This window comes from Paracoccus seriniphilus (genome assembly GCF_028553745.1).
Taxonomy (GTDB): domain Bacteria; phylum Pseudomonadota; class Alphaproteobacteria; order Rhodobacterales; family Rhodobacteraceae; genus Paracoccus; species Paracoccus seriniphilus.
The window spans coordinates 173,015-403,700 of record NZ_CP067131.1 but is presented as its reverse complement, the minus strand read 5'-3'; the positions used below and the strand labels follow the sequence as shown (position 1 = coordinate 403,700).

Genomic DNA, 230,686 nt, shown 5'->3' with positions numbered 1-230,686 from the left:
GAAATTCGGCGAAGCCTTCAAGAACACCATGCTGCTGGCGGCGCTGGTCGTGCCAATCCAGCTTGCCATGTCGCTGACCATGGCGACCGTGGTGCAAAAGCTGCAAAAGGGCCGCAGCGCGATCCTGTATATCTTCGCGATTCCGCTGGGGATTTCGGATCTGGCGGCGGGGCTGATCTGGCTGTCGATTTTTGAACAATCGGGCTTTCTCAACAGCATTCTGGTCAATATGGGGCTGATCGAAAAGCCGATCCTGTATCTCAGCTATCAGTCGCCATGGGTCATCCTGTTCGCGATCATGCTGGCCGAGATATGGCGCGCAACCGCGATCATGATGGTGATCCTCGTTGCGGGTCTGGGGCTGATCCCGCGCGAATATGGCGAGGCCGCCGAAGTCTTTGGTGCAACCCGCTGGCAGCGCTTCTACAAGGTCACGCTGCCGATGCTGCGCCCCTCGCTACAGACGGCGCTGATCCTTCGCGTCATTCTGGCATTCGAGGTTTTTGCCGTGGTGATCGCCTTGGGTGGCACCCAGATGCCGGTGCTGATGAGCGAAACCTTCAACTGGCAATTCAACCTGCAGGACCGTGGCGTCGCCGCCGCTTATGCGATGGTGATTCTGGCGGTTTCAGTCGTGTTCACACTGATCATTCTGCGTGCGCTGCACGTTCCCAAGGAGGCACGGTCATGAGCGATACCGTCACGGCTCCCCCTTCGGTCCGCAAGGCCGGACGCTGGGTCTTTATCAGCGGCGTGGTGCTGCTTTGCGTCTGGACGCTGCTGCCAATCTATCTGCTGATGGTCAACGCGCTCTCCACCCCGGAAGAGGTGAACGGATTTCCCAAATCCTTCATTCCGTCATTCGATCTGACTTCGCTGCGCTTCTTCCTGGAATTCGAAGGCGTGCTGAACGCCCTGTGGAATTCAATCCGGGTGGCGGTGGTCACCATGATCCTGTCAATCGGCCTTGGGGCACCTGCGGGCTATGCACTGTCGCGTTTTGACTTTCCGGGCAAGGAAGTATTCCGCTTTCTGGTGGTGATGACGCGGGCCTTCCCCCTGCCTTTGCTGGCGCTGCCGCTTGCGGTGATGTTCCTGCGCGTGGGTCTGGACGATTCGATTCTGGGTCTGGCGCTGGTGCATACGACGCTGGCGTTGCCCTTTGCGGTCCTGATCACCTTTTCGCTGTTTTCCGGGATTCCCTTTGAACTGGAAGAGGCCGCCTTCACTCTGGGCTGCACGCGAATTCAGGCCTTTCGCAAGGTGGTGCTTCCGCTGGCCGCGCCCGGAATTGCTGCCAGCGCGGTCTTTGCCTTCGTCATCTCTTGGAACGAGGTCTTCGCGGCAGCCGTGCTGACCATCAAGAACCGCACGTTGACCGCATTTCTGATGCAATCCCTCGACTGGTCGCCACTGCACCTGAAATTCGCCGGGGCTGCCGCACTTGTCCTTCCCGCCCTCATCTTCATCTTCGCGGTCAGAAAATATCTGTTCGCGATGTGGGGCATTGCAAACCGATAGGAGCCGAACATGGCCGAGATCCAGATCAAGGGCGTCGCCAAGTCATTCGGGGCCTTTACCGCCCTGCACTCTGTCGACATGACCATTTCCGACCGCGAATTCATGGTGCTTCTGGGCGCCTCGGGTTGCGGCAAGACCACGTTGTTGCGCATCATTGCCGGGCTGGAGACACCGACACAGGGCGAAGTGTGGATCGGCGGGCGCCGCGTCGATCACCTGCCGCCCAAGGAACGCGGCATCGCGATGGTGTTCCAGAACTATGCCGTCTTTCCGCATCTGACCGTGTTCGAAAACATCGCCTTCGGGCTACGGATGCAAAAGATGGCACAGCCCGAGGTTCAGCGCCGCGTGAACCGCTGCGCCGAACTGATGCATATCGAACAATTGCTCAAACGCTATTCGGGCCAGCTTTCAGGCGGCCAACGCCAGCGTGTTGCCGTGGCCCGCGCCTTGGCGATGGAGCCTGAAGTGATCCTTATGGACGAACCCTTGTCCAATCTGGATGCCTTGTTGCGTCTGGAAATGCGGTCCGAACTGAAAGGTGTGCTGGCAGAATCCAAGACCACGGCCATCTATGTGACCCATGATCAGGTCGAAGCCATGAGTCTGGCGGATCGGATCTCGGTCATGAACGGCGGTCATATCGTCCAATCCGCCGATCCGGTCGAGGTTTATCGCAACCCCGCGGCGCGTTTCGTCGCCGGTTTCATCGGCAACCCGCCGATGAATTTCCTGCCGGCCAGACAGACGGGAGCTGGGCGATATCACGTTGCGGGAACCGATGTCATTGGACCCGATACCGATGCCCGGATCGAATATGCCGTGCGCCCCGAAGACCTGACTCTGACCGAGCCAGGGCAGGGACTGAGTGCCACCATCCGTGTGGTCGAGCCTCTTGGTGCCCATATTCTGGTGACCTGCGATGTAGAGGGCGCCTCATTTCGCGCGATTATCGACAGTGACGCACGCGTCAAGCCGGGGGACCGCCTGAACCTGGCGCCAATGCCTGACCGCGTGCGATGGTTTGACAAAGAGACCGGGCTTTCGGTCCAGTAGAGATGACAGATATGCCAGAACAAGCCGATGACCTGATGGCGCGTGCCGTCGAGATCATGACCGAGAATGACAGAGGCAGCTATACCGTTCCGACCAAAGGGCTTTATCCATATCAATGGAACTGGGACAGTTGCCTGACTGCTCTGGGACAGGCGCATTTCGACGAAGCGCGCGCCTGGACCGAGATTGAAACCCTGATGGCGCATCAATGGCCCTGCGGGATGGTGCCACACATCATTTTTCACGAGAAGAGCGACAGCTACTTTCCCGGGCCGGATACCTGGCAGACCGGCAGGCCCGTCCCGACGACAGGGATCACCCAGCCGGCAGTGGCGGGATTTGCCATGGCGCGTCTGCTTTCGCGGGCCAAGGATCGTTCGGCGGCGCTGAGGCGCGCCCGCGCGTTGCTGTTCAAGGTCAGCGCATGGCATGACTGGTTCTATCGGACCCGCGATCCCCAAGGGACCGGACTGGTCGCGATCATCCATCCATGGGAATCCGGGCGCGACAATTCGATTGACTGGGACGCAGCCCTGGCCCGCGTTCCAACCGAGGGGCTTGAGCCCTTCACCCGTCAGGACATCCTGCATGCCAATCCCGATCACCGGCCCACGCAGGCGCAATATGATCGCTATATCTGGCTGGTCCAGCATTTCCGCGGGCTTGGTTGGGATACGTCACGGCTGCATGATGCGTCACCTTTCAGGGTGGTGGATCCTGGTTTCAACGCAATCCTGATCCGCGCCTGTGACGAGCTGGCCGATCTGGCGATGGAACTGGGCGAAACCGAATTGGCCGCGCGCAACCGTGCCTATGCCGAACGCGGCCGGGCAGCGCTAGAAAGCCTGTGGGATGACAAACTGGAGCAGTATCTGTGCTTTGACCGGGCAATCGGTGCCGCCGTTGACAGCCCGTCAATCGGCGGCATTCTGGCGGTCTTTGCAGGTCTGCCTGATCATCGCGTGGATGCTCTGGCTCGGCGGGTCGGATTGCTGGCCCGTCGCTGTGGCTTTCTTGTGCCCAGCCATGATCCTGCTGCCAAAGGGTTTGAATCGCTGCGTTATTGGCGCGGGCCGGTCTGGCTGGTGGTGAACTACATGATTGCCGATGGATTCGCAAAAGCCGGGCACCGGCAGGTGGCGAAGCATATCGACGACGACAGCCTGCGCCTGATTGCCGAGTCGGGATTTGCAGAATATTACGATCCCATTACCGCAGAGCCTTGCGGCGGCGGGCGCTTTACCTGGACCGCCGCGATGGTCCTGGAAATTCTGAATGGACAAAAGGCAGCCGCATGAAACGTTCCCGCATCAACAGCATCATGGCCGAAGCAGATCAGATGATCCGCGAGTACGGCTTTGTCCTGCCCCCCTTCGCCCGCTGGACGCCCGAGGAATTCCGCGCCCGTGCCTCGCAGGCGCGTCACGTCATCGACGCGCGCTGTGGCTGGGACATCACCGATTACGGTGCCGGAAACTTCGATGAAATGGGGCTGTTCCTGTTCACCCTGCGCAACGGGCTGTTGTCCGATCTGCAAAAGGGCACCGGCATGTGCTATGCCGAGAAGCTACTGATTTCGCGTCAGGATCAGCTGTCCCCGATGCATACCCATGTCATCAAGGCCGAGGACATCATCAATCGGGGCGGTGCGACCCTGGTGATCGAACTGTATGGCAGCGACGATCACGGCAATTTTGCCGAGGATCGCGGCGGGCGTGTCTGGTGCGATGGTATCGCGCATGATTACGCGGCGGGAGAGAAGCTGAAACTGGCTCCGGGCGAAAGCGTGACCCTGCGACCTGGCGACTGGCATGCCTTCTGGGGCGAGGGTGGCGATGTGCTGATCGGCGAGGTTTCCACCGTGAACGATGACGAGACGGACAATATCTTCCGCGAACCCATCGGCCGGTTTTCCTCGATCGAAGAGGACGAGGAGCCGACGCATCTTCTGGTCAGCGATTACGCACGGATGCTGGGGTGATCGCGTGACGCAGCAGGTTGCACCGGGTCCGGATGGGTTTCTGCGCGGATTGTTCGACATGGCGGTCGCGGTGGCGGACCCGATGCGGGTGGTTCCTGCGCATCTGCCGCCACGTCCCAAGGGGCGATTGATCGTGATCGGCGCGGGCAAGGCCAGCGCCCGCATGGCCGAGGCCGTCGAGGCCCATTATGGCCCCTGTGAAGGGCTGGTGATTACCCGCTATGGCTATGCGCGCCCCTGTCAGGGGATACGCATCGTCGAGGCTGCACATCCGGTGCCGGATCAGGCCGGCCTGAACGCCTCGGCTGAAATGCTGGATTTGTTGCAGGGGCTGGGACCGGAGGATCTGGTCCTGGCGCTGATATCGGGCGGTGGTTCGGCCCTGCTGTGCGCGCCGGCCTTTGGCCTTGATCTGAAACAGAAAAGTGCGGTGAATGATGCACTTCTGGCGTCTGGCGCACCGATTTCGCAGATGAACCTGCTGCGCAAGCATCTCAGCCGGGTCAAGGGAGGCCAGCTTGCAGCTGCGGCATATCCTGCCCCCATGCTGTCGCTGCTGATGTCGGATGTGCCCGGCGATGATCCGGCGATGATTGCATCGGGGCCCACGGTCGGGGATGACAGCGATGCGGCCTCGGCGCTCGCGATTGCCGAGCGTTGGAGCATTCCTTTGCCTGAAGCGGCGCGAAATGCGCTGGCGCAAGGGAAAAGCGGTGTCGTGAAGACGGATGATCCACGGCTGGCCCAGGCCCGCAGCGTGATCGTTGCCGCGCCCGCACAATCCATCGCGGCAGCGGCAAAGGCGGCAGAGCAGGCCGGGATTGATTTGCGCTTTCTGGGTGATCAGATCGAAGGTGAGGCCCGCGACGTCGCGGCGGCGCAGGTAGAGCAGGCCATCCAGATTGCTGCGACGATGACAGCTGAAAATCCGCCGGTTCTCATGTTGTCGGGTGGTGAACTGACCGTCACCCGCAGCGGGTCAGGCAGTGGCGGCCCCAATGCCGAATTCGTGCTGGCCGCGGCATTGGCCCTGCAGGGGCATCCGCATATTCATGTTCTGGCCTGCGATACCGACGGAGTCGATGGCGCAGCCGAGGTTGCCGGGGCGATTGCCGGACCCGGAACGTTGGCGCAGGCTGCAAGTCAAGGCATTGATGCACGTTCAGCGCTTGACGACAATGATGCGCATGGCTTCTTTGCCAGCGTCGGCGGCCAGATCGTGACCGGCCCGACGCTGACAAATGTCAATGATTTCCGGGCCATCCTGATCCTGCCGCCGCAGCCTCAGGACCAGGAAATTGTTCAGGCACCATAGGGCACCCAGATCGTCTTGATCTGGGTTGCGCGCGCCATCCAGTGACGGCCCCTTGCCTCGGCATCATCGAACCAGTCGGTTGCGAACCCACCATTGGTCCAGACCTGTTTCAGGTTTCCGGCGGAAGCTGCTTCGACTGCGGCCGCGCCCTTGGCCGAACCGTGATACCACAACAGGTCCACGGCATCATGTTCCGCCAATGTCTGCGCCAGCACATCGCGGTCACCGCTGACCAGATTGACCACTCCAGCAGGCAGATCCGACGTATCGAATATCTGGTAGAGGCTCTGCGCAATCAGCGCGTGAGCGGGCGAGGGCACCGCAACCACCCTGTTGCCCGCTGCGATCAGCGGCAGGATCAGCGACATCAATCCCAGAAGCGGCGAATTGTCGGGGGCCAGAACGCCTGCGACGCCGACCGGTTCCTTGAGTGACAGGGTCAGATGTCGTGGCTTGGTGGCATGAATGGCGCCGTCATCCTTGTCTGCCAGTCCAGCGTAATAGAAGCAGCGTTCAAGAAGCTTCTGCACCTCGCCCCCGGCTTCCGATTTCCCGGTGCCGGTCATGTTCTGCAGCAAGCTGATCAGTTCTGCACTGCGCGCGGCGATATTCTCGGCCAGAAAGAACAGCACCTGCGCGCGGCCATGGGCATTGCTGGACCATGACCCGGCCTTGCGCGCGGCCTCGACGGCATTTCGGATGTCCTTGCGCCCCGAAAGCGGGGCCAGACCCAGCGGACGGCCCTTGTGATCACGGATGACATAGCTGGAACCGCCATCGGGGCGGGCCTGCTTGCCGCCGATATAGTTTTTCATCGTCCGGTCGATCTGGCCTTCGGGGGTGCCTTCGCCCAGTCGCGTCGGGGACAGATCTGCCTCGACCGGCTTCACCGGTTTGCTGCGCGATGCGGGAACCGGTTCCAGATAAGAGGCCATGCCCTCGCGCGCGCCTTCACGCCCATAGCCGCTTTCCTTGACGCCGCCAAAGGGCGCATTGGCATCAAAGATGTTCGTGGCGTTGATCCAGACCACACCTGCTTTGATCCGCGCGGCCAGTTCGGTGGCAGCATTGATGTTTTCCGACCAGATCGAGGCCGAAAGCCCATAGCCGGTGTTGTTGGCCAGCTCCACAGCCTCATCAATGGTGCGAAAGCTGGTCGTCACGGCAATCGGACCGAAGATTTCGACCTGGGAAATCTCGGCCGCGGGCTGTGCATCGGCAAAGAAACCTGGCGTGACGAAATGGCCCTGTTCCGGCAGAGGGCAGGAGGATTGCTCCAACCGGATGCCTTCACCGGCGGCGTTGTCCAGCAATCCTTGAATTCGGGACTTCTGACGTGCCGAAACGATTGCACCCATATCGGTGGATTTGTCCAGCGGACTGCCAACGCGGATCTTCTGCATCCGCGCGCGCAGCTTGTTCAGGAAACGCTCGGCAATGCCTTCCTGGATCAGCAGGCGCGAACCGGCGCAGCAGACCTCGCCCTGATTGAACCAGACACCTTCGACAACGCCTTCGACCGCTGCATCCAGATCGGCATCCGCGCAGATCACAAAGGGAGATTTGCCGCCAAGTTCCAGCGTCAGACGTTTCCCCGAGCCCGCCGTGGCGCGTCGGATGTCGCGTCCGACCGCCGTCGATCCGGTGAAGGCGATCTTGGCGATGTCGGGATGGCGTACGATCATGGCCCCGGTGTCCCCGCCGCCCTGCACGATGTTCACCACACCTTTGGGCAGGCCGATTTCGACCAGCAATTCGGCAAAGGCCACAGCCGTCAGCGGCGTCAGATCCGCCGGTTTCAGCACCACGGTATTCCCGGCGGCCAATGCGGGCGCGATTTTCCATGCCAGCATCAACAGCGGAAAGTTCCACGGGATGATCTGGCCGCAGACGCCCAGGGGCTGCTGCCCGGCGAATTCGCTTTCGGCCATCGCCGCCCATCCGGCGTGATGATAGAAATGCCGGATGGCCAGCGGAATATCGGCATTGCGGCTTTCGCGGATGGCCTTGCCATTGTCCAGCGTTTCCAGAACCGAAAACAGCCGCTCGCGTTTCTGCAGCCCGCGCGCAATGGCATAGAGATACTGGCTGCGCTCATAGCCGGATTTTCGCGACCATTGGCCAAAGGCATTCTTGGCGGCCTTGACCGCGGCGTCGACCTCGTCATGACCAGCCTGCGGGATATGGGCCAGTGTTTCGCCCGTGGCCGGGTTCTCGACCGCGATATCGGCCTGTGCGGCACCCTGGAACTGGCCGTCAATGAAATGGCCCAGGCGGCGGTCATGTGCCTCCAGCCAGGCCTGTGCACTGCCTTGATCCTCGGGCGCGGGTCCGTATTCCATGGAATCCATGATGTCCTTGATGTTCATCGGGTCTGCCTCAGCTCAGAGCGTGGTGGTCGGCGCTGGCGTAGCGGCCGGTAACGTGATGTTCGAGTTGGCGCTCGATATCGGCAAGCAGCGATGACGCGCCGATGCGGAACAGGTCGGGACGCAGCCATGGCGCACCCAGTTCCTCTTTCATCAGGGCCAGCCACGCCATCGCATCCTTGGCCGTGCGCAGTCCGCCTGCAGGCTTGAAGCCGACACGGTGGCCGGTCTGTTCTCCGTAGTCGCGGATGGCGCGCAACATGGTCAGCGACACGGGCAGTGTGGCATTCTCGGCTTCCTTGCCGGTCGATGTCTTGATGAAATCCGATCCCGCCTGCATGGCCACCATAGAAGCACGATAGACATTTGTCAGGGTGCCCAACTCGCCGGTGGCTAGAATGGCCTTCATATGCGCCTCGCCGCAGGCCTCGCGCATGGCGCGCAGTTCATCGTAAAGTGCCTGCCAGTTTCCCAGCAATACATGTTCGCGGGTGATGACAATGTCGATTTCCGCCGCGCCTTCCTCGACCGCATAGGTGATTTCGGCCAGCCGTTGCGGGAAGGGTGTCAGCCCGGCCGGAAAACCCGTCGCGACCGAGGCCACGGGAATCCCCGAACCGTCCAACGCCTGAACCGCATGGCGCACCATGGTCGGATAGACACAGATCGCGCCGGTGGTCAGGCCGATATCCTGCACCTCCATCGCCTCCAGAAGATCGGCGCGCACAGGCTGGCGTGCCTTGGCGCAGAGCCGCCGGACCCGGCCGGGCGTGTCATCCCCGGCAAGGGTGGTCAGGTCGATGCATTGGATTGCCCGCAGCAACCAGGCGGCCTGATATTGTTTCTTGACCGTGCGCCCCGAGGAAATGACCGCTGCGCGGCGTTCGGCGGCAGTGCGGTTGACGCAGACATCCTCAAAGCTCTCGCGCAGCAGTGCGGTGCCCGGATTGCGTGCCGTATGATCTGACATGGCGTTCCTCTCAATCCGCTGATGCGGTCTGTGTCGCGCAGAAGCTGTCAAACTCTTCCGCGGTTGCATAGGATTTCTGTGTGCCCCGGCGGGTGACCGAAAGGGCGGCATATCGCGCGGCCTTGTTCAGGGCGGTTTCGGTTTCGCCCGTGGCGGCCAGGAAATGCGCAAAGGCACCGATAAAGGCATCTCCCGCACCGGTCGTATCGACCGGAGAGACCGTCAGCGCCGGGACCGGCACAAGGCGCTCTGCGGTGATCCAGCGCGCGCCGCGACCGCCCAGGGTGACGATGACATTGCCGATGCCCTTGGCAATCAGGCTGCGGGCCGCGCTTGTAATCTGGTCCTCGCTGTCGGTGGGCATGCCCGACAGCAGGGCAAGCTCGCTTTCGTTGGGCACCAGAAAGCTGAGATCGCGCAGATCCTCGACCCGCAGATCGGGCGAGGCGGGGGCCGGGTTCAGGATGGTCCTGACACCCCATTGCGCGGCGCGTCGGACGGTGTGGCGCACGGTTTCCAGCGGTATTTCCAGTTGCATCAGGATCAGGTCGGCCTGTGACAGCATATCCTCTGCGGCATCGACATCCGCGGGCGACAATGTGGCATTGGCCCCCTTGACGATCAGGATCGAATTCTCACCGGAAGGTTCCACGAAGATCGGGGCCACGCCCGAGGTCATTCCCGCCACCTTCACGACATGGGTGGTATCGACGCCGTGATCCCTGAAATTGCGAATGGTGTTGTCGGCGAACATATCGTCGCCGACCTTGGTCACCATGCCGACTGTCGAACCAAGCAGCGCGGCAGCCACCGCCTGATTGGCGCCTTTGCCGCCGCAGCCCATTTCGAAACTGGGCGCTTCGAGCGTTTCACCCGGCGCGGGCATCCGGTTTGTATAGGTCACCAGATCAACCATATTCGAGCCGACCACCGCGATCCGTCCGGTCTTGCCTTGGGTCATCAGCTTTCTCCCTTATCCAGCCTGGCGATTTCATCAAGGACAGCCGGGGCCTCATGCGCGCCAAGATAGCCCAGGGTCACCGGGAAACGCGCGACCTCGCCCGGAGCCAGCATCCTGACATGGCCCTTGGCCTTTTCCGCCGTATAGCCCTCGGGTTCACAGGTCGAGGGCAGGGCAAAGGCGGCCACCTGCGCATCTCCGTCGTTCAGGATCCAGCGCACGCAATGAGGCAGATCCTGCGGGGCATATTCGACGCTGAAGGCACCGCCTTCTGGAAGTTCCATCGCCAGACGGGTCCGATCCTGACCGTCCACGCCCAGACCCTTGATGTAAAAGACCTGCTCGGGTGCATACAGATCGGGCTCGGACAGTTGGGCCATGCGGGCGGGGTTTTCGGCCAGGTCATCCAACAGGGCCAGAAATTCAGCCGAAGGCGTGACATGGCCGGGAATGGCCTTGCGCACCTGCGTGTGCGTCGGGCTGAAGGGGGCAGGTTGATGGATGCGGGCATCTGCCACGAAATCGAAATTTGCGTGCAGCATATACATCAGTTCCATCGGATGCGCGGACAGGTTTTCGACCTGCATCTCGACATCTATCAACCCGCTGTCTGCGCGCAGTCTGATCCGGGGCCGCGCCATGTAATGGGCACCAAAACCCATGACATATTCAACCTGGCCGCTGATCTCGACAAAGTTGCCAGCATCATCCTGCCCCAGCAACAGACAGGCGCTGTCCATTGCCGCCACCGGCATTTCGCCATGCAGTGCATGGCTATCCTCGGGACCGGGGGTGCCATTGCGCAAGAGGCCGGCGTGATAGGCAAAGGCGCCATAGGTTTCCAGGATCGAGGCCCCATGGCGCGGCGCGGCAAAGGCATTGCCCATGGCGAGCGACCGGCCATCGAATTCCGCGTCCCAGATCATCTGTCCCAGATATGGCAGAACGGTGATCATGCCGCGACGATTGGTGACTTTCAGCCCCTCGACGCCGGTCGGGAAACGGAAGGCCTCGATCCTGAAAGCGGCGTTTTCGGCTAGAACCCTTGTCCAGCCCGTCGGGAACAGGTCCGGTGACAGCGGCAAAGTCGTGTCGGGAAAGATATCGGTCATTTCGAGGACCTCAGATAGTTGATTGCAATGACCAGAACCAGAAACCCGCCCCAGACGGCATCAATCATGAAATTCGACACGCGCATCATCTGCAGCCCCGAGGACAGGAAGGTCAAAGCCAGCAGCGCCAGCAGCACGCCCAGCACCCGACCCTTGCCCCCCGCAGGATTGGTGCCGCCCAGCACCGCGATCAGCACTGCCTGAAGCAGATAGGATGATCCGAAATCCGCCTTGGCCGAATTGGTGCGCCCCGACAGCAGTATTCCCGCAATGGCGGCCAGCACACCCGACAGTGCATAGCTGTAAAGGATCATCCGGCCACTGCGGATGCCGGCAAACAGTGCGGCGCGGGCATTGGTTCCGATCAGCATCAGGTTGACGCCCAGATTGGTCCGGCGCAGCAGGATTGCGACAATGCTTCCCACGACGATCATGATCCAGAAAGGTGTCGCCAGACCCAGTATCTTGCCGGTTCCGATCCAGTTCCAGGTCTGCGGATAGCCGACAATCGCAGGCCCGCCGGTCAGCACCAGTGCCAGCCCGCCAAAGACCTGTCCGGTTCCCAGCGTCGCCAGGATCGGAATGATGCGCAGGCGCGAAATCAGCACGCCGTTCAGAACGCCGGCCGCCAGACCGACCATCAGCGCGATGAGGACACCGGCAACGGTATGGAGGACCGGCATCGCCCCGCCCGATCCGATGGCCTCGGCGACGACGGGATTGCGGAAATACAGCCCTGCGGTGATTGCGGCCAGATTGGCGATGGCAACGATCGACAGATCGATCCCGCCGGTCAGCATCGCAATCATCATCGCGACACATAGGATGCCCAGTTCGGGCATCAGGTAGCTCATGGATTCAAAATTGTAATAGCTGAGAAACTTGCCGGAATTCAGCACCGTCATGGCCAGGAAGATCAGCGCCGTGATGACCACCAACTGGGCGATGGCGGCGTCCTGACCCAGAATGCGGCGCAGGAAGGGGGGTGTTTCGGTTTTCGTGCTCATGGCTATATTCCCCTCAGACCAGTTTCTTGCGGTCGCGCCATGCGGTGATGGCGGTTGCGGCAATGATGATCAGACCGACAACAACCCGTTGCCAGGTGGTGTCGACTTTCATCAGGATCAGCGAGTTCTTCACCATGACCAGTGTGAAAACCCCGATCATTGTCCCCAGAACCGAACCACGGCCACCGAAGATCGAAGCCCCGCCCAGGACGACCGCGGCGATCACGTCCAGTTCCAGCCCGATGAAATCGCGCGGGTTGGCCTGCCAGATCATGGCGCTGTGCATCAATCCGGCAAAGCCTGCCAACAGCCCTGCCGTGCAATAGACAACGAATATCGTGCGCCGGGTGTTGATCCCCGCGCGTCGGGCGGATTCCGGATCGCCGCCATAGGCATAGATCGACCGCCCCATCATCGTGTATTTCAACATCAGATGGACGGCGATGGCGATCCCCAGATAGACTAGGATCATTGCCGTCAGACCTGCGGTCGCACCATTCGGGGCGGTGACGCTGACAAGGTCCTGCTTGCCGAATTCGATCAGTTCCCTGGGCATCTTGTTGATATTGACGATCGAGGTGCCCAACAGCCCCAGCACCAGACCGCGAATGATCGAGGCCGTCCCAAGCGTCACGATCAATGGTATCATCTTGAACCGGTCGATGATCAGCGCATTCACGGCCCCCAGCGCCAGCCCGATCACGGCAGCCGCGATGAAGGGCAGCAGCACCCCGTCGTATTCCAGCGCCACCATCGTGCGCACGGTGATATACAGTGCCGCCACCGCGATGGCGGGGAAGGATACGTCAATGCCGCCCGAGATCATGATCAGCAGGACGCCAAGCGCCATGATGCCGATCACGACATTGGATTTCGCCAGGCTGAACAGATTGCTGACCCCCCAGAAGGCGGGATTGACCAGTCCGATAATGATCATGACCAGCACCAGCACCATGGCGATCACGGCTTCGGTCGATTGAAAGATTTTCATCTGTGCCGCCTTAATTCAGGGATTTGAGGCTGTCATTGACGCCGGCTTCGGTCATCTGCGTTCCCGAGAGCTCGGCAACAAAGCGGCCCTCATGCATGACATGGATACGGCTGCAGTTTCCGACCAGCTCGGGCACATCATCGGAAATCATGATCACGGCCAGCCCCTCGTTCCGCGCCAGATCACGGATGATGCGGTGGATCGTGGCCTTCGATCCCACATCCACCCCGACGGTGGGACCGTTCAGGATCAGGATTCTTGCGCCGGTCAGCAACCAGCGCCCCAGCATCACGCGCTGCGCATTGCCGCCCGAAAGATTGCCGACGGCCGTATCCGCCGAAGGCGCGGCGATCTGCATGGCGTCAAACATTTCCTCGGTTTTCGCGCGCATGGCCTGACGGTCAAGGAATATGCCCCGCCGCAACCGTTCAAGGATGCTGACGACCATATTGCGTTCGATGGACTGGGTCAGGAACAGCCCTTCGCTCAGCCTGTCTTCGGGCACATATGCGATGCCGGACGCGATGGCCTCTTGCACCGAACGAGGAAATGCGGGCTTGCCATTGATGCTGATCTGACCTGTGGCGCCCTTTTCCATTCCGAACAGGGCGCGCGCAAGCTCGGTGCGCCCCGATCCGATCAGCCCTGAAATGCCGACAATTTCGCCGGGGCGAATGGTCAGATCGACGTTCCTGACGCTGCCGGGTACCGACAGTCCGGATATCTGAAGGACGGGTTTGGCGTTGGCCGGAGTGGTGGCGACATAGGGTTCGTCATTCAGTTCCAGCCCGGTCATGGCGTGGGTGATGGCGGCTTCGTCAAAGTCGCGCATATCGCCTTCGGCGACCTTCCTGCCATTTCGAAACACCGTCAGGCGCTCGGATATTTCCAGCATTTCCCGCATCTTGTGGCTGACGAACAGCACGGCGATTCCATGCGCCTGAAGATCACGCACGATGTCGAACAGCGCGTCGACTTCGTGACGGGTCAGGGCGGTGGTCGGTTCATCCATGACGATCAGTCGCGCCTTGGCCAGAATGGCGCGGGCGATGGCCACGATCTGCTTGCCCGAGGTCGGCAATGTCTCGACATCGGCATCGACATCGATACTGACCCCCAACCGCGCCAGAACCTCTTGCGCCATCTTGCGGGCGCGGGCCCAATCCATGCGCGACTTGCCCTCCAGCACATAGGTGTTCAGTGCCAGATTTTCGGCCACGGTCAGGTTCCCGAACAGCGAAAAGTCCTGATAGATGACCTGCACGCCCTTTTGCACCGCCTGTATGGGGTCCAGATGGGCAACCGGTTGGCCATCGATAAGGATTTCTCCGGCCTCGGGCGTGTAGATGCCGGACATCACCTTGATGATCGTCGATTTGCCCGAGCCGTTCTCGCCCGCAAGACAATGGATCTCGCCCGGTCTGATCGACAGCGAAACATCGTCCAGGGCACGGACGCCGCCAAAGCGTTTGCTGATATTCTTCAGCTCTATCAGGGGTTCTGTCATGGAATTTCCGCATTGCTGAAACGGGGTTCGCGCCCGCCGGATGGAGGACGCGAAGGCAGGCCCGCAACAGGGACCTGCCGAACGCCGAAGGATCAGAAGTCGTATTGATCCATGTTTTCGGCGGTCACTCCGACCCAGCCCGCACCATAAAGCAGGTTGGGTTTTTCCGCATCGGGAGCCAGCAGAGATTCATAGCCGACAAGTCCAAGGTCCAGACCGGCGGTGATCTGGTCCTGTTTACCCTCCAGTGCCGCAACAGCCAGCATGTTCATGGCATAGCCTGCAACCGCCGGATCCCAGAACTGGATATACTGGATATCGCCATTGGCCAGATATTCACCCGCAACCGACGGCAGCCCGGTGCCGGCAAAGAAGACCTTGTCCTTCAGCCCGCTTTCGGCGATCAGCCGGCCCGCGCCTGCCGAGGTCGGCATTGGCGCACCCAGAATCCCGGTGATGTCGGGATAGGTGGTCATCGCCTCTTTCAGCTTGGTATAATCGGTGGCCGCATCGTCATAGGTTTCCAGCCGGTCGCCAACCATTTCCATCTCGGGGAAATGCTCTTTCTGATAGGCAACGGCACCATCGATCCATTCCATCTGGCTTTTCGAGGTCAGCGATCCGACCGTGGCCACATATTTGCCCTTGCCGCCCATGGATGCGCCAAGCTCTTTCATCAGATTGGCGCCATAAGCGAGGTTGTCAAAGGCCTCCAGATCGTAATCCGTGTTCTGAAGGTTCGAGGCTTCATGCGAGATTACCACGATGCCGCGGTCGCGGGCCTTTTTCAGAACCGGCTCCAGAGCCTCCACCGAGAAGGGAACAACTGCAATCGCGTCGACACCCTGCGCGATGAGGTTTTCGACCAGTTGGACCTGCGCGGCCGCATCGGCCTGACTGGGGCCGACCATCCAGACATCATGGCCAGTTTCTTCCTTGAACTGTTCGACTCCGTCGCGCATCCGGTCGAACCACGCGATGCCATCCACCTTCACCACTGTGGCGATGGTGTATTTCTTGTCGTCCTGGGTGGCGATCAGATCCTTGTTCACATTGCTTGTGTCAACGATCTGGTCGGCGATGGCGGGCGCGCTCAGGCATGCAAGCGCCAGCGAAGCCGATGTCAGCAGCGTTTTCATTTGTCTCTCCTCCTCTGTCGCAATCCGGTCCAGGGCAGGCCGGTCACCGGATGCGTTGAACATATTGATCGGATCGATTCAATATGTTTGTATTCATTCAAAACGACCCCAGTGAGTCAACCCAAACTTCCGTTGTTGACGCATTTCATGTCTTTTGACGGGCATATGGGGTCGGATCGGTTCGGAGGCATAGGGTGGGCAGACCATCAGGGCGCAGCTTGCGCATCGAGGAAATGAAGAAGATGTGCGCCTCCGGGGCGATCGTCCATATCGGCGATGCTGCCCGGCAGCTACGCACATCAGAGATCACCATCAGGCGTGATCTTGGCAGGCACGACAGCGGGCTGATCTGTCTGGGCGGCTATATCATGTTTGCCGAAGGGGCTGCCGAGGGATATTCGCTTTCGCGCGCGCAGGATACCAATGCGGCCGAGAAAAAACGTCTGGCGGGTCTGGCTGCAAAACTGATCGAGCCGGGAGATACGATCTTCATCGATTGCGGATCGACCCTGCCACATCTTGCTGCGGCGGTGCCCGAGGATGCGCATGTCACGGTGGTAACGCAGGCGCTGAACATCGCCGATCAGTTGGCGGCACGGCGCGGGGTGAATCTGATCCTGCTGGCCGGACATTATCATCCTGAAAGTGGCAGTTTCAGTTCACCTGCGGCGCTGGAAATGCTGTCCGAGGTGAATATAACCAAGGGCTTCTTTTCGGCAGCGGGGGTGCATGAACGCGCGGGCGTGACCTGCTTTCACTTTCATGAAGTCCCGATCAAGAGACGCGCAATTGCGCAATCGCATCGCCGTTTTCTGGTTTGTGATCCCTCGAAATGGGGCCGCTCGCGCCCGGCGACATTTGCCGAGTTGAGCGATTTCGAAGAATGGATCGGTCAGCCCGACAAGGGCTGACCGCAGATTCGTCAGGCGTCAGTAGCGTCCGGCCATCTCGGCCAGCGACAGGGGGCGGATGCGCCCGGCCTGTCCGGCCGTGCCAAAGGCCTCGAAACGCTGCTTGCAGACCTCGGACATCAATTCCATGGCCGGCTTCAGATATTTGCGCGGGTCGAATTCGGCGGGATTTGTCGTCAGGGTCCGGCGAATGGCCGCCGTCATCGCCAGACGGTTGTCAGTGTCGATATTGACCTTGCGCACGCCCGACTTGATGCCGCGCTGGATTTCCTCCACCGGCACGCCCCATGTCGGTTTGATATCGCCACCATAGCTGTTGATGATCTGTTGCAGGTCTTCGGGGACCGAGCTGGAGCCATGCATCACCAGATGGGTGTTGGGCAGCCGCCGGTGGATATCTTCGATGACCTGCATCGCCAGAATGTCGCCGTCGGGTTTGCGCGTGAACTTGTAGGCGCCATGACTGGTGCCCATGGCGACGGCCAGCGCATCGACGCCGGTTTCGGCGACGAAACGTTCGGCCTCGGCGGGATCGGTCAGCAATTGGTCATGCGACAGCTTTTCGGTCGCGCCGTGCCCGTCTTCCTGATCGCCCATGCCGGTTTCCAGGCTGCCCAGCACGCCCAGTTCTCCCTCGACGGAAACGCCGCAGGCATGGGCCATTTCGACGACGCGGGCGGTGATGTCGCGATTATAGGCGTAATCGGCGGGTGTGGTGCCATCGGCCATCAGCGAGCCATCCATCATCACGCTGGTGAACCCGTTTTGAATGGCGGTGGCGCAGGTGGGCAGCCCATTGCCGTGGTCCAGATGCATGCAGACCGGGATATCGGGAAATGCGCGCGCAAAACCGGCAATCAGCCCGGCGAGAACCGCATCATTGGCATAGGCGCGCGCGCCCCGGCTGGCCTGAAGAATGACCGGGCTTTCGGTCGCCTGTGCCGCCTGCATGACGGCCAGGCCCTGTTCCATGTTGTTGATGTTGAAGGCGGGCACGGCATAGCCTTGCTCGGCGGCGTGATCCAGAAGTTGGCGCAGGGTGATCATGGCCATGGGCGGTCATCCTTTGTTGGCGACAAGATGGCCGAGAAGGTTCTCGACCTCATCTGTCGCACCGAAAATGAGAGGGGTGAAGTCATGCAGACCGCCGGGACTGCGGTCCAGAATGGGTTGTGTTCCGTCGCTGGCCGCGCCGCCGGCCTGTTCGATCAGAAAGGCGATGGGCGCGCTTTCGTAGATCAGCCTGAGCCGACCGTTTTCATAGCCCGGACGGGAGTCCGCCGGATAGAGGAACATGCCGCCCTTCAACAGGATGCGGTGCAGTTCTCCGACCGCGGCGGCCAGCCAGCGCATGTTGAAATCCCGCTTGCGAGGGCCATCCTTGCCCAGACGCAACTCCTGCACCCAGGTCTGCAGGCCCGCGCTCCAGTGACGTTCGTTCGAGGCGTTATAGGCGATGGTCGAGGCTGTTGGCTTCAGCGTCACGTTCTCACGTGCAAGGCGAAAGCTCTGGGCGGCCTCATCGAATGTGGCGATGTGAACGCCGTCCCCGACCGACCAGCCGAAATCCAGCGAGTGACCGAATGACGCATAGCCCGCGGCCACGATCTCGCGCCCCTTGCGCAGGAAGCCCCGGTCCGAAGCCGGCAATATCGAAAACAACATGCCCAGAGGCGCGCCGATCCCGATGCTGCCCGATCCGTCAATCGGATCAATGGCCACGTCAAAGCACCCGCTTTCGCTCAGATGGATGACATCTTCGGCCTCTTCCGACAGGACCTGACGCACACCGGCGTCGCGCAGAACCGCGATCATGTGGTCATGTGCGGCGACATCCAGCGCCTTTTGCTTGTCGCCGCTGTCATTCACGCCGACAATCGCCTCGGGGTCGCCATGCAACCTGCCGGCGGCCAGCCGCGCGGCCAGCGGCGGCAGGGCCTCGGCAATGGCCCGAACTATCTGCTCCGGGCCATCTGAGGTCAGTGCATCGGCAATCAGGCGGCCCGAGGCCGGGCCGTCGGCGGGCAGGATCAGCATGTTCCGGATCAGCCCTTGTTGTATTTCGCATCGACCGCGTCGATGGCGTTGACATTGCCAGCCGAACGACCATTGGCGTCAAAATTCATTGTTTCGGCCAGCCAGGCATCTGCGATGGTCTTGGCGACTTCGGCACCGATGACGCGGGCCCCCATGGTGATGACCTGCGCATTGTTGGACAGCGCGGCCCGTTCGGCAGAATAGGTGTCATGGGTCAGTGCGGCGCGGATGCCGGGAACCTTGTTGGCCGCGATGCAGACGCCGATTCCGGTGCCACAGACAAGAATGGCGCGATCATAGGTGCCTTCCAGAACCTGCGAGCAGACGCGGTCGGACAGATTGGCATAATAGGCATCAGGACCGGCATCTGTCCGGCTGATTTCAAAGACCTCATGCTTGTCCTTGAGGTGATCGGCCAGAATTTTCGCCAGACCTTCGCCTGCGCTGTCACCTGCAATAGCCAGTTTCATGTCGTCTCTCCTTCAGATCGTTGCGGCGCAGCGCGCCAGAATGTCCAGATATCCTTCGACCTGCCAGGCCGAACGCCCGATGAACAGGCCATCGATATGGGGGCAGGCTATCAGTTCCTGACAATTGCCCGGATTGACCGAGCCGCCATATAGGCAGGGAATCCTGCGTCCCAGAATCTCTTGCGCGACTTCGATGATCTCGGCCTGTCGTGCATCGGCATAACCCGAGGTCGCCGGAATGCCGTTCTCACCGATCGCCCAGACCGGCTCATAGGCCAGCAGGATTGGCGCGGCCTTCTGATCAACAGACAGTTTTGCCAAAGCAGCACGCACCTGACGGCCCAGAACCTCTTGCGCGCGACCCGCTTCGCGTTCGGACAATGTCTCGCCAATGCAGATCAGCGGGATCAGCCCGTGACGCACGGCGGCCTCGGTCTTCAGACCGACGGTTTCGTCAGTCTCGCCGAAATGCTCGCGCCGTTCACTGTGGCCCAGTTCGACGATATCAAGATTGCAGTCCTTCAGCATCAGGGGCGAGATTTCGCCCGTCCATGCCCCATTGTCGGCCCAATGCATGTTCTGCGCGCCGACCTTGACCGATGTGCCGGCCAGCATGTCCTTGACTTCGCGCACGGCGGTGAAGGGCGGAATGACAAAGCGCTGGATGCGGCTGTCGCGCGCGGCATCCGCCTCGGCCAGCCCCTGGGCAAAGAGGCGTGCTTCCTGCAGCGTCTTGTTCATCTTCCAGCTTGTGCCGATCCAGAACGTCATGGGCTATTCCTTGGGTGATGGGGCAGGGGTGCCGGTCGCGATGGTCAGTGCCAGACCTGCGCGATCCATGGCAGTCGTGTCTTGCGGGGGCGCATCGGTGATGATCGCGTCGAATTCGGACAGATTCGCCATCCGATGCAGCGCCGAACGCGCGAAACGGCGGTGATTGACCAGCAGCACCTTGCGGTCGGCGGCCTGGATCATGGCGCGTTTCACCCGCACCACGGATTCATCCATGTGATAGGAACTGAGGCCGGACACCGCGGGCGAGGACAGAAAGGCAATATCCGCGCGAAGTTGGGCCAGCGCCGTTTCCGTGATAACCCCGAAAAACGCATTGAACTTGGCATTGAACATCCCGCCAAGCGCGATCACGCGGATGCGGTGGGCGTCCTTCAGCCGTTCGATGACGGCGGCATTGTTGGTGATGACCGTCAGCGGTGCCTTTTCGGTCAGGCGCGCGCCCAGCAATGCCGCCATAGAGCCGTCATTGATCATGACCGTCATGCCGGGTTCGACAAGCTCCAGCGCCGCCGCAGCCATGCGTGTCTTGGCATCGCTGTCCTGCAGCTCGCGGATGCGAAAATCGCTTTCGAACTGCGTGCCGGATTCGATGGTCGCCCCGCCGCGCACCTTGCGCAACAGGCCAGCCTGTTCCAGATCATCCAGATCGCGGTGAATGGTCATTCTGGAGACGGCAAAACGATCCGCCAGATCATCGAGTTCGACGGCACGTGCCGCGATCAGCAGATCCATGATGGCTTGTCGTCTTTCCTCGCGTTTCAATGCCATCTCCCGGCGTCGGATCAGCAGGTGCTTTCAAGCGCTTTTAACAGGATTTCACCTGCATACAACATTATTTGTGTGATTATGTGACCTAAAATGTGATGTTTCACGATGCATCGCAGATCACGTCAAGGGAAAGCCCATCGCCTCGACCAGTCTCAGCCAGGTGTGACGCCAACCGCCTTTCTCATCAGCCGTGTCCAGCGCATGAAGCGTGATCTTGGCACCCAGCCAGCGCAGTGGTTCGGGCGGTATCCGGCTGGGCATCGAGGTGGCAAAGCTCATCTTCAACTCGGGCAGATCCTCTTGATCCAGCTTGGCAAGCCCGACCCTTGCGCCGAAACGCGATGTCGAGACCCCGAAACCGGAGTAGCCGCCGGCCCATATCATGTCGCCGTCCTGATAGGACTGAAAATGCACAGCCATCCGCGTCGTCAGGGCGATCGGGCCCGACCAGGCGTGGGTGAACTGCACATCGTCCAGTTGTGGAAAGGTCCGATGGAAAGCCTCGGCCAGCCGCAGATAGGGCTGCACCACCCGTTCCCCCGCCGGATCGGTATTGTTGGTGCCGTCATAGTAATAGGTCAACCGTCCGCCAAAGGTCATGCGATTGTCCCTGGTCAGGCGCATGTAGTTCAGCTGGGTTCGGGTGTCATAGATGCCTTGCCGGTTGCGCCACCCGATGCGGTCCAGTTGTTCGTCGGTCAGAGGTTGGGTGGCGATGATGCGGTCGCGGATTCCGACAACGCGCGATTTGATGCGCCGGTCACCTGCCGCAAAGGCATTGGTGGCCAGCAGGATCTTGCGCGCCTTGATCGAGCCGTCATGCGTCATGACCTTCAGGATGCCCTTGTCGCGCTCAACGGACTGCATGGGTGTCATCTCGTGCAGCCTGACGCCCAATGCGCGTGCCGCATGTTTCAACCCCCAGGCCAGCCGCGCGGGATGCACCGTGCCCGACAGGTCCCTGTTCCAGCAGCCTGCGGAGAAGATCGGAGAGATGATCTGGCTTTTCAGTGCCTCGGCATCCAGAAACTCGGCCTTGTGGCCGTATTTGTTGTGCAGGTCACATTCCGCGAGCAGATCATCGACATGCCTGTCCCCCACTGCGACGGTCAGTTCCCCACCCCAGCATTCCTCTGCGTCGATCTTGTGGCGTGACAGCGTGTCGCGGAAGCCCCGCAGGTTTTCCTGACCCAGGCGTTCCAGCTCGGCGATATCTTCTGGGAAAAGCCGTTCGGCATTGCGCAGCCCGTGCATGATCGAGGTCGAGACCACGCCGCCAGGTCTGCCGGATGCGCCATAGGCGACCTTGCCGGCTTCGATCAGCATGACATCGCGCTCGGGCTGTGCTTCCTTGGCAAGGATTGCCGCCCACAGACCGGTGAAGCCTCCCCCGACAATCAGAAGATCCGCCGAGGCATGGCCGATCAGCTGAGGTTCGACATTCGGGGCGTCCGGATGATCAAGCCACAGGGGAAAGAAGGTTACATCCCGCAGGGCCTTGCTGGCAAAATTCATGCTGTCTTTCCCTTCATGCGGACCGTGATCAGGACGGATCAGCCAGTTATGTGTCCGTCTGCAATGGCATCATGCCGGGGAGCGGGTTCCGGCGGGCTTGCGGGTTGATTTCCCACCTCGCCCTGCAGCCAGGCCTGAAAGGACAGGCAAAGTTCGGATTGTGCCCGTCCCAGCGGCACCGCGACATGATAGCTCATGGCTGTCTGCATCGGTGCACGCGCCAGCAGGCACAGGCTGCCTTCGGCAAGCTCGGGTTCGATCAGATAGGTCGGAACAAGTGCAATCCCCAGACCTGCCAGCACGGCCGAGATGATAAAGGAGAACTGGTCATAGCGCTGGCCCTGCAACGCATTGACGCCGGTGTCTCCCTGGCGCGCGAACCACTGCGACCACATTGTCGGGCGCCCGGTCAGATGCAGCAGGGGCGGTCGGTCGGCGCTCATCAGCAATTCCTGTCGCTGTTCAAGCGTTTTCAGTCCCAGGGACGTGGCAAGTGTCGAGGACATGACGGGGATGACCTGTTCGCTGCACAGATAGCTGCATTGTGCGCGTGGCCAGACCGGTGCACCGTAGTGGATTGCGAGGTCGAAAGGCTCGTTTTCGAAATCGAAGGGCTGATCGCGCGAGGCAACATTGATCTGCAACCCCGGATGGAGGCGGGTGAATCTGGATAGTCGCGGAATCAGCCAGCGTGTGCCGAATGTCGGCAATGAGGCGATCGACAGAACCTGCTTGGTGCCCTCCAGCGCCATGACATCATAGGCGGCATGTTCAAGGCGCGAGATCACCTCGCGCGCTTCGGGCAGAAAGCGCCGCCCTGCTTCCGTCAGGACGATGCGGCGCTTGACCCGCTCGAACAAAGCCACGCGCAGCTGGGTTTCCAACTCGCGGACCTGCTTGCTGATCGCCCCCTGCGTCAGATCCAGTTCGATGGCGGCCTGCGTGAAGCTCTCGAAACGGGCGGCTTCGACGAAGGCACGCAGGTTCTTGATTTCTGGAGTGTTGGATCGTGACAGCAATGTTGCTTCCTAACCGGCTTGCGCGAACCCGCATATCATGGCCTTGCCAGCCGTCGCTGCCAAGATGGTCGCTATTCCCCATCTTTCCTTTCCGCCAAGACACATCGACCTGCAAGATGCGAAGCCGCCTTGAGTGGATGCAAAAAACAATTACAATACAATTCAATTGTTTTTGGAGGTGGAGATATGAATGGCGGATCAGAGCCGGAACGCGCGCTGCGTCGATTGATTGACAGCCTGTCACCTGGTGACCGCCTGCCGACAGTGCGGGCGCTGATGCGCGAACATGGCGCCAGTCAGGGGGTGGTGCAGGCCGCTCTGCGGGCGCTCGAGCGCGACGGGCTGATCGAGAGCTATGTGGGGCGCGGCACATTCGTCTCGGGGGGCGGGGCGCCACTATTTGCCAATGCCGCCAAACGCAAGCGCAGTGTATTGCTGCTGACACGCAATGTCGGTGTGAACCGGCGTGCAATTTTGACCCCGTAGAGGGGTGATCGGCGTCCAAAAATGACCCCCTTACACTGATGTGGATGATGCCCCCGAGGTCATCGGGGAGCACAGTGTGGGATGTTGGTCGTGGAGACGATAGCGAAGATCCGGCGGGCGTATTTTCAGGACAAGAAGTCGATCAAGCAGATCTGCCGTGAACTGCGGGTGTCGCGGAACACGGTGCGCAAGGTGATCCGATCAGGTGCAACGGAGCTCACCTACGAGCGAACCATTCAGCCGTTGCCGAAGATCGGACCTTGGAAAGACTTGCTCGACGAGATGCTGTCGGTGAACGCGCGGAAGCCCAAGCGCGAGCGACTGACCCGCATCCGCATCTTCGAGGAACTCCGGGCCCGAGGATATGATGGCGGCTATGATGCGGTCCGGCGATACGCGGCAACCTGGTCCAAGGAGGAGGTGGTGGCATCCGCCGCGGCCTATGTGCCGCTGAGCTTCGATCCGGGGGAAGCCTACCAGTTCGACTGGAGCCATGAGATCGTAGTGATCGATGGCGCGACGACCACAGTGAAGGTGGCACATGTCCGCCTGTGTCACAGCCGGATGCTGTTCGTGCGTGCCTATCCCCGCGAGACGCAGGAGATGGTCTTCGACGCCCATGACAAGGCGTTCGCCTTCTTCGGGGGCACCTGCACACGGGGCATCTACGACAACATGAAGACCGCGGTCGACACGATCTTCGTCGGCCGCGACCGCGCCTACAACCGCCGGTTCCAGCAGATGTGCAGCCATTACCTCGTCGATCCCGTCGCTTGCACCCCGGCATCCGGCTGGGAGAAGGGACAGGTCGAGAACCAGGTCGGCGTTGTCCGGCGGCGGTTCTTCGTGCCTCGGCCGAAGTTCAAGAGCTACGCCGAACTCAACGCCTGGCTCGAGGATCGCTGTGTTGCCTGGGCCAAAGCCAACCCGCACCAGGAGCTTCGGGATCGAACGATCTGGGAGGTATTCCAGGACGAGCGCACGAGTCTTGTCCCCTACGTCGGTCCGTTCGACGGCTTCCATGCCGTGCCAGCCTCGGTCTCGAAGACCTGTCTCGTCCGGTTCGACAAGAACCGCTACTCCGTGAACGGCCGGGCCGTTGGCCGACCTGTCGAGATCCGTGCCTATGCCGAGCGGGTCGAGTTCTGGCAGGACGGCAAGATCGTGGGGCAGCACGCCCGAGCCTTCGGGCGCGACAAGGCCATCTACGACCCGTTGCACTACATTCCGGTTCTGGCTCGCAAGCCCGGCGCCCTCCGGAATGGGGCCCCCTTCAAGGGCTGGGACCTGCCGCCGGCGATCAGGCGCGTGCAGCGCAAGCTTGGCAAGGTGCCGAACGGCGACCGGCAGATGGTCCAGATCCTGAGCATGATCCCGATCGATGGGCTGGATGCGGTGGATGCTGCCTGTGCCGAGGCCCTGAGCGAAGGGGTCCCTGCGGCCTCGGTCGTCATCAACATCCTTGCACGGCATCGGGAGCCGCCACCGCCACTGACCATCGATACGCCGGCCGCGTTGCGACTGACCTGCGAGCCCGTCGCCGATTGCAAACGCTACGACAGTCTCAGGAGACCCAACCATGGAAAGATCACAAGTGCTGGACGCGATGAGCCAGCTGAAGCTTTACGGCATGAAGGCCGCCTACGATGAGATCATCACCACGGCGGTGAAGCGCCAGCACGAGCCGCAACAGATCGTCGGCGACCTGCTGAATGCCGAGATCAGCGAGAAGCAGGCGCGCTCGATCAAATATCAGATGACGATCGCCAAGTTGCCGCTGGCGAAAGAGGTCGACGAGTTCAGCTTCGAGGAAACGCCGGTCAACGAGACGCTGGTACGCGATCTGGCCGCCGGAGAGTTCCTCGAACAGCAGCGCAATGTCGTCCTCATCGGCGGCACCGGGACTGGTAAATCGCACCTGGCCGTCAGCATCGCCCGGGCCTGCATCCGGCGCGGCAAGCGGGGGCGCTTCTTCAATGTCGTAGACCTGGTAAACAAGCTCGATGCCGAAGCCCGTGCCGATCGACAGGGGCGCACGGCAGACCTGCTCTGCCGCCTCGACTTCCTGATCCTCGATGAGCTCGGCTATCTCCCCTTCGCGCAGACCGGCGGCCAGCTACTGTTCCATCTCATCAGCCGCCTCTACGAACGCACCTCGATCATCGTGACGACCAATCTCGACTTCGGGGAATGGCCTTCGGTCTTTGGCGACGCGAAGATGACCACGGCGCTGCTCGACCGGCTGACCCATCACTGCGACATCGTCGAAACCGGCAACGAGAGCTGGCGCTTCAAGACCCGAGAATGACCGACGGCCACGCTGGCCCGATACGGCTGCGCTGTATGGGGGCTACACCGCATCGGGCCAGCTACCCGTGCGCTCCATGGGGGTCATTTTTGAACGCCGATAGGGGGTCAAGATTGCCTGCCGATTGACAATGTCGGGTCAGCCCGAACGCGTCGCGTGTTGTCGCGCCTGCAGGATGCGCTGTCGGAACATGATGTCGATACGATCCAGATCACCTATTCGGAAACCGAACACGGGCTGTACATGCTGCGCAGCATGCCCTCCGTCGATGTCGCGATCGTTCAATGTCACTTCGAGCCGGTGGCTATCGAGCTGCTGTCATTGTTGCGGCGCAAGGCGAAGTCGGTGCTGTTTGACGGTGCAACGGTATCGGGGCTTGATGTGGATGCGGTGGCGTCGAACTGGCGGGTATCACTGGATATGTGCATGCGCCACCTTATTGAACGCGGTCACAGGAACATAGGAATGATCGGATCGACCGGGCGCAGTCGCCCGATCGAGGCCATCCGGTTGCATTATGAATCGCTGCGCGCATGGTCGCCCGGCGGGGCGGTGCTGCATGATCCGGTCTGGCTGGACAGCCTGCCCAATGAGGACAACCTTGGCGAAATAGGCGAGGCGCTGGACGTCGCGCGCCGGCCCGATGGCAGTTTCCCCTGGTCGGCCCTGGTCATCTGGGGCGCGCTGGATGGCAAGTTGCTGCAAGGGGTGTTTTCCGAGCGTGACATAGCCGTTCCGGGGGATCTGAGCGTGGTTTTGCTGGGCCATCCGGGTGTCGCCACAGAATCCAACAACTTCTTCACGGTGATCGGCAGCAGCGCGGCCGAGACCATTTCCGCCCTGTGCGAGCTGACGTTGAGACGGATGGCCGATGAAAGGGCCGAGTTCGTGACAAGATATCTTGAACCGGTGATTGCCGAAGGGCAAAGCGAGGTCGATACAATATAATATTTGACAATACATTTTGACGTTTTCAGGATCTACCCAGATTGGGAGGATTGCATGAAACAGAAGAGATATTCCTATACTGTCATCGGGGCTGTCCTGCTGGGCGCATTTGGCGTGATGCCGGCACAGGCACAGGATCAGGTGCCTTTCACAATGGTGATCGCTCAGACACCCTGGTATCCGGCCTTTGAATCGGTCGTGGATCACTACGAGCAGGAAACCGGCAACAAGGTCGTTCTTGACGTGAACCCTTCGCCCGCGCTGATGGACAAGGTGCGCAATTCGGCCAGGGCTTCGGAAGGCGAATTCGATCTTCTGGCGATGAACGCGCTGACCCTGCCGGAGTATTACTTCGGCGGATATGTCACCGCGCTGACCGATATCGATCCGGAATTCTCCATCGAAGACGGGATCATAAACTATGGCGGTTCGGCAAACTGGAATCCCGACACCCGGACAATTGGCGAGGGTGCTGTTTACGGCGTGCCCATCAATGGCAATATCCAGCTTCTGTATTATCGCGCCGATCTCTACGAGGAAAACGGTCTTCAGGTTCCAGCGACCTGGGATGAACTGAAATCCAATGCCGCGGCGCTGAATGGTGACGGTCATTACGGGATGGTCGTGCGGGGCAACCGATCCTTCGCCGACAGCAGCTACAACTTCTTTCCCTATATGGCCTCCTATGGCGGTGGCTTCATGAAGCCCGACGGTCAGGGCGGCTATGTCGTGACGGCAAACAGCCCCGAGACCCTGGCGGCACTGGACATGTGGACAGGTATTGCTGCCGATGTTTCTGCGCCTGACGCCGCCACGGTCAGCCAGTCGAAGATGATCGAACTGCTTGCCACCGGCAAGGCGGCACAGGCTGTCATGGTCGCCGCTGCCTGGCCGCAGTTGGAAGACCCGAATAAATCTGCCGTGGTGGGCAAGATGGCCGTTGCGCCCTTGCCCGCGGGTCCGGCAGGCCCCCGCACGACCCTGGGGCATTGGATGGCAGGCATTGCAGGCAATGTGCCCAAGGACCGGCAGCAGGCTGCATTGGCCTTTCTGAAGTGGTTCCAGACCAGAGAGGCCCAGCAGGTCTATCTGGATGCCGGAGGCATTCCGGTGCGCAGCGATACCTATGCCGAGAACAGCCAGCCTGATGGCCCGAACCGCTGGATGGGCGCGATGGCCGAATCCGATGACATGGGCGTGCCGATGTTCGTCATTCCCGAAGGTGTCACCATGGTGTCCCAGATCGAGTTGCGGCTGCAACAGGCTTTGCTGGGCGAGGTCTCGAACGCGCGGGCGCTCGATGATCTGGCTGATGATATCGCAGCCATACTTGAGGAAGCCGGCTATCCGGTGACCCGCCTCGCGCCGCTGTCATAGGCGCAGGGCGTATCGTCCCGAATGAAGTGATGCGGTCATGCGTGGCCGCGTCCGGTTTCCAGCGAGACAATAGATGATAGAGAATCTTTCAGACCGCCGGTGGCGTCGCCTCGGCATCACCCCCTTGCTCTTGCTTTACGGGTTGATCGCCATTCTCCCGGTGCTCAACCTGTTCTGGTCCAGCTTTTTCAGCATCGACTGGGTCGCGGGTGCCGAGCAGCGCGAATTTGTCGGTCTTGGAAACTATGCCAGGATCCCGTCGGATTCATTTTACGGCGTCGGCGCTGCAAATACCGTGTTTTTTGCCGTCACCACGGTGGTGATCCAGATGGTGCTTGGCTTTGCGCTGGCGCTGGTGGTGTCGCGCAGCAAGATCCGCTCGAACGCCTATCGCACCATCTTCATCCTGCCGATCCTGATACCGGGCATTGTCGTCGGGGCAATCTGGCGACTGATGTTCGATGTGGATTTCGGAGTTATCAATCAGGTCATCGGGCTTGTCGGCATCGAACCGCTGGCCTGGACCGCGCGCGCCGGCCTGGCCATGCTGTCCATCATCGTGGTCGATATCTGGCACTGGACGCCATTTGTCTTTCTGCTGCTGTTTGCGGGGCTGCAGGGCTTGCCAGAGGATGTGTTCGAGGCTGCGCGCGTCGACGGCACGCCCTTCTGGCGCGAATTGTGGTGCATCACGTTGCCCCTGATGTTGCCGACCCTGGTCGTGACCCTGCTGTTTCGCATCATCCTGGCCTTCAAGGTCTTTGACGAGATCTATCTTCTGACATCGGGCGGGCCCGGGACGGCGACCGAAGTCATATCGTTTTCGATCTTTCGCACCTTCTTCATCGCGGATGACGTCGGTTACGGATCGGCCATCTCTTTCACCACCATGTTCGTCATTGCCTTGCTGATCGTGATTGCGCTTGGCGTGCAGGCCAGAGCGAGGGCAAGCCAATGAAACGCGGCGCAATCCTGTCCCATCTGATGCTGGGTCTGTCGGCCTTTGTCATCCTGTTGCCCTTTGGCTGGATCGTTCTGTCGGCATTCAAGCGCCAGATCGACATCGTGACCTCCAAGGTCATCTTTACGCCAGTGATGCTGAATTTCGACGAATTGCTGTTTTCGCGCTCGTCGACCTTTCTGGACAATTTCACCAACAGCCTGATCGTGGCGGGGGCCTCGACGGCCATTGCCTTGTTCACGGCGACCACCGCTGCCTTTTCGCTGCGCCAGAAGGCCTGGGCAGGCTGGGTGCCGACCGTGCTGCTGACCTTTTCGATGATCTATTACATGACTCCGCAAATGACCCTGGTCGGATCATGGTATCAGCTCTTCCGGGCGATCGGGCTGAATAACACCCTCTTTGCCATCATCATCACCCATGCGACGGTCAATTTGCCGATGGCACTGTGGCTGATGAATTCCTTTGTTGCCGATGCCCCGCGCGAACTGGAAGAGGCCGCCGTGATTGATGGCTGCTCGCGGCTCAAGACCTTTACCCATGTCATCCTGCCGGTGATCGTGCCTGGCCTGATGGCGACGGGCGTCCTGATGTTCGTCTTTTCCTGGAATGAATTTCCCGTGGCATTGGCCCTGACCACCAAGGAAACCGCGACGGTGCCGGTCAGCATAGCCAAATTCGCGCAGGATTTCGAGGTCAAGCACGGTGCCATGGCGGCTGCCGCAACGCTGTCGACCATTCCTGCCATCCTGATGATCATTTTCGCCACGAAGTATATCGTGCGCGGCCTGACGAGCGGAGCACTGAAATAATGGCCCAGATCACTCTCGACAATATTTCCAAGAACTACGGCGGCCATACCGCGATTCCGGGGCTGTCCCTGGACATCAGAGACAAGGAGTTCGTGGTTCTGGTCGGCCCTTCCGGATGCGGAAAATCCACCACATTGCGAATGATCGCCGGGCTGGAGGATATCACTGGCGGCACGATGTATTTTGACGACAGGCCGGTCAATGACGTCTCGCCGGTGCAGCGGAACGTGGCGATGGTGTTTCAGAATTACGCGCTTTACCCGCATATGAGCGTGCGGCGCAATCTGTCCTTCGGCCTGGAGAACATGAAACTGTCCAAGGCCGAGATCGCCACGCGCGTCGATGACGCTGCGCAGACGCTGGGGCTGACCGAATTGCTGGACCGCAAGCCAAAGGCCCTGTCAGGCGGGCAGCGCCAGCGCGTGGCCATGGGGCGGGCCATCGTGCGCCAGCCCTCGGTCTTTCTGTTTGACGAACCGTTGTCCAATCTGGATGCCAAGCTGCGCGCCGAGATGCGGACCGCCATCAAGTTGCTGCACCGTCAGGTCGATACGACGGTTGTCTATGTGACCCATGATCAGGTCGAGGCAATGACACTGGCAGAGCGGATCGTCGTCATGCGCGAAGGCGTCATCGAACAACAGGGTGCCCCGCAAGAGCTGTTCGACAATCCGGCCAGTGCCTTCGTGGCCGGCTTTCTGGGCAGTCCGCAAAGCAATCTGATCGACGGCATGATCGGCGAGGGCGGAATCTTCCGCGCGCACGAAGGATTTTCCTTGCAACTGCCGCCCGCGCTGGCTGCATGTGCCCGCATCGGACAGGAGGTCATCCTGGGATTGCGCCCCGATGATGTGAACCCGCTGGGTGGGGATCAGCAGGGGCGCTTGCTGCATTCTGGTGGCACCGTGGAGGTGGTCGAACCGCTAGGGGCGGAAAGCTATCTTCTGGTGCAATGTGATGGCACCCGGTTGCTGGTCAAATCGCAGGGGCGCACCCTGCATCGGGCCGGCGAAGAGGTCGGGCTGTCGATCCTGCCGCAAATGTTGATGCTGTTTGACCGCAAGACGGGCAAATCCCTGAAGTCCCGCGGGGTATCGGCATGAAGACGGTCTTTCTTCTGTTTGACTCGCTGAACCGGGCGGCGCTGAACTGCTATGGCGGAACGCGGATCGAGACACCGAATTTCACCCGGCTTGCCAACAGATCGGTGCGTTTTGACAATCACTATGTGGGGTCCATGCCCTGTATGCCTGCCCGCCGCGACATGCATACAGGCAGGCTGAACTTCCAGCATCGCAGCTGGGGTCCGCTGGAGCCCTTTGATACCTCATTCGTCAAGATGCTGGATCAGTCCGGAACCCACGCACATCTGATCTCGGACCATTTTCATTATTTCACCGAAGGCGGCAGCACCTATCACACCCAATATACCACTTGGGATTTCGTGCGCGGGCAGGAAGCCGATGCCTGGAAAGCGGTGGTGCAACCGCCTTTGGAACGTTATCGCCAGATCTATCATCCAAGCCAATATGTCCTGGAAGATGACCGCTACCTTGCCTCGATGGTCAACCGTGATTTCCTCGAAACCGAGGCGGACTATCCGTTGGCGCAATGCATCGGGCGGGGACTGGACTTTCTTTCGCGCAATCGGGACAAGGACGATTGGTTCCTGCAACTGGAATGTTTCGATCCGCATGAGCCCTTTGTCGTGCCGGAACGTTTTCGCAAGGCCTTTCCAACTGATTACAACGGGCCAATCCTCGACTGGCCGCGATATGACCGGGTCAGCGAAAGCGAAGAAGAAACAGCCGAATTGCGCGCGAATTATGCGGCACTGGTGGCAATGTGCGACGAATATCTGGGCCGGATTCTGGACCATTTCGATGAACATGACATGTGGAAGGACACCGTGCTGATCCTTTCCACCGATCACGGGTATTTGCTGGGCGAGCATGACTGGTGGGCCAAGAACCGCATGCCGTTCTACAATGAGATCGCCAATATTCCCTTGTTTATCGCCCATCCCGATTTCGCCGCTCAGGCGGGCAGCCGGCGCAATGCCTTGACCCAGACGATTGATCTGATGCCCACGATTCTGGAACTGTTCGGCCTGGATATCCCGGACTCGGTCGAGGGGAAATCCCTTCTGCCGCTGCTGGGACAGGACGGGCCGCATCATGAGGCCGTCATGTATGGCATTTTCGGTGGGGCGACCAATGTCACCGACGGGCGCTACAGCTATTTCCGCTATCCCGAAAATGTCTTTGACCAGGAGATATTTGAATACACATTGATGCCCACGCATCAACGCAGCCATTTTACGCGCGAGGCATTGATGCAGAGCAAACTCTGCGATGGTTTCGCCTTTGCAGGCGGCATGCCGATGCTGCGGATCCCGGCGCGCAAGGCTGCGGATGGACGGGTTGCAGGACAGGGATTGATCGAGGATACGACAACCGTTCTCTATGATCTGGCCTGTGATCCCGGTCAGAATTCGCCGCTGGATGACCCTGACATCATTGCGAAGATGGAACAGCACCTGTCACGGTTGTTGCTGCGCAACGAGGCGCCGCCTGAAGCCTGGCGTCGGCTGGGCCTCGCGTCCTGAACGTGCCGCCCGCTGGCGATGGCGGTGAAAGCATCATCTGGATTGGGCCTGAGCGCTTCCGGTTGGGGCTGGATCGCGGTCAGGCGCTGGATTTGCGACATGTGCTGGTCTCGGGCGTCGATCTTGCACCGGGTCTGCAGGCACCCTGCCAACCCGATGACCTGATCGGCCGCGCCCTGCAGGGTTTCATGTTCACCTGCGGGCCAGACCATATCCGTCAGGCTGCGAAGGGCATGGGCCCGGGTGGCCGCAACTGGGTGTGGCCGCAACATGGATCGCTGCTGCGCGCGCCGCCTTGCGAGGTAATTCGGCATGAGGACGGTCTTGCCACGCAGATCACGATCTGCTTGCCCTGCGGGGGGCGGGCTCGCCTCTGCAGACGTTGGCGTATGAATCCGTCTCGGCAAGGCGTAACCCTGACGGATTGCCTGGAAAATTGTGGCACGAGCGATTGGGCTCCGATGATCATGTATCATCTGAATTTCGGGGGCGGGCAGCTGACGCGGGCAACGACCCTGATGGCGGGGCGCCGGAAAACGCCCGTTCCCATGGCGATGGAAGAGCGTCATCTCTGCCTGCCGGCACCATCCGATCGCCGGGTTCGCATTGCGCCGCTGGCCTCGGTTCCCGCCGGGGTCGAGATCGGCTTCTCAGGGCTGGATTGGCTGCAGACCTGGCGTCATCGAGGACGTCATGGCGATGTGTTCTCTGTCGAGCCTGCCTCGCATGATCGCCGCCCCCGAGAGCAGCTCGGGCCCGCGCTGACCACCTTGCGCCCCGGAGAGGGCCGCGAATATCGGCTTTGTCTGCGGGTGCCTGCCGTGCTGCCCTAGCGAACTGCCCCGCGCACCCCCACGGGAAGCGCGTAAAGCGAGGTCGTGGCGGTGATGAACAGGGTCGAATTATGGACACCGCCAAAGGTCAGATTCGAGACGGTTTCGGGGATCGCGATATGATCGAGATGCTCTCCCGTGGCAGAGATCACCTCGACCCCCCGCGCGGAAGAACACCACAGATTGCCCAGTTCATCAACGCGCAGGCCATCGGGTACGCCGTGTTCGATCTGGAAATGATGTCTGGCTGGGCCAAGGCTGCGGCCATCGATCACATCAAAGGCAAAGATGTCGTGATGCCCGTCTGCGAAATGGGACCGGCTGGAATCGGCGACATAAAGAATCTGCTCATCGGGAGAAAAGGCCAGTCCATTGGGCATCAGCAGCGAGTCGCAGACGATCTCTGGACTGCCCATCGCATCCGGGGCCAGGCGATAGATATTGCAGCCGCCAATCTCGGAATCGCGCCGCATTCCTTCATAGTCGCTGAGAATGCCATAGGAGGGATCGGTGAACCAGATCGCACCGTCGCTGGCAATGACCAGATCATTGGGCGAATTCAGCGCCGCACCCTTGTAATGCGAGGCCAGCACCGTTTCCGTTCCGTCATGTTCGATACGGACAACAGAGTGGCTGAGATGGCGACAACTGACCAGCCGCCCTTGCGCGTCGCGAGTGCCACCATTGGTGAAATCGCTTCTCTCTTTCAGCACGCGACAGCCCAACCCCGGAATCCACTGCAACAGCCGGTTGTTGGGGATATCGGAAAATACCACGCTGTCGCTTGCCGGGAAATAGACCGGTCCTTCGCACCACATGCCATCACCGAACAGGCGTTTGGGGGCCATGCCGGGCAGGCCAAGCAAGGGATTGCGGCCTGCGATCAGGCGGCGGGTTGCTGGAACTTTTGTCGCCATGGTGGGTCTCGCTGTCCTGAAGATCTTTGGAATCATCCCACGGCTTGCGGGGTTTGACCATGTTTTGGTCGGTCCGATGACATGCCCGGACCAAGAGGTATCAATCGAGGTGAAAGACCTCTTCCATGCCGGCCCACCATTCACCGGCATCGCGGCTGGGCAGGGGGGCCTGCATGGGGCCGCAGATTTTCCACCAATCCTGCGTCACCGGATCGGCGGCAATGGCGGCATTGTCGGCCTCGAAATCCGAGCCGGTATACTCCCAATAACTGAACATCAGGTTCTCGGGCTGGCGCAGGAAGATCGAGTAGTTGGTGATGTTCGACTGGCGCAGGCGTTCCAGAACCTGCGGCCAGACATCGGCGTGAAGGCGTTTGTACTCGGCGACATGTTCGGGCCGAAGGCCGATCACCATTCCCATGCGTTTCATCGTGCTTTCCTATCCTGTGGTCACGGGGTCGAGGCCGTAAAACTGCGCCGCCGTGCCGCCGAAAATCGCAGCACGATCATCTTCGTTCAGCCCGGCGGTCAGTTGCTCTGCACAATCATGCCAACTGGCATAGTTCCCTTGCAGGTTCAGCACCGGCCAGTCGCTGCCCCACATCAGCCGCTGCGCCCCGAAACAGTCCAGAACATGGCGATAGGCAGGCCGCAATGTGTCGGCATTCCATCCCGGTCCATGTTCGGTGATCAGCCCCGAGAGTTTGCACATGATCGAGTCATGGCCTGCCAGCGACGAGATGCCTGCCAGCCAATCGGCCTGCATCTTGCGGGTCTTGGGAAAAGCCGGCTTGGCGCAATGGTCGATCACAATGGGAAGTTGCGGCAACTGCCGTGCGAGTTCATCGATCACCGGCAGATGGCGGGGGGTGATCAGCGCATCCATCCGCAGGCCCAGATCGGCCAGATGCGCAAGATTGTCCAGAACCTGCTTCTGCAGGACCCATTCCGTCCACTCGATATCCTGCAACATCGGGCGGACGCCCTTGAAGAGCGGATTCTGGGACAGTGCGACCAGATGCCGCCCGGCATCCGCCGCCGCCAGATCCACCCAGCCAACGACGCCCAGAATGGATGACGTCACGGCCGCCAGATCCAGCAGATAGCGCGTCTCGGCAATACTGTCGGCGGCCTGAATCACGACACTGCCTGCGATCCCGGCGGCCCGTCGCAACGGATCCAGATCGGCGGGGCCATGGTCGCGCCGGATCGGAGCGACGCTGTCATCCATCCAGGCATAATCACCGCGGCTGATTTGCCAGTAATGCTGATGTGCGTCGATTTTCATCGCCCCTCCCTTGCCGTCCCCGTTGACTTTTAGTTTTTAATCATAAAAAACCGATAAACAGAGGAGTTCGCGATGTCAACAACGCCTATCGTTCAGTTCGGCACCAGCCGGTTCCTGCAGGCCCATGTCGATCTGTTCCTGTCGCAGGCGACGGATGCGCTGGGGCCTGTCACCGTGGTGCAAAGCAGCGGTGATTCCGCCCGCGCGCGGCGTCTGGCCGCCCTGGCTGCGCCCGAGGGCTATCCCGTGCGCATTCGCGGCATTCGGAACGGTCAGGTCATCGACTGCGAACAGCGGGTGCATTCGGTCTTGCGGACATTGTCGACGGCGACCGACTGGTCGGCGATCACGTGCATCGTGACAGAGGAGGCGCAGATCATCCTGTCCAATACCTCGGATGCGGGTTTTCGTCCCGCGCCAGCGGATATGGGTGAGGTCTTTGACCAAAGCATGTCATTTCCCGCCAAGCTGACGCATCTGCTGTGGGCGCGGTTCAGGGAAAACGCGCGCCCCATCCAGGTGATGCCGACCGAATTGATTGCCCGAAATGGCGACGTGTTGCGCAGGCTGGTCCTTGATCTGGCCAGGCCCCTGTCGCCGGATTTCGCGGATTGGGTATCCGCGGATGTGACTTTCGTAAATTCGCTGGTGGACCGGATCGTCTCGGAAGCGATCGAGCCTGCCGGTGCGGTGGCCGAACCCTATGCGCTCTGGGCGATCGAGGATTGCCCGGGCCTTCTGCTGCCCTGCACGGATCCGGCCATTCAGGTGGTGCCCGCATTGGCGCCGGTCGAGACCCGCAAGCTCTATCTGCTGAACCTTGGTCACAGCTATCTGGTGGATGGATGGCTGGCGCGGGGCAAGACGGGGGCCGAAACCGTGCGTGACCTGATGGAAACGCCGGCGATCCTCGATGATCTCAAATCGCTTTACGACAAAGAGGTTTTGCCGGCTTTTGTCGCGGCAGGCATGGCCGAAGAAGCCATAGCCTATATCGACACCGTTCTGGATCGCTTTGCCAATCCGTTTCTGGCCCATCGGCTGGCAGATATTGCGCAGAACCATGAAGAAAAACTGGAACGCCGGATCGCGGCTTTCGTCGATTGGGCCACGCAACAGGGCAGTGACGCGGCCATGCCGCGCCTGCGCCGAATATCGCAAAGGGAGCGGATCGAATGAGGAACAGCAACCAGATCGGCACGACCCGGGTCAGGGTCAGCGATATCGCATTCGGCTGTTCGGGGATTGGCAATCTCTATCGCCGGATATCCGATCAGGAGGCATTTGCAGTGCTGCAAACCGCTTGGGACAATGGCATTCGCTATTTCGACACTGCCCCACATTACGGGCGCGGGCTGGCCGAGGCACGACTGGGTGATTTCCTGTCGGGCAAGCCGCGCGACCAGTTCGCCCTGTCCACCAAGGTCGGGCGGCTGCTTTCCCCTGGCGCGCCCAGGGAGGAAGCCGATGGCTTCATTGCGCCGCTGCCCAATGACGTGCGCTACGATTATTCGGGCGACGGTATCGAGGCCGCCTTCGAACAAAGCTGCGTGCGATTGCAAACCCGTTACATCGACATTCTCTATGTCCATGACATCGGCACATATACGCATGGTGCGGCGAATGATGCCCATATGGCCGATTTTCTGAACAGCGGACTGGATCGTTTGCAAGCGCTCAAGGACAGAGGTGCGATTGGGGCCTTCGGGCTGGGCGTCAACGAGAACCAGATCTGTCTGGATGTCATGGCCCATCGCGCGCTGGATGCGATCCTGCTGGCCGGAAGGCTGACACTGCTGGATCGCTCGGCGGAAGAAGAACTTGTGCCGAAATGCCGCAAGATGCGCACCAGCCTGATCCTGGGCGGGGTGTTCAATTCCGGCGTTCTGGCGACGGGCCCGGTTGAAGGTGCCAGCTTTGATTATGGCCCCGCGCCGGAAGAGGTGCTGAAAAGGGTCCGTAACCTGCAGCGCCGCGCCGAAGGGCTGGGCCTGCCTTTGGCAGCGGCGGCGCTGCATTTTGCATGCCACCACCCCGCGGTCGCATCGGTGCTGATCGGGACAGCGAAACCGTCATCGCTGACGCGCAATTTGCGCGCTTTGGAACTGCCATGGAGTGACGAGGCCCGCGCAGCCTTTGCCTAGGACAGGTTGTGGGTGCGCATTGATGCGCGCAACGTGTTCTTGGCCGTATCAAGATGGGCACGGGCTGCCGCAAGGGCGGCGGTCTCTTCGCGTGACTGCAGCGCATCAATCAGCGCCAGATGCTCCGCGATGGCGGCAGCATTGCGCTTTTTCTCGGTCTGCTTTTCCCATTGGTAATGATAGTGGAAAATGAGCGAGATGACCCGTTGGAACTCCTTGATGAACCTGTTGTTGACCGAACTTCCGATGGTTTCGTGAAAACGCTCGTCCAGGCGCGAGAAATCATGGTATCTGGTTTCGAGGTTTTCGGCCAGTTCCAGGTGGTCCTGCCGCAATTGCTCCAGCCGCGCCCAGATCGGATGATCATCAGGGCAGGCGATCAGATGTGAAATCGCGTTCATCTCGAGCACGGTCCGGAAATCCGACAGTTCGACGGCAAAATCCTCGGTGAATCCCAGAAGCTCCCAGCCGCCGCGATCGCGCCGTCGCACCAGACCAAAGCGGCTGAGCGAGGCCAGGAATTCCTGCAGCGAATGAGGCGGAACTTCGAAATCGCGGGCAAGCTGCGCCACATTCAGCGGCGTTCCCGCAGGCACGTCAAAGCGCAGAACCCAGTCGAAGAACCGTTCCTCCAGCACTTCGGGACTGGGCGGGGTAGAGGCGACCTCCATCCGATCCGTCGGCTTGGGCAGGCGCATCACGGTCTTGTTGCGGCCCTGCCATGAAATCACCCCGTCCTCATCCAGACGCGCCAATGCCGCACGAATGACTGTCCGGCTGACGTCCAGTTCCTCGGCCAGAGCAAGTTCGGAACTCAGCTTGGCACCAACGCCCAGACTGTGGCATCGTTTCAGCAGGCCGTTATAGGCATGCTTGAACCGCTCATCCGTGCGTGCCATTGCCTGTCCTCTCGTTGTTTTGTCGAAAATTATAAAAAACCGTTGACTGTGCGCAACCCTTGTCATTAAAAGTTTTTAATAATTGAGAACTTTTATGCGGGAGGTTACATGGCTGAACTGGTTCAACGTCTCAGACGGGCAGGGACATCGGCGCGCCTGTCGAAAGAGGCGTTCCACAAGTTGTCAGCCGTGTTGACGATGCTGATTCTGATCATGGTCTTCTCGATCGGAAACGGCGCATTCCTGTCGGTGAACAATGGCCTGACGATCCTGTTGCAGACCGCAGTCATCGGCATTCTGGGCATCGGGATGACCATGGTCATCATCACCGGCGGCATCGACCTGTCGGTGGGCTCGGTTCTGGCCTTGTCGGGCACGGTGACCGGGATGCTGGTCAAGGCGGGCGTTCCGGTGGTTCCTGCCATGTTCGGCGGGGTGCTGATGGGCGCAACCTGTGGCGTGATCAATGGCCTGATCGTGACCAAGATGCGCATCACGCCCTTTGTCGCAACCCTGGGCATGATGCTGATTGCGCGTGGCACGGCATTGCAGTTGACCGGCGCGGCACCGATTTCACAGCTGGGCGAAGCCTTTGGTGTGCTGGGCAATGGATCGCTGTTCCGGATCGTCGAAATGCAGGCCAATGGTTTTCCCCGTGTCGTCTTTCCGGGAATTCCCTATCCGGTGATCCTGTTGGCCGTTGTGGCGCTGGTGGTGTCCTATCTGCTGCGCCGTCGGCCCTTGGGGCGTCACATATATGCCACCGGCTCCAGCGAGGAAGCCGCGCGGCTTTCGGGCGTGAATACCGACCGCACCAAGATTCTGGCCTATGCCATGTCGGGCGCGCTGGCCGGGCTGGCCGGCGTGGTGCTGATGTCGCGCCTGATCACCGCCCAGCCCAACGAGGGTGTCATGTATGAACTTGACGCCATTGCGGCCGCCGTCATTGGCGGGGCGTCGCTGATGGGAGGGGTCGGCAATATCTCGGGCACCATGATCGGGGCCTTCATCATCGGAATTCTGCGCAACGGGCTGAACATGTCGGGCGTGTCCTCATTCGTGCAGCAAATCATCATCGGCGTCGTGGTGATCCTGGCAGTCTATATCGACCAGCTTCGCAGCCGCCGCTGATATCAGATCGAACAGATCCATTGGGAGGAGAAAGAAAAAATGTCCAACAAGACCAGATTGATGGCCGCAGCGGCCCTGACGGCGATCCTGCCGGTTACCGCGCTGGCTGGTGAAATTGCCGTGATCGTCAAGACAACGAATTCGAACTTCTGGCAAAACGTCAACAAGGGTGCATCCGCAGCCATCGAGGGGCAGTCCGAACACACGATGACCTTCAACGGTCCGGCTTCGGAAAGCGCGGTCGCCGATCAGGTCAATCTGGTCGAGAATGCCATCAACCGCGGGGTGTCAGGCATCGTTCTGGCACCCTCGGACCCCGAAGCCCTGGCGCCTGTCGTCAAGCGCGCCTATGAAAGCGGCATCCCGGTCGCGATCATCGATTCCGGTCTGGGAGAAGCCGCGAAGGGCACTTATCAAGCCTTCCTCTCGACTGACAACTGCGCCGCGGGTGAAACCGTCGCCAAGGCCATGGTCGATGCCGTCGGAACCGAGGGCAAGGTTGCCGTCATGTCCTATGTGGCCGGCGTCGGCTCGGAAATCGGCCGGGTCGGCTGTTTCATGGATTACCTCAAGGGCAACAGCCAGATTGAAATTGTCGGGCCACTGTATTCGCAATCTCAGATGGCCACCGCGCTGAACCAGACGACAGACATTCTGGCCGCGAATCCCGATCTGGTCGGAATCTTTGGAGCCAATGAGCCGACCGCTGTCGGCATGGGGCGGGCGATCGTCCAGGCTGGCAAGGCGGGCAAGCTGGCGGCCTTTGGTTTCGACGGCAATGGCGATCTGCAGGATTTTGTCAAGGATGGCACTTTGAACGCGATTGCGGTGCAGGGGTCTTTCCAGATGGGCGAATTGGGCGTGAAGGCGGTGATGGATGTGATCGCTGGCGAAAGCGTCGATGAATTCATCGATACCGGCGTCGTTCTGGTGACCAGGGACAATATCGACAGCCCCGAGGCACAGCACGTCCTGTATTGATCCTGCCAAAGGATCGGCGCAGCCCCAGGTTGCGCCGGTCACCCCTGTTTCGAATGAAAGCCACCTGCTCATGACCCTGCCACCGACTGCCCGGACACCGCTGGTCGAACTGATCGGCATCGAGAAACGCTTTGGCGGCCTGCATGCCGTCAATGATGTCTCGGCACATCTGATGCCGGGCGAAGTCGTCGGTGTTCTGGGCCATAACGGCGCGGGCAAATCCTGCCTGATGCGAATGTTGTCCGGCGCGATGATGCCCAATGCCGGCACCATCAAGGTCAACGGGCATCCGGTGCAGATCACCTCGCCCCAGGACGCGCGGGCGCAGGGGATCGAGACCATCTACCAGACCCTTGCGCTGGCCGATCATCTGGACGCGCCCGCCAATCTGTTTCTGGGCCGCGAACTGACGGACCGTTTCGGCAATCTGGACGACAAGAGGATGATGGCCGAGGCCCGGAAGGTCCTGCGGCGGCTGAACCCCAATTTCACCAATCTGAGTGATCCGGTCGCCAGCCTTTCGGGCGGACAGCGACAGGTCATTGCCATCGCGCGGGCGATCCATTTCGATGTCCGCATACTGATCATGGATGAGCCGACGGCGGCTTTGGGTCCGTCGGAAACGGCCATGGTGGCGGATCTGATCAAACAGTTGCGTGCCGAAGGGATCGGCATCTTCCTGGTCAGCCACGACATGCATGACGTCTTTGATCTCTGCGACCGGGTCATGGTCATGAACAAGGGGCGCAATGTCGGGACACATGCGATTCACGAAGTCACCAAGGATGATGTGCTGAGCATGATCATCAAGGGGTCGCTGCCCGATGACTGGACACCCCGCCAGCTGGAGACCCAATGATGAAGGATGCCGCCGTGGACAATTCAATGATGAGTTGTGGAATCTGTGTCGAACCCGGCCAATTCGCGCTGATCGACCGGCCGCGCCCGACAACCGCTCCGCCGGGGCAGGTTCTGGTGGATATTCAGGCCGTGGGGCTGTGCGGAACGGATTACCATATCCTGCAGGGCAAGCATCCCTATCTGGAATATCCACGGGTCATCGGCCATGAACTGAGCGGTCGCGTGGTGGCCGATCGCGGGCGGTTCAGGGCAGGCGAACTGGTGGTCATCAACCCCTATCTGTCTTGTGGCGATTGTCATGCCTGCCGTCGGGGCAAACCCAATTGCTGCGAAAATATTTCGGTCCTGGGGGTGCATGGCGACGGCGGCATGTGCGCGCGCATCGCGGTGCCCGAGGGAAACCTCTATTCAGCCGAGGGACTTGGCCCGCTACAGGCCGCGATGGTCGAATTTCTGGCCATTGGTGCCCATGCGGTGGCGCGCAGCGGTATCGGCAAAGGGGATCGGGTTCTGGTGACCGGCGCGGGACCCATCGGCATCGGCGTGGCCTTGTTCGCCCGGATCGCGGGGGCCGAGGTGCATCTGCTGGATGTCAGCCGGACTCGACTGGGGATGGTGAAGGAACGCTTTGGATTCAGCCATGTCCATCAGGTCGGAGAGCCAATGCTATACGGCGATCTGTCCAGCGGTTTCGATGCCGTCTTCGACGCCACCGGCAACAGGATTGCCATCGAGGCGGGGTTTCAATATCTGGCGCATGGCAGCACCTATGTGCTGGTCAGCGTGGTCAAGGATGACATCCGCTTTTCCGATCCCGAATTTCACAAGCGGGAAACACGGATCATCGGCAGCCGAAATGCGCTGGACGCGGACTTTCGCCATGTGATGCAGGCCATGCGCGAGGGTCGGATCGACTGCGATGCGCTATGTTCCGAGGTGATCGACCTTGCCGATCTGCCGGGGCGCTTTGCCGAACTGGCGGAAAACCGTGACAGCCTGATCAAGGCCATCGTGACAGGTCTTGCATGAGCGGGGCAGGGAAAACACTTCGGCTTCACCCCGATGACAACGTGGTGATCGCCATTGCGCCGCTCACGGACAGTCTTGGTCAAAAGGTCGGCTTTGGTCACAAGATAGCAACGCAGCCGATCTCGCGCGGAGAGATTCTGCGCAAATATGGCCAGATTATCGGCGTCGCGACCAGGGAGATCCCCGCTGGCGCACATGTGCATAGCCATAACCTGGGCATGAACGACCATCATCAGCCGCCCGCGCATTCCTCGCAGGTGCGCCCTCTGCCCGCGCCCACAAGAGCGGACAGCTTCTTGGGCTATCGGCGCGCTTCGGGCCGGGTCGGCACCCGCAACTACGTCGGCATCCTGACGTCGGTGAATTGCTCGGGGTCGGTGGCGCGCTTCATTGCCGAGGCGGCGATGCACCAGAACCTGCTGGCCGAATTTCCCAATGTCGATGGTATCGTGCCCATCGCGCATGGCAGCGGCTGTGGCATGGCCGCGTCAGGGGAAGGCTATGATACGCTGTTCCGAACCCTGTCCGGCTATGCTCGCAACCCGAATTTCGGCGCGGTTCTGATGCTGGGTCTGGGCTGCGAGGTGATGCAACTCCCCGATCTGGTCGGGCGGGCGAAGCTGAACGATCCCACGAGTTTTCGCTATATGACGATCCAGCAAAGTGGCGGAACCCGTGCCACCGTCGATGCCGGGCTTGCTGCCCTGCGTGAATTGCTGGCGCAGGCCAATCGCGCGACGCGCAGTCCCGAACCGGTGTCGCAACTGGTGCTGGGGATGCAATGCGGTGGTTCGGACGGGCTGTCGGGGATTACGGCGAATCCCGCACTGGGCCATGCCTCGGACCTTCTGGTGGCGCAGGGTGGCACCAGCATCCTGTCCGAAACATCCGAAATATATGGTGCCGAACATCTGTTGACCGCGCGCGCCGTCATCCCCGAAGTCGCACGGGCGCTGGAAGCCCGGCTTGACTGGTGGGAAGACTACTGCGCCCGCAATCTTGCCGAGATGGACAACAATCCCAGCCCCGGAAACAAGCGCGGCGGCCTGACGACGATCCTCGAAAAATCGCTGGGGGCGGTGGCCAAGGCCGGGTCAGCCCCCTTGAGCGGAGTCTATCTCTACGGCCAGCCGATAGATCGCCCCGGCCTCGTCTTCATGGACAGCCCGGGCTATGACCCCTGTTCCGTGACCGGGCAGATCGCATCTGGCGCAAATCTGATCGCCTTCACGACCGGGCGGGGCTCGGTCTCGGGCTATCAGCCGGTGCCCTGCCTGAAACTGGCCTCGAACAGCGGCATGTATCAGCGCATGTCCGAGGACATGGATATCGATTGCGGCCAGATCGTTGAAGGCGCCTCTATCGAGGAAAAGGGGCGCGAGATCTACCGGGCATTGCTGGACCTTGCATCGGGTCGCCCCAGCAAGAGCGAGGCACAGGGCTTTGGCGGGGTCGAATTCGTGCCATGGCAGATCGGGGCGGTGATGTAGGGCGCCGTTCAGCCGTCGTCCTGCAGAGATTCCTCGGCGACCTTTGTGACGATCACCGAACTGCTTTCCAGCGTCTTGTGAACCGGACACAGGTTGGCAATGCGCAGCAGGTCGTTCTTCATCTCCTCGGAAACGCCGCCCTCGACGCGGATATGGCGTTCGAAGCGGTCGATCTTGGCATCCTTCGGCCCGTCATGTCCGACGCAGTCTCCACAATCGGTGGCGTGCACCTTGCTGTGATTGACCTCGACCGAGATTTTCCCCGGGTTCAACCCCTTGCGATCTGCCCACATCCGCAACGTCATCGAGGTGCAGGCCCCCAGGCCGATGGCGACATAATCATAGGGTGAGGGGCCGGTCTCATCACCTCCGAAGCTCAGCGGTTCATCGGCCAAAAGACTGTGTCCGCTGGCATGAACGCGCTGTTGAAACTTGCCCGCGCCGGTTTCCGTTACCAGAACCGCACCCTGTTCGGCGACCGGATGCGTGCCGGGGCGGGGCTGGATATAGCGCGCGACCCAACCGGCAATGACACCTGCTGCGAATTCGGCATCTTCGGCCTTGCTCAACAGATGGTCCGCACCATCCAGCGAGATATAGCTCTTGGGATGTTTGGCGGCATTGAAGATCTGGGCGGCATTGTCGATACCGACGGTTGCATCGCGCGGAGCATGCAGGATCAGCAGGGGCTTGCGCAGCTTGGCGATCCGGTCGGTCAGACGCGTGCCGCGCGCATCTTCGATGAACTGGCGCTCGATGGTGAATGTTCGGCCCTGAAGCGAAACCTCGGCCCGGCCTTCGCTTTCGATCCGTGCAAGATCGGCGTCGAAGTTGTGCAGCACATGACTGACATCGGCCGGGGCACCAATCGTCACCACGGCATCGATGGTCGGCAGGTCACCGGCGGCCGCCAGAACGGCAGCCCCGCCCAGTGAATGGCCGATCAACAGGCGCGGGGCCTCGAACTGTTCGGTCAGATGCGAAGCCGCGCGTTTCAGATCCTCGATATTCGACGAAAAATTGGTCGAGGCAAATTCGCCATCCGAGGCGCCAAGACCGGTGAAATCAAACCGCATCAGGGCAATGCCATGGCGTGCCAGTCCCGTCGCGATGCGGCGCACCGCCATCAGATCCTTTGAACAGGTGAAGCAATGCGCGAACAGGGCATAGCCGGCAATCATTCCTTCGGGCAGATCCAGGCGCGCGGCCAGTTGCCCACCGTCATGACCCGTGAACTCCAGTTTCAGTGATTTCATCCCGCTCTCCCGGCATCTGGATATTTGCATCGCCTGGACAAGGCGTCCTCAGTCAGGCGGTGCGGTTGCAATACTGCAATTGGTGCCCGTCAGCTTTGAAATCAATGTCAGGCCCTTGCCTTCGCCAGATCCAGAACCGTTGCAGGCAGATCGTCCATGTCACGGATCATGCGATCTGGTTGATGTCCCGCCAACATGTTTTCCAGATCTGCGGGCACGGCATGGCTGCCACCGGCAAAGGCGATCGTGCGCATCCCCGCCGCCTTGGCGGCGATCAGCCCGGCGGGGCTGTCCTCGATGACGATCGCGTTTTCCGGCAGCGCATCCATTTGTCGGGCGGCATGAAGAAACACATCGGGATGGGGCTTCCCGCGCGCGACCATATCTGTGCTGAAGATATGGTTGCCGAAGAAGCCTTCCAGGCCGGTCAGCTGCAGGGATCGCCGGATCCGCGCGAGATTGCTGGAGGACGCAACGGTCTTGCCAAAGGTGATCCGCGCAAGCGCGTCTGCGACCCCGTTGACGGGTGCGAGATCGCGTTCGAAGCGCGCCAGAACATCGTGCTGAAAGCGGTCGGTATCAAGTGCAGGCAGCGAGACATCGAAATTCGCCTTGATATGCATGGTCGCATCGCCGACCGGCTTGCCCAGAAATGTGCGATAGGCATCCTCGGCCGAAATCTCGAAACCGCTGGCGGCACAATATTCGATCAGCAGAGAGATCGAGATCGGTTCACTGTCGACAAGAACCCCGTCACAATCGAAAATCAGCAGGGGCTCGGTCATGAAATGTCCTCATGTCGTATCAATCGGGCGGCGGTTTGCAAGGCCTCGAAGGCCTTGAAGCGATGCAGGTGATGGGCGGCACATCTGCCCTGGGTTGGAGCAAAGATTCGGCCCAGTCGAGACATATCATGCATGGCCTGCGAGACCGAGTCACAGGCACCGGCGGCAACGGCCCCCAGCATGGCCGACCCCAGCAGTACGGGCTCCTCGCAGGCGGTTTCGGCAAGCGGCAACCCACAGGAATCCGCCAGCAACTGCTTGACAAGGGGATGAGCCCCCGCGCCGCCGCTGATCACCACCAGTTCCGGTGCGACGCCATGTTCACGCTGAACATCAAGAATCTGGCGTAACCCATAGCCAAGACCGGAAATTCCGGCGACATACAGCGCGATCAAACCGTTCAGGCTGTCGTCCAGATCCATGCCGGCAATGACCGCGCGTGCGTCGGGCTCGGCAAAGGGGGCGCGGTTTCCAAGGAATTCGGGCACCACGACCAATTGCCGCGCCAGCGCGATCAACGCGGTGCTGTCCAGATCAAGCGCGGCAATCTCATCCAGCAGATAGGCCAGCACATGCTGTCCCCGTTCTTCCGCCCTTGCGCGGGCATCGGGATAGGCGGGATGGCATTTGACAAGATGGGCGATTGCCTCGCCTGCGGCTGACTGGCCACCCTCGTTCAGCCACAGGCCGGGGATCATCGCGGCGAAATAGGGGCCCCAGACACCGGGAACGAATTTCCCTTCCGTGGTCGATGACATGGTGCAGGCCGAGGTTCCAAAGACATAGCCCAGACGCGCCGTGGCATCACCATGTCCGCCCCGCGCGCCCACCGTTCCTATCCCGGCGGCATGGGCGTCGATGACGCTGACCGCAACGGGTGTCCCGGCCTGCAAGCCCAGTTCGGCGGCGGCTTCATCGGACAGACCCGATCCCAATGCGGTCCCGACATCCAGTATCCGGTTGCCGATCCGCTGGAAGCCTTCGTCGGCCAGTTCGCTCAGGCCGATCTGGCGAAAGTAGTCGCCATCCCAACGGTCTTCATGGCCCAGATAGGTCCATTTGCAGGTCACCGTGCAACGAGAGCGGGCAAGGTCGCCGGTGGCGCGCCATGTCAGGTAATCGGGCAAATCCAGAAAAGCCCCGGCGCCGTGATAGGTCTCGGGCAGGTTTTCCTTCAACCACAACAGTTTCGGGGTCTGCATCTCGGGCGAGATGATGCCACCCACATAGCTCAGAACGTCGTGACCGGTGGCATTGATCCTCTGCGCCTGATCCGTCGCGCGGTGATCCATCCAGACAATGATATTGCGCGTGTTGTCGCCGGACCTGCTGACCGTCAGCGGCGCATGATCCCGGTCCAATACGACCAGGGAACAGGTCGCGTCGAATCCGATCCCGGCGATGGCCTGTGGCGAGACGCCGCCTTGCGTCAGCGCCTGTCTGACGCAGTGGCATACCGCCTGCCAGATATCCTCGCTGGATTGTTCGGCGATATATCCCTCATCGCGAAACATCGCGATGTCGCGCTTGGCGTGGGCCAGCAATGTCCCGTCCCTGCCAAAGATTCCGGCACGTGCGCTGCCGGTGCCGACATCCACGCCCAGAAAGAACTGGTCCTGCTGAAGTTCTGCCATGGTCCCCCGCCTTCCTTTGCTTGCACCCGTTCCCGTCACTTACAGATCGACGCTGTTGGGCAACAGAACCAGATCGCGAATGGTGACATTGCGCGGGCGAGTCAGCATGAACAGGACACATTCCGCGACTTCGGTCGGCTGCATCAGGCTGCCATTGGCCAGGGCCTCGTCCATCTTGGCCTTGGGCCAGTCATCCAGCAGGGCGGTGACGACCGGACCGGGCAAGATCGCCCCGACGCGCACGCCATGCGGGGCCATCTGGCGGCGCACGGTATGGGTGAAGGCCTGTACGGCATGTTTGGATGCGGTATAGATCGGTTCCCAGACAACGGGGATCACCCCGGCGACCGAACTGGTCATGATGATATCGCCACGCTTCTGGGCCACCATATGCGGCAGTACCGCACGGACCGAGCGGAAAGCCGCATTGATGTTCAGGTTCAGCATGTGATCCCAGTCGTCGGGATCTCCCTCAAGCACATTGCCCCCGACATAGGCACCGGCATTGGCGTGAAAGATGTCCAGCCCGCCGGTCTGGCGCAGGATGTCATCCAGCATGGTTTTCACGCTGGACGGGTCCAGCAGGTTGGTGACGACCGGAAAGGCGTTCGGTCCCAGTTCGTCACAGATTTCCTGCAGCCGGTCTGCCGCATAATCGACCAATGCGACCTTTGCACCGGCCTGTAGAAAGGTCTTCGCGCATTCCAGTCCAATTCCTGACGCAGCACCGGTTACGGCGGCGACGCGGCCTTCTAGGCTGTTGCTCATCATGTCCTCCTGTCGGGAATGTCAGTGTCGCGCCACCCGATCGGGCGCGCCGTGATATTCGTTCCCCGGTCAGTCATGGCAGTTTCGGATGCCCACACGTGACGGCACGGCTGCCATGGTTCCCCCTCCCGGCTGATCGCCCTTCCGACGTGCAGCATGAAAGCCTTTGCCGGAACGCGAGCTTGATACAATGGATGTGCAATCAATACAAATGTAAAGTCAGCCGCCATCGGGTCAGGAATCACCCGTCAATCTTGCGGGCGCGGATGACGGTGTGATGGCTGACAATCTCATAGCCCATGCGCCGGACCAACTCCTCGCGCAGGCGGTTGATTTCATCGCTGGCCAATTCGATCACATCACCGCTGTCGACATCGATCAGATGGTCATGATCTGCCGTCGGGGTGATTTCATAGCGCGCCGATTCATTCTCGAAGCTGAGGCGGCGGATCAGCCCGGCCTCTTCCAATGCGGACAGCGTGCGATACACGGTCGCCAGCGATACGGAATCATCAATCGCCCGCGTGCGCACGAACAGTTCATCCGCGTTCGGATGATCGGCGGATTTCATCAGCACCGACAGCAAGGTCATTCGCTGTTGCGTCGCGCGAAGCCCTGCATCCCGCAGCGCCTGTGTCAGGTCGTTGATTTCAGCGGCCATCGCATTTCCTTCCGTCGTCTTTCCTTCAGATAGCGCGAAGCGGCGACAACGACAACAAAATGCGAATGTGTCTCATTACGCTTGACTATTGCGAATGAGTTGCATTTACATGCAACGACAGAATGCAAACAGGCAGGACACGGACAGGGCGATCATCATGACCACGACAAGAATTCAGCTGGCCGTTGCTGCGGCGGTTCTGGCAATCAGCGCCAGCACGGCATGGGCCGACGACCGCATGAAGGTTGTGACCACCTTCACGGTGCTTGCCGATATGGCGCAAAACGTGGCGGGGGATGCGGCCGATGTCGTGTCGATCACGAAGCCGGGCGCCGAAATTCACGGCTATGAGCCCACGCCGCGTGACATCGTCCGTGCACAGGGTGCCGATCTGATCCTGTGGAACGGCCTGAACCTTGAACGCTGGTTCGAGCAATTCCTGCGCAATATGCGCGATGTTCCCTCGGTGACGCTGAGCGAGGGGATCGAGCCCATTTCGATCACTTCGGGCAGCTATGAGGGAAAGGCAAATCCTCATGCCTGGATGGGTCTTGATAACGCCCTGGTTTACATCGAAAATATCGCCGCGGCATTTCGCGAGCACGACCCTGACAACGCCGAGGTATATGAACGCAATGCCGCTGCCTACAAGGAAGAGCTGCGCGCCACGCTGGAACCGCTGCGCGAACAGATTGCCCAGGTGCCCGAGGATCAGCGCTGGCTGGTCACCTGCGAAGGTGCCTTCAGCTATCTGGCCCGCGATTTCGACATGAAGGAACTTTATCTCTGGCCGATCAATGCCGATCAGATGGGCACGCCCCAACAGGTCCGCGCGGTAATCGACGGCGTTCGCAAGAACAGGATTCCCGTGGTCTTTTGTGAAAGCACGGTCAACAGCAGCCCCGCCCGACAGATCGCCCGCGAGACAGGCGCACATTTCGGAGGCGATCTCTATGTCGACAGCCTGTCTGAACCCGACGGGCCCGTGCCGACCTATCTTGACCTGCTGAGGGTCACCTCTTCGACCATCGCCGATGGTCTGGTCGAGGGCTTGGCCGAACAAGCCGACAACTGAGCGATCCATCCCCAATAGAAACGCCAATGCAGCAAGAGAGCACCCTGATGCAAGATGATCCGACCCCGACTTCCCGAGATCCATCCCCAGGCATCAGTGCAAGAGACGTGACGGTGACCTATCGCAATGGCCACACCGCGCTGCGCCACGCCAGTTTCGAGATCCCGCGCGGCACCGTGACGGCCCTTGTCGGAGTCAATGGCGCGGGGAAATCGACGTTATTCAAGGCGATGATGGGTTTCGTCCGGGTTGCGGGCGGCGAGATCAGCCTGCTAGGGATGAGCATTCCCCAGGCCCTGCGGAAAAATCTGGTGGCCTATGTGCCCCAGGCGGAGGAAGTCGACTGGTCTTTTCCGGTGCTGGTCGAAGATGTGGTGATGATGGGCCGATACGGCCACATGGGAATGCTGCGCCGCCCCTCGCGGGTTGACCATCAGGCCGTCGATGAGGCGCTGACCCGCGTCAACATGCAGGATTTCCGACATCGCCAGATCGGCGAACTGTCCGGCGGACAGAAAAAGCGGGTCTTTCTGGCCCGCGCGCTGGCGCAGGAAGGGAAGGTGATCCTGCTCGACGAACCCTTTACCGGCGTTGACGTGAAAACCGAGGAACAGATCATTGCCCTGCTTGGCGAGTTGCGTGCCGAGGGGCGGGTGATGCTGGTCTCGACCCACAATCTTGGCTCGGTCCCCGAATTCTGCGACCGGGTGGTTCTGGTCAAGGGCACGGTGCTGGCCTATGGCCCCACCGAAACCACCTTTACACGCCACAATCTCGAGGCCGCTTTCGGCGGTGTCCTGCGCCACTTCACGTTGGGCGGCGATACGCTGCACGACGATGCCGATCCGCGTCACGTGACCATCATCTCGGATGATGAACGTCCGCTGGTCCAATATGGCGACCGGACACATACGCGCGAGGATCGTGAATCATGAACATCCTGCTGGAGCCATTTTCCTATGGATATATGACCAATGCGATGTGGGTCTCGGCCCTTGTCGGGGCAGTCTGCGCCTTTCTGTCATCTTATCTGATGCTGAAGGGCTGGTCCCTGATCGGTGATGCCCTGTCCCATTCGGTCGTTCCCGGCGTGGCGGGCGCCTATATGCTGGGCCTTCCCTTTGCCTTGGGCGCATTCCTGTCGGGCGGGCTGGCCGCAGCGGCAATGTTGTTCCTGTCGGACCGCTCGGGTCTGAAGGTCGACGTGGTGATCGGCCTGATCTTCACGTCCTTCTTCGGACTTGGCCTGTTCATGGTCTCGATCAATCCCATGGCGATTTCGGTGCAGACCATCACCATGGGAAACATTCTGGCCATTACCCCCGAGGATACCTTGCAACTGGCCATCATCGGCTTTGTGTCGCTGGCGGTGCTCTTGCTGAAATGGAAAGATCTGATGGTGGTCTTCTTTGATGAAAACCACGCCCGATCAATCGGCCTGCGCCCGGCGCTTTTGAAGGCGGTGTTCTTCATTCTGCTCTCTGCCTGCGTGGTGGCCGCCATGCAGACGGTGGGTGCCTTCCTGGTCATCGCCATGGTGGTGACGCCCGGCGCGACGGCCTATCTGCTGTGTGATCGCTTTCCCCGCCTGATCGCCCTGTCGGTGGTGATCGGCGCAGCGACCAGCTTTCTGGGGGCCTATCTCAGCTATTTCCTGAACGGGGCCACCGGCGGCATCATTGTCTGTCTGCAAACCCTTATCTTCCTGACGGTCTTTGTCCTTGCCCCCAAGCACGGCCTTTTGGCGGCAAGGGCCAAGGCCGCCGCAGCCCTGCACGACAAGGAGATGATCTGATGTGGGAGGAATTGTGGCTGCCGATGCAATTCGCCTTCATGCAGGATGCCCTGCTGATTTCGGCCTTGGTGGCGGTGCCGACGGCCTTGCTGTCCTGCTTTCTTGTGTTGAAGGGCTGGGCGCTGATGGGGGATGCCATCAGCCATGCGGTTCTGCCGGGGATCGTGCTGGCCTATATCCTTGGTTTCCCGCTGATCATCGGCGCGTTCGGGGCCGGTATGGTGACGGCCCTGACAACCGGCTATCTGTCCGACAACAGCCGCGTCAAACAGGATACCGTGATGGGCGTGGTGTTTTCAGGCATGTTCGGTCTGGGGATCGTGCTTTACACCTCGATTTCCTCGGATGTGCATCTGGATCACATCCTGTTTGGCAATATGCTGGGGGTCGAGCCAGTCGATCTGTGGACCGCAGGGCTGATCGGTGGCTTCGTCTCGGCTGCGCTGCTGCTGAAATGGAAGGATCTGATGCTGCACGCCTTTGATCCCGCTCAGGCACGGGCTTCGGGGTTGCCGGTCAATCTGCTGCATTATGGCTTGCTGACCTTGCTGTCGCTGACGATTGTGGCGACACTGACTGCGACCGGGCTGATCCTTGCCGTAGGCCTGTTGATTGCGCCGGGTGCGATTGCCTTCCTGCTGGTGCGCAGCTTTGGTGCGATGCTGGTCGTGGCGGTCCTCGTGTGCCTTGGGGCAATGCTGGGCGGGGTCTATCTCAGCTTCTTTCTCGACAGCGCCCCGGCTCCGACGATCATCCTGATCCTGACGGCCATTTTCATTCTGGCTTTCCTGCGCAAGACCCTCTTTCGGCAAAGCAGCGTGTCAATTTGAGTGAACTGTAGCGGGTTTTCCCCTGTCGCCTCGGATTTCTGCGGAACATAATGGCGGGAATCGTGTTGGGGGCCACGCCCAGAATTTTTGCGAAACGGGAAATCGGATATGAAATTTCGGAAATACATGTCGCTTGTTGTGGCTGGCCTTGCGCTTGGCTCGGGGATGGCATCGGCGCAGGTCGTGGTCTCCTCCAAGATAGACACCGAGGGCGGCATTCTGGGGACGATGATCGTCAAGGCCCTTAATGCTGGCGGGATCGAAACCGAAAACCGTTTGCAACTGGGAGGCACACCGATCCTGCGCGAGGCGATCACCGCAGGAGAAATCGACATCTATCCCGAATATACCGGCAATGCGGCCTTCTTTTTCAACGAAGCCGAAAGCCCGGTCTGGAAAGACCCCGAGGCCAGCTATGCCCGCGCCGCAGAGCTGGATCTTTCGGCCAATGATATTGTCTGGCTGCCGCCGGCCCCAGCCAACAACACCTGGGCGATTGCCCTGCGTGGCGATGTTGCGGGCGAACATGATCTGGTCAGCATGAGCGATCTTGGTGCCTTCATCGAATCCGGGGGCGAGGTCAAACTGGCGGCCTCGGCCGAATTCGTGAATTCGGCGGCGGCGCTGCCGTCCTTTCAGGACACATACGAATTCGAACTGTCGTCCGATCAGCTGGTAATCCTGTCGGGCGGCGATACGGCGGCAACCATAGCCGCAGCCGCACGCGGCACCAGCGGCGTCAATGCCGCCATGGTCTATGGCACCGATGGCGGCATCAGCCCATCCGGTCTGGTGGTGATGGAGGATGACAAGAATGTGCAGCCCCTATATCAGCCCGCTCCGCTGGTTCGCGGCGAAGTTCTGGAAGCCCACCCCGAGATTGCCGAGCTTCTGGCCCCGGTTTTTTCCCGGCTTGATCTGGAAACATTGCAGGAATTGAACGCGCGGGTGCAGATCAACGGTGAGCCGACCGATGCGGTGGTCAGTGACTTCATGTCATCCGCCGGGCTGCTGGACTGATCCGGCGATTGTCGAATGGCGGATGACCTCATGGCGACGGGTGGCCGTCTGGACAGGCTTGGCACCCTGATCGGTGCAATCATCGCTGTGGGGGCTTTGCTGCCATTCGCGTCCCTGCGCGCCAACCGCATCGTGCAGGGCGAGGGGGTGGCCTTCTGGCAGGCCCTTCCTGTCGCGCAGTCCGGTTTGCTGCTGGCGGCCTTGTGCGTGGCTGTCATTGGCGGCTTGTTGTTGCGGTCCCGATCTCTGCGTCTGGTCAGCAGCCTTGGCGCCTTGGCGGCTCTGCTGATCCTGATGGGGCAGGCAGGTAACCATCTGACCCCTGCGGACAATGATCTGGCCCGTGTCTCGCCTGCCAGTGGGTTCTGGGTGCTGTTGTTCGGGCTGTCACTTGCGGTAGCAGATGCGCTGACGCGATTGAATTTGCTGCCTGTCTGGCGGATTTTCGGCGTGTTTCTGACCGCGGCGGCATTGGTGGCCCTGCTTGGGTCCGGCCAGTGGGATGCCCTGTCCGTGATGAAGGAATACGATGTGCGCGCTGCCACCTTCTGGCGCGAGGCGCAGCGGCATTTGATGCTGGCCTTCGGCTCGCTGCTGGCGGCGGTTGTTGTCGGCGTGCCACTGGGCATCGTCTGCTTTCGCCTGCCGCGCGTAAGAGCAACGGTGCTGAACCTGCTGAACATTGTGCAGACCATCCCTTCGATCGCCGTCTTCGGGTTGCTGATCGCGCCGCTGGCATGGCTCGCGGCCAATATCCCCGGCGCGGCGGCCAGTGGAATTTCCGGCATCGGGGCCGCACCCGCACTGGTCGCCCTGTTTGCCTACTCATTGCTGCCGGTCGTGTCCAACACGCTGTTGGGGCTGGAAAATGTCCCGGCGCGGCTGCGCGAGGCCGCATTCGGCATGGGCATGACGCGGTGGCAGACATTGTCTTCGGTCGAGGCACCGCTGGCCTTCCCTGTGATCCTGACCGGTATTCGTATCGTGCTGGTGCAGAATATAGGTCTTGCCACGATTGCCGGACTGATCGGAGGCGGAGGTTTCGGAGTCTTCGTCTTTCAGGGGATGGGACAGACCGCGACCGATCTGATCCTGCTGGGTGCATTGCCGACCGTTCTGCTGGCGACCGCATCTGCCGTCCTGCTGGATGCGGCAGTTGAACTGAGTGAAGGCCCGGGAACAAGGAGCGCACGCCCATGATCGAGCTTGAGTCGCTGACCAAGGCCTATGACGAAAATACGGTCGTGGACCGCGTTTCGCTGACGGTCGATTCCGGCACCATCGCCGCCATCGTCGGAACCTCGGGTTCGGGCAAGACGACCCTGCTGCGCATGATCAACCGGCTGGTCCAGCCCAGTTCGGGGCGCATTCTGATCGACGGGCAGGATACCAGCCGTGTCCCGCCCCACGAGCTGCGCCGCAAGATCGGCTATGCCATTCAGGGGCACGGGTTGTTTCCACATCGCAGTGTGGCGCGCAATATCGGCACGGTGCCGGGGCTGCTCGGCTGGGATCGGGCCCGGATCGGCGCGCGCGTCGATGAGTTGCTAGAGATGTTTGGACTGGAGCCTTCCGAATTCCGCGACCGGATGCCCCATGAGTTGTCAGGTGGCCAGCAACAGCGCGTCGGCGTTGCACGGGCCCTGGCGGCGCGACCCAATATCCTGCTGATGGATGAACCCTTTGGCGCGCTGGATCCGATCATCCGGGCCAAGGCCCAGGACGATCTGCTGGCCATCCAGCGTCGTGTCGGCACCACCATCGTGCTGGTGACCCATGACATGAATGAAGCCATCGCGCTTGGCGACAATATTGCGGTGATGGATCAGGGACGGCTGCTGCAATATGCCCCACCCAAAGAGATCATCGCGGCCCCCGCAACCCCCTTTGTCGAGGCCCTGATCGGTGCCGAGGATCGCCCGTTCCGCATTCTGGCTCTGCGCGACATCAGGGATCTGGTCGAGCCGGGACCGGCAGATGGCCCGGCGATAGACTCTGCCTCCTCGGCGCGGGCCGCCTATGCCGAACTGTTGTGGTCGGGCAGGGCAGCCGCGCCGGTGCGCGAGGGTGATCGCGTAATCGGGCGCATTTCCCTGCATGTGCTGGAAATGCAGGCGGCAAGACCGACATGAGCGGCGCATTCATCATCAGGTTGCTGGTGCTGGCGCTGCTGAGCGCATTTCTGATCGCGCCGGAAATCTTTGCGCCTTTTTTCGCGCTGTTCACGACGCGCGGTGCGCCCGCCATCTATACCCAGACCGATATGCTGTCGCTGGCGCTGAACCATCTTGCGCTGGTGGTTGCCGCGGTTTCGGCCGCGACCGTCATTGCGGTGGGGCTGGCGGTTCTGGTGACGCGCCCGGCCTGGACCGAATTCCTGCCGCTGTCGCGGGCGCTGGCCAATATCGGCCAGACCTTTCCGCCGATCGCGGTGCTGGCCCTGGCGGTGCCGGCGATGGGGTTTGGCAACGGCCCGACCCTGATTGCCCTGTTTCTTTACGGGCTGCTGCCGATCTTTGAAAATACCATGACCGGGCTGTCGAACCTGCCGCCATCGGTGCAGGAGGCCGCCCGAGGCATGGGCATGTCGGACCGGCAACGGCTGTTACAGGTCGAACTGCCTTTGGCCATGCCGGTCATCCTGGGCGGGATCCGGCTGTCGACGGTGATCGCGATTTCGACGGCGACCATCGGATCGACCGTGGCCGCACGGACCTTGGGCGAAGTCATCATCGCCGGGCTGCTGTCCAACAATATCGCCTTCATCCTGCAGGGTGGTCTGGTCGTGGGGGCGCTTGCGGTGCTGATCCATGACGGCTTTGTCGCGCTGGAGCGCCGCATTGCAGCAGGAACCGGCGCAGGACGGTCCTGATCTGCGCCGCAATCGTCGCGGCCCGGATCGTTTTTGCGTGCCGCCGCGAGGCTCATCCCAAGAAACGGGCGATCCAGGCGGGCAAAGCCGATGATGCCTGGCCGCTGCACGCCGCCTCCGCGCATTGGGCAAGTGATCCGAAACGCACGGCACGATTGCTTAGGCCCGGCGCATAATGGGCATATTTGCCGGAATTGGTCATCAACACCCGGGCTGAAGGCGGGAACACCGGTTCCGAAATCGAACACCAGCACAGATCGGGAAGGATCTTCACACCAGCCGCTTGCAAACGTGCCTGCACGCCATTTTCAGCGATACTGGCAAGCGTTCCGCGTCCCACGGTGATGATGGTGGTGACATCCGGATGGACCGTTCTGCCCTCCATCAGATCGGCAAAGGCAGCGGATTCTGCGGCGGAAAAATGCGGGCTGCCAAGCGCAACCAGATCGACCGCTGCGGCACCCTGATTGAAACCGGCCCAGAGCCGGGCGAATTCCGCTGCACCGATGGTCAGGTGATCGGCATCCGCTGTTGGCGGAAGATTGGCCTCGGGCGTAATGCCGGCGATATGCAGCATGGGCGAGGCCGACGTGGTGCCAAAGGCGGCGCAGAGTGCCTTGAGGTCATCACGGGATGGCGTCGTTCGCTCCAGCCCGCGGATCAGCGGTATTCGGTCGGGCGCAGCCTGACCGACCAGCCAGCCCAGCATCGGCCAGAAGGCATCATCGAAATCACGGGGCAAAGCAACATCGATGACCCTGCGCGGCGCACGGTTTTCATCAAGATAAACCCCGGCACGCGGCGCCCGTCCGGTCAGCGCGATGCAGAGATCCATGAAATCGGCATGTTTGATGCTGCGCGCCCCCAGAACGGAATTGGCATAGATCACTGCATTGCTTTCGGCCCATGCGATGTCCTCGCCCGGAACCGGCTTGTCCTCCAGCAGGTAGGGCGCGCAGGTAAAGGTCGGATGCGCGCCCATCTCGACATAGGCATCGGCAAGCTGGCTTGCCGGCAGTCCGAATTCCTCGCCGACTCCTTGGGCATGCCAATTGGCATGATCGACCGAAATGGCATTCATCGTGGTAGGCACCCGCACCCGCGCGCCCAGATCCGCCATGCGACGTGCAAAGACCAGAAAAGCCGGGCCGGCATAGATACAGCCGTCGATATGAACCCGGGTCACATCGGTCAGGCTTGCAGCCCCCTGAACGGTGGCCATCGTGGTTATGATCTCCATTGCCAATCGGACCGCTTCACCATGGGCACCGGACAGGAACTCACGATCCGTCTCGTTCAGATGCAATGCGCTCGGGACGACAGGATCAAGCGCCAGATTCAGTGGTCCGGCCCGCAACCGCATGGCAGAGATCGTGGCATTTTCCTGCCCGGCCACGGCGTCATATTCATCGGCGGACAACCGCAGCACCGCGATGTCATGGCCGAACAGGCGCGAGGCAACCAGAGCGCCAAGCGTCAGGATATCCTCGGGTTCGCGAAAGATCAGCGCCTTCGGTGCCGCCCCGGCAAAGGTCAGCCCCAGCAACACGCCGCTGCCGGTGCAGGACCCTCGGCTTGTCGGCATCATCACGATACGCCCCGCCAGACTGCATCCATATTGAGGATGATGGGCATCAATGATGCGGCCCGTCGCAGGATCGACGCCCCCCCCAGAGGCTGAGTCCTTGCGCGCATGAAAGGATCGGCCCCTCACAGGTCGATGAAACGATCGATTGTGCCAAATCACGTCCTTTCCCTGCATGTGCCGGTCGCGGGGCCAACTGTGACAAGGAAAAACAGCTTCAGCCGACTTTTCTGCGTTTTGTCACCGGCAAGCGAGATGCAATCGTTGCCTGAAACTCGAGATTATGCTTAAACGAGCATAGATGGTAATAAAAGACAATTTTATCCTGAACGGAAAAGCACATGGCAAGCGCCGCAGTGGATGATTGGGAAGCCGAACGTCAGCACCTGAGAAACGAGTTGGGCAACCGCATGAAAGCCATTCGCCAGAACTGCGGCTTGACGCTGGAGGGCGCGGCCCAACGTTCGGGACTGGCGTTGTCGACGATTCACAAGATCGAAAACGGTCGCGTTTCGCCAAGCTATGAAAATCTGGTGCGCATGGCGCGGGCCTATGACATCGGCATGGAACGGCTGTTTTCCTCGGATCATGACACCAATCCGACGACGCGCATGACCGTGACCCGCGCCGGGGCAGGGCGCGTCGTGCGCAGCAAGAACTTCGAATATGAAGTTCTGTGCAATGCGCTGACCGACAAGAAGATCATCCCGCTGGTGACGCGTGTAGAACGGCGCGAGCCTTTGACCGTCAAGGATCTGGAATCTCATGATGGTGAAGAGACTATCTTCGTTCTGTCCGGGCGGGTCGAGCTGACCGTTGAACATTACGAACCCGTCGCGCTTGAACCGGGCGACTGCGCCTATTTCGACAGCACACTCAAGCATGGGCTGCGCGCGCTGGATGAAGGTGAAACCAAGGTTTTCTGGGCCTGCACCTATATCGATGTCGACAAATAGCAGGTCGCAGCGAACTTACCCCCTGAACCTTTCCAAGGAGAAAGCCCGAAAATGGCTGAGCCACAAGTGATTTCCGTAGAGGACCTGCTGCAGCGGGTCGGATCGATCTTTGAAAGCTGCGGTCTGCGGCCCGAAAGCGCCCAGGCGGTTGCCCGCGTCATCGTGGCCGGTGAGCGTGACAACTGCAAATCGCATGGCATCTATCGCATCGAAGGCTGCTTGCGGGTGCTGCAGGCAGGAAAAGTGGTGCCGGATGCCATTCCCGAGGTCGTGGATTCGGGCAAATCGGTGATCGAGGTCAAGGCTCATGGCGGCTTCTCGCCTCCGGCCTTCGAGGCGGCCCTGTCGACATTAGTCGGACGCACGAAGGAAAACGGAGTGGCCGCGCTTGTCATCCGCGATTGCCTGCATTTCTCGGCCCTTTGGCATGATGTCGAGGCTTTGGCGGCCAATGGGCTGGCCTCGCTGTCCATGTGCCCCAGCTATGCCTCGGTCGCGCCGACCGGCGGCAGTGAGCCCCTGCTGGGCACCAATCCCATCGCCTTCGGCTGGCCGCGCCCCGATGCGCATCCCTATGTGTTCGATTTCGCGACCTCGGTCGCCGCGCGCGGAGAGATCGAACTGCACCGGCGGGCGGGCACGCCGATCCCCGATGGCTGGGCCGTGGACCGCGAGGGAAATCCGACCAATGATCCCGAAGCCGCGCTGGCCGGAGCCATGCTGCCTTTCGGCGCGCACAAGGGGTCGGCAATCTCGACGATGGTCGAGCTTCTGGCCGGGGCCATGCTGGGCGAGTTCATGAGCAAGGAGGCACTGGATTTCGTCGGGGGCACGCATCTGCTGCCGCGCCACGGCGCTCTGGTCGTGGCCTTTGACCCGGCAACATTCGCCGCGCGCAGCGGTCGCGATCCGCTGGCCGAAGGCGAAAGATTGCTGACCGCCATCAGCGGGCAGGGCGCGCGCCTGCCGTCCCAGCGCCGCTTTGCCGCCCGAGAGCAATCCCTGCGCGACGGGATCAAGCTCAGCGCCGAGGAAATGGCCCAGCTTGACCGCTTTGATCGTGAGGGGCTTACTGCCGTTCAGGACTAGGTGTCGAACTGCACAAGACAAGGGGCAGGAGGAAACTCCATCCGTCCCTTGTCGAGAATATCCGCCCGAAACTTGGCGCGGACAGACCGGAGTTGCCCGCAATCGGGATTGTCATGGATCGCCATGAGGTTGTGTTGACGATCCAATCCCTGCTCTTTCAGGAAGCTGAATAACTATTTTAACCCAGATGGATATCGCATCAATCTCATCTTATGCATGAATAATTCTTGCTCTTCTGTTCGGTCAGATTGACGATGCGTGCCTTTCCGGAAATGTGATCCTGCTCTGTTGGCCCAACCGGTCAGGATCGGTGGATTTGCCGCAGGTACCGGTTAATCAGTCCGGGGTAGGCTGTCCCCCAACTCCATGACTTTGCGGATGGAGTTTCCTTCCTCTTTCAAGAGGTCGACAAGAGCTTGGGTTGCGGTTTCGGCATGACGCAGGAACTCGATGAACTTGGCAGCCAGGTCGGGCAACGCCCTGTGGCGCGGATCATGCGTGATAACGGCATCCAGGTGCTGCGCAGCCGCAAGTTCAAGCGCACGACCGACAGCAATCACACCTTCAATATCGCGCCCAACCTGTTGCGTCAGGATTTCACCGCAAGCGCCCCGAACCAGAAGTGGGCGGGAGACATCACCTATCTTTGGACCCGCGAGGGATGGGCCTGTCTTGCCGTGATCATTGACCTCTATTCGCGACGGGTGATCGGATGGGCCCTGAGCAACCGCATGAAACAGGATCTGGCCTTGCGCGCTTTGGACATGGCGATTGCCCTGCGAAAGCCGCCCCCGGGCTGCATCCACCACACTGATCGCGGCGCCCGATACTGTGCCCACGAGTATCAAAAGCATCTGCGCAAGCACCACTTGGTGCCGTCGATGAGCGGAAAGGGAAATTGCCATGAAAATTCGGCCGTCGAGAGCTTCTTCACGTCGCTGAAGGCCGAATTGATCTGGCGCCGGACCTGGCAGCCCCGCAGAGAGGTCTAACTGGCCGCCTTCGAATACATCAACAGCTTCTACAACCCACGCCGACGGCATTCGGCCATCGGCTGGAAATCACCCGTGGCTTGCGAAAAGATCGCCGTCTAACATGAGCTAAACACCGGAACGAAAACGGTGTAGGTCCAGATGACGGCAGCTTCATGAATTATCCGGGTTAACCCTTCCCAAATATATGTCTGAAGCCGCGCCCGAAGCGCTGATGGCAAATGTGCCGACATAGGTCATCCTGCCAAACAGGATGAATTACAATCAGACGGTCATCCCCCGAGATTCAGGTTTTGTTAGAAACGCTTTAGGTCAACCGGAGATTACGCCGCCAGGGAGTTTCCACCACCGCCGCGACACGACCTGAGCGTGTTGCATGACAAACTGGGCAACGGGCAAATGTGCGCCGAACCGCCTTCATGCGACAACGTTCCTTCAAAGCATGAAATCGCTTTCATGCAGAGAGATGCGGCCGGAAAGCTCGATCGAGAAATCTGCCACGCGATCTCCATCGACATCTCCGAAGATGATCGATTTGTCTCCGCGGTATTGATATCGCAATTCTGCGGCCTCACCCGAGAAATCGCTTTTCCCGACAAAGTCGAATGCCTGATCGCCGCCTCGGTTCTGGTTGGCATCCACCGCTGACAGATCGATCACGTCATTCTGGCTGCGTGTGAAATCGGTGATCACATCCCGGCTGCCGGATGTCGCGCCCGTATCCGACAGATCCGCAAAGACGAAATGATCCGCCCCGGAACCTCCGGTCATCAAGTCCTTGCCGGACCCACCTTCAAGTTCGTCTGCTCCCTTTCCGCCCGACAGTTCATCGTCGCCGATGCCGCCAAGAAGCGTGTCATTGCCCCAACCGCCTTCCAGCCTGTCGAGACCTTTGCCACCGTCCAGCATGTCGGCTCCGTAGCTGCCGCTAAGTGTATCTTGTCCGACGCCACCGTCTATACGGTCCGCTCCCTTGCCGCCGAACAGGTCGTCATTTCCACTGCCGCCAAGAAGCGTGTCATTGTTCGATCCGCCGTCCAGCGTATCCGCCCCGACGCTGCCTTGAATTTGATCCTTGCCTGAACCGCCCTGCAAAACGTCCGCGCCCTTGCCGCCCAGCAGGATGTCGCGACCGCTGCCGCCCGCCAGCACATCATCGCCCGCGCCACCTTCCAGTTGATCGGCATCCTTGCCACCTGACAACTGGTCCTGCGCGCTGCCACCAAGAAGCGTGTCGTTGCCGGAACCACCTTCAAGCGTGTCGTTTCCAACGCTGCCATTGAGGATGTCGTTGCCCGCATCGCCTGTCAGAAGATCTGCACCCTTGCCACCGGAAATGTCGTCACTTCCGCTGCCTCCCGACATGACATCTCGGCCGCCATTGCCCGTCAGCAGATCGGCCTGATCGCCCCCTGCCAGCCAGTCATTGCCGGACCCGCCCGCAAGCGTATCGCGCCCGAGGCCGCCCAGCAGGATGTCATCGCCGCTCTTGGCGTCATAGAGGTCATCCTGGGCCCCAAAGCTGACCCGGTTGGAATGAGAATCCCCCGGCGACAATTCGGCTGAGTCGAAGGTGATCTGATAGCTTACGTCGGAATGGCGCGAACTGGTGGTCAGATCCTTGAAGATGGCGCCTAGCGTGGGAAAATTCTCGTCAAGATAATCGGCGACCCGGTCGCGCAGCGACTCGTTCTTCTGCTCCGTCTCCTCCAGGGTATGGATCTCGCGCATCTCGCCATCGACGATCTCGAAGTTGTCGAGCATCGGCAGCGTTTCATCCATCAGGTCCTGATCGAAGTCATGCAGCTCCTTGGCCTCGCCGGCGTTATCGAAAAGGGCGGCCAGATTGTCATAGCCGACGTCACGCACCTTGTCCTTGAGCAGCTGCATCAGCCCAGAGGCACCGCTATCCGTCACGGTTTCATAGAAGGATTCCAACCCGCTGCCGCTGGTCTCCTGGGTGGCCGTGTCGCTGGTGTTGACCCAATCGCTGTCCTCATAGAGATCGGGGATGTCTTCCCATTCATATTCCGGTGACTGAAACCGCGCGACAATGGTATCCACGGTGTCCTCCACCGCTTCTTCGACGAAGGCCCAGCCGCGTTCCAGCAGGGTGGGTTGATCGATGACCACTGTGTCGATGTAATCGGCGACCACTTCCTTGTCGATCAGCAGGTACAGTTCGTCCTTGGGAAGGCTGCCCAGATCGACGGGCGTTTCGACGAGATCGGTGCAGGTGGAAACGATCTCGGCCCCACCGACCATCATGTCGACCGCTTCCGGTTCCAACCACATCGCGGCCCAGCCAGTTTCGCCGCGGTCCAAATGGGGGGTGTTCAGATATCCGTCGCTCTCGATCCACTCGGCATAGCCATCCGGTTCATCCAGGTAGATCTGCCTGATCGTCGCCTTGTAATAGTCGTCACCATACCAGTCACCGTCTGGGCTGCCATCGACCCAGTCCGAATATTCATCGGGATCGTGGACGGTACCGTATTCGCTGATCGTGGTTTCAAAGCTGACTTTCTCCGTATAGCCGCCCAACCGAAGGGAATTGCCATAGTCCAGGATCGGAAAGTTCGGGCCGAGGATGTTGTCGGGTTTGATCATCTCGGGGAAGGGGGCCTCGCTGTAGGCGTAGCTGATCTGGATATAGACCCAGCGGGCCTCATCAAGATCGTCGCGACAGACCGAAACCGTATACCCCATGGAATTGAACCCCTTCAGATCACTGTTGTGGGGCAGGGTAGTGAATCGCCTCTACATGCGGCAAGGGAAAAGAACCGCAATATGCACGTGAAAGTTGTTTCACGTATGGAACGACCAGGTCAGGGGATGGGCAATTCGGGATACATGCCTTGCAGGCTGCGGTAATCCTGCTGCAATTGGGCAATCATCCAATCTCTGACATGCTCAACCACCGGGCGGTTCGAGGGTTTGTCCGATTGCAGCATGGAACAGATCCGGTCGGTGACCTGAACATGTGGCAGGGCAGGAACGAGTTGCCTTTCACGCATCCGGTGGCCCACCACATTCAGCCAGCCCCAGCAGATGCCTTGGCCCAGCAAGGCAGCCTGGATGACAATAGCATAGTCGTCAAAGGTCAGGGGCGGTGACTCGGCCCCGGGCGTGCTGTCGAAAAAGTCGTCATGGGGCAGGGGCTGCCCGCCCGACAGCCGGATCATCGTCGGATTGATCTTCTTGCCCTGTATCGTCTCGCGATAGGCGGGTGTGCATAGCGGAAGCAGCACCTCTGGCATGATCGGAAAGACCCGCAGCCCGTCCCGCCGCTGATCCGGTGCAAGAAATCGCATGCCCAGATCCACATCATCCACCGGTCCGGTCAAGGCCCCCATCACCAGTTGAAAGCGCAGATCGACATTCGGAAATTCGGCCTTGAAGCTGCTCATCCGCGGCATCAGCCAATGGGTGGTAAAGGCGGTGGAAAGCGACAGGGTCACCCTGTCGTGATCTGCGCCGCGCGATTCGACCTCGGTGACTGCCGCGCCAATCATGGCCATGGCGCGGGTGGTGGCCTGATGAAGCAATGCGCCGTTCTCGTTCAGCGACAATCCTGCCGTCCTGCGCTGGAACAGCGGTGTGCCCAGATGCTCTTCCAGCCGTTTCATCATCCGGCTGACCGCGGCCGGGGTCACATTCAGCTCGTCGGCTGCCCTGCTGAAATTCAGATGCCGCCCCGCCGCCTCGAAGGCGAAGAGGGCGTTCATCGACGGCAACTGATGGCGCGGAGCTTTCATTACATCATGTAACTATATGGCAAACTTTAATTCAATTGCCGAATGGTCTGTTCCACTGCAACTGTGCATCACGGGATACGCCCGCCAAGGGGTGCATTTGAGATCTGATGGTGCTTGGAAACCAAGAGAAATTTTGACGTGCCGCTGGCAAGCCGTGCCAAGACGCAAAGCCGTGCCACATGGTGCAAGCTGCCGCTGCCCAACAGCGAAACAGCATGAACAAGGAGTAACAGAAGATGAAACTGGGCGATTTCAAGGTCATGACATTCGACGTCGTGGGCACGCTGATCGACTTCGAGACGGGGGTGCTGGATGCGGTGCGTCGTCTGGGCGGGGACAAGGCTGCGGGGGCCAGTGACTATGAAATCTTTGAACCCTATCTGAGGGCGCGCGATCGTTTCCATGGTCGATCCTCCTTTGCGTTTCGTGACGTATATCTGTCGCTTGCCCAAGAGGCCGGATTCGATTGCTCGGACGAGATTGCCAATGCTTTTCAGTTGTCGGTGCTGCGCTGGCCGGCCTTTGCGGATTCGGCAGCGGCCCTCGCACGGCTTCGTCGCAATTACCGGCTGGTTGCCATGACAAATGCCGATCGCACGGCCTTTACGGCCTATGAACATCTTCTGGGTCGACCCTTTCACGATGCGGTCACCTGTGACGAGACAGGCTATGCGAAACCAGCGCCAGAATTCTTTGCTTACAACAAGGGGCGGCAATCGGCGTTCGGGTTCAAGCAATCCGAGATCCTGCATGTCGCCCAAAGCCAGCACCATGATATCGGCATTGCCAGGGAACTGGGCTATGCGACCTGCTGGATCGAGCGGCGCGCCAGCCAGCCCGGCTTTGGGGCGTCGCCGATCCCCGCACAGGTCACCACGCCGGATTTCCACTTTACCTCTTTGGTCGAGCTTGCCGATGCGGTTGATCGGGATCGGGCGGGTGATGCCGCCCTTCCCTCCAGCTAGGGGATGACGGCAATGGAATTCCCGCAGGCTGACATTGACTCGCTATGGCAGGCCAGCGCCCCGCCGCCACCAGAGCCCCAGCGCCTTGCGGGAAGTCGGCAGGCCGAGATTGCCGTCATTGGCGGCGGTTATACCGGCCTGTCGACTGCCCATGCCCTGGCGCGACAGGGCGTGGATGTCGTCGTTCTGGAGGCCAATCGCCTGGGCTGGGGGGCCTCGGGGCGCAATGGCGGCGTGGTGTCGGGCAAATTCCGTATCAGCTATGCACGGATGGCACGCCTTTGGGGATTGGACGTTGCCCGCCGGATGCATGGGATCGGCGTTGCGGCGATGGAGAATGTCGCCGATCTTCTGGATGAATATGACATCGACGCGCAATATCGGCCAAGCGGGTCGCTTCGTTGCGCCCATCGGCCCGAGGCCCTGTCCGCCCTGCGGGAAGAATGTGTCTGGTTGCGCGATGTTCTGGGTGACAGGTCGGTTTCGATGCTGGATGCCACCGAAATGCATGACGAGATCGGGGCGAAGGGGTTTTGCGGTGGAATGCTGAATCTGCGCGGCGGTGTGATCCACCCGCTGCGGTTTCATCGCGGTCTGGCCGCCGGTCTGCGTGCGGATGGGGTTGCCATTCATGACGAGAGTCCGGTCACGGCGATCGAGCATCTGCGCGGCGGCGGGCTGAATCTGCATTTGCCGCAAGGGCAGCTGCGCGTGCAACAAGCCGTGCTGGCCACAAATGCCTATTCCTCGCTGACCCCGGCAGGTGATGCGATCCGGCGCCGGGTCGTGCCCTTCCGCTCGGCCATGATTGCGACCGGTCCGCTGACAGGCCTTTCGGGCGCGACTTTGCTGGGAAATGGCCGCAGCTATACCGAGACCCGCCGCATGATGCGCTGGTTCCGCATGTCGGGTGGGCGGCTGCTATATGGTGGTCGGGGTGCCTTCGGACAGCGGGATCGGGCCTCGGCCTTCGCGGCATTGGAAAGGGCGCTCCTCCGCCAGTTTCCGCAACTGGAAGGACAAGAAATCACCCATCGCTGGTCGGGCCTGGTTGCCATGACGATGGACAGCCTGCCTCATGTCGGGCGGCTGGACGACCGGCTGGTCTATGCCATGGGCTATAATGGAACCGGTGTGGCCATGGCCAGTTATATGGGCCGTCATGTCGCCGCGACGGTGCTGAACCAGCCTGACGATGCCGGGTTGATCACCGGACTGGGACTGAGAAATGTGCCCTTTTACCCGGCGCGGGAGATCGGGGTGCGCTTGGTTGCCGGATGGTATCAGGCTCTGGATGCACTGGGAAAATAACTCTTCCTTGCGGCGCGATGACCTTACCAGTCGCGCACGGCAAGCAGGGCGTCTCGCTCTTCTTCTGCGCAGCCCAGGAACATGTCCACAACCGCCCGCTGATAATCCTTGCCGGGCATCATCCGGGCGATCCGGCATGGCAGATCGGGTCGGAATCGGCGGATGACGACCTGTGGATCGCGTTTCAGGCGCGCCGTGATCGGATCGATCAGCGCCACCCCAAGATTCTCGCGCACCATGGCGACCATGGCCGAGGACATCGAGGTTTCGGCGGTGCTTTTGATGGTCACCCCGGCATGTTGAAGCAATTCGTCAAACAGGCGGCGCGCGGCGACGACCGCCGTCCACTGGATCACGCGTTCATCTTGCAAGTCAGAGGGCCGGATCAGATCCAGTTCAGCCAGCCGGTGTTCGGCATGCATTGCCAGCACATAGGGCTCGTCGATGAACACCCGTGTCTCGAAGCCGGAGCGTTGGAAAGGGGTTTCGGCCAGGCCCAGCTCAACCTGATGGTTTGCGACCCATTGCTCGACCCCATGAGAGGCCAGGACATGCGAGGTGACTCCGATATCAGGGTTCAGCCGGGAAAACCGCCCCACCACGCGGGGCAGGAAATCAATGCCGAGGGCGGGCAGCACGGCAAGGGTCAGGTTGCTTTCATGGCCTTCGCGGATCTGCCTTGCGCGCGTTCCTAGATCGCTGAGCGAGATGAAGGCACGTTCGACGTCCTCGATCAGCGCATGGGCTTCGCGGGTGGGCACGACGCGGCCCTTGCGCCTTTCGAACAGCTTGATCTGAAGTTCATCCTCAAGGCGGTCCAGCATGCGGCTGACCGCAGACTGGCTGCGCCCCAAGGCATCAGCCGTGCCCGAAACCGTGCCGGTCTGCATGATGATGCGGAAGGCTTCGAGCAGACTGGTGTTCATTCATCGCCTCACTGACAGAATTGTGTGAATAGGTCAGCTCGGGGAAAATGTGAATGACGCATCCGCCCTGAAGCGGCGCGTCATTCCGAGGCCGACCTAGACCATCGCGACGCCGGCTGCGGTCAGGCGCTGTTTGACCTCGGCCAGATTGCCTTCGTAATCCCAGACCTGCACCGTGTCATGGGGGCAGGCCACGAACAGGTGATCCTCGGTAAAGGACAGGATGCGGTCAAGCTTGATGACCTTTTCGACGAATTCTGTCTGGGGCAGGTCCTGTTTGATCAGCTGGCCCTGATCATCATAGCCAATGTGGACGCTGCGGGCGCGGATTCTTGCGGTGAAATATGCCATTCGTGTTTTCCTTTTCTGAATGGGTTGGCAGTGTGTGAAACCATGTTTTGCGTTCAACAGAGCCTGCACAGGCGGAATGCGTCATAGATCGCGGCATGAACATTGCGCGAGGCTTGAGCGTCCCCGATCCGGTGCAGTTCGATGCCCGCTTCCGACCGCGGCTGGGCCTGTTGCGCGACAAGCGCGTGAATGTCCGTCTTGCCGCGATTGCCCGAATGCTGGCGCAATTCGTGAAACAGGTCATCCATCGGCACCGTGCCCATCTCGACGACAAGATGATCAACCAGCAGGGTCCGACTTTCGCGCGTCAACTCGTTCAGCAGCGTGGCCTCGATGCGGTTGTTGTGACGGCGCGCCGCGACAAGGCGTGTGTCGATGTCCGGGCGCAAGCCTCGTTTCGCAAATTCCTTCCGCCAGCGGGTGACCTCGGGATAGACCTGTTCCTGCGCCAGTTCCTTGTCCAGGGTTGCATAGGTGACTTTTGCCCCGCCATCATGGGCAAACAGCGCAGCCATCTGCGCGGGGTGGCGACCGGTGCCATCCCAGATCAGCACGTCATCCTTCAGCGTGACCTGACGGCCAAGCAGCTCCCAGGTCGAAATCGCAAGCTCCGCCCCTTCGCCGAATTCCAGCTGTGGCATGCCGCCGGTCGCCAGAATGACAAGATCGGGGTCATGGGCCAGAATATCCTCGGCATCCATAAAGCTGTTGCAGATGACCTCGATGCCCAGATGCTGCAATTCCATCAGCCGCCAGTCGACGATGCTGATCAGTTCACGCCGCCAGCCCTGCGCCGCCAGCAGCAGTTGTCCGCCCGGCTTTGCCGCAGCTTCAAAGATCTGCACGCTGTGCCCGCGCATGGCCAGAACCCGTGCCGCCTCAAGCCCGGCCGGTCCTGCGCCAATCACGACGGCCTTGCGCCGATTCCCGGGGGCAACTGCTGCGACTTCGGCAGGGAACAGCGTTTCGCGCCCCGTTGCAGCATTGTGCAGGCATTTGGGACGGTGCCCCGACTGGCAGTGACCGGCGCCCACGCAGGGGCGGATGCGATCCTCTTTGCCCTCCAGAAGCTTGCGCACCATATGGGGATCGGCAATCTGCGGCCGGGTCAGGCCGGCCATGTCGATCTTGCCGCTTTCCACCGCATAGCGCGCAGTTGCCAGATCGGACAGTTTCGCGGCGTGAAAGACCGGCAAGCCGATTTCCTCGCGGAAGCTGCCGACGACATTCACCCAGGGTGCCGATCCGATCCCCATGCCGGGCATGTTTTCCTCGGACAGGGCGCGGACGGTGTCCATCGAGCCATAGATGGCATTGAAGAAATCGACAGCCCCCGCATCGCGCAACAGAGCCGCGGCCTCAAGACATTCCTCGGCGGGCAGGATGCCATCGGGGCCTTCATCCACGACAAAGCGCATACCGACCAGAAAATCATCGCTGACCTCTCGGCGGATGGCCTCATGCACCATCAGCGCGAATCTCAGGCGGTTTTGCAGGCTGCCGCCGAAACGGTCGCTGCGCTGGTTGGTCTTGGGCGACAGGAACTGCCCGATCAGGTGGCCCCCGGCCAGGGTCTCGATCCCGTCCAGCCCGCCCTGTTCGCAGCGCCTTGCCGCTGCGCCATAGGCCGTGACGACCCTTGCGATATCATCCTCGTCCATTTCGCGCGGGATGGCGCGATGCAGCGCCTCGCGCACGGGCGAGGGCGCAATGGCGGGCAGCCAGTCTTGTGCATAGGGTTCGGCGCGACGGCCCAGATGGGTGATCTGGCACATCAGCGCGGCGCCTTGGCCGTGCATCCGCTCGGCAAAGCGCTGGAAATGCGGGATGATACCATCCGTGCCGACATCAAGCTGGTTGAAGACATTCGGGCTGTCGCGGTCGACATTGGACGATCCGCCGAACATGGACAATGCCAGCCCGCCGCGCGCCTTTTCCTCGTGATAGGCCTGATAGGCCTCTTGCGGATAGCCGTCCTTTTGCAGCCCGCAGGCGTGACTGGTCGAGATGATGCGGTTGCGGAAAGTGGTTTTCTTGATCGTCAGCGGTCGAAGAAGCGGATCCTTGATCACGGTGGTCTGGGTATTCATTTGGCAATATCTCTCTGTTGGCCGCAAAGCGTCCCTGGGCCGGCTGGAAATTTCGGAGGTGGATGGAGCCTAGAGGACCTGTGACAGGAACTCTCTGGTCCGCGCGTCCTGCGGATCGCCGAAGATCTGGGCCGGCGGCCCCGCCTCGACGATCCGGCCCGCATCCGTGAAGATGACGCGATCCGCGATTTCACGCGCAAAACCCATCTCGTGGGTGACCAGCACGCAGGTCATTCCATCTGCTGCAAGTTCCTTGATGGTCGTCAGGACTTCCTTGACGGTTTCAGGGTCCAGCGCCGCCGTGACCTCGTCAAACAGCATCATGTCCGGGCGCATGCAGAGCGAGCGCGCAATTGCGACACGCTGTTGTTGTCCGCCGGACAGCTCGCCGGGATAGTGGTTTTCCTTGTCACCCAGGCGGACCTTGGCCAGTAGAGCGCGTGCACGCTCGCGCACCTCGGACTTGGGTTCCTTGAGAACCAGTCGCGGCGCCATCATCACATTGTCCAGCACGGTGCGGTGCGGGAACAGGTTGTACTGCTGAAAGACCATGCCGACCTTGCGCCGCAACGCCAGCTTGTCGAATTTCGGACCTGTGATCAGCTGGCCTTCGATGAAGATCTCTCCTGCATTGACCGGGGTCAAGCCGTTGATCGTCCGGATCAGGGTCGACTTGCCCGAACCGGACGGCCCGATGATGCAGACGACCTCTCCCTGTTGCACCGAAAGATCGATGCCTTTCAGGACTTCGAAGCTTCCAAAGGATTTGTGCAATCCACGGATATCTATGATCGGCTGGTCCGGCGTCCATGAACCGGAATATTCGATGTTCACGTTGACCTCGCTCATGTTGTTGCGAACCGACGTTCCAGTCTCTTGGTGCAGACGGAAACGGGGTAGATGAAGATGAAGAAGATGGACATCAGGAACAGGTAGAAGGGGATCAACAGATCCGGGCTGGATCCTGCAGATTCCATCGCGGCCTGCGTGTTCCCCAATGCCTCATTGACGCCCAGAATGGCTGCGATGGGGGTCATCAGCGTCAGCAATGCAAACCAGTTCATCCAGGATGGCAGCATCCGGCGTACGCATTGCGGCAGGATGACATGGCGCATGGTCTGCATGCGACTGAAGGCCAGGCTTTCCGCGCTTTCCCATTGTCCGGTCGAGATCGAGGCCACGGCGCCACGCAGGATCTCGGCAATATTGGCCATGACGGGCAGGGTGAAGCCGATGGTCGCCTTGACCCATCCGGGGATCATCACCACGCCGAAATACGGCAGCGAGATTTCGAAAGGCACCAGCAGCATGATCGCGAACAGGATCACCAGCCACGGAGAGTTGCGGAACAGATGCGTCACGAAACGCGCGGGCTGACGGATGATGGTCGCGTCGCTGATCTGCATGAAGCCAAGAATGACACCCGACACGGTGGCCAGGATCATGGCGATCACGCTCATCAGGATATTCAGCAGAAAACCCTGAAGGATAAAGGGCATCCAGCGAAACAGGACGTTCAGCGGACTGTCGGCCGGACCCTGTGCGACATGCAGGAAGAACAGCACGCCCGCCGTCGCAACGACCAGCAGCAGGGCCGTGACCACAAGGATCGGCGTCAGCAGGTTCGGGCGGGGCATGGAGAGCGTTTTCATCATTTTCCCAACCCCGGCACGGCAAGGCGTCTTTCCAGCTGGCCCATCACGGCGCCGATGATCGCGACAACGGCAATGTAGTAAACGAACAGCAAGGTCATCATCTCGCCGACATTCAGCCGGTCATTCCAGACGCCCGACAGCGCATAGGTCATTTCGGGAACAGCGATGACATAAGCGATCGAGGTAGTCTTGGCCAAACTGATCAGATTGCTGGCCAGGGAGGGCAAGGAAAAGCGCAGCGCCAGCGGCAGGGTCACATGAATGAATGTCTGCAGCGGGGTGAATCCCAACGCCTCGGTGGCTTCCGAGGTGGTTTTCGGCACGGCTTCTATCCCGGCGCGGAAGATTTCGACATTGTAGCTGCCGCCAAAGATCCCCAGTGCAATGACTGCCCAGCCAAAGGCCGAGATCATCGGCTCGTACCAGCCGCCCATGTCGATCTGGGGCGTAAATGCGCCCAGACCGAAATAGAAGAACAGCAATTGCACGACCGGGGGCGTATTGCGAAAGACTGCGATATAGGCCGCCACCAGAAAGCGCAGTAGGCGCGAGCGCGACCGCTGCGCTGCGGCGCCCAGCAGGCCGACGACCAAGGACAGGACCAGCACGCAGACAATCAGCAACAATGAGGTCTGCAAACCCGTCATCAGGCGACCAAAGTCATATTCGTCGAAGAAGGGTGAGAAGTTCAGCCCTGTCGCCTTCTGAAGCGACAGGAACAGGGGCGCGGTGAATTCCAGCATAAACGAAGTCCAGTATCCGGGCAGATGGCAGGGAAGCGCCGCCCGAGGACGGCGCTGGCGGGTGCTTATTCACCCAGAAATGACCTGTCATATTCCAGATCTTCATGCATCTGCGCCAGCCACGCCGTTTCCTGCAGGTCATATTCTGCCTGCAGGTCGATCAGGGTGCCGTCTTCGTGCCAACCATAGACCAGGCCAGAGAGGACCTTGCCGAAGGCACCATCCTTTTCGGCGATCGGGACGGCAGCGGCCCAGGGGTTCACGAACAGCGCATCGACGGGCATCTCAAAGCCCGCCCAATCGCCGCTGGCCAGATCGGCCGCAATTGAACTGTCATCATAGAACCATGCCACGCATTTGCCCGAGCGCAACGCTTCCTTGCCCTCGGTATTGCCGCCAAAGGCCATCAGGCGAGCGCCGAAACGGGTTTCGATCAGCTGGTTGTAGATGACGCCCTGCTTGGCACAGATCGGCTTTCCCGCTACATCCTCCCATGAGGAGATGGCGCCTTCCCGGGCCATCAGCGACGGTCCCGAGGCCCAGTAGCCGGGCTCGATGATCCCCACGACCTCGCGTCGGTCGGCGGTGTCATACATGCCGCCGATGATCAGGTCGATCCGCTTCTGTTCCAGGAACTGGATCCGGTTTGCCGAGGTGATTTCGACCAGTTCGACCTCGACGCCCAGGCTGTCGGCAACGCGTTTGGCCAGGTCCACCTCGATTCCCTGCAATGACCCGTCTTCGGCACGAAATGCCCATGGCCGAAAGGCCCCCAATACGCCAACGCGCAGGACGCCACGCTCCAGTACGGTTGTCAGGATTTCCGCATTGCTGTTCTGGGCAAAGGCGGGTGCCGTCGCAAACAGGCTGCTGCAGGCAAGCAACGCGGTCGCGGCCAGTGTCTTCATCTTGATCATGTTGTTTCCCTGTCTCTCGTTCTTGGTTCTTGGGCGTGAATCGTTCAGGCAAGCAGTCGGGTCGCAGGGTCAGACAGCATATGCAGACCGATCTGACTGTTGCTGACCTGTAGTGTGATGGATCATTCTTAATGAGTAAAATGAGTAATACGGCCTCTGTAATGCGTTTCGCGCATATACGATCGCGATGGAACTGGTGGCCCGTTGACGCGGGTCGCAAATGGTGGGGAATCCTGCAGAGAGACCGAGTGTTGATGTTGGTGTCGCGATCTGAGCAAGCCTGTTGCCGGTGCCTGACACTGGGCGTCGGGGCGGGTTCACCAGCCGAGTCTGCCGGGTCCACCTGCTATCTATTGACGTGGCGCTCGCCCGGCCACAACTGCCTTATGGCGCGTCAACCAATGGCGTGTTTTTGATTGTCGCGCAAGCAGCGGGCCTGCCTCTCTTTCGTTTCGCCTCCCCTGCCGACCGCCGCCTTCCACGTTCATCTCGAAGATGGTGGCATGGTGGACCAGCCTGTCCACGGTCGCGCGCGTCATGGCCGGATCGGTCCATACAAAGGTGGTCGCGAGATTTCGGACCAGTTGCCAAGCTGTCGCGACTGACGAAGGAACGACCCAGATGACGAAGCGGAAACGCTCTTCGGTGGAGTTCAAGGCCAAGGTTGCGCTTGAAGCCATCCGTGAAGAGTTGACGACAGCCGAGCTGGCCAGGAAGTACGGCGTCCAAACACTGGGGCAGTCACCCTTCATGTACGAGTTTCGCAATAACGGCCGTGGATATCACTGCGGCTGCCGCATGAGATCAGGATGAACGACAGCAAGTTGCCCGGCCGATCTCCGATGGCGAAGGACTTGACCGGCGGCCTGCGGGAACCGAAATCTGCATCGCGGTGGCTGATCTCTACTGTCCTCAAAGTGTCAGACACTGAGCCTGGCCGGGGACTGGATACATGACGATGGGCCCTGATTTGTCCCACTAAGCCTGCGCAAGCGACGACGAGCATCCGGGCAATACCCGGAGGTTGCTTCTGGGTGGAAATCGACAATTTCTGCACAGGGCGTCAGAAAAACCGAATTGTTTGTCGTCGGGCTGCTTGGCACAGTCCATGAAATCGGGAAGCGCCGATAGGCAGCATTCGACCGAACAGGGGACGCCCCGACCTGGGGCGTGGAGGAGACTACGACTGCGGATGGTTTCAGAAAACCGGCATGACAATGCCGGCTATGGGAACGTCTCGCCGGTCGTCAGGGGGAGGATGACATGGCATCCAATGTGCAAGGCGCGCGGGACGGAAAGGTAAAACAACCGTTCAAGATCTCACAGGAAGGGGTGGTTACGGCCATCGCGGCGATCTTGTTCGTCGTGTTCTCGGTGGTACTGGACAAGTTCCTGACGCAGGGCAACATCCTGGCCCTCCTCAAGAACGTGGCCATTCTCGGCATGCTGGCGGTCGGCATGGGATTTGTCGTCGTCGGTCGGGGGATCGACCTGACCATGGTGGCGGTGATGGTGGTCGGGGTCGCCTTTGCGATCTGGCTGGCAACCCAGGGCTTCACCTTTGGTCAGGCCATTGCGGTGGGTGCCCTGCTGGTGGCGTGCTGCGGGCTGGTCACGGGCGTGCTGATCGCCGTGGCCGAGGTGCCGCCGATCTTTGCCACGCTGGCCATGGCTTCGGTCATTTACGGTGGCGGGCGCGTGGCCTTCAACTCGGACGTTCTCTACGCGCCCGACGGCATCGGCTGGCTGACCTTTATCGGATCTGGGACGGTTCTGGGCATTCCGGTTTCGGTGATCATCTTCTTTGCAGTGGCCACCCTGATAGCATTGTTCCTGCGCTTTACCCGGTTTGGTCGCTTTGTCTATGCCTCGGGCGACAATCCTGACACGGCGCGCACCATGGGACTGCCTGCGCGCCCGGTCCTCATCCTTCAATATGTAATCTCGGCCCTGATCGCCTATGCGGCGGGGATACTGCTGACCGGATTGGTGTCAGGCATCAATACGCGGCTCTACAATTCAACCCTGATCTATGATGTCCTGCTGGTCGTCGTCCTGGGCGGCATCAGCCTGTCGGGCGGGCAGGGCGGCGTGCGCAATGTGATGGTGGGGACCGTTCTGGTCGGCATCCTGATCAACGGCATGACCATCATGAACTTCAGTTACACCAGCCAGAACCTGATCAAGAGTGTGATCCTGCTAGGTGCGCTTGCACTGGATGCAGTGATCAATCCGCGGGATGAACAGACGTCGCAAAGTGGAGATATCTGACCGCTCGGGGCGCATAAAGGGAGGAAACCAGAAGATGATTTTCAAGAAAATGACTGTAGCGGTTCTGACAGCCGCAATGCTTGCAGGGCTGCCTGCGGTGGCCAAGGAGATCGAACAGGTGGGCCGCCAGACCTATCTCGAGTCGCTGAAGGACAAGCGGGTGATCTTTATCCCCTTGTCGCAGGGGATGGATCTGAATCAGGCATGGACCGCCGTCTGGCAGCGTCATGCAGACCGCTATGGCTTTGAATTCCAGGTCCGCGATCCGAATATGGATACTGCCGCCGGTATCCGCGCGCTGCAGGGTGCGATTGCCGACAGGCCTGACGTGCTGATCGTGCAGAACCCTGACATTCAGACCTACGCCCGTGCCCTGAAACAGGCGCAGCAGGCCGGTATCAAGATCTTGCAGATCAACATGCAATCGATCACCCAGACCGACAGCTATGTCGGCAACGACTGGATCGAGATGGGGCGCCTTGAAGGCGGCGAACTGGCCCGGACCTGCCTGGCCCCGGATGCGCCCTCGAAAAAGATCGTTTGGCTCGCAGGCGTTCAGACCGGCGCAGCCAATATCTATATGCGCAAAGGGCTGGACGAGATCCTGGCCGAGAATCCCGAGCTTGAACTGGTTTCGGACCAGCCGGCCGATTACGACAGCGAAAAGGCCCGTCAGATCACCGAGACCGTGCTGCAGCAGCATCCCGATCTTTGCGGAATCATGGGCATCTGGGACAATGCCGAAGTCGGTGCCGGTGCCGCCGTTTTGGCCGCAGGCAAGCAGGATCAGGTCACCATCGTGACCAACGGTGCCGGGGCGCATACCGCATGTGACAGCATCGACAAGGGTCTGCTGGACGTTGTCTACAACTTCAACGCACCCATCCAGGCCGAGATCGCGGCGCAGCAGATTTCCGAATTCATGCAGCACCCAGACCGCCCTGCAGGGTCAGAAAAGACGGTGTTCTTTGGCCCGATCACCCGGGTGGATGCGTCCAATGCGACCGGACGCAACTGCTGGACCATCGATCAGCTGAAGTAAGGAATGCCCGAATGAGCGTCACGGAAACCCTTGTGCGATGGCGGTATCGGTATTTGCCCGATCACGTCCTGGGCGAATTGCTGAACAAGAAATGGTCGGACAGCGCGATCCCCTTCTTCGCGCTGCTGCTGATCGTTGCGATCTTCGGGCCCATCGTGCCCCGGTTCTTCGACTTCGGCACGCTGTCCATTCTCTCCGCTCAGGTGGCGGAACTGGGACTCATCGTTCTGGGACTGTCCATCGTGATGATCTCGGGTGGAATCGACCTTTCGGTCGGCTCTACCTTTGCGCTTACCGTGACCACCGCGCTCTATGCCATGAATGTGCAGGGGGCGAGTTTTGCCACCGGCCTTCTGGCGACGATGGCTGTCGGGATGTGCTGTGGCATGATCAACGGCCTGATGGTCGGCGTGCTGCGGATGCGGGCATTCCTGACCACGCTCGTCACGCTGATCATCTATCGGTCGATCTTCGACATCGTTTTTCCCGAGATATCGACCGATATCGTCATGAACTATCCCGAGTCGGGCTGGTTCGAATTTCTGGGCATCGGGCTGGTCTGGGGATTGCCGGTCTCGTTTCTGGTGATGGCGGCGATCTCGGTCGCGCTGCATATCGTGCTGTCGCGTGGTCGTTATGGTTGGCGGCTGATGGCAGTGGGCGGCGCGCGCCGTTCGGCGCATAATGCCGGGATCAATGTGCGCTGGACGGTATTTTCGGCCTATGTGATCTGTTCCGGCTTTGTGGCGCTGGCGGCTTTTTTGTTCGCTGCCCGCATCGGTTCTGCAGCCTCTGACATCGGTGCAGGGCTCGAGCTTCAGGCGCTGACCGCAACGGTGCTTGGCGGCATTTCGCTGGGAGGCGGGCGTGGATCGGTGTCCAAGGCGCTGATGGGGACGGTTTTCGTTCTTCTGCTGTCCAACTCTCTGCTGTCATTGGGGATACCGGGTCCGGTCAACTCGTTGCTTCTGGGCCTGATCCTGGTTGTTGCCGTGTTCCTTGATGTGCGTTGGGTCAAGAACCGCCACAAGCTGCTGCGCGCGGTCTATATCTCGCCCACATTCAACAAGATGCCGCCGGCGATTTCGACCGATGAAGGTCCGATGAAGCCCAATGACCGCCTGAAGGATGTGGGTGTCATCGGGCTGGGCATCCTGGACGGGGCCGAAGATGTGATCTTTGACCGCGACGACAATCTTTACACCGGATCGCGACATGGCGACATTCTGCGGTGGTTTCCGCCGGACTATACGCGGCACGAGGTGTTTGCCCATATCGGTGGTGCGCCAATGGGAATGCTGTTTGACGCTGACGGGAACATGTCGGTCTGCGTCGGCGGAATGGGTCTTTACCGTATCACGCCCCAGGGCGAGGTCAGCCTGCAAACCGCAGAAACCAACCGCAGCTGGACCTCGGTTGCCGATGACTCGGTGATGAAACTTGCCGATGACTGCGACATCCTTCCCGACGGGCGGATCATCTTTTCCGAGGCGACGATCCGTTTCGAGATGCATGACTGGTATGCCGATGCACTGGAAAGCCGGGGCAACGGGCGACTGATCTGCTTTGATCCCAAGACCAACAGCACGCGCACAATCGTCAACGACCTGATCTTCCCCAACGGGGTCTGCACCTCTTACGATGGAGAGTCGGTGCTCTTCGCCGAAAGCTGGGCCTGCCGGATCAACCGCTATTATTATGCAGGACCGAAGAAGGGAAAAGTGGAGCGCGTGATCGAGGGCCTGCCGGGCTATCCCGACAACATCAATCGCGCGTCGGACGGAACCTATTGGCTTGCGCTGATGGGATCGCGGACCCCGGCGCTTGATCTCTCGCTGGAAATGCCGGGCTTCAGACGGCGCATGGCGCGGCGGGTGTCCGAGGACTCGTGGTTGATGCCGAACCTGAACACCGGTTGCGTGCTCAGATTCAATGAAAAGGGCGAAATTCTGGAAAGCCTGTGGGATCTGGGCGGTCAGAAACACCCGATGATCACCTCAATGCGCGAACACAAGGGCACGCTCTATCTGTGCGGGATCTTCAACAACCGCATGGGGACGCTGAAACTGCCCGACGCCGATCAGACCTGGTGCGGAGTCGACAGCTATTGGGGGAAACCGGCATGACCATGATCCGACGTTTCATCGACCGTCGCCTGGGCCGTGCCGAGGCCGCGATCACGGTGCCCATTCTGGACGGGCCGCTGATGCCTAACACCGCTCTGGACGAGGCTGTGCGTTTCGCGGAGATCACCGATGCCGACAACCTGGTGGCCACCGACAAGGGGCTGATCTGTTCCACCGGTACAGAAATCCGGCGGCTGGACTGGCACGAAGGAGGCGAGACGGTGCTTCTGGATCTGCCCGCAACGGTCAGCGCCATGGCATGGGGCAAGGGAATGTTGGCCATTGGTGTGGATGGACAGGGCATTGTCATCCATGGCGGCCAGCATGACGGCAAAAGGTTTGACGGGACGGCAAGCGCGGGACCGAAACATCCCACCTCGTTGGCCTTTCTGGATGGCGAGACGCTGCTTGTGACCGAAGGGTCCGAGGAGAACATGGCGACCCACTGGCGCCGCGACCTGATGGAAAAGGGCAGCAGCGGCAGCCTGTGGCGGCTGGATCTTGTCAGCGGCAAGGCAACGCGCATCCTCAGTGGACTTGGATGGGCATCCGGCGTGGCGACGACCGGATCGCAACGTATCTGGGTGACCGAAAGCTGGCGCCACCGGATCCTGTCGGTCGATCTGGAAACCAGGCACAGCGCGCCGGTTCTGGAACATTTGCCCGCCTATCCTGCGCGCATCGCCCCGGCGGTGAATGCCGGCTATTGGCTGAGCTTTTACTCGGTGCGCAACCAGCTTGTGGAATTCATTCTGCGAGAGGACGCCTATCGGCGCCGGATGCTGGCGGAAGTTCCCGAAGCCTATTGGATGGCACCGTCGCTTTCCTCTGGTGTTTCGTTCCGCGAGCCGATGCAGGGCAGCCAGCTCAAGCAGATGGGGGTGATGAAACCCTATGCCGCGACCCGTTCCTATGGGCTGGTGGTGCAATGCGATCCGCAGATGCGCCCGATCCGCAGTTTCCATTCACGCGCGGACGGGTCGGCGCATGGCTGTGTTTCTGTCTGCGAACGCGGGGATGCGCTTTACGTCGCCTCGCGCGGCGCGGGGCGGATTTTGCGGCTGGACGATGTCGCACGGGAGGAATGAGGCGTGAACAATATCATTGAAATGCAGGACGCGACCAAATCCTTCGGAGGGATTGCCGCGTTCAAGAATGTCGATTTCACATTGCGCAAGGGCGAGATCCACGCCCTTCTGGGCGAGAATGGCGCGGGAAAATCTACGCTGACCAAGGTGATGGCCGGGGTTTATCGGCTGAACTCCGGCAAGATGCTGCTGGACGGGGAAGAGGTCACTCTTGGCGCGCCGTCCGAAGGGCTGCGCGCCGGGGTGGCCATGGTGTTTCAGGAAACCAATCTGGTTCCCGCCATGACCGTGGCACAAAACATCTACCTGGGCGATGAAAAGATGTTCAACCGCCTGCGCGGGCTCTATATCGACGCGCGGCAGTTTCTGGTCAGCATGGGCTTTCAGGTCGATCCGACGGCCCAGGTTTCGACGCTGGGAGCGGCACAGAAACAGATGGTCGAGATTGCCCGTGCGGTTCACCACAATGCGCGCGTCATCATCTTTGATGAACCGACCGCGACCCTCACACCGGAAGAAAAGCGGCATTTCTTTTCGCTGATCGGACGGCTGAAGGCCAAGGGCGTGGCAATCATCTTCATCAGTCACGCGCTGGAAGAGGCACTGGAGGTCTCGGACCGGATCACGGTCCTGCGCGATGGAGAACTGGTGGTCACGGGGGATGCCAAGGAATTCACGCGGGAATCCATTGTGCAGGCAATGGTAGGACGCAACCTGACCGAGACCTTGCACGGCGTCGCCCGACGCGAGCCACGCCCCTATGGGAAAAAGGTTCTCAGCGTCGAAAACCTGTCCTGTGGGGGAATGGTGCGCAATTCTTCATTTTCCGTCTTTGGCGGGCAGGTCACAGGCATCTTCGGCCTGGTCGGCGCCGGACGGACTGAGATGGCCAAGATCGTTTCCGGTGTGATGAAGCGAGACTTCATGTATGGTGGAGAGGTGCGGCTGAACGGCAAGCCGGTTCGCTATCGAGTGCCACGTCCTGCAATGCGGGACGGCATCGTCTATGTCACCGAAGACCGCAAGCATGACGGTTTCTTCGAGACCATGACCCCCGGTCAGAACATGCTGCTGGCGGAACTGTCGACAGCCTCGAACCCGGTGACGCCGGTGACGATGAGCCGGGCGGCGGAACTGGCGCGGGAATGGGGCGAAAAGCTGCATCTGCGCGCGATTTCGGAACGTGCCCGCATGATCGAGTTATCGGGAGGCAACCAGCAGAAGGTGGTCATTGCCAAGTCGTTGATTCAGAAACCGAAGCTGATCATCTTTGATGAGCCTACGCGTGGGGTCGATGTCGGGGCGATCGTCGAAATCCACCAGCTGATCCAGGACCTGGCGGATCAGGGTCTGGCGGTCGTGGTTATTTCTTCCTATCTGCCTGAGATCATGGCGGTGTCGGATCGTATCCTTGTTGCGAAGCGTGGCAAGATCGTGGAAGAGATACTTGCCTCTCAGGCATCGGAAGAGAAGATCATGTTCGCGGCGGTGCATTGATGCCGTGACAGTCATGCAGCCCTGAAGGCGGTTCCGCGACCCATGCGGAAAGGAGAACCAAGGGCGATGAGTGCAAGCAATATCAATCTGAAACTTCTGCAGACCTTTCAGCTGGCGGCAGAACATGGCAGCTTTCGCCGCGCGGCCGAAGAGAGCAACCGCTCGCCCTCGGCCGTGTCGATGCAGATCAGGGATCTGGAAGAACAGATTGGTGTCAGCCTTTTCGTGCGCACGCCGCAATCGGCCAATCTGACCCCCTCGGGCGCGATCCTTTACGAGCAGGTGCGCATGGCGATGGCGGGCGTGCAGGCCGGGCTTGACCGGCTGTCGGATGTCGCGGCACAGCGGCGCAGCCATGTCAGCATCGGCTGCGCCCCGACCCTGGCCGCGACCCGCCTGGGCAATATCCTTGCCACCTTCAAGCTGCGTTATCCGCGCTCGGTCATCAATCTCAAGGAAACGCCGCCGATGGATGCGCTGACCTTCCTGCGCGAACAGCAGGTCGAGCTTTATGTCGGACCCGAAGTTCCCAACATGTCGGATTTCCATTTCGAACCGATCCTGAAAGACCGTTTCGCGGTATGCATTCCGGCGGAATTCGATGAAGGGGCCGCGTCGTTTTCACTGGCCGATATCGCCTCTTTCCCGTTGATCGTGCTGGACCGGCAGACGGCGGCGCGGGGGCTGCTGGACCGGATCAGCGGCGATCTGGATCTGAATATCCAGTATGAGGTGCAATATGCCTATACGGCGATCACCCTGGCGGCGGCCGGGCTGGGGGTTGCTGTGGTCCCCTTTATCGCGGTGCCGATGCTGCCGACCAGCGCATTCCGGGTCCTGCCATTGACGGATGAGGGCGCCGAGCGCGCGGTGGGGATCATCACCGCGCGTGGCCATGTGCCTCACAATTACTCGCAACAGCTGATGGATCTGATCCGCACCGAGCTGGGCCGAAATGGGGCTGTTGCCCCGTAAGGGCGGGCCGGGGCTAGTCGGTGTTGATCCAGATCGCCTTGGTGTCGAGATATTCTTCCATGTGCTCGGTCCCGCCTTCACGGCCATAGCCCGACATCTTGACACCCCCGAAGGGAACGGCAGGGTCGATGGCGTGATACATGTTGACCCAGACCGATCCCGCCCTGAGCCGATGCGCCAGCTTGTGAGCGGTGCCAAGATGGGTCGTGAAGACCCCGGCGGCCAGACCATAGGGCGTGGCATTGGCGCGGGTCACCACCTCGTCAAGACTGTCAAAGGGAAGCGCAGAAATGACCGGGCCGATCCTGATGTCGTCGGCACATTGGTGCCGTCGGGGCGCATTCATATCGTCAACGCCGGCATGGTTTTGCCAAGGATACAGGTTGCGGAACACCTACGGCTGCCAACGGTCGCAGGTGCTCCAGAACGCCGAAACTGGGGAGAGCCTCACCCGCCAGATTTCGCGGCTCTGATTGGGTTTGGAAGCGGCGCCTTTGCCGTCTTTCCTAATACATGTCGTTCAGGACCGGAGTTCCGTTTTTCACATGCCGCTCCAACAACTTGTTCTGCAAACGCCCAGCCGGGATAAACCAATTCGAGGGCCGTGCGGAGTTTTCCAGGTCAGGGAACAGTGTCAGGATTTCCTCGCGGGCCTCTTTGGTTAATGCGTGAAGGGCTTGGGGACCGGTATAGAAGCTTTCGCTTTGCGCGCCCTCGGCGAAGATCACTTCATGCTGATCGAAGACCAGATGGAAATATTCGACGTCCTGAATGGACTCGTCGACGAATATCCCCGGGAGTGCTGTCAGACGTATTGCAGCGACAAGCACTTCCTTCCTGTCGAACATTCTTTCGACGACAGGAGATCGCACGAGTATCCGATGCTGTCGCGAGACGATCAAATCGCGCTTTGGCAAGCCGTTGCCTAAAGCTCCCGCCATGATTCTGACCGGGCGCAGCTTGGGGTTGCTTGCCAGTTGCGCTGAATCGATCCTGCGCCGGAAGATCTTGCGCAGGATCCGCGTCTCATTGCCTGAACAGGGGGCGGGAGAACGGGCCAGGACAAGGCTACCTTCGGCAAGGGTTTCAATGGCGCGGGGGCCGGATGGCGTGTCGATCAATGTGCCGGCGGTAAAGCAAGGTATCGATAATCCGTCGAGGGCAACCGGGGGGAAATTTGATGGAAGCGCATCGATAAGCTCATCGACATTGTCACCGGGATTGTACTGAGTGGCGCTATACAGGAACCCGGTATTGGATGACCCGGTTGAGCCATCCCAAAGAACCGCGTCCTCCCCATCGGCACCGCCATTCAGGCCCAATCCGCCCCCTCCGGTCGCGGCGGCAAATTCCGCTCTGCTGACCAGCCCATCTGTGTTGTCATCTGTTATGCGGATCGTGGCCCCATCATTGGGATCGATGGTCTCACCCGGTTCATACAGTGCGATGGTTATGAGCGTCGAGCTTACGACAACTCCGTCGTCAACTTCGGTTTGATAGGTCTGGAAAAATGTTGGCATCAGAACGGTTCCGGTTAAACAGGTCAAACTAAGTGAATGGCTTGGGAACTGTCGCTGTGACCGAACCCAGCTTATCTTCCAGTCTTTTGCGACTTTCCATTTCGGGCAAGACATATTTGCGAGAGCGTCCCTCCTTGGCATCTTTCCGTTAATTTGCGCGGATTATTGCCACGATCTGACCAATGACACTGCGCCATCCCAGCAGGCACGCATTCGCCAGTCAGCGTTGCAAGCCTGCGCCGGGTTCTGCGAAAGGTTGTTTTTGACATACGTATGTCAAAAAATGATTGACGTATGTCATTTCGGGCGCAATGGTTGTGGCTGGGAGGAGATTCGGACATGCGAAACCCGACGCTGCATGATGTGGCGCGGGCGGCTGGTGTCAGCTATTCGACCGCCGACCGCGTGCTGAACGAGCGCGGGGGGGTGGCCGAAAAGTCGATCCTGCGCGTCCAGCGCGCCATCGAAGAGCTTGGCTATCGTCGCGATATTCACGCGGCAAATCTGTCGCGACGCAGAAGCTATCGCTTCAGATTCTATCTGCCCCAAGGGGATCACGGGTTCTTCTCGGTCCTGCGCAAGGCCGCGCTGGATCAGGGACAGGCGCGGGCGCTGGATCGCGTGAATGTCGAATGTCACGACGTGCCTGCTCTGGATGCCGATGCTCTGGCGCGGCTGTTGAACCGGATCGAGGCGGGGGATTGCGATTGCGTGGCCATTGTCGGCGCGGATTCGCCCGAACTGGGCGCGGCGGTGGCGCGGCTTGCGGATCTGGGCATAGCGGTGGTCACGCTGGTGTCTGATGTCGAAAGCCCTGCGCGCGCGCTCTATGTCGGGATCAACAATATCGTTGCGGGCCGCACCGCCGGCCGGTTGATCCGGCTGGCCCATTCGACGCGACCAGGGCGCATTCTGCCAATTCTCGGCAAGCTGGGCGTGCGCGACCACCGCGAGAGGCTGCAGGGCGTCACCGAGGTTCTGCGCGAAGCCGACGGGATCACGCTCTTGCCGCCCATCGAGGTGCTGGATCGCGCCGACCGGATGCGCGAACATGTCAGTGTCGCGCTGGCAGCCAACCCGGATGTGTCGGGCATCTATTCGATCGGCGCAGGCAATCGCGCATTGATCGGCATCTTGGAACAGATCGAGGTCCCGCGTCCCTTCGTTGTTCTGCACGAACTGTCACCTCATTCCCGCGCGGCCCTGCAAGGTGATCTGATTGACGCGGTCATTGATCAGAAACCCGCCGAGGAAATCGCCCATGCGCTGGATGCGATGAAGGCGATTGCGGATGGGGAAATTCCCCCGCAGGCCGAGATCACGCCGACCATCTTTCTGAAAGACAACCTGCCCGGACCTACCGGCGACGGAGAACATGCATGAGCGGATATTTCGATTCGATTTCCCCCCTGACCTTCGATCCCGACAGCGAGGGGTTGGCCTTTCGCCACTATGATCCTGATCAGATGGTCATGGGCAAGCGGATGGAGGATCAGCTGCGCTTTGCGGTTGCCTATTGGCACAGCTTTGGCTGGGAGGGCGGCGATCCCTTTGGCGGACGTACCTTCGAGCGGCCATGGTTTCCGGCGGACACGATGGAACTGGCAATCATGCGCGCTGATGCCGCATTCGATTTCTTTCGTATTCTGGGCGTGCCGTTCTTCTGCTTTCACGATCACGACGTTCGGCCCGAAGGCGACAGCCTTGCCGTCAGCCGCGACCGTCTGAACCGCATTGCCGATATCTTCGCCGAGAAGATGGCCAATGGCGGGCCGCGCCTGCTGTGGGGGACGGCAAATCTGTTCACCAATCGTCGTTACATGGCCGGCGCGGCCACCAATCCGGACCCGGATGTCTTTGCCTATGCGGCGGCCACGGTGCGTGACTGTCTTGAGGTGACGCATCGTCTTGATGGCGAGAACTACGTTCTCTGGGGTGGGCGCGAGGGCTATGAGACCCTGCTGAACACCGATCCGGGGCAGGAACTGGATCACATGGGGCGTTTCCTGTCGCTTGTGGTCGAACACAAGCACAAGATCGGCTTCAAGGGCGCGATCCTGCTGGAACCCAAGCCACAGGAGCCGACAAAACATCAATACGACTATGACGTGGCCACCGTTTATGGCTTTTTGAAACGCTATGGGCTGGAAAACGAGGTCAAGCTGAACATCGAGCAGGGCCACGCGATTCTGGCGGGCCACAGCTTCGAACATGAGCTGGCGATGGCCAATGCCCTTGGGATCTTCGGGTCTGTCGACATGAACCGCAACGATTACCAATCCGGCTGGGACACCGATCAGTTTCCCAACAACGTGCCGGAGATCGCGCTGGCCTATTACGAAATTCTCAAGGCTGGCGGGTTTGCGTCGGGCGGGACAAATTTCGATGCCAGATTGCGCCGGCAGTCGCTGGATCCGGTCGATCTGGTTGCGGCTCATGCGGGGGCTATGGATGTCTGCGCACGCGGTCTGAAGGTCGCGGCGGCCATGCTGGAGGATGACAAGCTCGAGGCCGCGCGGCGCGCGCGCTATGCTGGCTGGCAGCGCCCGGAAGCGCAGGCGATGCTGGGCGCGGGATCCTCGCTTGAATCCATTGCCGACAAGGCCATGGCCCAGGGGCTGGACCCGCAGCCGGTCTCGGGCCGTCAGGAAATTCTGGAAAATCTGGTCAATCGTTACGTTTGACCGGATCGGGGAGGAGGAAAACATGAAGACGATCAAGGGACCGGCCCTGTTTCTGGCACAGTTTGCAGGCGATGAGGCGCCTTTCAACAGCTGGGACAGCATCACGAAATGGGCCGCGGATTGCGGATACAGGGGTGTCCAGGTGCCCAGCTGGGACGGGCGGCTGATAGATCTGGAAAAAGCAGCCCAGAGCAGGGATTACTGTGACGAATTCAAGGGCATTGCCGCGCAGAACGGAGTCGAAGTGACCGAGCTTTCGACTCATCTGCAGGGGCAACTGGTCGCGGTTCATCCCGCTTATGACGAGGCATTCGACGGCTTCGCGGCGCCCGAAGTGCGTGGCAATCCCACGGCACGTCAGGAATGGGCCGTCCAGCAGGTCAAGATGGCGCTCAGCGCCTCGCGCAATATGGACATTGGCGCAATGGCCAGTTTTTCGGGCGCGCTGGCCTGGCCCTTTGTCTATCCATGGCCACAGCGGCCTGCTGGTCTGGTCGAGGCTGCATTTGACGAACTGGCCGCGCGCTGGCGTCCCTTGCTGGATCATGCCGAGGATTGCGGAGTCGATATCTGCTATGAAATCCACCCCGGCGAAGACCTGCATGACGGCGACAGTTACGAGATGTTCCTGAGCCGCACCGGAGATCATGCGCGGGCCTGCATGCTGTATGATCCCTCGCATTACATCCTGCAATGTCTGGATTATCTGGACAATATCGACATCTACAAGGACCGGATCCGGATGTTCCACGTCAAGGATGCCGAGTTCAATCCCAATGGCCGCAAGGGTGTCTATGGCGGCTTTCAGTCATGGGTGAATCGCGCCGGGCGCTTCAGGTCGCTTGGCGACGGTCAGGTGGATTTCGGGGCGGTGTTCTCGAAAATGACCGCGAATGACTTCGATGGCTGGGCCGTGGTCGAATGGGAATGCTGTCTGAAGCACCCAGAGGATGGTGCCCGTGAAGGCGCGGCATTTGTGCGTGATCACATCATTCGCGTGACCGAGAAGGCCTTTGACGATTTTGCGGGGGGCGGCACGAATGATGCTGCCAATCGCCGGATGCTGGGGATCTGAAGATGACACGGATCAGACTGGGAATGGTTGGTGGCGGCAAGGATGCCTTTATCGGTGGTGTCCATCGCATTGCCGCACGTATCGACGGGGAATTCGACCTTGTGGCCGGAGCCCTGTCCTCGACTGCGGAAAAATCGCGCGAAAGCGGCGCGGCGCTGGGGCTGGACCCTGATCGCTGCTATGGCAGCTTTCAGGAGATGGCCGAGGCCGAGGCTGCACGATCTGATGGCATTCAGGCCGTCTCGATCGTCACGCCGAACCATGTTCATGCAGCGGCCGCCAGGACCTTTCTGGCGCAGGGCATTCATGTCATCTGCGACAAGCCCCTGACGGCGACCATGCAACAGGCCGCTGATCTGGCCGATGCGGTGAAATCCTCGGATGCGCTGTTCATACTGACACATAACTATACCGGCTATCCGATGATCCGTCAGGCGCGCGACATGGTCGCCTCGGGCGATCTTGGCCGCATTCGGGTCGTCCAGGTCGAATATCCGCAGGATTGGCTGACCGAGGCCGCCGAACAGACCGGCACCAACAAACAGGCGGAATGGCGCACCGACCCCGAGCGTTCGGGGGCGGGCGGCGCGGTCGGGGATATCGGCAGCCACGCGCATAATCTGGCCTGTTTCGTTTCCGGGCAAGGTGTCGAGAAGCTGGCGGCAGATCTGCAGAGCTTTGTCGAGGGGCGCCGCGTCGATGACAACGCCCATGTGATGCTGCGCTTTGATGGCGGCGCGCGGGGCATGTTGTGGTGCAGTCAGGTCGCGCCGGGGAACGAGAACAGCCTGAAGCTGCGCGTCTATGGTGAAAAGGGCGGGCTTGAATGGGCGCAGGAAGATCCGAACTATCTGTGGTTCACGCCATTCGGAGAACCCAAGCGCCTGTTGACCCGCGCCGGAGCGGGGGCAGGCGACGCCGCCAATGCCCTATCGCGGATTCCGGGCGGCCATCCCGAGGGCTATCTGGAAGGATTTGCCAATATCTACACTGGCGCAGCCCGCGCAATTCGCGCCGCGCAACAGGGCCAGCGCGATCCGGTTCTGGATCTGTTGCCAGGCATCGAGGCGGGGCTTGCCGGAATGCGGTTCATCGACGCCTGCATCCGGTCTTCGGCACAGGACGCGGCATGGGTGTCGTTGTGAGCCAAGCGGCTCTCGAACTGCGTCAGGTCAGCCGCAGCTTCGGCCCGATCGAGGTGCTGCATGATGTCGACATCGCGCTGCGCCCCGGTCGAGTCCATGCGCTGATCGGAGAGAATGGCGCGGGAAAATCGACGACGATGAAGATTCTGGCGGGTTATCAGCCGCCTTCCAGCGGTGACGTCCTGCTGGATGGGCAGGTGGCGCATCTGCGTACGATTGCCGAGGCCGAAAGCCATGGCATTTCGATGATCCATCAGGAATTCAATCTGGCCGAACAGCTGACCGTCGAACAGAATATCTTTCTGGGGCGCGAGCTGAAGCGGGGGATGTTCCTCGACAAGGCCACGATGCGGAACAAGACGCGCGAGTTGCTGGGGCGACTGGATTGCCCGGTTTCTCCTGACGCCGTGGTTTCGGGCCTGTCCAATTCCGACAAGCAGATGGTCGAGATCGCCAAGGCTCTGCTGCGCGACACCCGCGTTTTGATCATGGATGAGCCTACTGCAGTTCTGACCCGCTCGGAAACCGCGGTCCTCTTGCGGCAGGTGCGGGCGCTGCGCGAGGCAGGGACGGCCATTCTGTTCACCTCGCACAAACTGGACGAGGTCTGCGAAATCGCTGACGACCTGACGATCATGCGCGACGGGCGTGTGGTCTGGTCGGGCGCTGCGGCAGATATGGACGAACATGGAATGGCGACGACCATGGTCGGGCGTGAAATGTCGGATCTGTTCCCCGCGAAACTGGGTGAAAAGGGCGATATGGCCCTTGAGATCAGAAATCTGAACGTTCCGGGCTATGCCAGCGACATCTCCTTGTCGCTGCGTCAGGGTGAAATCCTTGGGATTGCGGGATTGATCGGCTCGGGTCGGACCGAGACCTTCGAGGGTCTATGTGGCCTGCGCCCCGCGACCGGAGATATCCGCATCTTCGGCCAGAAGGTCCGCATTGACCAGCCGTGGCAGGCTCAGGCACTGGGGATGTGTTATCTGACCGAAGATCGCAAGACACGCGGCCTGTTGCTGGAAAAGGGCATGCGCGAAAACCTGACCCTGCAGACGCTGGAGCGTTTCGTCGAAAGGGGGCGTATCCACCGCAAGGGTGAAGAGGCTGCGCTGGACAAGGCAATCGCTGATTTCGACATTCGCGGACATCGCGAGTCGCTGATCAAGAACCTCTCGGGTGGCAATCAGCAGAAACTGCTGTTTGCCAAGACCCTGCTGGCAGAACCCCGGATCGTGATCATCGATGAACCGACGCGCGGCATCGATATCGGCACCAAGCAACAGATGTATGAATTCATCCGCCAACTGGCGCGCGCGGGTCAGGCCATCGTGGTCATCTCATCCGAGATGCAAGAGGTCATCGGTCTGGCCGACCGGGTCATCGTGATGCGCCAGGGCCGGATCATGGGCGAATTGCAGGACGAAGAGGCCAGCGAGGACGCCATTGTCCGGCTGGCCATGGGGGTGGGCGGAAACACCCCTGCAAGGGAGATGACGCAATGAAAGCCATCGCAGAGCGGCGCCTGTCAATGTCGGTGATCGGTCCGGTGCTGGGTCTGATCGCGCTTCTGGTCGCAGGCACATTGATGAATCCGAATTTTCTGGGCTGGGACAATATCACCAATGTTCTGGCGCGTTCGGCCTTTATCGGGATCATCGCGGTGGGCATGACATTCGTGATCACCGCCGGCGGGCTGGATCTTTCGGTAGGATCAATGGCGGCCTTCATCGCGGGACTGATGATCCTGATGATGAACACCGCCCTGCCTGCGCTGGGGGTCGGCATTCCGGTGGTCTTGCTGGGCATGGCGACGGCGTTGATTGCCGGGCTGGCGGCGGGATTGCTGAACGGCCTGCTGATCACCCGATTGGGGATCGAGCCATTCATTGTCACGCTGGGATCCATGGGGATCTATCGCAGCCTGGTGACATGGTTGGCCGATGGCGGGACGCTGTCGCTGGATTTCACGCTGCGCAGTTTCTATCAGCCGGTCTATTATGGCGGCATCATGGGCATCAGCTGGCCTATCATTGTCTTTGCGCTGGTCGTGGTCGTGGGCGAGGTCGTGATGCGCTCCACCGCCTTTGGGCGCCATTGCGCGGCCATCGGTTCGAATGATCAGGTGGCGCGCTATTCCAGCGTGCGCGTGGGCCATGTGCGCCTGATGACCTATGCGGCCCTTGGGGTTCTGGTGGGGGTGGCGACCATCATGTATGTGCCCCGGCTGGGTTCGGCATCATCGGCAACCGGCGTTCTCTGGGAGCTTGAGGCCATTGCTGCCGTGATCATTGGCGGCACGGTCCTGAAGGGTGGTTTCGGGCGCGTCTGGGGGACGGTGATCGGGGTTCTGATCCTGTCGCTGATCGGCAATCTTCTGAATCTGACCGATTTCGTATCGCCCTATCTGAATGGCGCAATTCAGGGGGCCATCATCGTTCTCGCTGTTGTATTGCAGCGCGAAAGCAAGGCTGCCGGCTAGACCGGCACCATCAAACGGGAGGTAATCATGAAACATTTTGTATCCGGACTTGCGGTGGCGGCGGCCCTTGCGGCCCCGGCATTCGCCCAGGACGACACCAAGGTGATCGGCGTGTCCATTCCAGCCGCGACACATGGCTGGGCCGGGGGCATGAACTATTTTGCACAAGAGGCCGTGGAGCGTCTGGAAGAGGTCTATCCCCAGCTTGATTTCGTGCTGGCGACAGCCTCGGATCCTTCGAAGCAGGTCAATGACATCGAGGATATGGTCGCCACCCGCGATATCGACGCGCTGGTCGTGCTGCCTTTTGAATCCGAGCCGCTGACCGGCCCGGTGCAGAACGTCAAGCAATCCGGTGCATGGGTGACGGTGGTTGACCGTGGCCTGTCCGTCGATGGCATCGAGGATCTCTATGTGGCGGGTGACAACCCGGGCTTCGGGCGTGTCTCGGGTGAGTTCATGGCGCAGGCTCTGCCCGATGGCGGCAAGATTGTCGTGCTGCGCGGTATTCCGACTTCGATCGACAATGAACGGGTCGAGGGGTTTCAGCAGGCCATCGAAGGCTCGGGGATCGAGGTCCTTGGCATGGAGCATGGCAACTGGAACCGCGATGATGCCTTTACGGTCATGCAGGATTTCCTGTCCAAATATCCGCAGATCGACGCGGTCTGGGCCTCGGATGATGACATGGCGGTTGGCGTGCTGGGGGCAATCGACGCGGCGGGACGCGATGATGTCAAATTCGTTCTGGGCGGTGCCGGCATGAAAGAGATGATCAAGCGCGTCATGGACAATGACAGCATGATCCCTGCCGATGTCACCTATCCGCCCTCGATGATCGCCACCGCGATCGAGGTCACCGCGGTCGGGCTGGTCTCGAATGCGCCGGTATCGGGTGATTTCATCATCGGTTCGGTCCTGGTGACGCCCGAGAATGCGGAAGACTTCTATTTCCCCGACAGCCCTTTCTGATCTCAAGGAAAAGCCCCCGTTCCGCATCGGGACGGGGGCGACCGATCAGGCCTTTTACAAACGTCAGTCGAACAGTTGCGGCATGGCGCTGCGGGGAATGGTTGCCCCCTTGTGGCGAACGACGACCGAGGCCAGTTCGGCCGCCTTTGCAATGGCATCCTCGGGTGTCAGCCCCTTGTCGCGCGCTGCGATATAGGCGGCGTTGAAGCTGTCCCCGGCGCCGGTCGTATCCACGGCCTTGACCGCGGGTGGAAGAGGGTGGCGCTCGAAATGATCCGCCCTTGGCGCACGACGCAACACGGCATCGCCGCCAGTTGTCATGACGATCTCGGCCTCGGTCTCGGCCATCAGCCGGCGCATGGCGTCCTCGGGATCGGCAGCCTTGAAACAGGCCTCCAGATCATCGCATGAGGGCAGAAGCAAGCTTGCGATCCGGGCTGCCTGCATGATGAATTCACCGGCTGTTTCGGCATTTTCCCAAAGGACGGGGCGGTAATTGGTGTCAAAGATCACCTGAGCGCCGGCATCGCGGCGCCGCTGCAGCGCGGCCAGAAGATTGGCGCGGCCATCCGGGCGCAAGACGGCAAGTGTGATTGCAGACAGGAACAGGATTTCGGCCGATTCCAGAATCTCCAGCGAGGCCGGATCGGTGAAATGATCGCGGAACGGGGACTGGCTGCGCCAATAGGTAAAGCTGCGCTCGCCCTGTTCATCGGTGGTGATGAAATACAGACCGGGGCGCGCGCCCTGGCGCATCGCCAGCGGGGTGACGTCGATGCCTTCGGCTTCGATCAGGTCGCGCAGCCAGATGCTTTGCGGATCATCGCCCAGGCAGGATTGATAGCCGACCGTGCCCGGCCCCATCAGGCGAGACAGATAGATCGCCGTATTCAGCGTGTCGCCACCCGCGCGACGCTCAAAGGTTGACTCGGCGTCGGGGCGGGCAGTGAATTCGACCAGAGGTTCACCAATGGATAGGTAGCGCATTCTCAATCCTTGTATGGGGTCGGCAGGGGACGGCCGGCGACATGCGCGGCAACATTGTCCAGAACCAGCTGCGCCATGGCGCGTCGTGCCTGGGTGGTGGCCGAGGCGATATGCGGCGTGAGAACGCAATGGGGCGCATCCAGCAAGCATTGCGGGACATTGGGTTCATCGTCAAAGACATCCAGCCCGGCGGCACCAATCATGCCTTTGCACAGGGCGTCAGCCAGTGCCTGACTGTCGACCACCGGGCCGCGTGCGACATTGACTAGAATTCCGTCCGGTCCCAGTGCCCGCAGCACATTTCCATCGACCAGAGCTTTCGTGCCCGCGCCGCCCGCTGCCGTCACGAAAAGCAGATCGCATTCAGTGGCAAGACTTTGTGCATCCGCAAAAAACCGGTCGGGGCTGTCGGCTTTCTCGCCGCGCGCGGTATAGCTGACCTGCATCCCCATGCCGCGCAACAGGTCGGCGAGGCAACGACCAATGCGGCCATAACCAAGAATACCGGCATGTTTCGTCAGCACCGATCGACCAAGGCCCAGCTTGCCTTCGCTGACCCATCCGCCACGGCGGATAAAGCGGTCGCCTTCGGACATGCGACGGCCCGCATCCAGCGCCAGTGCCAGCGCCATCTCTGCAACCGCAAGGGACAGAACGTCGGGGGGCGTCGTCACGGCAATGCCGCGCCGTGCGGCCTCGTGCAGATCAACGGCATCGACTCCGACGCCATTGACGGCGATCAGCTTCAGCGCCGGCAGGGCGGTCATCTGGGCGCCCGACAGACCAACATTTCCCGCCGTCACGACAATCTCGGCATGCGAGGCGGCGTCGATATCGCTGACCACCTCATACAGGTTTTCCAGTTGCGCCTGCATCTCGGGTGGTTCGAGGATGGCAAGCTGAAAGACTGTCGGGCGGTTCATGGTCTTCGACATCCGGACTGATGAATTTGGAACGTTCTAAATTGGCAGCAGGGTCAAGTCAACTCAGGTGCTGTCGCGGATGACAAGCTGGGGGGCGATGATGCTGCGGGTGATTTCGGCATCAGGCTCGGCAATGCGTCGGGCCAGTTGCCGCGCGGCGGCAGCGCCAATACGGTCGGGCCTCATCGCGACGCTGCTGAGTGCGGGATGCGTCAACTGTGCCAGAGGCAGATCGTCCAACCCCATGACCGCCAGATCGGGTCCTGGCGCAACGCCGTTCTGGCGCAGCCCCGACATCAGCCCGGCGGCCAGAATGTCATTGAAACACAACACGGCGCTTGGCGAACCGGGCAGGGCGATGATCTCTCGGGCGGCCTGCATCGCACCGCTCCAGCTTAGTTCGGTCTCGACAGTGCCGGCATTGTCTGCGCCGAAGCGGGTCAGAGCGGCATTGAATCCAGCCAGCCTTTCCCGGCGGGCCGAGGTTGCTGTCTGGTCCGAAAGAAAGGCAATGCGGCGGTGCCCCCGCGCGACCAGATGTTCAACGGCAAGCTGCGTGCCCGCGATGTAGTCGGCACCTGCATAGTCGCTGCTGCCCGAGCCGATTTCACGCAGGGACTGAACCAATGGCAGGCCCCAGTTGCGCATCCGCCGGGGCAGGTCGTTCGGCGTGCCGACGGCGGGGCACAGGATGACGCCATCAACACCATGCCCCCGGAAGCGCTGCAGAATATCGTCCTGGCGGGCCGCATCGTCCTGGCTGTTGGCCAGCAGGACAACCCGGTCCTCCTCGCCCATGACGGTTTCGACGCCCGAGAGAAACTCGGTGAAGAAACTGTTGATCAGATTGGGGACGATGACCCCGACCGTCCGGCTGAGATTGCTGCGCATCCGCGCCGCCCCCAGATCGCGGACATAGTCCATCCGGGCCATCACCTCTTCGACCTTTTCACGGGTCTTTTCGGCGACAAGCGGAGATTTTCGCACGACCAATGACACTGTCGCGCGCGAAACTCCGGCCGCGCGGGCAACCTGTTCAAGTGTAACCTTCTTGCGTTTCATCCCTGCCAGTCTCGTAGAACCTTTCCTTGTAAAGCCCTTTGGCGCGGTTGGTTGTCAAGCGTGGCGCGGCTTTCACACCGTGAGCGGTGCCTTGCCTGTGGGCAGATTTCGGATCAGTTCGAAGGCCGGCCTTCCTGCGCCAGCGCCTGTTCGATACGGCGGGCCCAGTTTCCCCATCTCGCATTCAGCCCATGCAAACCGCCCTGCTGATAGACCTGCCAGGCCTCGACAGCGGGAACCGGGCCGAACCAGGCGACCCCTTCCGGTGAACGTGGAGTTCTCAAGACCTCGCGCCGCGTCAGCAGCCCTTTTTCGACCACGATGGCCTCATCAATCCCGATTTCTGCCTTGGGGGTGCTGCTGGCAAGGGAATCCGGAAAAGCGGCGCGGCGTTTCCAGAACGGCTGATCGGCAAAGCGTTGCTCGGACCGGATGAAGTCGCGCCCCACCCGCGCTTGATGCAGGCCGGTCCCTACGGCGCGACGGTTCAGGAACTTGCGGCAAAGGTCTTCGGTTTCGGGGCCGGGGCAGGCGGCAAGGCTGCGGCGCACGGCCGCCACGGCCAGCGCGCTGGACACGGCCCAGAATTGCCCATGCCCCGACAACGGATCCATTGACGCCAGCGCGTCACCGACCGGCAGAACCGAGAGATCCTCGACCGCAACGGGCAGGCGGGGTTGCGCGGCGCGGACGGACACGGCGCCTTCGAGGCGTGCTTGGCGAAGTTCGGGATCCGCCAGCGCGACGCCGTTCAGAAACCGCTCGGCCGGATCGCCATGACCTGCGGCATCCATTACCGTCTGCGCCCAGATGCGACCGTCAGCCAGGGCCACGCGCCAGACCCAGCCGGTTGCAATCGCGGTCAGGCTGACCCCGGCTGTCAACCCCGGACCTTGCAGCCAGCCGCTGAAGGCCAATGTCGCCGCGCCCTGTGCTCCCGCGCGCCCGGCCTTGCGTCCGCGTGCATCTATCACCATTGCCGCGGGCAGATGTCCGCCAGAGGACAGGATGACGCCGCCGCTTTCGGGGCTGCCGCTGTCGCGGATCAGGGTCGCCCCGGCATCACGGGCCGCCCGGCGCAAATGCTGGTCCAGAGCGTCGCGGAAGATGACGAATTCGGAATTGCTGTCACTGATGCCGGCCCAATCCACGGTTCGGCGCAGCGGGCCATGTATCTTGTCAAAGCCTTTCAGCAAACCCTGTCCTGACAGCCAATGTCTCAGCCGCGGGCTCAGCCCTTCAAGGCGCGGGGGGGTGTTGCAGGGATCGATCAATCTGACCCGCAGGCCGTCGCGCGCAGCCAGCAGCGCGGAAATGGCGCCTGCCGGGCCTCCGCCAAGAACAATCAGATCGTCCCCTTGCGTCATGATCTTCCACAACTGTTCAGCTCATTGGCAGCTTCGCCGCATATGCAGGCAAACAACTTGACAATGTCGGCCAAAGCCCTGCCGCGCGTCAAAGCGTCGCAACTGTGGCCGGGAATGACAAGTATGGATGAGGAACCCACGTTTTTCTGAGGGGCATCAAATCGGGTCCGGCCCTGCGCCGGATCGCCAGCCGAGCCAGAGGAAGCAGCAAGATGAAGCCACTTATCCGATCAGCCTTGGTGACAAGCTGCGCCCTTGGCGCGCTGAGTGTCGCGAATCCGGCAATGGCGGTCACCGGTGAAGAGGTGTTGGAAAACACCTGCGCCGCCTGCCATGCCGCGAGCGAAGACGGCGGCTATGAGCGTATCGATGCCGTGCGCAAGACGCCTGAAGGCTGGGACATGACCGTGGCGCGTATGATGCGCAATCACGATGTCCATCTTGAAGCGGATGAGCGCGATGCCATTGTCCGCTATCTCTCCGACACGCGCGGCCTGACCCTGCAGGAAACTGCCGAGCGACGCTATATTCTGGAACGAGAGCCGGTCGCTTTTGACACCGGCCCGGATGATCTGATGACCCAGACCTGCGGGCGCTGTCATTCCTATGCGCGTGTTGCCCTGCAGCGACGCAGTGCCGAGGACTGGCAACATCTGGTCAATTTCCATCTGGGTCAGTTCCCGACGCTGGAATATCAGGCTCTGGCACGTGACCGAGACTGGTGGGGGATCGCCAAGGCGGAAATCATCCCCTTCCTGGCCAAGACCTATCCCCTGGGTGACGCGCCCGCAGCCTTTGCTGGCGATGCATCGGGGGATTACCTGCTTGCCGGTCGCCAGCCCGGTCGGGGCGATTACACCGGAACGCTTGTCCTTGCGGCGGCAGAGGGTGACTATGATGTGACCATGGTCCTGAACTTTGCCGATGGCAGTCGGACCTTCACGGGCACGGGGCGCATTCTGGGTGAGGGCGAATGGCGCGCTACACTTTCGGATGGCACGACCTCCATTCGTCAGGTCTTTGCGATCACTGAAGATGGGCGGATCAGCGGGCGCTGGTATGAAACCGATCGCGACATGATCGGCGGACGTATCACGGCGGTTCCCGCCGATGGCACCCCCGAGGTTCTGGCGGCAACGCCCACGCGGGTAAAGATCGGTCAGGAAACGGTGATCCGCGTGGCCGGACCCGGGCTGGGCGATCAACTGACCCTGCCCGCGGGCGTTCAGGCCACGGTTACGCCGATGGGCGATGGCGTCACCGAAGTGACCGTTACTGCGACAACAGAGCCCGGGCCGTTCGCGCTGAAACTGGGCGACCAGACGATTGAACTGGTGGCCTATACCCAGCCCGACCGGATCTCCGTCGTGCCCGATATGGCCATGGCGCGGATCGGCGGGGGCGGGGGCGCCATCCCCAAGGCTCCGGCCCAGTTCGAGGCATGGGGCTGGTTGAATGGCCCAGACAAGGAACCCGCGACCGAGGATGACATCGCGCTAGGCGTCTTTGACGCCAGTTGGCAGACCGACAATTTCGACGAGGCCGCAGCCGCCATGGAGGATGCCAAATTCGCCGGCAAAATCGACGAGCACGGCCTGTTCATGCCTGCGGATGCGGGCCCCAATCCCGAACGTCCCATGAAAACCAACAATGCGGGCAATCTGAAAGTGATCGCAACGGTCGATGCCGGTGAAGCACCGCTGACCGCCGAGGCGCATCTTTACGCAACCGTGCAGCGCTTTGTCGATGCGCCAATTCGCTGAGGTTCTGCCATGTCTGCTTTGACACTGATCCGCCACAACGCCCATCGCGTCGATGTTGATGGCTATGCGATGCTGATGCATCCGCCCACAACCAGCCTGTTCGAACTGGATGCCGTTGCGCAGGACGTCTATGATCTGTTCTCTGAAACCCCCGCCGTCGATGCCGAGGTGCTCAAGGCCCGTCTGGGCGATCGTCACAGCCCGGATGATCTGGGTGAATGCCTGCAAAGCTTCATGGCGCTGGACATTCTGCGCGATGCCGAAGCGGCCGAGATTCCCCGCCCGATTGTCAAGGTCGAGGAAATACCGCTGTCCACGATCATCCTGAACGTCAATACGGGATGCAATCTGGCCTGCACCTATTGCTACAAGGAGGATCTGACCACGCCGGCCAAGGGCCAGAAAATGGCCTTTGAAACGGCACGTGCCTCATTTGAGCTGTTGCTGAAACAGGCCGTGGATCGCGACCGGGTCAATGTGGTCTTCTTTGGTGGCGAGCCGCTGTCGAACATGCCGCTGATCCGCGAGGTCGTGGCCTATGCCACGCCGCGTGCCCGCGAAGTCGGCAAGACGGTCGATTTCTCGCTGACGACCAATGCGACGTTGCTGACCGAGGAAATGGTCGACTGGTTCAACGAACATCGCTTTGCGCTGACCGTGTCGATGGATGGTCCCAAGGCCCTGCATGACATGAACCGCAAGACCGTGGGCGGGAAGGGCACCTATGACCTTGTGTCGCGCAAGGTACGGATGCTGCTGTCGCGCTATCGGGCACGGCCGGTCGGAGTGCGGGTGACGTTGACGCGCGGCGTGACCGATGTCATCGGGATCCATGATCACCTCAAGAACGACCTGGGATTTGCCGAGGTCGGCTTCGGACCGGCGACATCCGGCCCCATTGCGGTGTTCAATCTGGATGAAACTGCCCTGAAGCGGGTCTTTGACGACATGATGGCACTGGGTCAACGCTATGTCGACGCGGCCTGCCGGGGTGAGAACATCGGCTTCTCCAATATGCACCAGCTGCTGACCGATATTGCCCAGGGCACCAAGAAACAGGTGCCATGTGGAGCGGGGCTGGGCATGCTGGCAGTGGATCTGGAGGGCGATCTGCATCTGTGTCACCGTTTCGTCGGATCGGACGAGCCGACATATGGCAATGTCGACAAGGGTATCGACGTGCCGAAGCTGGCTGCCTTCATCGAAAAGGCTCAGGATCGCAGCGCCTATGGATGCAAGACCTGTCGCATCCGTTCGATCTGTGCGGGCGGGTGCTATCACGAAAGCTATTCGCGCCAGGGCGATGCCTTTGCGCCGGTCTATCACTATTGCGATCTGATGCGGGAATGGGTCGATTTCGGCATTGAATCCTATGTCCGCATCATGCGCGCCAATCCCGATTTCTTCCGTAGCCAGCTTGAACCCCGGATCACGCGATCCGGCCCCGCCAAGGAGGTTCTTCCGCAATGAAACATCTGACCCCCGCAAACGCCAAGGCCAAGGCCTTTGTCGAAGCCGAGGCTGAAGGCCGCGAGGACGAGGTCGTCGCGATGAACGCCCTGGTGGGTTGCACGACATCTTTCGATCCCGGATGGGAAGTGGACGCCTTTGGCGCCGTTTCCAACCTGTGTCAGCCGATGGAGGCCGATCTTTACGGCTGCGCGGACCCCTGCTGGTGGCCTGCACAGGTTGCCGATACGCTGAACACCTATCCCGACTGGGCCGCGGGTGCCGATGATGTCATGCAGGACTGGCGCAAGCTGCAATCCGTCTTCCCCGAGAAGAAAGGCTGATCTGATGCGCAAGTCTCTTTTGCCGCTTTTGGCCTCGGTTGCGATGCTGGCCACGCCTGCGATCGCACGTGATTTCATTCTGGCCCCCGCGCGCCCTGACAAGCTGATCGTCGTCGATGCCCAGGACATGAAGGTCGTCAATACGATCACCGTCGAGGATGCCGGCCCGACGCCAATGGTGCCCATCGTGGCGCCCGACGGGAAATACGCCTATTCGACGATCAACAAGACAGAAAGCTTCGTGAAGATTGATCTGGAGACGGGCGAAACCGTGGCCCGTGTCGATCTGAGCAGCCCGGAAGAGCGGGTCAAGTCGCTGTTCGGTTTCGCATTGTCCCCCGATGGCAAGACGCTGGCCGTCTATGAAAGCCCGGTCAAGCTGGATCTGACCCATTACGAGGTTCAGCCTACGCGTATCGCACTGTTCGATACAGAAACCATGCAGGAGACCGCCCGCTTCGAGGCACCGCGCCAGATCACGGTTCTGGCCTATTCCACCGATGGCACCCGGATCTATGGTCTGGGACGCAACATGCATGTCATGGATGCAACCACGGGTGAATTGATCGAGGACCTGCCGATTCAAAGCTGGCGACCGGAAACCTATACACAGCCCGATGTTCTGGCGGTCTGGAGCCAATATGAATCCTCGCATGTCATGTCGGTGCCTTTCTATACGGCGCTGACGGCGAAGGATCCGGCCGATCCCGAGGCCTATCGGACCGGTATGCTGACAATGGATCTGGACAGCGGCCAGATGAGCATGCGCGAAGTGCGGATCATGGATGTCTTCTACTTCTCGACCGCCGTCAGCCCGGACAAGACCCGAGCTTATGGTGCCTATAACGTGCTGGAAAGCTTTGATCTGGAAAGCAATCAGTCGATCAAGCGGGTGTCACTGCCTCACAGCTATTACTCGGTGAATGTCTCGACCGACGGCAGCACGGTCTGGCTGGGTGGGGCGCTTGGAGATCTGGCGGCCTATGATGCGCAGACTCTGGAAAAGAAGGGTCAGGTCGATCTGCCGGGCAATGCGTCGATGTCGCTGGCCAGCGTGCGCCTCTTTACCCGCGAGGAGTAGGATGATCCGGGTCGGCGTCATAGACAGCGGCGGCCCGGTCCGTGATCATCTGGATGATGGGCAGGGGCATCGGGCCTTCCGTGCAGATGGTCTTTGCGCGCCTGCCGGGCCTGACCGGCTTGGCCACGGCAGTGCCGTCGACAGCGTGATCCGGCGTGCCTGCCCCGATGTTCTGATCCGGCATGCCCAGGTGTTCGAGGATCGTCCCGTCACCAGTGCGGCGCGGGTTGCGGCGGCGTTGGACTGGCTGGGTGGTCTGGCACCAGAACTGCGCCCGCATCTGATCTGTCTCAGCCTTGGCCTTGCTGCTGACCGCAGGACCCTGCGCGACGCCTGCACGCGATTGGCAGGGGCGCAGATCCCATTGGTTTCGGCCCATCCCGCGCAGGGCAAAGGCTGCTATCCCGCCGGATATCCCCATGTCATCGCGGCAACGGGCGATGCGCGCTGCGGCTGGGATGATTTGTCCCTGCCGCGTCCCGATGTTCTGGGGGCGTGGTGCAATTCTCCTGAACGGGGGCAGGCGGGGATGGGCGGAGCCAGCATCGGCACGGCCCGCGTCGCCGGTCATCTTGCAGCGATCATGGCCCGGCAAGGCGTGATGGCCGGGGATCAGGCATGGCATGTGCTGCGCGGGCGCTGTCGCCATATCGGCCCCGAACAGAGGCGGGCGTCCCATGGCTGATGCTGCTCTGACAGGGCGGATCGCGCGGCTGCTGTTTGGGGCGGAGACGGCCACCTGGATCACACCCATCATGCGCCGCGCCATGCCGGGGGCGCTGGTCGTGCTGGGCTTTTCATTGACGGCGGCCAGTCTGGGGCTGGCCCTGCCAATGCTGACCCGGCAAGTGATCGATGCGGGGATCATGGCCGGGGACATGCCGGCGCTGGTCTTCTGGGCGTTGATGTCATTTGCCGTCGGGCTGGGGACTGTCGGGCTTGGGATGGTCAATGCCATGTTGCATCTGCGGGCCTCGGCGCGAATGCTGGTCGATCTGCGCGGTCGGCTGTTTCGCGCGACCCTGGCCCGAGACCCGTTTCTGCCGGATCCGCCTTTGGGCGAAGCCATGGCGCGTCTGGACGGTGATTGCGCCGAGATTCAGAGTTTTGCCTTCGATACCGTTCTGGTTGCTGTTGGGGCCGTCTTCCGTCTGACCGGAGGCATCGTGCTGATGGTCGCGCTGGATTGGCGCATGGCGCTGTTGCCTTTGCTGGCTGCACCCTTCGAACTGTGGTTCCTCAGCAGGGCGCGTCCGCGCACCACACGCCTGGCCCAGACAGTCCGGCAGTGGCGCGGCAATCTCTCGTCGCAGATGGCGGAAACCGTGTCCTCGCGCGCGACATTGCGCGGTCTGAATGCCCTGGATCAGGGCGAGGAAAATTTCGCCCAGGCCCAGCAGGGGCAGTTGAGCGCGCTGATGCAGCAACGCCTGTGGTCCGAGACGGTCGGCGCGGTCAGCCAGACCATCACGGCGAGCCTGCGCGGGATCATTCTGCTGGTCGGTGGCTGGCAGGTGATTGCCGGAAGCTGGCAGATCGGCACTCTGGTTGCCTTTCTTGCCTATGCAGGCATGATGTCGGGACCGCTGCGCAATCTGCTGGGTCTGTATCACGCGCAGGCCCGCGCCAAGGTTGCCGCGCAGCGTCTTGATGGGGTGATGTCGGCACAACGCATGGATGGCGGATCGCCCATTCCCGCAGGGCCGCTGGTGATCGACCTGAAAGACGCAAGGGCTGACAATGCCCTGCATGATGCGGTCAGCGCCCGGTTCGCGCCAGGCAGCAAGGTCTTGCTGGATGGACCATCAGGCATCGGAAAATCCCGGTTGATGGCGGTGTTGACACGCGATGCGCCGCTGGCCGAAGGGAGCGTGAAATTGAATGGAGAACCCGTTTCAGACCTGCGTCCGACAGCCTTGACCTCGCGCATCACCCATCTGGCACAGCGTCCCGCGCTGCTGCGCGGGCGGCTGCGCGACAATCTTGTGCTGGCTGATCCGGATGCCGATGATGCGCGTCTGTGGCAGGTTCTGGACTGGGCCGATCTGGCCCTATGGGCGCGGGGTGAAAAGGGGCTGGATACCGTCTTGACCGAGACGGCGGCAAATCTGTCAGGCGGCCTGAGACAGCGGGTCGCGATTGCGCGGGCGCTGTTGCGACCGGCAGATGTGCTGATCTTTGACGAGGCATTTTCCGAGATTGATGATCGGGCCTGTCACCGCATTCTGACAGCAATAGACCGTGAATGCACCGCCGTGACCCGGATATTCATTGCCCATAGCGGTCCGGTTCGCGACGGGCCTTTCGATCAGGTGATCACCTTGAGCGCTTCGCTGCCCATCTTGCGCAACTCGCGCGGGGACATGCCATACCAGCGCGAAAAGGCCCGGGAAAAGGCGGTTTGATCGGAGTATCCCAGCGACAGGGCGATCTCGCCGAACTGCCGCCTGCTGCGGACCAATTGGGCCAATCCGACACTGCGGCGGCATTCGCCCAACAGGTCATGGAATGGCTGGCCCTCCTGCGCCAAGGCGCGCCGCAATGAGCGTTCCGACATGCCCATCTCACCGGCGACCATCGCCTGACTGACCATGCCGCGATCCATCCCGGTCAGGATGAGTTCGCAGACCCGTTGCGAGACCGGGGTGGTGTTTCGCAGTTCGACCAGCGCGTGGTCCAGCCTTTTGCCATAGGCCGTGACATCGTCATCACGGGCGGGATCGCGGCGCGTATTCCAGAGCACGCTGGCAGGCAGGATGATGCGGTTGGTCTCCGCTCCGAAACGCGGGGTCAAACCCAGGTGGTGGGCCAGCGCGCGCATGGCGCTGTCGGTTTCATGCTCGAAACTGAGGTCGAGGAACGCATCACGGGTGACGCCATAGCGCGAGCAGATTCCGTGGATCAGGCCAAGGGTCAGTTCGGCATCGGCGCGGCGCGGCCAGATGCGGGGATCCAGAACGCGATACGAGACATGCACCTCATCGTTGGTGACGTCCACGCAGACATTGCTGTTGGATTGCACGGTGGGAAAGCCGCGGGCAAAGACACGCAGGGCATCCCCAAGACAGTTCCGGGCCCTGGTTGCATGACCCGCAATGCCGATATCGCGCAGCCTGATCTCTTCGCCGGTCCGCCAGGACATCGAACCATCCGGCGTCTGCGCGCGATTATGTTCAAGATGGGCGACAAATGCCTCGAGCGGCATCCCTGCTGGCAGCGGAGCAGAGGTGTTGGCGGCAACGGAACCACCATCCGTGCCCAGCAACATTGAAACGACGGCTCCGCGAATCCATGACTTTTGCATGGTGTTCCCCGTGGCTGAACCGGGTGACAACCTATTGCGTCTTGGCCCGGCAATTCCCTGATGCAGTATGCTTACCATATTGCGGCGATCCGACCCAGCGTCAGGCAGAATTGGCGCCAGTCCTGTGGGCAGTTGTGAAACACCATAATTTCAACAATCTATCGCCATTCTGCCCGCAAATTTGGCAAAACGGCGTTTGACATTTCCGGCCAGTTATTCCCATGGACCGGCAGCGCCGTGGCGATTGGCCGCATTTGGCAAGAATCGCGACGGGGGTGCAGCGAAGATCGGTCAATCCTAGGGAGAGATGAGATGACCGATTACAGATTGCTGATCGATGGCCGGATGGTCGAGGGCGATGACAGCATGGAGGTGGTGAACCCCGCAACCGAAGAGGTGCTGGCGCGGGCGCCCCGTGCATCGGCCGCCCAACTGGATCAGGCGGTTGCCGCTGCCAAGGTGGCCTTCCCCGCATGGGCCGAAAGGCCGATCACCGAAAGGCGCGCGCTGATCCTGCAGATCGCGGATCGTCTTGAAGCCGATGCCGAGGCATTCGCGCGCCTTCTGACACAGGAACAGGGCAAGCCGTTGGCCGAGTCCACTGCCGAAGTCGCCTATACCTGTGCCTTCATCCGGCATCTGGCCAGCTATGACCTGCCCGTGAAGGTCATCGAGGACAATGACGCCCGTCTGGTCCAGCAGTATCGCCGTCCTCTGGGGGTTGTCGGGGCGATCATTCCCTGGAATTTCCCGTTGCTGATCGTTGCCTTCAAACTGCCGCTTGCGCTGTTGGCGGGCAACACCGTGGTGGTGAAACCATCGCCGACCACGCCGTTGACCACCCTGCGTCTGGGGACCATCCTGGCCGATCTGCTGCCCGCTGGCGTCGTGAATGTCATCACCGATCAGAATGATCTGGGCGCGCTGCTGACCGCCCATCCGGATGTGGCCAAGATTTCCTTTACCGGCTCGACCGCGACCGGGCAGAAGATCATGGCCAGCGCGGCGTCGACGATCAAGCGCCTGACGCTGGAACTGGGCGGCAATGACGCCGCCATCGTGCTGCCAGGGGCCGATCCGGAAAAGGTGGCGCCGGGGCTTTTTGCCGGGGCCTTCATGAATGCCGGGCAGGTCTGTCTGGCGATCAAACGCGCCTATGTGCATGACTCGATCTATGAAGAGGTTTGCGACCGTCTGGCAACATTGGCGCGTGAGGCCGTTGTGGGGGATGGTCTGCAACAGGGCACCACGATCGGGCCGCTGCAGAACAGGATGCAGTTCGACAAGGTCAAGGGATTCCTTGATCAGGCACGGCGCGATGGCCGGGTCGTGGCGGGCGGCGAGGTTGTCGAAGGGCGCGGCTACTTCATCCAGCCGACCATCGTGGCCGATGTGAATGATGGCGATCAGATCGTCGATGAGGAACAGTTCGGGCCGATCCTGCCGGTCATCCGGTTCGACGATGTCGAGTCTGCCTTGGCCAGTGCCAATGGTCTGGATCTTGGGCTGGGCGGATCGGTCTGGGGTAGCGATCGCGATCTGAACCGTCATGTGGCCGAACGCATGGAAAGCGGCACGGTCTGGATCAACAAGCATCTTGAATTCGGTCCCAACATCCCCTTTGGCGGGGTCAAGCAATCGGGGCTGGGCGTCGAATTCGCCGAGGAAGGTCTGGCCGAGTTCACGCAGATCCGCATCGTCAATGAAGCGCGCTGATCGCAAGCAAAGCGGGGCATGGATCTCTCCATGCCCCGCATCTGATCGTCATGTGATGCCCTACAGGCCGCGCGCGATCACCAGTCGTTGCACCTCGCTGGTGCCTTCGTAGATCTGGCAGACCCGGACATCACGATAGATCCTTTCGACCGGGTAATCGGCAAGATAGCCATATCCGCCATGGATCTGGATGGCGTCCGAACAGGTCTTCTCGGCCATTTCCGAGGCGAAAAGCTTGGCCATCGAGGCTTCGGTCAGACAGGGCCTCCCGGCTTCGCGCAGCGCCGCCGCCCTCAGCACCAGCAACCGGGCGGCATCGATCCGCGTTGCCATATCTGCCAGCTTGAAGGCGATTGCCTGATGAGTGGCGATGGGCTTGCCAAAGGTGATCCGTTCCTTGGCGTAGTCCAGCGCCGCCTGATAGGCCGCGCGCGCCATGCCTACCGCCTGAGCGGCAATGCCGATCCGGCCACCCTCCAGATTGGCCAGCGCGATCTTGTAGCCCTCGCCCTCTTTTCCCAGCAGGTTTTCAGCAGGAATCCGCATCTCGTTGAAGGCCAGCGAGCAGGTGTCCGAGGAATGCTGACCCAGTTTGTGTTCGATCGAGACAACTTCATACCCCGGCGTGTCGGTCGGGACGATGAAGGCCGAGATGCCCTTTTTCCCGGCATCGGGGTCGGTCACGGCAAAGGCGATGATCACCTGCCCGTTCTTGCCCGAGGTGATGAACTGTTTTGATCCGTTCAGCACGTAATGGTCGCCATCGCGCCGCGCCCGCGTCCGCAGCGCAGAGGCATCCGATCCGGCCTGCGGTTCGGTCAGGGCAAAGCCGCCGATCCATTCGCCCGAGGCCATGCGAGGCAGGAAACGCGATTTCTGATCATCGGTGCCAAAGCGCAGGATTGGCACGCAGCCGACCGAGGAATGCACCGACATGATGGTCGAACAGGCACCATCTGCTGCCGCAATCTCTTCCAGCGCCAACGCATAGGCGATCATCCCGGTTTCAACGCCACCATGGGCTTCGGGAACCAGCATGCCCAGGAAGCCAAGCTCACCCATCTGGGTCAGCTCGTTGCGGGGAAATGCGTGATCGCGGTCGCGCTGTGCCGCGCCAGGGGCCAGCGCATTGACGGCGAAATCTCGTGCGGCCTCGCGGATCTGTTCCTGTTCTTCGGTCAGTTGCATCAGCTCAGCCTCTCGATGGCGATGGCTGTCGCCTCACCGCCACCGATGCACAGCGAGGCGACGCCGCGCTCCAGCCCGTGGGTCTCCAGTGCTGCCAGCAGGGTGACCATAACCCTTGCGCCGGATGCGCCGATGGGATGTCCCAGCGCACAGGCGCCACCGTGAATGTTCACGATGTCATGGGGCAGGCCCAGATCGTGCATGGCGGCCATGGCGACAACGGCAAAGGCCTCGTTCACCTCGAAGAGGTCGATTTGTCCCAGATCCAGCCCCGTGCGTGTCATCAGCTTGCGGATGGCACCGATGGGCGCGGTGGGGAACAGGCTGGGTTTGTCCGCATGCGTCGCATGGCCAAGGATGCGCGCGCGCGGGGTCAGGCCCAATGCTTCGGCCTGCGAGGCGCGCATCATCACCAGCGCCGCCGCACCATCCGAGATCGAGCTGGAGTTCGCCGCTGTCACCGTGCCGCCTTCGCGAAAGGCGGGGCGCAGGGTCGGGATCTTGTCTGGACGTGCCTTGCCGGGCTGTTCGTCGATGGTAACCTGAGACTCACCCTTGCGCGATCTGACGGTGACCGGGGTGACCTCGGCGGCGAAGGCTCCGCTTTCGATCGCCTGCTGGGCACGGGTCAGCGAGGAGATGGCATAATCGTCCTGTTGCTCGCGGGTGAACTGGTAGGCTTCGGCACAGTCCTCGGCGAAGGTTCCCATCAGGCGGCCCCTGTCATAGGCGTCTTCAAGGCCATCGAGGAACATGTGATCCATGACCTGCCCATGTCCCATCCTGTATCCGCCACGCGCCTTGGGCAGCAGGTAGGGAGCGTTCGACATGCTTTCCATTCCGCCCGCGACGGCAATTTCGGTGCTTCCGGCAAGGATCATGTCATGCACCAGCATCGCTGCCTTCATGCCCGAGCCGCACATCTTGTTGACCGTCGTCGCCCCGGCATCCAGCGGCAGGCCCGCCTTCAGCGCGGCCTGCCGTGCCGGGGCCTGCCCCTGACCAGCGGGCAGAACGCAGCCCATGACGATTTCCTGGACCCTTGCGGCGTCCAGCCCGGCAGCCGTCAGCGCCCCACCAATGGCCGCAGCGCCCAGATCGGCGGCGGCTACCCCGGCCAGATCGCCCTGAAAACCGCCCATCGGGGTGCGTGCTGCGCCGACAATCACGATTGGATCTTTCGAATGTTCCATAGCTATTATCCCTTCGGGTTCAGCGCGGTGCCATGCGCAATGCGCCATCAAGGCGGATCACTTCACCATTGAGCATCGTGTTCTCGATGATATGGCGCACCATCGAGGCATATTCCTCGGGTCTGCCCAGACGCGGGGGGAAGGGCACTGTCTTGCCCAGACTGTCCTGCACATCCTGCGGCAATCCCGCCATCATCGGGGTGCTGAAGATGCCCGGCGCGATGGTCACGACCCGGATGCCATGGCGGGCCAGTTCGCGCGCGGCGGGCAGGGTCAGTGCCGCCACACCTCCCTTGGATGCCGCATAGGCCGCCTGACCGATCTGGCCGTCATAGGCGGCAATCGAGGCGGTGTTGACAATCACGCCCCGCTCGCCGCCATCATCGGGCGTATTCTGCGTCATGGCCTCGGCGCCGAGGCGCAGCATATTGAAGGTGCCGATCAGGTTGATCGTGACGGCGCGGGAAAAGCGGTCCAGATCATGCGGACCGTCGCGGCCGACGATCTTTTCGCCCGGTGCGACACCCGCGCAATTGATCAGCACGTCAATCCTGCCGAAATCCAGCTGTGCCTGCGCAATCGCGGCAAGGCCGTCCTCGGCGCGGGTCACATCGGTCCGGCAAAAGCGCGCGGCATCGCCAAGCGCATCGGCCTTGGCCTGTCCGGACTCGACATTGATGTCCAGCAGGACCGCTTTCGCGCCTGCCTGCACCGCCATGTCGGCAACGGCTGCGCCCAAACCCGATCCGGCGCCGGTGATCAGGAAAACCTTGTTCTCAAGCTGCATATCCGGGCTCCTTATGCGTTTTGCTGTTTGGCGATTTCCGCCTTGCGCAGAAGAAATCGTTGAATCTTGCCACTGGGGGTCTTGGGCAATTCCGCGACGAATTCGATCGCGCGCGGATAAGCATGGGCCGAAAGCCGGTTGCGGACATGTTGTTGCAGTTCCTCGGCCAGATCAACCGTCGGCTCGTGCCCCTTGGCCAGTATCACGAAAGCCTTGACGATCTCGGTGCGTGAGGGATCGGGAACGCCAACCACCGCAGCCTCGGTCACGGCGGGATGTTCGATCAGGGCGCTTTCGACATCGAACGGTCCGATCCGGTAGCCCGAAGATGTGATCACGTCATCGGAACGCCCGATAAAACTGATCGAGCCATCCGGTTCGAATTCCACATTGTCGCCGGTGCGGTAATAGCCGCCCGAAATCGCCGGTGTCGGTTTGTTGTGATATCCGCTGAACCAAAGCAGCGGGGAATTGGCGATATCGATGGCCAATGTCCCGGGCTGGTTCGGGCCAAGCTCATTTCCGTCATCATCCAGCACCGCGACGCGATATCCGGGCATCGCCAGACCGGCCGAGCCGGGGCGCACGGGATGATCCAGACCGTGGTGGTTGTTGACGCACATGCCCAGTTCGGTCTGGCCATAATGGTCATGGACCGGCACGCCAAGGCAGTCGTCGAACCAGCGAATGATCTCGGGATTCAGCGGTTCTCCCGCGCTGCTGACCACGCGCAGCTGGCCTTTGACATCGCAGGCCAGTTCAGGATCGGCAGCGAGCAGCAGGCGAAAGGCGGTCGGGGATCCTGCCAGGCTTGTCACGCCCAGCTTGCGAATGATGCGATAGGTGCTTTCGGCGCTGAAGCCGCCTTCGAACAGCGTGGTCGCCTGCCCCAGCAGCAGCGGGCCGGTCACGGCATAATACAGACCATAGGCCCAGCCAGGATCGGCGATATTCCAGAATACATCGTCATCCAGCAAATCGACCGCGTCGCGCATATAGGCGCCAAAGGACAGCAGGGCACGGATCGGCACCGGAACACCCTTGGGCAGGCCGGTGGTGCCCGATGTCGACATCATCATCATCAGATCATTGCCCCGCCGTATGACCGGCGCAAACACCGAGGACTGCGTTGCTAGCGCGGCGTGAAAGTCGGTGTCGCCGTCTGCCAGGCTGTCGCCCTCGCTACGGACGGTAACGACGGGGGGGCAGGCGGGAATGTCATCCAGCTTGGCGCGGTTGATGCTGTCGGTAATGATCAGTTTGGCCTGGCTGGTGTTCAGTCGCTGTTCGATGGCCTTGGGGCCGAATGCGGTGAAAAGCGGCTGATAGACCGCCCCAAGCCGCCAGGCGCCCAGCACGACGGCAACCAGTTCCACCTTGCGCGGCAACAGGCCCGAGACGACATCGCCCGGCTTAACACCCAGACTGTCGAACAGATTGGCAATCCTTGCGGACATGTCCCGCAATTGCTCGAAACTGTATTCGGTCAGGGTTTCATCCGCGCTCAGACAACGCAAGGCGGTGCGGTTGCTGCCGGTGTGGCGGTCGCAGCATTCGATGCAGGCATTCACGCCCCCCGTCAGGTCGCCCTCCAGCTTGGCCAGGGCGTCCTCGATGCGGAAATTTCCGGCGGCCTGATGATATGCGGGGCGCGTGCGCGCTGTTGCGGATACGGTCATTGGCTCCTCCCTGCCAAGTCTCGAAGAGACCAGTGGTCCTCATCTTGGCAAGAGTATGACCATCTGCAGCATTGCAAACAATGACATCAGCGGCCAAAATTAGTGATCGAATTTGCCATTAGGGGGTGGGATGTCACGGACAGTGATCTTTCCGGGCTTTGTCCGTGATGCGCTTGGCCCGTTGCTGGACAGGGGCATGGATGTCGGGCCGGTGCTGGCCGAGGCGGGGATTGATCCTGACCTGACCCAGCCTGTGTCACATGTTCAATACGGGCGGTTGTGGCTGATCATCAGCGAAAGGATCGGTGACGAGTTCTTCGGCCTTGCGGCACAACCGATGCGACCGGGCAGCTTCAGCCTGATGTGCCATGCGATCCTGCATGCGCCGACGCTGGAACGCGCCCTGCGCCGTGCGCTGCGATTCATGAACGTGGTGCTCGATGATCCCCGCGCCACGCTGCGGCTGCATGATGGCGAGGCCGAGATCCTGTTGACGGATCGCGATGGTCCGCGTCCGGCCTTTGCCTATCGGACCTATTGGCTGATCCTGATGGGGGTGCTGTGCTGGCTGGTCGGGCGTCGGTTGCCGCTGATCCGGGTGGATTTCGCGGGATCGGCACCGCCTGATCGGGCGGATTATCATCAATTCTTCGGCGCCCCGGTCACATTCGGGCAGCCCCACAGCCGACTGGTTTTTGCGGCAAGATATCTGTCCCTTCCGACCATTCGCGATGAAAAGGCCTTGAAGACGTTTCTGCGGGCGGCCCCCGGAAATATCCTGCTGCGCTATCGCCATGATCAGGATCTGACGACCCGCATCAGGGCGCGCTTGCGGGCCTGTGCCTCCGATGACTGGCCCGATTTCGATACCCTGGCCCGCGATCTGGGTCTGTCCACGGCCACTTTGCGTCGCAGGCTCAGAAGCGAGGGGCAGAGCTTCTCGGCCATTCGTGACGAGATCCGCCATCGCCAGGCCGAGGCAATGCTGACACGAACCGAACTGTCGGTGGCCGATATTGCCGCGGCCCTGGGCTATCGTGAACCCAGCGCCTTTTATCGTGCCTTCCAGAAATGGTCGGGCGTGACCCCTGCCAGTTACCGGCAGACACGCCAGCGGGCAGAAAAGCGGGGTTGAGGCCTTGCCTGTCCCCCTGTCGAAATGCAATGTCGCGCCATGATTCCCGAGACAGCAGTAACATTCGCAGGCAGCTTTCTGGACCGCGCCGACAGGTTGCGCAGCGACGAAGCTGGCATGGCCGCACGTCTGGCCGATCCATCCAGCATGGTATCGCCGTTCTGGCGAGGCAAGCCGCTGTTCGACGAAACCCCGGAAGGGCCGCGGCTGGCGTGGTTGTCCAGCGGTGATGCGCTGATTGCCGATTGCCCCGAGGCACCCATCTTCATGGGATTGGACCAGAACGGCATTTCCCATTTCGCGGCCGACGTATCCTATATCGCGCCGCCCGATCAGGAACCGGCAGATTTCATCGACGAGCGGACGCTTGATCTGTCCCAGTCCCGCAAGTTCATCGACCTGCGCACGATCATGGGCGAAATCGACCATCGGGATGCCGGGATCGCCGCTGCCGCCAAGGGCATTTTCGAATGGCGCAACACCCATCGCTTCTGTTCCAACTGCGGGCATGAAAACCGTGTCTGTCACGCTGGCTGGCGCTTTGACTGCCCCGGCTGCGGACGACAGCATTTCCCCCGCACCGATCCCGTTGTGATCATGCTGGTTCTGGATGGCGACCGGGTTCTGTTGGGGCGTCAATCGGTTTGGCCCGAGCGGATGTATTCCCTGTTGGCCGGTTTCATGGAGCCGGGCGAAACCGTGGAAGAGGCCGTCCGTCGCGAGGTCGAAGAGGAATCCAGCGTGGTCGTGGGAGAGGTTCGCTATGTGACCTCGCAGCCCTGGCCCTTTCCCGCGTCATTGATGATCGGCTGTGTCGGCAAGGCCGAGACGACCGAGATCACCATTGATCAGCATGAGCTGGAGGATGCGATCTGGGTTTCCCGTTCCGAGGTTGCGCAGGCGCTGGCAGGCCAGCATGATCGCATTTCCCCGGCCCGCAAGGGCGCGGTCGCGCAGGTGATGCTGCAGGCCTGGGTCGATGGCACCGTCCGTGGGTTCGCCAACGACTGACCCAAGCGACTGGCGCGGGCTTGACCTTTGCCCTGCTCGCTGTGATGACCGTCTGAACATGGGCGGGGCATTGAAATGAAACAGAATTCCTATCCAGGCCTTGCCGAGGCCACCAAGGTCTGGGCAAGAATCGCGGCGCTGAGCTTTGGCGGCCCGGCCGGTCAGATGGCGGTCATGCATCGCATCCTGGTACAGGAAAAACGCTGGATCGGAGATGATCGCTTTCTGCATGCACTGAATTTCTGCATGTTGCTGCCGGGCCCCGAGGCGCAGCAGCTGGCCACTTATGTCGGCTGGTTGATGCATGGTGTGCGCGGTGCGCTGGTTGCCGGATTGCTGTTCATCCTGCCCGGTGTCAGCGCGATCATGGTGCTCAGCTGGATTTACGCGGCCTATGGCGATATCCGTTTTGTCGCGGCGCTGTTCTTTGGATTGAAGGCTGCGGTTCTGGCCATTGTGGTGCAGGCGGTGATACGTGTGGCGGGCAAGGCGCTGCGCAACAATGCCATGCGCTTCCTTGCGATCTCGGCCTTTGTCGCGCTGTTTGCCTTTGCCGCGCCATTTCCCCTGATCGTTGCGCTTGCCGCATTGATCGGCTGGGCAGGGGCGGCGATGGACGTGGCTGCCTTTCAGGTCCGCAACCGGGATGCCTCGGCGCCCGACGGCCATATCTCGGATAGCGACAGCCTGTTGGGACAGGAAAGCGCTGAAGATGGTCCTGATCGCAGAACCGCGCATCGTGCGGGATTTGCGGCATTGGCGCTTTGGCTGGTCCCGGTTGCCTTGTTGATGTTGGTGTCACCGGGCGGCGTCTTCACCGATATCGCAACCTTCTTTTCAAAACTGGCGCTGCTGACCTTTGGCGGAGCCTATGCCGCGCTGGCATGGGTGGCTCAGGAGGCGGTGGGCAGCTACGGCTGGCTGCAGCCGGCAGAGATGCTGGATGGGCTTGGAATGGCCGAGACGACGCCCGGGCCGCTGATCATGGTGCTGCAATTTGTCGGGTTCCTGGCTGCGCTGAGGGAATCCGGATGGCCGATGCCGCTGCTGGCGGGCACGATTGGCGGTCTGATCGCGACATGGGTGACCTTTGCCCCATGTTTTGCCTGGATCTTTTTCGGGGCACCCTACATGGAGTCGCTGCGCCACAATCGCAGGCTGTCAGCGGCGCTGTCTGCGGTGACTGCTGCGGTCGTGGGTGTGATCCTGAACCTTGCGGTCTGGTTTGCCGTGCATACGGTCTGGCGCGAAACGATGCCGCTGGATGTTGGGCTGCTGCATGTCGAGTTGCCCGTCCTGTCATCTCTGGACCCGGCCGCAGCCACGCTGTCGGTCTTGGCCTTGATCGGCGTTTTCTTGTTGCGAATGGGCATGACGGCCCTGCTGGCCAGTGCGGCCTGTCTGGGCTTGCTGCTGCATCTGGCGGGTTTCGTCTAAGCCGGAAAAGGAGGCAGCCTTGGGCAAATGGCAAGGTATCACGTGGCAATTCAACCTTTGGTTGATATTGCAAAGCACCCAGCCGGGCAATTGCTGGAAAACACTGCGCGAATGTGGTTAGACCGACACAACGATAAGCGGAGATACTTTCAAGAGATGGCGATTCAAGAACAGGGCAGGGTCATCGCGGTTCGCAATGATCGTTTGGGCGGCCGGCTAGGGGCGCTGTTGAATGCCAAGCGCATCGCCGATGATTACTCTGCGGGCTTTGCCTTTACCTGGTCCAGCCACGAAGCCGTCAGCCCCGAATTGCAGAAACCGGAAGAGCTGTTTTCAAAGGATTTTCTTGAAGAATATCGTGAAACGCGGCTGGGTTTCGGAGAATTGCAGGAAAGTGCTCTGGCTGTCGAGAACCTTCCGGCGGGCTGCGACCGCGATTGGTTGACCCGCCAGCTGGCCGAACGGAACCTGCGTTGTTCCGAGGCCATGCAGGTCGTGCGGCTGCCATGGGAAGATCAGGGCGAGGTGGCCGAACGCCTTGTCCAGACGCTTGGCAGCATCCAGTTCAATCCCGTTGTCAAGCAGGCGATGGAACGGATCCGCGACAGCCTGGGCGATGTGGCGTTGGTGGCCTATCACCTGCGCCGTGGTGATATCATTGATCCGGCGGCACGGCCCTCCAATGTGTTGTGGCCCACGAAATACATTCCCCGTGTCTTCTATGAAGAACATATTGGCCGCGTTTTGGCGCAGGATCCCGATGCGAGAATCGTCATCTTTTCCGACGCCCCGCATGAGATTGACGCCTTTTGTGCGCTGTCGCCGCGGGTGATCCCGGCCGCAAGGCTGATTGACGACGAAGATCTGGCCCCGCTTCAGCGAGATTTTCTCGAGCTTTACACGATGTCGCTGTGCAAGCGGATCTTCGCGCCGGGGGCCAGTGCCTTTTCCCGCCTTGCAGCCCTGCTGGGCAACAGTCAGGTGATCCCGATCACCTCTGATCTGACAGCGCAAGAGCGCGAGCATGCACTGAACCGTCTGACGCAGCAACTGGACCAGTCACCGGAAGTCTTTGCCGGTGACGCCGATCTCGGGCAGAATTTCCCTGAGCTGATCGCATTCCACAACGCGCGCAAGACGCCTCACGTCGCGCGCGCCATTCTGCAAAAGCATCATGATCGCGGCTTTCGCCAGTCCTATATCCATGATCTTCTGGCTGAACAGCATTTCTGGGCAGGAGATTCAGAGGCGGCGCTGAATCTGGCGCGTTCCTTGAAAGAGCGGCCGATCCTGACCGATCTGGGCAATGCGCAGGTCTACGCATGGGCCGGGTTGGCTGCGCTTGCCGACAACCGGACCAAAGAGGCGACGCGCATGGCGCATATCGCCCAATGGCTGCAACCCAATCTGCCCATTGCACGTATCCTGATCGGGGGGCTTGTCGGTGCCAAGGTCGATCCGGCGTGCCTCTATCCGGTGGCGCCGGAACTGGTCTTGCTGAAGCGGTCGATGGTGGCGCGCTTTGCAGCAATAGCCGAGCGACTCTCGAACTCCGACACGACGGTATCCAACAGGCGCATGCTGTCCTTCATCCCATTTGAACTGGATATTCGCGATTGGCGTGACATCCAGTCTTTGCGCCTGCCATCGGCGTTCTGGAATGTCCCCAACCAGCACAAGATGATCGGGTTTTTCCGCAGCACCTATCGGCGGCAGTTGGAGCTACCGCAGGTCAGGTCGCTTCTGGGACAATTGCATTTTCAGGCCGAGGATCAAGAGGTCGGCAAACGCCTGATCGAAGAGGCCTATGATGAAAGCCGCGGCGATTCACTGATTGCCATTCGCCGGGCGCGGATGATGTGGGCCGAAGGTCGTCAAGGCGCCGCGCTCAAGGGGTTTGCCGAGGCCGCCGAGCTTTCAGGGCAGCATATCTGCCATATGGCCGAACAGGGGGTGGCACTGGTGCGTGCGGGCAAGAAGGGGCAGGCCATAGATGTGTTCAAGCGTATTTCCGAACGGGACCATGATTTCGTCGAAATTCACATCACGACGGCCGACGTGTTGCGGCGTCAGGGCAAGACCCGTGATCTGGCGCTGAAGGTTGCCGCTCATGTCGATGACATGGTGCCCGGTGGATTGCGGACCGCGCAGATCCACAGAAAGGTTCTGGAACAGACAGGCCATAAGCAGCAGGCGGACCAGATCGTCGCGCGGTTCAAGGCATGGAACCGTTCCTGCGGCAAGTTTTCCTCGCGCGTCGGTTCGGCGGGGTGATCGGACGCCGGGGTGACCCGGGCGTATGCCCCGCCGCAAGGCAAACCTTGGGCGGGGGCATTTCATGTCGGGCCGGATCATGCGGGCTGATGCGCATAGCCTCGATTTTGCAGGACGGCCTTGATCTCTTGCAGGATCGCAGGGTCGTCGATCGCCGCCGGCATCTTCCAGGGCTGGTCATCGGCAATTTTCTGGATCGTGCCGCGCAGCACCTTGCCTGAACGTGTCTTGGGCAGGCGTTCGACCTCGATGGCGGTCTTGAAGGCCGCGACCGGCCCGATTTCCTGTCGCACCAGCGCGACCAGTTCCCGTTCAAGTCGCTCGGGGTCGGGCTGCACACCGGAATTGGTGACATAGAAACCGACGGGCATTTGCCCCTTCAGCGCATCGGCCACGCCAACCACCGCGCATTCGGCAATGTCGGGATGGCTGGTGATCACCTCTTCCATTGCACCGGTCGACAGGCGGTGCCCGGCGACATTGATGATGTCGTCAGTGCGCGCCATGATGAAGACATAGCCGTCTTCGTCAATAATCCCGGCATCCGAAGTGGCATAATAGCCCGGAAATTCGTCAAAATAGGCGCTTTGATAGCGTTCCGGCGCGTTCCACAATGTCGGAAAGCAACTGGGCGGCAGTGGCAATTTCAGCACGATGTTGCCAAGCGTTCCCGGCGCGACGGGGTGGCCGTCATCGTCAAGCACCTGCACATCATATCCGGGCATGGGTTTGCCGGGGCTGCCCAGGCGGATTGGGAAGGCACCCAGCCCGACAGGGTTGCCCGAGATGGCCCAGCCGGTCTCGGTTTGCCACCAATGGTCGATGACCGGGCGGTCCAGCTTGCTTTGCGCCCATTTGACCGTATCGGGGTCCGAGCGTTCCCCCGCCAGAAACAGCGTGCGGAACTGCGACAGGTCATATTTTCCGATCTGCTCGCCCTGTGGGTCTTCCTTGCGGATGGCGCGAAAGGCCGTCGGGGCGGCGAACAGGGCATTGACCTTGTGATCCTGAATGACCCGCCAGAACACACCCGCATCGGGGCATCCGACCGGCTTGCCTTCGAAGACCACGGTGGCACAGCCCTGCAGCAGGGGACCATAGCAGATGTAGGAATGACCGACGACCCAGCCCACATCCGAGGCCGCCCAGAACACATCGCCCGGGCGGGTGCCGTAATGGTTTTCCATGGCCCAATGCAGCGCGACCATATGGCTGCCATTGTCGCGGACCACGCCCTTGGGTTGCCCGGTTGTGCCGGATGTATACAGGATATACAGCGGATCCGTGGCCTCGACCGGGACGCAATCGGGACGGCGCCCCTGTTCTTTCGCCTGCGCGACGGCTTCAGCCATATCGACATCGCGCCCGGTGACCATCTCGCAGCGATGTGCCTCGCGCTGCAGAATGACGCAGGAGGCGGGTTTGTGCGTGGCATCGGCGATGGCCTGGTCCAGCAGCGGCTTGTATTCGACGATGCGGGTGTTTTCCAAACCGCATGAGGCCGAGATGACCAGCTTGGGGGTGGCGTCATCTATGCGTGCCGACAATTCATGCGCGGCAAAACCCCCGAAGACAACCGAATGCACCGCGCCCAGACGGGCACAGGCCAGCATGGCAAAAACCGCCTCGGCAACCATGGGCATATAGATGATCACGCGGTCGCCTCTGGTGACACCCTGATCCTGCATCACGGCGGCCAGTGCACCGACTTCGTCCAGCAGTTGCGCAAAGCTGTAGCGCCGCACGGATTTTGTCACCGGGCTGTCCCAGATCAGCGCGGTCTGATCGCCACGACCGTTCTGCACATGGCGGTCCACGCAGTTCCAGCAGGTGTTGCATTGAGCGCCGGCAAACCAGCGCCCGAATTTGCCCATCTCAGGATCAAAGACCTTGTCGGCAGGTCTGATCCAGTCGATGGCCTGGGCCGCCCGTGCCCAATAGGCCTCGGGGTCGGCCCGCCATGCGGCATAGCTCTGCTCATATCCGGACATGGGACGGCCCTCAGCAGACATAGTTCAGGCCAAGGCGGCCGCCATCGACATAGATGGTTTCACCGGTGATATAGCTGGCCTTTTTCGAGGCGAGGAACGCCACGACATCGCCGATCTCACGCGCCGTGCCCATGCGTTGCAAAGGCGTGCGCGACATGGCCATCTTCATGGCTTCGGGATTGGCATTCACGCCAGCCATCATTTCCGTGTCGATCGAGCCGGGACCAACCGCGTTCACGCGGATGCCATGCGGGGCCAGCGCCAGCGACATGGATTTCGTCAACTGCATGACGCCGCCCTTCGAGGCGCAATAGGCCGGAATGGCCGGAATGGCGACAACGGCATTGATCGAGGACATATTGACGATCGAACCGTTGATCTCTTGCGCCACCATGGCTTTGGAGGCCCGTTGCGAAGCATAGAACAGTCCCGTCAGGTTCACGTCGATCACCTTGCGGAAGTCATCCAGGGAATAGTCGAGGAAGTTCCCCGGAAGGGCGACACCGGCATTGTTGACCAATGTGTGCACGAAACCCAGTTCGGCTTCGATCTTCGCGAACATGGCGTCGATCTGCTCGACATTGCCGAGATCGCAGGCGATGCCGACAGCGCCATTGCCCAGCTTTCGCGCGGCTTCCTCGACGCCTTCGGCGTTGATATCGGCCAGAACCAGCTGGAAGCCGTCTTCGGCAAGCGCCTCGGCGCAGGCATATCCGATACCCTGGGCAGCGCCGGTCACCAATGCGATATTGCGTGTCATGAGTTCAATCTCCTTCAGTCTTCCAAACCGTAATCGTTACGGGCCTGTTCGGGGGTGATATAGCCCGCAGCCAGATCGGCGCGGACAAGTTCGGGGTCACGGCGGGCCGGGTCGCCATAGCCGCCCCCGCCGGGCAGGCTGAGGACAAGCCGCTGGCCGCTGGCGATTTTCTGGCGGCCCTTGCCGCGCAGTTTCGTGCCGTCAGCCAGTTCGACACGGCCATTGCCGCCGCATCCGCCGCCGTCACGACCACGCGCGGGATTGTCGATCCGGTCAAACATCGCGTTGAAAAACAGGTCATAGCCGTGACGCGGTTCGATCTCGATCACCTGGCCCAGCCCGCCGCGCCAGGTTCCCGCACCACCTGAACCTTCGCGCAGATCCTTGCGCCAGACGGTGATCGGGCCGACCTGTTCTGTCACTTCGACCGACATTGTCGAAACGCCCGAGGGGAAGGCGGTGGCGGACATGCCATCCAGCGTCGGTCGCGCCCCGGTGCCGCCTGAGTTGAACATCAGGACCTCGCGACCGGGCAGATTGCTGTCGGGGTCCGAGGGCCTTGCAGAGATCTGGATGTTCCACAGCGCCGAGGCCCCTTCGGCAGGCACAGTGCCCCCCATGGCCTGATGCAATGCGCCCAATACGACATCGGGGACCAGATGGCCCAGAACATGGCGGACCGAGACCGGGGCAGGGCGTCTGGCCGCAAGAATGCAGCCTTCGGGCGCGGTGATGTGGAATGGCTCCAGAGAGCCGGTATTGTTGGGAACGTCCGGTGCAATCGCGCATTTCAGCGCATAGCAGGCATAGGCCCTTGTATAGACCTCGGGGCAGTTCACGCCGAATTTGGACATGCCGCTTGTGCCGTCGAAATCCGCCAGCAGCCTGTCGCCTTCGATGGTCAGACGCACCTGCATGTGAACCGGTGCTTCATAGCCATCGACGGTCATCGTTGAATCATAGCTGCCCGAGGGCACCTTCGCGATGGCGTTCAGCGTCGCCTTGCGGCTGCTGTCGATGATGAAATCGGACAGCATGTCCAGATCGTCGATGGAAAATTCATCCATCATGTCCTGCAGCCTGCGATTGCCGGCTTCGTTGCAGGCGGCCAGGGAATACATGTCGCCGACCGTCTGGTCGGGCGTGCGGACATTGGCGCGGATCATCTGAACCAGCAGGGAGCTGACCTGACCTTTTTCCGCGAATTTGGTGATCGGGATCAGCAGGCCTTCCTCATAGACCTCGCCCGCATCGGGACCAAAGCCGCGACCGCCGATATCGACAACATGTGCCGTGCAGGCGAAAAAGCCGATATGCACGCCCTTGCGAAAGACCGGCGTCACGACCGTGATGTCATGCAGATGGCCGGTGCCCTTCCAGGGGTCGTTGGTGATGAAGACATCGCCTTCAAAGATGTTCTGCGCGCCGATTTCACGGGTGAAATGGGTCACGCTTTCGGCCATGGCGTTGACATGGCCGGGGGTGCCGGTCACGGCCTGGGCCATCATGCGCCCCTGCCTGTCGAACAGCCCTGCGGAAAGGTCTCCGGCTTCACGCACGCTGGTGGAAAAGGCTGTGCGGATCAGGGTGGTCGCCTGTTCTTCGACCACCGCAATCAGCCGGTTCCACATGATTTGCAGATCAATCGAAGACATGCTCATTTCATTGCCCCTTTCCGCAGCAGCAACAGGCTGCCATCTCCTTGTCCGATCACCGAATAGCCCGAGGTCACGATGGTCGAGGTTTCGCTTTCCGTGATGACCGCCGGGCCTTCGACAACGGCACCGGCTGTGATTGCCTGGCGATCGACCTCGCGCGCGGTGACCGTCTTGCGCAGGGCCGAGTCAAAGAACTCGCGGCTGCGGTCGCTGTCCATTGACGCGCCGGTCAGGAAGCGTTGTGCCTTGTCCATGTCGGGCAGGACCGAGGCGACGGTCAGCGACCAGTTCGTGACCTCGACCGGCAGATCGTCGATGATGCGGCCGAAGAGGTTGCGATAGGCTTCCTCGAAGGCCTGCAAAAGCATGGTCTGATCACCGTCATTGAACGGGGTGTAGGGCAGCACCACGGGGATTTCCCAGCCCTGTCCGGTATAGCGCATGAAGGCAGTCAGGCGGATCGTTGTTTCGGCATCTCCGGCCCCTTCCTTGACGAATGCGCGAGCCTCGGCCTCCAGTTCGGTCAGCGCGGCATTGACCATAGCCGGATCAAAGGCGTCCAATCGCTGAAACAACCCGCGCGTCGCCTCGTAGCTGAAGGGGGCCTTGAGGAAGCCGATGGCCGAGCCCACACCCGCGCCGGGCGGGATGATCAGGCTGTCGATGCCCAGTTTTTCACACAGACGGCAGGCATGCAGCGGCGCACCGCCGCCAAAAGCGATCATGGTGAAATGTTCGATGTCTCGCCCGTTTTCGACCGTGTGGACACGGGCGGCATTGGCCATGTTTTCATCGACCATTTCGGTCACGCCGAATGCCGCATCCGCCGCAGGCATGTCCAGCTTGCGCGCCAGCTGTTCATCCAACGCAGCAAGTGCCAACTCGCGCGACAGTGGAATCGCACCACCTGCAAAATTGTCGGCATCCAGCCGCCCCAGCGTCAGGTTGGCATCCGTCACCGTCGGTTCGTTGCCGCCGCGCTGATAACAGGCCGGTCCGGGCTCGGATGCCGCGGAGCGCGGTCCGACCTGAATGCGACCCATGGCGTCGATCGAGGCGATCGATCCGCCCCCGGCCCCGATCTCGACCATTTCGACGACCGGAGTAGAGACCGGCATCCCCGAGCCCTTCTTGAAGCGATAGGTGCGCGCCACCTCGAAGGTATTCGCGGTCTTCGGGCGGCCGTCCTCGATCAGGCAGATCTTGGCCGTGGTGCCGCCCATGTCAAAGCTGAGCACCTTGTCCAACCCATGTGCACGTGCAAATTCCGCGGCGAAGATGGCACCTCCGGCAGGGCCGGATTCCAACAGGCGGACGGGTTCGGCGCTGGCGGTCTCGACCGAGATCAGCCCGCCTCCGGAATGCATCATGAAGACCGGTGCGGCAATTTCCGTATCGCGAAGCCTTGCGACCAGCCGTCCCAGATAATCCGCGACCTGCGGCTGTACATAGGCATTGGCGATCACGGTATTGAACCGCTCGAATTCGCGCATCTGGGGTGAAATCACCGATGAAATCGAGACCGACAGATCGGGCGCGGCGGCCTTCAGGGCCTCGGCCATCATCTGCTCGTGGGCCGGATTGGCATAGGCATGCATGAAGCCGATGGCGACGGATTCGTAACCGCCGTCGAGAATGGTCTGCACCATCGCCTCGATCTCTGCGCGCTCCAGTGCCAGCAGAACCGAGCCGTCCGCCGCCACGCGTTCCTTCATGGTAAATCGGTCTTTGCGTGCCACCAGCGGCTTGGGCAGCGTCAGGTTCAGGTCATATTGCTCGAAGCGGTTTTCCGAGCGCATTTCGACCACGTCGCGAAAGCCCTCGGTGGTGATGAAGGCCAGCTTGGCCCCCCGCCTTTCGATCAGCGAATTGGTTACCAGCGTGGTGCCATGGATCACCTGGCCGATCTCGGCAGGTCCGACCCCGGCAGCATCGGCTGCCTTGAGAATGCCATCAAGAATGGCCTGTTCGGGTTTGCTGTAATTCGTCAGGACCTTGGCCGTCGCAAGGCCGCCCGGATATTGTAGCGCGACATCGGTAAATGTTCCGCCGATATCAACGCCGACACGGATATTGGGATTCATCATGCAAGCCTCGGTTCAGAAACTTTTCATCAGTTGGTTCATCGTGAAGGCGGTTTCATAGATGCCAGCCTTCAGCGTGCGGTTGGCGGCCGGTTTGAGCCCGGTCACCGGAATCGGCAGAGTGTCTTCCGTTGCGCCCGTCATCAGTTCGGCCAGCGCCTTGCCGAACATGGTGCCGGTGGTGATGCCCCGCCCGTTATAACCGATGGGTGTGAATACCCCTTCGGCCAGCCGATGAATGCGGAACAGATGGTCGGGGGTCATGGCGATCTGTCCATGCCAGGCATTGTCGAATTCGACCTTGCCCAATTCGGGGAACAGTCGCTTCAGATTGGCCTGTGCCCATCGCCGTGACAGGCCCTTCCTGCCGCCAAGCACCGACCCCATGGAGCCGATGATCAGCCGACCGAACTCATCCCGGCGCAATGAGAACATGATCTGGTTGGTATCCCACAGGCCCTGCCGTTCGGGCAGGATATGTTCGCCTCTCTTTCCGAGAGGTTCCGTCGACAGCTGGAAGAAATGGATCTTGGTAAAACTCTGACGCAGGCCGGGCCACAGATCGTCCGAATAGGCATTGGTGCCCAGGACCACGTATTTCGCGCTGACGGTGCCGCGCGCGGTGCGAAGCTGCCAGCGGTCGCCCGCCCTGGTGATCTTTGTCACTGTGACTCCGGTCGAAATCCTGGCACCTGCGGATGTCGCCGCCCGTGCAAGGCCGCGCGCATATCCCATCGGGTTGATCGTCCCGGCGCGGCGGTCCAGAAGGCCGCCGAAAAACCTGGTCGTGCCGGTCTTCTTCGCGGTTTCCGCCGCATCCAGAAGTTCGACATCGACTCCGCGCCGGTGCCAGCCTTCGGCACGACGCTGCAGGTCCTGGAAGCCCCTGGGCGAATGAGCGGCGTGAATCGTGCCGCTGCGCGTTGCTTCGCAGCGGATCTGGTATTTCTCGATCAACGAGAAGACGTAATCAGGCAATTCACCCAACCGCTGGACCAACCGTGATCCGGCTTCTTTGCCGAGGTTTTTCTCGACATCCTGCGGGGGCAGCCAGACGCCCGCATTGACCAGTCCGACATTGCGACCCGAGCCGCCATAACCGATGTGCCTGGCTTCCAGAACGTGACAATCCAATCCCAGATTGGCGGCGTGCAATGCCGTCGACAGGCCCGTGAAACCTCCACCGACGATGGCGACATCGCAGGTCGAATCGCCGTCCATCGGGCATTCATGGGGTCGTTCGGCTGCTGACATGTCCCACAAGGATATAGGCTTGTTCGCGGGCATGGCTCTCTCCTGGTTGGTCATTGGGGCCGGTTGTTCGCTTTTGCTCCGGCGTTATGGACAAAGCTTGATACAGCGCAACGACTGTGTCAACATACATTATAGTCGTTCTATATGCTGAAACACTAGGAGGCCACATGCCCAGCCTGAACACATCGGTCAAGAAGATGGTCGAACAAGCGCGCGCGCGCATCGAAGAGGTGGAAACCCGGGATGCGATCAAGATGGTCGATGACCCCGAGGTCGTGATCGTGGATCTGCGCGATGTCAGGGAACGGCAGCGCTCGGGCTTTATTCCGGGCAGCTTTCATTGCCCGCGCGGAATGCTGGAATTCTGGGTGGATCCCGAAAGCCCGTATTTCAAGGAGATCTTTGCAGAGGACAAGAAATTCGTCTTCCACTGTGCCAGCGGCTGGCGCTCGGCACTGTCGGTCGCCCTGCTGCAGGACATGGGCTTTCAGGCCGCCCATCTGAAAGAGGGATTTTCGACCTGGGAGAAACAGGGCGGGCCAGTCGAATATCCCGCCCCCAAGTCGTGATCGGGGTCAGCTGCGGCTGAGCCGTTGCGACACTGATTCCGCTGCCAGCCTGACAAGCTGGCAGATCATGTCTTCATCGCCGTCCTTGAGGTTGATCTCGGGGACGGAGACGCCCAGGGCCCCGATGGCTGCGCCGTCGGGCATGCAGATCGCCGCGCCATAACTGCGGATCTGATCACGGAATTCGCCCGTATCGATGGCGAAACCCTTGGCGCGGATACGGATGATTTCATCATCCATGGCCTTGATCGAGGTGATGCTGCGTTCGGTGTATTTGCTCAGATTGCCGATCAGAAGATCCCGCATCCTGCTGTAGTTTGCCGCCAGAATCGCCTTGCCGGTGCCGACGCAATGGATCGGCGCAGAACCGGAGATCGGGTTCCATGATCGAATGGGCTGGGTCGACTCGATCTTGTCGATATAGATCACATTCAGTCCCTCGGGTACGGCGAGATAGACCGTTTCACCCGTCTTGTTCGCCAGCATCTGCAGCGCGGGGGCGCAGAGTTCGCGCAGGTTGAAATGTTCGACGACCGCGCGCCCGACCTGCCATGTCTTCAGCGTTGCCGTATAGCGCTTGTCCTCGGTCGGGCGGGCATATCCCAAAGTGGACAGGGTCTGCAGTAGCCGGAAGACATTCGACTTGGTCAGTTCCAACTCGCGTGACAGTTCTGACACGCCACGCGGGCCGTTCGACTGCGCCAGCGTCTCCAGTATCTGCAGGCCCTTTGCCAGGGTGCTGTCCACTTTCGGTGCCTTTTTCGGCTCTGGGGTCGCGTCCTTCTGGTCCAACCGCGTGCTCCTGTCTTCCATGTTGTGTTTGTCCATCATAATCCCCCAGTTTTCCCAAGAAGTGAATGTGATTGCAGGACATGCGGCCTGTAAGGGGGCAATCATTCCGGCGGGCGCATGTCAAAAGGGAATATGTGCCGGTATAAGAAACATATATCACATATATTGACACGAAAAGGGCAATTCGCCACTGTTCCCGTGATATTCATCTGGAAAGTGGGGCCATGGCTGAAGTTTCTTCCATTTCTGATGCGCTGGTGCATTTGGGGCGGGGGCCGGACGAAAACGGGCGCCCGGTCAATCTGCCGATCTCGCAGGGCTCGACAATGCTGTTCAACAGCCTGTCGGAATTCGAGGCCGCCCGCGAGGCGCGCCATGAACCCGGCACCCTGTATTACGGTCGCTATGGCAACCCGGCCAGTTTCGAACTGGAACATGCGATTGCGACGTTGGAGGGCGGAGCGGGTTGCATCAGCGTATCGGCCGGTCTGACGGCGGTTACTCTGGCCCTCATGGGGGCTGCAAAGGCGGGTGATCACCTGCTGGTCGCGGACAACGTCTATGCGCCGACACGCGGATTTTGTGACACGGTTCTGGCGCGCTATGGTGTCGAGATCTCCTATTTCGATCCGATGCAGGACATCACCCCCTGCCTGCGCCCCAATACCGCCGCCGTGATGTTCGAGGCCCCCGGTTCCGGTACATTCGAAGTTCCCGATATCCCGGCCATTTCTGCCGCTGCCCGACGCCATGGCGCCTTGTCGATCATCGATGGCACATGGGCCACGCCGGTCTTTTGCCAGCCGTTGCGCCTGGGCGCGGATGTGGTCGTCCATTCGGGGTCGAAATACATTGGTGGCCATGCCGACAGCATGATCGGGTTCATTGTCTGCAACGAGGCGACCTATCCGCAGATGCGAAAGATGGCGCTGGCCTTCGGAGACAAGGCAGGCGCGCAGGATGTCTTCCTGTCGCTGCGTGGCCTGCGCACGCTGGAAATGCGCATGAAGGCAGCCGAGGCCGCAGGCCTGAAGCTGGCCACCTGGCTGGCCGGGCAACCCCAGATCACCCGTGTGCTGCATCCGGCCCTGCCGCAATGCCCCGGCCATGAATTCTGGAAACGCGATTTCACTGGCGCGGCCGGTCTGTTTGGCGTTGTGACGCGCAAGACCTCGACCGAGAAGCTGCACGCCTTTGTTGACGGGCTGGAGATGTTCGGCATCGGCGTCAGCTGGGGCGGCTTTGAAAGCCTTGTCCTGCCCGTCCAGCCGCTGCGTACCGCGACACGCTGGCAAGAGGAAGGACATCTGATCCGCTTCAATATAGGTTTCGAAAATCCTGACAGCCTGTGTGCCGATCTGGCCCGCGCTTTGCCCCTTTTGGACTGAGGACGAAAAGAATGAAAAACGTAATTGATCACTTTGTCATTGGCGCCGACAGCCTTGAGCAGGGAGAAGAGGCTCTGCAGAAGTTGTTGGGCGTGACGGTGCCGCGCGGCGGCAAGCATGATGCCATGAGCACCCATAACTGTGTCATGCAATCGGGCAACAGGACCTTTCTGGAAATCCTGTCCATCGATCCCGATGCGCCCGCGCCAGGCCGGGTGCGCTGGTTCTCGATGGATGAGGCCGAAACGCAACAGCGCTTGGCAGAACGTCCCCGCGCCCTGTGCTGGGTGGTGGGCACCGATGATCTGGACGCGGTGGTGGCAGCCAGCCCGGTTGATCTGGGCGAAGTTCTGGAACTCAGCCGTGGCGGGCGCACATGGCGTCTCACCGTGCCGCGGGACGGGCATCTGCCCGAGGGCGGGCTGCTGCCTGCCTTCATCGAATGGTCGCCGGGTCCGCATCCCTCGGAAGGGCAGCAGGATCTGGGCGTGCGGCTGACATCGATCGTCCTGACCCATCCCCAACCCGAGCGCCTGACCGAGACTCTGGCGGCCCTGGGCGTCGATCATCTGGCCCGTGTTCAGACGGGTGATCCCGCCATTGCATTCGAACTGGACAGCCCCAGGGGCCCGGTCGTGATCGACTAGCGTTACGGATGAACGGTTTTCCATGCTCCGGGCCATAACATCCGCCCGGGGCGTGATTATCCCGTCGTGAGGTGATTGTCCAAGGGCCTTGGATGCGCCTAATGTGTCCGCAGAATCAGGCAATATGGTGACGGAGGCGACGATGACCCTGGATTTGACGCAAAATGATATCTCGGATGTGGTCGCGGCTGATCGCGCCCATGTATGGCACCATCTCAGCCAGCACAAACCCTATGAAACGACCGATCCCCGTGTCTTTGTCGAAGGCAAGGGCATGCGCGTCTGGGATGCGACGGGCAAGGAATATCTGGACGCGGTGTCCGGGGGCGTCTGGACCGTCAATGTCGGCTATGGACGGGAAAGCATTGCGGATGCCGTTCGCGATCAACTGGTGCGGTTGAACTATTTCGCAGGCTCGGCCGGCAGCGTGCCCGGTGCGCGCTTTGCCGAAAAGCTGATCGAGAAGATGCCGGGGCTGAGCCGCGTCTATTTCGCGAATTCTGGGTCCGAGGCCAATGAGAAGGTCTACAAGATGGTGCGCCAGATCTCGGCGCGTCATTACGGCGGCAAGAAAAACAAGATCCTGTATCGCGACCGTGACTATCACGGCACCACCATCGGGACGCTGGCCACTTCGGGCCAGGCGCAGCGGGCCGAGCAATATGGTCCCTTTCCGGACGGTTTCGTCATGGTTCCCCATTGTCTTGAGTATCGCAAGCAGTGGGATGTCGAGAATTATGGCGAACGTGCTGCTGACGCCATCGAAGAGGTAATTCTGCGCGAAGGCCCCGATACCGTGGGTGCCATTGTGCTGGAACCCGTGACGGCAGGCGGCGGCGTCATCACCCCGCCCGAAGGTTATTGGCCTCGTGTCCAGGAAATCTGCCGCAAGTATGACATCCTGCTGCATATCGACGAGGTCGTATGCGGTCTGGGGCGCACCGGAAAATGGTTTGGCTATCAGCACTATGGTATCGAGCCCGATTTCGTGACCATGGCCAAGGGCGTCGCCTCGGGCTATGCGGCAATTTCCTGCGCCGTAACCACCGAGCGCGTCTTCGAGATGTTCAAGGATGCACCGGAAGACGGCATGAGCTATTTCCGTGATATCTCGACATTTGGCGGCTGCACCGCCGGTCCGGTTGCCGCGCTGGAAAACATGCGCATCATCGAGGATGAGGGCCTGCTCGAGAACACCCGGATCATGGGTGAGCGTCTGCTTGGCAATCTGAACGAACTGATGGGGCGTCACAGCGTCATTGGTGATGTGCGTGGCAAGGGGCTCTTTTGCGGTGCGGAGCTGGTCAAGGATCGCGACAGCAAAGAGCCGCTGGACGAAAAGCTGGTGCAGGCGATTGTTGCGGACTGCATGGGTCAGGGTGTCATCATCGGAGCTACGAACCGCTCGCTGCACGGGATGAACAATACGCTGTGCCTGTCGCCCGCGCTGATCGCCACGGCCGAGGACATCGACCGGATCACCGCGGCCATCGACACGGCGCTGACCCGCGTGATCGGCTGAGGCGCATGGGCTGCGATTGTTCCGCCCCGGTGGAGTGATCGCAGCCGTCTCTGGAGCGTTCTGAAAATTTGAATGTCATACAATAGCGGCGCAATGTCGCTATTTTTCTTTGACATTCAGCTAATCCCTCGCCATGAAGTCATATATGGTATGACCAAAATTGCGAGGGCGAAATGGTGGATCAGCGCGAAGTCTTTATTGACGGGGAATGGCTGACTCCGTCCGGGGTCGATCAGATCGAGGTCGAAAACCCTGCCAACGAGCAGGTCATCGCCACCATTCCCGATTGCGATGCAGCCACGGCCCAGACCGCCTTGACCGCCGCGAAAAAGGCGCAATCCGACTGGGCCGGACTGCCAGCCATCGAACGTGCAAGGGTGGTTCACGCGCTGTCCGCATTGGTGCTTGAGAACGCGGAATCCCTTGCCGTGTCACTGGTGGCTGAACAGGGAAAGCCGATCAGCCAGGCGCGCGGCGAAGTTCAGGCTGCCGCGAATTTCCTGACCTATGCCGCTGAAAATGCCCGCCGGATCGAAGGCGATATCATGCCTTCGGACAATCCTGACGAGGAAATCATGATCCGTCGCGTGCCCCGTGGCGTGATCGTCGGTCTGACGGCATGGAATTATCCGCTGGCCCTTGCGGCGCGCAAGCTTGGTCCGGCGCTGGTATCGGGAAACAGCTTTGTCCTGATGAGCCATGAGATCACGCCGCTGGCCGGGTTGAATCTGGCGGCTCTGGCGCAACAGGCCGGCATTCCTGCTGGCGTGTTCAATGTGATCACCGGTCGCGGAGCCGTAGCTGGACGTGCGCTGGTGGAAAGCCCGCTTTCGGACATGGTGACCATGACTGGCAGCACGCGCGCAGGGCGCGAGATATTCCGATCGGCCGCAGATCAACTGAAGGTGCTGAGCCTGGAGCTGGGTGGCAAGGCCCCTTTCATCGTCATGGAGGATGCCGATCTGGACAAGGCGGTCGAGGCGGCCGTCATCGCCCGTTTCACCAATTGCGGGCAGGTCTGCACCTGCAATGAACGCATGTATCTGCATCAGGACATTGCCGACCTGTTCATGCGGAAATTTCTGGATCGCGTGCTGTCCTTGCGGATTGGCGATCCGATGAGCGATCCCGATCTTGGCCCCAAGGTCAGCAGTGTCGAGATCGACAAGATCGAGGAACTGATTGCTGCAGCCATCTCGGCAGGGGCCGAGCCGATCCTGCAAGGCGGTCGGCTGCGCGACGGAGAGTTCTCCAAGGGGCATTGGATGTCGCCCTCGGTTCTGGAATTGCACGGCAATGACAATCCGATCATCAGATCCGAAGTCTTTGGGCCGGTGGTGCCGTTCCTGCGCGTCGCCAGTTTTGAGGACGCCGTGCAAAAGGCGAATGACAGCGACTACGGGCTGTCCGCCTATCTGTTCACGCAGGATATCAGGCGCATGATGCGCGTCAGCCGCGAGCTGAACTTTGCGGAAATCTATTTCAACCGGGCCAATGGCGAGCAGGTTCAGGGCTATCACGCGGGATGGAACCAGTCGGGGATCGGCGGCGAAGACGGAAAATACGGCTTCGATGGCTATCTGAAGAAACAGACCATGTATGTGAACTGGTCCTGATCCGGGGAGGATAGAATATGGCTGCAATCACCGATGTCGCGGTGCGCTATTTCCAGGTGCCACTGGACGAGGTTCTGGTCGATGCCAAACATGGTGCCCATACGCATTTCGAACTGATCACCTGTACGATTACCGATGCAGACGGGCAGTCGGGCACCGGATACACCTATACCGGCGGCAAGGGCGGCAGCGCCATTGTCGCCATGTTGCAGGACGACATTGCGCCCTTTCTGATGGGTCAGGATTCCCGCCGGATCGACCAGCTTTATGACGGCATGCAATGGCATGTGCATTATGTCGCGCGAGGCGGCATAGCGTCATTCGCCATTTCGGCGGCAGATATTGCATTGTGGGATCTGCGCGGTCATGCCGAGGGCGCGCCGCTGTGGCAGATGGCGGGCGGGACAGCTGCAGACTGCAGGGCCTATCGCGGCGGCATTGATCTGAACTTTCCGTTGCCAAAACTGCTGGAAACGATTTCGGGCTATCTGGAGCAGGGCTTTGACGCGGTCAAGATCAAGGTCGGGCAGCCTACCCTGGCCGAGGATGTCGCCCGTGTCAGGGCCGTGCGCGAGCTGATCGGTTCCGATGTGACCTTCATGGTCGATGCCAATTATTCGATGGACGTTGATGGCGCGATCGCGGCGGCACGGGCCTTTGCCCCTTATGATATCACCTGGTTTGAAGAGCCGATCATTCCCGACGACTATATGGGATATGCCTGCATCGCAGATGCCACGGGCATGCCGCTGGCAATGGGCGAGAACCTGCATACCGAACATGAATTCGGCTATGCGCTGGCGCAGTCGAAGCTGTCCTATATTCAACCGGATGCCTCGAACTGTGGCGGTATCACCGGCTGGCTGCGCGTGGCGCGTATGGCTGCGAAAGCCGGTATCCCGGTGTGCAGCCACGGCATGCAGGAATTGCATGTCAGTCTGGTTTCGGCCCAGCCCAATCCCGGTTGGATCGAAGTGCATTCCTTCCCGATAGATCGCTACACAACCCATCCGCTGGTCCTGCGCAATGGTCGCGCTGTCGCGCCGGATCTGCCCGGCACCGGCGTGGCGTTCAATTGGGACATGCTGAAACAATGCTGCGATCGCGCAGCCTGACGGAGGACAATATGAAGATTGATGCAGCCTATTATACCGGAAATGGCAGTTTCGAACTGCGTCAGGTCGAAGATGTGCCGCCCGGACCGGGTGAAGTGCAGGTAGAGACCGCATATTGCGGTATTTGCGGTACGGATCTGCATGTCTATCTGGGCCATATGGAGGCCCGGATCGGCGACAATCGCGTGATCGGACATGAGATGTCGGGCCGGGTCTCGGCCATTGGCGAAGGCGTCGAGGGATTTGCCGTTGGCGAGCCTGTCGTTGTGCGGCCGCTGGCTCATTGCGGCGCATGTCCGGCTTGCAAGGCGGGGCATATTCATGTCTGCCACAATCTGAAATTCCTTGGTCTGGATACGGATGGTGCCTTCCAGAACAGATGGACCGTGCCCGCGCATGTGCTGCACAAGCTGCCCGCCGGGATGGCGCTGGATCATGCCGCGCTGGTCGAGCCTCTGGCTGTTGCCGTCCATGACGTGCGTCGCGCACGGGTTGCGGTTGGCGAGGATGTGTTGGTCATCGGCGGTGGCCCCATCGGGATGCTTGTGGCTCTGGTCGCACGCCATGCCGGGGCACGGGTGACGGTTTCCGAGGTCAATGAAAACCGCTTGAAGCTGGCGGAGGACATGGGTTTTGCGACGGCGAACCCTAAACGCGAAGACGTCGCCGCGCGCGTCATGGCCGAGACGGGCAACAAGGGGGCCGATGTGGTGTTCGAGGTCTCTGGCACGCAGCCGGGCGTTGACCTGATGACCGCCGTCACCGCCACGCGGGGTCGGATCTGCATGGTGGCCATTCACGCCCAGAAGCCGCAGATCGACATGTTCCGATTTTTCTGGCGCGAGATCGAACTGATCGGCGCAAGAACCTATGAGATTACCGATTTTGATGCGGCTATTGCCATGCTGTCCGATGGCATCGGGGTCGAGACCCTGATCACCGAAATCCGGCCACTGGCAGAGCTGCCGCAGGCGTTCAAGGCACTGACCGAGAATCCCAATTCGATGAAAACCCTGATCCGCGTCAGCGAGGAGGCCGCCTGATGTTTGACCCGAACGCATTTGATCTGACAGGCAAGACTGCTCTTGTTACCGGCGCAAGGCGTGGTATCGGACGTGGCATGGCCGAAGCCTTGGCTGCTGCGGGGGCCGATATCATTGGCGTCAGCGCATCCATGCCAGGGGATGGAGGCGAATTGGGGCGGGCGGTGACAGGAATGGGCCGCAAGTTCAGCGCCTATGCCTGCGACTTTTCCGACCGCAAGGCGGTTCACGCCTTTGCTGAACAGGTGCAGGCGGACCATCCCGCGATCGATATCCTGATCAACAATGCCGGGACGATCCGCCGTGCTCCGGCCGTCGAGCACGGGGATGACATCTGGGATGAGGTGATCGAGGTGAATCTGTCCGCCCAATTCGTCCTGACCCGCGAGATCGGCCGGGGCATGGTGCAGCGCGGCAGCGGCAAGGTGATCTTCACTGCCTCGCTGCTGACATTCCAGGGAGGGATCACCGTGCCGGGCTATGCGGCGTCAAAGGGCGGGATTGGTCAGCTGACGATGGCATTCGCGAATGAATGGGCAGGCAAGGGCGTCAATGTCAACGCCATCGCGCCGGGCTATATCGCCACCGACAATACCGATGCACTACGCAACGATCCTGATCGCCATGACGCAATTCTGGGACGGATTCCCGCTGGCCGCTGGGGTACGCCCGATGATTTTGGCGGTCCGGTGGTGTTTCTTGCGTCCGATGCGGCAAGCTATGTGCATGGCACGATCCTGACCGTTGATGGCGGCTGGATGGGACGCTGACCACCCTGTGACAGGGGCCGCCCGCTGCAGCGCGGGCGGTGTTCCTATGTACCGGGCAGGTCGGGGAAGAAGGTGGTGCTGACGAAATCCCATGCCGCGTCCAGATGCTGCACGATGGCTGCTTCGGCGGCGTCGGGGTCGCGTTCCAGGATTGCCGTATAGATCCGTTCATGCGCGGCATAATTGCGGCGGTTGCGCTCGGGCAGTCGCTCCATCTGCTCCCATTGCGGGGCCAGCCAGGCGACAAAGCCCTCATGCGTCGCGGTAAAGACCGGATTGTCGGCGATTTCATACAGCACGCGATGAAAGGCCACATCGGTCTGATAGAATCGTTCGGAATCGTCGATGGCCGCTGCATTTTCGGCCAGTTTTTCCTTGAGGCGGCGGATGTCCTCGCGGTTTGCACCGGTGGCCGCGTCGCGCACAAGCAGGCGTTCGACAAAAACTCTGGCCTTGTACAGGTTCTTGACGCCCTGGGGGTCATGCAGCAGCCGCCGGATCACCGGGCTGGTCGTGTCAATGACCGAGTCATAGCCGATATGGCGCACGACGGGACGAAAGCGCGGGCGCGCCTCGATCAGGCCACGGTTGGACAGCGCCGTGATCGCCTCGCGCACGACGGTCCGGCTGGCACCGAATTCCTCCATCAGCGCGCGCTCGGCCGGCAGGGGGGCACCGTCTTTCAGTTTTCCCGAAGCGATGCGGTTTTCGATCGCGGTGACGATGGCATCAGCGGCACGGACGGATTTCTTGGTATTTTCTTCTGGATCCATGGGAATGCGTCCTGCTGAAGCTGCTGTCGTCCGGATCGGCCTGTAGCACTGCCTGCCGGATATTTGAATGCCCGAGAATCATCGCCCGGGGCGGCAAGGTCATGGCCCTTCTGACCGGCGCGATGCCTTCATGTCGCGAATTCACTATCGGACATTCCTGTTTGGTATGTCAATAAATTCTGAACCTCATGGTCTGATGCGTTTTTTGTTGACATTTAGGTCGGTCTGCCGTCCATTGCATTATGTTTAGTCATACAAAAGATGACACGCAGGAGGAAGCGACAGTCATCTTGGGGGGAGGAAAGCCATGACGAAATACAAGACGATCAGCCTCGCATTGGCGGCGGCAATGGCAATGATGGCCATGCCATCGCTTGCCGATCTGCCCAAGCTTGAGCAGAAAGACCGCTACAAGGTCGGTTTTTCCCAGATGGAGAGCAACAATCCCTGGCGGATTGCCGAAACCAAGTCCTTCAAGGACACTGCTGAAAGCTGCAACTGGGACCTGATCGCCACTGACGCGGCGGGTTCGGCCGCAAAGCAGGTGGCCGATGTCGATTCAATGATCGCGCAGGGCATTGATGTTCTTTTCCTGCCCCCGCGCGAGGAAAAGCCGCTGATACCGGCCGTCAAGAAGGCCAAGGCTGCCGGCATACCGACCTTTCTGGTTGATCGCTCGGTTGATCCCAATTCGGCCAAGCCCGGCGAGGATTTCGTTGCCTTTCTGGGATCGGATTTTGTCAAGCAGGGGCAACGCGCGGCGGAATGGCTGATCGAGAATTTCGACGGCGACAAGGGTGTGATCGTGGAGCTGGAGGGGACGACCGGCTCCTCGCCCGCCAATGATCGCAAGAAGGGTTTTGACGACCGGATCCTGCAGGATGACCGCTTCGAGATCGTCGCCTCGCAGTCGGGTGATTTCGCCCGCGATCTGGGTCGTCAGGTCATGGAGACCCTGTTGCAGGCGCATCCTGATGTGAATGTCGTCTATGCGCATAACGACGAAATGGCCATCGGCGCGATTCAGGCGCTTGAACTGGCCGGGCGCAAGCCTGGTGAAGATATCACCATCGTTTCCATCGACGGCACCCGCGATGCCTTGCAGGCCATCATCGATGGCAAGATGGGCGTCACGGTCGAAAGCTCGCCCTTCTTCGGGCCGTTGGCCTGCGAAGTGATGAACCGCTATGCCGCTGGTGAGGAAATCGAGCCCTGGGTGCAGGTCGAGGACCGCATCTTTACCGCTGAAAATGCGGCCGACCACATCGACGAAGCCTATTGAGGCTGTCGCGCCGGGGCAGCTTGTCCCGGCGAATTCACGACATTGGGGGGTGACGTGCAACAGCTTGTGTCCATGCGGCAGGTCCGCAAATCCTTTGCGGGGGTTCCCGCGTTGCGCGATGCCTCGCTTGAGATCGCGCCGGGCGAGGTTCATGCCCTGATCGGGCAGAACGGCGCAGGGAAATCCACGCTGATCAAATGCCTGACTGGGGTGCACCAGCGCGATGGTGGCCAGGTCATGATGGCAGGGTCCGACTTTCACGCCGACAGTCCGCGCGATGCGCAGAACTCTGGCATTGCGACCATCTATCAGGAGCTGAACCTGGTTCCTCTGCGCAGTGTGACCGAGAATATCGTCATGGGGGCTGAACCGAAGAACCGTCTGGGCCTGATCGACTGGTCCGCAGCCCATCGTCGCGCGACCGAAATGCTGTCACGGTTCGGAATCGACATCGACGTGCGCCAGAGATTGGGCCTCTATCCTGCCGCGATCCAGCAGTTGGTAGCGATTGCCCGCGCCGTTTCGCTGGATGCGCAACTGGTGATCATGGATGAGCCGACATCATCGCTGGACGATCGCGAAATCGAAACCCTGTTTTCGGTGGTGCGCAACCTGCGTGCGGAGGGCATATCGGTTCTCTATGTCTCGCATTTTCTGGACGAATTGTTCCGCATCTGCGACCGCGTCACGGTCATGCGCGATGGCTGTACCGTTGCGGTGCGCGATATCGCGCAGACCGACAAGCTGGGCCTGATCGCCGATATGCTGGGGCGTGACCGGAACGAGATCGCCGCATCGGGGATGACGGCACTTGATGGTCCGCGCGGCGAAGTGGGGCCCGAAATCCTCTCGCTGAAGGATGTCTCGACAGGGCGTGCCTTGCGCAAGGCCTCATTGACGGTGCGAAAGGGTGAGATTGTCGGGCTGGGCGGGCTGTTGGGCTCGGGCCGCACCGAAACGGCCCGCGCGATCTTCGGACTTGACGGATTGACCGGCGGCGCGATCAGCCTGCCGGGGGGGCGTGGGGCGCCGCGTTCGCCCGCAGATGCGATCGGCGCCGGGATCGGATTTCTGGCCGAGGATCGCAAGGCCGAGGGCATCGTGCCCGATATGAGCGTGCGCGAAAACCTGACCCTGGCGCTTTTGCCAAAGCTGCGCCGCGCCGGCGGCATTGACACCCATCGCGAACGCGAGATCGTCGATCATTACATCGCCGCTTTGGGGATCAAGCTGGCCAGTGCGGATCAACCGATCCGGCAATTGTCCGGCGGCAACCAGCAAAAGGTCCTGTTGGCGCGTTGGTTGGCCACGCGCCCGGATCTGCTGATTTTGGACGAGCCGACAAGAGGCGTCGATGTTGGCGCGAAGCGCGAAATTCAGGCCATCATCCGCGATTTTGTCGCCGATGGCGGGGCGGTTTTGCTGATCAGTTCCGAATTTGAGGAAATCGTCGAGGGCGCGGATCGCGTCGTCGTCATGCAGGAGGGGCGCTCGGTCGCTGAACTGCCGGGTGAAGGCCTGACGGAATCGGCGCTGATCGCCGCCATCGCCCACGTTCCCGATGAGGTCATGGCATGAGTGATGAAGGAATGATCATGAACAATCCCGCCCGCAAAGAGCGCCTGTCTCTGGTCAGTATCAGTCGCCATGGCGGCTTGGCGGCTCTTGCGGTGCTGCTGATCTTCAACATCCTGATCACACCGAACTTCCTGCACGCCCAGACCTTGGCCGTGAATGTCAGCCAGGTCGCGACGATCGCGCTGGTGGCTGTAGGGATGACACTGGTGATCGCAACAGGCGGTATCGATCTGAGTGTCGGCGCTGTCATGGCCCTGTCGGGCGCCATGGCCCCGATCATCTTTACCTCTGATCTTGCTCAAAGCTATCCGGTTCTGGGATTGGGGGCAGCCTTTGTCCTGCCCCTGATCGCGGCCCTCTGTTGCGGCATTTTCAATGGCGCGCTGGTCGCGATCCTGGGTGTGCAGCCGATCATCGCGACATTGATATTCTTCATTTCGGGTCGAGGCGTGGCGCAGGTGCTGACCAATGGCAACCTGCAAACCTTCAGCAACCCTTCCTTCAGCTTCATCGGCACCGCCCGGCTGTTCGGGATTCCCGTGCAGGGCTGGCTGGTGATCGTGATCGCGGCAGCCATCTGGTATGTCGTGCGCTACTGCGCCAGCGGGCGCTATCTGCTGGCCGTGGGCGGAAACGAGCGCGCGGCCCGCATGTCGGGTGTGCCGGTGACGCGGGTCAAGATCATGGCCTATGCGACCTGTTCGGTTCTGGCCGGGATCTCGGGGCTGATCGTCGTGGCGATCAACTCGGCCTCGGATGCGGCGCGGATCGGCAATCTGATGGAACTGGACGCCATTGCCGCGGCGGTGGTTGGCGGCGCGGTCCTGTCAGGGGGGCGGGCGCCGATCTGGGGGGCGATCCTTGGCGCCGTGGTGATCCAGTTGGTGAAATACACGCTGCTGGCCAATGGCGTCGCGGATGAAGTCGCGCTGATTGCGAAGGCGGGCATCATTGTTGCCGCCGTCTATGCGCAACAAATGAGAAAGGGTTGAACCATGGCAAATGCGGAGATGTTCGACTTGCGCGGATTGATGGGGCGGCACGCCCAGATGTCGGGGGTCTGGGTGGCACTGGCCGCGATGATCATCTTTGGCCTGCTGCGCTATGACAATTTCGGCAGCGCCTACAACCTGGGATCGTTTCTGAACTACAACTCGATGTTCATCATCATTTCGCTGGGGATGTGCTTTGTCATCATGACCGGCGGAATTGACCTGTCGGTTGGCTATGTTGCTGCCTTCACGTCGATTGTTGCAGCCTATCTTTCACCCTGGGGCATTGTGCCCGCGCTGATCGGCGGAGTCGCCGCGGGGGTGGCCTTCGGGGCAGTGAACGCAATCCTGATCGTGCCGATGCGCCTGCCGCCCTTTATCGCCACGCTGTCCACCATGCTGGCGGCCAAGGGCGGATCACTGGTGATTTCAGGCAATCAGACCGTGGCGGTGGATTGGGATTCCAATTTCACCAAGCTGGGCATGGACAAGGCCTTTGGCCCGATTCCCTGGACCATCGTTCTGGTGGCCATCGCGGCAGTCATCCTGTGGGTCGTGCTGGAGCGCACGCCTCTGGGGCGAACCGTATTGGCCGTAGGCGGCAGCGAGGAAGCCTCGGGCCTGATGGGGCTGAAGGTCACGCGGGCCAAGGTCTTTGTCTATCTGCTCAGCGGCGGCTGTGCGGGGCTGGCAGGAGTGTTCCTGGCCAGCGGATTTGGTGCCGGCCAGCCATTGGAGGGCACGGGCTGGGAACTGACGGCCATCGCCTCGGTCGTGGTTGGCGGCACATTGCTGACCGGCGGGCTGGGTTCGATCCCGGCGACGGTGGGCGGGGCGCTGCTGCTGGGACTGGTCTTCAACCTGCTGAATTTCGAGAACGGACGCGGCACGATTTCCTTGTCGGCCTATTGGCAGATGGTGATCCGGGGCGGCGTGCTGTTCGCGGTGATCCTGCTTCAGGCCCGCATGAGCAAGAGCGCGGAACGCGCCAAATGAATTCCATCACAACAAACTGGTCCAACGGAGCATATCCATGAAAACCATACTGGCATCGACGGCGCTTGCCATTGCGACAACGGTTCTGACCGCCATTCCCGGTCTGGCCGAGACACTGAAATTCGCCCATGTTTATGAAACCGGGCATCCCCTGCATAAGGGTGCATTGCGCGTCGCTGAAGAGGTCGAGATGGCCACGGATGGGCGCGTCACCATCGAGGTCTATCCGGCCTCGCAACTGGGCGAGGAACTGGCGCTGAGCGAAGGTCTGACCCTTGGCACGCTGGATATCATCTATACCGGCATCGGTTTCGTGTCGTCTTACTATGCACCCATCGGCATGACGGATTACCCCTTCACGCTGCGGGGCATGGATCACTGGCGCGCTTTCCGTGACAGCGATTTGCTGGCGGAAATGAAGCAAGAACTGTCCAACAACATGGATGGCGTCGAAGTTGCCGCTGTCAGCTATTACGGCGCGCGCCATGTCACCGCCAACAAACCCGTCACCAAGCCCGCCGATATGGAAGGTCTGAAGATCCGCGTGCCGAATGCTCCAGCCTATATGATCTTCCCTCAGGCGACGGGGGCCAACCCCACGCCGATGGCCTTTTCGGAGGTCTATCTGGGGCTGCAACAGGGGGTTGTCGATGCGCAGGAAAATCCGCTGACCACGATCCAGGCCAAGAAGCTGTATGAGGTGCAAAGCGATATCAGCCTGACCGGCCATATCATGAACAGCACGCTGACACTGTTGTCGCCGATGACGGTCTCGAAGATTGGCGAGGAGGATGCGGACATCCTGCGCGCGGCCCTGGTCAGGAATGCCGAACAAGTGACCGCTGAAATCGAAAAGGCCGAAGGCGAACTGGCCGACTGGTTCATCGAGCAGGGAACGAATGTTCATGAGGTTGACCGCGGTGCCTTTATCGATGTGGTCCAACCGGCTTTGCTGGCTGCTGATGTGCCTTTCACCAAGGAACAATTCGAGCGCCTGCAGGCGCTGCCGGGCAACGAGTGATGTGATCCCGGGTCGCCCGCAGGGGTGGCCCGTTTTCAACAGGAGCGGATATGTCCGGCGAAAATATCGATTTCGAAGAAATTACCGACGACATCTCGGTGGTCAGGCCCGAGGATCTACCGGCGCTTGCCTTGTTCACCTTTCTGATCGTGATCGTCGCGCTGCAGTTCGTGACGCGCTACGTGCTCAATGACAGTATCAGCTGGACCGAAGAGGTCGCCCGCTATTGTCTGATTGCCCTGACATTTCTGGGCACCGCGATCTGTTCGCGTCGAGGCACGCATCTGGCGCTGGGGCTGGTCTATCGCCATGTGCCCGCAGGTGCCGTCAAGCCGCTTGCATTGATCACCGAGGCGCTGACCTGCGGTTTCTTCATCTGGCTGACTCTTATCGGCACGCATATGATGAAACGTACTGCCGCGCAGATGATGATATCGGTCCCGGTCCCGAAATCGGCGCTCTACACGGTGATCACCCTGTCCTGCGCGCTGACCGCCCTTTACTGTGCAATCAATCTCTTGCGTATCGCGCGGCAAAGCCCCGATCAGATCGCCATGTCCCGGCTGGGGGCCGTCTGACATCATGGATCTATATGTCTTGTTTGCCGTGCTGGCGGTGACTCTGATCGCGGGATTGCCGGTCGGGGTCGCGCTTGGCCTGGCCTCATTGGCCTATGTCTCTCTGGCTGGTCTGCCTGATGCGGTGGTCCTGCACCGGATGGTTGGCGGCGTGGACAGCTTTCCGCTGCTCGCGGTGCCTTTCTTCATCCTGGCCGGTCATCTGATGAATACCGGGGGCATTACCGAAAGGATCTTCGGCTTTGCCCGCGCCTTGATCGGCTGGTTGCCCGGTGGGCTGGGTTATGTGAATGTCGGCGCCAGCGTGATGTTTGCCGGCATGTCCGGGGCCGCGGTGGCCGATGCGGGCGGGCTGGGAAGTGTCGAGATCCGCGCCATGCGGCAGGCCGGATATGACACCGATTTCGCGGTGGGCGTGACGGCGTCCTCTTCGACAATCGGTCCGATCATTCCGCCTTCGTTGCCGCTGATCGTTTATGGCGTCATGGCATCCGCCTCGATTGGCGAACTTTTCGTCGCCGGATTGCTGCCGGGCATGTTGATGGCCCTTGCGCTGATGACCATGGTTGCCTGGTATTCGCACAAGCGTGGCTATCCGCGTGACGGTGCACTGGCCCTGCCCCATGTAAGTCAAAGCTTCATGCGTGCCTTTCTGCCTCTGCTGACCCCGGCCATCATTATCGGGGGCATCATGACAGGGGCATTCACGCCCACCGAGGCAGCCGTTGCGGCCGTGATCTGGACGTTGATTCTGGGAATGTTCGTCTATCGCTCACTGACCTGGCGTCACCTGGTGCGGGTTCTTTTCGATACGGTCGAAACGACGGCTTCGATCCTGCTGATCGTGGCGGCCTCCTCGATCTTTGCCTGGATCCTGATTTCCAACCAGATCGCCGCCCATCTTGCCAGTGGGCTGCTGGGGATTTCAAGCGACCCGATGTTCGTCATGCTGGCAATTCTGGTGATCGTGCTGGTGCTGGGCCTGTTCATGGAAACGGTCGCTGCGATCACCATCCTCGTCCCGGTTCTGCTGCCCGTGGCCACGCAGGCAGGAATTGACCCTGTGCATCTGGGCATCGTGGTGGTGCTGGCACTGATGATCGGTCTGCTGACGCCGCCGGTGGGGCTGGTGCTTTACGTGCTGGCAGGCGTGTCTGGCGTCAGCTTCGAACGCTGCGTCAAGGCAACGGTCCCGTTCCTGATTCCGCTGCTGGTCGTGCTGATCATGGTGGCTTTCATTCCGCAGCTGTCGCTGTGGCTGCCCCAGCAGCTGTATCGCTGATCAGAGGAAGATCCGCCGTCACCGGAGATCGGCTGACGGCGGATGAACAGGATCAGCGCTCCGAGGAGAAATGGGTTTTCAGATAGCCAAGGATGACCTCCTTGGTTTCCGGTTCCGGCTCGAACATGCCCTGTTTCTTGACCATCCAGTCCCACAGATCATCCCAGCGGGCATCGGTGATGCGCTGTTGCTTGATGATGTCGGTCGAATGGCAGGCAACGCATTGGTAATAGGTTTCCTCGGCACCCGGAGCGTCGGGAAGTCCGCCGAATTCCTCGTTTCCGGCCGGGCCGTCACTGTCGTCGCGCTGGCTGGACGCGCGAAGGGCGAACATCGGGTTTTCGGGTGCAGGCACCGCGCTTTGAGTGCGCAGGGCGCGCATCGGATCAGTGTCGCTTTGGGCTGCAGCGGGAAATGCCGCAAACAGGCCAAGCAGACCAAGGGTGAGTCCCGTCGTGATACCGCGCATGGCATCCTCTCAGTTCATGGTGATGGGCCCGCGACCATCATCGACGGTCGCGGAATTGGACGGCATCAGGCAGCGATCAGCGCAATGCGATGCTGCATGTTGTTGCCATAGCCGCGCGGGTTCCAGCCCGGTGTCGTTACCGGCTGGCTGACGCCATTCTTGTCGGTCGCGCGCGCCCATACCTCGTAATAGCCGCTTTGCGGCAAGGTGACATTGGCCCGCCATCTTTGCCAGGCAAAGCGGTTGACCGCAGGTTCCAGCGTGGCCTCCTGCCAGGTCTGGCCGAAATCGGTCGAGACATGCATTGCCGCGACATCACCATTGCCCGCCCAGGCATGTCCGCGCACTTCGGTGGCTTCGCCCGCGGTGACCTCGGCGCCGGTTTCCGGGAAGGTGATCAGCGATTTGACCGGCATTTCGGTCATCACGACCATGTCGGATTCCGGCACTTCGGTGCCCGGCGCAACCGGATAGGCCGGCAGGCGATAGGAATAGCCGGTCATTTTCGCGCCATCATGCTGCTGGTCGCGGATCCAGATGCGCGTCAGATATTTCTGGCAGACCGAACCGGGATAACCGGGGATCACGAGGCGCAGCGGAAAGCCGTGCAGCGCCGGGATCGGCTGACCGTTCATTGCCCAGGCGATGATCGCATCATCTTCCATGGCTTTTTCAATCGGAACGCCGCGCGAGATGGTGTCCTTTTCCTCGTCGCCGGACAGATGGACGTCATTGCCGTAATGGGCCGTATAGACCGCAGTATCGCGAACACCCGCATCTTTCAGGACATCGGCCAGACGCACGCCCGTCCATTCGGGGCAGCCGACCGCACCCAGGCCCCATTGGTTGCCCGAGGCGCCGGGATTGAAGAAGGCGCGCCCGTTGCCACCGCATTCCAGGACCATGCGGCGGGTGACATGTTCGTATTTCGACTTGAGGTCGGCGATGGTCAGCGTCAGCGGCTGGTCGACTTCGCCATCGATGGTCAGGGTCCAACCCTCGGCATCGGCATCCAGTGCGGTCTGCGGCACCAGACCGTTCAGGCGCACGAACAGCCGTTCGTAGGGCGTGATGTCATCATCCAGCAGATGGGCCGGGGTTTCGGCATTCAGCGGACGGTCGTTCAGAACGATCAGCCCGTTCTTGTCGGCCATCATGTCCTGTCCGGTATCCTGAGCCAGCGCGACGGGCACCAGACCATCGGGCAGATTCTTCTCGAAGGGAATCGTCATGCCCAGCATGGCACCAAAGGCCGACAGCCCGGTCGTGCGCAGGAACTTGCGCCGGCCCTTCGAGACCTCGGCCTCTTGCGATGCGGCTTCAACCGTTTCGGAAACGTGGATTTCTGATTGATCGTCTGACATTTCTGCCCCTCCTTCTTCGACCGGATGCCCGTACAGGCTCCGGTGACTCTCCTACTCGCTGAAGAACAAATGACATGAAAACAGACATTTGCCAATCCCGCGTCCGGTTTCGTGCTCAAAAAAATGACCCTGAGTCGAACGGAAAGGATGGCGACTCTGGAAAACTGCGCACAATCATTCGATGATGGTGATCGCATGCAGCAGCCCGATCTCGTGGCAGGAAAACCGCTCCAGAAGGATGACACCATGAAGGAATTTGCCAGGCTGCCCGATGGTCGCCCTGTCCATGCCATCACGTTGCAGGGCGGCGGGTTGAGCGCGACAGTGCTGACGCTGGGTGTGATCGTCAGCGATCTGCGCATGAAGGGCGTGGACCATTCACTGGTTCTGGGATGTGCCGATATCGTCGATTACCTGGATGCGGGCCGATATGTCGGGGCCATGGTCGGGCGGTATGCCAACCGGATCGCCGGTGCCCGTTTCGCGCTGGACGGGCAGGGTTACCACCTTGATGCGAATTTCCGTGGCCGCCACATCCTGCATGGCGGGCAGGACGGAATCGACCACCATATCTGGCAGGTCGAAGATGTCGGAGCGGCTCACGCGACATTCCGCGACAGGCTGGCGGATGGGCATATGGGCTTTCCGGGAAACATGGATATTCGCGTGACCGTTTCGTTGAGTGGTAACGCATTGGAGTTCCGCATCTCTGCAACAAGTGACAGGCCCACCCCCTGCAGTCTGGCCCATCACGGTTTTTTCAATCTGGATGGCAGCGCGGATATCTGTGACCACAAGCTGCGCATCGCCGCCGATCACTATCTGCCGGTAGATGATGATCTGATCCCCTTGCCGGCACCCGCGTCGGTCGAGGGCAACCGCTTTGATTTCCGTGTGCCCCGCCAGATCGGCGCAGAGGGCTATGACCACAACTTTTGCCTGTCGGACCCTTCTGCGGGCTATCGGCCCGTTGCGGAATTGACGGGCCAGAGTGGTCTCGGGATGCAGGTCGAAACCGACGCTCCGGGGCTGCAAATCTATGATGGCGCGCATTTTGACGGTTTGCGTGGATTGCAGGGGCGGGTCTATGGCCCCCGCGCCGGTGTCGCGCTGGAAACGCAGCATTGGCCGGATGCGCCCAACCGACCCGATTTCCCAAACAGCATTCTGCGGCCGGGGCAGGTCTATTCACATCGCGTGGCCTACAGATTTCAGCAGGGTTGAAGACAGGCGCAAAGCTCATCGACTGAACGTTCGCTGACCTGCCGAAGGGCGTTGTCAAGAAAACGTGGGAACTCTTCGACCTGACGGACGAAAAGCGTGGCCGAGGTCAGCGCGGGATCGGCTTCAATGATCAGTGCCAGCCCGCTGCCGTCATTGCGTGCCGAAAAGCTGACATTGAAACCGTCGCCGGGTCCGGCGGCCAGAACCCTGCGTTCGGTCCGGCAGCCAGAAAGTTCCGAGGTTTCAAAGGGCAGCACATTCACCAGAGGAGAAAAGAAAAACCGTTTCGCTTCGCCAATCCGGCGATCTGAAGTCATCTGTTCGATCCGATAGCGCCCATGTCGTCTGCATCTGCGCCGATCCTCCGCCATGATGGCCAGCTGCTCGGATAGCGACAGGCTGCCGGACACATCGACCCGAAAGGGCAGGATATTCACAACCATTGCGGGGATCGACGCGCTGACGCTGCCCATTCGTCCCATGAATGGCAGCCAGATGGTCTGCGGTTGGCGCGGGCTGCGGCGATCCTCGCCCGGACAGGACCACAGCCAGATCCCGCTCAGCAGGGTCAGCAGATCGGGCCAGCCAAGGCGCAGTTGCTCGGCCATTTGTCGCAGGGCGGGAACAAGATGCGCAAGCTCGATGCAGCTTTCATATGGGTGTTGTGGGTAATCCTCATCGCCCTTGCGCAATACCTGCAAATCGGTCGCGCCATCCAGATAATTGCGCCAGAACTCGCCGTCTCTGGCATGGCACGGACCGGCACGGTATCTGTTCTCTTCCTGCAGATAATCTGCAAAGGGCAGGAAGGAAGGTCCGGAATCAACTCCCGACAGGCCGGCATTGTAAAGCCGGGCCACGCGGCCTTCGATCAGCGACATGGAATAGCCGTCCAGAAAGATGTGATGCCCCCGACAATACCACAGCCATTCCCGCGCCCCGAGTTGGATCAGCCATTGTGCCGACAGCGGATCGCGCGTCAGGTCCAGCGCCAGGTCGATGTCCTCCTGCATCATGTGCAGGGCCGTGGTCTCGGGGTCCGTTTCCTGCCGCAGGTCGATATGGCGCAGCTTCGGAGTCTGGGTGGGGTCGACGGTCTGGCGGACGATCCCGTCATTGCAGGTCCGGAAACGCAGAGACAAGACCCCGGCTTCAGCAGCGACCCGATTGACGGCCTTGGTGAAGGCATCTCGGTTCAGCACATCGGTGAGGCGCGTGACATGGGCAACGGTCGAGACCGATTTTCCCGGATGGGCGCAGGCCTCTTGCCAGAAATCCAGCTGTCCCAACGTCAGATCATGCCAGTCGCGGGGCGGACGGGTCGTGGTCATATGCTGTGCCTTGCGGATTGGGGGGCCTGGCATTCAGGGCTACGCGACCGGATTGACAATTTCCGACAAAAATACTTAAGAATCCCCTGCCGTCAATGCCACGGTGCCTGCTCGTCGCCTCGCACAGGGCGGCGCATGGGCAATGAATCGGACAAGGTCTTGCGAAGATGATAGAATTTACGAAATGGCCCAAAGAATTGGCGGATCTATACCGGCAGCGGGGCTATTGGGCCGGGAAACCTCTTTGCGCGGCTGTGGAACGGCAGGCCCGGTTGCGTCCCGAGGCTGTGGCAATCATCTGTGGCAACCGCCAGATCACCTATAGCGCATTCGACCGCGCGGCGACCAATCTGGCGGCGCGACTGGCCAATGTCGGCCTGGGGCAGGGTGATACGGCCCTGGTCCAGTTGCCCAACAGCGCCGAATTCTATATCACCTTCATGGCACTGATGAAGATCGGCGTGGCTCCGGTCAATGCGCTGTACAGCCATCGGCAGGTCGAATTGTCCTCTTATGCCGAGCAGATCCGCCCCCGGCTGCTTGTTGCGGATCGCGGCCATCCCCTGTTCGGAGACGACGCCTTTCTGCGCAAACTGACCCTGCTGGGCGGGATCGAGGAAATCCTGATGCTGGGGGACGACAATCCCGCGCATGACCTGACAAGCTGGACCACGCAAGACAGCCTGTTGCCCGGATCTGCCAGCCCCTCGGCCTCTGACGAGGTCGCTTTCTTTCAGCTGTCGGGCGGCAGTACCGGCACGCCCAAGCTGATCCCGCGCACCCATGATGACTATGATTACAGTGTGCGCGCCAGCAACGATATCTGCGGCGTGTCCGAGGCGACCCGCTTTCTGGTCGCCTTGCCCGCGCCCCATAACTTCCTGATGAGTTCGCCCGGTGCGCTTGGTGTCTTTCATGCCGGCGGCACGGTCGTCATGGCCCCAGGCCCCGAACCGCGCGCCTGCTTTGATCTGATCGCGCGCCATGGCGTCACCATGACGGGACTGGTTCCGGCCGCCGTCGCCCTTTGGGTGCAGGCGGCCAGCGCGCAGGGTGCTCCGCGCCCGCTGGAGCATCTGCTTGTCGGCGGTGCCAGTTTCGCGGAATCGCTGGCCCGCCAGGTGCCAGAGGTGTTGGGCTGTCGCCTGCAGCAGGTGTTCGGCATGGCCGAAGGTCTGGTCAATTATACCCGGCTGGACGATCCTGATGAGGTCGTCTTCACCACGCAGGGCCGTCCGATCAGCCCCGACGACGAGGTCAGGATCCTCGATGAGAATGGCAACCCGGTGCCCGACGGTATGCCCGGACAGCTGGCGGTGCGCGGCCCCTATACATTCCGCGGCTATTACAAGGCCCCCGAACAGAACCGTCGCGCATTCGATGCCGAAGGCTTCTATTACAGTGGTGATCTGGTCCTGCGCGGTCCGCGTGGCAATCTGCGCGTCGTCGGCAGGCTGAAGGATCAGATCAATCGCGGCGGAGAGAAGATCGCATCCGAAGAAATCGAACATCTGCTGATGCGCCACCCCGAGGTTGTGCAGGCCGCGCTTGTCGGCTTTGCCGATGAGGCTCTGGGCGAGAAAAGCTGTGCCTTCATCGTGGCACGTCGAGAAATGCGAGCCTCGGAATTGCGCCGCCATCTGATCAGCATGGGAATCGCCGATTACAAGCTGCCCGATCGCTTCCGTTTCGTGGAACATCTGCCGCTGACAGCGGTGGGCAAGACCGACAAACGCCAGTTGCGGATCAGTCTGGAAACGGCACCTGTTTAGGAAGGATCAAGAAATGAACGACATGTTCCCCAATGCGCCTGATCGGGAATGGCTTGCCGGCAAGGTTGCCGAAATGATCGAGGATGAGGAAGAGATCCTGCCGGACGAGAACCTGATGATGTATGGTCTCGATTCCGTCAGCGTCATGAAACTGATCGCCGAACTTGAACAGCGCGGCGTCAGGATTGGCTTCGACGAATTGGCGGCCAATCCGTCGATTGATGCCTGGTGGGCGCTGATCGAATCCCGGCTGTAGGCCTGATGACAACTGCGGCTCATGCCCGCAGCGTCGCTCCTCCATCCACATAGAGGTCGGCCATGGTGATATGGCCGGCCTGTTCCGACAGCAGGAACATGGCCGCCTGAGCGATATCCTCTGGCGTTGCCAGCTTGCCAAGAGGAATCCCGGTGCGATGCGTGGCCAGATCGCCCGCAATGACACGTTCGGCACCGCGATCATCTGCCCACATGCCGGTCTGCATCGGAGTCAGGGTCGATCCTGGTGCCACCAGATTGCAGCGCAGGCCGAACTGGGCGAATTCCAGACCCGCACAGCGCGTCAACATCGCCGCCGCCGCCTTGGAGGCGGCATAGCTGGCCATGTCCTGGCGCGGAATCCCCCCCGCGTTCGATCCGATCACGACGATCGCCCCCTTGCGCCGGGGCGCCATGTGGCGACCCGCCGCGCGCAGGACATGAAAGGTGCCACCGGCGTTGATCTGGGTGACGCGCGCCCATTCGTCGGCACTGGTTTCAAGGATTGGCTTGTTTGCCAGCACGCCGGCTGCATGGGCGACCAGGCTGACCGGGCCGAATGCCGCAGCGGCGGCCTCGAAGGCAGGTTCCACCGCGTTTTCGTCGCGGACATCCAATGGCTTCCAGATCAGTCCGGGTTCGTCGGATTTTCCCTCCAGCATGCGTGGCATGTCCGTGGCAAGGACATTGGCTCCCGACTGACGCAGCAGGCTGACCATGGCCAGCCCGATGCCCCCTGCGGCTCCGGTCACAAGGGCGGTCTGTCCTTCGAATCCTGTCAGTTGCATGTCGCCTCCATCCGGTTCAGGGCCGTTTGCGTCGACAGGACGCCACCACAGCAAGAGGCCACCCAGCCCATGGCCATATTGTGGCGCGCTTCGTCGAAATCTGCCTGCGCATCGGCAATCGCGAAAGGCTGGATGTCCCGCTGAAAGGCCTCGGCAGCGGTGCAGAGGCAACCGATATGGGCATAGATACCGGTCACGATCAGCTGATCACGTCCCCGGGCCCGCATCAGGCTTTCCAGATTTGACCGCTGAAAGGCGCTATAGCGATGTTTGACCAGCACGATATCCCGGTGATGCGGGGCCAGTTCGGGCAGGATCTCTTCATGTTCAGGGATGGCCTGCATGCCGGGGCCCCACAGATCTGCCTGCAAGCCACGGTCGGGCCCGAACTGATTGCCCTTCTGGGCCGTGTAGAAGACCGGAATATCTGCCCCGCGCGCGGCGGAAATCAGGCGTGCGATATTGCGCACGACCGTGTCCAGTGGCGCGCCTTCCTGCGGGAAAGGACGGCAGAAATACCGTTGCATGTCATGGACCAACAGCGCCGCGCGGGTCGGGTGCAATTCCCAGTTTGCGCGGGCTTCCGGCAGATTTTCTGATGGTGGAGTATAGGATGGAATACCGGGCAGAGCCATGTTGTGTCCTTGGGTTCGTATCATTCCAGTCCGGCCAGAGCCGCGCTGGCAGGCATGCCAAGAGCCCGCAAGAGTGCCGCGAACTTGCTGCCGGTTTCAACGGCTTCGGCCATTGGGTCGGATCCGGGGATAATGCCGGCGCCCGCAAACAGCCGGGCGTCGCAACCGCAGATATCGGCGCAACGTATGGCGACATGCCAGGCCCCGTCGCCATTCTTCGCGCTCCAGCCCACGGCTCCCGCGTAAAAGCCGCGCGGCACCGGCTCCAGATGCCGGATCAATTCATCGGCACGGTCGCGCGGCGATCCGCAGACGGCAGGTGTCGGGTGCAGATGTGCAGCCAGCAGGGCTGCCGGCATGTCCCGGTCCTTGACCTGGCCGGTGATGCGCGTGCCCAGATGCCACATGCTGCGCGTGCAGGTCAGCCGCGTCCCGTCCGGACAGGCAAGCTGATCGCAAAATGGTGCCAGCGTATCCAGAATATATTCGACAACGATGGCATGTTCACGCCGATCCTTCTCCGAGCTTGCAAGGCGGGCACAGGCATCGGCATCCTCGACCGTGTCCGGCAAACGGCGTGCCGAACCCGCCAGCGGGTAAGAGCAGATGTGGTTCCCCCGCTTCTCCAGCAACAGTTCCGGCGAGGCGCCGATCAAGGCACGAGGGCGATTCCCGGGATCGGGCAGGGCAACCCGAAATGCGGTGGTCGTGGGATCATCCGCCAGACGTGCCATCAGCCCGTCCAGCGAAATCGGGTCCTGAGTGCGCACCTTCAGTGAACGCGCAAGCACGATTTTCTTCAATCCCTCGGGCAGATCGCGCTCTCGCTCCATCTGGCGCAGGGCTGTGATCACCGCATTGGTATAAATCTCGACAGGCGGATCGGCGCGGGCGTGATCCGCGACCGCTTCGGCCGGGCTACGCTCTACCGTCTGGAACACACCCGTACAGCGCGGCGACAGCCACAAATAGTCGTGATCCTGCCGATGAAAGGGCATGGCGCCGCCAATGATCGCTTCGGGACCGCAATCGGCAAAGGCCCCTTCCAGCCTCGTCTCCAGCGAATCAATGCTGCCCCGTGCAATCGCGACCGGGGCGCCTGTCGCACGTATATGACCGGACGGGCCGCTGAACGCGAAATGACCGGCGTCTGCGGCCACAGTGGATCCACGACCATCGAACAGCGAGAAATTCATCGAAAAGCCCTTCAGCTTGACCTTCGCATCTGGTTGTTGCGCCGGACTGGCGATCCGGAAGCCGCGCAGGCCGCGCAGCGAAATTTCAGAGAGGGTTGCAGGCCGTCGCAAGACAAGCCAGGCAACCCGGGCCACAGAGGGAACTGCGACTTGCGGCGGAACTTGTATTCAACCCGCGCTATAGTCAACTAAAAAAGTCAGATATAGAATTGCCCATCACGATTTCTTTTCACGACACTGACGGGACCCAAGGACATGCGAATTGCCAGCATAAGGACCGGCGCCCCATTTCCTGTCGCGGAAATCACATGGGCAGAACTGATTTACGATGATCTTAGCGACACGGATCTCGATGATCATTTGCTGTTGCAGTCACGGGAGGAGAAGGATCTGCAGGTCGATCTTTCCCCGGAATTGAAGGGCGCAGGCCGGCGGCGGCGGCGGGACTGGTTGGCAGGCAGGATATGTGCGATGCACGCTTTGAACAGCCTGGGTGTTGCAGATCATTCCGGGCTGCGTGAAATACATGCCCGTTGGCCCACAGGAATCCTTGGCTCGATCAGCCATGATCGACGCCGCGCCATCGCCGTGGCCTCGGATTGTGGCCGCAGGATTGGCGTTGATTGCGAAACCTCTCTGAACAGCGCCACGGCCCGATTGCTGGCCGGCCATATCCTCTCCCCGCAGGATGAGGCCATGCGCCCGACCCATCTTTCATGGGAAAGCTATCTTACTCTCGTGTTTTCCGCGAAGGAGGCAGCCTTCAAATCCCTGCCTGCAGAGTGGCAATGCGGCACCCTTATGAAGGATTACCGCGTCATGGCATGCGAGGATCAGCGTCTCAGGCTGTCCGGGCCGGCCGGAGAGCGGATGGTCTGGTGGCATCACGCGCCACTTGGCGTGACGACATTGGCCACTGCAGATATTCCCGACTAGTTTACTGCGATATTCCTGCAACAGATTCTTCTTCTTCGCGTAAATACCCAAGTGAAATTGTTGGAATTATGAGGGGTGCTGCCTAGGGAAACGGTATCGACACAATAAAGTGAGTGACCATGATGACGCTACGACGCGTGATGCCCTTGGCCGGGGTTTCGCTGATGGCCATGACGACCGCGCTTCTGGCGCAGGAGACACAGATCTCGCAAGTGCCGGGTACCATTGCGCTTGATCCGATTACCCTGGTTGCGCAAGGGCAGGAAAATGTCGAGGCAACCGGCGGCGTCATCGTGTCATCCGAGGATATCGAGAACATGCAGCCAGCGGATGTTTCCGAACTCTTTGCCCGGGATTCCGCGATCACCGTCTCCGGTGGTGCCGGGCCGTCCAAGCGCATCCATGTCTTCGGGATGGAACAATCCAATCTTGCCGTGACGGTTGATGGCGTGCCCCAGGGCGTTACCAGCTGGCACCATACCGGCTCGAATGTGATCGATCCGGCCTTCCTGAAATCGGTCGAGGTCGAAGCGGGTGCTGCTGCGGCCGATGCCGGTTTTGGTGCTGCGGCGGGTGCGGTGCGCTATGAAACGGTCGGCGCGCGCGATCTGTTGACCGATGGCCAGACGCAGGGTGGCCGGGTCGGCCTGTCCTATGGAAGCAATGGGCGCGGCGTTTCGGCCAGTCTGGCGGGCTATGGCGTCTATGACGGCTTCGACTGGTTTGTCATGCTTCATGCAGCCGATGGTGACGATTACGAAACCGGCGATGGTTACACCATGCCCGGCACGGCCCCGGCCACCCAGGGCGTCATAAGCAAGTTTGGCTATGAATTCGAAGGCCACCGGATCGAACTTGCCTATGACTACAACAAGGATGACGCTGATCGTGTCATCAAGATGAACATGGATCTGGGCCATGCCACGGATGTCTATCCGCTCAAGGTGACCAGCAATACGCTGAGCCTGAAATATACCGAGGTCTCGCCCACGGACATGTGGGATCCCGAGGTTGCGCTGTATCTCAGCCGCAATGAATACTGGCGTCCCAACTATGCAACCGTCGCAAGCGGCCGCGCGATCAATGGCGACATGGACCTGCAAACCGATGTCTTCGGTGGCTCGATGAAGAACACCTTTACGCTGGGGGCGGGCACCGTCACGGCCGGGGTCGATTTCAACAGCACTGATTATCGGATTGACAATTACGGTGATCTCGAACCCGGCGTGCGCAACATGGAAACCCAGCAGATCGGGGCGTTCGTTCAGGGGCGTTTCGAGTTCGACAACGTCCTATGTCAGGAAAATCTGGCTGCTTAGGTCAGCAGGTCGTGTGGCATCCGGCTGTCCGGATACCCTGATAAGGTTGCCCAGACGGGCTCTGCCGTCAAGAAATGATCTCATCCATAGCAAACACAGGGTACGCGCGCTGGCGGCCCTCACCGTCCTTAATACGAGATCCCAAATCCCAAGCAGAAGGCCCGAACATTATCTACGAGGTCAGATTGACTGCCTCCACGGCTCAGTCAGAGAGAGGTCCTTCCGCCTGGGCTCACCCCCTCGAAGAAGGGGCGATAGGGTTCGCCGTGATTGACCACAGCGTGTACGGTGCGCGCCATCTTGGCCGCGATCGCGGTGTAGGCCTTGCGGCGCAGATGAGCGTTGTGTCGGTCTTTCGAGATGTAGCGTTCGAACTTGTCCCGAAAGCTGTTGGTCTTTGTCTGGACCGCCGTCTGGCCGGCCATCCATAGCGTGCGGCGCAGCCGGGCATTGCCGTACTTCGAGATCCGGCTCTGCCCGCGAAACATGCCGGACTGCACGGTGGCAAGATCCATGCCGCAGAACTTCAGGAACTGCCGATGATGCCGAAATCGGCGTAGGTCACCGGCCTCGGCCAAGATGGTCATGGCATTGATCGGACCAATGCCGGGGATGGTTGTCAGTAGCTGATAATCCGGCAGATCGGAGAGCAGCGCGACCGCCCGGGCCTCGATCTCGTTGCGCTGGCGGACGAGGCTTCTACCTTCGGAAAGGACCAGGCGGAACATGCGAACGGCGTCGGAATCCGGTTCCACGGGCAATCCAACAGAGTTGACCGCCGTAGCGTAAATATCTGAAAGCAGGCGCTCCTTGGCGACCTTCCTGCCCACCACCTGCCAAGCGTCTGCGATGAAGGTTTCCTGGCTCATGGCCGTGATCATCGTCGGTGTCGGATACTTCTCGAGGAAGGCCAGGAACCAATCGGTTCGTGAGCTTCGGTGAAACCGTTCGGCCTCTGGGAAATAGAGCGGCAGGTAATGGGTCAGGATGCGGTGCCAGAGCTCGGTCTTCGAGCGTGAAACGATCTCGTGCGTCTTTGACAATTCCTGGATGTCGGCGGTCCCGACGACCAGCGGATCATGAAAGAACTGCACGGCGCCAATCTCCAGCATGTGCAGGATGACCTGGGCATCCTTCGGGTCGTTCTTGTCCCAACTGTTGTGCAGGGCCTCGCGCGTCCGGGCGAGCCCGACAGAAGGGATGAGCTTCAAGTCAAACCCGGCCTGCCCGAGATGATGTGCCAGTGGCCTGTGATAGTTGCCGGTCGCCTCGAACCCGACCCGCACAGGCAGGCCGTAGCTGGCCAGGCTCGCGGACAAGCGCTGGAAGTCTTCCAACGTGTTCATGATCGTCATGCGACGACGGCGCTTCTTGCCCGGTACCTCGATCAAGACCTCGTGGCGGTGCTTGGAAATGTCGATGGCGACAAGCACAGTCGCAGCAGTAGAATGGTTGGCGGGCATAGCCGGTCTCCTCAGCGGTGTGGTTCTGCAAAACCACTGTTGAGACCTGAGACCGGTTATGGCCACACGCTGCGCTATTTGGGGGCTACGCGCGTGGCCATAACCTTAAAACAGCGCTTCTTCCCGACGTGCTACGGGATCGACCTGTCCACCGGCATGCGTCTGGATCACAGCCGGCTGACGGATTGGAACAACCGGCGCCTTACCGATGAGGGTATCAGCGTCAACGGAACGGCGTCCTATGAATTCGCGCCGGGATATGAACTCTTTGCCGGGGCGTCCAGCACATGGCTGGGATATGATGTCGGTGAATATGGCCTGCTGCATGCCCGCGACGCCAATTTCGTTACCGATCCTGATCTCGAGGCAGCCACGGCACGAAGCGTCAAGCTTGGTCTGAACGCCTCTCAGGGGAACTGGACGGGCAACCTGACCTTCTTTGATACGCATCTTGTCGGTCTGGGGGAATATGATACCTCGGCCGGAATGCTGACCAATGCCGATGAATATCGCAGCAAGGGCTTCACCCTGCAGGGCAGCTACAGCTGGGGTTCGGGACGCGTCGGGGCCAGCTACACCAAGGCCGATGTCACTCAGGACGGTGATGACGTCCTGCCAAGCGGTGGTACGGTCATGCCCGTCGGCGATCTTGCGACGCTCTACATCGATCAGGAAATCCCGCAATACAATCTGACCGTCGGAGGGACACTGGAATGGGCGGGAACCCTGTCGGGCGACTACCTGACCGAGGCAGGCTATGACGATCATTCTTCCTATGCCGTGCTGAACGCCTATGCCAAGTGGCGGCCCGCGCGTTTCGACAATCTTGTCGTGCATTTCAGCATCGATAACATCTTTGACGAGGAATATTACGAACGTAGCAGCTATGTTCAGTACAGCCCGCGCGATGTCTATCCGCTCTATGCGCCCGGCCGCACGGCCACGCTGGGTCTGACGCTCGATTTCTGATCCGGCTGTTCCTTCCCGATACGCAAAGGCCCGGTTCATTGCGAACCGGGCCTTTTTTGTTGGCTGTCAGGGGCGTGTTCAGTCCAGTTTGCCCAGGTTCCAGAACAGGGTTTCGCCCGAACTGTCATCAACGCCGTCATTGTCGGTCACGACCCAGGCATCGCCCGCTGCGTCGAAGGCCAGACCTTCAACCTTGTCCACCGCAAAGCCATGGGTCAGCGAGGTCAGCTCTGGCAGCAGATCGCGAACCTCTTCCTTGGCGACGACGGGCAGATCGCCCCCCAATTCGGCGGGCTGCAGTTCCGTCAGGGCAACGCGGAAGATCTTCTTCAGCGCCGCCGCATCACCGATCTGGTTGTCGCGTTCGATCAGATAGGCGTAATCGCCATGAATGGCGATTTCCGACAGGCCGACCCAGCCCGCGCCCTTTGCCTCCAGCGGATAGCGAACGCCGCCCCATGTGCCATCTTCCAGATCATAGGCCAGCAATTTGACCTGGCCTTCGGGGTCGTCACCCCATTCGCGCTGCATGGCGATCCACAGGGTCTGGCCGACCATCGCGATGCCTTCGGCGCCGAAACGGCGCTGATGGGCCAGAACCTCTTGGGGCAATGCGATTTCGCGGGTGATTTCTCCGTCGCCATTCACATGCATGATGGCATGAGGCACCAGTTTGGCAGCATTGCCTTCGATCGCCAGCCAGAAACCGCCCTGACCATCTGCGGTGATGCCTTCGATGTCCAGCTTTTGCGCGGCAGATCCGCCGCGGGTGATGACAGTTTGCGACGTGATCCGCGCGGGGCTTTGGCTGGCGTCGATATGATAAAGCGAGGGCATCATCGAATAGACGCTGTCCGAGGCCGCAACCAACTGACCCGGTTCGCTTCCAACAGCGGTCAGCGCGCCCAGAGCACCCCATCCGATCAGACTGTCGGCGCCTTCCGAAGTCAGCATCGGATAGACTGGCGCGCTGTCCTGCAGGCTGTAGAGCATGACATGCGCACGGGCACCGCCATTCTCGCCCAGATCGGCCTCATTGGCGGTGGCCAGAAGATTGCGCGAGGGAATGGCGACCGCGCCTTCGGGGCTGATCCCCGAGGGTAGCAGTTGGGTCAGCTTGGGCGCCGCCAGTTCGGTTACATCATAGACCGCCACCACCGAGGCGCGCTCCGAGACGACGAACAGATATGGCGTATCACCAAAGCGCGCGAACTCGATGTTCTCGACCTCGACACCTTTCGATTTCGACCGCTTTTCAGGATAGTGGCCGATCTGGATGATCGCATGTTCCAGAGAATTGCCGGAATCGAAGACCACGGTCCCATCCTTGTGGAAGATGGTGAAGCCGCGGCTTCCCCCCTTCCAGTCACCTTCATTCGCTGTGGCGAAATGATCCGCGTCGATCCACCGGACGCCATCAGGTTCGCGCGGCAGCGGGGCAGGGGCGCTGTCAAAGCCAAGCTTTCCGTCGCTATGGGTGTCGATGTCGGCCAGCGTCACCTCTCCGGCCGAAAAGTGATTGGCGACGGCACCGTCAGGGCCGATGACGACGATATGGTTGTTTTCCTGCAGGGTGACGACGATCTCGCCCGCCTGGTTGATATCGACGAATTCGGGTTCCGGGTCCTCACCGCCGACCGATGCCAGCCCGGTCAGCTCGATCATTTGCAAGGCGGCACAATCCACACCTTCGCCCGTGACCGGCAGCTTGACGACATAGCCGGCGGGCATTTGCGGCAGGCCGCCATCGCCCAGATCTTCGTCGCGCTCATTCTCGATGGCCACGGCGATAAAGCTGCCATCGGGGGCAACGGCCACTGAATCCGGCTGACCACCCAGGTCGCAGGAACCGGTTTCGGACGCGCTGGCAATGTCGATCACCGCCACACGCCCGGACGGTGCGGTATAGCTCTCCGATGTGTTCACACCGACCACGGCCTTGTCGCCCAGAATATGCGCGGTCGTCGGTTCACCCTGCAGGGCGATATTGCCCAGTGGCTTCGGGTTCTCGGCGTCCGAGATGTCGATCAGCCCCACGCCGCCTAGCGGGCTGTCGGTATAGATCAGCGTGTTCCCGTCCTCCGAGACGGAAATGATCTCGGCCGAAGTTTCGCGGCCGAGGTCTTCATCCGCACCCATATTGGCGATGACGGGAAAGGTCGCGATGCGGTTGAAGCTGTTGGCGAAGGATGGCGTCGCCACCAGCGCCAGAACCGATACCGCCGAAAGAAATTTGCCGGACATGAAACACCCCTGATGTTGGATTCACGCTGGCATGGCGCGCACATGTGTCATTGCCGTGACGGTTGTGCAAATGTTTCATGGCAGGATGCGGATGCCCCTGTCCGGGTCTTTTGCAGAGACAGCGGAAAAGAGGTCGCACCTGCCGCGGAGCAGGGCTAGAAGATGCTTCCCATGGAAAACCAGCCCCAACGCCCGATTCGCGGTATCCTTTTGAAATGCAGCAGCGTCACGGTCTTTACCGTGATGGCGGCCCTGGTGAAGGCCACATCGGATGGCGGGCTGGGCATACCGCCCGGACAGCAGGTGTTCTTCCGGTCGTTCTTTGCGCTGCCGGTCATCCTGATCTGGCTGGTCATGCGCGGTGAACTGGGGGTCGGACTGCAGACATTCCGACCTATGGGGCATTTATATCGCGGTATTGTCGGCACCGCTGCCATGGCAATGAACTTCTGGGCGCTGGCGCTGCTGCCATTTCCCGAGGCCACGGCCATCGGCTATGCCGCGCCCTTGCTGGTGGTGGTCTTTGCCGCCATGTTCCTGGGCGAAAACGTCCGGCTGTTCCGGCTGGGTATGGTTGCGATGGGGCTGGCCGGTGTGCTGATCGTGCTGTCACCGCAGCTGACTGCCAGCGATGAGGGCGACGATGTGCTGCGGACCCTGGGGGCTGTGGTCGCGCTGGGAGGGGCCTCTTGCGCGGCACTGGCGCAGATATTCATTCGCAAGCTGGTGGTGCAGGAACGAACCTCGGCGATCGTTTTCTGGTTTTCCGTTACCTCGGCAATCCTCGGGCTGCTGACCTTGCCCTTTGGCTGGATCATGCCTGCGCCCGAAACCTTTGCCCTGCTGGTGATCATGGGCCTGCTGGGCGGAGTCGGGCAGATCCTGCTGACATCATCCTATCGCTTCGCTGATGCCTCGCTGATTGCGCCCTTTGACTATGTGTCGATGATCCTTGCGATCGCGATCGGCTGGTATGTCTTTGGCGAGGCCCCGACGGGGATTGTCCTTGCAGGCGCGGGGGTCGTCATTCTGGCCGGAATCCTGATCATCCTGCGCGAACACAAGCTGGGACTGGAGCGCAACCGCCAGCGCAAGGCCATGACACCGCAGGGTTAGGCCCAGGTGAACTTGTTCTTGCCGGCGCGCCAACCTAATGATGGATGGCATCTGGCATGAGGTGGCGGCCCCGATGAATGAACCGATTGATGATCTGTCTGCAGAACTGGAGCGGGCGCGGGTTGCGTGGTTCTATTTCGTCGGAGGGCTGACGCAGCAGCAGATAGCATCGCGGATGAATCTGACCCGGCTGAAGGTGAACCGGATCATCGGTCAGGCCCGCGAAGATGGTGCCGTCCAGATCGAGGTCGCCCTGCCGCTGAGCGATTGCGTCGATCTGGCGCAAAGGGTGGCCGAGCGCTATGGGCTGGCCGAGGCTCTGGTGGTGCCTGACCTGCCCGATTTTCTGGAACAGAAGCGCGTGATCGGCGAGGCCGCCGGCAACATGGTGTCGGAACTGATCGCAGGCCGCGACCTTGGCATCGGCGTGGCGACCGGGCGCACGCTCAGCTTTGCCGTGCGCAAGCTGAACGGCCGCCCCCACGCCGACAGCTGGGTGGTCGGTCTGACGGGCGGTGTCACACGCTCATCGGGCACCAATACCTTCGAGGTGGCGACCAGCTTTGCCCGCCAGCTGGATGTCGAATGTCACTATCTGACTGCGCCCCTGTATTGCGCCAGCCCCGAGGGGCGCGAAACGCTGTTGCTGATTGACGAGTTGACCGATGTTCTGGCGCGCACCGAGATCGCCGATCTGGGCATCACCTCCTGCGGAGCGCTGGCCGAGGACACGACCCTGACGCAAATCCGTGTCGTCAAGGATCACCTGGAGGATATCGTCAAGCGCGGTGCCGTCGGCGAGTTCCTGGGCTGTTTTCTGGATGCCCGGGGCCGTCCGATCGACCATTTCCTGAATGACTCGCTGATGGCACTCAGCCCCGACAAGCTGAAGCTGAAACCGATCTCGGTCCTGGTCTCGGGCGGAACCGAAAAGACCCAGATCATCCGCGCCATCCTGCGCGCCGGATATGTCAATCGTCTGGTCACGAATGAAGCCGTGGCCCGGGCCTTGCTGGCCGGGCCACGCTAGGCATCTATTGCGCGGCAGCCTCTTGTTCCATCGCTGCCGCCATGGCGCGCAGGATGACATAGGTCGAAGCCGCGCCCGGATCGATATGCCCGCGTGAGCGCGCGCCCAGCTTGGCCGAACGTCCGCGCCGCGATTCCAGGTCTGCCGTGGCTTTCATGCCGGCTTCGGCCCCGTCGCGCGCGGCCTGAAGGACCGCCAGTTCCGACCCCGAAGCTGCAGCCTTTTGCGCCGCCTCGACCGCAGGCACCCAGGCGTCGATCATGGTCTTGTCCCCGGCCTCGGCACGTCCGCGATCACGGATGCCCTGCAGGGCAGCCGCCAGCCAGAGCGCCAGGGCATTCGGGCCCAGATTTCGCCGGTCGCTGACAGCAGCGCCGGCCCGCAGGAAGGCTGTCGCATAAAGCGGCCCCGAGGATGCCCCGACCGCGTCCAGGAATGCCTTGGCCATGCGCTTGCAGCTGCCTTCGATGGTTTCCTCGGCAGGGGCATTGTTCAGCGCAGCCTGCACGGCCTTCCAGCCGATCTCCATGGTGACGCCATGATCGCCGTCGCCGATCACGCCATCCAGTTCCGACAGCCAGTCCCGCTCGGTGATGATCTGATCCCCGGCATGCTGCATCATCCGGCGAAAGATCGTCGGTGTGATCAAGCCGCTCTCGTTCAGGGCAACCGGTGCCGAAGGGCTGGCCTGCGGGGCATTGGTGCTGGCCGCAGTCTTGCGCGAGGACCGCACATCCGCCGTGGAACCCGACTCGACCGCCCCGACCGTCAGCGCGACCGAGCGGCAGGGGTGATCCAGCAGTGTGGTCAGCTCATCATCAAGCCGGATCAGCGTGATCGAGGCGCCGGCCATCTCCAGCGATGTGGCATATTCCCCGACCCAAGCGCGATGGATGGTGATCTCCCGCGCATCAAGGATCTGCTTCAAGCGGTTGAAGATGATGTAAAGTTCAACCTGAGAGGTCGAACCCAGGCCATTGACCAGAACCGCGACGCGATCACCGGGCTTTGGGGCCATTTCACCAAGGATCGTGTCCATCAACTCGTCGGTGACGGAATCGGCACTGGCCAGTTTTTCACGACGAATGCCGGGTTCGCCATGCAGACCCATGCCGATTTCCATCTCGTCATCGCCGATTTCGAAGTTGGGCTTGCCCGTCTGCGGCAGTGAACAGGCCCCCAGTGCCACGCCCATCGAAAAGGTCGCGAGATTGGCCTTTTGGGCCAGAGCGGCCACCCGGCTGAGCGGCTCTCCCAGATCGGCAGCGGCGCCAGCAATCTTGAAGACGAAGAAATCACCGGCAATGCCGCGACGTTCATCGCGCCGCTCGACCGGGGCCGAGGCAATGTCATCGGCCACCTGAACCTGCTGAACGGCTGTGCCCGCAGCCTCCAGCTCTTCGGCGGCCATGGTGAAATTCATCACGTCACCGGTGTAGTTTCCATAGAGGAACAGGATCCCCGCGCCACAATCCACCGCGCGGGCGGCATCGAGGATTTGCTCGGGCGAGGGCGAGGCAAAGATGTTTCCCACCGCCGCCGCATCCGCAAGTCCGCGTCCGACATAACCTGCAAAGGCAGGTTCATGGCCCGACCCGCCGCCGACGACGACGCCCACCTTGCCGTCGCGCGGTCCGTCCACGGCGACAATGGCGCGACCGCTGTCGCCTTCGACGCTCAGCAGGTCGGGGTGGGCGGCCACCATGCCGGACACCAGTTGGGGAATGATGTCTTCAGGCGCATTGATCAGTTTTTTCGTTTTCGTCATGGACTCGATCCCTCAAGATGGTTCAGGCGCCTTCACGGCGAAGATAGCGACGGGACAGGGCGTCAAAGGAGATGGCCAGCACGACGATGGCCCCCGAGACAACGCCCTGCCAATAAGGGGAGACCCCGAACAGCACGATGATGTTTTCGATGATGGCAATGATGCCGGCGCCGAATATTGCGCCCAGGGGCGATCCGACGCCGCCCGTCGTGGCGACTCCGCCGATCACCGAGGCGGCGATCGGTGCCAGAACCCATGCCTGTCCGATCGAAGGCTGCGCGGTGCCCAGCCGGGCCACCATCAGCAGGCCCGCCAGCGCCGAAAGCATTCCGGCAAAGCTGAAGACCAGCAGTCGGATCCTGTCGACCCGGATGCCCAGCATCCGCGCGGCGGCGGCATTGTTGCCAATGGCATACATATAGCGCCCCATCGGCGTTTTCAGGGTCAGGAACAGGGCAATGGCCAGCACGGCGATCATGATCATGAAAGGCACCGGAACCCCCAGCACATCCCCGCGCCCCAGGAACTGGATGCTTTCGGGAATGCCGGTGATTGCAACCCCCTTGGTCAGCACCAGAATCGCGCCACCATAGATTCCGGCGGTGCCGATGGTCAGCACCAGCGAATGCAGTCCAAGCCGCGTGACCAGAAAGCCGTTCACGAAACCAAGCGCGGTGCCCATCAGCAGCGCAAGGATCAGCGCAACACCGGCGGGAAGCCCGGCCTGCACCATCAGCATGCCGCAGATGACTCCGCACAGCCCGCCAATCGTGCCCAGTGACAGATCCAGTTCGCCAAGGATCATCAGCGAGGACTGCGCAATCGTCACCAGCCCCACAAAGGCCAGCCCGCGTGCGATCACCGACATGTTGTAGCCGGTCAGGAAATAGGGGGAGATCAGCGCCGAAATCGCAAAGATCGCTACCAGCGCGACAAAGACGCCGGCCAGCGGATTGCGGATCAGGATCGTCAGCGCCGAGGGGCGAGGCTGCGCCGTCTGGGTGTCAGATGTCATGTCGGGTCTCCGCGTCATTCATGCCTCCGGCTTCGGAGGTGGTGCCGGTGGCAAAAATCGCCCCGACCAGCGTTTCTGTGTCAGTGGTCGCCGCGTCGAAATCGCCGGTCAGCCGACCGCCATGCATGGTCAGGATTCGGCTGGCGCAGCGTCGCAGCTCGGTCATTTCGGAAGAGATCAGGATGATGCCGACGCCTTCTTCGGCAAGCGACTTCATGATCCGATAGATCTCGGCCTTTGTGCGGATGTCGATGCCCTTGGTGGGCTCGTCAAAGATCAGGATGCGCGGCGTGGTGGCCATGGCGCGGCCAATGATGGCCTTTTGCTGATTGCCGCCCGAGAGATGCGACATCCGCTGACCCGGCCCCGAGGCACGAATGCCATAGTCGCCCATCACCCGCGAAACGATGTCGCGTTCCTTGCCGAAATCGATCCCCGCGCGCCCCGAGGTCAGTGACAGGACCGAGATGCCGATATTGTCACGCAGCGACAGCAGCGGGAAGATCCCGTGCTGCTTGCGCTCTTCGGACAGATACAGCATCCCGCCCGCGACCGAGGCCGAGGTGTCATTCAGTTTCCAGTCCCGGCCCTCGACACGGACCCGACCGGCGCTGGCCTTGCGAAATCCGAAGATGGTCTGCATCAGTTCGGAGCGTCCCGCGCCAACCAGTCCCGCGAAGCCAAGAATCTCGCCGCGTTTGAGCGTGAAGCTGATATCGTCGAACATATGGCCCGACAGATGATCGACCTCCATGATGGTTTCGTCCGGTCTTGCGTCATCGCGCAGGACAGCGGGGCGGAAATGTTCGTCGATGGCGACCTCGCGCCCTGACATGGCGCGGATCAGACCGGCCTCGTCGATTGCGCCGACCTGTCCGGCGTCGACCTTTTCGCCATTGCGCAGAACGGTATAGTCGTCGCCGATCTCGAAGACCTCTTCCATCTTGTGAGAGATGAAGACGATCGCATGATCGCGATCAAGAAAGCCACGGATCACTTCGAAGACCCGCGCGACTTCACGCGCGGTCAGCGCCGAGGTCGGCTCGTCCAGAATCAGAACCTTCATGTCGCGATTTGTGGATGCCCGCGCGATCTGCAGCAACTGCTGATCAGGGACCGAGATGTGACGCACCAGGTCCGAGGGGCGTGCCTCGATTCCGAAGCGGTCCAGATAGGTCTGGGCCTCGGCCTCCATCAGGCGGCGTTTGACCAGTCCGCCATGGCCGGTGCGGTCAAAGGGCATGAACAGGTTTTCGGCCACGCTGACATCGGGGAACAGTGACAGTTCCTGCGGCACATAGGCGATCTTGCGATACAGTTCGGGGTTTTCGGTCGGATCCTGCCCGTCAATCGTGATCGAACCGCGGCTGGCGTTGTCCGTGCCGGTCAGTATCTTGACCAGCGTCGATTTGCCCGCGCCGTTTTCCCCGGCAAGAATATGAGTGCGGCCCAGTTCGATGGACAGATCGACATTGTTCAATGCGGTCACACCGGGGAAGTCGCGCCCCAATCCGCGCGTTTCAAGATAAGCCATGATTCCTCCGGCAGGGTTGGCCTGCGGATGCGTCGGGCATCCGCAGGCACATGGGTCAGCCGTCGACGTTTTCCGCAGTCAGGAAAGCGTTTCCGGTGTCCAGATAGCCCGGCACGGGTGCGCCGGTGGCCTGAGCCCAAAGCAGCATGACTGACCAATAGCCCTGCAGTTCCGGCTGCGAGGCCGAAGAGCTGTCGGCAACGCCCGAACGGATCATGTCCAGCATCTCGGGCAGGTTATCCAGCCCGACCAGCGTCACCTGGTCTTCCTTGCCAGCCTCGATGATGGCCTGACCGATGCCGATCGGGCCTGCCGCATCCGAGGCCACCCAGCCCTTCAGCTCGGGGTTGGCCTGCATGATCGCCGCAGCCTGCTGCTGGGCAATCTCGATGCTGTCATTGTCGATGCCTTCGGCAACGACCTCGATGCCGGGATATTCGGCAAAGACTTCGCGGTGGCATTCTGCGCGGATTGCATGGTTCGGCGCGGTGGGAACCCCCATCATGATCGCGACCTGACCTTCACCGCCCAGAACCTCGACCAACCGGCGCGAGGCGATCTTGGCCTGCTCGCAGAAATCCGAGCCGATATAGGGGATCGACATGCCCTCTGGCGGAACCGAGTCAAAGATCACCAACGGGATGTCCTGCTGTTGCGCAGTTTCCAGCGAGGCGCGGTTGCCCGAAGGGTCCAGCAGGTCGATGGCAATGCCGTCGGGGCGGGTCGAGATGGCGCTTTCGACGATTTGCACCTGCTGCACCACATCGGCCGTTTGGGGGGCGGAGTAGATGATTTCCACATCGGCCCCGGTCTGTGCTTCCAATGCCGCCGCTGCCATCTGTGCGCCTTCATTCACCTTGTCGAACCAGGGGTGAACGACTTTCGGCACGATCAGAAAGCGATAGCTGTCCTGTTTCTCGGTGCCCGCAGCATCCTGCGCGGCGACAGCCAGGGGCATGGCCATAGCCACCCCGGCGAGAGTCATGGCCAGTTTGTTCATTCGTTGTCCTCCCAGACATGGCGCGTCGCATTTGGCGACGCCGGAACATGTAGCGCGATGGGTTCCAGAGATTCCCTATAGCGCCAATACGGATGTAAACTGAAAATTACATGTGTATCAAGCCAATTCTGCGTGTTGGCCGAAATAGCCAATCGCACATGAATAAACCCCCGCCAGTAGCGGGGGTGTCGAGGGCGTTCAGAGGCAGGTCGTCAGCGACAGGCGCGCAGGTCGGCCACCGTGTCGATGTCGCGCAGCATTGCCGGCGGGGCCGGAACAAGGTGGCATCGGGGTGTCGAGATCAGCAGCTGGCGTGCCCCGCGATCCCCTTGTATCGCATCCAGCCGGTCGAAATAGGCGGCGGGAAAACAGGCCGGGGGCATCGCACCGGCGCCGCCAGATGTCGCGCTTGGCGTGGTGGAATCCGCCGCGTCAAGAATCTGGCGGAAGAAAGTCCCGGTCACGAATGGCATATCGCCCAGGGCGATCAGGCAGCCGCTTGCGCCGATGGCCCGTGCCGCCGCCAGCCCGGCGCGCAGGCTGTCGGACTGTTGACCCGAACAGGTCACGACCTGGTAACCTTCGGGCAAGAGATCGGCCAAGGCCGGATCGCCCAGAACCGCGATCAAGACATCTGCGCCGGATGCCGCCAGATTGCTTGCGCTGTGTGACAGGATCGGCGTGCCGTTGATCAGGGCGCAGAGTTTGTTGGCCGCCCCGAAACGGCGCGAATGCCCCGCTGCCAGCAGAATGGCCGCTTGCGTCATGGCCGCGCGGCAGCGATTTCGGCCAGCACCGAGATGGCCAGGGTGCGGGCATCTCGGGCTTGCGGGATCAGCCCGATGGGGCCGCGTATGCGCGACAGTTGAGATTCCGCGATTCCTCGGTCGCGCAGAGTATCCAGACGGCGCTGTTGTGACAATCGGCTGCCCTGAGCGCCTATCCAGAATGCCGGGGATTTCAGCGCCGTTTCAAGGATTGCAGTTTCGCGTTGATGATCGTGGAAAAACAGTACGATAGAGGTAAATTCATCGACTGTTTCGAGCTCGGGTATCGCGGCGTGAAACACGTCATACCCTGCCGCATGGGCAAGGGTTGCAAAGGCCGCGGCTTCGTTGCCTTCGCCAGTGACGACAATCCGGGTTTCGGGTTGAACTTGCACCCGCGGCAGGGAACCAAGCTCCAGCGTTGCGATGCGGCGTTGCGCCAGATCCTGCAAGGCCGGGAGGATCTGATCGCCCGACACACGCAGCAGCGTGACCTCGATCCCCGAGCCACAGGGCAGCCGAATGTCGAAGAATGGCGAGCCCGCGCCATAGCGCAGGGTGGTTTCTTCACCGACTGCCGCGAGCTGTGTGGCATGCAGGCCGATGTCACCTTCGACGCAGCCGCCGGACAATTGGCCGACCTGATTGCCGTCGGGCAGCACGGCCATCATCGCGCCAATCGGCCGATAGAACCGGCCTTCAATTCCGGTCAGCATGGCCAGAACCCCTCCACCTTCCGCCAGCGCAGCCAAAACGGATTGCGCGTCACTGGCCGGCAATTGGGGCAGCTTGGGTGCCGTGGCAGAGACGATGCGATCGGGCAGGGACATGGCTTGATACCGTTCATTCATGGGCCGGAGCCGGTCCAGATGGGCCGACCTGTCTTCAGAAAACCTCCGCGCGGCGGCAGCATAGGCTGCAAGGGCGCGAAGGTCGAGCTTATGATGGATTCTACCGTGTCAGCTATAGAAATCCGTGGTGGCGCTCATCGGCAGTTGGGTGATCCGCTGGCCGGTCGCCCTGGCAATGGCATTTGCCAAGGCGGGCGCGGCGGGCGGAGTTCCCGGCTCGCCAATGCCCGTGGGCGGCAGGTCAGAGGGCACGATATGCACCTCGATGGCGCCGATATCCGCAATTCGCAACGGCTCGTAATCTGGAAAGTTCGACTGGACAACCGCACCTTCTTCCAATGTGATCTCGTCACGCATCGCGTGGCCGATGCCCCAGCCGATGGCCCCTTCGACCTGCGCCTTGATGACATCGGGATTGACGGCAATACCGCAATCGACAGCGGCGGTGACCTTTTCGATCTTCACCATGTCATCCGGTGTCGAAATCTCGCAGACCTCGGCAATATAGGTGTTGAAGGATTTGTGCACCGCGACACCCAGCGCGCGCCCCTCGGCGACCTGTCCCCAACCGGCCTTTTCGGCTGCCAGACGCAGAACCTGTGCAGCGCGGCGACCGTCCTCGGTCTCCTCGTCCAGATAGGCCAGACGGAATTCAACAGGGTCGATGCCGCTCGCTTCGGCAGCCAGATCCATCATCACTTCCATCACATAGGCGGTATGACTGTGACCGACCGAACGCCACCAGTTGACCGTGGTGGCCTTTTTTGCGTCGGTCAGCCCGACCGCCATCCCCGGAATGGAATAGGCGCCGTCGTGAATGCCTTCGATACTGGCCGCGTCGATACCGTCATGGACGACAGCGGCTTCAAAGGGTGAACCCTTGAAGATGGAGGGTGTGGCGACGCGATGCTCCCAGCCCAGGATCTTGCCGGCCTCATCCAGTCCGACACGCACCCGGTGCAGGGCCTGCGGGCGATACCAGCCGCCGGTGACATCATCCTCGCGCGACCAGACCAGCTTGACGGGCCGGCTCTGATCGGTCAGCGCATAGGCCATGGTCAGTTCGACAAGATAGTCCGCGCCTGCATTCAGCCTGCGGCCGAAAAAGCCGCCCGCGTAAAGCGATTTGACCTCGACCTGATCGGGGGTCAATCCAAGGATCTCTCCGGCCACCATCTGGTTGACGGTCGGCCCCTGCGCACCGTCATGATACCGTATGCCGCCGTTGGGCAGAGGCTCGATCGTGGCATTGATCGGCTCCATGGGCGAATGGGACAGCAGAGGGAAATAGAACTCCCTCGAAATGGTTTGCGCGGCACCTTCAATGGCGGCTTCGACCGCCGCCCTGTCGGCCTTGTTGCCGTTATACTGGGGTTCAGCGTCCAGCATGGCGGCCAGATCAGCCCTGATCTCTTCCGAACTGCGCCCCTCGGCCTTGCTGAAATCCCATTCCACCGTCAAGGCATCGCGGGCCTGAAAGGCCGCCCAGGTGTTCTTTGCATAGACCGCAACGCCTGCGCCATTGGGCAGGACGGCCGCGTGGTCGAACCCTTTGACGGCCTTGGCCTCGCTGTCGTCGAACGAAGCCACGATGCCACCCATGCGGGGCGTGCGCCGGATGGCAACGACCAGCATGTCGTCCAGATGCACATCCATGCCGAAGCGGGCCTTGCCATTGATCTTGTCATGGCTGTCGCGGCGCGCGCGCTGGGGGTTGCCGATCTGGGTCCATTCCGACGGATCCTTCAGCCTCGGTTCGGCGGGGACCTCCATCCTGGCTGCGTCACCTACCAGTTCACCGATCCGGGCGAAGTTTTCGCCATCAGAGACGACACCGTCCTTCAGGCTCAGGCTTTCGGGAGCGACAGACCATTTTTGCGCGGCAGCCGCGATCAGCATCTGACGCGCGGCGGCGCCTGCGGTACGATATTGCAGAAAGGAATTGGCCATGGCGCTTGATCCGCCCGTGGCCTGCACCGGACCAAACAGCAGGTTGTTGTACAGCGCGGCATTGGCGGGGGCCATTTCAAAGCGGATGTCGGTCAGCTTCATGTTCAGCTCTTCGGCGATCAGCGTGCTGAGGCCGGTTGCCGGACCCTGACCGCCTTCCAGATGCTTGACGATGGCCGTTACGTTCCCGTCGCTGTCAATTGACAGGAAGGGGGTCAATTGCCGGCTTTGCGCGGCCTGTGCCAAGGCGCCTTTCGGCGTGAAACCAAGGGTCAGCGCGGCGCCCGAAGCAGCGGCGGTCTGCAGAAAGCTGCGGCGTGTCAAACCTGTCATGGTTCAGGCCTCCAGAATTTCGGAAGCGCGCTGTACGGCGGCGCGAATACGTTGATAGGTGGCGCAACGGCAGACATTGCCCGACATGTAGTCGTTGATCTCTGAAACATCGGGTTTCGGGGTTTCGCGCAGCAGGCCGATGGCGGACATGATCTGCCCCGATTGGCAATAGCCGCATTGCACCACGTCCAGTTCGGCCCAGGCCTGCTGGACCGCTGCACCGACCGGATCGGCAGAGACGGCTTCGATGGTGGTGATCTCGGAACCCTCGATATCCTCGATGTAGGTTTGGCAAGAGCGGACCGGCTCACCATCCAGATGGACGGTGCAGGCACCGCAGGATGCCACGCCGCATCCGAATTTCGTGCCGGTCAGCCGCAATTCATCGCGAATGACCCAAAGAAGCGGCGTGCCCGGCTCGGCCTCGACCTGCCGTGTCTCGCCATTGATCTTGACTGAGTAGTCCATTGGACCTCCTGAGGCTGGCTGAAGAGATTGCACGCATCGAGCATGGCCGGTCTGTACACGCGGCGCGACCGCACCGGCGACATTCCGTCCATTTCCCACGCAGCAACTCTGTTTTGCTGACTGGAATTCACTGTAGCGCAAACCTATGTCGTGCAGAACTTGCAGAACGCGCCAAAGCTCTAACCATTGATGACATCTGTCATCGGGCCGTGGCTGGAATGAAGGATGACCCATGGCCGGAACCGAACGATACAAGATCGCGACCCATGTCAGATTGTGCTGCAATCTGCTTGGTCTGGCACCGGAACAGGTGCTGGCGCGCTGCGGGCTGGACCCGGATTACCTGCAGACCGAGGGCAGGGGCGTGGATGGCGAGACCTATTTCGCCATATGGCAGGCGATTGCCTGCGAAAGCAATGCCACCGATCTGGCCCTGACATTGGGACAGGGGGCTTCCAGAGGTCCGTTTCAACCGGCCTTGATGGCTTTCTCGGCCAGCCCGGACATCTATACCGGGCTGCACCGGCTGAAGGTGTTCAAGTCACTGATCGCGCCGATCCGGCTGCATCTTTCAGAAAGTCCGACCAGCTTTGTCGTGCGCTTCGAGTCGGCGGGCGGGATTGCCGTGCCCGACGTCATGTGCGCCACCGAGATCATCTTCTTTCTGGAACTGGCCCGGACCTTCACCGCCCATCACGTGCTGCCCCAGGAGGTGACACTGCCCGGCATGGACTTCGTGACGCCTGCCTATCAGGAGTACATCGGTGCCCCGATCCGTCCGGGTCGGCATACGGTCCTGACCTTTTCCATGCAGGATGCACGCCGTTCGTTGATATCAGCCGACACCGACATCTATCGCCTGATTGCCGCCGAACTGAATGCACGCCTGCGCAATGGTGATCACGCATCGGCTTTTACCGATCAAGTGCGCGAGGCGCTGACCGATCTGTTGCCGACAGGGCATGTCTCGGCCGAGCAGGTCGCCCTGCGGCTGGGAACCAGCAAGCGCAGCCTGCAACGCAAGCTGAAGGAGGAGGGTTCCAGTTTTCGCGCCGTGCTGGATCAGACGCGCGCCGCATTGGCCATGACCTATCTGCGCGACCGAAAATTGAGCACCGAGGAAACCAGTTTCCTGCTGGCCTATCAGGATCCGAATTCCTTCTATCGCGCATTCCATGACTGGACGGGCATGACACCGGCACAAGCACGCGGAGCCATGCCCTTGAAGGTGCACCATGTCATCGAAAGAGCATGAGATTTAGCTCATATTCTATTGCAATATATAGATATTTCAATTATCTACACTCGGATTACGCCGCGCGCAGCTTGATCCTGTGCCGGGTTTCCAGGAATTCGGAAGTGCGGCTCAGCTGGGATTCGCGCTCGACATCATTCCATCCGAGAATGTCACCACAAAGCACTGATATAGTGGCAAGATCGCGTGAGGTCAGGCGACCACTGACCGCCAGTGGCGTGCGGCGCATGACAAGGTCGCGCAGATCCCGGACCCGCTCATGTTTGACGATCCATGCCAGTTCGCCGAGGCTGTAATCTCTGGCGTCCTCCAGCATTTCTGGTGCCGCGCCCTCAGCGGAAAGCATCATCATCGCGGTGCTGCCATAGCGCGACAGCAGGCACTCGGCCCGTGCCGGAGCTGCCCCCGTGGCCGCCGCGGCCTTGCGAATCCAATCGGCACGGTGAACCGGGGCAGGCATGTCGCGCCCGCCGCCGATGGCCAGCTGCTGCGTGCTGGTTTGCCGTTTTATCCCAATGCGCTGCAAGATCATATCCGCAACTTCTTCTGAAAATCCGCGAAAGGTGGTCCATTTGCCGCCGACCAACGAAATGACAGGCCATTGGCGTTGATCCTCTGGCTCGGCCACCGGGGCCGAGTGGTCGCGGCTGATCAACCCGGGGTCGGTTCCGTCGCTGGCAGGAAGGGGGCGGATGCCGGAATAGGCGTAGACGATCTGGTCCTCGCTGAAGTCCAGGCCGGGCAAAAGGCTGCGCAGTGCCGACATGAAATAGGCGACCTCGCTGTCCTCGCAGATGACATTGTCCGGATCATCGGCGCGAATGTCCGTTGAGCCGACCAATGCGCGGCCAAGGTAGTCAAAGACGAGGCAAATTCGCCCGTCATCGGCCTCGAAATAGATCATCCGGCCCTTGAGCGCCGCTATCAGTTCGGGGTGGTCCAGCAGGATATGCGAACCCTTGGTGCCGCCGATCAGATGCGACGGCGCGCCAAGCTGTTCGTTCACGCGATCGATCCATGGCCCGGCCGCATTGACAACGACCCGGGGACGCAGGGCGATCTGGCCATCCGGAGATCGCAGGTGAACATCCGTGCCGTCGGTTTGCGTGATATCCGTATAGTTCAGGGCCGCGGCCTTGGGTGAGGCGCGCAGCCCGTCGGAGATCAACTCCCAGACGAGCCGCTCGGGCTGGGTGACAGTGGCATCGTAATATTGTCCCGCCGCGACGATGCGCGGTGTCAGGGGGGGGATTTCCTTCAGCGCACGGCCCTTGGACCAAAGTTCGTGGCGAGGCATCACCCGATGGCGGCGACCATAGAAATCATACATCGACAGGCCGATCTTCATCAGCACGGCCCCGCGGCTGCGCGGTGCGGTTGTAGAACCGAACAGCGTGCGCAGCGCGGCGGGAATGCCCTTGAACCATGAGAAGATTGGAATGACGGTCGGAAGTGGTCGCACCAGATGCGGGGCGTTCTTCAGCAACAGATTGCGCTCAAGCGTGGATTGGGCAACCAGCCCCAGCTCGGCGGTCTCGAGGTATTTGATGCCGCCATGGATCAGGCGCGAAGGCGCCGAGGATGTGCCGCCGCCGAAATCGCCCTTGTCGGTAATGACGCAATTCAGCCCCTGTTCGCAGAGATCGCGAAACAGTCCTGCACCGTTGATGCCAGCTCCAAGGATCAGCACGTCAACATCGCGAATTTCGGTCATTGCTTCTCTCCGCCCAGTGCCTCGATACGAGGCCAGATGGGCTCTAATACCTTTGCCAGATCCAGAAAGATCTCATAGCGCCGGTCAAGCCGGGCGCTGCGGGTGGGGTCAGGGATATAGGTCTTGGTCAGTTGTTTCAGATCGCGCGGCTCATCAGCGCAATCCGTGAAAATCCCGGCCGCCACGCCGGCGCAAAGGGCGGCACCCCAGGCCGCAGCCTCATCGGTGTCAGTGACCTCAACGGGAATCTGAAGAACATCTGCAAAAATTTGTGAAAACAATGGGCTGCGAGATATTCCTCCGGTCAGAACAGCAGAATCCGGAGCAAAGCCCTCACGCAGTGCATCGACATGGATGCGATGGTTGAAGGCGATGCCCTCGATCACCGCGCGCAGGGCCTGACCGCGATCCTGCCAACCACGCAGCCCGAAGAACGCCGCGCTGGCATCGGCCCCCATGGGAGAACCGAAGAGGAAGGGATGAAAGATCGCTGTCGAGGGTTGGGCCATCGCCTGCTGGATCTCGGGGATGATGTCGACATGCAGTGACCGGCCGGCGGCCTCGGCGGCGTGCTTGTCGGTCTGGCAGAACGTATCCAGGAACCAGTCGTAATTCGCAGCCGAGGCCGGTGAGATGGACATATTGTTCCATTCGCCCCTGCTCAGCCCGTTGCGGCAGAACCAGCGTTTGTCAGTATGGGGCGCTGCCGAGACGGTTTCATTGATCGAATAGGTTCCCGCTACGATCGCAATGCGCCCGTGGCCATAGCCGCCCGCGCCAAGAGATGATGCTGTCACATCATGCAGCCCTGCAGCGACGGGGGTGCCGGCGACCAGTCCGGTGGCCTGCGCGGCATGTGGCGTCACATATCCTGCGATGTCGGAAGGATTCAGTATGGGCGGCAGGGCACCCTCCAGTTGCGCCAGGCCGAAAATCGGCAGGATGTCCTTGGCAAAGACCTGAGTCTCTACATCCGTGAAGGATGTGCTGGCCTCGGTCAGATCGGTGGCGATCTCTCCGGTCAGGCAGAACCGCAGCCAGTCCTTGCAGGCCAGGACATGGGCGATCCGGCTGAATCGCTGCGGATCGTGATCGCGGATCCATGCCAGCAAGGCCGAGGGAGCCGAGGCATGCGGGGTTTGACCCGTGCGCTGCAAGGCGGTGTCGGCGGTGCCGTCAGTGTCCCAGTGGGCCGCGATCTCGGCGGCGCGACTGTCCAGCGACAGGATGCCGGGGCCTAGCGGGCGGCGCCGTTCATCCAGAAGATACACCCCGTCGCCATGGGCGGTGGCGGCAACGGCAAGTATCTCGCTGGCCGGACGGGGGCAGTTGGCAATGGCCTCGGCAATGGCGGCAGCGGTTTGCGTCCACAGGTCGTCCATGTCGCGCTCGACATGTCGTGGCCGAGGCATGGATTGCGCAACGCGGCGGCGCGCGATGGAAATCGGCTGGCCGGTTTCGTCAAAGATCACCGCCTTGGTGACGGTCAATCCATTGTCGATGCCTAACAGCAGGGGCATGGGACTGGTCCTTGCATGCGGGTGTCACAGGGGTAGTGCGGGCACATCAATCCTTATCCCGCTGGCATTGTGCCGGCAGGCTGAGGTCCGTGTAAACTGCGATGGTGGTCGGTTCGTCGCGGGGCAGGAACGCGGCGCCGGGCCGCGTTCCGCCAAGATGGTCTTACTGGTCCAGAACGAAAGCCGCGCTGTACTGATCGACATTGTCCTTGGTGATCAGCAGGCAATCGAACAGTTGCTTTTCACTCTCGACGCCGGTTTCACCGGTCTTGATGAAGTTGTCGGCCTGACGGACGGCGGCTTCCGAGAACACCGCGACGGGTTGCAGTACGGTATATTGCATCTCGCCGGCCTTCACCGCCTCGACCGCATCGGGAGAGCCGTCAAAGCCGCCGACCTTGACCTGTTCCAGCTTGCCGGCCTCTTTCAGCGCCGCGATCGCACCCAGTGCCATTTCGTCATTGCCCGATATCACGCCGGTGATGTCGGGGTTGGCCTGCAGCAGAGACTGCATTTTCTGATAGCCCTGCGTGCGATCCCAGTTCGCGACTTCCTGGCCGACCTTGTTGAGATCGGGATATTGCGTCAGCACGGTTTCATAGCCGTTCGATCGTGTCGCGGCATTGTTGTCCGAAGGGTTGCCGAACAGTTCGACATAGTCGCCGCTGTCGCCCACGGATTCGACCCATTGCTGTGCGCCCATGGCCGCACCCTGTGCGTTGTTCGAGACCAGCTGCGATTTTGCCAGACCTTCCTGGTTGATTTCCGCATTCACAAGGAACACGGGAATGCCTGCGTCGACGGCCTTCTTGACGGCGCCGACCGAACCGTCAGCATTGGCCGGATCCAGAATGATCGCCACCGATTTATTGGTGATGGCGGTATCGACCAGCGTGCTTTCGGCATTGGTGTCGCCTTTATGGGCGGCAACATTGGCAGAGTAACCCAGTTCTTCGGCGGTTTTCTTCGCGATCTCGCCCTCGGTGAACCAATAGGGGTTTGCCGGATCATTCACGATGATCGAAATCAGGCCATCGGCCCATGCGGAACCGGCCATCAGCGGGATGGTTGCAGCGGCAGCCAGCAATGTGCGGCGCGTCAGTTTGAACATTTGGTTTCTCTCCCTTGGGTTGGTGGAACTGCCATGGATCTGGCAGGCTTTCCGCCCGACGGTCTTGTAAGGCGCCGCCGGGCGGGAATGGGGTGACGGGTCAGGATTTGCGGGACCCGCCATATTGAAGCGAATTCATCAGGACGGCCAGAACGATGACCGCGCCGGTAAAGACGGTTTGCCAGTAGGAGGACACTCCGATGATCACCAGACCGTCCGACAGAAAGCCGATCACGAAAGCGCCCAGCATGGTGCCGCGCATGGTGCCGCGACCGCCGGTCAGTGCCGCGCCGCCAATGACGACGGCAGCGATTGCGGTCAACTCATAGGTGACACCGGCGGTTGGTCCGGCAGAGGTCAGCTGCGAGGCCAGGACCAGACCCGCGATGGCAGACAACATGCCTGACAACGTATAGACAGTGATCTTGACCCGCCGCGTCGGAACGCCTGACAGTTCGGCGGCACGCTCGTTGCCGCCCGAGGCATAGAGCCAGCGCCCGAACGAGGAACGAGACAGCATCAGCCCGCCCAGAACCGCCAGCAGGGCCAATACGATGACCGAGATCGGCACCCCCGCAATCCGGTTGAAGCCCAGCCAGTCAAAGCCGGTATTTCCCAACTCGGGGCGGCCAGACAGATTGTTGTAGGTCAGCCCGTTCGTCATCAGCAGGGCAATGCCCCGCGCAACATACATCACGCCAAGGGTTGCCACGAAGGCCGGAACCTTGAAGATCGCGATCAGCACGCCGTTGACGGCCCCGACCAATGCGCCCAGCAGGCAGGTCAGCACGACCACAGCCCAGACTGGCGGATAGAGGATCACGCCCATGGCCTGAATCTCGATACCCTGCATCATGGCCCCGGCTGCGACCCCTGCAAAGGCAAGAATGGATCCCACCGACAGGTCGATGCCGCCATTCAGGATCACCAGCAGCATGCCGATGGCCAGAATGCCATAGATCGCCACATGGCTGGCCATGATCAGAAAGTTTCCGACCGTGAAATAGTTGGGTGACAGGATTGAAAAGACGACAATGATTGCGATCAATGCAAAGAATGCCCGGCCTTCCAGCAACAGCCGCGCGATATTGAAATCGCGCTTCTTGTCGGTGGGGCGTGCGGCGGTGGTGTCCGACATGATGTTTACTCTCTGGCTCTCGTCCATCAGGCGGCCACGGACTCGCCCGAGGCGGCCATGATCTTTTCCTTGGAGACGGTGGAATCGAATTCGGCCGAAATGCGGCCCTTGTGCATGACGATGATCCGATGCGCGATGGACAGGCATTCGCTGACTTCGGAGGTCGAATAGATGACGGCCAGACCGTTTTTCGCGCCCTCGGCCAGCAGCCGGAACACCTCGGCCTTGGCGCCGATGTCGATCCCGCGTGACGGTTCGTCCAACATGATCACGCGTGGCCGGGTGGCCAGCATCTTGCCGATGACGACCTTTTGCTGGTTGCCGCCAGAAAGCGATCCGATGGCCGCCTGTCCGCCCGCGGTCTTGACGGTGACTTCGCGAATGCTGTCCTCGATCAGCTTGCGCTCAAGCCGCTTCTGCGTGAACAGACCCTTGGTGAAGCGCGAGATCGAGGCCAGTGACAGGTTTTCACCCACCGACATGGTCTGCACCAGACCGTCGCGTTGGCGATCCTCGGGCACCAATGCAAGCCCGCGCGCAATGCGTTCGGCAATCGACAGATGAGAGATTTCCCGGCCTTCCAGAACGATCTGCCCGCTGCTGGCGCGCAGGCGACCGGCACAGGTTTCCAGAAGCTCGGTTCTGCCCGCGCCCATCAGGCCGTAGATACAGACGATTTCGCCCGCCCGGACATCCAGCGACAGGCCATCGACCAGATTGAAGCCGCCGGCGGGATCGGACAGGGTCAGGTCGCGGATCGACAGGGCGACCTCACCCCGGTCGCTGTCAGGAGGGCTGCCCAGGTCATAGTTCTCGCCCACCATGTTGCGCACGATCCATTCCAGATCGATTTCGGCGCGCGGCGCATAGGCGGTCATCGCGCCATCGCGCAGGACGACCGCATGATCGGTGATCGTCAACGCCTCTTCCAGGTGGTGCGAGATATAGACGATGCTGACACCACGGGCCTTGAGGTCGCGGATCACCTTGAACAGCACCTCGACCTCGCTGGCCGAAAGGGCGCTGGTCGGCTCGTCCATGATCAGGATGCGACTGTCCACCGAAAGCGCGCGGGCAATTTCAACGATCTGCTGCTGGCCAAGGCGCAACTCCTCGACCGGGGTCAGCGGGTCGATCTCTTCTTCCAGTTCGGCCATCAGGGCGCGGGTCTGCCGCTCTTCCTCGGCAAAATCGACGCCGGTGGCCCCCATGATCTCGCGGCCCATGAAGATATTGTCGCGTACCGACATGTTCGGAGCCAGAGACAACTCCTGATGGATGATCGAGATGCCCAGATCGCGCGCTTCTGTCGAGTTGTTGAATGCAACCGGTTGACCATCAAGGATGATTTCGCCCGTCGTCGGCTGGATCACCCCTGACAGGATCTTCATCAGTGTCGATTTTCCGGCACCATTCTCTCCGAACAGCGTGGTGACCTGTCCACGATGGATGTCGAAGTTCACGCCTTTCAGGGCTTGGACGTTGCCATAGATCTTGGCGACATTGCGGGCCGCCAGAACGACCTCGCCGCGGTGGGACGTAGCGCTGGTTTGGGACATGCTCATTCGACCTTCAGCTCGACGGGCGTGATCATCCAGTTCTTCGGGTTGATCAGCCGGAAGGTGCCCGTCACCTCGATTGTCTTGCCGGTCAGGTCGGACAGGTCCAGACCATCCAGCACAGCCGCCTTCATGGCGCGGTTGATGCCCGAACCGGCGTCCTGATACTCGATCTGGTTCTTGAACTGTCCAAAGGCGATATCGCCGGGCGCGTCGCGCAGATCGGTGCCGTTGATCGCCGGGCCGGTCTGGACGCGCAGGGTGATTTCCTCGGGCACGCCTTCGACTAGCAGCTTGTAGACACCGGATTTGCCATCCAGAACCTTGCCGCGCGCGGTGACGAACATGATCGCGCCGGTCGAGGCGGGCGTGCCATAGGTCTCGGCGGCGGCCTTCTTGTCGGCCAGCACGGCGGGGGCCAGGGTTGCGGCATCGACCGCCTTGTCCTTCACGATGGACTGGATGCGGGGAAATTCGGATTCGCCGTAGCTGTCAGGGGAAAATGCCTGGGCGCGCACGTCCTGATCAGAGCCGATATGGACCACGGTCGTGTCCACAGCGATTCCGGCCAACACCAGAACAGCCAGAGCCACGCTGATATACAACCCGCGCCGCGGGGATGCCGGCGCTTTCGGGGCGGGGGCAGTGCTTGATGTCATGAGACGGCCTCGGATGTCTTGATAGGAAAGAATCAGGCGCGGGGCGCCGTCGAGAATGTGAAGGCGCAATAACGCATGCAGGCCGTTTGAATGCTATCGCAAATGACGCTTGGGCCAAATCCAGGCATGGGTGCTCCTCCTCTGTTAACTCAACTTAACTGAAAAAAATTACCGTGTCCGTAAAAAAATACGTTCCATGCGGAATTTTCATGTTATAGGATCCCCATGCCAGAGGAGCCGCCGCGAGGCGGAGCAAAAACGGCCCCAGATCAAGAGAATAGTGATCGGGTCACGCAACGCCGGGGTGGGTATGGTCGCAGATATCGTGATAGGCATTGATGCGGGAACATCCGTCATCAAGGCAGTTGCCTTCGATCTGGCAGGCAAGCAGTTGGCGGCTTCTGCAGTGCGCAATCGATATGATACCACGATTGACGGATCGGCGACGCAATCGCTGGCGCAGACCTGGTCGGATTGCGCCGAGGCGCTGCGCGGGCTGGGCGACAAGATGGACAATCTGGCAGGGCGCACGGCAGCGGTTTCCGTGACGGCGCAGGGCGATGGCACATGGCTGGTCGGGCGCGACGGTCCTGTGGGTGATGCCTGGCTGTGGCTGGACGCGCGCGCTGCGCCGACGGTATCAAGGCTGGTGGCCAGCAACAAGGAACGCGCACGTTTCGAGGCGACGGGCACCGGGTTGAACACCTGTCAGCAGGGCAGCCAGATGGCGCATATGGACCGATACATGCCTGAGCTTCTGGATCAGGCCGAGGTCGCGCTGCATTGCAAGGACTGGCTGTATCTCAATCTGACCGGCATTCGTGCCACCGATCCCTCCGAGGCCAGCTTTACCTTCGGAAATTTCCGGAACCGCAGCTATGATGAAACGGTCATTGACGCGCTGGGGCTGACCCATCGCCACGATCTGCTGCCCACGATCATTGACGGCACGCAAGAAACCCATCCGCTGTCGGAAAGCGCAGCGGCACAGACCGGGCTGCTGGCAGGCACGCCGGTCAGCCTTGGTTATGTGGATATGGTCATGACGGCCCTGGGTGCCGGGGTCTATGGCGGGGCAGGTGATATCGCCTGCTCGACGGTCGGATCGACCGGGGTGCACCTGCGCGCCATGCCTTCTGAGCAAGTGCATCTGAACAAGGAGGGCACGGGCTATGTGATCTGTCTGCCCGTTCCCGATATCGTCACGCAGGTGCAGACCAACATGGCTGCGACGCTGAATCTGGACTGGGTCCTGGGAATGGCTGCGGATATCCTGTCCGAGATGGGGCATCAGACAGATCCGCGTGATCTGGTCAGCCGGATCGAAACCTGGCTGGCGCAATCTCGCCCCGGTCAGATCGTCTATCATCCCTATATCTCCGAGGCAGGCGAGCGTGGTCCCTTTGTGAATGCTGACGCGCGGGCAGGCTTTGTCGGACTGTCATCCAACCATCGCTTCCCCGATCTGGTCCGGGCCGTGGCCGAAGGGCTGGGGATGGCCATGCGCGATTGCTATGGCGCCATGGGGCCGTTGCCTTCCGAACTGCGCCTGACCGGTGGCGCGGCCCGTTCCAAGGGGCTGCGCGCGATCCTGTCGGCCTCGCTGAATGCGCCGGTGCGGGTTTCCACCCGTGACGAGGCCGGCGCCGCCGGAGCCGCGATGATGGCTGCCGTGGCCATTGGCGCCTATTCCGACATGGATGCCTGTGTGGCCCGATGGGTCACGCCGCTGCTGGGGCAGGCCGAAGCCCCCGATCCCGAACTGGTGGCGGCATATGACCTGCTGTTCCCCGCATTTTCCGCATCGCGTCAGGGGCTTGCCCCCGGCTGGCAGGCCCTGAGTGCCGCCCGCGCTGCTTTCTCGAAAGGACATTGACATGACGCCCGAACAACAGACCCCTGACAGCGACATGATCGACCTGTTCGTGATCGGAGGCGGGATCAATGGCGCAGGCATCGCGCGTGACGCGGCAGGGCGGGGGCTGAAGGTCGTCCTGTGTGAAAAGGATGATCTTGCCGAGGGCACGTCATCACGGTCAGGCAAGCTGGTTCACGGCGGGTTGCGCTATCTGGAGTATTACGAATTCCGCCTTGTGCGTGAGGCCCTGATCGAACGCGAGGTGCTGCTGAAATCCGCGCCCCATATCATCTGGCCGATGCGCTTCGTCCTGCCACACAGTCCGCAGGACCGTCCGGCCTGGCTGGTCCGTCTGGGCCTGTTCCTCTACGACAACCTGGGGGGGCGCAAGAAGCTGCCGGGGACACGCACGCTGGACCTGCGCCGCGATCCCGAAGGCGCGCCGCTGCTGGATCAATATGTCAAAGGCTTTGAATATTCCGATTGCTGGGTCGATGACGCCCGCCTTGTGGTTCTGAACGCGCTGGATGCCGCCGAAAAGGGGGCCGAGGTGCTGACCCGCACTCCCTGTATCGCGGCGCGCCGCGAAAACGGAATCTGGCGTGTCGAAACCCGCGACGAGGAAAGCGGGGAAATCCGTGTCTTCTGGGCTCGTTGCATCGCCAATTGCGCGGGGCCATGGGTGAAGGATGTCATCGGGCGTGTGGCGGGGGCGCAATCCTCGCGCAATGTGCGCCTGGTCAAGGGCAGCCATATCATCGTTCCGAAATGGTGGTCGGGCAGCAACGCCTATCTGGTTCAGAACCACGACAAGCGGGTCATCTTCATCAACCCCTATGAGGGCGACAAGGCGCTGATCGGCACCACCGATATTGCCTATGAGGGTCGCGCCGAGGATGTCACGGCCGATGAGGGGGAAATCGACTATCTGCTGAATGCCGTGAACCGCTATTTCAAGGAAAAGCTGCGCCGCGAAGATGTCGAACACAGTTTTTCCGGCGTCAGGCCGTTGTTCGATGACGGGCAGGGCAACCCTTCGGCGGTGACGCGTGACTATGTGTTCGATCTGGAAGACCGCGAGGGCGCGCCCTTGCTGAACGTCTTTGGGGGCAAGATCACCACCTTCCGGGAACTGGCCGAACGCGGCATGCACAAGCTGGCCGGGATCTTTCCGCAGATGGGGCCGGACTGGACCGAAGAGGCGACACTGCCGGGGGGTGAAATCGCCAATGCCGATTACGAAAGCTATGCCAATCTGCTGCGCGAGCTGAACCCCTGGATGCCACGTGCATTGGTGCAGCATTATGGCCGTCTCTATGGTGCACGCACCAGGGACATTGTGAAGGGCGCCACGTCACTGCAGGATCTGGGTCGCCATTTCGGAGGGCAGATGTATGAGGCCGAAATCCGCTATCTGGTGGCGCGGGAATGGGCGCGCCATCCGGATGACATCCTCTATCGGCGCACCAAGCATTATCTGCATCTGACCGCGGATCAGCGTCAGGCGTTCGCGGATTGGTTTCATCAATCCGATCTGCTCTCTTCGGTCTAAGGAAAAACAATGCCCCTGACGCTGTCCCTGAACACCAATCCTCTGGTCAACCGCTTTGCCGATCCCGACGATCTGATTGATATGGTCGCGCGCGATCTGAAGATCCGCGACCTGCAACTGACACATGAGTTCATCAACCCGTCATGGCCTGCCCCGGTGGTCCGTCGTCTGACGCGCCAGATGGGCGCGGCATTGCGGCGCAGCGGTGTGCGGGTCACAAGCGGCATGACCGGCCCCTATGGGCGGCTCAATCACTTCGGTCATCCCGACCGCGACGTGCGGCGCTATTATGTCGATTGGTTCAAGACCTTTGCTGACATCATCGCCGATCTGGGCGGTACATCGGTCGGCACCCAGTTCGCGATCTTTACCTATCGCGATTTTGACGATCCGGTGCGGCGCGAGAATCTGACCCGTATTGCCATCGATTGCTGGGCCGAGGTTGCCGAACACGCCAAATCCGCCGGGCTGGATTATGTGTTCTGGGAACCGATGAGCATTGGCCGGGAATTCGGGGAAACCATTGCCGGCTGTCTGGCGCTGCAGGATCGCCTGACGGCTGCAGACATGGCAGTGCCGATGTGGATGATGGCCGATATCGATCATGGCGATGTCACCTCCGACAATCCCGATGATTTCGATCCCTATGCCTGGGCGCGGGCGGTGCCCCCGGTCAGTCCGATCATCCACATCAAGCAATCGCTGATGGACAAGGGCGGACATCGCCCCTTTACAGCCAAATTCAACGCCCATGGCCGGATCCAGCCGCAACCACTGCTGCAGGCCTTGGAGCAGGGCGGGGCGGTCGACAACGAGATCTGTCTGGAACTCAGTTTCAAGGAGCGTGAGCCCGATGACCGGCAGGTGATTTCGCAAATCGCCGAGAGCGTGGCGTTCTGGGCACCTCATATCGACAGCGGGTGCGACAAGCTGCGGTTGTGACGCTATAGCAGGGCAACCGATCACAAGCAGAAGGCATGAGGCAAGCGAAATGGCACGGCGAGGCACATCCGATCCCGAGAAAGACCTGTCTATCCGGGCGGCATGGCTGCACTATGCCGGAGGATTGACACAAGCAGCAGTGGCCAAGCGTCTGGGCGTGCCCTCGGTCAAGGCCCACCGGTTGATTGCACGGGCGGTCGCGGATGGTGCGGTCAAGGTCAGCATCGACGGAGAGATCGTGGCCTGTGCCAAGCTCGAGGCCGAACTGTGCGACCGTTATGGGCTGGATTACTGCGAGGTCGCACCTGATCTGGGGGAAGAGGGCTTGCCGCTCAGGGCGCTGGGGCTGGCCGGAGCGGCCTTCCTGCGCCGTCAGATCGAACGAGGCGAACACAAGGTGATCGGCGTCGGACACGGGCGGACATTGGCGGCGGCGGTCCAGCAGATGCCGCGCCTTGACGCGCGCGGCATTCGCTTTGTGTCCTTGTTGGGCGGCTTTTCCCGCAATTACGCCGCGAACCCGCATGACGTGATGCATAGTCTGGCCGAAAAGACTGGTGCCGTGGCGCATGTCTTGCCGGTGCCTTTCTTCGCCAATTCCGAATCTGACCGCGCGATCTTGCTGGCCCAGCCTGGCGTGGGCGAGATCTTTGACCTGTCCAATGGCGCCACGCTGAAATTTGCCGGCATGGGGCCCGCGGATTCGACGGCGCAGCTGGTGGCTTCGGGGATGATCGAACCCGACGAGATTGCCGAGATCAATGCCGCTGGCGGTGTGGGCGAGATTCTGGGGAATTTCTTTGATGCCGAGGGCCGGGTGCTGGAAACCGGGCTGAGCAGTCGCACCCTCTCGGTGGATCTGGACGGTCCCGCTGCCAGTCGTATTATCGCCATTGCCGGGGGACGCGAAAAGATTGCGGCCATCCGCGCCGTCTTGCGCAGCGGGCGCTTGTCAGGCCTGATCACCGATGAGGCCTCGGCACGTGCGATTCTTGAAGTCGCGGCCTGACAGGGCTTCCTGAAGCTGTTTCAGCGTGAGGCGTTCCAGCAGGCTGGATGTCGGTGCGAAAATCGCGCCGGGGGTGCTTTGGTCACTCGGCCGGACAGGATGTTGCGCAAATCAGCGTTAGGGCTGAAGATGCCCGTTCCCGTGGCCATGCGTGAGTTCGTCGTGACGTTGGTCAGAGAGAAGTATAGCGATTCTGGGCCCACATTCGCTGCCAAGAAGTTAGCAGAAGACCACGATCTGAAGGTCTCGCGCGAGACGCAACGGAAGTGAATGCAAGATGCCGGAATTTGGTTGTCGCGCAAGCAGCGGCGCACGTTCCATCAGCCGCGGCTCCGCCGGGAATGTCTGGGCGAGTTGATCCGGATCGACGGCTCTGATCATCGCTGGTTCGAAGATCGTGGGCCCGCTTGCACTCTATTGGTGTTCATCGGTGACGCGACCAGCACATTGATGCTACTGCGGTTTGTGACCTCGGAAAACACATTCAGCTATTTCGAGGCATTGAATCTGCACCTGACGTCACATGGCAAACCGGTCGCATTCCATTCCGACAAGCACTCCCTGTTCCGTGTGGCACGGCAAGGCGCCAAAACAGGTCACGGGACGACCCAATTCAGTCGTGCCATGAACGAGTTAAACATCGAGATTCTGTGCGCCAACAGCTCTCAGGCCAGGGGGCGCGTCGAACGGGCCAATCGGACGTTGCAAGACCGGTTGGTCAAGGAGCTCCGGCTGGTCGACGATACCGTAACGGGCTGCCCATCTCGTCATCTCATGCCGAAGGGTCAGTCGATGACATCGCCAATGCCCGCATGGGAAGGTGCAGAAGGATGCGGTGGTCGCCCAAAGGAGCTCACCAAGTAGCCGTCACAAGGGCTGCAGTTTTAGATGGCCGGCTGACCGCCGCAAACGGAGAACGCGCCGCATAACCACCAAATTCTGTCCACTCCCCGCGCCGAGCGGATCACCTGAGCGATCCGATTTTTCCCCGGACCACGGGTGGCAGGGAAGCGCTGCCCGGAATCAGGATGCGCGCCAGACCTGCGCCGCGGGCTGTGCCTTGCGAAAGGCCCAGTTCCGGCTGACGGTAAAGGAGAACAGCGCCGCGCATCCTGTGGCCGCAACCAGCGCGATGGCTTGTGTAACCATGCCGGTCCACAGCAGCAGCGCCAACAGCATTTCATTGACCGCGAAACCGGCGACAGCCACCAGAAGAAAGCGCCGCAGCGCGCGGGCCATCGGCATGTCGTGATCGGGGAAGGAAAACCCCGAATGGCCCAGAAAGCTGACCAGAAAAGCCACGAAAAAAGCAATCACATTGGCCGACAAGGTCTCCCAACCGCTGCCAATCAGGGTGACACCGATGGTCATGTGCAACAGGGTCGCCAGTGCTCCGACCAGCCCAAAGCGCAGAAACTGGGCCAGCATCACAACCCCCTTGGCGCCGAAACGACATCATCGGCGATGATGAATCCCGGCCTGCCCTTCACCTCGGTAAAGATGCGTGCCAGATATTCCCCCAGAACTCCAATCGAGATCAACTGCACGCCGCCCAGCAGGAAGATCGCCACCGTCAAGGTCGACCATCCGGGCACATCGACGCCGAAAATCAGCGTGCGGGCCGTGATCCACAGCCCATAGAGGATTGCCAGCGCCGCAATGGCAAAACCGATCCCGGTCCAGACCCGCAACGGCCAGTTAGTGAAAGAGGTCATGCCGGTCATGCCAAGGCGCATCAAACCACGAAATCCGAATTTCGACGTGCCGTTCTGACGCCGTTCCAGCTCGATCGGGACAGCGATCGAGCGGAAACCTACCCAGCCGTAAAGGCCCTTCATGAAGCGGTTGCGTTCGGGCAGCGCGCATAGCGCATTCACCACCTTGCGGTCCATCAGCCGGAAATCACGGGCGTCCGGCGGAATTTCCGTCTCTGCACCGCGATTGAGCAGCCAGTAGAACAGCCGGGTGAACAGCCGCTTGGACAGCCCCTCATCCGCGCGATGGGCGCGGGTCGCAAAGATCATCTCATAGCCTGCGGCGCGATGCTCCAGCATGGTTTTCAGATGACACAGAGGTTCCTGAAGATCGGCATCCAGAATGACCACCGCCGCCCCTTTCGAGGCCTGCAAGCCCGCCATGATCGCCTGTTCCTTGCCAAAATTGCGCGACAGCCGGATCACGCGGAGTGGCATCGCTCGGCCCGCCTGAATCGCGGTTTCGAAGGTTGCGTCGCTGCTGCCGTCGTCGATCAGGATGATTTCATGTCGCGCAACCAGTTGCCCGGCCTCGGCCTCGATCCGGCGCAGGGTCTCGGCAATATTGTCCTCTTCATTGAAGGCCGGAACGATGAAGGACAGATCGGGGACCGGTTCGGATGCAACCGAAGGGACGGGACGGATGCGGGCCATATTGGCGGATTTTCTGGTCATTGTTCTTCTTTCTCGCGCGGCTTTTCGACAAGCAGATGGCGGCGGCCATAGATTCCCATGTCGTCAAAATGCGTTCCGGTGATTGTGGTGATCTGGCTCAGAAATCGCGAGGGCACTGCGATGGCATCGCGCCGGTGATTGCTCAGCAGAGCGCGGATTTCGCCGGGGTCGCTGGCATGACCTGCCGTGCCACGGCTGTAGAATTCGCCCGAATAGCTGCGCCCACCCCAATAGGTCAGCGCCATATCCGGATCGATCTGGCGTTGTTTTTCGATCAGCATCAGCTCGGTCTTCGTAGTCAGCTTCGCGGGCGCGACCTGGGCGATGATCGCAACACCCAGATACAGGCCTGCCATGACAGTCAGGACCAGACCAACCGCCAGGCGCGTGGCCTGTCCCGGACGGCCCTGACTCTCGGCCCAAAGCGAGGTCAGCAGGATTGCGGCAGGGGGCAGTGCGGGCAGTGCATAGGCAGGCAGGATATTGGCCGCCGGAGTGAACAGGATCAGCGGCGACAGCGCCCAGAACGCCAGATAGGAATACCATCCTTGATCATCGCGGCGCAGCACCACCGCGACCGCCCGCGACCGCAACAGCAGCGCCGCGGCAAACAGGCTCCATGGCAGAAAGGCGCCTATCGCGAAAAGCCAGATCATTCCCTTCGGCTCGACATGTCCATTGCCGTAAAGATCGCCACTCCAGCCCGGTGCAAGAAACCGCTGAACATGTTCGCCAATAATGAAATAGCGCAGAAAACCGGGTGTCCTGATCTCGGCCGCCAGATACCAGGGCAGGCTGAGCATCCCCATCAGCAGCAGGCCGTTTTTCCATGGCAGGCCGCGCAGCAGATGCCAGCGATTGCCGATCAGCAGCCACAGAAACAGCGGAATGCCTGTCAACACCACGGCCACCGGTCCCTTGGCCAGCAAGCCGATGGCCAGACTGAGGAAAAACAGATGCCCCCAAAGCCGGCGATCCCGCGTGTTCTGCACGCTTCGGTAAAAGGCGATCATGCCAAGCGTGGTGCCCATCACCATGACCATATCGGTCATCACGAAGGCCGAAGCGCCAAAGAACAGCAGTGAAGAGCCCATGACAGCAACCGCCACCAGTCCCTGATCAAGACCCCGGTCGCGACGGACCCAACCCAGACAGAGCAACCCCGTGGCAATCGCGGTCAGAAAGATCAGGATGCGCGCGCCGAAATAGCCGACCCCGAACAGCTTCATGCCAAGGGCAGACAGCCATGTATGCAGCGGAGGCTTGCCCCAGAATGGCACGCCGACATCGAATTGCGGGTTGATCCAATCGCCCGAGGCCAGCATCTTGCGAGCGATCTCGATATAACGGGCTTCGGTGGTATCCGTCACCGGCAGCCACAGGATCACCAGCAGCCTGATTCCGATCAAGGCCAGCAGCATCGCGACCAGAAAACGCCTGTCGGTCCTGCCGATGGCAAAGGGCAACATCCGCGACAGGCGGTTCCGGCCAGATGTGAAATCCCGTTCCAACGCAACCATGGTTCGATCCAACTCTTGTTCTGATCGTGGTCTAGCGTCGGCGGAATCGTCGCAGCGTGGGCGTTTCTATACCAATCCGTAATCTTTCAATGATGGCCGCATAAGGTGGGATAGGCTATGACATGCGGACCAACGGAGTTGCGAAACATGCGCGTTCTGGTCGTCGAAGATGATGCCGAAACGGCGGATTACATCTGCTCTAGCCTGCAGGCGATGGGGCATGTCTTTGAACATGCGGCGGACGGCAAACAGGGGCTGTTCAGTGCGCTGGACAGCGATTTCAGCGTCATGGTCGTGGACAGGATGCTACCGGGTCTGGACGGCCTGTCCTTGGTGCGGGCGATCCGCAGCGCCAAGGTCGAAACGCCGATCCTGTTTCTCAGTGCAATGGGCGCGGTCAATGATCGCGTCGACGGGCTGGAGGCCGGGGCCGATGACTATCTGGTCAAACCCTTCGCCTTTTCGGAACTTTCGGCCCGCCTGACAGCTCTGGCCCGGCGTCCGCCGATTCAGACCCAATCAACACGTCTGATTGTCGCTGATCTGGAACTGGACCTTGCCAAGCACAGCGTCAAACGTGCCGGCGTGGCGATCAATCTGCAACCACGGGAATTCCGGCTGCTGGTCTATCTGATGCAGAATGCCGATCGCGTCGTGACCCGCACGATGTTGCTGGAGGCGGTCTGGGACTTCCATTTCGACCCCAAGACCAATGTCGTGGAAACCCATATCAGTCGGCTGCGCAACAAGATCGACAAACCATTCGACCAGGACCTGATCCACACTGTGCGCGGCGCGGGCTATTCCTGCCATGCATAGGATGCCACCCCGGCCCGCCGGATTGCGGCGAACCTCGTTCCGGCTGTCGCTGCAGTTTTCCTTTCTCTATGCGGTCCTGTCAGCCACGATCTTTCTCGGTGCCTATTGGATGACCGATTTCGAACTGCGTGACTGGATCTCTGACCGGATGCATTCGGATGCAAGGGTTCTGGCCCGCGTCTATGAAAGCAACGGGGCGGAGGCCCTGATCGACCGGATCGGCACGCTGACGGAAATCAATTTCGAGGAATCCCGCATTTTCCGCCTGACCGATCAGAATGGCAGGATTGTCGCCGGGAACATCCAAGCCATCGCCACCGATCAGACCGAAGGCTATTTGCCCGTTGGCGATGTCGCGCTGATCGCGGCACCACGTAATATCGAAGTGTCGGGCTATTGGCTGCTGCAATCGCAGATCGGACCCTATCTGTTGCTGCAAGGATCGGGCGACCATCTGATTGCCGAGATGCTGGAAGCCCTGCTTGGGGTGCTGTTCGCAGGTTACGTGATTGTCATCGGGCTGGGCCTGCTGGCCGGGGTCTGGATCGGGCGGATCACCGAAACACGCATTGCCGCGGTCTCGGACACGCTGGATCAGGCAGCCAATGGCGATCTGACGGCGCGTGTGCCTGACCGGGGTGGGGCGCGGGACGATCTGGCCTGGGTATCCTCGCGCATCAATGCCACGCTGGATCGCCTGCAGGCGCTGCTGGAAAGCCAACAGCAGATCTCGAATGACATCGCCCATGACATGCGCACCCCGTTGCAACGTCTGCGCCAGCGGCTGGAGCGCATGGAGACGCGCAATCCGCCCGACCCCGAGGACGCAAGCGCCGCGCTGCGCGAAACCGAGGAGATCATCTCGACCTTCAACGCGCTGCTGCGCATTGCCCAGATCGAGGCAGGCGAGCGGCGCGAGCGTTTTGCCGAGGTCGATCTGAACCAGATCGTCGAGACCGTGTTCGAGGCATTCGAACCGGCCGCCGAAGAGGCGAGGCAAAGCCTGTGCATGGTATCGGCCCCGGAACCGACAACCGTCTTCGGGGACCGCAATCTGTTGATGCAGATGGCGGCAAATCTGCTTGAAAACGCCCTGCGACACAGCCCTTCCGGGTCGCGGATCGAAATCGGCACGACGGCGGGGGCCGCTGGGGTCGGTTTCTGGGTCTCTGACAATGGCCCGGGCATTCCTGCGGGTGATCGCGAAAAGCTGTTCCGCCGTTTCTATCGTGGCGAACAGAGCCGCAGCAGCCAGGGCCACGGGCTGGGGCTGTCCATGGTCAAGGCCATCGCCGATCTTCATGGCGCAACACTGGTCATCTCGGACAACATGCCGGGGCTGCGCATGACCGCCAGCTTTTCGCCGCCCCAAGCCGCACGGGATGCCGCAGGCCCCATGCCCCGCTGACAGTCGCGCGCCCCTTCGTCGCATCTTCCCTGACCAAATCGCCGACGCGCCCGCACCGTCACTTGTGGTGCATCGCGGCCTTACTGCGTTGGCGCTGTCTCAAATTCATTCAATCCAGATGCCGAGTATGGGTTGTTTCCGGACATGGCTGATCCGCTGTAGCGATCTCTAGGCGGTGTTGACAAGAAAGGTTCCCTCTGCGTGGCGAGCGTGCTTCAAGCTGGTATCTGCGATGGAGACCAGCTTGGGGGAGTGGGCAAAACCTGGGGGTCTTTGTCCATGGTAGTTTCACAGCAGAGGAATTGCCATGGATGTGCGGATCATCTTCGAAGCGACATTTGAGAACGGAACCACAAGGAAGCGGCCCCTTGGACGCTTTTCCCGCCCCTTTCGAAGTACTCAGCCCGAGGGCTTCGGAATGCTGCTCGAAGATGCAAAATCCATGCTTTGGCCGTTGCAGCAAGAGATCCTCCTTGACCAGATCCAGCAGATCTCTGTGGCGAGCAGGGTTTGCCCTGAATGCAGTAGGGCCAGAGCGATTCATGACTATCGAACGAGGGTTCCGGACACATTGTTTGGCCGGTTTCAGGTCAAAGCGCCACGCATTCGCCGCTGCGCCTGCAATGCCAAATCTGACGCCGCCCTCGGTGGACCACTCTCACCGCTGACCCGTTTCTTCCCGGACCGATCAACATCTGAATTACGACGCCTTCAGGCAGAGCTTGGAGCGCGGCATTCGCTTCGAGAAGCCGCGCGTATCATGGAAATATTTCTGCCATGCGCCAAGCAGGTGAACACTTCGCTACGTAACCGCTTCGGCAAGATCGCCAGGGAAATCAACGACAGCGAGTATGCGGAATCTGCTGTTTCGTCCGCAGGAAAGAGTGCAGCTCCGCTGCCGGTCTTTCTGGACGGTGCGCATATTCGGAGCTGACCGGAATACCAAAAGAGGCACCTTGATTTTGTGGTCGGCGAGATCGAAAGCCCCCATATCTCCCGTCGCTTCGGGCTTGTTCAACAGGCCACTCGATCACCATCCGGGCAGTTACGGCAAGACCTTCAGGAAACTGGCTGGGACGGCGAGAGCCCGGTTACCGTGATTTCGGATGGAGAACCTGCCTTGCCCAATCTTGTGCGCTACGCCGTCGGTGGGCCGGTTCACCACATTCTCGATTGGTGGCACATCTCGATGCGGGTCAAACATGTCGAGAATGCTGTGAAAGGGCTGCTACAAGCCAAGGACTTCCCGGACATCCCGGTGTTGTTCGAACGGCCCGCAGAGCGGTTGCGATGGTATCTGTGGCATGGAAAGGTTCGAACGACCACAACGAACCGTAGATGGCTGATGACCGATTGCAAGCGGCTTTGCAGAGATGATCCCGAAGTGCGAGAAGCAGCCACCCTCATACAAGCGCGTTGTCGGGAACTCTACACTTATCTGGCAAACAATATGGATAGCCTGACCGACTATGGGAAGCCGTATCGAAATGGTCTTCCGACCTCTTCGTCCCGCACAGAAGGCTGCATGGACGACATCGGCAACACACGCATGGGAAAACGCCGGCGCATGAGATGGTCACCCACGGGCGCCCATCACGTCGCCGTAGTGTGGGTCGCCGTTCTCGACGGAAGATTGACCAGCGAGTACCGCTGAGCAGCAGCCTGCCCCCCCAAGTTTTGCCCACTCCCAATTGCCTGTGGACACGCCCTTGAGGTAGAGCCACGGCAGCAGTTCCTCGACCGATTTCGTCTTGCGAAGATACCGCGGCAGGATGCTGGGTGTGAAGGTGATCTTGTCATCGCCGATGCCACGATCCCGCACACGCGGCACTTTCACCGGCACCGGCCCAATGCTGGTCATCTCGCGTTCGGGTATGTGACGATAGCGCACCAAGCGGGCCCGCCCGTCCTCCAGCCTTTCCCCGGAGAAGGCGGCCATGAGCGTGGCCAGTTCCGCGTGGATCGCCTGTTCGATCAGCTTGCGCGCTCCATCGTGCAGGACGTCCGTGAATGGGTCAGGCGCAAATCCCGATGGATCAGGCAGTTGGGTGATGGTAGACTCTGACATGTGGCATATCCCTTTCTCAGCAGAGAACTGACGGCGCTTCGACACCGCCATGATATGCGGCCCCTCAGGGCATCACCAACTTTCGCGCGTTTCTCTGGGGCGGTTCAAATCACACGGACAGGCACAGAGATTTCTGGCAACACATGATCAGATCAACATCGTTTTTCGCCCACGACGCTATCAACTCTCCGCCATCTCATACCGCCACGCCGGGTTCGATGCTTTCAACCTCTGGAGAGGCTATGCTGGCGAAATGACCGCTTGACAGGCAGAGGCATCGCCCCTCTCAAATGGGCGGAAACAAGTTGGCAATTCCAGTGATATTACTTTGACGAGAATGCCAGAAGCTGGGATGCTTTGATCATCCCCTTCCAAATCTCATCAAAAGCGGCGGCAAGCGTCAAGTCGTCTGCATGCTCCCAGAGGTAAATCGTCCGTCCTATTGCATCAGTGATACTGCCGGCGAGTGAAGCAGCCGCTTGACGATCCTGCACGCGAGCATACAGGCATTCGGTCAGTTCCTGCCGGTGCTGGTTCAGGAAACCTTCAAGGATACCGCGGGCTTTTTCATTGGTTCGCAGGACAGCCCCGATCATCTTGAGAATGGCCTCATGTTCAGCCAATACCTTCATATGTTCGCCCAGAAACTGCCTCAAGTCCTCGGAAAGCGACCCTGTTCCTTCGCGTAAAGCCCTCTTGTGCTCCTCGAGAAACCCTGGCGGCGTCCCGATCGCAGCGGATTCCTTGTTCGTGAAATAGTTGAAGAATGTCCGCGTGCTGATGCCTGCTGCGGCAGCGATTTCTTCGGTGGTAACATGATCCAGACCATGCTGGACCGCCAACTCCAACGTGACAAACTGGATGTCGCGTGCGGTCTGTTGCCGCCGTCTCTCTCGTAACGAAAGCGTCATTTCTGCCCTTCTTGCGCACTATGCAATATTTGCCTATTAGGTATCGCTTATCCCGATAGTCAAGGATCAAAAGCGGATGAAGCTCAGCGTTTGGAAGATGATGGGTGCGGTCCTCACCGTGATAGGGGCTGCAACGATGGCGAATGGGCAACCGGCACCTGGCGGGGCACCTGGACCATCGGGGCCCACCGACGTCGGCGTCGTCGAAATGGCATTGCAGGACGTTCCGCGCCTCGTGACTTCGCCGGGGCGCGCCGTTGCGTTTCAGGAAGTCGAGGTTCGTCCGCGGGTGGGCGGGGTCATTCAGGAGATTCTTTATGCGCCCGATCAGCCGCTTGAGGTTGGTGACCCGCTGTTTCGGATTGACGATTCATCCTATGTCGCAGCCGAGGCTTCGGCCCGCGCCGATCTGGCGAAGGCAGAGGCGAATCTGCCGGTGGCGCAATCGGCATACGACCGGGCCGTACAACTGTCAGGTCGAGGCTATACCGAGGCCGAGGTCGAGGCCGCCCGCGCCAGCCTGCCCGAGGCCAAGGCGACGCTCGATGCTGCCAAGGCTGCATTGGAGCTGGCGCAGACCGAACTGTCCTGGACCACAATCAAGAGCCCGATCGCAGGGCGCGCGGATGTCGCGACCGTGTCTGTCGGCGATCTTGTGACGGCAGGACAAAGCGACGAAATGACCACGATCGTGCAATCCGATCCGGTCTATGTGGACATGATGGAAGCAAGTGCGCGCATCCTGTCCGTTCGCAAGGGGATTTCCGAAGGCGTGCTGGAACGGAACGATGTTCTGGAGGCGACCTTGCGGCTGGAAAACGGCGATGTGTATCGCGGCACCGGTCAACTGGTGACGACGGGAACCAATGTTTCTACCACGACCGGGACCGTGACCATCCGCTTTCAGTTCGACAATCCTGAACATGTGATCATTCCCGGCATGTTCGTGCGCGGCGAAATCATGATCGGCACGATGCAGGCCTATCTGGTGCCCCAGCGCGCGGCCTCGCGGGGGAATTCAGGCCAGTTGACGGCCTATGTCGTGGACGAGGATGGCACTGCGAGGCAGGTCACGCTGGAAGACGAAGGCAGCTACGAAAACTCATGGATCGTGCGCGAGGGTCTGAATGACGGCGATTTGCTGATCGTGGACGGGTTGTCATCCCTGCGGGACGGACAGGCCGTGACCCCTGTCGCCGCAACCATCGACGAGGACGGGGTTGCCCGCGATGCCGACGCCTCGGCTGCGAAGGACTGAACCATGGCCGCATTCTTTATCCACCGCCCGGTTTTCGCCTGGGTTCTGGCCATCGCGACCATGCTGCTGGGCGCCTACAGCATGCTCAGCCTGCCGATCTCGCAATATCCCGACATTGCCCCGACAACGGTGCGGATCAGCGCGTCCTACACGGGCGCTTCGGCCGAGACGGTCGAGAACTCGGTCACGGCCGTGATCGAGGACGGCATGACAGGACTGGATGGCCTGACATATATGACCTCGTCTTCCAGCGAGGGCGCAGCCAGCATCTCTCTGACCTTCGACGACAGCATCGATCCCGACATGGCGCAGGTGCAGGTGCAGAACAAGCTGCAGCTTGTCGAGTCGCAACTGCCTGACACCGTGACCAACAACGGGGTTTCGGTCACCCGCTCGACCAGCTCGATCCTGATGGTCGGGGCTCTGGTCAGCGAAGACGACCGCTATTCTTCTCTGGAACTGGGCGATATCCTCAGCAGCACCATCGAGGATGCCGTGCAGCGCACCGAGGGTGTCGGGTCGATCAATACATTCGGGACCCAATATGCAATGCGCATCTGGCTGGACCCGGAACGTCTGTATCAATATCAGCTGACGGCTTCCGATGTGACCTCGGCGGTCTCGGAGCAGAATACCAACGTGACCGTTGGCAGTCTTGGTGATCAGCCAGTCGTCAAGGGGCAGCAATTCACGGTATCCCTGTCCGCGCAGTCCCAGCTCGAGTCCATCGAGGACTTCCAGAACATCCTGCTGAAGACCGAATCTGACGGCTCGGCAATCTATCTGGCCGATGTGGCCACGGTTGAACTGGCCGAAGAGGACTATGGCAGTGTCAGCCGCTTCAACGGTCACCCCGCGGCGGGCTTTGCCGTCAACCTGTCCACGGGCGCAAATGCCGTCGACACTGCCGAGCGGGTCCGCGAGGTGATGAACGGTCTGTCTTCCGCCCTGCCGGAGGGGGTAAGCGTCGAATACCCTTATGACACCTCGCCCTTTGTCGAGGAATCCATCGAGCAGGTCTATCACACGCTGATCGAAGCGATCGTTCTGGTCTTTCTGGTCATCTTCCTCTTCCTGCAAAGCTGGCGCGCAACGATCATTCCGACCATTGCCGTGCCAGTGGTTCTGCTGGGAACATTCGGCGTGCTGTCGGCCTTTGGAATGTCGATCAACACCCTGTCGATGTTTGCGCTGGTGCTTGCCATCGGACTGCTGGTCGATGACGCCATCGTGGTGGTCGAGAACGTCGAGCGGGTGATGGAGGAAGACGGGCTGGACGCCGTTGCGGCCACGGAAAAAAGCATGGGCGAGATCTCCTCCGCGCTTGTCGGGATCGTGATGGTGCTGTCGGCAGTTTTCCTGCCCATGGCCTTCATGGATGGCTCGACCGGGGTGATCTACAAGCAGTTTTCGGTCACCATCATCTCGGCCATGGTCCTGTCGCTCTTCGTGGCGCTGATCCTGACGCCGGCGATGTGCGCACAGCTTCTTCGTCCAGGCCATGGCAAGGCCCCGGTGGCCCCGCTGCGCTGGTTCAACGACGGGCTGGATCGGCTGACGGGGGGCTACAGCTCGGTGGTGGCGCGGTCCTGTCGGCGGCCGTTCCGGATGCTGGTGGTTCTCTTCCTGGTCGGTTTCGGGGCCTATTGGGTCTATGATCGTCTGCCCAGCTCGTTCCTGCCGACCGAGGATCAGGGTGTTCTGATGGCCATGGTGGAATTGCCGCAAGGTTCGACCGTGCAGCAGACGCAATACACCATCGAACAGATCGAAAACTACATGCTGAACGAGGAATCGGATGTGGTGGACGGCGTGTTCGCCAATGTCGGTTTCAGTTTCAGCGGCTCGGGCCAGAATTATGGTATCCTGTTCGTCCGCCTCCGGGATTATGACGAACGTCCGGGCGTCGATGCAGCCGATCTGATGATGCGCGCGAACCAGAGGTTCTTTCAGTCGCGGCTGGGCAGTATCTTCGTGCTGCAACCCCCCGCCATTCCGGGTCTGGGCACCTCTTCCGGCTTCACGATGTATCTCGTGGATCAATCCGGCGCCGGACAGGAAGCGCTCAGCACCGCCGCGGATCAGCTTGTCGCAAAGGGGATCGCCGACGGCCGGGTCACCAATCTGCGCGGCAATGACGATGCCACCGAACCGGCCCTGAAACTGGTGATCGATCAGCAAAAGGCCGAAGCTCTGGGCGTCAGCCTGTCGGATGTGAACGCGATGCTCTCGACGGTCTTCTCCGGGTCATATGTCAATGACTTCCCGCTTGGGAACAATTTGCGCGAGGTGATCGTGCAGGGGGGCGCCGAATGGCGGATGCAGCCCGAGGACGTTGATCAATGGTATGTGCGCAATTCCAACTCGGAAATGGTGCCGCTCTCCGCCTTTGTCACCCGCGAGTGGGAAATGATCACACCGAAACTGGCCCGTTATGGCGGCACCCGCGCGCTGGAGCTTTCGGGCGAAGCAGCGGCAGGGATCAGTTCCGGCGATGCGATGGACCTGATGGAAGAACTGACCGCCGATCTGGATGGGTCTTATGCCGCCGCCTGGACCGGGCTCAGCTATCAAGAGCGACTTTCGGGTGATCAGGAGGCCATTCTCTACGCGATCTCGGCACTTGTCGTGTTCCTCTGTCTGGCTGCCCTGTATGAAAGCTGGACCGTGCCTTTCGCGGTGATGCTTTCGGTTCCGGTGGGTATCCTGGGCGCATTGGCGACAACATGGTATTTCGGCCAGTCGAATGACGTCTATTTCAAGGTCGGCCTGCTGACCACCATCGGTCTGGCCGCAAGAAATGCCATCCTGATCGTCGAGTTTGCCGAGTCCCTGCGCTCTGAAGGCAAAGCTTTGCTGGAGGCAACCGTTTCGGCGGCGCGTCAGCGATTGCGGCCGATCCTGATGACATCGCTGGCCTTCGGTTTCGGCATCCTGCCGCTGGTTCTGGCGTCCGGAGCAGGGGCCAATGCCCAGAAATCCATCGGAACGGGGATGCTGGGCGGGATCATCTTTTCGGCGGCCATCGGCATCGTGATGGTTCCGGTCTTTTATGTCGCCGTGGTCAAAGCCACGGAACTCTTGCGCACCCGACGGGAGGTCGCCCAATGAAACTTCATCACCTGACCATTGGCCTGCTGGTTGCAGGTTGTGCCGTCGGCGCCGATTATCAACGCCCCGAGGTTGACTTGCAGACCCGCTTCGCCGGGGGCAATGCCGAGGCGATAGGTGCCGTGGCCGCCGAGGAGTGGTGGTTGAGCTACAAGGATTCCACATTGAACGGGTTCGTCAAGCGCGGGCTGGTGCAAAACCTTGATGTGCTGTCGGCCACCGAGGCCATCCGGCAGGCCCAGGCCGAGTTGCGCATGACCGGGATCAATGCCGCCGTAGACGGTTCCCTGTCAGGATCGGTCACGAAATCTGGTGGTGACGGAACGGGCGGCACCAGCACCATCGACAGCGGCGATCTGGGTGCCTCGATGGTCATCGACCTGTTCGGCGGCATCCGGCGTGAACGCGAAAGCGCCATGGCCTCGCTGACAGCTGCACGGGCCGAGGCCGAGACAATCAGGCTTGCATGGCTGGCCGAACTGCTCTCGGCCTATTCGGATGCGCGCTACTACCAAGAGGTGATGGCGCTGACCCGCAAGACGATCAATGCGCGCAAGGAAACGGTCAATATTACCCGCAGCCAGTTCGAGGCAGGTGCGGCGACCGAATATGAGGTTGCAGAAGCGCAGGCCCTGCTTTCGACGGCACAGGCCAGCCTGCCGCAATACTCGGCCCTGTTCGATGCGAATGTCTATGCCATCGCGACACTGCTGAACGAGCCCGCAGGCCCGATCATGACACAGATGCAAAAGGGTTCGCCGCAATTGTCCACACCGGGGGGCGGGCGCACCGGCGTGCCCGCAGACCTGTTGCGCAACCGTCCCGACGTACGCCGCGCCGAAGCCGATCTGGCCGCTGCGGTGGCCGAGATCGGCGTGGCGGAGGCGGCGCTTTACCCGTCGCTGTCCCTGACAGGCACGGTTGGCCGCAGCGAGGGCGCGGATGCGTGGAGCTTCGGCCCGCAATTGTCGCTTCCCGTGCTCAATCAGGGAAAATTGCGCGCATATCGCGATGCACAGATCTCTGCGGCCAGACAGTCCGAGATCTCGTGGCGTGCGTCCGTTCTGGAAGCGTTGGAAGACGTGCAGACCGCCCAGTCGAACCTGACCCGCTATCGGCAGCGGGCGACATTGTTGAGAAAGGCGGCACAGGATTACGGGCACGCCCTGGAACTGGCGCAGCAGAATTATCGAAACGGCGCAATTACCCTGTTGGACCTGCTGGAGACCGACAGGAACACCGACTCGGCACGGATCTCTGCCGCGTCAGCAGTGAATGATGCCGCGAAAGCCTGGGCAACCTTGAAGATTGCCACGGGTGCAGGGGCGGGTGCGACGGGGGCTGCAGAGAATTGATCCTCGTCGATACAGCGAAGGCGGATGCAGGGCAAAGACGGCCTGCGCAACGGAAACGGCTGGTGAAAGGCCTTTGAGACCGATGAAACATTCTGGAAAAGTCGCACTTGTCCTTGCCCTGCTTGGCGCAATTGTGGTGGCGCTGATGCTGTTCGGCGCGCGACTGGGGCTGTGGGAACCACTGACGGGCTTCGGGCTATATTGAAGCTGTCTCAACCCTCTTGGGTTGGTGATTCTCGTGGCGGGCCTTGTGGCGCTGATCTCGTCACTCATTCGACGAGAAAAGGGCGAGATACTTGCAGCCGCGGTTGCCGCGCTTGTCGGGTTGGCATGTCTGACACCGCTGATGATGACGACAATCAACCCTCAGCCACGCGCGGCCCCAATCCATGACATCACCACGGATATGGTCAATCCACTGTCCTTCGAGGTTCTCGATGACAGCCGGGCAGGGGCCCGCAACAGTCTTGCCTATGGCGGGCCGGAAGTGGCGGCAGTTCAGGCAGAGGCCTATCCCGATATTGCTCCGATCACCACTGCCCTGACGGCAGATGACGCCTATCAGCGGGCGCTGACCATCGCGCAGGACTTGGGTTGGGACATCGTTGCCTCGGATGCCGAGCGTCGGCGCTTTGAAGCGACGGCCCGCACCTCGGTATTCTACTTTGCAGACGATGTCGTTCTTGCAGTGACCCCGCTTGAGAATGGCAGTCGCATTGATCTGCGCAGCGTATCCAGAGTCGGAAAGAGCGACCAAGGCGTCAACGCCGCGCGCATTCGTGCGTTCCAGCAACAGTTCCGCCAATGACCCGACTTCTCGCCATGCTCATCAGCGAGACGCACCGCGACCGGTCTTGATAGAATGTGCACACCGCCATGCATGATGCAATGAAAGCCGCCCGTGATGGCGCTCCCGTCTCGAACGCACCAACATGGCGCGAAAAATTCCTGAAGTATAAATGGGTCCTTATCGCCCTGTTACTGAGCCAGGCGGGCCAGGTTACCGCTTCTCTTGCCCAGTTTCAGTGCCGATATCATCGACAGCGGGATAGGGGCCGCCGACATTTTAGCCATTCAGCACTATGGCGGGCTCATGGGGGGCGCCGCCGGGGTTCAACTCGTGTTGAGCGCCGCGGGTGTCTTTCTCGGTGCATCCATTGCCTACCGCATCGGCCAAAGCCTTCGCGCCGATATGTTTGGCAAGGTGCACAGCCTCGCCTTGTCGCAGGTTCAGAGCTTTACTGTCGGCTCGCTCAACACCCGCTGCACCAACGATGTGCTGCAGGTTCAGTCGATGTTGATCATGGCTCATCGCGGTTGCGGTCCCGGCCTGGATACTGCGTTCCGGCCCGTAACCATGCCGCACAACCCGCTGACGGCCGTCCGGCAGAACCTCTCCGGCATGTTGCGCAACGAAGGCGTCAGCCTCGGCCCGCAACGCAGCCGCCAGCATCCGGCGCGCCCCGTCACGGGCGATCTCGGTCAGCGCGTCATCAACAGATTCCGGCTGACGCAGAGGCCGCCTTCGACTTCTTTGTCGAGACCTACGGCGTGAAATGGGACAGGGCGGTCGCCAAGCTGGACAAGGACCGGGACACGTTGCTGACCTTCCATGACTACCCGGCTGAACATTGGAAGCACATCCGGACGTCAAATCTGATCGAAAGCACCTTCGCCACCGTCCGGCATCGCACCAAGGGATGCCTCAACCGCAAGACCGGGCTGGCGTGTGGCCTTCAAGCTGATGATGTCGGCGCAGAAGAAATGGCGAAAACTCGACGGTCAAAACCGCCTGCCCGAGATCATCCAGGGGATCGAGTTCCGCGACGGGATCCGCCAGCTTCAAGATGCCGCCTGATCAAGCGTCACCAGCTTCTGCGCATATCTCGACGTAGAATTCTGCCGCATATTCCGTTTGGTCAACACATGTCATGCCAACCTGCAAACTCTACGAGTTAAACTGACAATACCTCCTGGACAACAAGCATCAACATGTCGCCGCGGTGGACATAGCCACGGTTAGTATGAGCCAGAACAAAGCCATCTTGGCCAAAACGGATATCTTCTGAAGGCCGGCGCGGTTCTGAGATGTAGTGAAATCGTCCGGCGACTTGCCCCGCTTTGACATGTTCACCGGCGCTGACCATGCGGTCGAAGACCCCCTCGCCCTGTGCAAACAGGCTGTGATCCTGCGCGGTGATCTCTACCCGTTTTGGATCAGTGAATGACGGCGGCGTCCCGGCCAGAACCCCAATGTGGCGCAGCACCGCGTAAAGTCCCTTCTCGGCAGCTGCTGTGATAGCGGGATCGACGCCTCCGCCGCCGCCCAACTCGGCCGCGATCATTGGCACTCCGGCTCGCTCGGCCGCAGAGTTCAAAGATCTTGCATCGTTGAACCGGCCGAGCACCCATATCAGAGGCAGGCCGAAAGCCTTTGCAAGATCGATGTTGCGGGCAAAAAGCTCTGTATCTTCGGTGCGGGTGGCCAGGGCGCAAGCCGCAAACACGGAAGCCTTGCCACCGGAATGCAAATCCACCGCCGCATTCGCCATGGGCAGCAATTCCGTTTCCACATAATAGGCGATCTGATCGGTCACCCCGCCCAATGGATCGCCCGGAAAAGCCCGGTTAAGATTGGCGTTATCCAGGGGTGACACCCGACTTGATTGCCGAACGGCCGGGGCGTTCAGACCGGGGACCAAGATGATCTGACCCGCAATCTGGTCAAGGGGCAGATCGGAAGCCAAACGCATCATTGCCGATGGCCCCTCGAACTCGTCGCCGTGCGTCCCCCCAAAGATCAGCACAACCGGGCCTTGGCCGTTTTTAATGCTGATAATGGGAACGAGATGAAATCCCAGAGGGATCGAATTGTCCGACCATTTTACCCGCAGGTCCCCAACATGCTTCCCGTCCTTGGAAAAATCTATCGTCGCAGTTACTGCGCTTTTAGTCATTTCATGCCTCGCAGTTCCTATACTTCAGTCGTCAATTATTGCCATCGCATCTATTTCGACCAGCATGGAAGGATCCGCCAATCCTTGAACCACCACTCCTGTCGAACAATGATGAACGCCTTCGAACCATTCATTGATTGCCGCATAGACCGGAGCGCGATAGGAAATATCCGTAACGTAAACGGTCAGCTTGCAAACGTCTTTGAGTGAGCCGCCCGCTTCTTCCATCCACCGTTTGATATTGCGACACGCCTGATGGGCCTGTGCACCAGGATCACCCTCACCGATCAGCGTGCCATCCAGCAAGGTGCCGACCTGGCCCTGCATGAAAACAAAATCTCCTTTAGCACGAATGGCTTTGGAATATTTTGCAACGGCGTGATAACGCGTTTCATAAACGTGAATGTTCTGTCTCGGCATTTGAACCTCTCTTTCAGGTGAAGGGCAATCATATTGCCCCGAACAACACTTTTAATTTCAAGTTCCTCGTAATTATCAGAATTAAGGAAATGAAAAATATATCGCACACTTACTCGCTATATGCAGAAAATTAATATTATCAAGATATATTTAGAACAACAATCACATGAATAAAATCATCTTGCACGCCATTTTGAATGCCAAATGCATATTATGAGACCAAATTCATTCATATGCATCTTGCATGACGCCTGCAGACCGGAAAGATCTGGAACCTTCTTTGTGAGGATATTGAGGAAGATCCTCAATCAGTTCTACCCAACCCCGGGTTTGCCAGTTTGACTCGGAAAAAGATTGGCGCGCGGCGCCAAACGCCTTTCTCGCGGGGGCGAGCAGGAATTATCGGGTGCCGTCGGTTCAGCACCGAGGCCATCACCTCACCTTATGGCAAGCCGCACCCGTTGTGGTGATCATATGATCATATCTGCCTTTCGGGCACTTCGACAACGAGCCCATCCAGCGCTTCGCTGACCTTGATCTGGCAGGTCAAGCGCGAGCGCGTCGAGTCGGGCTCATGGGCAAATTCGAGCATGTCTTCTTCCAGCTCTTCTGCCGACGGCAGCTTCTCTATCCAGTCAGGATGGACATAAACATGGCAGGTGGAGCAGGCGCATGCGCCACCGCAATCGGCTTCGATGCCAGGGACATTGTTGTCTCGGGCGCCTTCCATGACGCTTTGCCCTGCGGGAACATCAACGACATGCTCTGTTCCCCCGTATTCTACATAAGTGATTTTCACCATCTCTTGCTCTTTCGTTAAAATCGTCGGCAGGCCTGACTTGCCAAACGACAACCTTCATTGCGTCTTGCGACGAAAGCCCACCTATCACGCACGAAGCCCAAGAGGTCGGCGGCATCAGTTGAGGCTTCACCAGCTTTCCGAGAAGTTCACCAAACTCGCTCTGCCATGTGCCGACCGTGTAGATGAGCCGGAAGGACATATGTCCGGGGCAAGCTTCGACCAGAAAGCCAAATCAGGGACCATCCACCTTTCTCAATGGCCCAAGAGCTGCCCTAGAAACAGCTGGGCGCGTTCCGTTTTAGGGGCGCTGAAGAATGCTTCCGGCTCTGCGATCTCGACAATTTCGCCCGCATCCATAAAGACAACCCGGTCGGCAACCTTTCGGGCAAAGCCCATCTCGTGGGTCACGCAGATCATCGTCATTCCCTCATCCGCAAGTTCGGCCATGACATCCAGAACCCCGGCGATCATTTCAGGGTCGAGCGCGGATGTCGGTTCATCAAACAGCATGATCTTCGGCTGCATGCACAGGGCCCGCGCGATAGCCACTCGCTGCTGTTGCCCACCTGAAAGCTGAGAAGGAAATTTGTCGGCCTGTTCGGCGATATGAACACGCTTGAGATAGTGCATCGCCCGCTCACGGGCCTCGTCGCGTGAAACTCCCAGATTGCGGATCGGGCCTAGGGTAAGGTTGTTCAGGATGCTCAGATGCGGGAACAGGTTGAAGCCCTGGAAAACCATGCCGACGTCACGGCGGATCTGCGCGATATTCTTCATGCCCGGCTTCACCTCGACGCCGTCGACAAGGATGCGGCCATGTTGATGCGCTTCAAGCTGATTGATGCAGCGGATCACCGTGGATTTCCCCGACCCGGAAGGGCCGCAAATCACGACCTTTTCGCCCGCTGCCACCGACAGGTTGATATCGTGGAGCGCACTGAAAGTCCCATACCATTTGCACAACTGGCTTATCTCAAGCAGCGGACCGGTGGTTGTATCAAGCATCGGATATCTCCTAGCGGCGTGTCTTGGAAGCACGCCGTTCAAGCGTGCCGAAAAACAAGGCAAAGCTGTAGCACAGCACGAAATAGATCCCGCCAACCAGGATCCAGGTCTCGAAAACCTTCGTGGTGGTGGCAGCAACTTCGGTGGCCATGAAAGTAAGTTCCTGAATCGAGATCAGCGACACGATCGCAGAGTCTTTGATCAGGGTAATGAACTGCCCGGCCAGCGGCGGCAGGATCCGGCGCAGGGCTTGTGGCAGGATGACGTCGCGCAGCACGTTGAAACGAGACAGTCCAATGGCGCGCGCTGCCTCCCATTGACCCTTGGCAATGGATTGGATCCCGGCGCGCACGATCTCGGTGATATAGGCACCCTCGAACAACGCCAGGCACAGCGCACCGGCAAGGAAGTTCGGCAGTAGCTGCGGATCGCCGAACAACAGGCGGAACACACGATTGTCCACCGCAGCATTGTCCGGGTTGATATTATCGATCCCCATCGCCGGAAACATCTGGCTGGAGACGAAGAAATAGAAGATGAAGATGAACACCAGCGGCGGCAGGTTGCGGATCAGTTCGACATAGCTGCGGCTGAGAATCCGCAAGGTGAGATTGTCGCTGGTCCGCCAGAGCCCCATCACCACGCCGAAAACGCTGGCCAGGACGGTCCCCCAGACCGCAAGTCGCAGCGTGGTCGCAAGACCATACAGCAGCAGGTTGGCGGCATATTGGCCGGTCTCGTCATCCACGCGCAGGATATAGCTCAGGACCCGTGACCAGTCCCAATTGTAGACCAGCACCTCATTGACCCGGTAGACCGCGAAGACAATAAGCCCCAGCACCGCGCTGAATGCCAAAATGTCAATCAATGTCATCCGCTTCCTGGCCGGCGGCGGCGGGGTGGCGTTGCGTTCCATGGTTCTTTGTCCTCGCTTGGCGGAGGCGGCGCGCAAGTTACCTCGTGCGCCGGCTATGGCTTGTCGGGTTCAATCGCAGATCAGTTGGATCCGATCTGTTCTTCCCAAGCGGCTTTGTTCTTGAACCAATAGTCATGACGCTCGTCGATCCATCCGTCCGACGTGCGGAACAGAATCCAGTTCGAAAAGAAGTTGAGAGCATCTGCGTCGCCCTTGCGCAGGCCGAAACCTTCGTTGCCTCTGGTCAGGTTCTCGCCATCATTGGCCATGAAGATCTTGTCCGGCGTGTCAGCAGCATAAAATGTCGGTTTCGGCGCCGAGGAAACGATCGCATGGGCATTCCCGTTCGCAACCTCCTGAAAGGCCTGGGCTTCGTCGTCAAACTGGCGCAGCGTGGCCTTGGGGAAACGTTTCGGGATGAAGTCGCAGGGCGTCGCGCCACGGCGACACACCAGAGTCACACTGGAATCATTGTAGTCGTCCAGCGAGGTGAAGTCGCCTGCAAGTTCGATATTGCTGGCCATTTGCTGGCCCGAATGGGCATAGGGAATGGTGAAATTGATCGTCATGTTGCGTTCCGGCGTGATCGAGAGACCACCGATGATCACATCGAACTTCTTGGCCAGAAGTGCCGGCACGATACCGCCCCAGGCAGTGGGAACGAACTCGACTTCCACTCCCATATCCTCGGCCAGCTTGCGGGCCACATCGACCTCGAAGCCGATCAGATCTCCCGATTTGTCGCGCATCGCCCATGGCACAAAGGTCGACAGCCCGACCCGCAGCTTGCCTCGCTGCGCGATTTCCTCGACCAGTCCCTGCGCGTGCAGTTGCGACGAGGTCGCTCCTAGCGTCGTCACCGCCAACGCGGCGGCAACCACAATCCCTTTCAAAGCTCCGAAATATTTCATTTTATATTCTCCACTGTTGGATCGTTGATCGCTGACCCTGCCAGGGCTTCCCGGCGTCAGCGTTTATTTTTGTTTAGGAAGACTTCGAGGACGCTCACCCCAACCGAGAGCGAGATCGTGACGGCAAGATAGATGCCCGCGACCAGAAACCAGACCTCGAATGCCATGAAAGTGTCCGAGATCAAGTTCAGACCTGCGGTCGTCAGTTCAGATACCGCGATGACACTGACGATCGCCGAATGTTTGATGAGAGAGATCATCACCCCGGTCAAGGGAGGCAGGATCATCGGAAGTGACTGCGGGATCACCACATGGCGAAACTTGTTGTAGCGGTTCAGCCCGATTGCATCGGCGGCTTCATATTGGCCGCGATCAACCCCGACGATACCCCCGCGAATAATTTCCGAGGCGAATGATCCCTCGAAAAAAGACAGGCACAGCACGCCAGCCCAAAACCGGTCGATCCCGAAAATTGGCGCCAGCACAAAATAGAACAGAAACAGCTGCACCAACAGCGGCGTATTTCTGATGGCCTCGAGATAGACTTTCGAGATGACACGACCAGATATCGAATCCGACAATCGCATCAGCGCGGTCGCAAGGCCGATGGCAATGGTAATCACGCCGCTTAATGCCGCCAGCTGCAAGGTGACCATCAGCCCCTTGATCAGCGGCCCCCAGATCAGTTCGCCATCAATCACACGGTAGAAGAACGGCTGGATCCGGTACCATTGCCAATTGTATTCCATCGACTGCGCGCCACGCCAAATCAGCAGCGCAAAAAGACCAAGCACCAGGACGGCCTGGCATATCTGCCAGATCGCGCGGCTCAGCCCGCGCAGGTCCGGTCCTCTGGACTCGCGGATGCGCGATATCTCGATCCTCTGCGCCTGCATCGTCATTCCTTTCCTGAAGCACAACCATGATCGTCCGGCTTGCAACGCCTTTCGTCGCCAAGCCTGATCAAAGTCTATGTAGATTTATCGGTGGATCGGTATCGCCAAGAACTACTAAGCTCCATAAGATTTGCTAATCACATTTTGCTTGTTTCTTGGGCATAATATCCAACGACATCTCCCTCGGTGGACACTCCAAGACCGTTCAGCAACCGGTTGGCATAATTGAAGTAACCGATGATCTGATTGGCTTCGAGGATCTCTCCATCGCTCAATCCGGCCTGGCGCAGCACTGTCACATCGGGTTCGACCATCTCGCCCGGACGCAGGGTCAGCTTCTCGGCATAGCGCATCAAGGCCAACTCGCGTCCTTCGAAAACCGTTTCGGGGCGTCGCGCGTGAAGAGCGGCCTCGATCGCATCTGCTCGGCTTTCATTGCCGATCAGATGCCGGGCATTGGCCCAATGATTGGCCAGTGAATAGGGGCAGTTGTTGAGAATCGAGACATAGGAGCTGACACATTCCTGCAGCCACATCGGCAACGTGTTGGCCGGATCATGCAAAGCCGCGCGATACAGCACAACATGCCCCCTCATCGTGTTTGGGCGCAAGGAATGCACCCGCATCACGTTGTCAACTGTGCCATGCGGGGTACGCGCCAGTTGCAACACCTGCTGCAAGTCCGGGTCGGCATCCTCGTCAGAGATCATTTCAATCCAGGCTGACATGGCATTCCTTTCGTCCATAGCTTGTCGTCACCGCGGGAAAGCGATGGCGGCACGGGTCAATTGGCCAAAATTCTGGCCTGTTCCTTTTCGATAAGCCGCTGCAAATGCAGGCGAAACAACTTGGCCCCCTTGTCCAGCCCAAGGTCGAGGTTCGGCGTCTTCTTGTTGGTCATGCCGCGGTGCACCGCGACCAGAACCTGCCGATCTTCCTCAAAGGCCATCCGGGCCCCGGCATTCATCTTTTCCGAAATCGTTTTGTCCTGCGGGTCGGTATTGCGATGCTGGAACCAGAAATAGCGACTGCGGTTCTCATCGATCGGGGTCATGAAATTGTAGGAAATGTTGATATAGGTCTGCGCGTTTGGCGCTGCGCCGGGGCCACCCGTACCAGCAGGCGTATAGACCGACTTGTTTGTGCCGATTGCCGGAAAATCCATCTGGTAATGCTGCAACCGATCGCAATTTCCCTCGAATTTGACCAAGCCCGCATAATAGGGTGAGGGCGGCTTGTCATGAATCCAGCGTGAGACGATGACCCCGCTATCGGTGACCTCGACGTTCAGCGGTTCATCATCAGTTCCCGCACCGGCGAAAGAGGTCACATGCACCCAGGCGACATGGCTTGGGTCCAGAAGATTGTCCGCGATCCACAGATAATTGCAGTCGATATCAAGCACGCCACCATCGGTACATCCCCAGTCGGGATTGTCGAAATTCTCGATCTTGAAGATCTTGTCAGGGTCGGCCAGCGCCGGATCTCCCATCCATATCCACAGCAGTCGGTAACGATCCACCACCGGATAGGAGCGCACCACCGCCTTGGAGGGAACCCTGCCGGGTTGGGTGGGCGCCGCCACGCAAGAACCGGAGCAGTCGAATGTCAGGCCGTGATAGCCACAGACCACGACATCTCCGTCGATCTTGCCATCCGAAAGCGGCAGCTTGCGATGCGGGCAGGCGTCCTCAAGCGCGACCGGCGTACCGTCCTGCTTGCGATAGATGACGATTTCCTCACCGAGGAAGGTCTCGGCCTTCAGTCCTCGGTCGAAATCCTTGCTCCAGCCTGCGACATACCATGCGTTTCGGAGATACATATCCAGCCCGCCCTTTCTCGATGTTTGTCATCGAAACCTAAGGCAGGGCGACTGACGTTCCCAATAACGGAATTATAATATGAACCATTAGTTCATCTTATGAAGCCCTTTGGGTCAGATCTGCCTCTTCGAACAGCCAGTCGCGGAACCTCCGCAGATGCGGGGCCTTCAGCGCGGCCTGAGGGCAGACAAACCAATATGAGAATTGCGACATGGCTTCCCCTTCGAAGGGACGCATCAAACTGCCATCGGCCAGCGCCTCATTGACCAGAGGCTCACGTCCAAGCGCCACACCCAACCCCTGAATTGCCGCTTGGACAACCATATTGGCCTGACCAAACTTCCGGGTACGCGCAGGTTCCGGCGTAGTCTGTCCGGTCTGCTCGGCCCAGAAACTCCAGGTCGGCGGGTTGCCTCCGATATCGACGATATTGTCAACGAGAAGCGTATGCTGCGATAGATCTGCAAGGCTGTTCAGCGGCGGATCCTGTTCAAGCAGCTTCGGAGAGCAGACCGGATAGATCTTCTCGCTCAGCAATCTTTCGACATGCAGGCCGGGATAATCGCCAAATCCGTAAAGAATTGCACAATCGGCCTGGCCAGAGACAAAGCCACGGCGCAATGGATCCGTCGAAATCGACACTGGCGTTTCACCATGGCTCAGATCGAACTTGATCAGCCTTGCGAACAGCCAGTTCACCGCCAGCCCCGGCGGGACAGAGATCACGATGCTCGTTTCGCTTCGGCCCTTCCGACGCAGTTCGTTGCACAGATCCGCGATTTGCCCAAGCCCGCTGGCCACAGCATCAGCCAGTTGTTGTCCCTCGGCAGTGGGGGTGGTTTTGCGTTGGCCGCGGGTCAACAACGACCGGCCAATCCATTCTTCCACCACCTTGACCTGCTGACTGACGGAACTCTGGGTTACACCCAGCTCTTCTGCGGCCCGGCCAAAGCCCCGCAGACGGGCTACGGCCTCGAAAGTGCGTAATGCAGTATAGGGAAGATTCTGAAGCATATTAGTGTTCCTAATGTAGCTGTTAATGTTTTACAAATTGAACCTTCGCGAAGCTCCCCTCTAGCCTGACCCAAATCCGGTCACCTATCGAGGAGTACGTTGATCATGCCGTGTAATGTCGAGAAGGGCGCAGAGAACCTGCTTCGCAACTGCGCCGGCACCGGCAGGAACGACCAGGTTCTGATTCTGCACGAACCGGAGAACCTGGGCTATTATGATCGCGAGATCGTCACTGCGGTTGCGACGGTCGCGCGCCGCCTGGGGGCCAGGGTCAGCCTGCACGAAGTGCCCTTTGACCCGATTGCCACCTCTCTACCCGACTCGCTCACCGATATGATGCGGGCAGCTGATCAAACCGTGTTTCTGGCCCGGATTGGCGATCAGCTAAGATTTACCGACATTGGGGCGCATGGGCAGGCCGTGATCTCTTACGCGCTGGATGCCGAGATGCTTGGTTCGGCCTATGGCACCGCAGATTACCACGGCTTTGACGCGTTGAAATCGGCGCTGAACTCGATGCTCGGCAAAGCCGAAATCATCCATGCAACCTGTCCCAATGGCACCGAATTCACCGGCGCGGGGCCCGGCAGCGCAGTGCCTCCCCAGGATGTTGGTCTAAGGCGCTTTCCCATGCCGGTTTTCATGCCGCTGCCTGCCGCCGGATTCTCGGGCCGGGTTGCCTTGCCCGGCTTTCTGGTCGGCACAGGGTCGAAATATTACACGCCCTATATGATGGAATATGAAGGCACACTTTTCGCTGAATTCGATGCAGGGCGGATAACAGGGTTTTCCGGGGATTCAGAGGCAATCACTGCCGCCCAGAAGCACTATGACCACGTTGCGAAGCTTTTCGACATTGATCGCGACTTTGTCCATTCATGGCATGTAGGCATCCACCCGGGCTGCGGCTTTGCCGCCCCCGCAACAGATGACTTCATGCGCTGGAGCGGCGCAGCCTTCGGCAATCCGCGCCTGTTGCATTTTCACACTTGCGGCGCATACGCGCCCGGCGAAATCTCATGGAATGTGGTAGATCCGACCATCGTGGTTGACGGAGTTACCCTTTGGAAGGACGGCGTGCTGGATCCCGACGCGGTCCCCGGAGGGAGCGAGATCCTTGCTGCCTACCCCAGTCTGCGCGCCACTTTTGCACAACCCGATCGCCGCATCGGACTTTGATCGCGCCTCCAACTCAGCAAAGGATGCCACCGATGGCATATGAACTTGCCCTGGGCGACCCGGGCTATTCAGGCTGGTCGATGCGCGGCTGGCTGCTGTTCGAACGGTTCAACATTCCCGTCACCCCAAGATTCGCCCGGCTCGGCAGCGAAGATTTCAAGGCGATGATGCTGGATTTTGCGCCGGCGCGCAGTGTCCCGGCGGTGAATTTTGGCGATGTCACCATCGCGGACAGCCTGGCCATCGCCGAGGAACTGGCCAGCCGCCACCCCGAAGCCGGGATATGGCCCAAAGCCCCCGCGCATCGTGCCGTTGCCCGTGCGCTTGCCGCAGAAATGCATTCTGGGTTCCTTTCACTGCGCCGTGCCTGCCCGATGGACCTGCGCGAGGCCTTTGTGGCCAGACCGGTCGATGACGCCGTCCGCGCCAATCTGCAACGGTTGGAATATATCTGGGATCATGCCCGCAGGATCTGCAACAGTGACGGCCCCTGGCTATGTGGCGACTACTGCGCAGCCGACGCATTCTTTGCCCCGGTCGCGGCGCGCATCGCCGGTTTCGACCTGCCCGTTTCCGATAGAGCCGCGGCCTATGTGCAGGCGCATCTGCGCGATCCGTCATTCAGGCGATGGCGCGAGATTGCTCTCGCAGATGGCCCTCCGCGCCCGAAATTCACCCTTGATCATCCGCGTCGCGCCTGGCCCGACCCAACCCCGGAGCAAACATGAAACAGCGCTACTCGGTCTTTTCGCTCGTACGCAACGCGTTTTCCAGCCATGAGAACTGGTCAAAAGCCTGGCGCAGCCCACCGCTGAAGCCCGCCTATGACGTCATCATCATCGGAGCAGGCGGGCATGGCCTGGCCACCGCATATTATCTGGCGCGGGAATTTGGCATCACCAATGTCGCAGTGCTTGAAAAGGGCTGGCTGGGCGGGGGCAATATCGCGCGCAACACGGTGACCATCCGCTCGAACTACATGCGCGATGAATCAATCCCTTTCTATGTCAAATCCGTCGAGATGTTCGAAGGTCTGACCCGCGAACTCAACTTCAACATGATGCACTCCAAACGCAGCATGATTGACGTGGTTCAGACCTATGGCCGTCTGCGCGAATTGCGCCGCCGCCAGCTGGCCATGGACATTCACGGGGCCACCTATCAGCAGATCACGACACAAGAGCTGCGCCGCCGTATCCCGGCGTTGACCGGCGGCGGTGCAAACGCAAGATTGCCGATCATTGGTGGCATGGTTCACACGGATGCTGCGGTCAACCGCCATGACGCCGTGGCCTGGGGCTATGCTCGTGGCGCCGATTCACATGGCGTCGAGATCCATCAACAGACAGAGGTGACCGCGCTGATCCGGGGGGGCGATGGTGCCATTGCGGGTGTCGAGACCAACCGGGGCACGATCCGGGCCAAGCAGGTGGTCGTCGCAGTCTCGGGGCACACGACCACCCTGACCGAGACCGCCGGGCTGCGCCTGCCACTGCGCACCATGAATCTGACCGCCTTCGTCTCCGAGCCTGTAAAGCCGTTGATCGATGTCATCGTGAATTGCCCCGATAGCGGTTTCTACCTCAGCCAGTCCGACAAGGGCGAAATGGTGATCGGCGGCGCTCCTGACCGGGGCCAGAGCTTTCGGCGCGACATCAAGCAGCATGTCTTCGAAGACAGTGTCTCGATGATGCTTTCGCTGTTTCCTGCTTTCAAGAAGCTGAAGCTCATGCGGCAATGGGGCGGACATCTGGATATCGCCCATGATTCATCACCAATCATGTCGTTGACCGATGTCGCCGGCCTGATCGTCACGGCCGGCTGGTGGGGCGGCTACAAGGCAATACCGGCGGGCGGGCTGACGCTGGCGCATCTGGTCGCCAAGGGAACACCGCATCCATTGATGGCCGCCTTCACGCTCAACCGCTTCAAATCACTGGATTACGTCATGGAATCAGGCACGACGACAGCTCGATAGAGGATACATCATGCTACTCATATCCTGCCCCAATTGCGGCGAACGCAGCGAAGGCGAATTCACTTATGGGGGGCCGGTCCAGGCGCCGCGTCCCAACCCTCTTGAGACCAGCGACGAGGATTGGGTCGACTATCTGACGACAGTACCCAATCCGCTTGGCCCGGTACAGGAATATTGGTGGCACGCCGCGGGATGCGGACGCTGGCTCAGCCTTTGGCGCGACACCAGAACCCATGACATCGTGGAGCCCCCCCATGGCCTATGAATACCGTCGTCCCGAAGGCGGACGGATCGACCGCAGCCGCAAGCTGAGATTCCATTTCAACGGCAAGCCCTACAGCGGATATGCTGGCGACACGCTGGCTTCGGCGCTTCTGGCCAATGGTGTTTCTCTGACCGCGCGCAGCTTCAAATATCACCGCCCTCGGGGCATTGTCGGCAGCGGCGTCGAAGAGCCCGCGACACTGGTCGAACTTGAAGGTGAAGATGCCTCGGGGAACAATCCGGTCACCCTGGTGCCATTGCGCGACGGACTGCGCGCGAAATCGGTCAATTGCTGGCCTTCGCCCGGCTTCGATATTGGAAGCGTCAACCAGATGATCGCGCGCTTCATCCCGGCGGGGTTCTACTACAAGACGTTCAAATGGCCCGACTGGCACCTGTTCGAGCCTGCCATTCGCCGCGCCGCCGGGCTTGCACCTGCGCCCTCTGCCCCGCCTGCCAGCGGACGCTTCGAGGCGCGCAATGCCCATGCCGATGTGCTGATAGCCGGGGCGGGTCCGGCTGGGTTGATGGCGGCCCTGGTCGCGGGACGGGCGGGCGCAAGGGTCTTCCTTGCAGATGAGGGCAGCGAGCCAGGCGGTGGCCTGCTGGCGCGCAATCTGCGGATTGACGGTGCCCCTGCGCTGGAATGGGTCACGCGCGTCACCGCCCAGCTTGCCGAGATGAAGAATGTCACCCATCTGCAAAATGCCACTGTCTGGGCCTACCGCGAACACAACCTGCTGATGGTCAATGAACGCTCTCCCGCGACATCCGGCGTGATCGAGCGCAGTTGGCGCGTCCGTGCTGCTCAGGTCATCTGCGCCACCGGCGCCATCGAACGCAGCATGGTCTTTGCGAACAATGATCGACCCGGCGTGATGATGGCATCGGCAATCCAGACCTATGTCAACCGCTATGCCACCCTTCCGGGAACGCGCGCGGTGCTGTTCACCAACAACAACAGCGCCTATTCTGTTGCCGCCGACATGCGCGCGGGCGGGATCACGATCGCTGCAATCATCGACAGCCGCAGCACGGTGCCCCCTCAGGCTCTGGCAATGGTCAGCGGGATACGCGTCCTGACCGGGCATGTAATCACCAGTTGCAAGGGCCATCGTCGGGTGCGAAGCGTCTCGGTCGCGGCCCTTGACGGCAGCAATGTGCAGAACATCGCCTGCGATCTTGTTGGCCTGTCGGGCGGCTGGAACCCGGCGCTGCATCTGTTCTCACAATCTCGCGGCAGCCTGAAATATGACCCCGGTATCGCCAGCTTCATCCCCGACGTGCCGGCACAGCCGACGCACAGCGTGGGTGCAGCTTCAGGTCGCATGTCGCTGGCCGAAGCCCTGCAGACCGGGGCCGAGGTGGCCCGGATGGCAAGCCAGAGTCTCGGGCTTGACCCGGATCCCGGCGAGGTGCCGGATGCCGAAGATCTGCCCTATGCCATCGAACCGCTGTGGCGGGTGCAGACCCGCAAGACCAGGGGCAAGGCCTTCCTCGACATTCAGAACGATGTCTCGGTCGATGATGTGCATCTGGCCTTGCGCGAAGGCTATGACAATGTCGAGCATGTCAAACGCTACACCACCGGCGGCATGGGAATCGATCAGGGCAAGACCGGCAACATCAACATCATCGGCACCATTGCCCTGCAACAAGGGCTGGCCTTGCAGGAGGTCGGAACCACCACCTTCCGTTCGCCCTATACGCCGGTTTCTTTCGGTGCCATCGCCGGGCTTCGCGAAGACAGCGTAGTCCTGCCCTATCGCCATACCCCTCTGACGCAATGGCACCGTGACAATGGCGCCGTCATGTATGAGGCTGGCGCACGCTGGCAACGGCCCGGCTACTATCCCCGTCCCGGCGAAAGCCTTCAACAGACTGTCAATCGCGAATGCGACACGGTCCGGAAAGCGGTCGGAGTCTATGATGGCTCTCCGCTTGGTACATTCGAACTCAAGGGTCCCGACACGCCCGCCTTTCTTGATCTGATCTACACCAACATCATGTCCAGCCTGAAGCCCGGCAACGGCAGATACGGGCTGATGCTGACCGATGACGGGTTGATCCTTGATGACGGTGTGACCTTCCGTCTTGATGAACAGCGCTGGCTGATGTCCAGTTCGACCGGCAATGCCGATGCAGTCTATCAGCACATGGAGAAGCTGCTGCAGACGGAATATCGGCATTGGCAGGTCCATGTCACTCCGCTGACCAGCCAATGGGTCAACGCCACGGTTTGCGGCCCGCTTGCCCGCAAGCTGTTGCAAACACTTGGCACCGATATTGACCTGTCGCCGGGCGCTTTCCCCTTCATGGCGCTGCGTGAGGGTCATGTCGCGGGGCTACCGGCACGAGTGATGCGGGTCAGCTTTACTGGCGAGTTGTCCTACGAGATCAACGTCATGCCAAGACACCTTGAAACCCTGTGGGAAAGCATCCTGCAAGTCGGGGCCGTTCTTGGCATCGCGCCCATCGGCTCGGAGGCCAATCACGTGCTGCGCGTCGAAAAGGGCTTTCTCTCGCTTGGTCACGAAGCGGATGGCACCGTCGACCCTCATGATCTGGGTATGAGTTGGGTAATGTCGAAAACGAAACCCGACTTCATCGGCAAGCGCGCCATTGCCCTGCGACGCGCCAATGGCAAGCCACGTCGCGAGTTGGTCGGCCTGTTGCCCCGCGATCCGAACCAATCAATGCCCGAGGGCGCACCGCTGACACCGGACGGGCGCAAACAGGCCTCCGAGGGGCTGGTCACGGCCTGTGTCTGGAGTGCGATCAATCAGTCCTGGATCGGGTTGGCACTACTGGAAAACGGGCGCGCCCGTCAGGGTCAGACGGCGCATGTCCGGCTGCCCGGCTCTGTCATCGAGGCAAAGATCACCGCTCCGGTGTTCTACGATCCTGAAGGAAAGATACTGAGGTCCTGAGATGAGCTATGATGTTATGATATCCCGCCAACCGATCTCGGCAATTTTCGACCTCAAAGGTCCGCACACGGCCTTGCAGGAATGGCTCGGAATAGCATTTCCCGCCCTGCCAAAGCAGATTAACCAGCAAATCACCGGTGACGGAGTTTGCCTCTGTCATATCGGCCCGGATCATTGGTTGCTGCGCGCAGAAATCCTTCGTGAGGAGGCCCTGAAATCGGCTCTCATGCCCGACAGGGCACCTTCGGAAATCAGCATTGTGCAAATTTCGGACAGTCTGGTTTTCTTTACCATCGAAGGTCCTGACGCGGAACAAATCATGTCCATCGCCTGTCCGCTGGATCTGCACTCCACCAGATTTGATCAAGCCTTCACCAGCTTCAGCACCGCCTTTGGCGTCAAAACGTTGATTTCCCGCATGGAACGTGGATTCGAGATCGGGGTCGATGCAAGCTATGCGAATATGGTGGTCGATTACCTCGAACGCGCCAGTCTTGGCGCCGTTCAATGACAAGCTGGATTGGCAGATTATAGCCTGCGCGACACTTCGAATTTTCCGAATGACTGGACCCTCATGACCACATACTGCCTAACTGTCACCTGCCCCTCGCAACGCGGGATCGTGGCTGCGATTTCCTCTTTTCTGGCCGATCATGGCTGCAATATCACCGACAGCAGCCAGTTCGACGATCAGGAAACCGGGCAATTCTTCATGCGCGTCAGCTTCGTGCTGGAAGAAGAGACCGATCTGGCCAGCCTGTCGCAGGCATTTGAAGCCGTTTCGGCGAAATTCGCGATGACCTTCCAGTTCCATGACGAGGCCCGCAAGATGCGCGTGGTGATCATGGTCAGCCGTTTCGGGCATTGCCTGAACGACCTTCTGTACCGGGTTAAGATCGGTGCGCTGCCGGTGGAAATCGTCGCGGTGATTTCCAACCATATGGATTACCAGAAGGTGGTGGTGAATGCCGATATTCCCTTCCACTGCATCAAGGTGACCAAGGAAAACAAGCCCCAGGCAGAGGCCGCGATCATGAAGGTGGTCGAGGATACAGAGGCCGAGCTGATCGTTCTGGCACGCTACATGCAGATCCTCTCGGATGAGATGTGCCAGAAGATGTCGGGCCGGATCATCAATATCCACCATTCCTTCCTGCCCAGCTTCAAGGGCGCGAACCCCTACAAGCAGGCCTATGAGCGCGGTGTGAAGCTGATCGGCGCGACAAGCCACTACGTGACCGCCGACCTGGACGAAGGCCCGATCATCGAACAGGACATCGTGCGCGTGACCCATGCCCAGAGCGCCTCGGATTACGTCAGTCTTGGCCGCGATGTCGAAAGCCAGGTGCTGGCGCGTGCCATCCACGCCCATGCCCATCATCGCGTGTTCCTGAACGGCAACAAGACCGTTGTCTTCCCGGCCTCGCCCGGGTCTTTCTCCAGCGAGCGGATGGGATAGGTTTTTGATCCCATGGTTTGATCGTGCGATGAGCTACTCCCCATCTGTTGGACAGGATCTGGCGTAATTTAAGCTACTCGTTGCACCTGCGGATCGGGTTGGTTGATATCATTTCTCTACCAATAGACCGTAACCGTTCGATTGGCCTTGCAGTTACCCACAAGTCCCCGGTGGTTAACGTCCTACAATGCGGGCCCCCTCAACAAGATCGGCGAGTTGGGCGAGGCCGCGCCATATGACGGTTGTTCCCGGTGGCGGATCGGAGGCGCGGTCGAGATAGCCTCCGAGGCGCGCGACGGCCTTGACATAGAACTCCAGGTCATGTGTTGCCATGCGCTTTCTGTCCGGCGTTGCGTGTTCAAGCGGGTGGCGCTCGTCATCCGTGAAGACCGCAGCAGGGTTTGCGACTGGTGCCTCACGGCTGAGCATTGTCAGCCATGACACGCGCCAGGCCACGACGCAGCAGAGCGCGATGCAGTTGGCCAGGCGATCAGCCGTGGCCAAGCGCAGCTCTTCGACCTGTGCTTTCGAGATCATTGGAACGGCGTCGAAGCTGTCCATCGTCTTGCCGGGCGGCAGGTGCGCTTGGGCAAGATGGCGGGTGATCCTGCGGTGGGCGCGGTCGGCCTGTTCGGCAAACTGCGGCCACAGGGTCTTGATGGTGGGCAACCGCAGGTCGTTCAGCATGATGCTGAGGCGGGCCTCATCGACGGTATGGGAGCTCGTCATGTCGGTACTCCTGCAGCATCCGCCGTTTTGACGAGGGCCTCATAGCTGTCCAGGGACACGGATTGCACGGTGACGGTCGGCAAACAGGCCGGATCCGGGGCGAATTGCCTTCGCAGGGCAGCAAGATCGGGAAGACCGTCAGCCTCGAGCACCTTGGCCAGTTCCGCCGCCAGCGCTCGCTCGCAGTTGCACTCATGCGTCAGGGCAAGCAACTCGACGGTGATCTTGCAGGCCTGCCGTTCGGGCAGCCGGTCGATGAGCCCTCAAAGGCACGCTGATACTCCTGGCGCGGGAAGAGCTTGTCGCGGTAAACTAGATGCAGAAGGGCCATGGGCTTTCTGCGCCGTGAATGGATGACATGGTGATGGTTTACGATCTGGTCATGCTTGCCGTTCGCCTTGGCCCGCTCCCTGGGCAGGGTCAGCAGGTGGGCGCCGCCGGTGAAGACATCGAGCTATGCAGGAAGCCCGTCGATCCTTTCGATGGAGGTCAGGTCGTTGTCCCAGTTCGCGCGACTGGAACAGCAGATATGCGCGTTGGGTTGTATGTCGAACTGACTGTCAAGCGACCCTGCGGGCACCACAAGCAAACCAATCTCCGGCTGGGAAACAGGCAGTGCAGATCCGCAGTCGGAGCAAAAGCTTTTCATGTGGCGTGATCCAGGGAGACGAAACGTCTTGATGTATGCCTCGCCTGAAACCCAGATGAGTTTGGCTGTGGACGAAAACAGGTTTGCCGAATGGGCCGAACCGCTATCCTTGCGGCAGCGGGAGCAGTGGCACAGGAAAAAGCGCTCGAACTCTCCAGATATGCGGAATTTCACTGCGCCGCAGAGGCATTGTCCCGTAGTCGGATTGTTGTCCATTCACACTCCTCGCGACCGGCGCTGCCCTGCTGCCAGCCGAACGCATTTCTTTGTTCCCTTGTATCCGCGTGTTGGATCCCGGTCAAAAATGGCTCAACTGAGCGTCAGTCTCGGCGTCGCAGAAATGCATAAAACACTGGGATCTAGCCGCTACTCTTAGCTTTAACTCATTGTTTTTCTGTATCTGTGCTTCAAATTTGGGCTGTGAGGGCCTGAACATTTCGAAGTTGATCTGTTGTCTTGATACAGTTTGTTTGCCATGCAGATGTCCTCGATCCATCTGATATCGCAGCTTCCCGAGCGTCGGGGGCGCTATGCAAAGTTGGGGTCATCGGATCTGGTGATGCACAGCGAGGCCTTTGAGGCTTACCAGGCATTTGTGGATGCCGGGCTTGCGCGGCACGCCTGCCACAGTCGATTGCGCAGGACTATTTCGGACGGCGCGGGTTGAACCAGAGTTCGGCCGCGCGGCAGTTGGGAATCGGGCGGTCCCGGCTGAGGCATCATCTCGGCTGACTGATGGCGGCGGTTATTCCTGTGCCACCACGCGACACGCCACATGAGAACATGCTGGATGGTCTGCCGGCAGGGCTGGCATGGGATCTGCATGAGGAAGCAACCCGCCTGCTGGCATTGTTGCCCGAGGATAGCTGGAACAGTGCGGTGCTCGCCGCGCAAATGCGCTTCCTGCGGCCTCCCGGTAAGGCCCGGCCCGCAATTGCCGCAAAGCCTGTCAGACTGCGCAGCTTTGGCCTTGCGGCGGCATTGTGGTTTTTCGCCCAGACCCGCCGTTGACAGGTGTCGCGTTGCCCTGAATTGGGCTCTGCCTCAATCTGTGTGGCCTAGGGGGTTCTCCCTATTTCTCCGTAGGAAGATCACTTCTAGGCTTTCTCTCAACACAACATCGGATCCCCAAGAACTGGGAGGAGCGCGGCGCGGAATCCGATGCACCGACTTCCCGACGAGGGGCCACATACGCGGCCGACAACGGTTTTTTTCCGTTGAACCCATGCACCGCGTGGCGGCCCGGCCGTCGCCAACAAAACACTTATGGAGGAAGTGAATGATGCCTTATTCGCACGAGATGCTGACGACGGCGTACTACCGTATGAGCCTGATACGGACCTTTGAAGACCGCCTGCATGTGGAGTTCCAGACCGGTGACATTCCGGGGTTCATCCACCTGTATGCCGGGCAGGAGGCCTGCGCCGTCGGCTGCACCGCGCATTTCAAGAAGCAGGGACGGCTCCGATCCTCGAACCGGCGGTGATCGGAGCCGTCGATCTGGATCAACTCGCCATAGCATTCCCGGCGCACACGCGGCTGGTGGAACGTCCGGCGCTGTTTACGGGACAGCCAGATGCCGTCTTCAATCATCCATTTGCGCAGCGTCTCAAGGGACACCATGAACCCGTGATGTTCCGCCAGCTTTTCCGAAGCCAGCGTCTGCCCGAAATCCACATAGACTTCTTTTATCAACGCCAGGGCACAGTCGCACTTCGCCTTGTGAATCCGGTTGTTCGCAGGCTTGCCACGCGCTTTGTGCCGGATCGCCGCCGCACCACCCAATCAATATCGCTTCAGCAGCCTGAATATCTGGCGCCGCGTCAGATCCAACAGGGGCGCCGCGTTGTCTACCGTCAGCCGGCCATCACCGACCTGCGCCAGAACTTCCACACGATTCAGCTCGCGCTTGCTCATCATCACCCATCCCATGCCCGATCCTTCTGCCTGCTATCATCGTAGGCGAGAGTGACACTTCTGAATTGCTCATGGATGACATTTTAGCTTTGCGTGGAGGCTCAAGGGTCGTTGCGACGCTTCCTTCTATCCTGGCTTCATGAGTTCGTCCCTGAAGGCTTCAGCCGGTCTGCGCCATCCGAGGCATTTTCTGGGTGTGCCGTTCAAGCGGTCGCAAATCGCCTTCATTGAGCGATTTGAGAGCGCGGCCACAGGCGTATCCCGTGGCAGATAGCGGCGGGTCCGCTTGTTGAGGTTCTCGACGGATCCTTTCTGCCAGGGCGCTTGGGGATCGCAGAACCACGCTTCCGTTCCGATCCCAGGCTTGAGCTTGCGCCAGTTCCGGAACTCGATCCCTCTGTCGAAAGTGATGGAGCTCCGCGCCGGCTGGGGCAGGGGTTCCATGACGTCCATCAGCCGGTTCATCAGGTGTGTGGTGCTCCGGTCCTGGTTTCTGAACAAGACGGCAAACCGCGTCTTTCGCTCTACAAGCGTGGCCACGTTGGCATTGCCCTGGGCGCGTTCGAAAATCATCAGATCGCCTTCCCATTCACCGAATGTCTCGCGGGACTTCACGTGCTTCGGGCGCTGATGAATGGAGCGCTCCGGCGGGAAAACAAGGCCGCGCGGCCTGCGCGCATGGCGCGGCTGCCGTTTCTTGCGCCGGCTCGGCAGGTGGCGCGCCAGTTCTTCGGATTGGCCATCGGGGCCATAGACGTAAGCGTAAATGGTCTCGTGGCTCACGCGCACCGGTTGGCCTTCAAACCAAAGACGGCCGGCAATCTGCTCTGGTGACCAGCCTTCCTTCAATTGGGTGATCACTGCTTTGCGCAGTTCTTTCAATCGCACGAGTTTGCGGCGGCGCATGCGTCTGGCGGCCGCGGTTCGCTGCGCGTTCACACCGTAGTAGCCGTTCAGATATGGCAGTTCATTATCTTCAAAGCGGTTGCGCTTGATTTCCCGGTAGACAGTAGAGCGATGCCTGCCGAGCGAAGCCGCGATCTTGCTCACGGGCGTCTTTGCGTTCAGCATATCCTCAATTGTGCGCCGTTCTCGCAAATCCAGCTCTATGTGGGCCATCTTCCATTCTCCTTGCTTTCCAGCAAGATAGGGGAATTGTCGCAACCCAATCTAGAATGTGCCCCGGCTACATCTATTAATCTAGTAATCTGTGTTATGGAATACCTTCCGCAGATTATCGCAAATAGCTCACCTAGATCAGCTCTCGGGCTGTCGCATTTACTTATTTTCCCCCGTTACACACGCTATGTCGCTGTAAACAAAAAAATTATCATAAACAATTACTTAGTCGTAACTTCATGTGTAACCGCGCTCTGAGCAGCCTGATTCCCTGCTGCCGCGTGCCGTCGGTGCGCGAGGTGATCGGGCCTTGATGGCGGGAAACGCTTCCAAGCGTTCTGCCGATCAGAAAAGATCCTGTCCCTGAAAGTGGCTGTCATCAACAGGCGGTGGCTGGACTTCACCAGGCATCAGTCACTGCAGGTCATAGCCCGCGCGCTCACCAAAAGACTTGGGAGCTCGGTGAAGCTCTTGCCGGTCCAGCCCTATCGAATTCGCATAGCGCTCGACCTGTAACTCGGCACCAGATCCCTGATCTGATGCGGTGGATGCCCCCACCCAGCGGCATCTCATATGCCATGATGGTTCCATTGGAGCCGAACGGAGAGCATATCAATGAAGACGACGATCAGCATGCTGGCAATCGACCTGGCGCAGGGCAGCTTCCAAGTTTGCGCAATCGGAACGGAGGGACGTGCGTGGATGCCCCCTGTTTGGCAAGCACCATCTTCGCTCTTTCGGCAGGGTCTTCGATCGGACCTGTGTCAGGCCCCTGAACGTGGGCTTCCATGACGCCCGGGCCGGTATGCTGTTCGGAAGACTGGGTTCACATCGGCTCAGAGAGCTGCAAGGGCTCGAGCCCCGGGTCTGAATGTCCCTGCCTTGAACTTCGAAGTCCGTGTCGCCTACTCCTCGTCGATCGCCCTGGCCTTGCGGCCCTGTCGTGCCTACGCCCTTCCTCGGGACTGAGGTCGCGCCATTCGATAGTCTTCCTGCTTTTTCGTCACGGCCCGGATCATGCGCGCCATCTTGTTCGCCAGCGCCACCGCCGCGACCATCCTCGGCTTGTGTGCTACCAGCGCGGCCAGCCAGCGGTTCGGGCTTCCGCCCTTGCGAACCACCCAGCGGATCACGCTCATGGCGCCGACGATGAGCAGGCGGCGGATGTCGGTGAGCCGCGGTCGCGCAGCCCGGACCCGTTTCGCGATCTGCGACCCGAATTTTCCACCCATGCCCGGATCGCCTCATAGCCCACCACGATGCCACGCTCGGCCAGCAGATCTTCGACATCACGCAGGCCGTCTGGGAAAGGATGGAGCGCGGAAAGCGGTGGCCTTTCAGGCGCGGTGCGGAAATCTGACCAATCATCGCCCGGAGCTACCCAGCTGCCCTGGAAAGGGCAATAACTTGACGATCCCTTTCCACCAGCTACAATATCTTGCAGATCCGGTTGGCATCCAGCATCGCCGCATGGATGCCGCGCGCCGAGATGCAATCGCCGATGCGGAACAGGGCAAAACTGTCGGGTTCCGTCGTGCCCTCGACCACAGCGGGTTGCTGGCGACCCTCGATCAAGGCCGCGATCTCGCTCTGGCCGGCATTCACCGAAAGCACGGCAAGGTCTTCATAAAGATCATCCATCGGAACCGTGCCTGTTTCGATCACGACCTGATCATAATCCTGCACATCCTCCTGCGCGCTGTATTCATTGCGCAATGTCGCCCTGATCCGATTGTCAGCGCGTTCCAGCCCGATCAGACGCCAATCGGGCCTGATTGTCACACCGGCGGCATAGAGGTTGCGCAGGTGGATGGCGTGGTTGGTGACGCCGACATTCTCAGCGATCATCCGATCTGGCGTCACCAGTTCGACCTGGCTGTCGGCGCTGGCAATATATTCGGCGACCGTCGGGCCGCTTTGACCGCCGGTCTCGTCATAGACCAGAACCCTGCCGCCAAGTGGCGCCTCTCCGGAAAGAACATCCCAAACCGAGTTCCCCAGCATGTCTCCTCCGGCGATCTGACCGGTTTCGGGCAATCCCCCCGTCGCCAGAATGACGACATCCGGTGACAACTGCTGAATATCCTCGGCCTCGGCATAGATGTTGAAGCGGAAATCAACACCCAGCGACAGACAGCGGTCATAAAGCCAGCGGGTAATGCCGATCATGTTCTGCCGCCAGGGAATCCGCGCCGCATATGTAACCTGCCCGCCGGGATCGGATTGCGCCTCCAGAACCGTGACCTTGTGACCGCGCTCGGCAGCGACGCGGGCGGCTTCCATGCCAGCGGGACCGGCGCCGACGATGACCACCTTGCGGGTTGTCCCGGCAGCGCTGGTGTCATGCGTAAATGTGTTCTCGCGCCCCGTCACAGCATTATGCAGGCAAAGCGCATCTCCCCCCCGATAAATGCGGTCGATGCAGTAGCCAGCGCCGACACAGGGGCGGATCTCTTCGTCCTTTCCCTCAAGATGCTTGCGCACCATATGCGGGTCGGCGATCTGCGCGCGGGTCATGCCGATCAGATCGACATGGCCTTCGCTGACGGCAAAATTTGCCGTCGCCAGATCGCCGACGCCGGCCGCATGCAGCACGGGCAGACCGGTGGCGCGGCGCACCTTGCCAGCCAATTCCACAAATCGGCCCGCCGGGAAGGCCATGGACGGGACGGTCTCGGCCACGCCTGCCTTGGTCCAGTTCGCCGCGCCAGAAACATTCAGACAATCGACCAGCCCGCTTTTTGCATGGGCCAGCGCGATGGCGATCCCGTCTTCTTCGGTGATGCCCCCGTCGATGAATTCATTCGCGGTGAAGCGCAGGCTGACGATGAAATCCCTGCGCACCGCCTCGCGCACCGCGTCCAGCACCTCCATGCCAAACCTGAGACGGTTTTCCAAAGACCCGCCATAGCCATCCGAACGGGTGTTTGCCAACGGGCTCCAGAACTGGCCGATCAGATGTCCCGAGACCAGCAGTTCGACCCCGTCCAGCCCACCTTCCGAGCAGCGCCTTGCGGCGGCGGCGTAATCGGCCACGATGCGCCGGATATCTGCCGGTTCGATGATTTTCGGCATCGCCCCATGCGCCGGTTCCCGCAGTGCCGAAGGGGCAACGGTGGGCAGCCAGTGATTGCCGTCTGGGCGGGTGCGGCGTCCGGCATGGCTGAGTTGACAGATCAGCGGCACATCATGGGCATGGATGCGATCGGCAAAGGCCCGGAAATGGGGAATGATACGGTCATCCGAGACGTTCAGCTGACCGAAGCTGGGAGGAGAATCCCGTGAAACCGAAGACGCCCCTCCGAACATGGTCATGGCCAGACCACCGCGCGCCTTCTCTTCGTGATACCGCTGATAACGCTCGCCCGGAATTCCCTCTTCGGCATAGGCCGGAGCATGGCAGGTGCTGATGATCCTGTTCTTGAGCGTCAGATGTCCAAGCTCAAATGGCTGGAACAGGGCTTTGTAAGGGGATGAGGTCATATGTCTACACGCAGTCCTGGATGGGGCGAGAGATGGAGGTCGCAAAGACGGATGCCTTCGCAATGATGGGCGGCTCTTGGTGCAAATAGGGCAGCTTCTGTTGCATATGTTACCCTCGGACCACCATGACGGAACAATCGGCATGGCGGACCACGCGGGCCGCGTTCGGGCCCAGCAGGTAATCGCTCAGTTCGGGACGGTGAGAGGCAAGAACGATCAGGTCGATCTCGGCCTTCCGCGAGAGGGTGATGATTTCATCATAGACCGAACCGGTGGCGACATGCAGGCGCAGACGCTCGGCAGGCAGCGCGATATCCGCGCCGACCTGTTCAAGCCTGTGTTTGACTGCTTCGGCATTCTTTTCGGCGAAATCCTCGGGGAAGATATTCGCGGCATAGCGGCCCAGCCGGGGGACCACCGAAAGGACGTGCAGCACCGCAGCATGGTCCCGAGCAAGTCGGACCGCAGTTTCGATAGCCCGCGAACTGGCCGTGACGGATTCGGGGTCAACCGGCAGCAGGATATCGTCATACATCTTCGGTCCTCCGTGCAACCCGCCCGCGCTGCAAGGCGATGATCATTGCGATGATGGCCAACAAGGGCAGCAGCAGCCAATTCGGATTGATCCGATCGACCGAGCGTTCCAGCGCCAGAATCTTCCAGTCGTAATCCAGCCCGCCTTTTTGCGCCTGACCGTCAAAGGCGAGATCGGTCACCAACAGCGCATCGCCTGCGGGTTCAATGCCAAGGCCAGCCGAGTCAAACAGCACATCCTCGGCGCTCTGCCCGCCCTCTCCGCTCAGCGTCAGAACCACGGTCTTCGAGATGGTTGCGCCAGAAAGGTTTTCACCTTCCGCAATCAGGCGCACATCGGTCTGGCCCTCCAGCCCATCCGCCAGTTGCAGCAACATCTTTGCAGGTTCACGTTCGAACGGAGGTTGCACCGCGTCCAATATGGCTGCGGGCCGCAACAGCAGGATGGCCACAACGACCAGAACTGCGGATTCCCACAAACGAGAGCGGGCAAAGAAATATCCTTGCGTTCCGGCAGCGAAGACAACCATTGCCACGATGGACGATCCGACAACCAGCCCCAGATGCCAGGCACTTTCCACGCCGATCAGCAACAGCGCCGGGTTCAGCACAAAGATGAATGGCAGGATCGCGGTCCGCAGACCGTAGACAAACGCAATCAGGCTGGTGCGCAACGGGTCTGAACGCGCCACGGCCGCACCGGCAAAGGCATCGATGGCGACTGGCGGCGTCGTGCCGGACAAAAGACCGAAATAGAACACGAACAGATGCACCGCGATGGGCGGCACATCGATCCCGTGCTCGGCGGCGAGGGTGACAAAGGGATTGGCCATGATCGCCGCGACGACGATGTAATTCGCCGTCGTCGGCAGGCCCATGCCCAGCACCACGCACATGCCCGCAGTCAGCAGCATCATCAGGAAAAAGCTGCCGCCGGACAGGGTCTGGATGATCTCGGTCATCAGCAACCCGAGTCCCGTGGCAGATACGACGCCGACGATGATCCCGGCGGCGGCCATGGCGACGGCGACGCCGGTCATGTTGCGCGCCCCCACGATCAGTCCGCTGACCAGATCCTCTGCTCCGGATTGCCAGAGCGCGGCCCCGACAGGCCGTCTATGTGCCAGCGCCAGAAGCGGTTTCTGGGTCAGCAGAAGGACAAAGATCGACAGGATCGCCCAGGATACCGACAGCGCGGGCGAGAAACGTTCGATCATCAGGCACCAGACCAGCACACCGATCGGCAGGATATAGGACAGTCCGGCCAGAAAGATCGGCAGCGCCGCAGGCACCTTGAGCAACGGTGCTTCAGGGTCGTCCACCTCGATTTCCGGGTAGCGGCGCGACACCCAGATCAGGCCGATATACAGCCCGGCCAGAAGCAGCACGGTCACGATCAGGGCGTTGTCACCGAACACGGCGCCGATTGCCTCGAACAGCAGATAAAGGCCAAAGCCGACACCGGACAGCAGGGTGATCGTCAGGATCGAGCGCATCAGCCGTTGCGTGCCGCTGTAGGTCACGGCGCGCTCCAGTACCGCCATGCGACCTTTCAGTGCCTCGATATGGACGATGCAATACAGGCCGAAATAGGAAATGAAGGCTGGGATGAAGGCATGGGTAATCACCTCGAAATAGCTGATGCCCACGAATTCGGCCATCAGGAAGGCGGCGGCCCCCATGATCGGTGGCATGATCTGACCGTTGATCGAGGACGAAACCTCGATGGCCCCGGCCTTTTCAGGCGAGAAGCCCACTCTTTTCATCAAAGGGATGGTGAAGGTGCCCGTTGTCACCACATTGGCAATGGCCGAACCCGAGATCATGCCTGTCAGGGCCGACGAAATCACCGCCGCCTTGGCCGGGCCGCCCCGCAGATGTCCCAGCAAACCGAAGGACAGCTGGATGAAATAGTTGCCCGCGCCCGCCTTGTCCAACAGGCTGCCAAACAGGACATACAGAAAGATGAACCCGCTGGAGACCCCCAGAGGCAGGCCAAAGACCCCTTCGGTCGACAGCCACATATGTTCGGTGAACCGGTTCAGGGACAGGCCGCGATGCGAGATGATTTCCGGCATATGTGGCCCGAGAAAGGCGTAGCCGATAAACACCAGCCCGATGATGACCATGGGCAGTCCCAGCGCGCGTCGGGTCGCCTCGAGCAGCAGGCCAAGCCCGGCGAAAGCGACAACGAATTCCAGCTGTGTCCGCGCCCCGCCTGACCGCAACACCACGCTTTCATAATTCACGACGGTATAAAAGCAGGTCGCGACCGCAATCAGGCACAATACGATATCAAGCGTCGGTATCCCGTCTTTTCGTGACCGGGCCGTTGCCGGAAAGGTAAGGAAGGCCAGTGCCAGCGCAAAGGCCAGATGTATCGACCGCTGCAGCGTATCGTTGAGAATGAGAAAATCGAACCAGAAGGGGAACGGCGAAGCGATCCACAATTGGTAAAGCGACCAGAGAAGCGCCACCCCGGCGATTGTCAGATGCGCCTTGCCAGTCAGGTTGCGCCCGCCCAGATCATTCTCTTCGATCAGCCGGGCATGGTCTGTTGTCGGTGCGGCTGGGATTTCCATGGCTTTCCTCTCGGAGAAAAAAGCTCCGGTATTCGGGCCGGAGCTCATTCAGGGCGATTTACTTGAGCAGACCGACTTCACGGAAATACCGTTCGGCGCCGGGATGATAGGGTGCCGTCCGCCCTGCGGTGGCCGCGGTTTCAATCTGAACCGCGCTATACATCGGCGACTGGGCCTTGAAGGCGTCGAAATCGTCGAACACCGCCTTGACCATCTGATAGGCCACCTCATCGGGTACATCGGCGCTGGCATTGATCGTCGCCGGCGTGCCCCAGGTCACGATC

General features: G+C 60.7%; 198 protein-coding genes and 16 pseudogenes (2 of these 214 cut by a window edge). 112 read left to right on the top strand and 102 right to left on the bottom strand.

The genetic code is table 11. The features are described from left to right. The 6 genes in view from JHW44_RS18245 to JHW44_RS18220 are tightly spaced (at most 11 nt apart) and all read left to right on the top strand, a layout consistent with a single transcriptional unit that may run on beyond the window. Positions 1-691, top strand: partial view of a carbohydrate ABC transporter permease gene (locus JHW44_RS18245; RefSeq protein ID WP_089345079.1) — the 3' portion only. The gene continues 152 nt to the left of window position 1, outside the view; the window shows 691 of its 843 coding nt (coding positions 153-843); its start codon lies beyond the left edge, outside the window; its stop codon occupies positions 689-691. Beyond that, positions 688-1,521, top strand: coding sequence for a carbohydrate ABC transporter permease (locus JHW44_RS18240; RefSeq protein ID WP_089345080.1), 834 nt, complete (start codon positions 688-690; stop codon positions 1,519-1,521). Before JHW44_RS18245 ends, JHW44_RS18240 begins: the two co-directional genes overlap by 4 nt. A 9-nt stretch (positions 1,522-1,530) precedes the next feature. Continuing rightward, positions 1,531-2,577 carry an ABC transporter ATP-binding protein gene (locus JHW44_RS18235; RefSeq protein WP_089345081.1) on the top strand — a complete coding sequence of 349 codons (1,047 nt, stop codon included), beginning with the start codon at positions 1,531-1,533 and terminating at the stop codon, positions 2,575-2,577. A gap of 11 nt (positions 2,578-2,588) precedes the next feature. Next, positions 2,589-3,875, top strand: coding sequence for an MGH1-like glycoside hydrolase domain-containing protein (locus JHW44_RS18230; protein ID WP_089345108.1), 1,287 nt, complete (start codon positions 2,589-2,591; stop codon positions 3,873-3,875). Then, positions 3,872-4,558 (top strand): D-lyxose/D-mannose family sugar isomerase, encoded by a 687-nt coding sequence (locus tag JHW44_RS18225; RefSeq protein WP_089345082.1) that lies wholly within the window; start codon positions 3,872-3,874, stop codon positions 4,556-4,558. The genes JHW44_RS18230 and JHW44_RS18225 overlap by 4 nt, the downstream gene beginning before the upstream one ends. A gap of 4 nt (positions 4,559-4,562) precedes the next feature. After that, a complete protein-coding gene (locus tag JHW44_RS18220) occupies positions 4,563-5,873 on the top strand; it encodes a glycerate kinase type-2 family protein (protein WP_272850346.1) in 1,311 nt (436 codons plus the stop codon). Here the strand turns inward: JHW44_RS18220 and JHW44_RS18215 are convergent. From JHW44_RS18215 to JHW44_RS18180, 8 genes are all read right to left on the bottom strand, one after another. Then, the gene (locus JHW44_RS18215; protein WP_089345084.1) at positions 5,861-8,242 is read right to left on the bottom strand and encodes an aldehyde dehydrogenase family protein; all 2,382 of its coding nucleotides are present in this window, start codon (positions 8,240-8,242) and stop codon (positions 5,861-5,863) included. The genes JHW44_RS18220 and JHW44_RS18215 overlap by 13 nt on opposite strands. Positions 8,243-8,252: 10 nt before the next feature. Further along, complete coding sequence (deoC, locus tag JHW44_RS18210) at positions 8,253-9,212, bottom strand: deoxyribose-phosphate aldolase (protein WP_089345085.1); 960 nt, start codon at positions 9,210-9,212, stop codon at positions 8,253-8,255. Between the two features lie 10 nt (positions 9,213-9,222). After that, positions 9,223-10,173 carry a ribokinase gene (rbsK, locus tag JHW44_RS18205; protein WP_089345086.1) on the bottom strand — a complete coding sequence of 317 codons (951 nt, stop codon included), beginning with the start codon at positions 10,171-10,173 and terminating at the stop codon, positions 9,223-9,225. Beyond that, a complete protein-coding gene (locus JHW44_RS18200) occupies positions 10,173-11,285 on the bottom strand; it encodes an aldose 1-epimerase family protein (protein ID WP_089345087.1) in 1,113 nt (370 codons plus the stop codon). Before JHW44_RS18200 ends, rbsK begins: the two co-directional genes overlap by 1 nt. Next, positions 11,282-12,292, bottom strand: a complete 1,011-nt coding sequence (locus JHW44_RS18195; protein WP_089345088.1) for an ABC transporter permease — start codon at positions 12,290-12,292, stop codon at positions 11,282-11,284. Before JHW44_RS18195 ends, JHW44_RS18200 begins: the two co-directional genes overlap by 4 nt. A 13-nt stretch (positions 12,293-12,305) precedes the next feature. After that, positions 12,306-13,283 (bottom strand): ABC transporter permease, encoded by a 978-nt coding sequence (locus JHW44_RS18190; RefSeq protein ID WP_089345089.1) that lies wholly within the window; start codon positions 13,281-13,283, stop codon positions 12,306-12,308. A gap of 10 nt (positions 13,284-13,293) precedes the next feature. After that, positions 13,294-14,790 (bottom strand): sugar ABC transporter ATP-binding protein, encoded by a 1,497-nt coding sequence (locus JHW44_RS18185; protein ID WP_089345090.1) that lies wholly within the window; start codon positions 14,788-14,790, stop codon positions 13,294-13,296. Between the two features lie 92 nt (positions 14,791-14,882). Beyond that, positions 14,883-15,929 (bottom strand): autoinducer 2 ABC transporter substrate-binding protein, encoded by a 1,047-nt coding sequence (locus JHW44_RS18180; RefSeq protein ID WP_089345091.1) that lies wholly within the window; start codon positions 15,927-15,929, stop codon positions 14,883-14,885. A 233-nt stretch (positions 15,930-16,162) separates the two neighbouring features. Here JHW44_RS18180 and JHW44_RS18175 point away from each other — a divergent pair, with 233 nt between their 5' ends. Beyond that, complete coding sequence (locus JHW44_RS18175) at positions 16,163-16,840, top strand: DeoR/GlpR family DNA-binding transcription regulator (RefSeq protein WP_179217751.1); 678 nt, start codon at positions 16,163-16,165, stop codon at positions 16,838-16,840. A gap of 18 nt (positions 16,841-16,858) precedes the next feature. On the opposite strand, the gene fba is transcribed toward JHW44_RS18175, so the two are convergent. From fba to JHW44_RS18140, 7 genes are all read right to left on the bottom strand, one after another. Continuing rightward, positions 16,859-17,893, bottom strand: a complete 1,035-nt coding sequence (gene fba / locus JHW44_RS18170) for a class II fructose-bisphosphate aldolase (RefSeq protein ID WP_089345093.1) — start codon at positions 17,891-17,893, stop codon at positions 16,859-16,861. 6 nt (positions 17,894-17,899) lie between these two features. Beyond that, a complete protein-coding gene (locus JHW44_RS18165; protein WP_089345094.1) occupies positions 17,900-18,877 on the bottom strand; it encodes a class 1 fructose-bisphosphatase in 978 nt (325 codons plus the stop codon). Between the two features lie 8 nt (positions 18,878-18,885). After that, entirely contained in the window at positions 18,886-19,347 is a 462-nt protein-coding gene (gene derI, locus JHW44_RS18160) for a D-erythrulose-4-phosphate isomerase (protein WP_089345095.1), read from the bottom strand. 12 nt (positions 19,348-19,359) lie between these two features. Further along, the gene (locus JHW44_RS18155; protein WP_089345096.1) at positions 19,360-20,118 is read right to left on the bottom strand and encodes a triose-phosphate isomerase; all 759 of its coding nucleotides are present in this window, start codon (positions 20,116-20,118) and stop codon (positions 19,360-19,362) included. A gap of 3 nt (positions 20,119-20,121) precedes the next feature. After that, a complete protein-coding gene (locus JHW44_RS18150; RefSeq protein WP_089345109.1) occupies positions 20,122-20,904 on the bottom strand; it encodes a DeoR/GlpR family DNA-binding transcription regulator in 783 nt (260 codons plus the stop codon). 123 nt (positions 20,905-21,027) lie between these two features. Next, positions 21,028-22,425, bottom strand: a complete 1,398-nt coding sequence (locus JHW44_RS18145) for an NAD(P)/FAD-dependent oxidoreductase (RefSeq protein WP_089345097.1) — start codon at positions 22,423-22,425, stop codon at positions 21,028-21,030. 38 nt (positions 22,426-22,463) lie between these two features. Continuing rightward, positions 22,464-23,444: a LysR substrate-binding domain-containing protein gene (locus tag JHW44_RS18140; RefSeq protein ID WP_089345098.1), complete on the bottom strand. Its 981-nt coding sequence runs from the start codon at positions 23,442-23,444 to the stop codon at positions 22,464-22,466. Positions 23,445-23,630: 186 nt separating this feature from the next. On the opposite strand from JHW44_RS18140, the gene JHW44_RS18135 reads away from it, so the two are divergent. From JHW44_RS18135 to JHW44_RS18090, 10 genes are all read left to right on the top strand, one after another. After that, the gene (locus tag JHW44_RS18135) at positions 23,631-23,930 is read left to right on the top strand and encodes a GntR family transcriptional regulator (RefSeq protein WP_089345099.1); all 300 of its coding nucleotides are present in this window, start codon (positions 23,631-23,633) and stop codon (positions 23,928-23,930) included. An 81-nt stretch (positions 23,931-24,011) separates the two neighbouring features. Beyond that, positions 24,012-25,580, top strand: coding sequence for an IS21 family transposase (gene istA, locus JHW44_RS18130; RefSeq protein WP_089346207.1), 1,569 nt, complete (start codon positions 24,012-24,014; stop codon positions 25,578-25,580). Then, entirely contained in the window at positions 25,510-26,238 is a 729-nt protein-coding gene (gene istB / locus JHW44_RS18125) for an IS21-like element ISPkr1 family helper ATPase IstB (protein ID WP_028031292.1), read from the top strand. Before istA ends, istB begins: the two co-directional genes overlap by 71 nt. 159 nt (positions 26,239-26,397) lie before the next feature. Next, the gene (locus tag JHW44_RS18120) at positions 26,398-27,186 is read left to right on the top strand and encodes a substrate-binding domain-containing protein (RefSeq protein ID WP_089345956.1); all 789 of its coding nucleotides are present in this window, start codon (positions 26,398-26,400) and stop codon (positions 27,184-27,186) included. Positions 27,187-27,240: 54 nt separating this feature from the next. Continuing rightward, positions 27,241-28,563: an extracellular solute-binding protein gene (locus JHW44_RS18115; RefSeq protein WP_089345957.1), complete on the top strand. Its 1,323-nt coding sequence runs from the start codon at positions 27,241-27,243 to the stop codon at positions 28,561-28,563. A gap of 73 nt (positions 28,564-28,636) precedes the next feature. Next, a complete protein-coding gene (locus JHW44_RS18110; RefSeq protein ID WP_089345958.1) occupies positions 28,637-29,521 on the top strand; it encodes a carbohydrate ABC transporter permease in 885 nt (294 codons plus the stop codon). Further along, positions 29,518-30,336, top strand: a complete 819-nt coding sequence (locus JHW44_RS18105; RefSeq protein ID WP_089345959.1) for a carbohydrate ABC transporter permease — start codon at positions 29,518-29,520, stop codon at positions 30,334-30,336. The genes JHW44_RS18110 and JHW44_RS18105 overlap by 4 nt, the downstream gene beginning before the upstream one ends. Further along, a complete protein-coding gene (locus tag JHW44_RS18100; RefSeq protein ID WP_089345960.1) occupies positions 30,336-31,439 on the top strand; it encodes an ABC transporter ATP-binding protein in 1,104 nt (367 codons plus the stop codon). The genes JHW44_RS18105 and JHW44_RS18100 overlap by 1 nt, the downstream gene beginning before the upstream one ends. After that, positions 31,436-32,944, top strand: a complete 1,509-nt coding sequence (locus JHW44_RS18095; protein ID WP_089345961.1) for a sulfatase — start codon at positions 31,436-31,438, stop codon at positions 32,942-32,944. Before JHW44_RS18100 ends, JHW44_RS18095 begins: the two co-directional genes overlap by 4 nt. Positions 32,945-32,946: 2 nt before the next feature. Continuing rightward, positions 32,947-33,777, top strand: a complete 831-nt coding sequence (locus JHW44_RS18090) for an aldose epimerase family protein (RefSeq protein ID WP_089345962.1) — start codon at positions 32,947-32,949, stop codon at positions 33,775-33,777. Here the strand turns inward: JHW44_RS18090 and JHW44_RS18085 are convergent. The 3 genes from JHW44_RS18085 to JHW44_RS18075 all read right to left on the bottom strand — a co-directional run bounded on the left by JHW44_RS18085 (position 33,774) and on the right by JHW44_RS18075 (position 35,982). Further along, positions 33,774-34,694, bottom strand: coding sequence for an SMP-30/gluconolactonase/LRE family protein (locus tag JHW44_RS18085; RefSeq protein WP_179217801.1), 921 nt, complete (start codon positions 34,692-34,694; stop codon positions 33,774-33,776). The genes JHW44_RS18090 and JHW44_RS18085 overlap by 4 nt on opposite strands. Before the next feature lie 100 nt (positions 34,695-34,794). Next, entirely contained in the window at positions 34,795-35,124 is a 330-nt protein-coding gene (locus JHW44_RS18080; protein WP_089345964.1) for an L-rhamnose mutarotase, read from the bottom strand. A gap of 9 nt (positions 35,125-35,133) precedes the next feature. After that, on the bottom strand, positions 35,134-35,982 hold the full coding sequence (locus JHW44_RS18075) for an amidohydrolase family protein (protein WP_089345965.1): 849 nt from the start codon (positions 35,980-35,982) through the stop codon (positions 35,134-35,136). Between the two features lie 72 nt (positions 35,983-36,054). Between JHW44_RS18075 and JHW44_RS18070 the strand changes: the two genes are divergently transcribed. Together JHW44_RS18070 and JHW44_RS18065 are read left to right on the top strand one after the other, a co-directional pair. Continuing rightward, positions 36,055-37,161 (top strand): mannitol dehydrogenase family protein, encoded by a 1,107-nt coding sequence (locus JHW44_RS18070; RefSeq protein WP_089345966.1) that lies wholly within the window; start codon positions 36,055-36,057, stop codon positions 37,159-37,161. Then, positions 37,158-38,126 carry an aldo/keto reductase gene (locus JHW44_RS18065; protein WP_089345967.1) on the top strand — a complete coding sequence of 323 codons (969 nt, stop codon included), beginning with the start codon at positions 37,158-37,160 and terminating at the stop codon, positions 38,124-38,126. The genes JHW44_RS18070 and JHW44_RS18065 overlap by 4 nt, the downstream gene beginning before the upstream one ends. On the opposite strand, the gene JHW44_RS18060 is transcribed toward JHW44_RS18065, so the two are convergent. Next, positions 38,123-39,025: a GntR family transcriptional regulator gene (locus JHW44_RS18060; RefSeq protein WP_089345968.1), complete on the bottom strand. Its 903-nt coding sequence runs from the start codon at positions 39,023-39,025 to the stop codon at positions 38,123-38,125. The genes JHW44_RS18065 and JHW44_RS18060 overlap by 4 nt on opposite strands. 108 nt (positions 39,026-39,133) lie before the next feature. Here JHW44_RS18060 and JHW44_RS18055 point away from each other — a divergent pair, with 108 nt between their 5' ends. The 5 genes from JHW44_RS18055 to JHW44_RS18035 all read left to right on the top strand — a co-directional run bounded on the left by JHW44_RS18055 (position 39,134) and on the right by JHW44_RS18035 (position 44,517). After that, positions 39,134-40,156, top strand: a complete 1,023-nt coding sequence (locus JHW44_RS18055) for an ABC transporter permease (protein ID WP_089345969.1) — start codon at positions 39,134-39,136, stop codon at positions 40,154-40,156. A gap of 39 nt (positions 40,157-40,195) precedes the next feature. Then, positions 40,196-41,137, top strand: a complete 942-nt coding sequence (locus JHW44_RS18050; RefSeq protein ID WP_089345970.1) for an ABC transporter substrate-binding protein — start codon at positions 40,196-40,198, stop codon at positions 41,135-41,137. 70 nt (positions 41,138-41,207) lie between these two features. Further along, positions 41,208-41,996, top strand: coding sequence for an ATP-binding cassette domain-containing protein (locus JHW44_RS18045; RefSeq protein ID WP_089345971.1), 789 nt, complete (start codon positions 41,208-41,210; stop codon positions 41,994-41,996). Positions 41,997-42,025: 29 nt separating this feature from the next. Continuing rightward, positions 42,026-43,027: a zinc-binding alcohol dehydrogenase family protein gene (locus tag JHW44_RS18040; RefSeq protein ID WP_419182521.1), complete on the top strand. Its 1,002-nt coding sequence runs from the start codon at positions 42,026-42,028 to the stop codon at positions 43,025-43,027. Continuing rightward, positions 43,024-44,517 (top strand): UxaA family hydrolase, encoded by a 1,494-nt coding sequence (locus tag JHW44_RS18035; RefSeq protein WP_089345973.1) that lies wholly within the window; start codon positions 43,024-43,026, stop codon positions 44,515-44,517. Before JHW44_RS18040 ends, JHW44_RS18035 begins: the two co-directional genes overlap by 4 nt. An 8-nt stretch (positions 44,518-44,525) precedes the next feature. Here the strand turns inward: JHW44_RS18035 and JHW44_RS18030 are convergent, their stop codons facing one another. The 5 genes from JHW44_RS18030 to JHW44_RS18010 all read right to left on the bottom strand — a co-directional run bounded on the left by JHW44_RS18030 (position 44,526) and on the right by JHW44_RS18010 (position 49,621). Beyond that, positions 44,526-45,773, bottom strand: a complete 1,248-nt coding sequence (locus JHW44_RS18030) for a bifunctional alpha/beta hydrolase/OsmC family protein (RefSeq protein WP_089345974.1) — start codon at positions 45,771-45,773, stop codon at positions 44,526-44,528. Between the two features lie 107 nt (positions 45,774-45,880). Beyond that, entirely contained in the window at positions 45,881-46,558 is a 678-nt protein-coding gene (locus JHW44_RS18025; RefSeq protein WP_089345975.1) for an HAD family hydrolase, read from the bottom strand. Next, a complete protein-coding gene (locus tag JHW44_RS18020) occupies positions 46,555-48,192 on the bottom strand; it encodes an FGGY-family carbohydrate kinase (RefSeq protein ID WP_089345976.1) in 1,638 nt (545 codons plus the stop codon). Before JHW44_RS18020 ends, JHW44_RS18025 begins: the two co-directional genes overlap by 4 nt. A 39-nt stretch (positions 48,193-48,231) precedes the next feature. Next, positions 48,232-48,960: an SDR family oxidoreductase gene (locus tag JHW44_RS18015; RefSeq protein ID WP_089345977.1), complete on the bottom strand. Its 729-nt coding sequence runs from the start codon at positions 48,958-48,960 to the stop codon at positions 48,232-48,234. Positions 48,961-49,201: 241 nt separating this feature from the next. After that, complete coding sequence (locus JHW44_RS18010; RefSeq protein ID WP_089345979.1) at positions 49,202-49,621, bottom strand: Fur family transcriptional regulator; 420 nt, start codon at positions 49,619-49,621, stop codon at positions 49,202-49,204. Between the two features lie 157 nt (positions 49,622-49,778). Between JHW44_RS18010 and JHW44_RS18005 the strand changes: the two genes are divergently transcribed. From JHW44_RS18005 to JHW44_RS17970, 8 genes are all read left to right on the top strand, one after another. Then, on the top strand, positions 49,779-50,696 hold the full coding sequence (locus JHW44_RS18005; RefSeq protein ID WP_089345988.1) for a metal ABC transporter substrate-binding protein: 918 nt from the start codon (positions 49,779-49,781) through the stop codon (positions 50,694-50,696). 47 nt (positions 50,697-50,743) lie between these two features. Then, on the top strand, positions 50,744-51,631 hold the full coding sequence (locus JHW44_RS18000; RefSeq protein WP_089345980.1) for a manganese/iron ABC transporter ATP-binding protein: 888 nt from the start codon (positions 50,744-50,746) through the stop codon (positions 51,629-51,631). Further along, positions 51,628-52,491, top strand: coding sequence for a metal ABC transporter permease (locus JHW44_RS17995; RefSeq protein ID WP_089345981.1), 864 nt, complete (start codon positions 51,628-51,630; stop codon positions 52,489-52,491). The genes JHW44_RS18000 and JHW44_RS17995 overlap by 4 nt, the downstream gene beginning before the upstream one ends. Beyond that, positions 52,491-53,321, top strand: coding sequence for a metal ABC transporter permease (locus JHW44_RS17990; RefSeq protein WP_179217802.1), 831 nt, complete (start codon positions 52,491-52,493; stop codon positions 53,319-53,321). The genes JHW44_RS17995 and JHW44_RS17990 overlap by 1 nt, the downstream gene beginning before the upstream one ends. Positions 53,322-53,429: 108 nt before the next feature. Next, the gene (osmF, locus tag JHW44_RS17985; protein WP_179217803.1) at positions 53,430-54,341 is read left to right on the top strand and encodes a glycine betaine ABC transporter substrate-binding protein OsmF; all 912 of its coding nucleotides are present in this window, start codon (positions 53,430-53,432) and stop codon (positions 54,339-54,341) included. Positions 54,342-54,371: 30 nt separating this feature from the next. Beyond that, entirely contained in the window at positions 54,372-55,541 is a 1,170-nt protein-coding gene (locus tag JHW44_RS17980) for an ABC transporter permease (RefSeq protein ID WP_089345983.1), read from the top strand. Continuing rightward, complete coding sequence (locus JHW44_RS17975) at positions 55,538-56,473, top strand: ABC transporter ATP-binding protein (RefSeq protein ID WP_089345984.1); 936 nt, start codon at positions 55,538-55,540, stop codon at positions 56,471-56,473. Before JHW44_RS17980 ends, JHW44_RS17975 begins: the two co-directional genes overlap by 4 nt. Then, on the top strand, positions 56,470-57,213 hold the full coding sequence (locus JHW44_RS17970; RefSeq protein WP_089345985.1) for an ABC transporter permease: 744 nt from the start codon (positions 56,470-56,472) through the stop codon (positions 57,211-57,213). Before JHW44_RS17975 ends, JHW44_RS17970 begins: the two co-directional genes overlap by 4 nt. Positions 57,214-57,265: 52 nt before the next feature. On the opposite strand, the pseudogene lhpI reads toward JHW44_RS17970, so the two are convergent. Next, positions 57,266-58,955 (bottom strand): annotated as a pseudogene (lhpI, locus tag JHW44_RS17965) (cis-3-hydroxy-L-proline dehydratase). 184 nt (positions 58,956-59,139) lie between these two features. Here lhpI and JHW44_RS17960 point away from each other — a divergent pair. The 3 genes and pseudogenes from JHW44_RS17960 to JHW44_RS17950 form a co-directional block, all read left to right on the top strand. Then, the gene (locus JHW44_RS17960; RefSeq protein WP_089345986.1) at positions 59,140-59,754 is read left to right on the top strand and encodes a helix-turn-helix domain-containing protein; all 615 of its coding nucleotides are present in this window, start codon (positions 59,140-59,142) and stop codon (positions 59,752-59,754) included. A gap of 51 nt (positions 59,755-59,805) precedes the next feature. Next, positions 59,806-60,843, top strand: coding sequence for an Ldh family oxidoreductase (locus tag JHW44_RS17955; protein ID WP_089345987.1), 1,038 nt, complete (start codon positions 59,806-59,808; stop codon positions 60,841-60,843). A 434-nt stretch (positions 60,844-61,277) separates the two neighbouring features. Continuing rightward, positions 61,278-61,937 (top strand): annotated as a pseudogene (locus JHW44_RS17950) (IS3 family transposase); the annotation flags it as partial. Between the two features lie 333 nt (positions 61,938-62,270). Here JHW44_RS17950 and JHW44_RS17945 read toward each other — a convergent pair. Both JHW44_RS17945 and JHW44_RS17940 read right to left on the bottom strand, forming a co-directional pair. Further along, complete coding sequence (locus JHW44_RS17945) at positions 62,271-64,544, bottom strand: calcium-binding protein (protein WP_089346111.1); 2,274 nt, start codon at positions 64,542-64,544, stop codon at positions 62,271-62,273. Between the two features lie 119 nt (positions 64,545-64,663). Further along, positions 64,664-65,593 carry a LysR family transcriptional regulator gene (locus tag JHW44_RS17940; protein ID WP_089346110.1) on the bottom strand — a complete coding sequence of 310 codons (930 nt, stop codon included), beginning with the start codon at positions 65,591-65,593 and terminating at the stop codon, positions 64,664-64,666. Positions 65,594-65,829: 236 nt separating this feature from the next. Between JHW44_RS17940 and JHW44_RS17935 the strand changes: the two genes are divergently transcribed. Further along, positions 65,830-66,558, top strand: coding sequence for an HAD-IA family hydrolase (locus JHW44_RS17935; protein ID WP_089346109.1), 729 nt, complete (start codon positions 65,830-65,832; stop codon positions 66,556-66,558). A 3-nt stretch (positions 66,559-66,561) separates the two neighbouring features. After that, positions 66,562-67,869, top strand: a complete 1,308-nt coding sequence (locus JHW44_RS17930; RefSeq protein WP_089346108.1) for an NAD(P)/FAD-dependent oxidoreductase — start codon at positions 66,562-66,564, stop codon at positions 67,867-67,869. A gap of 23 nt (positions 67,870-67,892) precedes the next feature. Here the strand turns inward: JHW44_RS17930 and JHW44_RS17925 are convergent, their stop codons facing one another. From JHW44_RS17925 to JHW44_RS17895, 7 genes are all read right to left on the bottom strand, one after another. Beyond that, on the bottom strand, positions 67,893-68,795 hold the full coding sequence (locus JHW44_RS17925) for a LysR family transcriptional regulator (RefSeq protein ID WP_089346107.1): 903 nt from the start codon (positions 68,793-68,795) through the stop codon (positions 67,893-67,895). Positions 68,796-68,891: 96 nt separating this feature from the next. Next, positions 68,892-69,146: a hypothetical protein gene (locus JHW44_RS17920; protein WP_089346106.1), complete on the bottom strand. Its 255-nt coding sequence runs from the start codon at positions 69,144-69,146 to the stop codon at positions 68,892-68,894. A 53-nt stretch (positions 69,147-69,199) separates the two neighbouring features. Continuing rightward, positions 69,200-71,236: an oxidoreductase gene (locus JHW44_RS17915; RefSeq protein WP_089346105.1), complete on the bottom strand. Its 2,037-nt coding sequence runs from the start codon at positions 71,234-71,236 to the stop codon at positions 69,200-69,202. A gap of 69 nt (positions 71,237-71,305) precedes the next feature. Continuing rightward, on the bottom strand, positions 71,306-72,085 hold the full coding sequence (locus tag JHW44_RS17910; protein ID WP_089346104.1) for an amino acid ABC transporter ATP-binding protein: 780 nt from the start codon (positions 72,083-72,085) through the stop codon (positions 71,306-71,308). Continuing rightward, the gene (locus JHW44_RS17905) at positions 72,082-72,888 is read right to left on the bottom strand and encodes an amino acid ABC transporter permease (protein ID WP_089346114.1); all 807 of its coding nucleotides are present in this window, start codon (positions 72,886-72,888) and stop codon (positions 72,082-72,084) included. Before JHW44_RS17905 ends, JHW44_RS17910 begins: the two co-directional genes overlap by 4 nt. Next, complete coding sequence (locus tag JHW44_RS17900) at positions 72,888-73,634, bottom strand: amino acid ABC transporter permease (RefSeq protein WP_089346103.1); 747 nt, start codon at positions 73,632-73,634, stop codon at positions 72,888-72,890. The genes JHW44_RS17905 and JHW44_RS17900 overlap by 1 nt, the downstream gene beginning before the upstream one ends. A 65-nt stretch (positions 73,635-73,699) precedes the next feature. Then, positions 73,700-74,551, bottom strand: a complete 852-nt coding sequence (locus JHW44_RS17895) for a transporter substrate-binding domain-containing protein (protein ID WP_089346102.1) — start codon at positions 74,549-74,551, stop codon at positions 73,700-73,702. A 621-nt stretch (positions 74,552-75,172) separates the two neighbouring features. On the opposite strand from JHW44_RS17895, the gene JHW44_RS17890 reads away from it, so the two are divergent. The 7 genes from JHW44_RS17890 to JHW44_RS17860 all read left to right on the top strand — a co-directional run bounded on the left by JHW44_RS17890 (position 75,173) and on the right by JHW44_RS17860 (position 83,550). Further along, positions 75,173-75,364 carry a hypothetical protein gene (locus JHW44_RS17890; RefSeq protein ID WP_089346101.1) on the top strand — a complete coding sequence of 64 codons (192 nt, stop codon included), beginning with the start codon at positions 75,173-75,175 and terminating at the stop codon, positions 75,362-75,364. Between the two features lie 450 nt (positions 75,365-75,814). Further along, entirely contained in the window at positions 75,815-76,822 is a 1,008-nt protein-coding gene (locus JHW44_RS17885; protein WP_089346100.1) for an ABC transporter permease, read from the top strand. A 34-nt stretch (positions 76,823-76,856) separates the two neighbouring features. Continuing rightward, entirely contained in the window at positions 76,857-77,864 is a 1,008-nt protein-coding gene (locus JHW44_RS17880; protein WP_089346099.1) for a sugar ABC transporter substrate-binding protein, read from the top strand. A gap of 11 nt (positions 77,865-77,875) precedes the next feature. After that, entirely contained in the window at positions 77,876-79,990 is a 2,115-nt protein-coding gene (locus JHW44_RS17875; protein ID WP_089346098.1) for an ABC transporter permease, read from the top strand. Next, entirely contained in the window at positions 79,987-81,078 is a 1,092-nt protein-coding gene (locus tag JHW44_RS17870) for an SMP-30/gluconolactonase/LRE family protein (RefSeq protein ID WP_089346113.1), read from the top strand. The genes JHW44_RS17875 and JHW44_RS17870 overlap by 4 nt, the downstream gene beginning before the upstream one ends. 3 nt (positions 81,079-81,081) lie before the next feature. After that, a complete protein-coding gene (locus JHW44_RS17865) occupies positions 81,082-82,575 on the top strand; it encodes a sugar ABC transporter ATP-binding protein (protein ID WP_272850344.1) in 1,494 nt (497 codons plus the stop codon). Between the two features lie 66 nt (positions 82,576-82,641). After that, positions 82,642-83,550 carry a LysR family transcriptional regulator gene (locus JHW44_RS17860; RefSeq protein WP_089346219.1) on the top strand — a complete coding sequence of 303 codons (909 nt, stop codon included), beginning with the start codon at positions 82,642-82,644 and terminating at the stop codon, positions 83,548-83,550. A 13-nt stretch (positions 83,551-83,563) separates the two neighbouring features. On the opposite strand, the pseudogene JHW44_RS17855 reads toward JHW44_RS17860, so the two are convergent. Next, positions 83,564-83,866 (bottom strand): annotated as a pseudogene (locus tag JHW44_RS17855) (aldehyde dehydrogenase family protein); the annotation flags it as partial. Positions 83,867-84,056: 190 nt separating this feature from the next. Continuing rightward, on the bottom strand, positions 84,057-85,070 hold the full coding sequence (locus JHW44_RS17850; RefSeq protein ID WP_089345664.1) for a Hint domain-containing protein: 1,014 nt from the start codon (positions 85,068-85,070) through the stop codon (positions 84,057-84,059). Positions 85,071-85,409: 339 nt separating this feature from the next. On the opposite strand from JHW44_RS17850, the gene JHW44_RS17845 reads away from it, so the two are divergent. From JHW44_RS17845 to JHW44_RS17815, 7 genes are read left to right on the top strand one after another with little or no spacing between them, the layout of a single operon-like run. Further along, a complete protein-coding gene (locus JHW44_RS17845; RefSeq protein ID WP_089345673.1) occupies positions 85,410-86,453 on the top strand; it encodes a LacI family DNA-binding transcriptional regulator in 1,044 nt (347 codons plus the stop codon). Beyond that, positions 86,450-87,754 (top strand): xylose isomerase, encoded by a 1,305-nt coding sequence (xylA, locus tag JHW44_RS17840; RefSeq protein ID WP_089345663.1) that lies wholly within the window; start codon positions 86,450-86,452, stop codon positions 87,752-87,754. The genes JHW44_RS17845 and xylA overlap by 4 nt, the downstream gene beginning before the upstream one ends. 22 nt (positions 87,755-87,776) lie before the next feature. Next, complete coding sequence (locus tag JHW44_RS17835) at positions 87,777-88,829, top strand: sugar phosphate isomerase/epimerase family protein (protein ID WP_089345662.1); 1,053 nt, start codon at positions 87,777-87,779, stop codon at positions 88,827-88,829. A 2-nt stretch (positions 88,830-88,831) separates the two neighbouring features. Further along, positions 88,832-89,974 carry a Gfo/Idh/MocA family protein gene (locus JHW44_RS17830; protein ID WP_218822614.1) on the top strand — a complete coding sequence of 381 codons (1,143 nt, stop codon included), beginning with the start codon at positions 88,832-88,834 and terminating at the stop codon, positions 89,972-89,974. Further along, entirely contained in the window at positions 89,959-91,482 is a 1,524-nt protein-coding gene (locus tag JHW44_RS17825) for a sugar ABC transporter ATP-binding protein (RefSeq protein WP_089345661.1), read from the top strand. The genes JHW44_RS17830 and JHW44_RS17825 overlap by 16 nt, the downstream gene beginning before the upstream one ends. Beyond that, positions 91,479-92,459 (top strand): ABC transporter permease, encoded by a 981-nt coding sequence (locus JHW44_RS17820; protein WP_089345660.1) that lies wholly within the window; start codon positions 91,479-91,481, stop codon positions 92,457-92,459. The genes JHW44_RS17825 and JHW44_RS17820 overlap by 4 nt, the downstream gene beginning before the upstream one ends. Positions 92,460-92,486: 27 nt before the next feature. Then, a complete protein-coding gene (locus tag JHW44_RS17815) occupies positions 92,487-93,431 on the top strand; it encodes an ABC transporter substrate-binding protein (RefSeq protein WP_089345659.1) in 945 nt (314 codons plus the stop codon). A 63-nt stretch (positions 93,432-93,494) separates the two neighbouring features. Here the strand turns inward: JHW44_RS17815 and JHW44_RS17810 are convergent, their stop codons facing one another. The 4 genes from JHW44_RS17810 to qhpG form a co-directional block, all read right to left on the bottom strand. Further along, positions 93,495-94,418: a sugar kinase gene (locus tag JHW44_RS17810; protein ID WP_089345658.1), complete on the bottom strand. Its 924-nt coding sequence runs from the start codon at positions 94,416-94,418 to the stop codon at positions 93,495-93,497. Between the two features lie 2 nt (positions 94,419-94,420). Continuing rightward, complete coding sequence (locus JHW44_RS17805) at positions 94,421-95,341, bottom strand: 2-hydroxyacid dehydrogenase (RefSeq protein ID WP_089345671.1); 921 nt, start codon at positions 95,339-95,341, stop codon at positions 94,421-94,423. Between the two features lie 63 nt (positions 95,342-95,404). Further along, complete coding sequence (locus JHW44_RS17800; RefSeq protein ID WP_089345657.1) at positions 95,405-96,403, bottom strand: LacI family DNA-binding transcriptional regulator; 999 nt, start codon at positions 96,401-96,403, stop codon at positions 95,405-95,407. 113 nt (positions 96,404-96,516) lie between these two features. Further along, on the bottom strand, positions 96,517-97,770 hold the full coding sequence (qhpG, locus tag JHW44_RS17795) for a flavin-dependent monooxygenase QhpG (protein WP_089345670.1): 1,254 nt from the start codon (positions 97,768-97,770) through the stop codon (positions 96,517-96,519). 212 nt (positions 97,771-97,982) lie between these two features. On the opposite strand from qhpG, the gene peaA reads away from it, so the two are divergent. Genes peaA through JHW44_RS17765 form a run of 6 tightly spaced genes read left to right on the top strand, consistent with a single transcriptional unit; the run spans position 97,983 to position 104,812 of the window. After that, positions 97,983-99,533: a quinohemoprotein amine dehydrogenase subunit alpha gene (gene peaA, locus JHW44_RS17790; RefSeq protein ID WP_089345656.1), complete on the top strand. Its 1,551-nt coding sequence runs from the start codon at positions 97,983-97,985 to the stop codon at positions 99,531-99,533. A gap of 9 nt (positions 99,534-99,542) precedes the next feature. Further along, positions 99,543-101,003: a quinohemoprotein amine dehydrogenase maturation protein gene (peaB, locus tag JHW44_RS17785; RefSeq protein WP_089345655.1), complete on the top strand. Its 1,461-nt coding sequence runs from the start codon at positions 99,543-99,545 to the stop codon at positions 101,001-101,003. Further along, positions 101,000-101,326, top strand: coding sequence for a quinohemoprotein amine dehydrogenase subunit gamma QhpC (gene qhpC / locus JHW44_RS17780; protein WP_089345654.1), 327 nt, complete (start codon positions 101,000-101,002; stop codon positions 101,324-101,326). Before peaB ends, qhpC begins: the two co-directional genes overlap by 4 nt. Before the next feature lie 4 nt (positions 101,327-101,330). Next, positions 101,331-102,407 carry a quinohemoprotein amine dehydrogenase subunit beta gene (peaD, locus tag JHW44_RS17775; RefSeq protein WP_089345653.1) on the top strand — a complete coding sequence of 359 codons (1,077 nt, stop codon included), beginning with the start codon at positions 101,331-101,333 and terminating at the stop codon, positions 102,405-102,407. A gap of 1 nt (position 102,408) precedes the next feature. After that, the gene (qhpE, locus tag JHW44_RS17770) at positions 102,409-103,092 is read left to right on the top strand and encodes a subtilisin-like serine protease QhpE (RefSeq protein ID WP_089345652.1); all 684 of its coding nucleotides are present in this window, start codon (positions 102,409-102,411) and stop codon (positions 103,090-103,092) included. Continuing rightward, on the top strand, positions 103,085-104,812 hold the full coding sequence (locus JHW44_RS17765) for an ABC transporter ATP-binding protein (RefSeq protein ID WP_089345651.1): 1,728 nt from the start codon (positions 103,085-103,087) through the stop codon (positions 104,810-104,812). Before qhpE ends, JHW44_RS17765 begins: the two co-directional genes overlap by 8 nt. Here the strand turns inward: JHW44_RS17765 and qhpR are convergent. Beyond that, the gene (qhpR, locus tag JHW44_RS17760) at positions 104,716-105,711 is read right to left on the bottom strand and encodes an AraC-like transcriptional regulator QhpR (RefSeq protein WP_089345650.1); all 996 of its coding nucleotides are present in this window, start codon (positions 105,709-105,711) and stop codon (positions 104,716-104,718) included. The genes JHW44_RS17765 and qhpR overlap by 97 nt on opposite strands. Before the next feature lie 312 nt (positions 105,712-106,023). On the opposite strand from qhpR, the gene JHW44_RS17755 reads away from it, so the two are divergent. Further along, the gene (locus JHW44_RS17755) at positions 106,024-107,427 is read left to right on the top strand and encodes an aldehyde dehydrogenase family protein (RefSeq protein WP_089345649.1); all 1,404 of its coding nucleotides are present in this window, start codon (positions 106,024-106,026) and stop codon (positions 107,425-107,427) included. 60 nt (positions 107,428-107,487) lie between these two features. On the opposite strand, the gene JHW44_RS17750 is transcribed toward JHW44_RS17755, so the two are convergent. From JHW44_RS17750 to JHW44_RS17735, 4 genes are read right to left on the bottom strand one after another with little or no spacing between them, the layout of a single operon-like run. After that, positions 107,488-108,615 carry an acyl-CoA dehydrogenase family protein gene (locus tag JHW44_RS17750; RefSeq protein ID WP_089345648.1) on the bottom strand — a complete coding sequence of 376 codons (1,128 nt, stop codon included), beginning with the start codon at positions 108,613-108,615 and terminating at the stop codon, positions 107,488-107,490. After that, the gene (locus JHW44_RS17745; RefSeq protein ID WP_089345647.1) at positions 108,615-109,808 is read right to left on the bottom strand and encodes an acetyl-CoA C-acyltransferase; all 1,194 of its coding nucleotides are present in this window, start codon (positions 109,806-109,808) and stop codon (positions 108,615-108,617) included. The genes JHW44_RS17750 and JHW44_RS17745 overlap by 1 nt, the downstream gene beginning before the upstream one ends. A 19-nt stretch (positions 109,809-109,827) precedes the next feature. Beyond that, positions 109,828-110,595: a 3-hydroxyacyl-CoA dehydrogenase gene (locus tag JHW44_RS17740; RefSeq protein WP_089345646.1), complete on the bottom strand. Its 768-nt coding sequence runs from the start codon at positions 110,593-110,595 to the stop codon at positions 109,828-109,830. Positions 110,596-110,606: 11 nt separating this feature from the next. Beyond that, on the bottom strand, positions 110,607-112,274 hold the full coding sequence (locus JHW44_RS17735; protein ID WP_089345645.1) for an acyl-CoA synthetase: 1,668 nt from the start codon (positions 112,272-112,274) through the stop codon (positions 110,607-110,609). Between the two features lie 130 nt (positions 112,275-112,404). Between JHW44_RS17735 and JHW44_RS17730 the strand changes: the two genes are divergently transcribed. From JHW44_RS17730 to JHW44_RS17715, 4 genes are all read left to right on the top strand, one after another. Then, the gene (locus JHW44_RS17730; protein WP_089345644.1) at positions 112,405-113,409 is read left to right on the top strand and encodes an AraC family transcriptional regulator; all 1,005 of its coding nucleotides are present in this window, start codon (positions 112,405-112,407) and stop codon (positions 113,407-113,409) included. 39 nt (positions 113,410-113,448) lie between these two features. Next, on the top strand, positions 113,449-114,420 hold the full coding sequence (gene nudC / locus JHW44_RS17725; RefSeq protein ID WP_089345643.1) for an NAD(+) diphosphatase: 972 nt from the start codon (positions 113,449-113,451) through the stop codon (positions 114,418-114,420). Between the two features lie 75 nt (positions 114,421-114,495). Beyond that, entirely contained in the window at positions 114,496-115,857 is a 1,362-nt protein-coding gene (gene chrA, locus JHW44_RS17720) for a chromate efflux transporter (RefSeq protein WP_089345642.1), read from the top strand. Positions 115,858-116,013: 156 nt separating this feature from the next. After that, entirely contained in the window at positions 116,014-118,131 is a 2,118-nt protein-coding gene (locus tag JHW44_RS17715) for an O-fucosyltransferase family protein (protein WP_089345641.1), read from the top strand. A gap of 77 nt (positions 118,132-118,208) precedes the next feature. On the opposite strand, the gene JHW44_RS17710 is transcribed toward JHW44_RS17715, so the two are convergent. From JHW44_RS17710 to JHW44_RS17690, 5 genes are read right to left on the bottom strand one after another with little or no spacing between them, the layout of a single operon-like run. Further along, the gene (locus tag JHW44_RS17710) at positions 118,209-120,122 is read right to left on the bottom strand and encodes a propionyl-CoA synthetase (protein ID WP_089345640.1); all 1,914 of its coding nucleotides are present in this window, start codon (positions 120,120-120,122) and stop codon (positions 118,209-118,211) included. A 10-nt stretch (positions 120,123-120,132) separates the two neighbouring features. Beyond that, the gene (locus JHW44_RS17705; RefSeq protein WP_089345639.1) at positions 120,133-120,882 is read right to left on the bottom strand and encodes an SDR family NAD(P)-dependent oxidoreductase; all 750 of its coding nucleotides are present in this window, start codon (positions 120,880-120,882) and stop codon (positions 120,133-120,135) included. 14 nt (positions 120,883-120,896) lie between these two features. Next, complete coding sequence (locus JHW44_RS17700) at positions 120,897-122,543, bottom strand: hydantoinase B/oxoprolinase family protein (RefSeq protein WP_089345638.1); 1,647 nt, start codon at positions 122,541-122,543, stop codon at positions 120,897-120,899. Then, positions 122,540-124,627 carry a hydantoinase/oxoprolinase family protein gene (locus tag JHW44_RS17695; protein WP_089345637.1) on the bottom strand — a complete coding sequence of 696 codons (2,088 nt, stop codon included), beginning with the start codon at positions 124,625-124,627 and terminating at the stop codon, positions 122,540-122,542. The genes JHW44_RS17700 and JHW44_RS17695 overlap by 4 nt, the downstream gene beginning before the upstream one ends. Positions 124,628-124,639: 12 nt before the next feature. Continuing rightward, positions 124,640-125,911, bottom strand: a complete 1,272-nt coding sequence (locus tag JHW44_RS17690; protein WP_089345636.1) for an NAD(P)/FAD-dependent oxidoreductase — start codon at positions 125,909-125,911, stop codon at positions 124,640-124,642. 134 nt (positions 125,912-126,045) lie between these two features. On the opposite strand from JHW44_RS17690, the gene JHW44_RS17685 reads away from it, so the two are divergent. After that, complete coding sequence (locus tag JHW44_RS17685) at positions 126,046-126,447, top strand: rhodanese-like domain-containing protein (protein WP_089345635.1); 402 nt, start codon at positions 126,046-126,048, stop codon at positions 126,445-126,447. Positions 126,448-126,453: 6 nt separating this feature from the next. On the opposite strand, the gene JHW44_RS17680 is transcribed toward JHW44_RS17685, so the two are convergent. Further along, positions 126,454-127,260, bottom strand: coding sequence for an IclR family transcriptional regulator (locus JHW44_RS17680; RefSeq protein ID WP_089345669.1), 807 nt, complete (start codon positions 127,258-127,260; stop codon positions 126,454-126,456). 203 nt (positions 127,261-127,463) lie between these two features. Between JHW44_RS17680 and metC the strand changes: the two genes are divergently transcribed. The 7 genes from metC to JHW44_RS17645 all read left to right on the top strand — a co-directional run bounded on the left by metC (position 127,464) and on the right by JHW44_RS17645 (position 135,340). Next, positions 127,464-128,627 carry a cystathionine beta-lyase gene (gene metC, locus JHW44_RS17675; protein ID WP_089345634.1) on the top strand — a complete coding sequence of 388 codons (1,164 nt, stop codon included), beginning with the start codon at positions 127,464-127,466 and terminating at the stop codon, positions 128,625-128,627. 11 nt (positions 128,628-128,638) lie between these two features. Beyond that, complete coding sequence (locus JHW44_RS17670; RefSeq protein WP_089345633.1) at positions 128,639-129,274, top strand: VOC family protein; 636 nt, start codon at positions 128,639-128,641, stop codon at positions 129,272-129,274. 142 nt (positions 129,275-129,416) lie between these two features. Beyond that, positions 129,417-130,796, top strand: a complete 1,380-nt coding sequence (tpa, locus tag JHW44_RS17665; protein WP_089345668.1) for a hypotaurine--pyruvate aminotransferase Tpa — start codon at positions 129,417-129,419, stop codon at positions 130,794-130,796. A 173-nt stretch (positions 130,797-130,969) separates the two neighbouring features. Continuing rightward, entirely contained in the window at positions 130,970-132,412 is a 1,443-nt protein-coding gene (locus JHW44_RS17660; protein ID WP_089345632.1) for an aldehyde dehydrogenase family protein, read from the top strand. A 17-nt stretch (positions 132,413-132,429) separates the two neighbouring features. Next, positions 132,430-133,527, top strand: a complete 1,098-nt coding sequence (locus JHW44_RS17655) for a mandelate racemase/muconate lactonizing enzyme family protein (protein ID WP_089345631.1) — start codon at positions 132,430-132,432, stop codon at positions 133,525-133,527. An 11-nt stretch (positions 133,528-133,538) separates the two neighbouring features. Next, the gene (locus JHW44_RS17650; RefSeq protein WP_089345667.1) at positions 133,539-134,570 is read left to right on the top strand and encodes a zinc-dependent alcohol dehydrogenase; all 1,032 of its coding nucleotides are present in this window, start codon (positions 133,539-133,541) and stop codon (positions 134,568-134,570) included. Beyond that, a complete protein-coding gene (locus tag JHW44_RS17645; RefSeq protein WP_089345630.1) occupies positions 134,570-135,340 on the top strand; it encodes an SDR family oxidoreductase in 771 nt (256 codons plus the stop codon). Before JHW44_RS17650 ends, JHW44_RS17645 begins: the two co-directional genes overlap by 1 nt. A gap of 44 nt (positions 135,341-135,384) precedes the next feature. Here JHW44_RS17645 and JHW44_RS17640 read toward each other — a convergent pair whose 3' ends face one another. After that, a complete protein-coding gene (locus tag JHW44_RS17640) occupies positions 135,385-136,113 on the bottom strand; it encodes an FCD domain-containing protein (RefSeq protein ID WP_089345629.1) in 729 nt (242 codons plus the stop codon). Between the two features lie 307 nt (positions 136,114-136,420). On the opposite strand from JHW44_RS17640, the gene JHW44_RS17635 reads away from it, so the two are divergent. The 7 genes from JHW44_RS17635 to JHW44_RS17605 are packed head-to-tail and all read left to right on the top strand — an operon-like array spanning position 136,421 to position 143,842. Further along, positions 136,421-137,395, top strand: coding sequence for an ABC transporter substrate-binding protein (locus JHW44_RS17635; RefSeq protein WP_089345628.1), 975 nt, complete (start codon positions 136,421-136,423; stop codon positions 137,393-137,395). Positions 137,396-137,449: 54 nt separating this feature from the next. Then, complete coding sequence (locus tag JHW44_RS17630; RefSeq protein ID WP_245847379.1) at positions 137,450-138,973, top strand: sugar ABC transporter ATP-binding protein; 1,524 nt, start codon at positions 137,450-137,452, stop codon at positions 138,971-138,973. 17 nt (positions 138,974-138,990) lie between these two features. Next, positions 138,991-139,965, top strand: coding sequence for an ABC transporter permease (locus JHW44_RS17625; protein WP_272850342.1), 975 nt, complete (start codon positions 138,991-138,993; stop codon positions 139,963-139,965). A gap of 3 nt (positions 139,966-139,968) precedes the next feature. Then, positions 139,969-140,961 carry an ABC transporter permease gene (locus JHW44_RS17620; RefSeq protein WP_089345625.1) on the top strand — a complete coding sequence of 331 codons (993 nt, stop codon included), beginning with the start codon at positions 139,969-139,971 and terminating at the stop codon, positions 140,959-140,961. A 37-nt stretch (positions 140,962-140,998) separates the two neighbouring features. After that, the gene (locus tag JHW44_RS17615; protein WP_089345624.1) at positions 140,999-141,982 is read left to right on the top strand and encodes a sialic acid TRAP transporter substrate-binding protein SiaP; all 984 of its coding nucleotides are present in this window, start codon (positions 140,999-141,001) and stop codon (positions 141,980-141,982) included. A gap of 50 nt (positions 141,983-142,032) precedes the next feature. After that, positions 142,033-142,560 carry a TRAP transporter small permease gene (locus JHW44_RS17610; RefSeq protein WP_089345623.1) on the top strand — a complete coding sequence of 176 codons (528 nt, stop codon included), beginning with the start codon at positions 142,033-142,035 and terminating at the stop codon, positions 142,558-142,560. 4 nt (positions 142,561-142,564) lie between these two features. Next, positions 142,565-143,842 carry a TRAP transporter large permease gene (locus JHW44_RS17605; RefSeq protein ID WP_089345622.1) on the top strand — a complete coding sequence of 426 codons (1,278 nt, stop codon included), beginning with the start codon at positions 142,565-142,567 and terminating at the stop codon, positions 143,840-143,842. Positions 143,843-143,894: 52 nt separating this feature from the next. Here JHW44_RS17605 and JHW44_RS17600 read toward each other — a convergent pair whose 3' ends face one another. After that, positions 143,895-144,311: a hypothetical protein gene (locus JHW44_RS17600; protein ID WP_089345621.1), complete on the bottom strand. Its 417-nt coding sequence runs from the start codon at positions 144,309-144,311 to the stop codon at positions 143,895-143,897. Positions 144,312-144,376: 65 nt separating this feature from the next. Then, positions 144,377-145,675 carry a sulfite oxidase gene (locus JHW44_RS17595; RefSeq protein ID WP_089345620.1) on the bottom strand — a complete coding sequence of 433 codons (1,299 nt, stop codon included), beginning with the start codon at positions 145,673-145,675 and terminating at the stop codon, positions 144,377-144,379. 246 nt (positions 145,676-145,921) lie between these two features. Here JHW44_RS17595 and JHW44_RS17590 point away from each other — a divergent pair, with 246 nt between their 5' ends. Further along, positions 145,922-146,899 (top strand): aldose epimerase family protein, encoded by a 978-nt coding sequence (locus JHW44_RS17590; protein ID WP_089345666.1) that lies wholly within the window; start codon positions 145,922-145,924, stop codon positions 146,897-146,899. On the opposite strand, the gene JHW44_RS17585 is transcribed toward JHW44_RS17590, so the two are convergent. Further along, on the bottom strand, positions 146,887-148,230 hold the full coding sequence (locus JHW44_RS17585) for a condensation domain-containing protein (protein ID WP_179217785.1): 1,344 nt from the start codon (positions 148,228-148,230) through the stop codon (positions 146,887-146,889). The genes JHW44_RS17590 and JHW44_RS17585 overlap by 13 nt on opposite strands. A gap of 167 nt (positions 148,231-148,397) precedes the next feature. Between JHW44_RS17585 and JHW44_RS17580 the strand changes: the two genes are divergently transcribed. Both JHW44_RS17580 and JHW44_RS17575 read left to right on the top strand, forming a co-directional pair. Continuing rightward, a complete protein-coding gene (locus tag JHW44_RS17580; RefSeq protein ID WP_089345618.1) occupies positions 148,398-150,002 on the top strand; it encodes a (2,3-dihydroxybenzoyl)adenylate synthase in 1,605 nt (534 codons plus the stop codon). A 13-nt stretch (positions 150,003-150,015) separates the two neighbouring features. Continuing rightward, positions 150,016-150,258 carry a phosphopantetheine-binding protein gene (locus JHW44_RS17575; RefSeq protein WP_089345617.1) on the top strand — a complete coding sequence of 81 codons (243 nt, stop codon included), beginning with the start codon at positions 150,016-150,018 and terminating at the stop codon, positions 150,256-150,258. Positions 150,259-150,277: 19 nt separating this feature from the next. On the opposite strand, the gene JHW44_RS17570 is transcribed toward JHW44_RS17575, so the two are convergent. Genes JHW44_RS17570 through JHW44_RS17560 form a run of 3 tightly spaced genes read right to left on the bottom strand, consistent with a single transcriptional unit; the run spans position 150,278 to position 152,987 of the window. Next, complete coding sequence (locus JHW44_RS17570) at positions 150,278-151,045, bottom strand: SDR family oxidoreductase (RefSeq protein WP_089345616.1); 768 nt, start codon at positions 151,043-151,045, stop codon at positions 150,278-150,280. Then, positions 151,036-151,680: an isochorismatase family protein gene (locus JHW44_RS17565; RefSeq protein ID WP_089345615.1), complete on the bottom strand. Its 645-nt coding sequence runs from the start codon at positions 151,678-151,680 to the stop codon at positions 151,036-151,038. The genes JHW44_RS17570 and JHW44_RS17565 overlap by 10 nt, the downstream gene beginning before the upstream one ends. Positions 151,681-151,700: 20 nt before the next feature. Next, on the bottom strand, positions 151,701-152,987 hold the full coding sequence (locus tag JHW44_RS17560; RefSeq protein ID WP_143811488.1) for an isochorismate synthase: 1,287 nt from the start codon (positions 152,985-152,987) through the stop codon (positions 151,701-151,703). A gap of 144 nt (positions 152,988-153,131) precedes the next feature. Here JHW44_RS17560 and JHW44_RS17555 point away from each other — a divergent pair, with 144 nt between their 5' ends. Then, positions 153,132-153,812 (top strand): 4'-phosphopantetheinyl transferase family protein, encoded by a 681-nt coding sequence (locus tag JHW44_RS17555; RefSeq protein WP_089345613.1) that lies wholly within the window; start codon positions 153,132-153,134, stop codon positions 153,810-153,812. Between the two features lie 119 nt (positions 153,813-153,931). Further along, on the top strand, positions 153,932-155,131 hold the full coding sequence (locus JHW44_RS17550; RefSeq protein ID WP_245847366.1) for a TonB-dependent receptor plug domain-containing protein: 1,200 nt from the start codon (positions 153,932-153,934) through the stop codon (positions 155,129-155,131). A 206-nt stretch (positions 155,132-155,337) separates the two neighbouring features. Here the strand turns inward: JHW44_RS17550 and JHW44_RS17545 are convergent, their stop codons facing one another. After that, complete coding sequence (locus JHW44_RS17545) at positions 155,338-156,594, bottom strand: IS110 family RNA-guided transposase (RefSeq protein ID WP_089346217.1); 1,257 nt, start codon at positions 156,592-156,594, stop codon at positions 155,338-155,340. Positions 156,595-156,633: 39 nt separating this feature from the next. On the opposite strand from JHW44_RS17545, the gene JHW44_RS17540 reads away from it, so the two are divergent. Further along, positions 156,634-157,563: a TonB-dependent receptor domain-containing protein gene (locus tag JHW44_RS17540; protein WP_272850341.1), complete on the top strand. Its 930-nt coding sequence runs from the start codon at positions 156,634-156,636 to the stop codon at positions 157,561-157,563. A gap of 78 nt (positions 157,564-157,641) precedes the next feature. Here JHW44_RS17540 and JHW44_RS17535 read toward each other — a convergent pair whose 3' ends face one another. Beyond that, positions 157,642-159,807: an esterase-like activity of phytase family protein gene (locus JHW44_RS17535; protein WP_089345814.1), complete on the bottom strand. Its 2,166-nt coding sequence runs from the start codon at positions 159,805-159,807 to the stop codon at positions 157,642-157,644. Positions 159,808-159,978: 171 nt separating this feature from the next. On the opposite strand from JHW44_RS17535, the gene JHW44_RS17530 reads away from it, so the two are divergent. Next, positions 159,979-160,923, top strand: coding sequence for a DMT family transporter (locus JHW44_RS17530; protein WP_089345815.1), 945 nt, complete (start codon positions 159,979-159,981; stop codon positions 160,921-160,923). A gap of 73 nt (positions 160,924-160,996) precedes the next feature. Further along, complete coding sequence (locus JHW44_RS17525; protein WP_089345862.1) at positions 160,997-161,953, top strand: sugar-binding transcriptional regulator; 957 nt, start codon at positions 160,997-160,999, stop codon at positions 161,951-161,953. 4 nt (positions 161,954-161,957) lie between these two features. Here the strand turns inward: JHW44_RS17525 and dhaL are convergent, their stop codons facing one another. The 8 genes from dhaL to JHW44_RS17485 form a co-directional block, all read right to left on the bottom strand. Further along, positions 161,958-163,721 carry a dihydroxyacetone kinase subunit DhaL gene (gene dhaL / locus JHW44_RS17520; protein WP_089345816.1) on the bottom strand — a complete coding sequence of 588 codons (1,764 nt, stop codon included), beginning with the start codon at positions 163,719-163,721 and terminating at the stop codon, positions 161,958-161,960. A gap of 22 nt (positions 163,722-163,743) precedes the next feature. Further along, complete coding sequence (locus tag JHW44_RS17515; RefSeq protein WP_089345817.1) at positions 163,744-164,736, bottom strand: ABC transporter permease; 993 nt, start codon at positions 164,734-164,736, stop codon at positions 163,744-163,746. Next, entirely contained in the window at positions 164,726-166,270 is a 1,545-nt protein-coding gene (locus JHW44_RS17510; protein ID WP_089345818.1) for a sugar ABC transporter ATP-binding protein, read from the bottom strand. Before JHW44_RS17510 ends, JHW44_RS17515 begins: the two co-directional genes overlap by 11 nt. Positions 166,271-166,325: 55 nt before the next feature. After that, positions 166,326-167,270 carry a substrate-binding domain-containing protein gene (locus JHW44_RS17505; protein WP_089345819.1) on the bottom strand — a complete coding sequence of 315 codons (945 nt, stop codon included), beginning with the start codon at positions 167,268-167,270 and terminating at the stop codon, positions 166,326-166,328. Positions 167,271-167,482: 212 nt separating this feature from the next. Further along, positions 167,483-168,037, bottom strand: coding sequence for a nucleotidyltransferase family protein (locus JHW44_RS17500; RefSeq protein WP_089345820.1), 555 nt, complete (start codon positions 168,035-168,037; stop codon positions 167,483-167,485). Further along, a complete protein-coding gene (locus tag JHW44_RS17495; protein ID WP_272850340.1) occupies positions 168,034-168,867 on the bottom strand; it encodes an XdhC family protein in 834 nt (277 codons plus the stop codon). The genes JHW44_RS17500 and JHW44_RS17495 overlap by 4 nt, the downstream gene beginning before the upstream one ends. A 129-nt stretch (positions 168,868-168,996) precedes the next feature. Beyond that, positions 168,997-171,171 (bottom strand): xanthine dehydrogenase family protein molybdopterin-binding subunit, encoded by a 2,175-nt coding sequence (locus JHW44_RS17490; protein ID WP_089345822.1) that lies wholly within the window; start codon positions 171,169-171,171, stop codon positions 168,997-168,999. A gap of 3 nt (positions 171,172-171,174) precedes the next feature. Beyond that, positions 171,175-171,639: a (2Fe-2S)-binding protein gene (locus JHW44_RS17485; protein ID WP_089345823.1), complete on the bottom strand. Its 465-nt coding sequence runs from the start codon at positions 171,637-171,639 to the stop codon at positions 171,175-171,177. 232 nt (positions 171,640-171,871) lie between these two features. Between JHW44_RS17485 and JHW44_RS17480 the strand changes: the two genes are divergently transcribed. Then, positions 171,872-172,894, top strand: coding sequence for a helix-turn-helix domain-containing protein (locus JHW44_RS17480; protein ID WP_089345824.1), 1,023 nt, complete (start codon positions 171,872-171,874; stop codon positions 172,892-172,894). Between the two features lie 55 nt (positions 172,895-172,949). Here JHW44_RS17480 and JHW44_RS17475 read toward each other — a convergent pair whose 3' ends face one another. From JHW44_RS17475 to JHW44_RS17450, 6 genes are all read right to left on the bottom strand, one after another. Next, on the bottom strand, positions 172,950-174,608 hold the full coding sequence (locus tag JHW44_RS17475) for a glycerol-3-phosphate dehydrogenase/oxidase (RefSeq protein ID WP_089345825.1): 1,659 nt from the start codon (positions 174,606-174,608) through the stop codon (positions 172,950-172,952). Next, complete coding sequence (locus JHW44_RS17470; RefSeq protein WP_089345826.1) at positions 174,605-176,128, bottom strand: FGGY-family carbohydrate kinase; 1,524 nt, start codon at positions 176,126-176,128, stop codon at positions 174,605-174,607. The genes JHW44_RS17475 and JHW44_RS17470 overlap by 4 nt, the downstream gene beginning before the upstream one ends. Positions 176,129-176,291: 163 nt before the next feature. Further along, the gene (locus JHW44_RS17465) at positions 176,292-177,239 is read right to left on the bottom strand and encodes a D-ribose ABC transporter substrate-binding protein (protein ID WP_089345827.1); all 948 of its coding nucleotides are present in this window, start codon (positions 177,237-177,239) and stop codon (positions 176,292-176,294) included. 100 nt (positions 177,240-177,339) lie between these two features. Then, entirely contained in the window at positions 177,340-178,377 is a 1,038-nt protein-coding gene (locus JHW44_RS17460; protein WP_089345828.1) for an ABC transporter permease, read from the bottom strand. 26 nt (positions 178,378-178,403) lie between these two features. Continuing rightward, a complete protein-coding gene (locus JHW44_RS17455) occupies positions 178,404-179,936 on the bottom strand; it encodes a sugar ABC transporter ATP-binding protein (RefSeq protein WP_089345829.1) in 1,533 nt (510 codons plus the stop codon). 2 nt (positions 179,937-179,938) lie between these two features. Continuing rightward, a complete protein-coding gene (locus tag JHW44_RS17450; protein ID WP_089345830.1) occupies positions 179,939-180,595 on the bottom strand; it encodes a DUF2291 family protein in 657 nt (218 codons plus the stop codon). Between the two features lie 310 nt (positions 180,596-180,905). Here JHW44_RS17450 and JHW44_RS17445 point away from each other — a divergent pair, with 310 nt between their 5' ends. The 6 genes and pseudogenes from JHW44_RS17445 to JHW44_RS17420 all read left to right on the top strand — a co-directional run. After that, the gene (locus JHW44_RS17445; RefSeq protein ID WP_089345831.1) at positions 180,906-182,471 is read left to right on the top strand and encodes an FGGY-family carbohydrate kinase; all 1,566 of its coding nucleotides are present in this window, start codon (positions 180,906-180,908) and stop codon (positions 182,469-182,471) included. 1 nt (position 182,472) lies between these two features. Continuing rightward, entirely contained in the window at positions 182,473-184,005 is a 1,533-nt protein-coding gene (locus tag JHW44_RS17440) for a glycerol-3-phosphate dehydrogenase (protein ID WP_089345832.1), read from the top strand. A gap of 9 nt (positions 184,006-184,014) precedes the next feature. Continuing rightward, a complete protein-coding gene (locus JHW44_RS17435) occupies positions 184,015-184,947 on the top strand; it encodes a sugar phosphate isomerase/epimerase family protein (RefSeq protein WP_089345833.1) in 933 nt (310 codons plus the stop codon). A 49-nt stretch (positions 184,948-184,996) separates the two neighbouring features. Continuing rightward, the gene (locus JHW44_RS17430) at positions 184,997-185,956 is read left to right on the top strand and encodes a sugar-binding transcriptional regulator (protein ID WP_089345834.1); all 960 of its coding nucleotides are present in this window, start codon (positions 184,997-184,999) and stop codon (positions 185,954-185,956) included. 147 nt (positions 185,957-186,103) lie between these two features. Continuing rightward, positions 186,104-186,712 (top strand): annotated as a pseudogene (locus JHW44_RS17425) (ISNCY family transposase); the annotation flags it as partial. Beyond that, positions 186,691-186,885 (top strand): annotated as a pseudogene (locus tag JHW44_RS17420) (ISKra4 family transposase); the annotation flags it as partial. The pseudogenes JHW44_RS17425 and JHW44_RS17420, both read left to right, overlap by 22 nt. A gap of 94 nt (positions 186,886-186,979) precedes the next feature. Here the strand turns inward: JHW44_RS17420 and JHW44_RS17415 are convergent. The 3 genes from JHW44_RS17415 to JHW44_RS17405 are packed head-to-tail and all read right to left on the bottom strand — an operon-like array spanning position 186,980 to position 189,905. After that, on the bottom strand, positions 186,980-187,384 hold the full coding sequence (locus JHW44_RS17415) for a GtrA family protein (RefSeq protein ID WP_089345835.1): 405 nt from the start codon (positions 187,382-187,384) through the stop codon (positions 186,980-186,982). Further along, positions 187,384-188,385, bottom strand: a complete 1,002-nt coding sequence (locus tag JHW44_RS17410) for a glycosyltransferase family 2 protein (protein ID WP_089345836.1) — start codon at positions 188,383-188,385, stop codon at positions 187,384-187,386. Before JHW44_RS17410 ends, JHW44_RS17415 begins: the two co-directional genes overlap by 1 nt. Beyond that, complete coding sequence (locus tag JHW44_RS17405) at positions 188,382-189,905, bottom strand: ArnT family glycosyltransferase (RefSeq protein ID WP_089345837.1); 1,524 nt, start codon at positions 189,903-189,905, stop codon at positions 188,382-188,384. The genes JHW44_RS17410 and JHW44_RS17405 overlap by 4 nt, the downstream gene beginning before the upstream one ends. A 147-nt stretch (positions 189,906-190,052) precedes the next feature. On the opposite strand from JHW44_RS17405, the gene JHW44_RS17400 reads away from it, so the two are divergent. From JHW44_RS17400 to JHW44_RS17390, 3 genes and pseudogenes are all read left to right on the top strand, one after another. After that, complete coding sequence (locus JHW44_RS17400; RefSeq protein ID WP_089345838.1) at positions 190,053-190,724, top strand: response regulator transcription factor; 672 nt, start codon at positions 190,053-190,055, stop codon at positions 190,722-190,724. A gap of 1 nt (position 190,725) precedes the next feature. Continuing rightward, positions 190,726-192,132, top strand: a complete 1,407-nt coding sequence (locus JHW44_RS17395) for a sensor histidine kinase (RefSeq protein ID WP_272850364.1) — start codon at positions 190,726-190,728, stop codon at positions 192,130-192,132. Between the two features lie 307 nt (positions 192,133-192,439). Continuing rightward, positions 192,440-193,786 (top strand): annotated as a pseudogene (locus JHW44_RS17390) (ISKra4 family transposase). Between the two features lie 24 nt (positions 193,787-193,810). On the opposite strand, the pseudogene JHW44_RS17385 reads toward JHW44_RS17390, so the two are convergent. Next, positions 193,811-194,200 (bottom strand): annotated as a pseudogene (locus tag JHW44_RS17385) (transposase); the annotation flags it as partial. A 94-nt stretch (positions 194,201-194,294) separates the two neighbouring features. Here JHW44_RS17385 and JHW44_RS17380 point away from each other — a divergent pair. Next, a pseudogene (locus tag JHW44_RS17380) lies at positions 194,295-194,465 on the top strand (IS6 family transposase); the annotation flags it as partial. Between the two features lie 58 nt (positions 194,466-194,523). Here the strand turns inward: JHW44_RS17380 and JHW44_RS17375 are convergent. Continuing rightward, entirely contained in the window at positions 194,524-195,111 is a 588-nt protein-coding gene (locus JHW44_RS17375) for a TetR/AcrR family transcriptional regulator (protein WP_089345840.1), read from the bottom strand. 76 nt (positions 195,112-195,187) lie between these two features. Between JHW44_RS17375 and JHW44_RS17370 the strand changes: the two genes are divergently transcribed. The 6 genes and pseudogenes from JHW44_RS17370 to JHW44_RS17345 form a co-directional block, all read left to right on the top strand. Continuing rightward, positions 195,188-196,369 (top strand): efflux RND transporter periplasmic adaptor subunit, encoded by a 1,182-nt coding sequence (locus JHW44_RS17370; protein ID WP_089345841.1) that lies wholly within the window; start codon positions 195,188-195,190, stop codon positions 196,367-196,369. Between the two features lie 3 nt (positions 196,370-196,372). After that, entirely contained in the window at positions 196,373-199,480 is a 3,108-nt protein-coding gene (locus tag JHW44_RS17365; protein WP_089345842.1) for an efflux RND transporter permease subunit, read from the top strand. After that, complete coding sequence (locus tag JHW44_RS17360) at positions 199,477-200,835, top strand: efflux transporter outer membrane subunit (RefSeq protein ID WP_089345843.1); 1,359 nt, start codon at positions 199,477-199,479, stop codon at positions 200,833-200,835. Before JHW44_RS17365 ends, JHW44_RS17360 begins: the two co-directional genes overlap by 4 nt. Before the next feature lie 82 nt (positions 200,836-200,917). Further along, on the top strand, positions 200,918-201,040 hold the full coding sequence (locus JHW44_RS17355) for a hypothetical protein (RefSeq protein ID WP_272850363.1): 123 nt from the start codon (positions 200,918-200,920) through the stop codon (positions 201,038-201,040). Between the two features lie 33 nt (positions 201,041-201,073). Beyond that, on the top strand, positions 201,074-201,643 hold the full coding sequence (locus JHW44_RS17350; RefSeq protein WP_218822619.1) for a DUF1499 domain-containing protein: 570 nt from the start codon (positions 201,074-201,076) through the stop codon (positions 201,641-201,643). A gap of 204 nt (positions 201,644-201,847) precedes the next feature. Then, positions 201,848-202,123, top strand: a pseudogene (locus JHW44_RS17345) (ABC transporter transmembrane domain-containing protein); the annotation flags it as partial. Positions 202,124-202,159: 36 nt separating this feature from the next. On the opposite strand, the pseudogene JHW44_RS17340 reads toward JHW44_RS17345, so the two are convergent. Next, positions 202,160-202,351, bottom strand: a pseudogene (locus JHW44_RS17340) (IS256 family transposase); the annotation flags it as partial. Between JHW44_RS17340 and JHW44_RS17335 the strand changes: the two are divergent. Next, positions 202,348-202,693: pseudogene (locus JHW44_RS17335) on the top strand (transposase); the annotation flags it as partial. The pseudogenes JHW44_RS17340 and JHW44_RS17335 sit on opposite strands and share 4 nt — an antisense overlap. Before the next feature lie 97 nt (positions 202,694-202,790). Here the strand turns inward: JHW44_RS17335 and JHW44_RS17330 are convergent. The 10 genes from JHW44_RS17330 to JHW44_RS17285 form a co-directional block, all read right to left on the bottom strand. Next, the gene (locus JHW44_RS17330) at positions 202,791-203,792 is read right to left on the bottom strand and encodes a succinylglutamate desuccinylase/aspartoacylase family protein (RefSeq protein WP_089345845.1); all 1,002 of its coding nucleotides are present in this window, start codon (positions 203,790-203,792) and stop codon (positions 202,791-202,793) included. A 24-nt stretch (positions 203,793-203,816) separates the two neighbouring features. Beyond that, entirely contained in the window at positions 203,817-204,212 is a 396-nt protein-coding gene (locus JHW44_RS17325) for a RidA family protein (RefSeq protein WP_089345846.1), read from the bottom strand. 478 nt (positions 204,213-204,690) lie between these two features. Then, positions 204,691-205,014 carry a 2Fe-2S iron-sulfur cluster-binding protein gene (locus JHW44_RS17320; protein WP_089345847.1) on the bottom strand — a complete coding sequence of 108 codons (324 nt, stop codon included), beginning with the start codon at positions 205,012-205,014 and terminating at the stop codon, positions 204,691-204,693. Between the two features lie 252 nt (positions 205,015-205,266). Further along, positions 205,267-206,019, bottom strand: coding sequence for an amino acid ABC transporter ATP-binding protein (locus JHW44_RS17315; RefSeq protein WP_089345848.1), 753 nt, complete (start codon positions 206,017-206,019; stop codon positions 205,267-205,269). 10 nt (positions 206,020-206,029) lie between these two features. Further along, on the bottom strand, positions 206,030-206,893 hold the full coding sequence (locus JHW44_RS17310) for an amino acid ABC transporter permease (RefSeq protein ID WP_218822620.1): 864 nt from the start codon (positions 206,891-206,893) through the stop codon (positions 206,030-206,032). Positions 206,894-207,015: 122 nt separating this feature from the next. Continuing rightward, positions 207,016-207,846: a transporter substrate-binding domain-containing protein gene (locus tag JHW44_RS17305; RefSeq protein ID WP_089345850.1), complete on the bottom strand. Its 831-nt coding sequence runs from the start codon at positions 207,844-207,846 to the stop codon at positions 207,016-207,018. A gap of 56 nt (positions 207,847-207,902) precedes the next feature. Next, on the bottom strand, positions 207,903-208,748 hold the full coding sequence (locus JHW44_RS17300) for an amino acid ABC transporter permease (protein ID WP_089345851.1): 846 nt from the start codon (positions 208,746-208,748) through the stop codon (positions 207,903-207,905). A 131-nt stretch (positions 208,749-208,879) separates the two neighbouring features. Then, the gene (locus JHW44_RS17295; protein WP_089345852.1) at positions 208,880-209,470 is read right to left on the bottom strand and encodes a carboxymuconolactone decarboxylase family protein; all 591 of its coding nucleotides are present in this window, start codon (positions 209,468-209,470) and stop codon (positions 208,880-208,882) included. 56 nt (positions 209,471-209,526) lie between these two features. Beyond that, on the bottom strand, positions 209,527-210,564 hold the full coding sequence (locus JHW44_RS17290) for an aromatic ring-hydroxylating dioxygenase subunit alpha (RefSeq protein WP_089345853.1): 1,038 nt from the start codon (positions 210,562-210,564) through the stop codon (positions 209,527-209,529). Between the two features lie 97 nt (positions 210,565-210,661). Then, positions 210,662-211,579, bottom strand: coding sequence for a LysR substrate-binding domain-containing protein (locus tag JHW44_RS17285; RefSeq protein ID WP_089345854.1), 918 nt, complete (start codon positions 211,577-211,579; stop codon positions 210,662-210,664). Positions 211,580-211,684: 105 nt separating this feature from the next. Here JHW44_RS17285 and JHW44_RS17280 point away from each other — a divergent pair, with 105 nt between their 5' ends. The 7 genes from JHW44_RS17280 to purU all read left to right on the top strand — a co-directional run bounded on the left by JHW44_RS17280 (position 211,685) and on the right by purU (position 219,389). Further along, positions 211,685-212,758, top strand: a complete 1,074-nt coding sequence (locus tag JHW44_RS17280; RefSeq protein WP_089345855.1) for a hypothetical protein — start codon at positions 211,685-211,687, stop codon at positions 212,756-212,758. Positions 212,759-212,790: 32 nt separating this feature from the next. Then, positions 212,791-213,486, top strand: coding sequence for a glutathione S-transferase (locus JHW44_RS17275; protein ID WP_089345856.1), 696 nt, complete (start codon positions 212,791-212,793; stop codon positions 213,484-213,486). After that, complete coding sequence (locus tag JHW44_RS17270) at positions 213,483-214,736, top strand: FAD-dependent oxidoreductase (RefSeq protein ID WP_089345857.1); 1,254 nt, start codon at positions 213,483-213,485, stop codon at positions 214,734-214,736. The genes JHW44_RS17275 and JHW44_RS17270 overlap by 4 nt, the downstream gene beginning before the upstream one ends. A gap of 10 nt (positions 214,737-214,746) precedes the next feature. Next, positions 214,747-215,001: a sarcosine oxidase subunit delta gene (locus JHW44_RS17265; RefSeq protein WP_089345858.1), complete on the top strand. Its 255-nt coding sequence runs from the start codon at positions 214,747-214,749 to the stop codon at positions 214,999-215,001. Next, positions 214,991-217,930, top strand: coding sequence for a sarcosine oxidase subunit alpha family protein (locus JHW44_RS17260; RefSeq protein WP_089345859.1), 2,940 nt, complete (start codon positions 214,991-214,993; stop codon positions 217,928-217,930). The genes JHW44_RS17265 and JHW44_RS17260 overlap by 11 nt, the downstream gene beginning before the upstream one ends. A gap of 1 nt (position 217,931) precedes the next feature. Further along, positions 217,932-218,441, top strand: coding sequence for an aminomethyltransferase family protein (locus JHW44_RS17255; RefSeq protein WP_089345860.1), 510 nt, complete (start codon positions 217,932-217,934; stop codon positions 218,439-218,441). Between the two features lie 63 nt (positions 218,442-218,504). Continuing rightward, positions 218,505-219,389 (top strand): formyltetrahydrofolate deformylase, encoded by an 885-nt coding sequence (gene purU, locus JHW44_RS17250; RefSeq protein ID WP_272850350.1) that lies wholly within the window; start codon positions 218,505-218,507, stop codon positions 219,387-219,389. Positions 219,390-219,563: 174 nt separating this feature from the next. Here the strand turns inward: purU and JHW44_RS17245 are convergent, their stop codons facing one another. The 4 genes and pseudogenes from JHW44_RS17245 to JHW44_RS17230 form a co-directional block, all read right to left on the bottom strand. After that, positions 219,564-219,926 carry an IS4 family transposase gene (locus tag JHW44_RS17245; protein ID WP_272850367.1) on the bottom strand — a complete coding sequence of 121 codons (363 nt, stop codon included), beginning with the start codon at positions 219,924-219,926 and terminating at the stop codon, positions 219,564-219,566. Beyond that, positions 219,906-220,118 (bottom strand): annotated as a pseudogene (locus tag JHW44_RS17240) (hypothetical protein); the annotation flags it as partial. The pseudogene JHW44_RS17240 and the gene JHW44_RS17245, both read right to left, overlap by 21 nt. Continuing rightward, a pseudogene (locus JHW44_RS17235) lies at positions 220,115-220,572 on the bottom strand (IS21 family transposase); the annotation flags it as partial. The pseudogenes JHW44_RS17240 and JHW44_RS17235, both read right to left, overlap by 4 nt. Further along, positions 220,573-220,983: a GFA family protein gene (locus tag JHW44_RS17230; protein WP_089346194.1), complete on the bottom strand. Its 411-nt coding sequence runs from the start codon at positions 220,981-220,983 to the stop codon at positions 220,573-220,575. Between the two features lie 567 nt (positions 220,984-221,550). On the opposite strand from JHW44_RS17230, the gene JHW44_RS17225 reads away from it, so the two are divergent. Both JHW44_RS17225 and JHW44_RS17220 read left to right on the top strand, forming a co-directional pair. Continuing rightward, positions 221,551-221,778: a hypothetical protein gene (locus JHW44_RS17225; protein WP_089346196.1), complete on the top strand. Its 228-nt coding sequence runs from the start codon at positions 221,551-221,553 to the stop codon at positions 221,776-221,778. 268 nt (positions 221,779-222,046) lie between these two features. Next, positions 222,047-222,253, top strand: a complete 207-nt coding sequence (locus JHW44_RS17220) for a thiamine pyrophosphate-dependent enzyme (protein ID WP_089346197.1) — start codon at positions 222,047-222,049, stop codon at positions 222,251-222,253. Here JHW44_RS17220 and JHW44_RS17215 read toward each other — a convergent pair. The 8 genes and pseudogenes from JHW44_RS17215 to JHW44_RS17180 all read right to left on the bottom strand — a co-directional run. Further along, a pseudogene (locus JHW44_RS17215) lies at positions 222,214-222,699 on the bottom strand (helix-turn-helix domain-containing protein); the annotation flags it as partial. The gene JHW44_RS17220 and the pseudogene JHW44_RS17215 overlap by 40 nt on opposite strands. Before the next feature lie 111 nt (positions 222,700-222,810). Then, entirely contained in the window at positions 222,811-223,803 is a 993-nt protein-coding gene (locus JHW44_RS17210; RefSeq protein ID WP_272850362.1) for an IS30 family transposase, read from the bottom strand. 947 nt (positions 223,804-224,750) lie between these two features. Then, positions 224,751-224,975, bottom strand: a pseudogene (locus JHW44_RS20535) (IS110 family transposase); the annotation flags it as partial. 3 nt (positions 224,976-224,978) lie between these two features. Beyond that, a pseudogene (locus JHW44_RS17200) lies at positions 224,979-225,097 on the bottom strand (IS6 family transposase); the annotation flags it as partial. Between the two features lie 134 nt (positions 225,098-225,231). After that, positions 225,232-227,286, bottom strand: coding sequence for an NADH:flavin oxidoreductase (locus tag JHW44_RS17195; RefSeq protein WP_089346155.1), 2,055 nt, complete (start codon positions 227,284-227,286; stop codon positions 225,232-225,234). Between the two features lie 109 nt (positions 227,287-227,395). Beyond that, complete coding sequence (locus tag JHW44_RS17190; protein ID WP_089346156.1) at positions 227,396-227,821, bottom strand: universal stress protein; 426 nt, start codon at positions 227,819-227,821, stop codon at positions 227,396-227,398. Further along, entirely contained in the window at positions 227,814-230,402 is a 2,589-nt protein-coding gene (locus JHW44_RS17185) for a TRAP transporter permease (protein ID WP_089346157.1), read from the bottom strand. Before JHW44_RS17185 ends, JHW44_RS17190 begins: the two co-directional genes overlap by 8 nt. A gap of 58 nt (positions 230,403-230,460) precedes the next feature. After that, positions 230,461-230,686: the 3' end of a TAXI family TRAP transporter solute-binding subunit gene (locus tag JHW44_RS17180; protein ID WP_089346158.1), read on the bottom strand. The gene runs 755 nt beyond the window's last position; the window shows 226 of its 981 coding nt (coding positions 756-981); the start codon falls outside the window, past its right edge — the gene reads right to left on this strand; its stop codon occupies positions 230,461-230,463.

Excerpts from the sequence above, each read along its gene's own strand:
- JHW44_RS18240 (WP_089345080.1), top strand. The coding sequence starts at position 688 with ATGAGCGATACCGTCACGGCTCCCCCTTCGGTCCGCAAGGCCGGACGC.
- JHW44_RS18235 (WP_089345081.1), top strand. The coding sequence starts at position 1,531 with ATGGCCGAGATCCAGATCAAGGGCGTCGCCAAGTCATTCGGGGCCTTT.
- JHW44_RS18230 (WP_089345108.1), top strand. The coding sequence starts at position 2,589 with ATGCCAGAACAAGCCGATGACCTGATGGCGCGTGCCGTCGAGATCATG.
- JHW44_RS18225 (WP_089345082.1), top strand. The coding sequence starts at position 3,872 with ATGAAACGTTCCCGCATCAACAGCATCATGGCCGAAGCAGATCAGATG.
- JHW44_RS18215 (WP_089345084.1), bottom strand. The coding sequence starts at position 8,242 with ATGAACATCAAGGACATCATGGATTCCATGGAATACGGACCCGCGCCC.
- deoC (WP_089345085.1), bottom strand. The coding sequence starts at position 9,212 with ATGTCAGATCATACGGCACGCAATCCGGGCACCGCACTGCTGCGCGAG.
- rbsK (WP_089345086.1), bottom strand. The coding sequence starts at position 10,173 with ATGACCCAAGGCAAGACCGGACGGATCGCGGTGGTCGGCTCGAATATG.
- JHW44_RS18200 (WP_089345087.1), bottom strand. The coding sequence starts at position 11,285 with ATGACCGATATCTTTCCCGACACGACTTTGCCGCTGTCACCGGACCTG.
- JHW44_RS18195 (WP_089345088.1), bottom strand. The coding sequence starts at position 12,292 with ATGAGCACGAAAACCGAAACACCCCCCTTCCTGCGCCGCATTCTGGGT.
- JHW44_RS18190 (WP_089345089.1), bottom strand. The coding sequence starts at position 13,283 with ATGAAAATCTTTCAATCGACCGAAGCCGTGATCGCCATGGTGCTGGTG.
- JHW44_RS18185 (WP_089345090.1), bottom strand. The coding sequence starts at position 14,790 with ATGACAGAACCCCTGATAGAGCTGAAGAATATCAGCAAACGCTTTGGC.
- JHW44_RS18180 (WP_089345091.1), bottom strand. The coding sequence starts at position 15,929 with ATGAAAACGCTGCTGACATCGGCTTCGCTGGCGCTTGCATGCCTGAGC.
- JHW44_RS18175 (WP_179217751.1), top strand. The coding sequence starts at position 16,163 with ATGAAGAAGATGTGCGCCTCCGGGGCGATCGTCCATATCGGCGATGCT.
- fba (WP_089345093.1), bottom strand. The coding sequence starts at position 17,893 with ATGGCCATGATCACCCTGCGCCAACTTCTGGATCACGCCGCCGAGCAA.
- JHW44_RS18165 (WP_089345094.1), bottom strand. The coding sequence starts at position 18,877 with ATGCTGATCCTGCCCGCCGACGGCCCGGCCTCGGGCCGCCTGATTGCC.
- derI (WP_089345095.1), bottom strand. The coding sequence starts at position 19,347 with ATGAAACTGGCTATTGCAGGTGACAGCGCAGGCGAAGGTCTGGCGAAA.
- JHW44_RS18155 (WP_089345096.1), bottom strand. The coding sequence starts at position 20,118 with ATGACGTTCTGGATCGGCACAAGCTGGAAGATGAACAAGACGCTGCAG.
- JHW44_RS18145 (WP_089345097.1), bottom strand. The coding sequence starts at position 22,425 with ATGAATTTTGCCAGCAAGGCCCTGCGGGATGTAACCTTCTTTCCCCTG.
- JHW44_RS18135 (WP_089345099.1), top strand. The coding sequence starts at position 23,631 with ATGAATGGCGGATCAGAGCCGGAACGCGCGCTGCGTCGATTGATTGAC.
- istA (WP_089346207.1), top strand. The coding sequence starts at position 24,012 with ATGTTGGTCGTGGAGACGATAGCGAAGATCCGGCGGGCGTATTTTCAG.
- istB (WP_028031292.1), top strand. The coding sequence starts at position 25,510 with ATGGAAAGATCACAAGTGCTGGACGCGATGAGCCAGCTGAAGCTTTAC.
- JHW44_RS18115 (WP_089345957.1), top strand. The coding sequence starts at position 27,241 with ATGAAACAGAAGAGATATTCCTATACTGTCATCGGGGCTGTCCTGCTG.
- JHW44_RS18110 (WP_089345958.1), top strand. The coding sequence starts at position 28,637 with ATGATAGAGAATCTTTCAGACCGCCGGTGGCGTCGCCTCGGCATCACC.
- JHW44_RS18105 (WP_089345959.1), top strand. The coding sequence starts at position 29,518 with ATGAAACGCGGCGCAATCCTGTCCCATCTGATGCTGGGTCTGTCGGCC.
- JHW44_RS18100 (WP_089345960.1), top strand. The coding sequence starts at position 30,336 with ATGGCCCAGATCACTCTCGACAATATTTCCAAGAACTACGGCGGCCAT.
- JHW44_RS18095 (WP_089345961.1), top strand. The coding sequence starts at position 31,436 with ATGAAGACGGTCTTTCTTCTGTTTGACTCGCTGAACCGGGCGGCGCTG.
- JHW44_RS18085 (WP_179217801.1), bottom strand. The coding sequence starts at position 34,694 with ATGGCGACAAAAGTTCCAGCAACCCGCCGCCTGATCGCAGGCCGCAAT.
- JHW44_RS18080 (WP_089345964.1), bottom strand. The coding sequence starts at position 35,124 with ATGAAACGCATGGGAATGGTGATCGGCCTTCGGCCCGAACATGTCGCC.
- JHW44_RS18075 (WP_089345965.1), bottom strand. The coding sequence starts at position 35,982 with ATGAAAATCGACGCACATCAGCATTACTGGCAAATCAGCCGCGGTGAT.
- JHW44_RS18070 (WP_089345966.1), top strand. The coding sequence starts at position 36,055 with ATGTCAACAACGCCTATCGTTCAGTTCGGCACCAGCCGGTTCCTGCAG.
- JHW44_RS18065 (WP_089345967.1), top strand. The coding sequence starts at position 37,158 with ATGAGGAACAGCAACCAGATCGGCACGACCCGGGTCAGGGTCAGCGAT.
- JHW44_RS18060 (WP_089345968.1), bottom strand. The coding sequence starts at position 39,025 with ATGGCACGCACGGATGAGCGGTTCAAGCATGCCTATAACGGCCTGCTG.
- JHW44_RS18055 (WP_089345969.1), top strand. The coding sequence starts at position 39,134 with ATGGCTGAACTGGTTCAACGTCTCAGACGGGCAGGGACATCGGCGCGC.
- JHW44_RS18050 (WP_089345970.1), top strand. The coding sequence starts at position 40,196 with ATGTCCAACAAGACCAGATTGATGGCCGCAGCGGCCCTGACGGCGATC.
- JHW44_RS18045 (WP_089345971.1), top strand. The coding sequence starts at position 41,208 with ATGACCCTGCCACCGACTGCCCGGACACCGCTGGTCGAACTGATCGGC.
- JHW44_RS18040 (WP_419182521.1), top strand. The coding sequence starts at position 42,026 with ATGAGTTGTGGAATCTGTGTCGAACCCGGCCAATTCGCGCTGATCGAC.
- JHW44_RS18035 (WP_089345973.1), top strand. The coding sequence starts at position 43,024 with ATGAGCGGGGCAGGGAAAACACTTCGGCTTCACCCCGATGACAACGTG.
- JHW44_RS18030 (WP_089345974.1), bottom strand. The coding sequence starts at position 45,773 with ATGAAATCACTGAAACTGGAGTTCACGGGTCATGACGGTGGGCAACTG.
- JHW44_RS18025 (WP_089345975.1), bottom strand. The coding sequence starts at position 46,558 with ATGACCGAGCCCCTGCTGATTTTCGATTGTGACGGGGTTCTTGTCGAC.
- JHW44_RS18020 (WP_089345976.1), bottom strand. The coding sequence starts at position 48,192 with ATGGCAGAACTTCAGCAGGACCAGTTCTTTCTGGGCGTGGATGTCGGC.
- JHW44_RS18015 (WP_089345977.1), bottom strand. The coding sequence starts at position 48,960 with ATGAGCAACAGCCTAGAAGGCCGCGTCGCCGCCGTAACCGGTGCTGCG.
- JHW44_RS18010 (WP_089345979.1), bottom strand. The coding sequence starts at position 49,621 with ATGGCCGCTGAAATCAACGACCTGACACAGGCGCTGCGGGATGCAGGG.
- JHW44_RS18005 (WP_089345988.1), top strand. The coding sequence starts at position 49,779 with ATGACCACGACAAGAATTCAGCTGGCCGTTGCTGCGGCGGTTCTGGCA.
- JHW44_RS18000 (WP_089345980.1), top strand. The coding sequence starts at position 50,744 with ATGCAAGATGATCCGACCCCGACTTCCCGAGATCCATCCCCAGGCATC.
- JHW44_RS17995 (WP_089345981.1), top strand. The coding sequence starts at position 51,628 with ATGAACATCCTGCTGGAGCCATTTTCCTATGGATATATGACCAATGCG.
- JHW44_RS17990 (WP_179217802.1), top strand. The coding sequence starts at position 52,491 with ATGTGGGAGGAATTGTGGCTGCCGATGCAATTCGCCTTCATGCAGGAT.
- osmF (WP_179217803.1), top strand. The coding sequence starts at position 53,430 with ATGAAATTTCGGAAATACATGTCGCTTGTTGTGGCTGGCCTTGCGCTT.
- JHW44_RS17980 (WP_089345983.1), top strand. The coding sequence starts at position 54,372 with ATGGCGACGGGTGGCCGTCTGGACAGGCTTGGCACCCTGATCGGTGCA.
- JHW44_RS17975 (WP_089345984.1), top strand. The coding sequence starts at position 55,538 with ATGATCGAGCTTGAGTCGCTGACCAAGGCCTATGACGAAAATACGGTC.
- JHW44_RS17970 (WP_089345985.1), top strand. The coding sequence starts at position 56,470 with ATGAGCGGCGCATTCATCATCAGGTTGCTGGTGCTGGCGCTGCTGAGC.
- JHW44_RS17960 (WP_089345986.1), top strand. The coding sequence starts at position 59,140 with ATGGCAAGCGCCGCAGTGGATGATTGGGAAGCCGAACGTCAGCACCTG.
- JHW44_RS17955 (WP_089345987.1), top strand. The coding sequence starts at position 59,806 with ATGGCTGAGCCACAAGTGATTTCCGTAGAGGACCTGCTGCAGCGGGTC.
- JHW44_RS17945 (WP_089346111.1), bottom strand. The coding sequence starts at position 64,544 with ATGGGGTATACGGTTTCGGTCTGTCGCGACGATCTTGATGAGGCCCGC.
- JHW44_RS17940 (WP_089346110.1), bottom strand. The coding sequence starts at position 65,593 with ATGAAAGCTCCGCGCCATCAGTTGCCGTCGATGAACGCCCTCTTCGCC.
- JHW44_RS17935 (WP_089346109.1), top strand. The coding sequence starts at position 65,830 with ATGAAACTGGGCGATTTCAAGGTCATGACATTCGACGTCGTGGGCACG.
- JHW44_RS17930 (WP_089346108.1), top strand. The coding sequence starts at position 66,562 with ATGACGGCAATGGAATTCCCGCAGGCTGACATTGACTCGCTATGGCAG.
- JHW44_RS17925 (WP_089346107.1), bottom strand. The coding sequence starts at position 68,795 with ATGAACACCAGTCTGCTCGAAGCCTTCCGCATCATCATGCAGACCGGC.
- JHW44_RS17920 (WP_089346106.1), bottom strand. The coding sequence starts at position 69,146 with ATGGCATATTTCACCGCAAGAATCCGCGCCCGCAGCGTCCACATTGGC.
- JHW44_RS17915 (WP_089346105.1), bottom strand. The coding sequence starts at position 71,236 with ATGAATACCCAGACCACCGTGATCAAGGATCCGCTTCTTCGACCGCTG.
- JHW44_RS17910 (WP_089346104.1), bottom strand. The coding sequence starts at position 72,085 with ATGAGCGAGGTCAACGTGAACATCGAATATTCCGGTTCATGGACGCCG.
- JHW44_RS17905 (WP_089346114.1), bottom strand. The coding sequence starts at position 72,888 with ATGAAAACGCTCTCCATGCCCCGCCCGAACCTGCTGACGCCGATCCTT.
- JHW44_RS17900 (WP_089346103.1), bottom strand. The coding sequence starts at position 73,634 with ATGCTGGAATTCACCGCGCCCCTGTTCCTGTCGCTTCAGAAGGCGACA.
- JHW44_RS17895 (WP_089346102.1), bottom strand. The coding sequence starts at position 74,551 with ATGATCAAGATGAAGACACTGGCCGCGACCGCGTTGCTTGCCTGCAGC.
- JHW44_RS17890 (WP_089346101.1), top strand. The coding sequence starts at position 75,173 with ATGACGAAGCGGAAACGCTCTTCGGTGGAGTTCAAGGCCAAGGTTGCG.
- JHW44_RS17885 (WP_089346100.1), top strand. The coding sequence starts at position 75,815 with ATGGCATCCAATGTGCAAGGCGCGCGGGACGGAAAGGTAAAACAACCG.
- JHW44_RS17880 (WP_089346099.1), top strand. The coding sequence starts at position 76,857 with ATGATTTTCAAGAAAATGACTGTAGCGGTTCTGACAGCCGCAATGCTT.
- JHW44_RS17875 (WP_089346098.1), top strand. The coding sequence starts at position 77,876 with ATGAGCGTCACGGAAACCCTTGTGCGATGGCGGTATCGGTATTTGCCC.
- JHW44_RS17870 (WP_089346113.1), top strand. The coding sequence starts at position 79,987 with ATGACCATGATCCGACGTTTCATCGACCGTCGCCTGGGCCGTGCCGAG.
- JHW44_RS17860 (WP_089346219.1), top strand. The coding sequence starts at position 82,642 with ATGAGTGCAAGCAATATCAATCTGAAACTTCTGCAGACCTTTCAGCTG.
- JHW44_RS17850 (WP_089345664.1), bottom strand. The coding sequence starts at position 85,070 with ATGCCAACATTTTTCCAGACCTATCAAACCGAAGTTGACGACGGAGTT.
- JHW44_RS17845 (WP_089345673.1), top strand. The coding sequence starts at position 85,410 with ATGCGAAACCCGACGCTGCATGATGTGGCGCGGGCGGCTGGTGTCAGC.
- xylA (WP_089345663.1), top strand. The coding sequence starts at position 86,450 with ATGAGCGGATATTTCGATTCGATTTCCCCCCTGACCTTCGATCCCGAC.
- JHW44_RS17835 (WP_089345662.1), top strand. The coding sequence starts at position 87,777 with ATGAAGACGATCAAGGGACCGGCCCTGTTTCTGGCACAGTTTGCAGGC.
- JHW44_RS17830 (WP_218822614.1), top strand. The coding sequence starts at position 88,832 with ATGACACGGATCAGACTGGGAATGGTTGGTGGCGGCAAGGATGCCTTT.
- JHW44_RS17825 (WP_089345661.1), top strand. The coding sequence starts at position 89,959 with ATGGGTGTCGTTGTGAGCCAAGCGGCTCTCGAACTGCGTCAGGTCAGC.
- JHW44_RS17820 (WP_089345660.1), top strand. The coding sequence starts at position 91,479 with ATGAAAGCCATCGCAGAGCGGCGCCTGTCAATGTCGGTGATCGGTCCG.
- JHW44_RS17815 (WP_089345659.1), top strand. The coding sequence starts at position 92,487 with ATGAAACATTTTGTATCCGGACTTGCGGTGGCGGCGGCCCTTGCGGCC.
- JHW44_RS17810 (WP_089345658.1), bottom strand. The coding sequence starts at position 94,418 with ATGCGCTACCTATCCATTGGTGAACCTCTGGTCGAATTCACTGCCCGC.
- JHW44_RS17805 (WP_089345671.1), bottom strand. The coding sequence starts at position 95,341 with ATGAACCGCCCGACAGTCTTTCAGCTTGCCATCCTCGAACCACCCGAG.
- JHW44_RS17800 (WP_089345657.1), bottom strand. The coding sequence starts at position 96,403 with ATGAAACGCAAGAAGGTTACACTTGAACAGGTTGCCCGCGCGGCCGGA.
- qhpG (WP_089345670.1), bottom strand. The coding sequence starts at position 97,770 with ATGACGCAAGGGGACGATCTGATTGTTCTTGGCGGAGGCCCGGCAGGC.
- peaA (WP_089345656.1), top strand. The coding sequence starts at position 97,983 with ATGAAGCCACTTATCCGATCAGCCTTGGTGACAAGCTGCGCCCTTGGC.
- peaB (WP_089345655.1), top strand. The coding sequence starts at position 99,543 with ATGTCTGCTTTGACACTGATCCGCCACAACGCCCATCGCGTCGATGTT.
- qhpC (WP_089345654.1), top strand. The coding sequence starts at position 101,000 with ATGAAACATCTGACCCCCGCAAACGCCAAGGCCAAGGCCTTTGTCGAA.
- peaD (WP_089345653.1), top strand. The coding sequence starts at position 101,331 with ATGCGCAAGTCTCTTTTGCCGCTTTTGGCCTCGGTTGCGATGCTGGCC.
- qhpE (WP_089345652.1), top strand. The coding sequence starts at position 102,409 with ATGATCCGGGTCGGCGTCATAGACAGCGGCGGCCCGGTCCGTGATCAT.
- JHW44_RS17765 (WP_089345651.1), top strand. The coding sequence starts at position 103,085 with ATGGCTGATGCTGCTCTGACAGGGCGGATCGCGCGGCTGCTGTTTGGG.
- qhpR (WP_089345650.1), bottom strand. The coding sequence starts at position 105,711 with ATGCAAAAGTCATGGATTCGCGGAGCCGTCGTTTCAATGTTGCTGGGC.
- JHW44_RS17755 (WP_089345649.1), top strand. The coding sequence starts at position 106,024 with ATGACCGATTACAGATTGCTGATCGATGGCCGGATGGTCGAGGGCGAT.
- JHW44_RS17750 (WP_089345648.1), bottom strand. The coding sequence starts at position 108,615 with ATGCAACTGACCGAAGAACAGGAACAGATCCGCGAGGCCGCACGAGAT.
- JHW44_RS17745 (WP_089345647.1), bottom strand. The coding sequence starts at position 109,808 with ATGGAACATTCGAAAGATCCAATCGTGATTGTCGGCGCAGCACGCACC.
- JHW44_RS17740 (WP_089345646.1), bottom strand. The coding sequence starts at position 110,595 with ATGCAGCTTGAGAACAAGGTTTTCCTGATCACCGGCGCCGGATCGGGT.
- JHW44_RS17735 (WP_089345645.1), bottom strand. The coding sequence starts at position 112,274 with ATGACCGTATCCGCAACAGCGCGCACGCGCCCCGCATATCATCAGGCC.
- JHW44_RS17730 (WP_089345644.1), top strand. The coding sequence starts at position 112,405 with ATGTCACGGACAGTGATCTTTCCGGGCTTTGTCCGTGATGCGCTTGGC.
- nudC (WP_089345643.1), top strand. The coding sequence starts at position 113,449 with ATGATTCCCGAGACAGCAGTAACATTCGCAGGCAGCTTTCTGGACCGC.
- chrA (WP_089345642.1), top strand. The coding sequence starts at position 114,496 with ATGAAACAGAATTCCTATCCAGGCCTTGCCGAGGCCACCAAGGTCTGG.
- JHW44_RS17715 (WP_089345641.1), top strand. The coding sequence starts at position 116,014 with ATGGCGATTCAAGAACAGGGCAGGGTCATCGCGGTTCGCAATGATCGT.
- JHW44_RS17710 (WP_089345640.1), bottom strand. The coding sequence starts at position 120,122 with ATGTCCGGATATGAGCAGAGCTATGCCGCATGGCGGGCCGACCCCGAG.
- JHW44_RS17705 (WP_089345639.1), bottom strand. The coding sequence starts at position 120,882 with ATGACACGCAATATCGCATTGGTGACCGGCGCTGCCCAGGGTATCGGA.
- JHW44_RS17700 (WP_089345638.1), bottom strand. The coding sequence starts at position 122,543 with ATGAGCATGTCTTCGATTGATCTGCAAATCATGTGGAACCGGCTGATT.
- JHW44_RS17695 (WP_089345637.1), bottom strand. The coding sequence starts at position 124,627 with ATGATGAATCCCAATATCCGTGTCGGCGTTGATATCGGCGGAACATTT.
- JHW44_RS17690 (WP_089345636.1), bottom strand. The coding sequence starts at position 125,911 with ATGCCCGCGAACAAGCCTATATCCTTGTGGGACATGTCAGCAGCCGAA.
- JHW44_RS17685 (WP_089345635.1), top strand. The coding sequence starts at position 126,046 with ATGCCCAGCCTGAACACATCGGTCAAGAAGATGGTCGAACAAGCGCGC.
- JHW44_RS17680 (WP_089345669.1), bottom strand. The coding sequence starts at position 127,260 with ATGGAAGACAGGAGCACGCGGTTGGACCAGAAGGACGCGACCCCAGAG.
- metC (WP_089345634.1), top strand. The coding sequence starts at position 127,464 with ATGGCTGAAGTTTCTTCCATTTCTGATGCGCTGGTGCATTTGGGGCGG.
- JHW44_RS17670 (WP_089345633.1), top strand. The coding sequence starts at position 128,639 with ATGAAAAACGTAATTGATCACTTTGTCATTGGCGCCGACAGCCTTGAG.
- tpa (WP_089345668.1), top strand. The coding sequence starts at position 129,417 with ATGACCCTGGATTTGACGCAAAATGATATCTCGGATGTGGTCGCGGCT.
- JHW44_RS17660 (WP_089345632.1), top strand. The coding sequence starts at position 130,970 with ATGGTGGATCAGCGCGAAGTCTTTATTGACGGGGAATGGCTGACTCCG.
- JHW44_RS17655 (WP_089345631.1), top strand. The coding sequence starts at position 132,430 with ATGGCTGCAATCACCGATGTCGCGGTGCGCTATTTCCAGGTGCCACTG.
- JHW44_RS17650 (WP_089345667.1), top strand. The coding sequence starts at position 133,539 with ATGAAGATTGATGCAGCCTATTATACCGGAAATGGCAGTTTCGAACTG.
- JHW44_RS17645 (WP_089345630.1), top strand. The coding sequence starts at position 134,570 with ATGTTTGACCCGAACGCATTTGATCTGACAGGCAAGACTGCTCTTGTT.
- JHW44_RS17640 (WP_089345629.1), bottom strand. The coding sequence starts at position 136,113 with ATGGATCCAGAAGAAAATACCAAGAAATCCGTCCGTGCCGCTGATGCC.
- JHW44_RS17635 (WP_089345628.1), top strand. The coding sequence starts at position 136,421 with ATGACGAAATACAAGACGATCAGCCTCGCATTGGCGGCGGCAATGGCA.
- JHW44_RS17625 (WP_272850342.1), top strand. The coding sequence starts at position 138,991 with ATGAACAATCCCGCCCGCAAAGAGCGCCTGTCTCTGGTCAGTATCAGT.
- JHW44_RS17620 (WP_089345625.1), top strand. The coding sequence starts at position 139,969 with ATGGCAAATGCGGAGATGTTCGACTTGCGCGGATTGATGGGGCGGCAC.
- JHW44_RS17615 (WP_089345624.1), top strand. The coding sequence starts at position 140,999 with ATGAAAACCATACTGGCATCGACGGCGCTTGCCATTGCGACAACGGTT.
- JHW44_RS17610 (WP_089345623.1), top strand. The coding sequence starts at position 142,033 with ATGTCCGGCGAAAATATCGATTTCGAAGAAATTACCGACGACATCTCG.
- JHW44_RS17605 (WP_089345622.1), top strand. The coding sequence starts at position 142,565 with ATGGATCTATATGTCTTGTTTGCCGTGCTGGCGGTGACTCTGATCGCG.
- JHW44_RS17600 (WP_089345621.1), bottom strand. The coding sequence starts at position 144,311 with ATGCGCGGTATCACGACGGGACTCACCCTTGGTCTGCTTGGCCTGTTT.
- JHW44_RS17595 (WP_089345620.1), bottom strand. The coding sequence starts at position 145,675 with ATGTCAGACGATCAATCAGAAATCCACGTTTCCGAAACGGTTGAAGCC.
- JHW44_RS17590 (WP_089345666.1), top strand. The coding sequence starts at position 145,922 with ATGAAGGAATTTGCCAGGCTGCCCGATGGTCGCCCTGTCCATGCCATC.
- JHW44_RS17585 (WP_179217785.1), bottom strand. The coding sequence starts at position 148,230 with ATGACCACGACCCGTCCGCCCCGCGACTGGCATGATCTGACGTTGGGA.
- JHW44_RS17580 (WP_089345618.1), top strand. The coding sequence starts at position 148,398 with ATGATAGAATTTACGAAATGGCCCAAAGAATTGGCGGATCTATACCGG.
- JHW44_RS17575 (WP_089345617.1), top strand. The coding sequence starts at position 150,016 with ATGAACGACATGTTCCCCAATGCGCCTGATCGGGAATGGCTTGCCGGC.
- JHW44_RS17570 (WP_089345616.1), bottom strand. The coding sequence starts at position 151,045 with ATGCAACTGACAGGATTCGAAGGACAGACCGCCCTTGTGACCGGAGCC.
- JHW44_RS17565 (WP_089345615.1), bottom strand. The coding sequence starts at position 151,680 with ATGGCTCTGCCCGGTATTCCATCCTATACTCCACCATCAGAAAATCTG.
- JHW44_RS17555 (WP_089345613.1), top strand. The coding sequence starts at position 153,132 with ATGCGAATTGCCAGCATAAGGACCGGCGCCCCATTTCCTGTCGCGGAA.
- JHW44_RS17550 (WP_245847366.1), top strand. The coding sequence starts at position 153,932 with ATGATGACGCTACGACGCGTGATGCCCTTGGCCGGGGTTTCGCTGATG.
- JHW44_RS17545 (WP_089346217.1), bottom strand. The coding sequence starts at position 156,594 with ATGCCCGCCAACCATTCTACTGCTGCGACTGTGCTTGTCGCCATCGAC.
- JHW44_RS17535 (WP_089345814.1), bottom strand. The coding sequence starts at position 159,807 with ATGTCCGGCAAATTTCTTTCGGCGGTATCGGTTCTGGCGCTGGTGGCG.
- JHW44_RS17530 (WP_089345815.1), top strand. The coding sequence starts at position 159,979 with ATGGAAAACCAGCCCCAACGCCCGATTCGCGGTATCCTTTTGAAATGC.
- JHW44_RS17525 (WP_089345862.1), top strand. The coding sequence starts at position 160,997 with ATGAATGAACCGATTGATGATCTGTCTGCAGAACTGGAGCGGGCGCGG.
- dhaL (WP_089345816.1), bottom strand. The coding sequence starts at position 163,721 with ATGACGAAAACGAAAAAACTGATCAATGCGCCTGAAGACATCATTCCC.
- JHW44_RS17515 (WP_089345817.1), bottom strand. The coding sequence starts at position 164,736 with ATGACATCTGACACCCAGACGGCGCAGCCTCGCCCCTCGGCGCTGACG.
- JHW44_RS17510 (WP_089345818.1), bottom strand. The coding sequence starts at position 166,270 with ATGGCTTATCTTGAAACGCGCGGATTGGGGCGCGACTTCCCCGGTGTG.
- JHW44_RS17505 (WP_089345819.1), bottom strand. The coding sequence starts at position 167,270 with ATGAACAAACTGGCCATGACTCTCGCCGGGGTGGCTATGGCCATGCCC.
- JHW44_RS17500 (WP_089345820.1), bottom strand. The coding sequence starts at position 168,037 with ATGACGCAAGCGGCCATTCTGCTGGCAGCGGGGCATTCGCGCCGTTTC.
- JHW44_RS17495 (WP_272850340.1), bottom strand. The coding sequence starts at position 168,867 with ATGTCCCTGCCCGATCGCATCGTCTCTGCCACGGCACCCAAGCTGCCC.
- JHW44_RS17490 (WP_089345822.1), bottom strand. The coding sequence starts at position 171,171 with ATGACAGGTTTGACACGCCGCAGCTTTCTGCAGACCGCCGCTGCTTCG.
- JHW44_RS17485 (WP_089345823.1), bottom strand. The coding sequence starts at position 171,639 with ATGGACTACTCAGTCAAGATCAATGGCGAGACACGGCAGGTCGAGGCC.
- JHW44_RS17480 (WP_089345824.1), top strand. The coding sequence starts at position 171,872 with ATGGCCGGAACCGAACGATACAAGATCGCGACCCATGTCAGATTGTGC.
- JHW44_RS17475 (WP_089345825.1), bottom strand. The coding sequence starts at position 174,608 with ATGACCGAAATTCGCGATGTTGACGTGCTGATCCTTGGAGCTGGCATC.
- JHW44_RS17470 (WP_089345826.1), bottom strand. The coding sequence starts at position 176,128 with ATGCCCCTGCTGTTAGGCATCGACAATGGATTGACCGTCACCAAGGCG.
- JHW44_RS17465 (WP_089345827.1), bottom strand. The coding sequence starts at position 177,239 with ATGTTCAAACTGACGCGCCGCACATTGCTGGCTGCCGCTGCAACCATC.
- JHW44_RS17460 (WP_089345828.1), bottom strand. The coding sequence starts at position 178,377 with ATGTCGGACACCACCGCCGCACGCCCCACCGACAAGAAGCGCGATTTC.
- JHW44_RS17455 (WP_089345829.1), bottom strand. The coding sequence starts at position 179,936 with ATGTCCCAAACCAGCGCTACGTCCCACCGCGGCGAGGTCGTTCTGGCG.
- JHW44_RS17450 (WP_089345830.1), bottom strand. The coding sequence starts at position 180,595 with ATGACATCAAGCACTGCCCCCGCCCCGAAAGCGCCGGCATCCCCGCGG.
- JHW44_RS17445 (WP_089345831.1), top strand. The coding sequence starts at position 180,906 with ATGGTCGCAGATATCGTGATAGGCATTGATGCGGGAACATCCGTCATC.
- JHW44_RS17440 (WP_089345832.1), top strand. The coding sequence starts at position 182,473 with ATGACGCCCGAACAACAGACCCCTGACAGCGACATGATCGACCTGTTC.
- JHW44_RS17435 (WP_089345833.1), top strand. The coding sequence starts at position 184,015 with ATGCCCCTGACGCTGTCCCTGAACACCAATCCTCTGGTCAACCGCTTT.
- JHW44_RS17430 (WP_089345834.1), top strand. The coding sequence starts at position 184,997 with ATGGCACGGCGAGGCACATCCGATCCCGAGAAAGACCTGTCTATCCGG.
- JHW44_RS17415 (WP_089345835.1), bottom strand. The coding sequence starts at position 187,384 with ATGCTGGCCCAGTTTCTGCGCTTTGGGCTGGTCGGAGCACTGGCGACC.
- JHW44_RS17410 (WP_089345836.1), bottom strand. The coding sequence starts at position 188,385 with ATGACCAGAAAATCCGCCAATATGGCCCGCATCCGTCCCGTCCCTTCG.
- JHW44_RS17405 (WP_089345837.1), bottom strand. The coding sequence starts at position 189,905 with ATGGTTGCGTTGGAACGGGATTTCACATCTGGCCGGAACCGCCTGTCG.
- JHW44_RS17400 (WP_089345838.1), top strand. The coding sequence starts at position 190,053 with ATGCGCGTTCTGGTCGTCGAAGATGATGCCGAAACGGCGGATTACATC.
- JHW44_RS17395 (WP_272850364.1), top strand. The coding sequence starts at position 190,726 with ATGCCACCCCGGCCCGCCGGATTGCGGCGAACCTCGTTCCGGCTGTCG.
- JHW44_RS17375 (WP_089345840.1), bottom strand. The coding sequence starts at position 195,111 with ATGACGCTTTCGTTACGAGAGAGACGGCGGCAACAGACCGCACGCGAC.
- JHW44_RS17370 (WP_089345841.1), top strand. The coding sequence starts at position 195,188 with ATGAAGCTCAGCGTTTGGAAGATGATGGGTGCGGTCCTCACCGTGATA.
- JHW44_RS17365 (WP_089345842.1), top strand. The coding sequence starts at position 196,373 with ATGGCCGCATTCTTTATCCACCGCCCGGTTTTCGCCTGGGTTCTGGCC.
- JHW44_RS17360 (WP_089345843.1), top strand. The coding sequence starts at position 199,477 with ATGAAACTTCATCACCTGACCATTGGCCTGCTGGTTGCAGGTTGTGCC.
- JHW44_RS17355 (WP_272850363.1), top strand. The coding sequence starts at position 200,918 with ATGAAACATTCTGGAAAAGTCGCACTTGTCCTTGCCCTGCTTGGCGCA.
- JHW44_RS17330 (WP_089345845.1), bottom strand. The coding sequence starts at position 203,792 with ATGACTAAAAGCGCAGTAACTGCGACGATAGATTTTTCCAAGGACGGG.
- JHW44_RS17325 (WP_089345846.1), bottom strand. The coding sequence starts at position 204,212 with ATGCCGAGACAGAACATTCACGTTTATGAAACGCGTTATCACGCCGTT.
- JHW44_RS17320 (WP_089345847.1), bottom strand. The coding sequence starts at position 205,014 with ATGGTGAAAATCACTTATGTAGAATACGGGGGAACAGAGCATGTCGTT.
- JHW44_RS17315 (WP_089345848.1), bottom strand. The coding sequence starts at position 206,019 with ATGCTTGATACAACCACCGGTCCGCTGCTTGAGATAAGCCAGTTGTGC.
- JHW44_RS17310 (WP_218822620.1), bottom strand. The coding sequence starts at position 206,893 with ATGACATTGATTGACATTTTGGCATTCAGCGCGGTGCTGGGGCTTATT.
- JHW44_RS17305 (WP_089345850.1), bottom strand. The coding sequence starts at position 207,846 with ATGAAATATTTCGGAGCTTTGAAAGGGATTGTGGTTGCCGCCGCGTTG.
- JHW44_RS17300 (WP_089345851.1), bottom strand. The coding sequence starts at position 208,748 with ATGACGATGCAGGCGCAGAGGATCGAGATATCGCGCATCCGCGAGTCC.
- JHW44_RS17295 (WP_089345852.1), bottom strand. The coding sequence starts at position 209,470 with ATGTCAGCCTGGATTGAAATGATCTCTGACGAGGATGCCGACCCGGAC.
- JHW44_RS17290 (WP_089345853.1), bottom strand. The coding sequence starts at position 210,564 with ATGTATCTCCGAAACGCATGGTATGTCGCAGGCTGGAGCAAGGATTTC.
- JHW44_RS17285 (WP_089345854.1), bottom strand. The coding sequence starts at position 211,579 with ATGCTTCAGAATCTTCCCTATACTGCATTACGCACTTTCGAGGCCGTA.
- JHW44_RS17280 (WP_089345855.1), top strand. The coding sequence starts at position 211,685 with ATGCCGTGTAATGTCGAGAAGGGCGCAGAGAACCTGCTTCGCAACTGC.
- JHW44_RS17275 (WP_089345856.1), top strand. The coding sequence starts at position 212,791 with ATGGCATATGAACTTGCCCTGGGCGACCCGGGCTATTCAGGCTGGTCG.
- JHW44_RS17270 (WP_089345857.1), top strand. The coding sequence starts at position 213,483 with ATGAAACAGCGCTACTCGGTCTTTTCGCTCGTACGCAACGCGTTTTCC.
- JHW44_RS17265 (WP_089345858.1), top strand. The coding sequence starts at position 214,747 with ATGCTACTCATATCCTGCCCCAATTGCGGCGAACGCAGCGAAGGCGAA.
- JHW44_RS17260 (WP_089345859.1), top strand. The coding sequence starts at position 214,991 with ATGGCCTATGAATACCGTCGTCCCGAAGGCGGACGGATCGACCGCAGC.
- JHW44_RS17255 (WP_089345860.1), top strand. The coding sequence starts at position 217,932 with ATGAGCTATGATGTTATGATATCCCGCCAACCGATCTCGGCAATTTTC.
- purU (WP_272850350.1), top strand. The coding sequence starts at position 218,505 with ATGACCACATACTGCCTAACTGTCACCTGCCCCTCGCAACGCGGGATC.
- JHW44_RS17245 (WP_272850367.1), bottom strand. The coding sequence starts at position 219,926 with ATGATCTCGAAAGCACAGGTCGAAGAGCTGCGCTTGGCCACGGCTGAT.
- JHW44_RS17230 (WP_089346194.1), bottom strand. The coding sequence starts at position 220,983 with ATGGACAACAATCCGACTACGGGACAATGCCTCTGCGGCGCAGTGAAA.
- JHW44_RS17225 (WP_089346196.1), top strand. The coding sequence starts at position 221,551 with ATGCTGGATGGTCTGCCGGCAGGGCTGGCATGGGATCTGCATGAGGAA.
- JHW44_RS17220 (WP_089346197.1), top strand. The coding sequence starts at position 222,047 with ATGATGCCTTATTCGCACGAGATGCTGACGACGGCGTACTACCGTATG.
- JHW44_RS17210 (WP_272850362.1), bottom strand. The coding sequence starts at position 223,803 with ATGGCCCACATAGAGCTGGATTTGCGAGAACGGCGCACAATTGAGGAT.
- JHW44_RS17195 (WP_089346155.1), bottom strand. The coding sequence starts at position 227,286 with ATGACCTCATCCCCTTACAAAGCCCTGTTCCAGCCATTTGAGCTTGGA.
- JHW44_RS17190 (WP_089346156.1), bottom strand. The coding sequence starts at position 227,821 with ATGTATGACGATATCCTGCTGCCGGTTGACCCCGAATCCGTCACGGCC.
- JHW44_RS17185 (WP_089346157.1), bottom strand. The coding sequence starts at position 230,402 with ATGGAAATCCCAGCCGCACCGACAACAGACCATGCCCGGCTGATCGAA.